This window comes from Acinetobacter sp. 24-47-64, assembly GCF_057737055.1.
In genome coordinates, this window is record NZ_CM173215.1 from 2,017,537 (window position 1) to 2,248,222 (window position 230,686).

At 38.4% G+C, this 230,686-nt stretch carries 208 protein-coding genes, 9 tRNA genes and 3 pseudogenes (2 of these 220 running past the window's edge); 101 read left to right on the forward strand and 119 right to left on the reverse strand.

The features are described 5' to 3' along the window. A protein-coding gene (gene purB / locus AC1M85_RS09655; RefSeq protein WP_092766083.1) for an adenylosuccinate lyase crosses the window boundary here: on the forward strand, positions 1 to 598 show its 3' end. 791 nt of this gene lie to the left of the window's left edge; only the last 598 of its 1,389 coding nucleotides appear in the window; its start codon lies beyond the left edge, outside the window; the stop codon is at positions 596 to 598. Between the two features lie 74 nt (positions 599 to 672). Here purB and AC1M85_RS09660 read toward each other — a convergent pair whose 3' ends face one another. Further along, positions 673 to 912, reverse strand: a complete 240-nt coding sequence (locus AC1M85_RS09660; protein ID WP_092766082.1) for a hypothetical protein — start codon at positions 910 to 912, stop codon at positions 673 to 675. 161 nt (positions 913 to 1,073) lie between these two features. On the opposite strand from AC1M85_RS09660, the gene AC1M85_RS09665 reads away from it, so the two are divergent. Beyond that, positions 1,074 to 1,715 (forward strand): DUF2238 domain-containing protein, encoded by a 642-nt coding sequence (locus AC1M85_RS09665; protein ID WP_481595533.1) that lies wholly within the window; start codon positions 1,074 to 1,076, stop codon positions 1,713 to 1,715. A gap of 52 nt (positions 1,716 to 1,767) precedes the next feature. Here AC1M85_RS09665 and sohB read toward each other — a convergent pair whose 3' ends face one another. After that, the gene (gene sohB, locus AC1M85_RS09670) at positions 1,768 to 2,730 is read right to left on the reverse strand and encodes a protease SohB (RefSeq protein ID WP_488212963.1); all 963 of its coding nucleotides are present in this window, start codon (positions 2,728 to 2,730) and stop codon (positions 1,768 to 1,770) included. Positions 2,731 to 3,159: 429 nt separating this feature from the next. Here sohB and AC1M85_RS09675 point away from each other — a divergent pair, with 429 nt between their 5' ends. The 3 genes from AC1M85_RS09675 to ruvB all read left to right on the forward strand — a co-directional run bounded on the left by AC1M85_RS09675 (position 3,160) and on the right by ruvB (position 6,243). Next, positions 3,160 to 4,500 (forward strand): deoxyguanosinetriphosphate triphosphohydrolase, encoded by a 1,341-nt coding sequence (locus AC1M85_RS09675; protein WP_488212964.1) that lies wholly within the window; start codon positions 3,160 to 3,162, stop codon positions 4,498 to 4,500. Between the two features lie 121 nt (positions 4,501 to 4,621). Next, positions 4,622 to 5,224 (forward strand): Holliday junction branch migration protein RuvA, encoded by a 603-nt coding sequence (gene ruvA, locus AC1M85_RS09680; RefSeq protein ID WP_488212965.1) that lies wholly within the window; start codon positions 4,622 to 4,624, stop codon positions 5,222 to 5,224. 11 nt (positions 5,225 to 5,235) lie between these two features. Then, on the forward strand, positions 5,236 to 6,243 hold the full coding sequence (gene ruvB / locus AC1M85_RS09685) for a Holliday junction branch migration DNA helicase RuvB (RefSeq protein ID WP_035265728.1): 1,008 nt from the start codon (positions 5,236 to 5,238) through the stop codon (positions 6,241 to 6,243). A 23-nt stretch (positions 6,244 to 6,266) separates the two neighbouring features. Here the strand turns inward: ruvB and AC1M85_RS09690 are convergent, their stop codons facing one another. Then, positions 6,267 to 7,142, reverse strand: coding sequence for a hypothetical protein (locus AC1M85_RS09690; protein WP_488212966.1), 876 nt, complete (start codon positions 7,140 to 7,142; stop codon positions 6,267 to 6,269). A 206-nt stretch (positions 7,143 to 7,348) separates the two neighbouring features. Between AC1M85_RS09690 and AC1M85_RS09695 the strand changes: the two genes are divergently transcribed. Continuing rightward, positions 7,349 to 8,701: an amidohydrolase gene (locus tag AC1M85_RS09695; protein WP_488212967.1), complete on the forward strand. Its 1,353-nt coding sequence runs from the start codon at positions 7,349 to 7,351 to the stop codon at positions 8,699 to 8,701. Between the two features lie 269 nt (positions 8,702 to 8,970). Further along, positions 8,971 to 9,576 (forward strand): OmpW/AlkL family protein, encoded by a 606-nt coding sequence (locus AC1M85_RS09700; protein WP_488212968.1) that lies wholly within the window; start codon positions 8,971 to 8,973, stop codon positions 9,574 to 9,576. A 57-nt stretch (positions 9,577 to 9,633) separates the two neighbouring features. Here AC1M85_RS09700 and AC1M85_RS09705 read toward each other — a convergent pair whose 3' ends face one another. From AC1M85_RS09705 to AC1M85_RS09730, 6 genes are all read right to left on the reverse strand, one after another. After that, a complete protein-coding gene (locus tag AC1M85_RS09705) occupies positions 9,634 to 10,695 on the reverse strand; it encodes a 2Fe-2S iron-sulfur cluster-binding protein (protein ID WP_488212969.1) in 1,062 nt (353 codons plus the stop codon). Between the two features lie 11 nt (positions 10,696 to 10,706). Beyond that, a complete protein-coding gene (locus AC1M85_RS09710; RefSeq protein ID WP_488212970.1) occupies positions 10,707 to 11,069 on the reverse strand; it encodes a phenol hydroxylase subunit P4 in 363 nt (120 codons plus the stop codon). Between the two features lie 67 nt (positions 11,070 to 11,136). Next, a complete protein-coding gene (locus tag AC1M85_RS09715; protein ID WP_179998392.1) occupies positions 11,137 to 12,660 on the reverse strand; it encodes an aromatic/alkene/methane monooxygenase hydroxylase/oxygenase subunit alpha in 1,524 nt (507 codons plus the stop codon). Positions 12,661 to 12,722: 62 nt separating this feature from the next. Continuing rightward, entirely contained in the window at positions 12,723 to 12,989 is a 267-nt protein-coding gene (locus tag AC1M85_RS09720) for an MmoB/DmpM family protein (RefSeq protein ID WP_488212971.1), read from the reverse strand. Between the two features lie 11 nt (positions 12,990 to 13,000). Continuing rightward, positions 13,001 to 14,005 carry an aromatic/alkene monooxygenase hydroxylase subunit beta gene (locus AC1M85_RS09725; RefSeq protein WP_481586630.1) on the reverse strand — a complete coding sequence of 335 codons (1,005 nt, stop codon included), beginning with the start codon at positions 14,003 to 14,005 and terminating at the stop codon, positions 13,001 to 13,003. A gap of 21 nt (positions 14,006 to 14,026) precedes the next feature. Further along, complete coding sequence (locus AC1M85_RS09730) at positions 14,027 to 14,296, reverse strand: phenol hydroxylase subunit (protein ID WP_481586697.1); 270 nt, start codon at positions 14,294 to 14,296, stop codon at positions 14,027 to 14,029. Positions 14,297 to 14,653: 357 nt separating this feature from the next. On the opposite strand from AC1M85_RS09730, the gene mobR reads away from it, so the two are divergent. After that, positions 14,654 to 16,330 carry a phenol degradation transcriptional regulator MobR gene (mobR, locus tag AC1M85_RS09735; protein ID WP_488212972.1) on the forward strand — a complete coding sequence of 559 codons (1,677 nt, stop codon included), beginning with the start codon at positions 14,654 to 14,656 and terminating at the stop codon, positions 16,328 to 16,330. Positions 16,331 to 16,362: 32 nt separating this feature from the next. On the opposite strand, the gene AC1M85_RS09740 is transcribed toward mobR, so the two are convergent. The 5 genes and pseudogenes from AC1M85_RS09740 to AC1M85_RS09760 form a co-directional block, all read right to left on the reverse strand. Then, positions 16,363 to 16,632 (reverse strand): helix-turn-helix domain-containing protein, encoded by a 270-nt coding sequence (locus tag AC1M85_RS09740; protein WP_488213868.1) that lies wholly within the window; start codon positions 16,630 to 16,632, stop codon positions 16,363 to 16,365. Between the two features lie 11 nt (positions 16,633 to 16,643). Beyond that, positions 16,644 to 17,930: pseudogene (locus tag AC1M85_RS09745) on the reverse strand (sigma 54-interacting transcriptional regulator); the annotation flags it as partial. Positions 17,931 to 18,326: 396 nt separating this feature from the next. Beyond that, complete coding sequence (locus tag AC1M85_RS09750) at positions 18,327 to 19,100, reverse strand: alpha/beta hydrolase (protein WP_488212973.1); 774 nt, start codon at positions 19,098 to 19,100, stop codon at positions 18,327 to 18,329. An 18-nt stretch (positions 19,101 to 19,118) separates the two neighbouring features. After that, positions 19,119 to 20,780, reverse strand: a complete 1,662-nt coding sequence (locus tag AC1M85_RS09755; protein WP_488212974.1) for a flavin-containing monooxygenase — start codon at positions 20,778 to 20,780, stop codon at positions 19,119 to 19,121. A gap of 248 nt (positions 20,781 to 21,028) precedes the next feature. Next, a complete protein-coding gene (locus AC1M85_RS09760) occupies positions 21,029 to 22,258 on the reverse strand; it encodes an acetamidase/formamidase family protein (protein WP_488212975.1) in 1,230 nt (409 codons plus the stop codon). Positions 22,259 to 22,516: 258 nt separating this feature from the next. Here AC1M85_RS09760 and ybgC point away from each other — a divergent pair, with 258 nt between their 5' ends. The 6 genes from ybgC to pal all read left to right on the forward strand — a co-directional run bounded on the left by ybgC (position 22,517) and on the right by pal (position 27,288). Beyond that, complete coding sequence (ybgC, locus tag AC1M85_RS09765; RefSeq protein ID WP_035265725.1) at positions 22,517 to 22,924, forward strand: tol-pal system-associated acyl-CoA thioesterase; 408 nt, start codon at positions 22,517 to 22,519, stop codon at positions 22,922 to 22,924. A gap of 23 nt (positions 22,925 to 22,947) precedes the next feature. After that, on the forward strand, positions 22,948 to 23,646 hold the full coding sequence (tolQ, locus tag AC1M85_RS09770; RefSeq protein ID WP_179998400.1) for a protein TolQ: 699 nt from the start codon (positions 22,948 to 22,950) through the stop codon (positions 23,644 to 23,646). Continuing rightward, positions 23,647 to 24,096 (forward strand): protein TolR, encoded by a 450-nt coding sequence (gene tolR / locus AC1M85_RS09775; RefSeq protein WP_180027539.1) that lies wholly within the window; start codon positions 23,647 to 23,649, stop codon positions 24,094 to 24,096. A gap of 3 nt (positions 24,097 to 24,099) precedes the next feature. Next, on the forward strand, positions 24,100 to 25,266 hold the full coding sequence (gene tolA, locus AC1M85_RS09780; protein ID WP_488212976.1) for a cell envelope integrity protein TolA: 1,167 nt from the start codon (positions 24,100 to 24,102) through the stop codon (positions 25,264 to 25,266). Positions 25,267 to 25,403: 137 nt separating this feature from the next. Then, positions 25,404 to 26,687 carry a Tol-Pal system beta propeller repeat protein TolB gene (tolB, locus tag AC1M85_RS09785; RefSeq protein ID WP_179998402.1) on the forward strand — a complete coding sequence of 428 codons (1,284 nt, stop codon included), beginning with the start codon at positions 25,404 to 25,406 and terminating at the stop codon, positions 26,685 to 26,687. A 28-nt stretch (positions 26,688 to 26,715) separates the two neighbouring features. After that, a complete protein-coding gene (pal, locus tag AC1M85_RS09790) occupies positions 26,716 to 27,288 on the forward strand; it encodes a peptidoglycan-associated lipoprotein Pal (protein WP_035265718.1) in 573 nt (190 codons plus the stop codon). 46 nt (positions 27,289 to 27,334) lie between these two features. Here pal and AC1M85_RS09795 read toward each other — a convergent pair whose 3' ends face one another. Further along, complete coding sequence (locus AC1M85_RS09795) at positions 27,335 to 27,520, reverse strand: NF038105 family protein (protein ID WP_035265716.1); 186 nt, start codon at positions 27,518 to 27,520, stop codon at positions 27,335 to 27,337. Between the two features lie 172 nt (positions 27,521 to 27,692). On the opposite strand from AC1M85_RS09795, the gene AC1M85_RS09800 reads away from it, so the two are divergent. The 5 genes from AC1M85_RS09800 (at position 27,693) to AC1M85_RS09820 (ending at position 30,984) form a co-directional block, all read left to right on the forward strand. Further along, the gene (locus AC1M85_RS09800) at positions 27,693 to 28,667 is read left to right on the forward strand and encodes a class 1 fructose-bisphosphatase (RefSeq protein WP_180027536.1); all 975 of its coding nucleotides are present in this window, start codon (positions 27,693 to 27,695) and stop codon (positions 28,665 to 28,667) included. A 49-nt stretch (positions 28,668 to 28,716) separates the two neighbouring features. Then, a complete protein-coding gene (locus tag AC1M85_RS09805; protein ID WP_035265712.1) occupies positions 28,717 to 29,493 on the forward strand; it encodes a TrmH family RNA methyltransferase in 777 nt (258 codons plus the stop codon). A 160-nt stretch (positions 29,494 to 29,653) separates the two neighbouring features. Further along, positions 29,654 to 30,274 carry an RNA polymerase sigma factor gene (locus tag AC1M85_RS09810; RefSeq protein ID WP_171260669.1) on the forward strand — a complete coding sequence of 207 codons (621 nt, stop codon included), beginning with the start codon at positions 29,654 to 29,656 and terminating at the stop codon, positions 30,272 to 30,274. Beyond that, positions 30,264 to 30,590, forward strand: coding sequence for a hypothetical protein (locus tag AC1M85_RS09815; protein WP_035265708.1), 327 nt, complete (start codon positions 30,264 to 30,266; stop codon positions 30,588 to 30,590). Before AC1M85_RS09810 ends, AC1M85_RS09815 begins: the two co-directional genes overlap by 11 nt. After that, positions 30,580 to 30,984, forward strand: a complete 405-nt coding sequence (locus AC1M85_RS09820; RefSeq protein ID WP_481588469.1) for a DUF3106 domain-containing protein — start codon at positions 30,580 to 30,582, stop codon at positions 30,982 to 30,984. The genes AC1M85_RS09815 and AC1M85_RS09820 overlap by 11 nt, the downstream gene beginning before the upstream one ends. A gap of 38 nt (positions 30,985 to 31,022) precedes the next feature. Here AC1M85_RS09820 and rnk read toward each other — a convergent pair whose 3' ends face one another. Both rnk and glyA read right to left on the reverse strand, forming a co-directional pair. Continuing rightward, the gene (gene rnk, locus AC1M85_RS09825; RefSeq protein ID WP_481588470.1) at positions 31,023 to 31,427 is read right to left on the reverse strand and encodes a nucleoside diphosphate kinase regulator; all 405 of its coding nucleotides are present in this window, start codon (positions 31,425 to 31,427) and stop codon (positions 31,023 to 31,025) included. Positions 31,428 to 31,572: 145 nt separating this feature from the next. After that, entirely contained in the window at positions 31,573 to 32,826 is a 1,254-nt protein-coding gene (gene glyA, locus AC1M85_RS09830; RefSeq protein ID WP_035265704.1) for a serine hydroxymethyltransferase, read from the reverse strand. A 402-nt stretch (positions 32,827 to 33,228) separates the two neighbouring features. Here glyA and AC1M85_RS09835 point away from each other — a divergent pair, with 402 nt between their 5' ends. Then, on the forward strand, positions 33,229 to 33,930 hold the full coding sequence (locus tag AC1M85_RS09835; RefSeq protein WP_481595546.1) for a putative quorum-sensing-regulated virulence factor: 702 nt from the start codon (positions 33,229 to 33,231) through the stop codon (positions 33,928 to 33,930). 259 nt (positions 33,931 to 34,189) lie between these two features. Further along, positions 34,190 to 34,546: a hypothetical protein gene (locus tag AC1M85_RS09840; protein ID WP_481592887.1), complete on the forward strand. Its 357-nt coding sequence runs from the start codon at positions 34,190 to 34,192 to the stop codon at positions 34,544 to 34,546. Between the two features lie 331 nt (positions 34,547 to 34,877). Here AC1M85_RS09840 and AC1M85_RS09845 read toward each other — a convergent pair whose 3' ends face one another. Next, positions 34,878 to 35,879: a hypothetical protein gene (locus AC1M85_RS09845; RefSeq protein WP_488212977.1), complete on the reverse strand. Its 1,002-nt coding sequence runs from the start codon at positions 35,877 to 35,879 to the stop codon at positions 34,878 to 34,880. A gap of 597 nt (positions 35,880 to 36,476) precedes the next feature. Between AC1M85_RS09845 and AC1M85_RS09850 the strand changes: the two genes are divergently transcribed. Beyond that, complete coding sequence (locus tag AC1M85_RS09850; protein WP_488212978.1) at positions 36,477 to 37,208, forward strand: Fic family protein; 732 nt, start codon at positions 36,477 to 36,479, stop codon at positions 37,206 to 37,208. 169 nt (positions 37,209 to 37,377) lie between these two features. Here AC1M85_RS09850 and AC1M85_RS09855 read toward each other — a convergent pair whose 3' ends face one another. The 13 genes from AC1M85_RS09855 to AC1M85_RS09915 form a co-directional block, all read right to left on the reverse strand. After that, positions 37,378 to 37,671: a hypothetical protein gene (locus tag AC1M85_RS09855; protein WP_017725199.1), complete on the reverse strand. Its 294-nt coding sequence runs from the start codon at positions 37,669 to 37,671 to the stop codon at positions 37,378 to 37,380. Positions 37,672 to 37,687: 16 nt separating this feature from the next. Further along, complete coding sequence (gene proA, locus AC1M85_RS09860) at positions 37,688 to 42,799, reverse strand: anti-phage protein ProA (protein WP_488213869.1); 5,112 nt, start codon at positions 42,797 to 42,799, stop codon at positions 37,688 to 37,690. 286 nt (positions 42,800 to 43,085) lie between these two features. Further along, a complete protein-coding gene (locus AC1M85_RS09865; protein ID WP_488212979.1) occupies positions 43,086 to 43,763 on the reverse strand; it encodes a hypothetical protein in 678 nt (225 codons plus the stop codon). 79 nt (positions 43,764 to 43,842) lie between these two features. After that, positions 43,843 to 44,721, reverse strand: a complete 879-nt coding sequence (locus tag AC1M85_RS09870; RefSeq protein ID WP_488212980.1) for a DUF4747 family protein — start codon at positions 44,719 to 44,721, stop codon at positions 43,843 to 43,845. Positions 44,722 to 44,796: 75 nt separating this feature from the next. Further along, entirely contained in the window at positions 44,797 to 44,970 is a 174-nt protein-coding gene (locus AC1M85_RS09875) for a hypothetical protein (RefSeq protein WP_167514210.1), read from the reverse strand. 122 nt (positions 44,971 to 45,092) lie between these two features. Continuing rightward, a complete protein-coding gene (locus AC1M85_RS09880) occupies positions 45,093 to 45,653 on the reverse strand; it encodes a winged helix-turn-helix transcriptional regulator (protein ID WP_488212981.1) in 561 nt (186 codons plus the stop codon). A 23-nt stretch (positions 45,654 to 45,676) separates the two neighbouring features. Beyond that, positions 45,677 to 46,825 carry a hypothetical protein gene (locus tag AC1M85_RS09885; RefSeq protein ID WP_488212982.1) on the reverse strand — a complete coding sequence of 383 codons (1,149 nt, stop codon included), beginning with the start codon at positions 46,823 to 46,825 and terminating at the stop codon, positions 45,677 to 45,679. 65 nt (positions 46,826 to 46,890) lie between these two features. Continuing rightward, positions 46,891 to 49,923: a type I restriction endonuclease subunit R gene (locus tag AC1M85_RS09890; protein ID WP_488212983.1), complete on the reverse strand. Its 3,033-nt coding sequence runs from the start codon at positions 49,921 to 49,923 to the stop codon at positions 46,891 to 46,893. 58 nt (positions 49,924 to 49,981) lie between these two features. Further along, positions 49,982 to 51,250, reverse strand: a complete 1,269-nt coding sequence (locus AC1M85_RS09895) for a restriction endonuclease subunit S (protein WP_488212984.1) — start codon at positions 51,248 to 51,250, stop codon at positions 49,982 to 49,984. An 11-nt stretch (positions 51,251 to 51,261) separates the two neighbouring features. Then, the gene (locus tag AC1M85_RS09900; RefSeq protein WP_488212985.1) at positions 51,262 to 53,622 is read right to left on the reverse strand and encodes a type I restriction-modification system subunit M; all 2,361 of its coding nucleotides are present in this window, start codon (positions 53,620 to 53,622) and stop codon (positions 51,262 to 51,264) included. A gap of 161 nt (positions 53,623 to 53,783) precedes the next feature. Continuing rightward, on the reverse strand, positions 53,784 to 54,047 hold the full coding sequence (locus AC1M85_RS09905; protein ID WP_104470628.1) for a hypothetical protein: 264 nt from the start codon (positions 54,045 to 54,047) through the stop codon (positions 53,784 to 53,786). Positions 54,048 to 54,059: 12 nt separating this feature from the next. Further along, positions 54,060 to 55,313 carry an HsdM family class I SAM-dependent methyltransferase gene (locus AC1M85_RS09910; protein ID WP_488212986.1) on the reverse strand — a complete coding sequence of 418 codons (1,254 nt, stop codon included), beginning with the start codon at positions 55,311 to 55,313 and terminating at the stop codon, positions 54,060 to 54,062. An 11-nt stretch (positions 55,314 to 55,324) separates the two neighbouring features. Further along, positions 55,325 to 55,906 carry a restriction endonuclease subunit S gene (locus AC1M85_RS09915; RefSeq protein ID WP_488212987.1) on the reverse strand — a complete coding sequence of 194 codons (582 nt, stop codon included), beginning with the start codon at positions 55,904 to 55,906 and terminating at the stop codon, positions 55,325 to 55,327. 483 nt (positions 55,907 to 56,389) lie between these two features. Here AC1M85_RS09915 and AC1M85_RS09920 point away from each other — a divergent pair, with 483 nt between their 5' ends. Next, on the forward strand, positions 56,390 to 56,560 hold the full coding sequence (locus AC1M85_RS09920; RefSeq protein ID WP_488212988.1) for a YhfG family protein: 171 nt from the start codon (positions 56,390 to 56,392) through the stop codon (positions 56,558 to 56,560). Between the two features lie 12 nt (positions 56,561 to 56,572). Next, positions 56,573 to 57,169, forward strand: a complete 597-nt coding sequence (locus AC1M85_RS09925) for a putative adenosine monophosphate-protein transferase Fic (protein ID WP_488212989.1) — start codon at positions 56,573 to 56,575, stop codon at positions 57,167 to 57,169. A gap of 25 nt (positions 57,170 to 57,194) precedes the next feature. On the opposite strand, the gene AC1M85_RS09930 is transcribed toward AC1M85_RS09925, so the two are convergent. The 4 genes from AC1M85_RS09930 to AC1M85_RS09945 form a co-directional block, all read right to left on the reverse strand. Beyond that, a complete protein-coding gene (locus AC1M85_RS09930; RefSeq protein ID WP_481610684.1) occupies positions 57,195 to 57,425 on the reverse strand; it encodes a helix-turn-helix transcriptional regulator in 231 nt (76 codons plus the stop codon). A gap of 79 nt (positions 57,426 to 57,504) precedes the next feature. Next, positions 57,505 to 58,389, reverse strand: coding sequence for a recombination directionality factor (locus AC1M85_RS09935; protein WP_488212990.1), 885 nt, complete (start codon positions 58,387 to 58,389; stop codon positions 57,505 to 57,507). 190 nt (positions 58,390 to 58,579) lie between these two features. Next, positions 58,580 to 59,638, reverse strand: coding sequence for a YqaJ viral recombinase family nuclease (locus AC1M85_RS09940; protein ID WP_488212991.1), 1,059 nt, complete (start codon positions 59,636 to 59,638; stop codon positions 58,580 to 58,582). Positions 59,639 to 59,827: 189 nt separating this feature from the next. Next, positions 59,828 to 60,862, reverse strand: a complete 1,035-nt coding sequence (locus AC1M85_RS09945; protein WP_488212992.1) for a DUF932 domain-containing protein — start codon at positions 60,860 to 60,862, stop codon at positions 59,828 to 59,830. Positions 60,863 to 61,494: 632 nt separating this feature from the next. Between AC1M85_RS09945 and AC1M85_RS09950 the strand changes: the two genes are divergently transcribed. Genes AC1M85_RS09950 through AC1M85_RS09960 form a run of 3 tightly spaced genes read left to right on the forward strand, consistent with a single transcriptional unit; the run spans position 61,495 to position 63,296 of the window. Continuing rightward, the gene (locus AC1M85_RS09950) at positions 61,495 to 61,848 is read left to right on the forward strand and encodes a hypothetical protein (RefSeq protein ID WP_488212993.1); all 354 of its coding nucleotides are present in this window, start codon (positions 61,495 to 61,497) and stop codon (positions 61,846 to 61,848) included. Between the two features lie 42 nt (positions 61,849 to 61,890). Next, on the forward strand, positions 61,891 to 62,529 hold the full coding sequence (locus AC1M85_RS09955; RefSeq protein WP_488212994.1) for a DUF805 domain-containing protein: 639 nt from the start codon (positions 61,891 to 61,893) through the stop codon (positions 62,527 to 62,529). Positions 62,530 to 62,567: 38 nt separating this feature from the next. After that, positions 62,568 to 63,296, forward strand: coding sequence for a hypothetical protein (locus AC1M85_RS09960; protein WP_481610689.1), 729 nt, complete (start codon positions 62,568 to 62,570; stop codon positions 63,294 to 63,296). 56 nt (positions 63,297 to 63,352) lie between these two features. Here AC1M85_RS09960 and AC1M85_RS09965 read toward each other — a convergent pair whose 3' ends face one another. From AC1M85_RS09965 to AC1M85_RS09995, 7 genes and pseudogenes are all read right to left on the reverse strand, one after another. Continuing rightward, on the reverse strand, positions 63,353 to 63,625 hold the full coding sequence (locus AC1M85_RS09965; RefSeq protein ID WP_488212995.1) for a hypothetical protein: 273 nt from the start codon (positions 63,623 to 63,625) through the stop codon (positions 63,353 to 63,355). A gap of 64 nt (positions 63,626 to 63,689) precedes the next feature. Continuing rightward, on the reverse strand, positions 63,690 to 64,640 hold the full coding sequence (locus AC1M85_RS09970; RefSeq protein ID WP_488212996.1) for a YagK/YfjJ domain-containing protein: 951 nt from the start codon (positions 64,638 to 64,640) through the stop codon (positions 63,690 to 63,692). A 545-nt stretch (positions 64,641 to 65,185) separates the two neighbouring features. Continuing rightward, positions 65,186 to 65,412, reverse strand: a pseudogene (locus AC1M85_RS09975) (helix-turn-helix transcriptional regulator). Between the two features lie 129 nt (positions 65,413 to 65,541). Next, positions 65,542 to 68,268, reverse strand: a complete 2,727-nt coding sequence (locus AC1M85_RS09980) for a hypothetical protein (RefSeq protein ID WP_488212997.1) — start codon at positions 68,266 to 68,268, stop codon at positions 65,542 to 65,544. 553 nt (positions 68,269 to 68,821) lie between these two features. After that, positions 68,822 to 69,220: a hypothetical protein gene (locus AC1M85_RS09985; RefSeq protein ID WP_092766036.1), complete on the reverse strand. Its 399-nt coding sequence runs from the start codon at positions 69,218 to 69,220 to the stop codon at positions 68,822 to 68,824. Between the two features lie 289 nt (positions 69,221 to 69,509). Continuing rightward, on the reverse strand, positions 69,510 to 70,634 hold the full coding sequence (locus AC1M85_RS09990; RefSeq protein WP_051586599.1) for a hypothetical protein: 1,125 nt from the start codon (positions 70,632 to 70,634) through the stop codon (positions 69,510 to 69,512). Continuing rightward, positions 70,634 to 71,218: a hypothetical protein gene (locus AC1M85_RS09995; RefSeq protein WP_143047385.1), complete on the reverse strand. Its 585-nt coding sequence runs from the start codon at positions 71,216 to 71,218 to the stop codon at positions 70,634 to 70,636. Before AC1M85_RS09995 ends, AC1M85_RS09990 begins: the two co-directional genes overlap by 1 nt. A 353-nt stretch (positions 71,219 to 71,571) precedes the next feature. Here AC1M85_RS09995 and AC1M85_RS10000 point away from each other — a divergent pair. Next, a pseudogene (locus AC1M85_RS10000) lies at positions 71,572 to 72,357 on the forward strand (tyrosine-type recombinase/integrase); the annotation flags it as partial. 117 nt (positions 72,358 to 72,474) lie between these two features. On the opposite strand, the gene AC1M85_RS10005 reads toward AC1M85_RS10000, so the two are convergent. Both AC1M85_RS10005 and AC1M85_RS10010 read right to left on the reverse strand, forming a co-directional pair. Next, positions 72,475 to 73,707, reverse strand: a complete 1,233-nt coding sequence (locus AC1M85_RS10005) for a tyrosine-type recombinase/integrase (RefSeq protein WP_092766035.1) — start codon at positions 73,705 to 73,707, stop codon at positions 72,475 to 72,477. 163 nt (positions 73,708 to 73,870) lie between these two features. Beyond that, a tRNA-Arg gene (locus AC1M85_RS10010) sits at positions 73,871 to 73,946 on the reverse strand. Between the two features lie 187 nt (positions 73,947 to 74,133). Between AC1M85_RS10010 and AC1M85_RS10015 the strand changes: the two genes are divergently transcribed. From AC1M85_RS10015 to AC1M85_RS10045, 7 genes are all read left to right on the forward strand, one after another. Further along, positions 74,134 to 75,069 (forward strand): ABC transporter ATP-binding protein, encoded by a 936-nt coding sequence (locus AC1M85_RS10015; RefSeq protein ID WP_481595579.1) that lies wholly within the window; start codon positions 74,134 to 74,136, stop codon positions 75,067 to 75,069. After that, positions 75,066 to 75,839 carry an ABC transporter permease gene (locus tag AC1M85_RS10020; RefSeq protein ID WP_092766033.1) on the forward strand — a complete coding sequence of 258 codons (774 nt, stop codon included), beginning with the start codon at positions 75,066 to 75,068 and terminating at the stop codon, positions 75,837 to 75,839. The genes AC1M85_RS10015 and AC1M85_RS10020 overlap by 4 nt, the downstream gene beginning before the upstream one ends. Continuing rightward, positions 75,839 to 76,657, forward strand: a complete 819-nt coding sequence (queF, locus tag AC1M85_RS10025; protein ID WP_092766032.1) for an NADPH-dependent 7-cyano-7-deazaguanine reductase QueF — start codon at positions 75,839 to 75,841, stop codon at positions 76,655 to 76,657. Before AC1M85_RS10020 ends, queF begins: the two co-directional genes overlap by 1 nt. Positions 76,658 to 76,682: 25 nt before the next feature. After that, the gene (locus AC1M85_RS10030) at positions 76,683 to 77,336 is read left to right on the forward strand and encodes a hypothetical protein (RefSeq protein WP_092766031.1); all 654 of its coding nucleotides are present in this window, start codon (positions 76,683 to 76,685) and stop codon (positions 77,334 to 77,336) included. 309 nt (positions 77,337 to 77,645) lie between these two features. Continuing rightward, positions 77,646 to 78,587: a lytic murein transglycosylase B gene (gene mltB / locus AC1M85_RS10035; RefSeq protein WP_416224309.1), complete on the forward strand. Its 942-nt coding sequence runs from the start codon at positions 77,646 to 77,648 to the stop codon at positions 78,585 to 78,587. Positions 78,588 to 78,870: 283 nt separating this feature from the next. Then, positions 78,871 to 79,482: a septal ring lytic transglycosylase RlpA family protein gene (locus tag AC1M85_RS10040; protein ID WP_218947276.1), complete on the forward strand. Its 612-nt coding sequence runs from the start codon at positions 78,871 to 78,873 to the stop codon at positions 79,480 to 79,482. A gap of 172 nt (positions 79,483 to 79,654) precedes the next feature. Further along, the gene (locus AC1M85_RS10045; protein WP_488212998.1) at positions 79,655 to 80,098 is read left to right on the forward strand and encodes an Mpo1 family 2-hydroxy fatty acid dioxygenase; all 444 of its coding nucleotides are present in this window, start codon (positions 79,655 to 79,657) and stop codon (positions 80,096 to 80,098) included. A 49-nt stretch (positions 80,099 to 80,147) separates the two neighbouring features. On the opposite strand, the gene AC1M85_RS10050 is transcribed toward AC1M85_RS10045, so the two are convergent. From AC1M85_RS10050 to rpsB, 6 genes are all read right to left on the reverse strand, one after another. After that, on the reverse strand, positions 80,148 to 80,465 hold the full coding sequence (locus AC1M85_RS10050) for an AzlD domain-containing protein (RefSeq protein WP_481595582.1): 318 nt from the start codon (positions 80,463 to 80,465) through the stop codon (positions 80,148 to 80,150). Between the two features lie 2 nt (positions 80,466 to 80,467). Next, positions 80,468 to 81,166, reverse strand: a complete 699-nt coding sequence (locus AC1M85_RS10055; RefSeq protein WP_488212999.1) for an AzlC family ABC transporter permease — start codon at positions 81,164 to 81,166, stop codon at positions 80,468 to 80,470. A gap of 93 nt (positions 81,167 to 81,259) precedes the next feature. Further along, positions 81,260 to 82,075 carry an AraC family transcriptional regulator gene (locus AC1M85_RS10060; protein ID WP_481595584.1) on the reverse strand — a complete coding sequence of 272 codons (816 nt, stop codon included), beginning with the start codon at positions 82,073 to 82,075 and terminating at the stop codon, positions 81,260 to 81,262. A 104-nt stretch (positions 82,076 to 82,179) separates the two neighbouring features. Then, on the reverse strand, positions 82,180 to 82,692 hold the full coding sequence (locus AC1M85_RS10065) for a DUF3465 domain-containing protein (RefSeq protein WP_488213000.1): 513 nt from the start codon (positions 82,690 to 82,692) through the stop codon (positions 82,180 to 82,182). A gap of 113 nt (positions 82,693 to 82,805) precedes the next feature. Continuing rightward, positions 82,806 to 83,681, reverse strand: a complete 876-nt coding sequence (gene tsf, locus AC1M85_RS10070; RefSeq protein WP_035265686.1) for a translation elongation factor Ts — start codon at positions 83,679 to 83,681, stop codon at positions 82,806 to 82,808. A gap of 140 nt (positions 83,682 to 83,821) precedes the next feature. Continuing rightward, positions 83,822 to 84,574: a 30S ribosomal protein S2 gene (rpsB, locus tag AC1M85_RS10075; RefSeq protein WP_035265684.1), complete on the reverse strand. Its 753-nt coding sequence runs from the start codon at positions 84,572 to 84,574 to the stop codon at positions 83,822 to 83,824. Positions 84,575 to 84,783: 209 nt separating this feature from the next. On the opposite strand from rpsB, the gene map reads away from it, so the two are divergent. The 5 genes from map (at position 84,784) to AC1M85_RS10100 (ending at position 90,931) form a co-directional block, all read left to right on the forward strand. Continuing rightward, positions 84,784 to 85,608, forward strand: coding sequence for a type I methionyl aminopeptidase (gene map / locus AC1M85_RS10080; protein ID WP_035265682.1), 825 nt, complete (start codon positions 84,784 to 84,786; stop codon positions 85,606 to 85,608). 262 nt (positions 85,609 to 85,870) lie between these two features. Next, a complete protein-coding gene (locus AC1M85_RS10085; RefSeq protein WP_481612830.1) occupies positions 85,871 to 86,959 on the forward strand; it encodes an OmpW/AlkL family protein in 1,089 nt (362 codons plus the stop codon). Positions 86,960 to 87,192: 233 nt separating this feature from the next. Next, a complete protein-coding gene (locus tag AC1M85_RS10090; RefSeq protein WP_035265681.1) occupies positions 87,193 to 88,263 on the forward strand; it encodes an OmpW/AlkL family protein in 1,071 nt (356 codons plus the stop codon). A gap of 161 nt (positions 88,264 to 88,424) precedes the next feature. After that, positions 88,425 to 89,576 carry an OmpW/AlkL family protein gene (locus AC1M85_RS10095; protein ID WP_092766024.1) on the forward strand — a complete coding sequence of 384 codons (1,152 nt, stop codon included), beginning with the start codon at positions 88,425 to 88,427 and terminating at the stop codon, positions 89,574 to 89,576. 140 nt (positions 89,577 to 89,716) lie between these two features. Beyond that, the gene (locus AC1M85_RS10100) at positions 89,717 to 90,931 is read left to right on the forward strand and encodes an MFS transporter (RefSeq protein ID WP_481588481.1); all 1,215 of its coding nucleotides are present in this window, start codon (positions 89,717 to 89,719) and stop codon (positions 90,929 to 90,931) included. A 128-nt stretch (positions 90,932 to 91,059) separates the two neighbouring features. Here AC1M85_RS10100 and AC1M85_RS10105 read toward each other — a convergent pair whose 3' ends face one another. After that, positions 91,060 to 91,986: a LysR substrate-binding domain-containing protein gene (locus AC1M85_RS10105; protein WP_481610699.1), complete on the reverse strand. Its 927-nt coding sequence runs from the start codon at positions 91,984 to 91,986 to the stop codon at positions 91,060 to 91,062. 99 nt (positions 91,987 to 92,085) lie between these two features. Between AC1M85_RS10105 and AC1M85_RS10110 the strand changes: the two genes are divergently transcribed. The 3 genes from AC1M85_RS10110 to chrA all read left to right on the forward strand — a co-directional run bounded on the left by AC1M85_RS10110 (position 92,086) and on the right by chrA (position 94,278). After that, positions 92,086 to 92,445: a pirin family protein gene (locus tag AC1M85_RS10110; protein ID WP_488213001.1), complete on the forward strand. Its 360-nt coding sequence runs from the start codon at positions 92,086 to 92,088 to the stop codon at positions 92,443 to 92,445. A 2-nt stretch (positions 92,446 to 92,447) separates the two neighbouring features. After that, the gene (locus tag AC1M85_RS10115) at positions 92,448 to 92,948 is read left to right on the forward strand and encodes a pirin family protein (RefSeq protein WP_488213002.1); all 501 of its coding nucleotides are present in this window, start codon (positions 92,448 to 92,450) and stop codon (positions 92,946 to 92,948) included. A gap of 124 nt (positions 92,949 to 93,072) precedes the next feature. Continuing rightward, positions 93,073 to 94,278: a chromate efflux transporter gene (gene chrA, locus AC1M85_RS10120; RefSeq protein WP_488213003.1), complete on the forward strand. Its 1,206-nt coding sequence runs from the start codon at positions 93,073 to 93,075 to the stop codon at positions 94,276 to 94,278. A 74-nt stretch (positions 94,279 to 94,352) separates the two neighbouring features. On the opposite strand, the gene sthA is transcribed toward chrA, so the two are convergent. Then, positions 94,353 to 95,768, reverse strand: a complete 1,416-nt coding sequence (sthA, locus tag AC1M85_RS10125; protein ID WP_035265673.1) for a Si-specific NAD(P)(+) transhydrogenase — start codon at positions 95,766 to 95,768, stop codon at positions 94,353 to 94,355. 210 nt (positions 95,769 to 95,978) lie between these two features. On the opposite strand from sthA, the gene lipA reads away from it, so the two are divergent. The 4 genes from lipA to AC1M85_RS10145 all read left to right on the forward strand — a co-directional run bounded on the left by lipA (position 95,979) and on the right by AC1M85_RS10145 (position 101,623). Next, complete coding sequence (gene lipA / locus AC1M85_RS10130; protein ID WP_035265671.1) at positions 95,979 to 96,992, forward strand: lipoyl synthase; 1,014 nt, start codon at positions 95,979 to 95,981, stop codon at positions 96,990 to 96,992. 282 nt (positions 96,993 to 97,274) lie between these two features. Then, positions 97,275 to 99,701 (forward strand): acyl-CoA dehydrogenase, encoded by a 2,427-nt coding sequence (locus AC1M85_RS10135; RefSeq protein ID WP_488213004.1) that lies wholly within the window; start codon positions 97,275 to 97,277, stop codon positions 99,699 to 99,701. A gap of 306 nt (positions 99,702 to 100,007) precedes the next feature. Continuing rightward, positions 100,008 to 101,189: a thiolase family protein gene (locus AC1M85_RS10140; RefSeq protein ID WP_481588487.1), complete on the forward strand. Its 1,182-nt coding sequence runs from the start codon at positions 100,008 to 100,010 to the stop codon at positions 101,187 to 101,189. A gap of 50 nt (positions 101,190 to 101,239) precedes the next feature. Beyond that, complete coding sequence (locus tag AC1M85_RS10145; protein ID WP_179998434.1) at positions 101,240 to 101,623, forward strand: carboxymuconolactone decarboxylase family protein; 384 nt, start codon at positions 101,240 to 101,242, stop codon at positions 101,621 to 101,623. A gap of 71 nt (positions 101,624 to 101,694) precedes the next feature. Here AC1M85_RS10145 and AC1M85_RS10150 read toward each other — a convergent pair whose 3' ends face one another. From AC1M85_RS10150 to rutD, 7 genes are all read right to left on the reverse strand, one after another. Next, positions 101,695 to 102,531, reverse strand: coding sequence for an NAD(P)-dependent oxidoreductase (locus AC1M85_RS10150; RefSeq protein ID WP_488213870.1), 837 nt, complete (start codon positions 102,529 to 102,531; stop codon positions 101,695 to 101,697). A 43-nt stretch (positions 102,532 to 102,574) separates the two neighbouring features. Then, positions 102,575 to 103,945: a pyrimidine utilization transport protein G gene (gene rutG / locus AC1M85_RS10155; RefSeq protein ID WP_488213005.1), complete on the reverse strand. Its 1,371-nt coding sequence runs from the start codon at positions 103,943 to 103,945 to the stop codon at positions 102,575 to 102,577. A gap of 28 nt (positions 103,946 to 103,973) precedes the next feature. Continuing rightward, complete coding sequence (gene rutF / locus AC1M85_RS10160; protein WP_488213006.1) at positions 103,974 to 104,513, reverse strand: NADH-dependent FMN reductase RutF; 540 nt, start codon at positions 104,511 to 104,513, stop codon at positions 103,974 to 103,976. A 70-nt stretch (positions 104,514 to 104,583) separates the two neighbouring features. Continuing rightward, positions 104,584 to 104,964: a pyrimidine utilization protein C gene (gene rutC, locus AC1M85_RS10165; protein WP_035265663.1), complete on the reverse strand. Its 381-nt coding sequence runs from the start codon at positions 104,962 to 104,964 to the stop codon at positions 104,584 to 104,586. A gap of 35 nt (positions 104,965 to 104,999) precedes the next feature. After that, positions 105,000 to 105,749, reverse strand: a complete 750-nt coding sequence (gene rutB, locus AC1M85_RS10170; RefSeq protein WP_488213007.1) for a pyrimidine utilization protein B — start codon at positions 105,747 to 105,749, stop codon at positions 105,000 to 105,002. Then, positions 105,746 to 106,858: a pyrimidine utilization protein A gene (gene rutA / locus AC1M85_RS10175; protein WP_488213008.1), complete on the reverse strand. Its 1,113-nt coding sequence runs from the start codon at positions 106,856 to 106,858 to the stop codon at positions 105,746 to 105,748. The genes rutB and rutA overlap by 4 nt, the downstream gene beginning before the upstream one ends. 300 nt (positions 106,859 to 107,158) lie before the next feature. Beyond that, entirely contained in the window at positions 107,159 to 107,953 is a 795-nt protein-coding gene (rutD, locus tag AC1M85_RS10180) for a pyrimidine utilization protein D (RefSeq protein WP_092766013.1), read from the reverse strand. A gap of 163 nt (positions 107,954 to 108,116) precedes the next feature. On the opposite strand from rutD, the gene AC1M85_RS10185 reads away from it, so the two are divergent. The 4 genes from AC1M85_RS10185 (at position 108,117) to AC1M85_RS10200 (ending at position 111,646) form a co-directional block, all read left to right on the forward strand. Beyond that, positions 108,117 to 108,470: a hypothetical protein gene (locus AC1M85_RS10185; RefSeq protein WP_035265656.1), complete on the forward strand. Its 354-nt coding sequence runs from the start codon at positions 108,117 to 108,119 to the stop codon at positions 108,468 to 108,470. Positions 108,471 to 108,473: 3 nt separating this feature from the next. Continuing rightward, positions 108,474 to 110,252, forward strand: coding sequence for a PepSY-associated TM helix domain-containing protein (locus AC1M85_RS10190; protein ID WP_488213009.1), 1,779 nt, complete (start codon positions 108,474 to 108,476; stop codon positions 110,250 to 110,252). Between the two features lie 5 nt (positions 110,253 to 110,257). Next, the gene (locus AC1M85_RS10195; RefSeq protein WP_481588494.1) at positions 110,258 to 110,596 is read left to right on the forward strand and encodes a DUF3325 domain-containing protein; all 339 of its coding nucleotides are present in this window, start codon (positions 110,258 to 110,260) and stop codon (positions 110,594 to 110,596) included. 156 nt (positions 110,597 to 110,752) lie between these two features. Continuing rightward, a complete protein-coding gene (locus AC1M85_RS10200) occupies positions 110,753 to 111,646 on the forward strand; it encodes a LysR substrate-binding domain-containing protein (protein ID WP_488213010.1) in 894 nt (297 codons plus the stop codon). 77 nt (positions 111,647 to 111,723) lie between these two features. On the opposite strand, the gene AC1M85_RS10205 is transcribed toward AC1M85_RS10200, so the two are convergent. Next, entirely contained in the window at positions 111,724 to 113,322 is a 1,599-nt protein-coding gene (locus AC1M85_RS10205) for a bifunctional 3-(3-hydroxy-phenyl)propionate/3-hydroxycinnamic acid hydroxylase (RefSeq protein ID WP_488213011.1), read from the reverse strand. 292 nt (positions 113,323 to 113,614) lie between these two features. On the opposite strand from AC1M85_RS10205, the gene AC1M85_RS10210 reads away from it, so the two are divergent. Further along, a complete protein-coding gene (locus tag AC1M85_RS10210) occupies positions 113,615 to 114,127 on the forward strand; it encodes a tetratricopeptide repeat protein (protein WP_481611943.1) in 513 nt (170 codons plus the stop codon). Positions 114,128 to 114,259: 132 nt separating this feature from the next. Here AC1M85_RS10210 and AC1M85_RS10215 read toward each other — a convergent pair whose 3' ends face one another. Beyond that, positions 114,260 to 114,769 carry a cysteine peptidase family C39 domain-containing protein gene (locus AC1M85_RS10215; protein ID WP_481611942.1) on the reverse strand — a complete coding sequence of 170 codons (510 nt, stop codon included), beginning with the start codon at positions 114,767 to 114,769 and terminating at the stop codon, positions 114,260 to 114,262. A 32-nt stretch (positions 114,770 to 114,801) separates the two neighbouring features. After that, positions 114,802 to 115,860: a DUF4917 family protein gene (locus AC1M85_RS10220; protein ID WP_488213012.1), complete on the reverse strand. Its 1,059-nt coding sequence runs from the start codon at positions 115,858 to 115,860 to the stop codon at positions 114,802 to 114,804. 224 nt (positions 115,861 to 116,084) lie between these two features. Between AC1M85_RS10220 and ahcY the strand changes: the two genes are divergently transcribed. The 6 genes from ahcY (at position 116,085) to AC1M85_RS10250 (ending at position 125,955) form a co-directional block, all read left to right on the forward strand. Further along, the gene (gene ahcY, locus AC1M85_RS10225; RefSeq protein WP_481588499.1) at positions 116,085 to 117,467 is read left to right on the forward strand and encodes an adenosylhomocysteinase; all 1,383 of its coding nucleotides are present in this window, start codon (positions 116,085 to 116,087) and stop codon (positions 117,465 to 117,467) included. Positions 117,468 to 117,543: 76 nt separating this feature from the next. Continuing rightward, positions 117,544 to 118,380, forward strand: a complete 837-nt coding sequence (gene metF / locus AC1M85_RS10230) for a methylenetetrahydrofolate reductase [NAD(P)H] (protein ID WP_488213013.1) — start codon at positions 117,544 to 117,546, stop codon at positions 118,378 to 118,380. A 100-nt stretch (positions 118,381 to 118,480) separates the two neighbouring features. Continuing rightward, positions 118,481 to 119,191 carry a 16S rRNA (uracil(1498)-N(3))-methyltransferase gene (locus AC1M85_RS10235; protein ID WP_481589727.1) on the forward strand — a complete coding sequence of 237 codons (711 nt, stop codon included), beginning with the start codon at positions 118,481 to 118,483 and terminating at the stop codon, positions 119,189 to 119,191. A 168-nt stretch (positions 119,192 to 119,359) separates the two neighbouring features. Beyond that, positions 119,360 to 122,224 carry an EAL domain-containing protein gene (locus AC1M85_RS10240; RefSeq protein WP_488213014.1) on the forward strand — a complete coding sequence of 955 codons (2,865 nt, stop codon included), beginning with the start codon at positions 119,360 to 119,362 and terminating at the stop codon, positions 122,222 to 122,224. 133 nt (positions 122,225 to 122,357) lie between these two features. Beyond that, positions 122,358 to 124,637 carry an NADP-dependent malic enzyme gene (locus AC1M85_RS10245; RefSeq protein WP_092766000.1) on the forward strand — a complete coding sequence of 760 codons (2,280 nt, stop codon included), beginning with the start codon at positions 122,358 to 122,360 and terminating at the stop codon, positions 124,635 to 124,637. Positions 124,638 to 124,716: 79 nt separating this feature from the next. Further along, positions 124,717 to 125,955 (forward strand): multifunctional CCA addition/repair protein, encoded by a 1,239-nt coding sequence (locus tag AC1M85_RS10250; protein WP_481588503.1) that lies wholly within the window; start codon positions 124,717 to 124,719, stop codon positions 125,953 to 125,955. A gap of 35 nt (positions 125,956 to 125,990) precedes the next feature. On the opposite strand, the gene AC1M85_RS10255 is transcribed toward AC1M85_RS10250, so the two are convergent. Then, a complete protein-coding gene (locus AC1M85_RS10255; RefSeq protein ID WP_481589723.1) occupies positions 125,991 to 126,617 on the reverse strand; it encodes a LysE family translocator in 627 nt (208 codons plus the stop codon). Between the two features lie 160 nt (positions 126,618 to 126,777). On the opposite strand from AC1M85_RS10255, the gene AC1M85_RS10260 reads away from it, so the two are divergent. Beyond that, the gene (locus AC1M85_RS10260) at positions 126,778 to 127,239 is read left to right on the forward strand and encodes a GNAT family N-acetyltransferase (RefSeq protein WP_481588505.1); all 462 of its coding nucleotides are present in this window, start codon (positions 126,778 to 126,780) and stop codon (positions 127,237 to 127,239) included. A gap of 12 nt (positions 127,240 to 127,251) precedes the next feature. Here the strand turns inward: AC1M85_RS10260 and epmA are convergent, their stop codons facing one another. The 7 genes from epmA to AC1M85_RS10295 form a co-directional block, all read right to left on the reverse strand. Next, positions 127,252 to 128,232 carry an EF-P lysine aminoacylase EpmA gene (gene epmA / locus AC1M85_RS10265; protein ID WP_488213015.1) on the reverse strand — a complete coding sequence of 327 codons (981 nt, stop codon included), beginning with the start codon at positions 128,230 to 128,232 and terminating at the stop codon, positions 127,252 to 127,254. Beyond that, complete coding sequence (locus AC1M85_RS10270) at positions 128,229 to 129,296, reverse strand: 4-phosphoerythronate dehydrogenase (protein ID WP_488213016.1); 1,068 nt, start codon at positions 129,294 to 129,296, stop codon at positions 128,229 to 128,231. The genes epmA and AC1M85_RS10270 overlap by 4 nt, the downstream gene beginning before the upstream one ends. Positions 129,297 to 129,406: 110 nt before the next feature. Continuing rightward, positions 129,407 to 130,573: a type III PLP-dependent enzyme gene (locus AC1M85_RS10275; RefSeq protein WP_481588508.1), complete on the reverse strand. Its 1,167-nt coding sequence runs from the start codon at positions 130,571 to 130,573 to the stop codon at positions 129,407 to 129,409. 119 nt (positions 130,574 to 130,692) lie between these two features. Next, positions 130,693 to 130,926 carry a phosphopantetheine-binding protein gene (locus tag AC1M85_RS10280; protein WP_228133240.1) on the reverse strand — a complete coding sequence of 78 codons (234 nt, stop codon included), beginning with the start codon at positions 130,924 to 130,926 and terminating at the stop codon, positions 130,693 to 130,695. A gap of 2 nt (positions 130,927 to 130,928) precedes the next feature. Further along, positions 130,929 to 131,573 carry an isochorismatase family protein gene (locus AC1M85_RS10285; RefSeq protein WP_488213017.1) on the reverse strand — a complete coding sequence of 215 codons (645 nt, stop codon included), beginning with the start codon at positions 131,571 to 131,573 and terminating at the stop codon, positions 130,929 to 130,931. Positions 131,574 to 131,588: 15 nt separating this feature from the next. Continuing rightward, positions 131,589 to 133,253 (reverse strand): (2,3-dihydroxybenzoyl)adenylate synthase, encoded by a 1,665-nt coding sequence (locus tag AC1M85_RS10290; protein WP_488213018.1) that lies wholly within the window; start codon positions 133,251 to 133,253, stop codon positions 131,589 to 131,591. 1 nt (position 133,254) lies between these two features. Continuing rightward, positions 133,255 to 134,484, reverse strand: coding sequence for an isochorismate synthase (locus AC1M85_RS10295; protein ID WP_488213019.1), 1,230 nt, complete (start codon positions 134,482 to 134,484; stop codon positions 133,255 to 133,257). A 160-nt stretch (positions 134,485 to 134,644) separates the two neighbouring features. Here AC1M85_RS10295 and AC1M85_RS10300 point away from each other — a divergent pair, with 160 nt between their 5' ends. Continuing rightward, positions 134,645 to 135,415 (forward strand): SDR family oxidoreductase, encoded by a 771-nt coding sequence (locus AC1M85_RS10300; RefSeq protein WP_488213020.1) that lies wholly within the window; start codon positions 134,645 to 134,647, stop codon positions 135,413 to 135,415. Positions 135,416 to 135,452: 37 nt separating this feature from the next. Here AC1M85_RS10300 and AC1M85_RS10305 read toward each other — a convergent pair whose 3' ends face one another. Further along, positions 135,453 to 136,775 (reverse strand): condensation domain-containing protein, encoded by a 1,323-nt coding sequence (locus AC1M85_RS10305; RefSeq protein ID WP_488213021.1) that lies wholly within the window; start codon positions 136,773 to 136,775, stop codon positions 135,453 to 135,455. Between the two features lie 232 nt (positions 136,776 to 137,007). Between AC1M85_RS10305 and AC1M85_RS10310 the strand changes: the two genes are divergently transcribed. From AC1M85_RS10310 to AC1M85_RS10330, 5 genes are read left to right on the forward strand one after another with little or no spacing between them, the layout of a single operon-like run. Further along, positions 137,008 to 137,817 (forward strand): siderophore-interacting protein, encoded by an 810-nt coding sequence (locus AC1M85_RS10310; protein WP_481609390.1) that lies wholly within the window; start codon positions 137,008 to 137,010, stop codon positions 137,815 to 137,817. A gap of 37 nt (positions 137,818 to 137,854) precedes the next feature. Further along, positions 137,855 to 138,805 carry an ABC transporter substrate-binding protein gene (locus tag AC1M85_RS10315; protein ID WP_488213022.1) on the forward strand — a complete coding sequence of 317 codons (951 nt, stop codon included), beginning with the start codon at positions 137,855 to 137,857 and terminating at the stop codon, positions 138,803 to 138,805. 1 nt (position 138,806) lies between these two features. Beyond that, complete coding sequence (locus AC1M85_RS10320; RefSeq protein ID WP_488213023.1) at positions 138,807 to 139,844, forward strand: FecCD family ABC transporter permease; 1,038 nt, start codon at positions 138,807 to 138,809, stop codon at positions 139,842 to 139,844. Position 139,845: 1 nt separating this feature from the next. Continuing rightward, on the forward strand, positions 139,846 to 140,862 hold the full coding sequence (locus tag AC1M85_RS10325; protein WP_488213024.1) for a FecCD family ABC transporter permease: 1,017 nt from the start codon (positions 139,846 to 139,848) through the stop codon (positions 140,860 to 140,862). Next, entirely contained in the window at positions 140,859 to 141,647 is a 789-nt protein-coding gene (locus AC1M85_RS10330; protein ID WP_488213025.1) for an ABC transporter ATP-binding protein, read from the forward strand. The genes AC1M85_RS10325 and AC1M85_RS10330 overlap by 4 nt, the downstream gene beginning before the upstream one ends. 89 nt (positions 141,648 to 141,736) lie before the next feature. On the opposite strand, the gene AC1M85_RS10335 is transcribed toward AC1M85_RS10330, so the two are convergent. The 7 genes from AC1M85_RS10335 to AC1M85_RS10365 all read right to left on the reverse strand — a co-directional run bounded on the left by AC1M85_RS10335 (position 141,737) and on the right by AC1M85_RS10365 (position 149,876). Continuing rightward, positions 141,737 to 142,009 (reverse strand): hypothetical protein, encoded by a 273-nt coding sequence (locus AC1M85_RS10335; RefSeq protein ID WP_481607099.1) that lies wholly within the window; start codon positions 142,007 to 142,009, stop codon positions 141,737 to 141,739. 101 nt (positions 142,010 to 142,110) lie between these two features. After that, positions 142,111 to 143,118: a fimbrial protein gene (locus tag AC1M85_RS10340; RefSeq protein ID WP_488213026.1), complete on the reverse strand. Its 1,008-nt coding sequence runs from the start codon at positions 143,116 to 143,118 to the stop codon at positions 142,111 to 142,113. After that, the gene (locus tag AC1M85_RS10345) at positions 143,115 to 145,628 is read right to left on the reverse strand and encodes a fimbria/pilus outer membrane usher protein (RefSeq protein WP_488213871.1); all 2,514 of its coding nucleotides are present in this window, start codon (positions 145,626 to 145,628) and stop codon (positions 143,115 to 143,117) included. The genes AC1M85_RS10340 and AC1M85_RS10345 overlap by 4 nt, the downstream gene beginning before the upstream one ends. A 98-nt stretch (positions 145,629 to 145,726) precedes the next feature. Continuing rightward, a complete protein-coding gene (locus AC1M85_RS10350) occupies positions 145,727 to 146,437 on the reverse strand; it encodes a fimbrial biogenesis chaperone (protein WP_488213872.1) in 711 nt (236 codons plus the stop codon). A 100-nt stretch (positions 146,438 to 146,537) separates the two neighbouring features. Then, positions 146,538 to 147,071 (reverse strand): fimbrial protein, encoded by a 534-nt coding sequence (locus AC1M85_RS10355; RefSeq protein ID WP_488213027.1) that lies wholly within the window; start codon positions 147,069 to 147,071, stop codon positions 146,538 to 146,540. A 584-nt stretch (positions 147,072 to 147,655) separates the two neighbouring features. After that, positions 147,656 to 147,745 (reverse strand) — tRNA-Ser (locus AC1M85_RS10360). A 97-nt stretch (positions 147,746 to 147,842) separates the two neighbouring features. Beyond that, positions 147,843 to 149,876, reverse strand: a complete 2,034-nt coding sequence (locus tag AC1M85_RS10365; RefSeq protein ID WP_481607101.1) for an oxidoreductase — start codon at positions 149,874 to 149,876, stop codon at positions 147,843 to 147,845. 426 nt (positions 149,877 to 150,302) lie between these two features. Between AC1M85_RS10365 and argG the strand changes: the two genes are divergently transcribed. The 6 genes from argG to AC1M85_RS10395 all read left to right on the forward strand — a co-directional run bounded on the left by argG (position 150,303) and on the right by AC1M85_RS10395 (position 157,544). Continuing rightward, positions 150,303 to 151,643, forward strand: a complete 1,341-nt coding sequence (gene argG / locus AC1M85_RS10370) for an argininosuccinate synthase (RefSeq protein WP_092765981.1) — start codon at positions 150,303 to 150,305, stop codon at positions 151,641 to 151,643. A 225-nt stretch (positions 151,644 to 151,868) separates the two neighbouring features. Next, entirely contained in the window at positions 151,869 to 152,903 is a 1,035-nt protein-coding gene (gene pyrC, locus AC1M85_RS10375) for a dihydroorotase (protein ID WP_092766254.1), read from the forward strand. Further along, positions 152,888 to 153,544 (forward strand): ribonuclease T, encoded by a 657-nt coding sequence (gene rnt, locus AC1M85_RS10380; RefSeq protein WP_035266446.1) that lies wholly within the window; start codon positions 152,888 to 152,890, stop codon positions 153,542 to 153,544. Before pyrC ends, rnt begins: the two co-directional genes overlap by 16 nt. Before the next feature lie 215 nt (positions 153,545 to 153,759). Then, positions 153,760 to 156,267, forward strand: coding sequence for a TonB-dependent receptor plug domain-containing protein (locus tag AC1M85_RS10385; protein WP_488213028.1), 2,508 nt, complete (start codon positions 153,760 to 153,762; stop codon positions 156,265 to 156,267). Positions 156,268 to 156,419: 152 nt separating this feature from the next. Then, complete coding sequence (locus AC1M85_RS10390) at positions 156,420 to 157,361, forward strand: hypothetical protein (RefSeq protein ID WP_488213029.1); 942 nt, start codon at positions 156,420 to 156,422, stop codon at positions 157,359 to 157,361. Positions 157,362 to 157,394: 33 nt separating this feature from the next. Continuing rightward, positions 157,395 to 157,544, forward strand: coding sequence for a hypothetical protein (locus AC1M85_RS10395; RefSeq protein ID WP_171076764.1), 150 nt, complete (start codon positions 157,395 to 157,397; stop codon positions 157,542 to 157,544). 82 nt (positions 157,545 to 157,626) lie between these two features. On the opposite strand, the gene serC is transcribed toward AC1M85_RS10395, so the two are convergent. The 6 genes from serC to AC1M85_RS10425 all read right to left on the reverse strand — a co-directional run bounded on the left by serC (position 157,627) and on the right by AC1M85_RS10425 (position 166,228). Further along, positions 157,627 to 158,709 carry a 3-phosphoserine/phosphohydroxythreonine transaminase gene (gene serC / locus AC1M85_RS10400; protein ID WP_035266433.1) on the reverse strand — a complete coding sequence of 361 codons (1,083 nt, stop codon included), beginning with the start codon at positions 158,707 to 158,709 and terminating at the stop codon, positions 157,627 to 157,629. A 633-nt stretch (positions 158,710 to 159,342) separates the two neighbouring features. Further along, entirely contained in the window at positions 159,343 to 162,318 is a 2,976-nt protein-coding gene (gyrA, locus tag AC1M85_RS10405) for a DNA gyrase subunit A (protein WP_481593162.1), read from the reverse strand. Positions 162,319 to 162,622: 304 nt separating this feature from the next. Beyond that, a complete protein-coding gene (locus AC1M85_RS10410; protein WP_481586590.1) occupies positions 162,623 to 163,132 on the reverse strand; it encodes a hypothetical protein in 510 nt (169 codons plus the stop codon). A 331-nt stretch (positions 163,133 to 163,463) separates the two neighbouring features. Beyond that, the gene (locus AC1M85_RS10415) at positions 163,464 to 164,396 is read right to left on the reverse strand and encodes an FAD-binding protein (protein WP_092765976.1); all 933 of its coding nucleotides are present in this window, start codon (positions 164,394 to 164,396) and stop codon (positions 163,464 to 163,466) included. 18 nt (positions 164,397 to 164,414) lie between these two features. Further along, complete coding sequence (locus tag AC1M85_RS10420; protein ID WP_035266425.1) at positions 164,415 to 165,167, reverse strand: electron transfer flavoprotein subunit beta/FixA family protein; 753 nt, start codon at positions 165,165 to 165,167, stop codon at positions 164,415 to 164,417. A 452-nt stretch (positions 165,168 to 165,619) separates the two neighbouring features. Beyond that, the gene (locus tag AC1M85_RS10425) at positions 165,620 to 166,228 is read right to left on the reverse strand and encodes a LysE family translocator (protein ID WP_035266421.1); all 609 of its coding nucleotides are present in this window, start codon (positions 166,226 to 166,228) and stop codon (positions 165,620 to 165,622) included. Between the two features lie 112 nt (positions 166,229 to 166,340). Here AC1M85_RS10425 and AC1M85_RS10430 point away from each other — a divergent pair, with 112 nt between their 5' ends. Beyond that, the gene (locus AC1M85_RS10430; RefSeq protein WP_092765973.1) at positions 166,341 to 166,835 is read left to right on the forward strand and encodes an Lrp/AsnC family transcriptional regulator; all 495 of its coding nucleotides are present in this window, start codon (positions 166,341 to 166,343) and stop codon (positions 166,833 to 166,835) included. Between the two features lie 86 nt (positions 166,836 to 166,921). Here AC1M85_RS10430 and mtlD read toward each other — a convergent pair whose 3' ends face one another. Together mtlD and AC1M85_RS10440 are read right to left on the reverse strand one after the other, a co-directional pair. Then, positions 166,922 to 169,069: a bifunctional mannitol-1-phosphate dehydrogenase/phosphatase gene (gene mtlD / locus AC1M85_RS10435; RefSeq protein WP_488213030.1), complete on the reverse strand. Its 2,148-nt coding sequence runs from the start codon at positions 169,067 to 169,069 to the stop codon at positions 166,922 to 166,924. A gap of 211 nt (positions 169,070 to 169,280) precedes the next feature. Beyond that, the gene (locus tag AC1M85_RS10440; protein WP_481588525.1) at positions 169,281 to 169,655 is read right to left on the reverse strand and encodes a hypothetical protein; all 375 of its coding nucleotides are present in this window, start codon (positions 169,653 to 169,655) and stop codon (positions 169,281 to 169,283) included. A 336-nt stretch (positions 169,656 to 169,991) separates the two neighbouring features. Between AC1M85_RS10440 and AC1M85_RS10445 the strand changes: the two genes are divergently transcribed. After that, positions 169,992 to 171,662: an amidase gene (locus AC1M85_RS10445; protein ID WP_488213031.1), complete on the forward strand. Its 1,671-nt coding sequence runs from the start codon at positions 169,992 to 169,994 to the stop codon at positions 171,660 to 171,662. A gap of 60 nt (positions 171,663 to 171,722) precedes the next feature. Here AC1M85_RS10445 and AC1M85_RS10450 read toward each other — a convergent pair whose 3' ends face one another. From AC1M85_RS10450 to AC1M85_RS10470, 5 genes are all read right to left on the reverse strand, one after another. Next, the gene (locus tag AC1M85_RS10450) at positions 171,723 to 172,640 is read right to left on the reverse strand and encodes a tyrosine recombinase XerC (RefSeq protein ID WP_481589703.1); all 918 of its coding nucleotides are present in this window, start codon (positions 172,638 to 172,640) and stop codon (positions 171,723 to 171,725) included. 112 nt (positions 172,641 to 172,752) lie between these two features. Further along, a complete protein-coding gene (gene dapF, locus AC1M85_RS10455; protein WP_092765969.1) occupies positions 172,753 to 173,595 on the reverse strand; it encodes a diaminopimelate epimerase in 843 nt (280 codons plus the stop codon). An 11-nt stretch (positions 173,596 to 173,606) separates the two neighbouring features. Next, entirely contained in the window at positions 173,607 to 174,851 is a 1,245-nt protein-coding gene (gene lysA / locus AC1M85_RS10460) for a diaminopimelate decarboxylase (protein ID WP_092765968.1), read from the reverse strand. Positions 174,852 to 174,897: 46 nt separating this feature from the next. After that, positions 174,898 to 175,092, reverse strand: coding sequence for an LPS translocon maturation chaperone LptM (lptM, locus tag AC1M85_RS10465; RefSeq protein WP_092765967.1), 195 nt, complete (start codon positions 175,090 to 175,092; stop codon positions 174,898 to 174,900). Positions 175,093 to 175,242: 150 nt separating this feature from the next. After that, positions 175,243 to 176,640: an amino acid permease gene (locus AC1M85_RS10470; protein WP_488213032.1), complete on the reverse strand. Its 1,398-nt coding sequence runs from the start codon at positions 176,638 to 176,640 to the stop codon at positions 175,243 to 175,245. 322 nt (positions 176,641 to 176,962) lie between these two features. Between AC1M85_RS10470 and AC1M85_RS10475 the strand changes: the two genes are divergently transcribed. Then, positions 176,963 to 178,321, forward strand: coding sequence for an alanine/glycine:cation symporter family protein (locus AC1M85_RS10475; RefSeq protein WP_488213033.1), 1,359 nt, complete (start codon positions 176,963 to 176,965; stop codon positions 178,319 to 178,321). A gap of 58 nt (positions 178,322 to 178,379) precedes the next feature. Here AC1M85_RS10475 and AC1M85_RS10480 read toward each other — a convergent pair whose 3' ends face one another. Then, positions 178,380 to 178,778, reverse strand: a complete 399-nt coding sequence (locus AC1M85_RS10480; RefSeq protein ID WP_481613687.1) for a hypothetical protein — start codon at positions 178,776 to 178,778, stop codon at positions 178,380 to 178,382. A gap of 187 nt (positions 178,779 to 178,965) precedes the next feature. On the opposite strand from AC1M85_RS10480, the gene radA reads away from it, so the two are divergent. Both radA and AC1M85_RS10490 read left to right on the forward strand, forming a co-directional pair. Then, positions 178,966 to 180,354 (forward strand): DNA repair protein RadA, encoded by a 1,389-nt coding sequence (radA, locus tag AC1M85_RS10485; protein ID WP_488213034.1) that lies wholly within the window; start codon positions 178,966 to 178,968, stop codon positions 180,352 to 180,354. A gap of 131 nt (positions 180,355 to 180,485) precedes the next feature. Further along, complete coding sequence (locus tag AC1M85_RS10490) at positions 180,486 to 181,490, forward strand: Tim44 domain-containing protein (RefSeq protein ID WP_092765963.1); 1,005 nt, start codon at positions 180,486 to 180,488, stop codon at positions 181,488 to 181,490. 235 nt (positions 181,491 to 181,725) lie between these two features. On the opposite strand, the gene AC1M85_RS10495 is transcribed toward AC1M85_RS10490, so the two are convergent. After that, positions 181,726 to 182,913, reverse strand: coding sequence for a trypsin-like peptidase domain-containing protein (locus tag AC1M85_RS10495; protein ID WP_180028696.1), 1,188 nt, complete (start codon positions 182,911 to 182,913; stop codon positions 181,726 to 181,728). Between the two features lie 170 nt (positions 182,914 to 183,083). Here AC1M85_RS10495 and AC1M85_RS10500 point away from each other — a divergent pair, with 170 nt between their 5' ends. The 6 genes from AC1M85_RS10500 to AC1M85_RS10525 all read left to right on the forward strand — a co-directional run bounded on the left by AC1M85_RS10500 (position 183,084) and on the right by AC1M85_RS10525 (position 186,040). Further along, a complete protein-coding gene (locus AC1M85_RS10500) occupies positions 183,084 to 183,842 on the forward strand; it encodes a Nif3-like dinuclear metal center hexameric protein (RefSeq protein ID WP_488213035.1) in 759 nt (252 codons plus the stop codon). 161 nt (positions 183,843 to 184,003) lie between these two features. Next, positions 184,004 to 184,630 carry a superoxide dismutase gene (locus tag AC1M85_RS10505; RefSeq protein WP_092765960.1) on the forward strand — a complete coding sequence of 209 codons (627 nt, stop codon included), beginning with the start codon at positions 184,004 to 184,006 and terminating at the stop codon, positions 184,628 to 184,630. A 153-nt stretch (positions 184,631 to 184,783) separates the two neighbouring features. After that, positions 184,784 to 184,859 (forward strand) — tRNA-Asn (locus AC1M85_RS10510). Between the two features lie 6 nt (positions 184,860 to 184,865). Then, a tRNA-Asn gene (locus tag AC1M85_RS10515) sits at positions 184,866 to 184,941 on the forward strand. A 505-nt stretch (positions 184,942 to 185,446) separates the two neighbouring features. Further along, positions 185,447 to 185,522 (forward strand) — tRNA-Asn (locus AC1M85_RS10520). Positions 185,523 to 185,563: 41 nt separating this feature from the next. Then, positions 185,564 to 186,040: a DUF2726 domain-containing protein gene (locus AC1M85_RS10525; RefSeq protein ID WP_488213036.1), complete on the forward strand. Its 477-nt coding sequence runs from the start codon at positions 185,564 to 185,566 to the stop codon at positions 186,038 to 186,040. Here the strand turns inward: AC1M85_RS10525 and AC1M85_RS10530 are convergent, their stop codons facing one another. From AC1M85_RS10530 to AC1M85_RS10545, 4 genes are all read right to left on the reverse strand, one after another. Next, positions 186,041 to 186,271, reverse strand: coding sequence for a hypothetical protein (locus tag AC1M85_RS10530; RefSeq protein WP_051586562.1), 231 nt, complete (start codon positions 186,269 to 186,271; stop codon positions 186,041 to 186,043). 112 nt (positions 186,272 to 186,383) lie between these two features. Further along, complete coding sequence (locus tag AC1M85_RS10535; protein WP_488213037.1) at positions 186,384 to 187,607, reverse strand: alpha/beta hydrolase family protein; 1,224 nt, start codon at positions 187,605 to 187,607, stop codon at positions 186,384 to 186,386. A 108-nt stretch (positions 187,608 to 187,715) separates the two neighbouring features. Continuing rightward, on the reverse strand, positions 187,716 to 188,594 hold the full coding sequence (ubiA, locus tag AC1M85_RS10540) for a 4-hydroxybenzoate octaprenyltransferase (RefSeq protein ID WP_488213038.1): 879 nt from the start codon (positions 188,592 to 188,594) through the stop codon (positions 187,716 to 187,718). A 10-nt stretch (positions 188,595 to 188,604) separates the two neighbouring features. After that, on the reverse strand, positions 188,605 to 189,096 hold the full coding sequence (locus AC1M85_RS10545; RefSeq protein WP_092765955.1) for a chorismate--pyruvate lyase family protein: 492 nt from the start codon (positions 189,094 to 189,096) through the stop codon (positions 188,605 to 188,607). Positions 189,097 to 189,255: 159 nt separating this feature from the next. Between AC1M85_RS10545 and AC1M85_RS10550 the strand changes: the two genes are divergently transcribed. Next, positions 189,256 to 190,170: a polysaccharide deacetylase family protein gene (locus AC1M85_RS10550; RefSeq protein ID WP_488213039.1), complete on the forward strand. Its 915-nt coding sequence runs from the start codon at positions 189,256 to 189,258 to the stop codon at positions 190,168 to 190,170. 30 nt (positions 190,171 to 190,200) lie between these two features. On the opposite strand, the gene AC1M85_RS10555 is transcribed toward AC1M85_RS10550, so the two are convergent. Together AC1M85_RS10555 and glnA are read right to left on the reverse strand one after the other, a co-directional pair. Then, on the reverse strand, positions 190,201 to 190,479 hold the full coding sequence (locus AC1M85_RS10555; protein WP_180028688.1) for a hypothetical protein: 279 nt from the start codon (positions 190,477 to 190,479) through the stop codon (positions 190,201 to 190,203). Positions 190,480 to 190,575: 96 nt separating this feature from the next. Next, a complete protein-coding gene (glnA, locus tag AC1M85_RS10560) occupies positions 190,576 to 191,991 on the reverse strand; it encodes a type I glutamate--ammonia ligase (protein ID WP_171076768.1) in 1,416 nt (471 codons plus the stop codon). 952 nt (positions 191,992 to 192,943) lie between these two features. Between glnA and AC1M85_RS10565 the strand changes: the two genes are divergently transcribed. The 6 genes from AC1M85_RS10565 to AC1M85_RS10590 all read left to right on the forward strand — a co-directional run bounded on the left by AC1M85_RS10565 (position 192,944) and on the right by AC1M85_RS10590 (position 197,452). After that, complete coding sequence (locus AC1M85_RS10565) at positions 192,944 to 193,528, forward strand: anthranilate synthase component II (protein ID WP_092765952.1); 585 nt, start codon at positions 192,944 to 192,946, stop codon at positions 193,526 to 193,528. A gap of 9 nt (positions 193,529 to 193,537) precedes the next feature. Then, positions 193,538 to 194,584 carry an anthranilate phosphoribosyltransferase gene (gene trpD / locus AC1M85_RS10570; protein WP_035266991.1) on the forward strand — a complete coding sequence of 349 codons (1,047 nt, stop codon included), beginning with the start codon at positions 193,538 to 193,540 and terminating at the stop codon, positions 194,582 to 194,584. Between the two features lie 18 nt (positions 194,585 to 194,602). After that, a complete protein-coding gene (gene trpC / locus AC1M85_RS10575; protein WP_488213040.1) occupies positions 194,603 to 195,409 on the forward strand; it encodes an indole-3-glycerol phosphate synthase TrpC in 807 nt (268 codons plus the stop codon). Positions 195,410 to 195,692: 283 nt separating this feature from the next. Then, positions 195,693 to 196,376, forward strand: coding sequence for a Smr/MutS family protein (locus AC1M85_RS10580; RefSeq protein WP_092765950.1), 684 nt, complete (start codon positions 195,693 to 195,695; stop codon positions 196,374 to 196,376). A gap of 94 nt (positions 196,377 to 196,470) precedes the next feature. Further along, positions 196,471 to 197,019, forward strand: coding sequence for a GTP cyclohydrolase I FolE (folE, locus tag AC1M85_RS10585; RefSeq protein WP_171076769.1), 549 nt, complete (start codon positions 196,471 to 196,473; stop codon positions 197,017 to 197,019). Between the two features lie 73 nt (positions 197,020 to 197,092). Beyond that, positions 197,093 to 197,452 carry a cupin domain-containing protein gene (locus AC1M85_RS10590; protein ID WP_488213041.1) on the forward strand — a complete coding sequence of 120 codons (360 nt, stop codon included), beginning with the start codon at positions 197,093 to 197,095 and terminating at the stop codon, positions 197,450 to 197,452. A 45-nt stretch (positions 197,453 to 197,497) separates the two neighbouring features. On the opposite strand, the gene AC1M85_RS10595 is transcribed toward AC1M85_RS10590, so the two are convergent. From AC1M85_RS10595 to hemE, 4 genes are all read right to left on the reverse strand, one after another. Beyond that, positions 197,498 to 199,375 carry an Lnb N-terminal periplasmic domain-containing protein gene (locus tag AC1M85_RS10595; protein WP_488213042.1) on the reverse strand — a complete coding sequence of 626 codons (1,878 nt, stop codon included), beginning with the start codon at positions 199,373 to 199,375 and terminating at the stop codon, positions 197,498 to 197,500. A gap of 59 nt (positions 199,376 to 199,434) precedes the next feature. Continuing rightward, positions 199,435 to 199,905, reverse strand: a complete 471-nt coding sequence (locus AC1M85_RS10600) for a DUF3015 family protein (RefSeq protein ID WP_488213043.1) — start codon at positions 199,903 to 199,905, stop codon at positions 199,435 to 199,437. A 150-nt stretch (positions 199,906 to 200,055) separates the two neighbouring features. Next, the gene (locus AC1M85_RS10605; protein ID WP_488213044.1) at positions 200,056 to 200,856 is read right to left on the reverse strand and encodes a DUF817 family protein; all 801 of its coding nucleotides are present in this window, start codon (positions 200,854 to 200,856) and stop codon (positions 200,056 to 200,058) included. A gap of 17 nt (positions 200,857 to 200,873) precedes the next feature. Then, positions 200,874 to 201,947, reverse strand: a complete 1,074-nt coding sequence (gene hemE, locus AC1M85_RS10610) for a uroporphyrinogen decarboxylase (protein WP_488213045.1) — start codon at positions 201,945 to 201,947, stop codon at positions 200,874 to 200,876. 205 nt (positions 201,948 to 202,152) lie between these two features. Between hemE and AC1M85_RS10615 the strand changes: the two genes are divergently transcribed. After that, positions 202,153 to 203,382 (forward strand): L,D-transpeptidase family protein, encoded by a 1,230-nt coding sequence (locus AC1M85_RS10615; RefSeq protein WP_092765945.1) that lies wholly within the window; start codon positions 202,153 to 202,155, stop codon positions 203,380 to 203,382. Between the two features lie 148 nt (positions 203,383 to 203,530). Next, positions 203,531 to 204,229, forward strand: a complete 699-nt coding sequence (locus AC1M85_RS10620; RefSeq protein ID WP_488213046.1) for a pirin family protein — start codon at positions 203,531 to 203,533, stop codon at positions 204,227 to 204,229. A gap of 141 nt (positions 204,230 to 204,370) precedes the next feature. Here AC1M85_RS10620 and AC1M85_RS10625 read toward each other — a convergent pair. Both AC1M85_RS10625 and greB read right to left on the reverse strand, forming a co-directional pair. After that, positions 204,371 to 204,460, reverse strand: a tRNA-Ser gene (locus AC1M85_RS10625). Between the two features lie 90 nt (positions 204,461 to 204,550). After that, positions 204,551 to 205,045, reverse strand: a complete 495-nt coding sequence (gene greB / locus AC1M85_RS10630) for a transcription elongation factor GreB (RefSeq protein ID WP_488213047.1) — start codon at positions 205,043 to 205,045, stop codon at positions 204,551 to 204,553. A 366-nt stretch (positions 205,046 to 205,411) separates the two neighbouring features. Between greB and AC1M85_RS10635 the strand changes: the two genes are divergently transcribed. Next, on the forward strand, positions 205,412 to 206,527 hold the full coding sequence (locus AC1M85_RS10635) for a transglycosylase SLT domain-containing protein (protein WP_488213048.1): 1,116 nt from the start codon (positions 205,412 to 205,414) through the stop codon (positions 206,525 to 206,527). Between the two features lie 46 nt (positions 206,528 to 206,573). Here the strand turns inward: AC1M85_RS10635 and AC1M85_RS10640 are convergent, their stop codons facing one another. Both AC1M85_RS10640 and ttcA read right to left on the reverse strand, forming a co-directional pair. Then, on the reverse strand, positions 206,574 to 206,957 hold the full coding sequence (locus AC1M85_RS10640; RefSeq protein WP_092765941.1) for an SCP2 sterol-binding domain-containing protein: 384 nt from the start codon (positions 206,955 to 206,957) through the stop codon (positions 206,574 to 206,576). Positions 206,958 to 207,296: 339 nt separating this feature from the next. Next, positions 207,297 to 208,220, reverse strand: coding sequence for a tRNA 2-thiocytidine(32) synthetase TtcA (gene ttcA / locus AC1M85_RS10645; RefSeq protein ID WP_035266955.1), 924 nt, complete (start codon positions 208,218 to 208,220; stop codon positions 207,297 to 207,299). A gap of 514 nt (positions 208,221 to 208,734) precedes the next feature. Between ttcA and AC1M85_RS10650 the strand changes: the two genes are divergently transcribed. Further along, entirely contained in the window at positions 208,735 to 209,592 is an 858-nt protein-coding gene (locus tag AC1M85_RS10650) for a lytic transglycosylase domain-containing protein (RefSeq protein WP_488213873.1), read from the forward strand. Between the two features lie 125 nt (positions 209,593 to 209,717). Continuing rightward, positions 209,718 to 210,623: a protease HtpX gene (gene htpX, locus AC1M85_RS10655; RefSeq protein ID WP_035266954.1), complete on the forward strand. Its 906-nt coding sequence runs from the start codon at positions 209,718 to 209,720 to the stop codon at positions 210,621 to 210,623. 60 nt (positions 210,624 to 210,683) lie between these two features. On the opposite strand, the gene AC1M85_RS10660 is transcribed toward htpX, so the two are convergent. The 3 genes from AC1M85_RS10660 to AC1M85_RS10670 form a co-directional block, all read right to left on the reverse strand. Beyond that, the gene (locus AC1M85_RS10660; RefSeq protein ID WP_035266953.1) at positions 210,684 to 211,259 is read right to left on the reverse strand and encodes a DUF4112 domain-containing protein; all 576 of its coding nucleotides are present in this window, start codon (positions 211,257 to 211,259) and stop codon (positions 210,684 to 210,686) included. Between the two features lie 40 nt (positions 211,260 to 211,299). Next, positions 211,300 to 212,637 carry a magnesium transporter gene (gene mgtE / locus AC1M85_RS10665; RefSeq protein WP_488213874.1) on the reverse strand — a complete coding sequence of 446 codons (1,338 nt, stop codon included), beginning with the start codon at positions 212,635 to 212,637 and terminating at the stop codon, positions 211,300 to 211,302. Positions 212,638 to 212,795: 158 nt separating this feature from the next. Next, on the reverse strand, positions 212,796 to 215,903 hold the full coding sequence (locus tag AC1M85_RS10670) for a multidrug efflux RND transporter permease subunit (RefSeq protein WP_481593186.1): 3,108 nt from the start codon (positions 215,901 to 215,903) through the stop codon (positions 212,796 to 212,798). 329 nt (positions 215,904 to 216,232) lie between these two features. Between AC1M85_RS10670 and AC1M85_RS10675 the strand changes: the two genes are divergently transcribed. Then, positions 216,233 to 217,462 (forward strand): hypothetical protein, encoded by a 1,230-nt coding sequence (locus AC1M85_RS10675; protein ID WP_481588542.1) that lies wholly within the window; start codon positions 216,233 to 216,235, stop codon positions 217,460 to 217,462. Positions 217,463 to 217,497: 35 nt separating this feature from the next. Here AC1M85_RS10675 and AC1M85_RS10680 read toward each other — a convergent pair whose 3' ends face one another. The 5 genes from AC1M85_RS10680 to AC1M85_RS10700 form a co-directional block, all read right to left on the reverse strand. Further along, positions 217,498 to 218,667, reverse strand: coding sequence for a LuxR C-terminal-related transcriptional regulator (locus AC1M85_RS10680; protein WP_488213049.1), 1,170 nt, complete (start codon positions 218,665 to 218,667; stop codon positions 217,498 to 217,500). 150 nt (positions 218,668 to 218,817) lie between these two features. Beyond that, positions 218,818 to 220,452 carry a chaperonin GroEL gene (groL, locus tag AC1M85_RS10685; protein ID WP_035266940.1) on the reverse strand — a complete coding sequence of 545 codons (1,635 nt, stop codon included), beginning with the start codon at positions 220,450 to 220,452 and terminating at the stop codon, positions 218,818 to 218,820. 69 nt (positions 220,453 to 220,521) lie between these two features. Beyond that, positions 220,522 to 220,812, reverse strand: a complete 291-nt coding sequence (locus AC1M85_RS10690; protein ID WP_004810787.1) for a co-chaperone GroES — start codon at positions 220,810 to 220,812, stop codon at positions 220,522 to 220,524. Between the two features lie 169 nt (positions 220,813 to 220,981). Continuing rightward, entirely contained in the window at positions 220,982 to 221,758 is a 777-nt protein-coding gene (locus AC1M85_RS10695; protein WP_488213050.1) for a metallophosphoesterase family protein, read from the reverse strand. Beyond that, complete coding sequence (locus AC1M85_RS10700) at positions 221,755 to 222,678, reverse strand: diacylglycerol/lipid kinase family protein (RefSeq protein ID WP_092765935.1); 924 nt, start codon at positions 222,676 to 222,678, stop codon at positions 221,755 to 221,757. Before AC1M85_RS10700 ends, AC1M85_RS10695 begins: the two co-directional genes overlap by 4 nt. A gap of 407 nt (positions 222,679 to 223,085) precedes the next feature. Here AC1M85_RS10700 and AC1M85_RS10705 point away from each other — a divergent pair, with 407 nt between their 5' ends. Continuing rightward, entirely contained in the window at positions 223,086 to 224,915 is a 1,830-nt protein-coding gene (locus AC1M85_RS10705; RefSeq protein ID WP_488213051.1) for a phosphoenolpyruvate carboxykinase (GTP), read from the forward strand. Between the two features lie 143 nt (positions 224,916 to 225,058). Beyond that, positions 225,059 to 225,490, forward strand: coding sequence for a hypothetical protein (locus tag AC1M85_RS10710; RefSeq protein WP_488213052.1), 432 nt, complete (start codon positions 225,059 to 225,061; stop codon positions 225,488 to 225,490). A gap of 11 nt (positions 225,491 to 225,501) precedes the next feature. Here AC1M85_RS10710 and AC1M85_RS10715 read toward each other — a convergent pair whose 3' ends face one another. Further along, positions 225,502 to 226,182, reverse strand: coding sequence for a class I SAM-dependent methyltransferase (locus tag AC1M85_RS10715; protein ID WP_481589680.1), 681 nt, complete (start codon positions 226,180 to 226,182; stop codon positions 225,502 to 225,504). A gap of 173 nt (positions 226,183 to 226,355) precedes the next feature. Beyond that, positions 226,356 to 227,204, reverse strand: a complete 849-nt coding sequence (gene folD / locus AC1M85_RS10720) for a bifunctional methylenetetrahydrofolate dehydrogenase/methenyltetrahydrofolate cyclohydrolase FolD (protein WP_488213053.1) — start codon at positions 227,202 to 227,204, stop codon at positions 226,356 to 226,358. Between the two features lie 153 nt (positions 227,205 to 227,357). On the opposite strand from folD, the gene AC1M85_RS10725 reads away from it, so the two are divergent. The 3 genes from AC1M85_RS10725 (at position 227,358) to AC1M85_RS10735 (ending at position 228,377) form a co-directional block, all read left to right on the forward strand. After that, positions 227,358 to 227,431: transfer RNA gene (locus AC1M85_RS10725), tRNA-Cys, on the forward strand. A gap of 9 nt (positions 227,432 to 227,440) precedes the next feature. Then, a tRNA-Leu gene (locus AC1M85_RS10730) sits at positions 227,441 to 227,526 on the forward strand. Between the two features lie 119 nt (positions 227,527 to 227,645). Then, complete coding sequence (locus AC1M85_RS10735) at positions 227,646 to 228,377, forward strand: hypothetical protein (protein WP_488213054.1); 732 nt, start codon at positions 227,646 to 227,648, stop codon at positions 228,375 to 228,377. Between the two features lie 8 nt (positions 228,378 to 228,385). On the opposite strand, the gene AC1M85_RS10740 is transcribed toward AC1M85_RS10735, so the two are convergent. Then, positions 228,386 to 230,149 (reverse strand): alkaline phosphatase D family protein, encoded by a 1,764-nt coding sequence (locus AC1M85_RS10740; protein WP_488213055.1) that lies wholly within the window; start codon positions 230,147 to 230,149, stop codon positions 228,386 to 228,388. Between the two features lie 217 nt (positions 230,150 to 230,366). Here AC1M85_RS10740 and AC1M85_RS10745 point away from each other — a divergent pair. Beyond that, positions 230,367 to 230,452: transfer RNA gene (locus tag AC1M85_RS10745), tRNA-Leu, on the forward strand. Between the two features lie 108 nt (positions 230,453 to 230,560). On the opposite strand, the gene AC1M85_RS10750 is transcribed toward AC1M85_RS10745, so the two are convergent. Then, positions 230,561 to 230,686: the end of a DUF5713 family protein gene (locus AC1M85_RS10750; protein ID WP_488213056.1), read on the reverse strand. It continues 186 nt past the right edge of the window; the window shows 126 of its 312 coding nt (coding positions 187-312); its start codon lies off the right edge, out of view — the gene reads right to left on this strand; it ends in the stop codon at positions 230,561 to 230,563.

A 230,686-nucleotide genomic window follows, 5' to 3' on the forward strand; every position in this document is an offset into this window, starting at 1 on the left:
CCTCATCGATTTCAACCGTGATGTTTGGGGTTATATCTCTCTTGGTTTCTTCAAACAAAAATTAAAAGAAGGTGAAGTTGGTTCTTCAACAATGCCACACAAAGTGAACCCAATCGATTTTGAAAACTCTGAAGGTAACTTGGGTATTGCTAATGCAGTCCTTGCTCACCTTGGTGAAAAGCTCCCAATTTCTCGCTGGCAGCGTGACTTAACTGACTCTACTGTTCTTCGTAACATGGGCGTTGGTTTTGCACAAAGCTTGATCGCATTTGAAGCTTGCTTGAAAGGTGTGGGCAAACTTGAATTGAATGCCGACCGTATTCTTGAAGACTTAGACAACGCTCAAGAAGTTCTTGCTGAACCAATTCAAACAGTAATGCGTCGTTATAACGTTGAAAAACCATACGAAAAACTTAAAGCCCTTACTCGTGGTCAAGCAATGACTCGCGAAATGATGGTGAATTTTGTGAATGGTAACGAATTAGAAGCTGTTCCTGCAGCAGATCGTGCGCGTCTTGCTGAAATGACACCTGCATCTTATACAGGTAATGCTGCTGAGCAAGCGAAACAAATTAAAGATTTGATTGCTAAAATCTAAATAGTATTGAATAAAAAAGCGAAGCTTAGGCTTCGCTTTTTTTGTATGAGACTCATCAAATGTTTCAATAAAAATCATGCTTCATCAGGACAGTAACGTATAAAGTCAGTTCTGAGCTTTTCTAATTCATCACCAGTTAAAACATCGCTATAGTAAATATAATGAGTCACTTGAGCATATTGAATGTCATGCCTAAACATCATTCCTCGGAGTGATACTGAGATCTCTTCAGGAAAGTCATCCAAAGTAAGCTCTTCAAACTCATAATGAAAATATGCATTTTGCTGTGCAAGAAAAGCAGCTGAAACCGTCATAATAAAAACTCAAAATAAATCATATTCTAACTGATCATCCTGATTGCAATGAGCTATTGATATAAACAACTATTTATAAAAATATTGCGATCTGCAGCTTATTCTCAGGATTGATCCATTACAATCATATGAAGAAATTAATCAAATCAACATATAACAAAATGCACTACAAAAAATTTACTCCTAAACACCACCTCGTATTCTTCATTTTCATAATGGTGCTGATCTTGGCAAGTATAAAGCCTCTTGAATATGCTTCTTATGGCTTACATCAACTTGGCACAGCTTTAATGCTGGTGTTTTTGATCTATATACAAAAGAAAGTTGGTTTGAGTTTTATCGCATTTTCTCTCTATATTGGATTTCTGATCATTCATATTCTTGGGGCGCACTATTTATATTCGTATGTTCCCTATAATGAATGGTTGATGCACTACTTCAACATACATTTAAATGCACAGATGGGTTGGGAGCGAAATATGTATGATCGCTTGGTCCATTTTGCCTATGGTCTACTTCTCTATCCTTTTTTCCTGAGGATCATTCAATTCTATTTACCACAATTATCTGAACGAGTACTTTTTCTTATTGTGGTTCAGTTTGTCATGGCCACCAGTCTCATTTACGAATGGATTGAATGGTCGATTGCGATTAATCTTTCCCCTGAGGCAGCAGAAAATTATAATGGTCAACAAGGTGATATTTGGGATGCCCATAAAGATATGCTGTTCGCAACACTTGGGTCCATGATCACAGGAATAGTAATGTTATATCGAAAATTAGACTCTCGACCATACAAATGATAAATCATAAAAAAAACCAATCATTAGATTGGCTTTTTTTATTTCATCGAATTTAAAGTTTAGGATCACGTAGTTGCACTAAGTTCGCATTAGTTTTGACTAAAGTGTCCATAACTTTATTCATCACAGCAGGAATCAAACTGTCCGCCATTTGTGCCGCTTGCAGTCCTAATTTCTCACCTAAGGTAGGTTTACGGCGAGTTTGAATCAAGTAAACATCATGCACTGTCAATAAACTTAATAAATACTCATCCGAGGTTTGAAGCTTATCAACCAAATTCAAATCTAATGAATCTTGACCGTACCAATGTTCACCTGTTGCTACTTTTTCAACATTTAACTGTGGACGATATTTTTCAACAAAATGCTTGAACAATGCATGCGTTTGTTGCAACTCTTCTTCAAACTTTGCTTTACCCTCTTCCGTATTTTCACCAAACATGGTCACGGTACGTTTATATTGACCCGCAGTATAAAGCTCAAAATCAATATTATGTTCTTTAAGTAAACGATTAAAATTAGGCACTTGAGCAACAACGCCAATTGAACCAATCACTGCAAATGGAGCAGAAATAATTTCGTTACCGATACATGCCATCATGTATCCACCACTTGCTGCGACTTTATCAACACAAATGGTTAAATGAAAACCAGCATCGCGCAGACGCACCAATTGAGCAGCCGCAAGTCCATAACCATGTACCATCCCACCTGGACTTTCCAAACGTACTACGACACGATCACGCCCTGCTTTAGCAGTCGCCAAAATCAAAGTAATTTCTTCACGAAGATTCTCTACAGCTGAAGCTGCCATGTCACCTTTAAAATCAATTACATATACTTTCTGATTATTCTTTTTACGCGTGCGTGCTTCTTTTGAAAACTGCTGAGACAACTGCAGAAGTTCAAGTTTAGATGCAGTACTTTGCGCAATTTTTTTTCGTTGTTCATTAATACGCGCATTTAAGTGAGTGACTCGAATTTCGGCAGGAAGTTTCGGCAAATGAAATAACATATAAATTCACATCTCTATAATTCATCTTTATGAGGATAACATGAGGTCAAAATAGACAAATTTCAATAGCTTTATTGAAATGTTCTGCCAATCATAGGATCAATTTGATCAACAATCAGCATAAAAAGTAGATACGTTATGCATACTATTTCGTTAGAAAATTATCGAACCGACTTGCATCCACGCATCATCTAATGATTGATATCTATCTTTATAATCAATTAGAGACTCTTATGATGATTTGAGATTGAAGAAATTGAATTATATTAGGAGAATAATTCTTAAAATCAAAATCTTAATACTCATTATTTTACTTCTTAAACTTTTCCGAAATGCATTTTCAATGCGCCAAATTATGTCGTGTCAGCATATATTTTTCACGATTTTTTTGGCATGATGGTTCCAGACAGTAATGATGAATAATGATAAATGACTCAAATGCGTTGGCTGGAACTGTTATCAACAGTTCGACTTGGTAGTTCAAAACAAAATACAGAACAAGCACGTAGCCCCTTCCATAAAGATTACGATCGTATTATTTTTTCTCAGAGTTTTAGGCAACTTAACCGTAAAACTCAAGTTCACCCCCTGACTCAACATGATGGCATTCACACGCGTCTAACACATTCCCTTGAAGTTTCTTGCATCGGACGCTCTTTGGGAATGCTGGCAGCTGAAAAAATTCGTGATGTGTTACCTATGTGGATCTCTCCTGCAGATGTCGGTGCAATTATTCAAGCAGCTTGTCTCGCACACGATATTGGTAATCCTCCTTTTGGTCATGCAGGTGAGTACGCTATTCGTGAATGGTTTGATGATGCATCACACGGCGATTTTTTATCGAGTTTAACCCCTGAACAGCAGGCCGATGTTCGCCAGTTTGAGGGCAATGCTCAAGGTCTTCGTTTACTCACGAAAATTGACTATCACCCTAATGACGGTGGAATGCGCCTCACTTACGCAACCTTAGGAGCTTACTTAAAGTACCCATGGCTTTCTAAAACCATTGACTCTCAGGGAAATACGCCTGCCAGTAAACGAGCTAAGTTTGGTTGCTATCAATCTGAAAAAGAAATTTTGCAACAAATTGGTCACCAATTAGGTCTTATACAATATGGTGAATATCATTTCTGTCGCCATCCACTCACCTATTTACTCGAAGCTGCGGATGATATTTGTTATGCCCTGATCGATTTAGAAGATGGCATTATTCTTAACATGCTCAGCTATGAGCAAGTCGAACCTATTTTTTTAAATCTGCTCGGTGACTATGGCACGCCTGCTGAACTTGCAATGCCATACACCACGTGGCAACAAAAGATTGCAGCATTGCGTGGTCGTGTGATGAAACGCTTGGTTGATGAAGTCACTTCCGCTTTTACTAAACATCATTTTGAAATTTTGTCAGGACAGCTTAAAGGTAGTTTGCTCCAATATTGCTCGCCCGATATCGAAGCAGGAATTGATTGTGCAAAGAATTTAGCGCGGGAGAAAATCTTTGAGCACCCTCAAAAATCTGGTTTAGAAATCATTGCACATCAAAGCTTACAGCACATACTAGATGCATTTATTCCGCTTACGACACCCAATAAAATTCATAACTTTAAGGAAGGACGTTTACTGTCTATTATCTCAGGCTTAGGTGTTCGTTTTAGTGATGATCACTATGACAATATCATGCAAGTCTTAGATGTGATCTCAAAATTTTCAGATCATCAGGCTTATCATTTGGCACAGGAACTTCAAGGGAATAAAGTTGGATTTTTATAAACCTTAAATTTAGTGTTCAGGAAAAGAGCATAAAGTGTTTTTTGATTTTGCGTTCTGAAGCAATGAACACTACTATGCTGACATAGTGAATTTAACATCGACAAATAAGTGAAATAATTGAATGATTGGATGTCTTATTGGTGAAGTGCTTGCTTTAGAAGCACCAACAGTTTTATTGAATGTAAATGGTGTTGGCTATGAGGTTGATACACCTCTTTCAACATTTTGCCAATTACAGAAAGGACAAAAAGTCACATTGTGGACGCATTTGGCTGTACGTGAAGATGCCCAATTATTGTATGGATTTTCCAACGCACAAGAAAAAAGTATTTTCCGCACTTTACTTAAAGTGAACGGCGTTGGTCCCAAAATGGCATTGGGTATTCTCTCAACACTCAGCGTAGACATGCTCATTCATACCGTTGAACATGAAGATGTAAACACTTTAGTCAAAGTTCCAGGTGTTGGTAAAAAGACTGCAGAGCGTTTGATGATTGAACTTCGAGATCGCTTTAAAGCGCTTGCAGCTCAGCCATCCACATCAAACTCTACAACAGCGCAAATTCAGTTTACGGGTAACTCTGCTGTCGCTGAGGCTGAAGCTGCTTTACAGTCATTAGGTTACAAGCCACTAGAAGCACAAAAGTTAGTCAATGCCGTTAAAGGTGACTTCAATGAGGCATCCGATATTATCCGTGCTGCTTTAAAATCGATGAATAAATAAGATCTCATATTATGCAAGACCGTATTATCAGTGGTTCTGAAAAACCAGAAGATCATTTTGATCGTGCCATTCGACCAACATCATTAGATGATTATATTGGTCAGCCTGTTGTGCGTGAGCAGATGGAAATTTTCATTGGTGCAGCTCGTGGACGTGGTGAAGCTTTAGACCATACCTTGATTTTTGGTCCTCCGGGTTTAGGTAAAACCACACTTGCCAATATTATCGCGCGTGAAATGGGTGGCAATCTCAAATCCACCTCAGGTCCTGTGTTAGAGCGCGCTGGTGATTTGGCAGCAATGCTCACTAACTTAGAAGAAGGTGACGTTTTATTTATTGATGAGATTCACCGTCTCTCTCCAGTGATCGAGGAAATCCTTTATCCTGCAATGGAAGATTACCAACTGGATATTATGATTGGTGAAGGCCCTGCTGCGCGTTCAATTAAGTTAGATTTACCGCCATTCACTTTAGTCGCTGCGACTACTCGTGCCGGTTTATTGACCTCTCCGCTTCGAGATCGTTTTGGTATCGTCCAGCGATTAGAGTTTTATTCGGTTGAAGATTTGACCCATATCGTGACTCGTTCTGCAAATCTGATGGATGTTCCAATCACTGAAGCTGGTTCGAAGGAAGTGGCTCGTCGTTCTCGTGGTACGCCTCGTATCGCAAACCGTTTACTGCGTCGTGTACGTGACTATGCTCAAGTGAAAGGTACAGGTGAGGTCACACAAGAAATGGCGCAACGTGCGCTTGATATGTTGAATGTGGACAAGGATGGTTTAGATACACTCGACCGCCGTTATTTATCCATGTTATTAGAACGTTTTGATGGTGGTCCTGCAGGTGTTGAAGCTCTAGCAGCGGCAATGGCAGAAGATTCAGGCACGCTGGAAGATGTGATTGAACCTTACTTGATTCAGCAAGGTTATGTGATGCGTACCGCACGTGGTCGTATTGCAACAAATCAGGCGTATTTGCAGTTTGGGATGACACCACCTGAACCGAAAGAGAAGTGATTTATAAAAGCAGCTTAGGCTGCTTATTTATTGAGAATTTTTTTAAACTCATCTGCCAACTGATCACCCAAATTTGCAATGTCAGTCAAGGATAATAAATCATTAGATTCATCCCACTTTCTAGCATCTATTAATATCTTATTAACTTTTCTTATTAAACCCTCTTCAATAATAAACTTACTCACATAAATGTCTTTGGTATCGGTCTGTTTTATTAATTGATTGTTAAAATGCATTATTGAGATGATCAAAAGTTTCCCAAGTTGAGAAATTATTTTTTCTTTTTCATGCCCAACACTAAAATATAAATTTAGTTTAGTTAAACAAGCATTAGTATTTTCTGTAACGTCTAAAATTTCTTTTAATTTTGAACCAACTAATGTTGAATAATCACTTTTATCAGCTACAGGAAAATTAACAAAATTATCCTTAAATATCATAACTTTTTGAATATACTTAGCTAAAGAGTTAAGACAATCCGATGTAATACTTATGATCTCATCTTCCCATTTAAGTTGCTTAGTGTACTGAAATTCTTGTTTTCCTAACTCTCTTTGTTGCTCAAATAATTTTTGATTTAGATTAAAAGCAATTTGTTGTGAACTTTTTATTTCTAGTACTACTGTATTAAAAGACATTTCAGTTAATTTAAAACTTCTGACACCATACCAAATTGCAATGATTGTCGCTGAAATTCCTAGAATAAAAGCTATCGCCATTGCAATCATAAAAGACCAAATTGCAGTCGTATCAGTTGAGCTTACATTCAAATCCAAAGGAATTTTCTGCGTTTCAGGATCAACTTGAATACTCGTCGTATATAAAGGCGGTTGTGGCACGGTCCACGGAAGTTGAATCATGACATCTTGATTATGCTTAAGTTCTTCTTCAACGCCCATTAGCTCCCCCACAACTATTAAAATAATTATTTAAAATTAATAATTTACAAATAATAACAACTTTAAATCTATGGATAAAGCATTAAAAATCAATGCTTCATGTTCACTATACTTTTCATGTATTTCGATATACCTGTTAAGTTTTGCAACTATCGGAAGTGAATGAGAAGCTCCTAAAACTTTTGGATTTTTAGGACATTGAGTTCATGATTTCACTTAGGCTATTTACTGCTTGTACCATCTTGCCCCTTTGTTCAACCTTGAGTTTTGCAGATTGGGTTGATGACGGTGTGAACGCTGTTGAACAACATACCATCAAATTAAGACAGCACATTCACCAACATCCCGAACTCGGCAATATGGAATTTAAAACCTCGGCTCTGGTTCAAAAAGAATTAAAAAAATATGGAATTGAAGTCCGCACAGGCTATGCCAAAACAGGTGTAATCGGAATTCTTAAAGGTGTAAAACCTGGCCCAGTGATGGCATTACGTGCAGATATGGATGCATTACCGATTGAGGAAAAAACAGGACTTTCTTTTGCGAGTAAAGCAAAGGCAACCTATCAAGGTAAAGAAACGCCAGTGATGCATGCCTGTGGACATGATGCTCACACAGCAATGTTACTCGGCGCTGCAAAAGTGCTTTCGGAAAATAAAGATAAAATTGCAGGTACTGTTGTGTTTGTCTTCCAACCAGCTGAAGAAGGTGGAGCAGATATTGATAACTTTAGCCATGGCGATCAAATTGGTTCACGTAAGATGATTGCAGATGGGGCTTTAAAAAATCCTAAGCCTGAAGTGATCTTCGGTATGCATGTTATGGCAGGTATGCCTAGTGGTCATATTTTTTATAAAGATGGCACTATTTTAAACAGTGCAGATCACTTGCGCATTCAGGTCAGTGGAAAACAAGTTCATGGTTCTATGCCATGGCTAGGACGTGATCCCATTTATGCTTCATCTCAAATGATTAGTAATATGCAGAGTTTGATCAGCCGTCGTGCAGATTTAACCAAAGGTATGGGGGCAATCAGTATTGGCAGTATCCAAGGTGGAACGGTAGGAAATGTGATACCAGAGCAAGTCAATATGGTTGGCACGATTCGATCAAATAATGATGAGGTCCGCCAGAATATTCTCAAGGATTTACCGAAATTGATCGAACATAATGCTCATGCAAATGACGTAAAAGCCAAAGTAGAAATTGCCGCTTATGCCCCCGTTACCACGAACGATAAAACGCTAACTCAACTCATCGCGCCATCACTTGCGAAAGTTCACGGTGAAGATAAATTACATGTGCTTGAAAACAATGCAAGCGCAAGTGAAGACTTTGCCTATTATGGTCAACTTATGCCTTCATTGTTCATTTTCATTGGTGCAACACCTCAAGATCAAGAGATGAGTAAGGCTGCACCCAATCATAACCCTCAATTTATTGTAGATGATGCGACATTAAAAACTGGCGTTGAAAGCCACATTCGTTTTGTGATGGACTATCCGACTATTGCACAACAAGTTCAACAAGATTGGATAAAAACACACAATAAGGTTTAAATCATTTTAATGGTAAGTTGAATTAAGGAGAGTCTAGAACGATAATTCTTGACTCTTCTCAAATACATATTTTATTAAAATGCAAATTTCATTATTTCATTAAATTTCAATCGTACTTTTTATCTAATAAATGAAATGATGAAAACCACAAATCTAAAAAAACAAACAAGTGATTGATTTTATTTAAAAATAAAAATGGTACAACTATTGCAATATTCCTAATCAATTTCAAAGTAATGAAATTGACTATATTTAAAGGAATAAATTTGATGAAAAAAACAATACTCTGTACCAGTTTGGCCCTAACGGTAAGCACCGCAATTTCTGCCTCACCTTTACTTTCGCACGACAAGTATCTGCGATTTGGTATTACCCAGATTGAAGCAGACAAACATCCTGGCCTGTTATTTAACAGTGTTGAAACCTCAATTGGTGAAAGTTATCGACCAACCCTAGCCATGGGGCTATTCCTCAGTGACAACATCAGCCTGAATTTATTAGCTGGTATCCCGCCACAACATAATTTTTATGGTGATGGAGTCAAACTAGGCAGCACCAAATATCTGCCACCCACCTTGAGTCTCCAGTACCATTTCAAACCCAAAGGTAATATCAATCCTTATCTAGGCATCGGTTACAATTATGTCTATTTTTATGATACTGACAGCACAGATGGTTCAGATGTTGATCTGTCCAATTCACATGGCATTGCGTTTAACGCCGGCCTAGAATATTTCATCAATAATAAAATTAGTCTAGGTTTTGATTATCGTTATGTCAAAGTAGACAGCGATGTGAAAATTAATGGTGCGGATGCAGGTAATCTCAAAATTGATCCAAGTCTCTACAGCCTTACACTGGCTTATCATTTTTAAATCATTCAATAAAAAAACAGCCATTTGGCTGTTTTTTTATGTTCACCTATCAGGCAATTAGATATGTTTAAATAGTGCTGAACGTGATTGATCCGATGCGCCATCGGCCGCACTGAGAAAGCGTTCTGTATGAATATCTCGTTCAAACAGACGACTTTGCATTAGCATGGAAATCGCAGCGTCAATCATGAGGGGTGGACCGCACAAATAAGCTTTGTGACCAGAACATTTATTTTCAAAATAATCTGCTACGGCGTCATGTACAAATCCGGTAAATCCATCCCATTGATCTTCGGGCTTAGGGGCATTCAAGGCTGGTACATAACGGAAATTCGGATATTGTTTTACCCAACCTTCAAATATTTCACGGTTATACAGTTCTGCAACATCACGTGCACCTTGGAATAAATAAATGGTACGGTTATCACCTTGTTCTAATAAATCTTGAATCATTGATTGAGGGCTAGATAGGCCCGAACCACCTGCGATAAAAATCACATCCTTCGTATCAGACTTGCGTACAAAGAATTGTCCATACGGTCCGGAAATTTCTAGCTGGTCGCCAGTCTTTAATGATTCATGGACATAAGTAGTCGCTGCGCCACCCGGTACTTGGCGGATATGTAATTCAACAATATCTTCTTCACTTGGGGAATTGGCAATCGAAAAGGCGCGTGTACCTTCAATTCCAGGGAACTGAATATTGATGTACTGCCCAGCTTGGAATTGCATTGGACGATCTAAGGCTAAACGCACGCCTTTAATCGTAGGTGAAAGCTCTTTGATCTCAATCACTTCAGCCTGAAAATCTTCGACTAGATAACCAAGGAAGTCTTCATCCTCATCAACATCAGCTTCAATGACCATATCTGATTCTGGTTTGCAGCAACATGCTAGAACTTTATTTTCTTCACGCTCAATGTCCATTAATGCAAATGGAGAAGCTTCACCAACATCATAATATCCATCTGTCACCTGCACTTTACAGGTACCGCAGGTGCCATGACCACAGGCAAATGGAAGCCATACGCCCTGACGTAATGCTGCATCCAAAATGGTTTGATCTTCTTCGACTTCAATGGTGGTTCCAATCGGTTCAATCGTGACTTGATAACTCATTTCAGCGCTCCTTAAACATGACGATGCTGGTAACCATCCAGCCCAGGTGTAATGAAGCGCAATAGCGATTTATGACCAATATTTTGACTTGCCAAGCTTTGATCCAGTTTCGGTTGAAACGACTGACCATCTAACAAATATTCGACTTTTGACCAATCAATTTCAGTAAATTCAGGATGTTGGTGGAAACCATCTTGTATTTGTTGATCAATTAAATCCTGAAAGCTTTGCTGTGGAGATGCCAACATGGCATGTGCCGCACAGTATAGGGTGTGATGATCCCATCCCACGTAAATCAGTATGTTGTCACCATAGTGTTTTTGTAAGTCACGTGGTTCAAAATCATATTGGTTGTTAATTGCTTTTACTGGCATTTCCCTAAACTCCTAAATTCCATGATGAAGGTGGATAGCCCTGTGAATGGCTATCCAAACATTCGACTTAAGCCACACCTTTCCATTTCTTCCAACGTGCTTGATCTGGAGAACCTTCGATATCTAAATTATCGGCACCGACATTAAAGCGGTAATATTCGCGCAACATCACTTCCAGATCAGGGCCACCACAATTACCTTGCAAAATTTGATTCACGGGTAACCACGCTTGAACGTACTTTTCCGGTTCTCGTTCGAAAATGTCATGACAACCATCTGAACAAGTGTGATAACGCTCGCCTTTATAGACACTGCTGCGGTAACTGAACATGGTCTGATCGCCATCCATTTCAGTAAAGGTCATCGGTACCTGACAGATTTGGCATAGCTGTGGCAAGCCCGCACTATAGAAACGTTTACCTTCCGCTTCCATCTTGCGTGCTAACTCCCAACGTGGACGGTAATACTTGTCAAACGTGTCTGGATATTTTTCTGATAACCAATCCATTTCTTCATCGGTTGGAATCCAAGTGTGGAAGCCAGCCGCATGACCAAAGTTATAGAAAATCCACCATGCTTGATGCGAGACATGCTCTTTTTCTTTTTCAATGACTTCAGAATATTTAGGCATACGAATGCCGTAGCGGCTCAAGTCTTTAAAGAGCGCACCACCCGCTTCTTCAAAATAGGTTTCCCATGCTTCTTTCCATGACATAACTTTGTTTGGCAGCATGTAATCCATCATCATGCCGACAATTGATAGTAATCGAGTGCCACGCCAGAACCATTTATCAATCCACTCCTGTACGATCGGCACGTTGTCTTCATGCTGTTCCAGTAGGAATTTGACAATTTCCAGTCCTAGTGTCATATGACGCGCTTCATCTGACTGCGCGCTAAAGCCGAATGTGACGGTTGCCATATCACCGTTATGTGCAGCACCAGACATGAAGGGTACAAACAGCAAGTTGGTCAACACATATTCAAAGGCAAAACTGATAGCCAGTAAGAATTCAAATGGGCCTGCAGAACGCGCATCTTCAAAGAATGATTTTGGTACAGATAAATACCAAACGCGGTCATGCATGTGTGACCAATCTTGGAAGCCATCAAAGAATTTGTTGTAATGGCTCATCGCATGAATCTGCGTTTGCACATGACGCAATTCATCAATGGACTGCATTTGGGACGCAATACGTGCACCAACACCACTGAACTGACGTCCTACATGGGCATAACCTTGGAAGGCTTGATATTCCAATGGCGTTACAGCAGTTAAAAACAGTTTAATGGCATTTAAATAGCGTTCGTTGGTGACATTCAACTGACCATTATTTTGTGCAAAAGCATCAAAAATTGCGTAGAGCTTTTTCTCTTTTTCCGCTTGATATTTCCAGTAGGCATCCATGGTTAGGCGGAATGGATCTTCCCATTTCGACCAATCCGTAATTTTAATGCCTTCAAATTCTTCATAAGGAAATGCTTCTTTACGGTCTGCATAGGAAAACTCCCAGTCCAGATCACGCGTGAGTGCACGGTAACGGTCTTTGGCATTCAGTTTTTTGCCAATTGCATTAATTTTAGAATTCATACCTGAGGTCCTTTATTCTTTTGATATACCGCTTCAATGCGGCACATTGACGCTTACTTTTTTTAATTCCAGTGTAGACGGAACGTATCGTCATCTTCTTCAACGTTGCCGCCCAACGTGATCATGTTGAGCTGCAAAGATTGAATATCCCATTCTTGGCCCAATTTTTCCGAAACCTTTTCCGCACGAACAATCAGCCCTTTCTCACTTTCTACGCGAATCATGGCAGGTAAATACTGAATGGTGGCGTCAGGATTATCTTCTTCAATCGCTTCAATGATGTAACGTGAGGTATCGTTATCTTGTAATGCCAAATACACTTTAGACATGCTGCTTCTCCTTAAGCCTGTGCCACTTGTTCGAGATCTATTCCAATTTTTTTACTGCGCTCCAGCAGTTTTTTTTCAGCGAGTTCAATGGCACCTGCAGATAATGCTTGTTCTGCCCAAGGTGTAAATGCCGCTTTGACTTCGGGTAGGTATTCCGCCAGCCATTGACTTAACAATTGTTTATTTTCAATTGATTCTGCTGCCGCTGTTTTGAGTACGCTGTCTGACCATTTGCGCAGATCTGTTAAGGCTTCTTGCATAAACTCGGTGAGCATTGCCAAATCACGAGCTTGGTGATCTGCTAACCATTGATCAAATTGGGTATAGACCAGTTCAGACATAAAACTATCTATCACTAGGTTTTGTAATAAAAACAGCTTGAAATAGTCTTGTTCTGTCAGGCTCTGTTCACATAGCTTGCGTAAACCTTGCCAAGCTGTATCGTTCATCCATGCTTGTTTTGCAGGTGCGAGTGATTCACCAGTTCCCCCATCTAAAGCCAAACCCACACGAGAGATATACTGCGCCATCCCGAGTCGATCCATCGCTGCATAAATACATGCTTGGGTTAGTACCGTGCCATAACCATAAGCACTTCCTGACATCATGTGCAGGTTGGCGGTTTGCTCCAAATGACGGAATGGAATAAACAACGTGATTACTTTTTCACGGACTTCTTCAGAAATATGTACAGCCAGCTGACGCTTCTCAAAAAAGTTAAAATTAGCTTCGGCAGTATCTTGTAAACGGGCGCGATGTTGCACATATGTCCCATAATAAAACTGACGTGGATCCTTAAATGCATACCAGTCCTGCATCACAATAGCTGTATGCGTTTTATCATTCAGTGTTTTCTCAGGTTTCCATAATGGTCGGTAATGGAAGTTGGTTTCAGCCTGAATATCAAAACTGACTTCCTGATAGCGGGTTGCAGGTTTATTGCCAAAACGGCGTTCAATGTAGGCGTAACTCTGGCGTATTGGTTCAATACTAGATGTTTTAATTTCAAGTGACATGGCTATCTCCTTAAGCTATTTCTAAAGATCTTCTTGATCTGGGATATATCGCTGTGCATTGACTAAAGTGACTTCAGTCCCATAGCGCCATTTTTCTTCTTCCTCATCATTTCTGGTTTTCTGTTCTTCAGTCATCTCGACGACTTGATTGGTCTCACAAAACTGTATAAAAGCTTCACGAGGTAGCACCAGTTCGACAAACAGACTTGGATCGTGAATAGCGAAATCAAATTCAACAAATTTGGCATTACGGTCACCCGTCACCCGGATATATTTGGTGAGTTGTGGCATCCCTATTTGATTTGTCATGACTAAGAATCCTTCTTGCTGGACAAACTTCCTTCCACATACATATATCAATTAGTGTGCCAACTTTTTAAGAAATTGATTTATATAATATTTATTGTATTTAATGTCTTTTTTTGAATTTTGATTTCATCAAATGATGAACACAATTAAAAAAAAATTCATGAAATGATGAAAGACTATTTTCAACTCTTTTTTTTATAAATATCCATCTGGCATTTTCATGCACTTTATGTACAGTATGATGATATGTATAAATTTTGAGTTCGTTATTAGTACACAAGTAATGAAAAAAGTGCTTCATAGGATATTGAGCACAGAATAAAATGAAGGACATTGCGCATGCAGCCATTTTTGAAGCCACAACAAGATATTCAGGACCTGATTGACCGGATTAAGTTCGATGCCGCTCATGGTCAGATTTGGTTTGAAGAAAATCGTATGTTGTTGCTACATACCGATATTTTTGGTTTTCTACGCAAAGACTTGCACGATATGCTGGGTTATGAGCCAGCCAAAAGGTTCTTTATTCGTTGTGGTTATCAGGCTGGTATGCGAGATGCCGAAGCCACTGCACAACTTCGTCCAGACCTCAATGAAACAGAGGCTTTTATGGCAGGACCACAAATGCATGGTATTCGTGGGATGGTACAGGTCGAAGTCAATACACTTCAGCTGAGCCATCGCAACCATGAGTTCTATGCCGACTTTAACTGGCGACATTCCTTTGAAGGTGAAGTTCACCTGAGCGAATTTGGTAAATCCGATGAACCTGCTTGCTGGCTACAACTTGGTTATGCTTGTGGATATAGCAGCTATGTCATGGGACAAACCATTATTTATCAGGAAACCCAATGTATTGCCCAAGGTCATGATCATTGTCGGATCATTGGTAAACCCTTAACTGAATGGGAAAATGCTGAAGAACTTGTACAATTTATGTCTCCTGACCCCATATCGGACGAAATCATTGCATTACGCGCTGAATTGAATCAGCTAAAACACGATATTTATACTCGTGCCGAGGTCGACTACAGCATGTTTAATGCGGTCGGAGAATCTGCGGCTTACCGCAATGTCTGTGACCTCCTCAAAAAAGCGGCTGGCAGTAAAGTGGCCGTACTCCTGTCTGGGGAAACAGGTGTTGGTAAGGAGGCTTTTGCACGAGGTATTCACTATGCAAGTCCACGTAAAGATAAGCCTTTTATCGCAGTTAACTGTGCTTGTATCCCACATGACCTCATTGAAGCTGAGCTCTTTGGCGTAGAAAAGGGGGCTTTCACAGGAGCAGTCAGTCAACGAATAGGTAAATTTGAACGTGCCCATCAAGGTACGATTTTTCTGGATGAACTGGCTGAGTTATCCCCTCGTGCCCAAGCAGCCTTATTACGAATGCTGCAAGAAGGTGAATTTGAGCGTGTAGGCGATTATCAGACCCGAAAAGTCGATGTTAGAGTGGTAGCTGCTACCAATGAAGATCTAGAATTAGCTGTCAAAGAGGGTCGATTCCGTGCCGATCTGTATTTTCGCCTAAACATTTTTCCGGTACGTATTCCGCCATTACGCGAACGGCGGGAGGACATTCCCCTGCTGGTCAGTCATTTTCTTAAACGCTTTGAAAATATCTATGACAAAAAATTTAAAGGACTTAGTGACAAAGCCAAACATTTCTTTATAAATTACAATTGGCCAGGCAATATCCGTGAATTAGAGAATGTGCTGGAACGCGCAGCACTACTCACAGATGATCAACAAGAGATTAAACTACGTGACTTATTTCCCGATGTTGTAGCCGCTGAGACAAATAGCTATCGGGAAACATTCCCTTCCAAATCATTTAATTCACAAAAAATTGCAGAACTATTTACTCCTGACTTTTCATTGGAGCATTACGAACAGCAGATTATTGTACAAGCCATGCAACAGAGTCAGAACAATGTCTCCGAAGCAGCACGTTTACTCGGCATTAGCCGGGCAACATTGGATTATCGCTTAAAGAAATATAGGGCCTTATCCTAAGGCTCTATATTTCATACCCAAACACCCTCAACTTATATTACTGCGTGCTTTTTTAACCGGTATTCCAGTGCACTTCGTGTCATATTCAAATAACGTGCAGCTTTCGACACGTTGCCGCGATACTTTTGCAAAGCTGTTTGTAAAATTGTGGCTTCGACATATTCAATATCTAGCTGTTCTGAATTGTGCATCAGATTTTCAATGAACTGATCCAGATCACTATGAGTAGCAATGCCTTTGATGCCATTCACTTTCTGCTTATGCTGGCTAACAAAGCTCTGAATTACATTATCTTCCAACATCAGGTCTTCTAAGTCCAATGGCGCATCATTTGACAATAGCACTGCCCGTTCCACAATATTTCGCAGTTCGCGGATATTCCCTGGCCACTCATAACTGTTGAAGAAAGCATAAACCCGGTCACTAAATCCGTTGAAGGTCTTCTCGTACTGCTTTTCAAAGAACCGAATATAATATTCCAGCAGTAAATTAATGTCTTCCCGACGCTCTTTCAATGATGGGATTAATACTGGATAAGTGGCAAGCCTGTAATATAAATCACTGCGGAAACGTCCTTCATCTACTGCTTTTTTCAGACTTTCATTACAAGCGACCACTACCCTGACATCGGTCTTGCGAGTCTTGGTATCCCCCACCCGTTCAAACTCACCAGTTTGCAAAACACGAAGCAAAGACGCCTGCGCTTTAGGGGATAGCTCGATAATTTCGTCCAGGAAAATGCGCCTTTATTACTACCAAACAATTCCGCTTCAATCAGTTGCTCTGGCAGACAGGCACAGTTAATTGCGACAAATTCTTTATCTTTACGGGCACTATTCTGATGGATACCACGCGCAAATGCTTCTTTCCCAACCCCTGTGCTGCCTTGTAGCAATACCGTAATATCCGACTCTGCTGCCTTGAGCAATAATTGGCACACCCTGGCAAAGGTCTTGGATTTTCCTATGGCATCAAAGTAGCTGTTGGAAAATAATGGTTTAATGGTTTCAATAAAATATTCAGATTTCAGTCCAAAATGACGGTCCTGCCCTTCATGGCTTTCAATCCGGCAACACTCATCTCCTTTGGCAACACAATGTGTTTCGACATAATGAAAGGGAGCATTTAAAAATTTTGAGGTATAACCACTGGAATAACCCGTCAACCACCAGCAGCAACAGTGTGTCGAGTAAGACATGTTCTTAATTTGTGCATAGGCTTCATAGGAGTCATTCCATTTGAATATACCTTTAAACTTGTTTTGCTTGGGATTGAAATCCAGCGTCTCAATATCAACATTTACCATGCCACGAATCTTGGCCAGTTGAGGTCCGGTCACAAAAGCTGACAACTGATCATCTGCGCGCAGTTTGAGCGCTCGCACAGCATCTTCACTACCAATTTCATAACCCCAGCGATAGATAACTTTTTTAGCTAGATCAATCCCATATTCATCAATTAAAAAATGCTTCAGTGTATACAAACTATTCGCATTAAAGAGAAGTGATCGATCTCCATCGAACCAGATTTTACCGTCCTCACTTTCAAAAGAAATTTTACTAATAAAATCGCTAACCGATATATCCATATAATTTTTCATTGAGTATTACTCCATCCCTCAATTAATTTCAAATTTCCTGAACTGTTTGAATATATTATTATTTTTATAAATAAGCAGGCGTTTCTAGGTCAGTGTATAGATCGCCAATTTAGAAATACAGTGTCAAAGATGACAAAACTACAAAACACTACGTTTTGCTCCTTTGATTCATTCTTCAATCTCATCGAGCATATCAAGCACATATCGATAAGATTAATGCGCTTTGAATGTGAAAACCAGCCATTCACTGGCTGGTTTTGAATGGGAGTTATTTCTTTAAAAATCGAGCAATTTCCTCCCGAATCGTCTGGTGTTCAGGCACGACTGCAGATAGCCAGAAAATACCATGTACACCACTCCGAATACGCTTGATGGTGGTGGTTATACCTTGTTCGATTAAACGGAATCCATAATATTCCGCATCATCCCGCGATACTTCATATTTGTGGTCACAATTAAAGTTTCTGGCGCAGCGGATAGATTGTCATACTGTAAAGGTGAATATTGAATAGACTGCCCATCTTGGATCTGATAATTTTTCCAGAACCAGTCCATATCCTGTTGCGAAATTAGATAACCATTTTCATCATTTCTTGAGGCAGAATCCATCTCAGGCTGTATCACTGGATATATTAAGATCTGTTTGGCAATCTTCATATCCTGTGATACAGCCCATAACGCAGATGTCGTTGCAAGATTACCTCCTGCACTGTCACCTATGACTGAGATTTGATTCTCGTCACCGCCATATTCTTGAATATGTTGAAACACCCACTCCAATCCCTGTCTGGCATCTTCATGTGCGGCTGGAAACGGATGCTCAGGCGCCAAACGGTAATCCACTGACACCACAATATGTTGATTCATTTGCGCCAGCACATGGCAAGTTTCATCGGCTACAGCCAGCGAACCAGCGACAAAGCCACCTCCATGATAATACACCAGCACAGGGAGTGTTTTTCCTGCAAGTTCTGGCTGATAAATGCGCAGATAAGTTCCTGTGCGGTACTCAACATCGGTCGTTTTGGTTTTCACCTCGACCGGCTTTTGCATGTTGTGGAATGATTCAACTACTGCACGCACTTCATCTACCTGACTTTGATGAAAAGGTTTCACTCCTGCTTCTTGGATCTGACCGAGTAGAGTTGCAATTTCTTGAGTAATTGGCATATGAATTCTCCTGACCGATCAAGACACTTGTTGAAGTAAAGTACTGTTAGGATCGCCTGCTTTAAAATGAAAACCCTGATAACCTTTAGCAATCATCTCATCACAAATCGCACGATACTTCGGTACTCCACCTAAATACACCAGGCGACGGCGTGGTTTTCCGGGAATATTGGCACCCATATACCAAGAATCCGTATTTGGTAGCAGACTTGCCTGAGCCAGCTCATTGGCATGATTCACCCATTCTTCTTCCGCTTGAGCATCTGCATCAACTTCAAGAAGCTGATGATCAATCATGTGTTGGATAATGCCTGTCGCAAGGTCAACATGATCTTCAATCGCTAAAGGCATGTTATATAGCACTGAGGGACTTTGTGGACCTGTCACAAGAAATAAATTCGGGAATCCACTCACGGTATGCCCCAAATAGGTACGTGGTCCTTCTTTCCATTTTTCAGTCAGTTTTTCATGGTTCTTGCCTTGGATCCCTAACGCAAATAATGGTCCAGTCATGGCATCAAAACCGGTCGCCAGAATCAAGACATCCACCTCATGCAACTGATCACCAACCACAACGCCATTCTCATCAATACGGGAAATTGGAGTTTGTTTAACGTCAATTAAATGCACATTGTCCTGGTTAAATACTTCGTAATATCCACTTTCCATGGGTGGTCGTTTAGTGCCATAGCAATAATCTCTCGGTGCCAACAATTCTGCTACTTCTGGCCTTTTCACACGAGCATGAATTTTTTGACGAATAAACTCGGATACAGTTTCATTGGCTTTCGGATCAAACAAGATATCCTGATAACTATCAATAAACAGACGGAAACCACCACGCTGGTAACGGTCTTCATAAACTTTTAAACGTTCTTCTTCGGAAACTGCCAGTGCTGAAGGCTGTACTTCGTTATAAGGTACCCCCAGGAAATGATTGCGGGCATTATGTCTGATTAAAGTATATTTGGCCTTGTTCTCGAGATCTTCCTCTGCCTGAGTAGGCCCATTACCCAATGGAGTGGAGTAGTTTGGTGTACGCTGGAACACATATAACTCACCGACTTCTTTGGCAATTTCCGTAATAAGCTGGATACCCGTAGAACCGGTGCCAATTACACCAACACGTTTGCCTTTCAAGCTGATTGGTTGTTTTGGCCAGTTGCCGGTAATCAGTGTTGGACCTTTAAAGTTTTCTACACCTGGGAATTCCGGTTTTTTCGGCACGGACAATGTCCCTACACCAGAAATAAAGAAACGAGATTTAATGACTTCACCCTGATTGGTCGTTACTGTCCAATTTTTTTCTTGTTCATTCCAGACCACAGACGTGACTTTGGTATTGAAGGTGATGTCCTTTCTCAGGTCAAAGCGATCTGCCACATGATTGAGATATCGTAGAATTTCTGGCTGGGCTGCAAATTTCTCGCTCCAGGTCCATTCTTGCTGTAATTTTTCATCAAATGAATAGGAATAATGCACACTATCAATATCACAACGTGCACCGGGATAATTATTCCAGTACCAAGTTCCACCGACATCCGGTGCACTTTCAAAAACGCGTACTGGAACTTTCATCTGATCACGCAGTTTGAATAAGGCATAAAGTCCAGTAAACCCTGCACCAACGACCGTCACTAAGGTGTCCACACCTTTTGTTAAAATACTTAAATTATCCATGAAACGTCTCCAGTGTTCTTAAATTATCCTTATGCTTAAATGTCCTATCTAAGCCACCAGATACTTCGCAAGGAGCGTGCCAAAATTTAACTACATGTTTTTTATATAAATATTTATTTTTTTAAATAAAAAAATTCATGTTTTCACTAAATTAACTCTAACTCTCACATATACATGAATTTATAAAGGAGTTGAGAATGAAGGGAGTTCATTCATGGCATCAAAGATACACTCCAGCAATCAAAAATTTATTTCTGCTCGATGAACTCTTTAAAATCTGCTTTACGAATCATCGCATGGATGCCTTTGGTTTTATCTACAACTTGAGAAACTTCAAAATCAGTCGCAGCGCTGAGATAAGCATATGCAATTTCTTCACTTATGCCATATTCATTTACTAAGAAATTGATTGCTTCACGCGTAGATTTACGCATTGCTTCATCCAAATCTTCATCTAAACCAGGCATGATCCAAAACTCACCATTTTCACCTAATGGCTGAGAAAGTTGCTTACCTGGAATATGATCTTTACCCGCTTTTAACACACTAATTTTAAACGTTGCACGCGCTGAACCTTCTAAAGCAGTTAATGCAACCTCACCATCGCCTTGAACGAAATGACTATCACCTGTGTAGAATAATGCACCTGGAACTTGAACAGGATAATAAGCGGTTGCCCCAGCAGTTAAATCATTAATATCAATATTTCCACCATAAAATGAGGGTGGAACTGAGTGAACAGGTTCGCTGGTATTCGGTGCAACACCCATTGTTCCCATAAACGGATTTAATGGAAAACGAATCGCTTTACCAGATTCTGTTTGAATCACCCCCTCCCATACACCCTCTTTATTTTGAGCAATGGGTGTAAATACTGAAACATTGCCATAAGCATCTGGATTTTCTGGCGAAGCATGATCATGTTTTTGTCGTTTAGGGAATTCAGGCAATGTACCTTTACCATGGCGGTTCGAAATAACACCATAAGGAACACGTGGTTCTATTTTCAATATTTCAACTTTAAGCACGTCTCCCGGCATTGCACCTTCAACGTAGATCGGACCAGTAATAATGTGTGGACCATCTTTATGGAAATCATGCTTTAAATTAGAGCGGGTGATCAATTTCGCTTCATCTAAAATGTGCTCTTTTTTAACACCTTTAAATGTAAAGTATTTTTCAGCATCACGCCTTTGATCCTCTAATAAACCTTCATGTGACACTGTATCAAAAGTCACATGACTCCCCGATGGAACCGTTAAAACTGGCTTAGCATCTTTATTCGGTAGATAACCCCATTGAATAGTATTGAGTGTGCTTGGAATATAATAGTGTCCAGCATATTCCCCTTTTTTTAGTAAAATTGGCTTGCTTTCAATCTGTTTTAAAATTTTAAAATCTTCAGCCGAACTAAAAGTCGAAAAACTTAATATTGATGTAGCAATCGAAATCGATAAAGCTAACTTTTTAACATGCACTCAAATCCAACTATAAATTTCATGTGAATTTATTTAATCAATCCCTATGCCAAACATGATTAAAATTCAATTAAATCTGCATTTTCATCTTAAAATATTTCGCCCAATCTACAGCTATTTTTGAAATCTTGTGCCATTGGTCTGTAAAAATGGAGTGCTAAACTTCAAGCCTTTCAAACATTGTACAAATCAGCGTTTCGCATTCTTTGTCAAGAATGTTGCAAAACACTGGACTATTTAAAGTAATGGAACACCTGTATGGCGAACAAATTTGAATTTCAAATCCGAGTGTATATTGAAGATACAGATGCAGGAGGCATTGTTTATCATGCCAATCATATTCGCTTTATGGAACGCGCACGTACAGAATGGTTACGCGCTTCAGGGATTTCACATTACTGGCATCAAAAAGATTACAATTTTGTCGTGCATAAATTAGCGCTTAAATATTCACGTCCAATATTAATGGATGACTTAATTACTGTTACAGCAAGTGTAGTTTCGTGTAAAGCAACGTCTTTTGTATTGCAACAAAATATTTATCGTGGTGAAATCATGCTAGCTTCAGGGGAAGTAGAATTGGCGTGTATTAGCGCTGAAATGAAACCGCTGAGAATTCCAAATGAAATCCGTGATCTAATCGAAAAAGAATTAGCCCACGCATAAAAATATGATTGGCACATGTAACTATGGCAACACAACTCGAATCTTCACTTCACGTCACAGATTTAATTCTTCAAGCGAGTCCAGTCGTACAACTGGTCATGCTGGTGTTGGTACTGGCTTCACTCTTTAGCTGGTACCTTATTGCCAAGTTACATATGACGTTTAAGAAAGCTCGCCAAGGCGATGATCATTTTCAGAAGATTTTTTGGTCTGGTGCAGAACTCAACACCTTATATAACAATGCTCAAGTCAACTCTAAGCGTGAAGGTTTGGAAGATGTTTTTTATCTTGGTTTTGCAGAGTTTCTCAAACTCAAAAAAACCAAAGCAGAAACAGCACAAGTCATTGATGGCACAGAGCGTATTCTTGGGGTGGGTTTAAGCCGAGATCAGAGCCGTATGGAACAAGGTCTCAGTGCGCTTGCGAGTATTGGTTCAGTTGCACCCTATGTTGGTTTATTTGGTACAGTTTGGGGCATCATGAATGCTTTTATCGGCTTAGCCCAAGTCGATCAAGTGACACTAGCAACTGTCGCACCAGGTATCGCGGAAGCCCTCATTGCGACTGCTATTGGTTTATTTGCCGCGATTCCTGCAGTACTTGCATTCAACCACTATACGGCCAAAAGTGAAGAAATTTACTCAGATCGTTCCTTGTTTGCTGAAGAAATGGTGGCGCTTTTACAACGTCGTTCTGTGGGTTCTACACAGGAAGCTGAATAAATGGCCGTTCGTCGTTCAGGGCGTTTCCAACGCATCAAAAAGCCACTTAACAGTGACATGAATGTAGTTCCTTATATTGACGTCATGTTAGTACTTTTGGTGATTTTTATGGTGACTGCACCAATGATCACAAGTGGCATAAAAGTTGATTTACCTGAAGCAAACAGTGTACCGATTGAATCTAAGGATGCACCAGCTATGGTGACTTTAGATCAACAAGGACAATACTTTTTAGAATACAAGGGTAGCCAACCAAGTCCACTGAGCTTGCAGGAATTACAACAGACACTTCGTGATGCACAACAAACTGCTGAACATGAGAATAAACAATTTAGTGTCGTCATCAATGGTCATAACACTCGACCATATGGTGAGGTGATGACACTCATGTCTAACTTACAAGATGCAGGGATCAATCAAGTTGGCTTGCTGACCAAACCAATTCAATAAGCTATGAAAGAATCTAACTCTCGCTTTTCAAAAGAAAAGAAAATTGCAATCGGATTCACTGTTGTGGTCCATGTGATTGCGATCACAGGCTTGTTGTTCCTTGGATTGACTCAACCTCCTGAGCCAACTAAAACTGTTAAAACAGTTTTAGTTAAACCTGAAGATCTGGTACCACCTGAACCCACACCATTGGTTGAATCTGATCATTCAGATACAGCGCACCAGAACGTTCAAGAAAATGTTCAACAGACCAATGAGCCTATTCAAAATGCTCCTGTGATTCCTGTTGCACCTGCTGTACCTCCTCCAACTCAACCAAAAGTTGAAGAGCCAAAATCCGACCGTAAAGCTGAGCAAGCGGCTGCGGTTAAAGCTCAACAAGAAGCCGAACGTAAAGCAGCGGCTGAAGCACAACGTCAAGCGACTCAAGAAGCGAATCGTAAAGCTAAAGCTGAGGCCGATGCTAGAGCTAAACAAGAAGCCGCCCAAAAAGCCAAAGCAGCAGAGCAAAACGCAAAACAGGAACAACAACAAAAGGCGAAAGCTGATGCGGCTTTAAAAGCGAAACAAGAAGCTGATCGAAAAGCTAAGGCGGAGGCCGATGCTAAAGCCAAACAAGAAGCCGACCGGAAAGCTAAAGCTGCTGCTGAAGCCAAAGCAAAACAAGATGCTGATCGGAAAGCTAAAGCGGAAGCAGATGCAAAAGCCAAACAGGATGCTGATCGTAAAGCTAAGGCTGCAGCTGATGCCAAAGCTAAAGCGGAAGCTGATGCGAAAGCTCGTCAGGAAGCACAAAGAAAAGCGGATGCCGAAGCCAGAGAACGTGCCGAAGCTGAAGCTCGAGAATCTGCCGCTGAAAAAGCTAGACAAGAAGCAGCCAACAAAAAAGCTGAATCTAAACGCATCGCTTCTTCAGCAAAAAGAGACTTTGAGCAAAAAATTAAAGGTGCTTGGAGAATGCCAATAGGCTCTTCAGGTCAAAAAGCGACAGCACGCGTGACATTATCTGACAGTGGTTCTGTGACTTCAGTCATCGTCAATGCATCAGATCCAGATGTCAAAGCCAGTGTCGAACAGGCTGTTCGTGCAGCAGCACCATATCCGATGCCATCCGATCCTGATGCAAGGCGTGAAGCTCGTAGTTTCACTTCTTCATTCACCGTGAAATAATAAAAAACCTTTCGATTCGTCGAAAGGTTTTTTCATGAATTGCGGATAATTACACGCTTTATATAGATTCGGTACGGAGCTATATGCTAAAAAGCTAGAATATTCGAAAAATTAGTATCTTGAGTACGTGACCTCTCATGAAAATGATCTCAAAACATCTTCTCGGTTTAGCAATTTTGGCAGCATTTAGCCCTGCTCTCATTACGACCTCTTATGCACAGCTTCATCTTGAAATTGCCAAAGCACCTGAAGAAGCACCAAAAATTGCTATCGTGCCATTCGTAGGTGATCAACGCTTATACCCTGTTGTAGAGCAAGATTTAAACCGTTCAGGTCGCTTTACCAGTTCATCTAAAAATTTACCTGCAACAGCAACCATCAATCAAGCCAATGGTGCTGCTTGGCAATCTGCAGGCGTACCTTATGTTGTGAATGGTGAAGTTAAAACCAATCCTGATGGTTCATTGGCTGTTCATTACCAACTCTATGATGTCCAAAAACAACAATATTTGCTCAATGAACTATTAACTGTACCACCATCGCGCATTCGATCTGCAGCACATATGATCAGTGATGCGATTTACCAAGCATTAACAGGTATTCCTGGTGACTTTAGTGGTCGCATCGCTTATGTTTTGCGAAATCCTGCGACTCCTGATAATCGCTACACTTTACAAATCGCAGATACGGACGGCGAACAACCACGCACTGTATTGAGTTCGCGCGATCCAATTTTATCCCCTGCTTGGACGCCTGATGGCAAAAAAATCGCTTATGTTTCATTCGAAACCAAACGTCCAGCGATCTATGTTCAAGATTTAGCGACTGGACAACGTGAAAAATTAGCTGGCTTCCGTGGCTTAAACGGTGCGCCAAGTTTTTCCCCTGATGGTAAAAGCATGTTGTTCACTGCTTCAATGCATGACAACCCTGAAATTTATCAAATGGATTTAAATACGCGCCAAGTGAAGCGTATGACAAATAATACAGCAATTGATACAGAAGCTCGCTATACCCCAGATGGTAAAGGTTTTATCTTTACCTCAGACCGTGGTGGTTCAGCACAGATCTATCATTACACGTTTGCTGATGGTTCAACAAAACGTTTGACTTTCCGCGGAGCATTCAACGCACGTGGAAGTTTAAGTGCCGATGGTAAATATGTTGCTTTAGTACATCGCCCTTCAGGCAGCAACTATAAGGTAGCAATTCAAGAAATCTCAACTGGAATCACGAACATTTTAACGCCAACCAGTTTAGATGAATCACCAAGCTTTTCACCAAATGGTCAAATGGTCGTGTATGCGACACGTGAAGGCAGCCGTGGATTGTTATCGATTATGTCTACAGATGGTCGCTTCCGCATGAATTTACCTAGCGAACAAGGTGAAGTTCGTGAACCTGCTTGGGCACCTAAATAATCGAATTTAATCTTTCAAGGAGATGAACATGAACGCGATTAAAACGTTTGCTCTTCCACTCATTGCTGTAAGTTTAGTAATGACGGGTTGCGCAAGCCGTAAACCAGCAACTACAGATACCACTACGATGACACCACCATCAACGTCAACGTCTGTGAATACGACTGGTCTCAGTGAAGATGCAGCATTAAATGCTCAAAACTTAACGGGTGCTTCTGCTAAAGGGGTAACTGAAGCCAATAAAGCTTTCTTGGCTAAACGTGTTGTTCACTTTGATTATGACAGCAGTGAGCTATCTACTGAGGACTATCAAACCCTCCAAGCACATGCACAATTTTTATTGGCAAATGCAAACTCTAAAATCGCATTAACTGGTCATACCGATGAACGTGGAACGCGTGAATATAATATGGCTTTGGGTGAGCGACGCGCCAAAGCAGTTGAAAGTTATTTGGTTACAAATGGTGTAAATCCAAACCAACTCGAAGCAGTGAGTTATGGTAAAGAAATGCCAATTAATACAGGTAACAATGAAGCTGCGTGGAAAGAAAACCGTCGTGTAGAACTCAATTATGAAGCAGTGCCACCACTTCTTCGCTAATGAATGCAAAAAAAGCGCTCAATTCGAGCGCTTTTTTATATCAGGTTTAAGACCTTTGCGAGTCTGGCATGGGCACTTGCATAGACTCAATCATGTCATGCTTATTAAACTCTTTATATTCAGGTTTAGCCTCGTACTGTTTCCATGCTTCCTTGGAACTCTCTGAACTAATTTCGTTTAAGTCGATTGCCTCACCTGGCGTTGGAGTTGCTTCAAACTTTTGAATGCTCATTTTAAAGCTCCTTTTAAAATCATCCTCCTATCAACATACCATGTTCTAAAACTCTGGCAAGTGCAAAATCACCACAAATAACGCAGGATAATTTCTATTTTGCACTGAACTCATCTAAAATAGCCCAAGATCCAAATTTTATTCTTTTAAAGCTTTTAGGAGCGTCCTTGTAATGTCATACCTCACCTTGTCACAATATCTTGCACAACAACAAGGAAATCTAACGCCTGAACTCTCTAATGTAATTGAAACAATTGCTGAAACGTGTAAAACCATCGATTCAGCATTGCAAAAGGGTGCCTTAGCGGGTGTATTAGGTAGTGCTGGTAATGAAAACGTACAAGGTGAAGCGCAAAAAAAATTAGATGTTATTTCAAATGACTATTTAATTGATGCGCTAAAGAACAACGAAAATGTAGGCGGTTTAGCTTCTGAAGAACTCGATGAGTTTACCCCAGCACAAGAGAATGGTAAGTATTTAGTTTTATTCGACCCACTAGATGGCTCAAGTAATATCGATATCAATATGTGTGTTGGCACCATCTTCTCTATCCTACCTGCCAAAAATTCAGTGACACAAGCAGAAGATTTCCTTCAAGCAGGTACTGAACAAGTCGCAGCTGGTTATGTGTTATATGGCCCATCAACTATGATGGCATTAACCGTTGGTGCAGGTACTGTTTTCTTTACATTTGATCCAGAGTCAAAAACATTCCTGTTGACGACTGAAAATATCCAAGTGGATGCCGATACAAAAGAATACGCCATTAATGCTTCAAACCAACGTCATTGGGAAGAACCTGTTCAACGTTATATTGGTGAGCTACAAGCGGGTAAAACATCTGTACGTGAAAAAGATTTTAACATGCGTTGGGTTGCCTGCATGGTCGGTGATATCCACCGTATTCTTTGCCGTAGTGGGATCTTCTTATATCCTTACGATACCAAAGATCCTAAAAAAGCTGGTCGTTTACGTCTTATGTATGAAGCAAATCCAATGAGTATGCTCATGGAACAAGCAGGCGGTGCTTCGACAACAGGTCGCGTGCGTATTATGGAAATCCAACCGACTGAACTTCACCAACGTGTACCAGTCGTCATTGGTTCAAAAAATGAAGTTGAGCTTGTTACTGCTTATCATCAATAATTTACAATTGAGAGCCTATTGATTTAGGCTCTCATGGAAGTCAAACTGAATGGCCATCATCTTTTTAGAATCTAAAGACAACCCGAAAATTAAACATTTACGTGGTTTAATTGATCAAAATAGTTACCGTAAAAAGCAAGGCCAAACTGTTCTAGAAGGCACACATTTGTGCTTAGCTTGGTTAGAAAAAAATCGTAAATTGAATTCGATTTTTACCACTGAAAAAGCAATGGAACACGCCGATTTTGACGAAATCGCACAACACTATACAGGTTCAGTGTTTGTTATTAGTGAATCACTCTATAAAGACATTAGCACGCTAGGAACCACCTTAGCATGTTTAGCGATTGTAGATTTACCAACTCAACGTGATGCTCTAGATTATACTCAAGACACTTTAATTCTTGAAAATGTTCAAGATCCAGGCAATGTAGGTACATTACTTCGTTCAGCTGCGGCTGCAGGTATTGAACAAATTGTTTGCACCAAAGGTTCAGCATCTTTGTGGTCTCCTCGCGTATTACGAGCAGGAATGGGTGCGCACTTTTCATTAAAAACCTATGAAAACGTTGCGCTTGAAGATGTGCTGTCTCAATTCAAAATTCCCGTGTATGTCACGAGCTCACATGAATCAGAAAGTTTATATGCAAAAGACTTAACTCAAGCTTGCGTATGGGTACTGGGCAATGAAGGTCAAGGCGTTTCGGAATATGCCCTAGCGCATGCTTCAGCAATTACCATTCCCCAACCGGGTGGTCAAGAATCATTAAACGTTGCAGTTGCCGGATCGATTTGTTTCTTTGAAATGGTACGCCAACGGATATGATTCGTTAAAATATATTAACGAAGTCACTGAAAATAAAAAAATCTATTAAACTGCTAAAAAATAGTTGCTTAGATTGTCAACCTACCATTATGTTTTGACGTTATATAAGTAACGATTAGAAAATAATGGTGGGTACCCAATGACGGGATTTTCCATCTCTATGGATTTAGCACCAAAAAAAGTCAAGCCTGAAGATTCGAGTGTTCTTTTGAATACGGCAGAACAACGTCTTAAATATTTTATGCAAGACGTCACTGGGCGTGCATTGGTGATGATGGAAAGTGCAACTCAAGGACACAATGGCATTGCCATGGATTTAGTCCAAGAAGCTTTTATATCCTTGCATAAATCATATGCTGATAAATCCACTGCAGAGTGGTATCCCCTTTTCTATACCATTTTAAATAACAAACTTCAGGATTGGCGTCGTAAAGAATCTCGACGGGCTTTTCCATTCTCGTTATTTAAAAAAAATAACCACGATGAAGATGATGACGAAACCATCAATATTGTGGATGAATCAACACCTAATCCGCTGCAATTTCTTGCACAAGAGATGGCTGTTGAGGAGATTCAAAATGCAATTTCTAAGTTACCTGTTCGCCAACAACAAGCATTTATGTTGAGAGCATGGGAAGGGTTTGATACACAAACCACAGCCGAAATCATGAATTGTTCAGAAGGCAGTGTAAAGACCCATTACCATCGAGCTATACAGGGCTTAAGATCTGCTTTGTCTCACTTAAACCCAAATGACGGGGGATCATCGGATGAATCATGATGAATTTACGAAACAAGTGACTGAAAAATTGAATGTACTGGCATCACAACATCGCAATAAAGCGGTCGTGATGGAGCATGTACTTGATGAGATTAAAGACAAACCCTTATTTTCTCAGTTTATGACTTGGAAAGTTACTGGTTTTGCATTAGCAGCCGCGATCACAGGATTTGTGGTACTTCCAAATGCGTTTGATTTGGAAGAAGCTCCAAGCCCACAACAAGTGATTGTCACCCCTAAACTTTCTCCGCAAATGATGGAAGATCTAGAAATGTTATCTGTTTTTGGTGAGGATAAATCAGCTCATGGCAGCTAAAGGCTTAGCGATTGCACTCTGCACATTAGGTTTTTTACAAACCAGTTTTGCAGGCTATGAACGTTTTTGGATCTTCTCGAAAGACAATAATTCTGAACTTAATGAATCTTGGGAATCGCTTTCTGAAGATGAACAAAAAGCACTGATTAAACGCTATCAAAATTTGAAAGAAATTCCTGAAGAGCAAAGTGTTGTTCTACAACAAAGAATGGATTGGTTTACTAAACTGCCTGAACAAGAAAAAATACAAATGCGCGAAACTTGGCAACAGATGAGCTCAAGTGAACGAAATGATTTGCGTAAAAAAATGATGAACGCGACGACTGCCGAGCAGCGCAAAGAAATACGCGAAACTTATTTAAATAAATATATGCAACAAACCACGATGAAATAATAAACTTTAAAGCCTCCACAAGAGGCTTTATTTTTTAGTTAAAGATATATACCCTCACGTTCAGGCTGATAGAGCACTTTATCAATTTTCACTTTCATTGTTTGCCCATCAGGCTGAGGCCATTCAATTTCTTGTCCTTCAGCCAAACCTAGGATTGCTGCACCAATAGGTGCAATCACATTAACCTGCCCCTTTTCACCTTTAAAGTCATGGGGATATACCAGCACAATCTCTGTAGATTCAGTGGACGGTGCAACCGTTATCAGTACTCTAGCATTCATCGTCACTACATTGGCAGGGATATCTTTAGGCTGTACGACTTCAGCACGAGCCAACTCATTTTCTAAATGCTCCATCGTTGGAGTTACCTGCTTCTGATGTTCCAACATGGTTTCTAAACGATTTAAATCCTGTTCAGAAATAATAATATTTGGATGACTCATTTTCTGCTCCAATTCAAATGTATAACGACAATTGAATAATTAATAGATACATCAGTTATATCAGAACTATCTAAAAATGACAGATTTGACATTTCAACATTCAATAAAAAAGCCCCCTTGAGGGGGGCTTTTCTCAAGTCGAAGATTATTTTGCGTAAACTGGGAATTTAGCGCATACAGTCTCAACTTTAGCTTTCACAGCGTTAATGACAGTTTCATCACCTTTAGAATCTAAGATATCCGCGATCCAACCTGCAAGTTCACGTACTTCTGCTTCACCGAAACCACGAGTTGTTACAGCTGGAGTACCGATACGGATACCAGACGTCACAAACGGAGAACGTGGATCGTTTGGCACAGAGTTTTTGTTCACAGTGATGTGAGCCGCACCTAACCAAGCATCAGCATCTTTACCAGTAATGTCTTGTTTGATGAGAGACAACAAGAACAAGTGGTTTTTAGTTCCACCTGAAACAACATCATAACCGCGTTCGATTAACACTTCAGCCATTGCTTGCGCGTTTTTCACAACTTGTTGTTGATATGCTTTGTATTCAGGAGCCATTGCTTCTTTGAAGCAGATTGCTTTAGCCGCTACAGCATGAACTAAAGGACCACCTTGGTTACCTGGGAATACAGCAGATTGAAGTTTTTTCTCAATCTCTTCGTTTGCTTTCGCAAGGATTAAACCAGAACGTGGGCCACGAAGTGTTTTATGAGTCGTCGTTGTAGTTACGTCAGCAATTTGAACTGGGCTTGGATAAACACCAGCAGCAACGAGACCAGCAACGTGAGCCATATCAACGAATAGATAAGCGCCTACTTTGTCCGCGATTTCACGGAAACGCTGCCAATCAACGATTTGGCTATAAGCAGAGAAACCTGCAACAATCATACGTGGCTTGTGTTCTACAGCTAAACGCTCTACTTCTTCGTAATCGATTTCACCCGTTTCTGGATTTAAACCGTATTGGATCGCATTATATGTTTTACCAGAGAAGCTAACTTTAGCACCGTGAGTCAAATGACCACCGTGAGCTAAGCTCATACCTAAAACAGTATCGCCTGGGTTAAGAAGCGCTAGATAAACTGCAGAGTTTGCTTGAGAACCAGCATGAGGCTGAACGTTCGCGTAATCAGCACCAAAGAGTTCTTTAGCACGGTCAATTGCCAATTGTTCAATCACGTCTACATATTCACAACCGCCATAGTAGCGTTTGCCTGGGTAGCCTTCTGCATATTTGTTAGTGAGTTTTGAACCTTGAGCTTCCATTACTGCTGGAGAGCAATAGTTTTCTGAAGCGATTAACTCAATATGAGCTTCCTGACGAGCATCTTCACTCGTAATAGCTTGAGCTAATTCTGGATCAAAGTCAGCAATAGAGATATTGGCAAACATTAGCGAGGTCCTATTAATGTAGGGCTTTTAAGCCGTGCTAAGATTGGCGCGTATTGTAACATGAACTTGTTAAATTTCGAGAATGAAGTTTAAACAGTTTGCAATTAAATTTGATTAATTCTTGTGTGTTCACTCTATTACTAATAAAAACAAATATCTGAATTATGACTATTCTTTTTAAATTTATTCATTTTTAAAAATTATTTTTAACAACCTACAGTCTAAACTTGCAGCGTCAATATCATAGAAAACGAAATTTCTTTAAATGAGCACCTTATCTAAATAATTCCCATAATTTGTTCAATTCAGCATAATTTATACAATTCATTGACTTTATTACTGTGAGCTCAGATTTGAAAATGTTAAATTAATTACATCTTTATCATTTACTTGGACATTTGCATGCAAGCCATTATCTTGGATACTGAAACCCATACATTGAACGGTTTGCCCATAGAAATTGCATATGCTCCTATTCAGATTGAACAAGGCAAATTAAGTCTTGATCGCGAAAAAATCTTTGACCAACTATATAGCATTGGTGACGAAAAAATTTCCTATGCTGCAATGGCGGTTCATCATATTCTTGAAAGCGATTTAGTAGATCAACCCAACTTCAGAACCTTCGAGTTACCTCAAGAAACGACGTATATTATTGGTCATAATATTGATTATGATATTCGAGCTATTCAGCAATGCGGCGTTGAAACAAGTCATATTAAAGCCATCTGTACACTCGCTCTTTCTCGACTAGTTTGGCCTCATGCAGAAGCACACAACATTTCTGCTTTAATTTATATGATTAGTAAAGGCAGTAGCAAAGCTAGAGAGATGTTAAAAGGTGCCCATCGAGCTGACGCAGATATTATTTTGACTGCAAATATTTTAATGCACATTATTCATCATTTGGGTATTCAAAACATTGAAGAACTCTATGAAGTATCTGAAGATGCACGTATCCCTCGTACAATTAACTTCGGTAAACATCGTGGGACAGCCATTGTAGATCTTCCAAAAGATTATGTTTCATGGTTACTAAGACAAGAAGACTTGGATCCCTATTTGAAAAAAGCCTTAGAAAAAACTTTAATTGATACGCTTTAAGCAATATTTCATGACTCTCACTTTGAACCTAAACCTCAAAGTGAGAAATTAACTATTTTTTTTAATACTTTTAAACGATTAAACTAAAATTTACACCAATAATTAAAATAATATAATCACATGATAATTAAATATTTTTTATTATTTTTATTCATTCAACACTGCCCACCTCATCCGCTATTAGACTAAGGCGAAGTAGAACATCTTTGTCATAAATATATTAATACGATCATACAACAACGGTATAAATAGGTGCCTTATGTCTAAACTCAGCCAAATTCTAGAATTTGATCCTTTAGATAATCCTATGTATCTTAAAAAAGTCGGAAATTGGGTTCTCACCTTCTTGCATGCCCATGACCAGGTGGAGAAAATCCAGCTCGCCATTACCAATGTTATTCCGCGTCAAGCAGATGGCTCATTGCAGCCTCGACGTATTATCATTGAGCAAGCTGATCAAGAACATCAATGGCAAATCAATCACATAGAATGTTTTGATAGCCTTGAAAATAAAGAAGTCCTGCTCAATGCTTCAGAACAAACGGGTGGATCGATCATTCAAGACCTGCTCAGTGAATTTCGAAAATATGATGTTGAAGTCATGTTTAAAGCATAATTCCGATATGAAAAAGCCCGCTTTACGCGGGCTTTATGTTGGAAGGCTAGTGTTAGATTTATTGTTCAACTGAACTCAACTAACTGTCATTGATCCGTCCAACTCGTCAGTAGCGTTGAATATTTATTTACAACCTACTGTGAGTTTTAATTTAATACTTTCAATATGTGATGTGAAGTGACTTTAACACTTTTCAACAACTGTATAAAAAAAATATAATTGAATTTTTTTATTTATAGATAAGAATAAGTTTCGCGAATATGAACAAAGTTTTAATTCAAAAAAGTCGACCGAAATGGGTCGACTTTTAATTCTAAATTTAAGCTCAGAATTAAGCCAAATGACGTGAACGATTATTTGAATGATTTACACCAAAACGGCCAGCAAAAATCGTCACAATCAATCCAATAAATAAACCAATAAATGACCATAAAGCAGCTTTTGCAGCAGCTTTAGTCGCATCAGCTGCTTTTTCACGTGCTTGATCTTTTAGTTCAGTATATTTCAATTTAGCAGATTGAATATTCGCCTCTAAATCATTAAAGAATTTATCCTGCTGTATAAGGAAATTATTGACAACTTGATTCGCTTCTTGCGGAGTTAGAGATGAATTTTTCGCTAAAGCAGCACTGACTTCATTCTTATTAATAGAAGCAGTCACAGATTGTGCACGATTTTTTAATTGTTCTGATAACTTTTGAATAATAGCATCACTGTTATCTGGATGAATCACCAACTCTTTTGCAGCAACCTTAATTTGCTCCTTTGCCCATTCACCCTGCGCTTTTAAGAATTCAGGTTGCAGTTCCTCGATCCCAGTTTTGCGTAATGCTTCTGACATCTTTTCATCACTATTTTCAAGCTTTGGTAAAGGAACTAATTCCTCAAAAGCTTGAACTCCGATCTGAGTTAAATTAACGCCACCTTGACCAATTCCTGATGCTACACTACCCGCAGCACTACTGACTGAACTAATCGCACTACCAGTAATTTTTGCCGCGCCGCTAATGGTCATTGCACCAAACCAGATACCTAACAGCAATGAAAGTGACCAGACAATAAAGCCATGGATTGCACCATCAGCTTGAGCCAAGTGACCTGCAACAAATCCACCAATAGCCAACGATACTAACAATGAAATAATTGTCCATACGCTTATTGCTATCCCTGAGCCATTTGTAATATCAGTGGTAGATTGTGGATCTAGGAGCGCAAATCCTAATGCAACGCCTAGCAATGATATTAAAATTGAAATAGCTAATACAACAATAACGCCAGCGAAAATACTCGCCCACGAAATTCGATTTTGGATCAAAACTTTTTCTTCGTACATTGTTGTGCCTCTTATTTGAATTATTCATAATTTATGTGATTTATACGGCAATACCGCAATTTAAATTTAAAATAAGCCATGTAAATTTTATGTGAAATATTTAGCATTTTTATGTTTATTTTGAGACTAAATATATTATTATTTGTCAGTATTGGAGCATCTCACGATTCAATCGACTCAGATTAACAATTCAGATTACGCACTAAATTTTGATAAAAATTTACTAAAAATATTTTATTTGACGGACTATGTTTTGTTTGAAAGACATAAAAGAAATGGTGCGCTCAGCGCGCACCAAACTCAGGAACTATCATATTGTTTTATATTAATAAAAATTAAATACCGTTGAGCTTTACCGTAAAAAATACCGTAAAAAAATCTCTTAACTTATTCTAGAGAAGTTAGATTCCCTAAGATGACATGAATTTAGATCAAGGCATAAGCCACGGACTTTTGTTAAAATTTTTCTTGAGAATTTGAAATTGTATACTGAGTTTAACACGTAAATTCTCAATATAAAATGCAACAATATAACATCACATTTTATATTTATTTTTTTCATGTATCATTTAATGGTACAACTTCAGGGTTAAGGTTATGTTTGAAAATATTGATGCTTTAAAAATGAGATTAGATCAGCATCGTCCTCTTTCCCCTGCAATTGTAAAAAATCTACAAGAAGATCTTATTGTTCGTTGGACATATCACTCAAATGCAATCGAAGGCAATACACTTACATTGCTAGAGACCAAAGTCGTTTTGGAAGGCATTACTGTTGGTGGAAAAGCATTACGAGAGCATTTTGAAGCAATCAACCATAGAAATGCTATCTACTATGTCGAAGACATTATTCGAAAAGAAGAACCTTTTTCTGAATGGCAAATTCGAAATATCCATCAGCTCATTCTAAAGAATATCGATGATGACAATGCAGGACGTTATCGCCAACAAAACGTATTAATTTCAGGTGCTACGACTACCCCACCCGACTATACATTATTGAATGATAAGATGGCTCAACTTGTCGATTGGTACAACTCCGAAGCACATAAGTTACACCCCATTGAACGTGCAGCTAAAGTACATGCTGATTTTGTTGGAATTCATCCATTCATCGATGGAAATGGACGCACATCACGTCTTTTGATGAATCTTGAATTACTCAAAGCAGGATATCCTCCTTGTGTTATTACGGTCGAAAATCGCTTAGCCTACTATGAAGCTTTGGATCAGTGGATGGCCTATGGCAAAACTGAGGCTTTCATTCAGTTGGTTTCCGAAGCTGTTTTGGAAGGATTTAAACCTTATCAGGTTGTATTAGGTATTTAGTAAGCTTGTACGGTAGCTTGTACAAAAATATCAAAATTTGGTTTAAACAAGTCCTCATCTAAGTTTAATCCAAAAACTTTTTTAGATGCTTATTGAGTTGTTGATCTCAAAATTTAAGCAAGGACGCTGCCTTGCTTAAATAAAAATTACTATAATGAAAATACTAAATCTATACATCAACAAATTGCCACTTAACAACCTGTTCAAACTCATCTTTATCTTGATAGTCTGTACGATCAGTTAGTGTTTTTGTCGTATTAAAATCAACTTTACCAGAAAGATATACCGTTAGGATTTCAAAACCATCAACATCAACACCCTGAATTTCTACTGTGACATCTTCATCATCATAGTCATCTTTTTTGATATTTGTGACATCTGCTTTTACAGCAAAAGAAACTTCATTGTCTTCAAGATCCGTTTTTAATACCTTGACTGCAATATTTTGAACAGACAAACCCATTATATATTCTCCTTAGTTAAGCAACTCTTTTTTCTGATTGAATAGATTTTATTTTTTGGTCCAACTTATTTAAATTATCTTCAGGATTCAACCACCAATCCACACTCCAAACTGATATCGTTTCCCAACCCAATGCCTTCAAGACAATTGGTCGAAGTTGATCCCGATCTCTTGCTGTTGCTGCTTGAGCGTACCCTTCTCCATCAACAATGATACCTGCCAAGTAATTACCAACTCTTTGATCATCCCTAATAGCTAGATCGACACCACTGTCACCATGTCCAACACCAAGATCAACATTCCAACCAAGCTTTTGAAGCCTAAATTGAAGATATTGTATAAACTCTTTTTTCATGTGCTTTTTCTTATGATCAACTTCACTCAAATGAAGTTGTCCATTTCGAGCAAAGATGAGGAAGTCTTTTAGATCTTTAACGCCTTCACTATTGGTACGTGCTAAATTAATTTCCTCAGGACTCAAGGCAGAGAAAACATGCAAACCTTGTCTAGCACGGGTAATTGCCACATTTAAACGCCGCTGTCCTCCTTGACGATTCAATGCACCAAAGTTCATGGATAACCGACCATCTTTATCTTTGGCATAGGTAATAGAGAAGATAATAATATCCCTTTCATCACCTTGTACATTCTCTAAATTTTTCACAAAGAGCGGTTCAATACCAGCTTTGCTAATCGCTTCCAATTCAGGATACTTTGCCAATTCATTATCGAGTAAATCCTCAATTAACTTCTGTTGTGTCATATTGAAGGTGACAACACCTAGAGTTAAAGGGCTATTTTGACCAAGCTGTGATTTCAGATGATGAAGAATAAACTCTACAATTGCTTTAGCTTCACCTAAATTTGTACGCGTATCACCTTTATCATAAACTCCATCGACCATATGCAACTGTATCGCTGTATCTTTCGCTACAGGTGCAGGAAATGTAAATAGTCCACCTTTGTAATATTTTTGGTTGCTAAATTGAATCAGACTTTCATAGCGACTGCGATAATGCCAATTTAAAGCTAGTTCTGGTAACTGAGCAGCAAGACATTCATCTAAAATACTTTCTAAATCCTCTGTGATTTCCTCATCGATTTCTTCATCTGAATCACCTTTTCCGAAAAAGCTTGTCGGAGGCATTTGCTTATTGTCACCCACAACAATTGACTGTTTTCCTCTTGCCAAAGCTCCAATTGCATCCCAAACTGGGATTTGTGATGCTTCGTCAAAAATCACTACATCAAACTTTGCTTGAGTATCAAGATATTGAGCGACTGATAAAGGACTCATGAGCAAGCATGGCTTCAGTCCAACAAGGACATCTGGAATCTGCCTCATTAATTCTCGTACTGGTAAATGTCGACGCTTTTTGCCTAACTCTTTATTCAGTAAAGTCCATTGCGTCTTATATTTATTTTGTTCACTAAAAATCTTATTCCAACGGTGAATAATTTCCTGACTCGCTGCTAACTGGTGCGCTCTATCTTGTTCAGCAAAAGACTGTACTTTTTGCTCATGCTCATCACCATTAAACTGATTAAGCTCAGGATGCTTACTAAATTGATAGACGATCCACTGTCGGGCTAAGTTTATATTTAACAGTTTTAAAGCCGTATCTGGATCTCTTTCCTCCTTCAACAACTCGAGAGCTAAAGGCTTGAGCCCTTCTTTAAATAACCGATTCTTAACAACTTGCCAATTCAGCCAATTTCGCCAAGATTTATTTGAACGTTGTAATTGTTGCTGTCTTAAAAGGAGATCTTCAAAGTAAATATCTCCATATGAGGTACGTTCTTTGTCAGGCTGTAATTGATGATCATTAAGCAACTTATCCAACAAAGCTTCCAATTGTTGTACATGAGAAGATAGCTCATCCAAACTATGTGTTTTACTAAATTCCAGCGCTTTGAATAAAGTTGCTTTATCCTCTAGATTACTAGCAATAATTCTTTTAAATTCTTGCCACTGATTGAAAGCATCTTCAAACGTTTGCCAAGGTGTATTTTCACCTTTCCAATACTCTCCGAATTGATTCGAGCATTGATTTTCTATTTCAGAGAATTCTCTTTGTTGCTTTTGAATCTGCTGTAAAAGTGGCAGATCATGAGCAACTGCAACTGCTGTAGGGCGATTCGCATTGACTTGATATAATTTCATCAGGTTTCTAAGCTGAAACTTGGCAAACCATGAAAATGGAAAAATCTTAGACTCAGCTTCACGCCATTTAAACATCAGCTGATCTAATTCTACCTTATATATTTCATCATTATATTGCCCTACCAATTTAGAACGTTGCCCACTCAGGTCTGAAACTAAATTCTTACAACGACGAATGCTATTAAGATCAACTTCCTTAATATACCCAATCAGTTTTAGATCAGCGCGCTGTACTAAACCTACAATTGAATCAAACACCTTAAAATCTTTTTTGATTTCATTTAATTTTGTTTTTTGAGTAAAGCTAAATGCTTCATTCCATTCACCTATTAAGTTATTTACATTGTTGACTTGAATCCCAATCTGATCTTGTACATGCTGATACTCTTCTTGCCATGCTAATGTCCAGACTTGTTCAGACAAACCCTCACCAAAGCCTTCTAGCTCTTCGACCATATTTGAAGACACTAGTTGGCGTTGATTCACAGCCTGTACAACAACTTGATTTAACTTTTCACGTTTTTCAAATGTTAAGTTCGCAATATCAATATCTGGCAAGCGCAAGGTTGGCGTTTCACGGTAACGTAACTCATCACTCATCGCAGTATATAGACTCCAGCCTATCTGATGCTGGCTATGTAAATTTTTTACATGTAGGTTTAATTCATCACGGGTTTGAACTAATCGATCAGAAAGTTTTTTCCAGTCTGTATTTTTAGCTTGATTGGCGAGAAAGTACGGATCGTTATTTTTTTGAGCACGTTCTCTTAACTGATCTAAAACTTCCATCTTTTGAGCTTTTGATGAGTGCAACTGCAAACAAAGCTCACTGAGCCCAACCTGCGTTAGTCGCCTATATACTACATCTAAAGCAGCCATTTTTTCCGATACAAATAGTACAGATTTCCCATCCGCTAAACATTGAGAAATCATGTTAGTAATGGTCTGAGATTTACCTGTTCCCGGTGGACCTGACAAGACAAAAGTTCTCCCCAAAGCTGCTGACATCACTGCAGCCAACTGAGATGAGTCGGATGACAGAGGAGTAAATAACTGTTGAGGTTGATAAGCTTGATCAAGTTTTTCTGGCTGAGGAAACTCATCTTGTTTAATGAAAGGCTCTCTTGGCGTTTCAATCAGATGATTGACGACTGGCTGATTTTTTAATTCTTCTAGACGTGTATTTAGATCTAGCCACATTAAGTATTTTGAGAATGAGAATTGCCCTATAGCTGCCTCAGCTTTTACTTCCCATCCTGCAACATTAACAATTGCTTTACGTACAATATGCAGAATTTTATTTACATCTACACCAGCGTCATCCGTTGGCAATGGATTTAAGCCTGCTATATCGAGCTCAAAATCCTGTCTTAATAGCGGTAATAGCGTGGCATTAAAACGAGGCTCATCATCATACATAAATAACCGATACCCAGTTTTTGCGGTTTCACGCGTAATTTGTACGGGTATCAATAATAATGGTGCTCTATACGTTTTTTTAGAACGCTCCGATTCTTTCCATTCAAGAAAACCAATTGCAAGAAATAAAGTATTCGCTCCACCTTCTTCTAATGCTGTTCGTGACGCTCGATATACTTCGATTAAACGCTTTTCTAATGCTTGGGTCTCAAGTGGGCTAAATAATAGCTTTCTAGATAGATTCTCATCTACATACTGATTGACATGCTGTTTTTCATTATCACGTTGAATATCTTTCAGTGAAATACTATCTACGCTTTTGAAGAGAAAACCTTCTTGGTTTGCTAATGCATCTTCTAATTTTGCTAATGTTAATTCTGAACAGTGCAAAGGTATGCTATAGCGATTATCTTTAAAATTTAATAACTTATTACGGAGGCTTAAATCTAACAACCTTCTCAACCAACGATCGACACGTGTCGTTTTTGTTTCAACAGGTTGGTCAACTTCATATACAGGAATTGATGCTGCACTCCATTCGATCTCAGAGTGATCCAAATGGCTTTTCTTTTCGTGGTGAATAGAGAGCGGTTTAATACCACGTAAGCGAGATTGCCGCACATCAATCGCAAGATAAAATTTATGCTGACGGGTTGCATCTTTAATATATTGTTTAGCAGTTTCGAGTGCAGCAGTAAATTTAGCTTGTTGGGTGAGCAATGTGGTCTCTATGAAGACCACTTCGCCAAGATCGTATCTTTTTCTTAATGATTGGATATCATCTATGATGAGATCTACATTAGGGGTTTCATTCAACCATACCCCTACGTAAGAATGTCCTTCTTCAACCACAATTAATGTATCAAGACCAACTTGCTCAGCTAATGCACTAAACAGTAATGTAGTATCTAAACAGCACGCCAATTTCTCATCAAAAATTTGTTTTGGTAGGCGTATGCGCTGTCCCGATTTAATAAAACTTGCAGGGTTTACGATGTAATGAAGGTTTTGCTGAAGCAGAGCTTCCCATATAGCCTGTAACTGCGATACAACAGCATCTCTGTCACGATCCTGATATCCATTTAATGATCCTGCATTATTACTTTTTAATATTTCACTTGCACTGACTAAAACAGGGCTGAGAGCAGTAGCATTTGGCTGTGAGAAACTTGTAAGGAGCTCAATAGGTTGGCGTTCACCGCCCCATGTATCAACTGTTAGCAAATCAATCTCAATCACTTTTTCATCCAAAATTTGATCTTGATCTGTGAACCAAATAATTTCGATTTGCCCTTTTAAATTCTCAGGTAGTTCTTGTAAAAACTGAATATCAAAAACAAGTTTAGGCTTTTCTATAGCTAATGTTTGATCCGCATCCAAATAAGCAATATTAATCACATGTTCTTTAAAATATTCAGGATTTGACCTAATAATAATGCGGGAGCAAGAGAGTACTTCTTTCGAAGATACGAGAATTTCTCGAATCAGAGCGACTGAATTCTGCTGTAAAACTAGGTTTAACACTGAAGTAGAATCAATCTGCATGGAATATTTTTTAATATCCTGTTGCGCTTCTTTTTCCACCACTACCACCCTATCATTTCAAAAAATACTAAGATATTGATTTTTAATAAATATTTAATTTTTAATAGTTAAAATTTATTATTAACTAATTAGTAATCATAAGTTATTGTTATTTTTAATACAAATAATGTATGTCCTTATATTTTTAAGAGACTAGTGTAGCTAGGAATTTTGAGGTGGTGGAAGCTTGACTAGCAATTAAAACTATTGAAACTATTAAAGAACATCCATGTTATGTAACCCAGATTTACCCAAGTTCGATCAAGTTATCTTGTGAATGCTCTTCAGCATCATTAACTCTTTCGAATTCTTCTTTTGCCATAACAACGTCCTCTTTAATAAGTGACATTAAAACTTCATGATTGATGAATTTCATCGCAGCAATAATTGCTACTAGAATCCCAACTATTAAGGTAGCAAATTGAGAAAAAATATATGTATTCACATCGACAAGAAACAAGTTCCATCCTAAATATTTAAACAACAAAGTTAAGAGACTATTCGATATAAAAATTGGCACTGATGATACGTATAAAAGTAAATAAATTATTGGTTTAAATTTTAATGTCTTAGACCTTTCGATTGAAACAAACACATTTTCCTGCCCAAGATTTTTTACTTCAATCTTGTGTCTAATTTTTTTTATCTTATTAACCATTGAAAAAAAGTTATTAGGGGATTTTAGCTTAAGAATATTTACTTCCTTAAAACCTAGCTTTTCAGTAGCTACCATTGCCTGTGCAAAGGCGCTCTTTTCATAATCAGTGATATCAGCTCGCTTAATTTCTTCTTCATATTTTTTAACAGATACCGCCCTATCTGCATAAAATTTTGCACTGTGGGTAAAGCGTTTTCTGCTATCTAACCAAGATAAAATTGGGTAAATAAAAATGATAAGAGGTAAATATTTTAAGATTACATCCAATGATTACTACTCCAAATGGCTAGTTAAACCTGTGGGATGAAATAACACCCCACTCTATTCACTACTGCGAATTTGACCACTAATTAATGTTACTTACAATTTCCAATGCTTTAGCTTGAATCAAATAATGTTGATCTGTTTCATCTGGATCATACTGAACTCTAATAATTAAAGGGTTAGATTCAGCAGTACTTTTATCTTCTATTAACCCTTCTTGATTTTCGATCTTATATTCAATAATGCCATGCTCTGCAGCAAACTTTATGAGCTCTTTTACTTCATCGCTTAAGTTTAAAAAATCATTTTTACCTGCGATATATGTCTGAATATAAGACTCTGTATTCATATCAACCATATGAGAAATAACTTTGTGAGCTGAATCGGACTGCTCATCTATTTCTAACTTTTCTACACAAATATGAATTCGCTTTAAAGTTTTCGAATTGATGATTTTTTCTGCTGATATTACTTCAGGGACAGTACTCACTATGATTCGGCCAAATTTATCCTGCAATTTGTCCGTTATAATTAGCTTCTTTAAAAATTTTTCAAGCAATCCGATTTGGATCTCATTTTCTGGGTCTTTCACTTCACAAACCAATTTTTGATGTAAAGGAAAAAATATAAATTTAAAGAATCTTGGGTTTGCTTTTAAATTAGATGGAATATAGTTTTCCTCTACATTTTTATGACGATTTCTTTCATTTTTTTCTTCGTCATACCAATCACTTGTAATTCCATTACTTTTAAAAACTTCACCACTAAAACCATTAAGTAAGTTTTCTTCATTCAATGGTTTAATGAAACGAAATTTTAAATAGTTATTGCGTTCCAAAGGAATCTGTCTAGGGTTCTTTCGAAGCTCTTCAAAAAGCTCAACATAAGTTTCAACTGTTGTACCTTCCCGAAGTAACTTAATATCTACAACAGCATAGTTTACAGTACGATTACGCGCCATTATTACACTCTCTAATCTAAAAATTTAATAGGATACTCAATGGCTTCGAAAAGCCATTGAGCATTATTTACTTGTCTATTTTTCTTTGCGAACACCTTTAAAGGGAGTTTTATCCGATGTCTTAACATCCATAAAACGCCCAGTCCCAGTATCACGTTTAACCCAATGACCACTTGGGGTTTGAGTTTGAGAACGGTCTCGAACCATTCCATTGCGATGTCCATCACCTGATGGAGGATTTGTAGCCATAGCATCACCTTATTCTGCTTAAATAAATCTGATGAATCAGATATTAAAATTAAAGGACTTTGTTGTCCTTATTTCTATAATAACCTGATTATTCTGATTAAGTAAATATGTTTAAGCAGATTTTAACAAATACTTTTGTAAATAAATTCTATGCCACCAGATTCTGCCACTTCTTCAACTCTAAGGATGTATCCCTCATCAACTAATTTTTTTAGCTTAGTACTCGCATTAGGCACTGATAAACCAAGTTGGGTCGCCACTTTATTGGTAGTAATAGCTTTAGACTTCATAACTAAATCGAATACTTCTTTATTAGAACTAGAAAGTTGATTTCCTAACAAACGGATATCATCTCCCATTTTCACCAAAATTGGTTGTTCCACTTTTTCAGCTGCATAATCCCAGTTATCAAGCATGTCCACATTTTTAGGATCAAAATGAGATAGATAAATTCCTTTGTTTCCACGATACATTTTTGCCAAAAGTAAAACACTTTCTCTAGCAAAAGAGGAATCTGTAAATTCAATCCCTTCAAATGAAATTTCAAATACTCTTTGAGCTGGTGCTGAATCGATAATTGCTTTCAATTGAGGAAAAACTGCTCTACCTCTTTGATTACCAAAAGGCATAGGATTATTTGAGCAATAGTCTATTAGTTTCATAACGTGTGCATTCTCATTCATGTCGTTCTTTTAATCAGAAGAAGCTATTTTGTCAATACTATCGTTAAAATAAATTGTGTACCATACATTTTTGTAAGGCCACCTGTATGCGTCAAATCAATATATTTTAGATAGTTAGAGTGATATGGGAAATGATACTTACAATCATCAAGACGTATTGAAACATTGACATCAATATTCTGTAGTTTTAATAGATCTATTGTTTCTTTTTTAGATATTTTAGCTAATGCAGAATGTGCTTCATTTAGACCTAAACCGCGATTTTCAATACCTGTCTGTGTAATACCACCATTATTTAATACATATGCAATTAAACGCTTATTACTTTCAATGTCACTACCCTGAAATGGTAATGCAATATTCTTATAATGCTCGTAAGTTAAAGCTTTCCTCAATGTATTTATCAATCCAGACCCATTGTCTGCTATTACAAGCACAATCTTCTTTTGATTGGAATTAGGTATATTATAAATTTGCAAAGCAGAATACCCTGTCAAACTTGAGTACCCATGTTCTCTAACATTATCAATTAAACTACCTATAAACATTTGCAATTTTGGTAGAAGAACTTGTGTTTCATATTCATTGAAAGAGTTCTTTAGAACTTTAGATATTCTCAAAACTTCTTCATTGTCCATGTCTTCAGAACATATTGGGAATACCTCAATTAAATTTTCAGAGTTATTTTTATACTTTTCGGCTAGTTTCGTATTTGGTCTTTCTGGTAACACTTGGGCTGAACTATGCAAATACTTAAAAAAATTTAGGCGATTTAAATACCCAAAAGTATTCATACAATTACGAAAATCAAGAAAAATTAATTTTCCTTTTTGGCATAATTGATTGGTTAAGCAAAGTAATCTGATAATCGCATCCAATAATAAACGTTCATTAAAGACAATGCGTATTGTATTATCTAACTCAAATAAATTAGGATAAATTTTTAAACTAGCTTCGAAAGTATCAGCATTAACCCATTTTTCGGGAAATTCGATAACCAATTCTTTATTCTGAAAATTACTCCACCTGAAATTTTCATCTTGATGAAATTCACTTCTATTCTTATCTAGAAAAGAGTTAACTTTTCGTCTTTCCACACCAAGTTTTTTTGCTATTTCTCGCCCTGTTAAATTTGGAAAATTCGCTAAAATATCAAAAATCAAATCCCGCATTTCACCCTCATTATATTAATATTTCATACTGATCAAGCCCATAATAGGGGCTTGATCCTGCGAAATTAAACTTCTTCCATCTCAATCAAGTTTTCCAAGGTCTGACTAAACGTATCTTGGAATGCTGAGTCCTTACGGTAGAGATTGTACAAATCCACCATGTTTTTACGCTGTACCACCATAATTTCATCGAGCATCTTTTTAAATACGAGTGCTCTGTTTTGTGGATCTTGCGTCTGCTTATACTTTTTCATAAAGTTTTGATGCTGCTGAATACGCTTCACCAAATCAATGATAATCACCCGTTGATCTTGTGGTGTCGCACTCCAATCCTGAAACCACTTTTCATTAAACTTAGAAATAATATCATCTAAGGTTTCATCATCATTTTCTTCGCTTGGATTACGAGGATTTGAATTTTGTGGATCTAAAACCGTTTCCTCTGCATCAAGTGTAATGGTTTTGTTGATATGCTCACGCTTTAAAGCATAAGTGCTTAAATCGACTGATTCCAACAAATCATCAATACCATTCAATCGTCCATCTTGAACATTCAGTTTTGGAATAAGAAATTTTAAGAACCAATAAAGCTGTTCCCATTCCTTGTTATTAAACTGCATAATTGAAGACACTTGAGCATAAATTTTAACGAATTGTTTTGCCTTGACTTTAAAATCAACTCGTTGTTCATGTTCCCATGAGCCTTTTCTCTCTTCATCGAAGCGTGCTGCCACTGTATCAATAATTGGGCTTAAATCGCTGCCCGACGCATTACTAAAGAACAGTTCATTAAACTTCACCACTTCATGTAATTCATAAATGCCTGTGTCATCTAATGCAGTTTTGATGTCATTCAACACATTGACATCAGTCGCATTGGACAATGAAGTCGAGGTGTAAAAATCATCAAAGGCTTTTTTAATATCATCAACATCATTGTAGAAATCTAAGATAAACAAGTCTTCTGTACGTTTGTTGTATTTAGGCGCAGCACGGTTTAAACGTGACAATGCCTGCACACATAGTACGCCTGTTAGTTTTTTATCAACATACATCGTGGTCAGTTTCGGCTGATCGAAACCTGTCAAATATTTGTTTGCCACCACCAAAATTCGGTTTTCATCTAAATCAAACTTTTCTTTGGTTTTAGCGTCATTAAAGCCATTCAGTGATTCTTCAGTATAAGTTATACCATCAACTTCTTTCTCACCCGAGAATGCAATCATGATGTTAAATGGGTTATTTTTTTGCTTTAGCAATTTTTTAAGTGACAAGTAATAGCGGATCGCTGCTTCAATGCTTTGTGTCACCACCATGCCCTTTGCCACACCTTTGAGTTTTTTCTTATTGACCACATTGTCAATAAAGTGCTCAAGCATAATGCTGGCTTTGGCATCAATGGATTGTTGTGACGCTTCCACGTAGGCTTTTAAGATACGCTGTGCTTTTTTCGACTCAAACATTGGATTGTCTTCAATCGATTTTTGAATCTCATAAAAGCTCTTGTAGGTCGTATAGTTTGCCAATACATCTAAAATAAAGCCTTCTTCAATCGCTTGCTTCATGCCGTATAGATGGAATGGTACATATTTGCCTGTTGCATCTTGCTGACCAAACTTTTCTAAAGTGGTATTTTTAGGCGTTGCAGTAAAGGCAAAGTACGATACATTTTCACGCTTTTTACGTGTGGTCATCATTGCCACAAGCATGTCCTGAACATCATCAGCATTTTTTAACGCTTCGTTGCCCATAGCTCTGTTCATGCTGTTATGCGCTTCGCCTGACTGTGAGCTGTGTGCTTCATCAATAATGATGGCAAAGTTTTTATCACTTAAATCAGTCACGCTATCCCAAATGATGCGGAACTTTTGAATGGTGGTGATAATAATCTTTTTACCTGTTTCTAAAGCACTTTTTAGCTCTGCACTACTCAGCGCAGGTGCAATAATGTTTTTGATTTCCGAGAAATCTTTAATATTGTCCCGCAGTTGTTTATCCAAAATTTTACGGTCTGTCACCACAATTACCGAGTCAAACAACGGTTGATGTAATGCTCGTTTTCCTGCTGCGAGTGCATTATCTGGATAGGCTTCAATAAGCTGAAAAGCTGCCCACGTAATTGAGTTTGATTTACCAGAGCCTGCGGAGTGCTGAATCAAATACGGCTTGCCTACGCCATGCTGTGACACATCACGAATAATTTTACGCACCACATCAAGCTGATGATAACGTGGGAAAAACAAGGTGCGTTTGCTGAGTTGATCTGAATCTTTACCGTCTAAACGGACAAAGTGCTGAACAATATTGACCAAGCTTTCTTTAACAAAAATTTCTTCCCACAAGTATGCTGTTTTATAGCCATTCGGATTAACAGGATTACCCTGTCCACCTGAAGCTGTACCTTTGTTAAATGGCAAGAAATACGTCTTTTTGCCTTCTAGCTTGGTGGTCATATAGACTTCATCGGTATCCACAGCAAAATGCACCAAGCAACGTGCAGGCGTCAGTAATGGCTGTGTTGCGTCACGATCTTCACGATATTGTTTTTGACCGTGATAACGTGCTGTTTGATTGGTCCATGCGTTTTTAAGTTCCATCGTCACCAATGGCAAGCCATTGAGGAAGATGACCATATCAATTTCTTCACGACGGTTTTTCAGTGAATACTGCACTTGCCGTGTCACGCTAAAGATATTAGACGCAAAATTTTGTTTGACTGATTGGCTACTGCTTGCCAATGGGCATGGGTACATAAAGTGAAAATGTTGCTCATCAAGTGCCATGCCTTTTTTCAGCATATAGGCAATGCCATGTTTTTTAATGAGCTTGTCAAAACGTCCTAAAATTTTTTGTTTCCAGTCGTTTTTGTTATAGGCTTTGTAAGCATCTAAGCTGTCTTTTTGGGTGCTTTCTAAAAATTGAAAAAACAGTTTTTCATCAATGGCATAGTCTGCATTAAAGTCGGACACTTGCCCAATGACATAACCCAAACCCGAATGGGCTTGAGCGATGCCTTGAGCAAGGTCTTCTTTACAGATACCGACCAATGCACGTTCTATATTTTTTTCTAAAGCCAGTTCGTTTAAATTTTTGTTCACAAGTATTCCTCTACGCTCTGCATTGGCGGTTTATATTTTTTTAAAGCTGTATAACGAATTAAGCCACTTTAATTTTTCCTGTAACAGCATCATTAATCAGCGTGGTTTTATATTCTTTAAGCTTTTCAATTTGCATTAGATAAACATGTTCAATGCTTGCAAATTTTTCCTGCTCCTCTTCAACGAATTTTACTATCTCTAATTGTTCATGTAGTGGAGGGACTACTGACAACATATCGTAAAAGTCATTGTTATATAAAGGCATCATACCCTCCACAATCCCATAAACGATCGTTCTGAAAATATCGATATAAACAGGCGTATGGTACAGAAGCTCAAAATATTTCGAATTAATGCCTTTTAGTGGTTCGAAAACAGTGTAATTTCCTGTTATCAAACCTCTTGATGGAGCTCGCCAAAAAACACCTAAATGAGCCTTATATTTGTTAAGTACAAGATCATCTGCTAAACATATTTGAAAGCCACCAAATGATTCTGCTTGAGTTGAGTTCTCTTTCATCTCATCTGTTGGAATTACTCCCCACTTTTGAGTAACAGAGAATTTAATTTCCGAACCATCTCGTTTAAAACGTTTAACTGCTCTGAAAGCATATCTTGATGGCTTACACTCCCAATGCTCAGGAATTTTCCCAATCCATTCCACACCCGAATCTTTCATCGCCACATTTGGATTTAAACCTTGCGTCACTGCTTTTTGAATCACAATTTGCTTACGTTCATTGAGTAATGCAATTTGCTGTTCTTTAATGGCAATCGCTTGGTCAATTTCAGAGGTTTTTTGATCTAAAAAATTAGATATATCTATTTGCTCTGATAAAGGCACATCCAAAATACATGCGTTTTTTATCAAATCCTGATTTAAGATTTTTGCACCATAAATATTATTTGCTGCATTTTTTTCTAAGAAAATTGGCAACGCATAATATAGCCAATTACTAGATTGGCTATTATTCGTAATAAATGTTGCAATAGCTTCATTTGTATATAAATCTCGATCAGCAAATGCAACTTGACCAATGGATAATTTAAAACTGTAAAGGAGACTCCCCTTAGGTGTTAAGGGAATATTTGCTAATCGAACCCCCCTTTTTGAAATTGAGTGGAATTTATTAGTATATCTACCTGATAGGTCAGCAATAGTTACCCATGGCAAATCACCATCATACGATTTAGAATCACTCGTGCTTGGTGTCCCACCCACTTGAAATTTTACTAATCTTTTAAGAGAAGTCAGTTGCCAATGTTTAGGCATATCCCCCAACCATTCCACACCCGAATCTTTATAAGCATCATATTTATTAAACATTTTGCTTCTCCTTAAAGACCCAAAATCTGTGCAATTAAACCATCCGCTTGTTTCTCAAGACTTAAAATATCCTGAGCCACAGCTTCAAGTGAACGCAACGGCTTATGTTGGTAGAAATACTTGTTAAAACTGATTTCATAACCAATTTTCACCGAATCCAAATTAATCCATGCTTCATCCACATGCGGTTTTACTTCATCTAAGAAATATTGGTGAATACGCTGATTTAACGGCACAGACTCACTGTCACGAATATCGGCATTAGTTTCATAGGTGATGTACTCACCTTTTTTGCCTGTTGCAAAATAACCAAAGTCGGCTAGATCAGACTCTTCGCAACCTAACTTTTCAAGTAACTGCGCTAGCTTTTGCTCATTTAATTTTTCGAATTTTTTCAGCACTTTCTCAGCCGTTTCGTCATACCAACTTACGGCATTTAAAATAGCGTTCTTCTCAGAGGCAGATAGCTTTAAACCAAGGGCTTTAATTGCTTTATCCACATTGTCTTTAAACACATTAAAGTCACTTGATTCCGCCTCACCCACTTGCGCCATAATCGCTTGAGCAGATTCAAATAATGTCTTGAGCGATGTCCAATGCTTAATATCGAACAGCTTCGCTTTCGCTTTGGTATTTAAGCTAATCTCTTGCTTCTCACACCAATCTAAAACGTCTTTTTCAACTTCTTTGAGCTTGCCTGCTTGGTAAATCGCATCACCATATTCAGCAAACATATACTCCATTGGCTCAAGCAATGACTTATCAAAACGTAATGGCTGTAAACGTGCCAAACTAAACTGCGCTTTACGGCGGTCAGGACGTTCGATATTGACTTTGTAATAGCCAAAATCACTGTTATTAAACACTTTCGAAGCTAAGCCAATTGGGTCATTGTTAGCATCTAAACCACGCTCAACATCTTGCCCATTCAGGTACACATTTAAAATTTCTTCAAGATGCTCAGGTGCAAACTCACAGTTCTTTTGTCCTAAGTTTTTACGCAACTTACGGTAAAGTAAACTTGCATCAATCAGTTGCACTTTGCCTTTACGTGATTCAGGCTTGCTATTAGATAACAACCAAATATACGTGGTAATACCTGTGTTATAGAACAAGTTGTTTGGCAATTGAATGATAGCATTGAGTAAATCATTTTCGATGATATAACGACGAATGTTGGATTCACCGCCACCTGCATCACCTGTAAATAAACTCGAACCATTATGGACAGAGGCAATACGGCTACCGATTGGGCTGACATCGGTCGATTTCATCTTACTGACCATTTCCATGAGGAACAGAAGCTGACCATCGCTTGAACGTGGCGTTGCATCTTCTTCTTTTAGCTCACCCCAATAGTTTTTAAGCTCGACTTTAAAACGTGGGTCGATGACTTTTTTATCTTCTACAATGTATTTTTGATCTGATGCCCAGCTTTTACCATAAGGAGGATTGGACAACATAAAATCAAAACGTGTTGAAGCAAATTCATCACTTGCCAATGTTGAACCCACACGAATGTTTTCAGGGTTGTTGCCCTTAATCATCATGTCAGATTTACAGATGGCATAGGTTTCGTCGTTAATCTCTTTACCGTAGAGGAAGATGTCACGATCTTCATTGCTATAACGCTCTTCAATAAAGTTTTGCGCTTCAGTGAGCATACCACCACTACCACATGCTGGGTCATACACAGACAAGGCATACGGAATACGGTCTTTGATTGGGTCAAAGACTAAGTGTGTCATCAGATCAATCACTTCACGTGGAGTAAAGTGCTCACCTGCCTCTTCATTATTTTCTTCGTTAAATTTACGGATCAGTTCTTCAAAGACATACCCCATACCAAGGTTAGACAAGCCACCGAGCTTATAGCCGTTCGGATCTTGTATTTCAAATGGGCTCAGGTTGATGTAAGGTGATACAAATTTTTCTAATACGTCTAGCAATACATCTTTATTTGCCATGTGGCGGATTTGAGCAAATAAATTAAAGCAGTCGATAATCTCTTTAACGTTATCGCTAAAGCCACGTAAGTAGTCTTCAAAATTTGCCAATAGAATTTGCTGATTATTGGTCGCTGTTTCAAATAGGCTTTTAAGCGTCCATTGTGAGGTGTTATAAAACACATAGCCTGAAATATGACGTAGTGGTAAATCATCTAATTCAACAAAGTCAGGCTCAGACTGTTGATCTTGGACTTCAGCTAAAATTTCAGCTTTGGTTGGTTCCAATAAGGTATCTAAACGACGTAATACCACCATTGGTAAAATGATGTCACGGTACTTACCACGTACATATACGTCACGTAGGCAGTCGTCTGCAATTGACCAGATAAAAGAAACCAATTTATTATGTACTGAGTGATCCATGTATTAACCTAAAAATATATATTTTGTAATAACCTGCATTTAACTAGCCCTATTCTACATTTGAATAATCGCTAGCAAATGCCTATCTTTATGCTTAGCGACATTTATTGTCGCTAAGCAATAATTCGAATGTCTTGTGTTCGAGACTTTTGAACTGCACCTTAATACGCCATCTTTCGGCTATCAAAATCATAGGTCGTCAGCAAAGCCTCTCCATCTGCGACCACAACCACCCCACCTTTATCTCTGAGTCGCTTGGCAACTTTCAATTGTGCTTCAAGTTCATGAATTGTCTCATTCAATAACTTACGATTCAGGAACCATCGATCACCTTGGATGACACCATGATCTAAAGTAAAGTTGATCATGTCTTTGGTAATGCCACGCTGTTGTGCTCGTTTTTGAACATGCTTGGTATCGTACATGATATCCCTCCTTTAAATTTGGCCTAGCAACTGAGTGAGCTTTACTTGAGTGATTGAATATTCATTTTGCAAAGCACTCAATGCTTTCAATTCCTCACCCAAATCCAGTTCTGCTAGCTTTAATTCATGCTCAAAATACTCAGAACAGTGCAAGCTATACTTCTTTGATCGAACCTCTTGAATCGAGACATCTTTCACCAAATTCGATTCGGTATCATGTCCATTAATTAAATTGACAATTTGTTGAGTTTCTTCATCAGTGAGTACAAGCTTGCCTCGTTTTCTCGTACCAAAATTCCGACCATCAACCAAGCGAATGTCATGGGAGACTTTCGCCTTATTCAGAACTAATAAGCTCATTTCTACCGCTGAATTTAAAAGCGTACCAGCAGGTAAAAGCGTTACCGATTCAACCAAGTTTTTTTCAACTATCTTCTCACGTAGTTCAGCATCATATCCCCCTCGGAATAACCAACCTGGGATAATAAGTAAATATGCTTTACCTTGATCATTGAGCTGATGAAGTGCCTGCTGAATCCATAGACTTTCAGATGCGCTTGAGGGAATTTTTGCCTGAATAAATTGGTCTTTTAGATATTCATTACCTGACACCAATTGCGATTGTACTCGTACGCCAATAGGTGGATTACTTACAACAAGATCAACACCATGTGAGGCTTCATTATCAACCAATGAATCAGACCGTTTAATATCCACCTCTATACCAGCCAAATCAGCTAAGATAGAAGCGATACCAATAGTTGTAGCATTAATATCTCGTAAAATCGTTTTCTCAGCCTGTAATGCTATTGGTGTAATCGCAAGTCCACAAGCTCCGTCGTATAAGATTTTACCTTTGCATGAACCAATCAACTTCTCAAATATATTGGTAATCACCTCAGAATCTGTATCTACACTTCCAAATTTCAAAGAAAGATTTAGCTCTTTCAACATTGTTAAAACTTGAATCTCATAGTCTGAATTAGAACGCCAAAGCTCTAAAAAAAACTGAATAATTTCTTGTAATTGCGTACTACTAACGGTAAATAAATTTGAATTAAACCACTGTAATTTTTCATCTGATGCTGTCTTTAATTTCAGTTGTTCAACAGTGTCTTGCTTATTTAAACGTAATAAATCACTGATACCATCTATATCATTTTTTACCATGAAAGCGATGACTGAAAACAGCTGCACTGATTCTTGTACAGGCATTTCACCACGTAGTAAATCTACATATTTAAAAATATCTTTTGAAATATTCATTCTCTAACCTCCTAAGCAATCAGCTTCTGGATTGTTGCTTCCATCACGTTTAAGTGCGCTTTTTTCATCTCTTCCAATAACAGCAATGCCTGATGATGTTGGTAAAATGCTTGCGCAATAATTTCTTGCTTAGAAAGGTCAGGTAAATTGATTTCAATATCCTTTAAGCCACTGACAGGGATATTCATAATTACAGTGCCTTTATTTAGGCTAGTGAGTACTGCTTTACCATATTCACTATTCAAGAACACAGTTAAAAATTCAGGTAAAACAGTTGTCGAGTTCACTTTGATTACTAAACAGGTTGCAGGAGCCAACAAATTTAATTGTTCCTGTTCAGGTGTCACAATTGCAGCACGTAAATTTGTTCCTTTTGATAAGAAGACAATATCACCTGCTTTTAGCTTCTTTTTTTTGATAAGGTCTTGATCAACAAATACGGCTTTTGTTGTATCAGTATTTACATTAAGAAAACCGTTGTCATTTAGGCTCTGCCCTGTCAGCAAAGATGCCTCCACAAGATTTTCAGCTTCGGCATCATTAAACTTATTGATACCAACGATAATACTCGAACATAATTCATTTAGTTTCATAGCTACCTCAAAATTGTTTTTATTAAAACCATTTTCAATCCATGAGCAGATAGTAGCCACACCAGATCAAACTGTCAAATGTTTTTAGTAAAACTATTTTTATTTTTTTATAAAAACTTATCTAGGTAAGAAACTAAATATTAACTTAAACTACTGTAGTTTTACCCCATACCAACTCAATATCCTGTTTTAATTCATTTTTTTAAAAAGATTACAACTATTTTTAATAACTTGTGCATAAGCCCACTACTCTGCTTTATGTGATCACTCCTTATCCATCAAAAACCATACTCTAAAAATAAGAGCTTAAAAGCACCTCTTACCCTCAACTATTTATACATTTACATAGCTTTAGGTATCTAAGTCACAATATTTAATGCCAATTCCACAATCACGATGCCTGCACCATCAAAGTTAGAATCTGCTTTGATTGGTTATTCTCTGCTATACTCATTTAAGTGATTAAATTGATGGAGCCTCACAATGCTGAAGACCACTGAACAAAAAAAAATATATATTCAGAAGACACGTCTGAAAAATTATCAAGCTAGCCTCAAGCTCGAAGGAATGATGGCATCTACTAGCAACCAAACCCAGTTAAGCAAAGCACAGATTTTGCAAAAATATAAACAATATGCACAATCTGAAAGCTAATTAAGTGCGTCTATGGATAAATACGGCGAATTGGGGGATAGCTTATATTGCTACTCTGGCACAAGCATTTTAAAAAATAAGCTAAACATTTGTGACGATCAAATACTAGAGCAAGCGGAACTTGAGCTGACGACCTTATCGAGTAGCTTAATTGAATATTCAGAACCACCCTATGACTTAGCCTACTTGCAACATATCCATAAACAGCTTTTCAGTGACGTATACGAATGGGCGGGACAACTTCGGCAAATTGACATTTCTAAAGGTGATACTCGCTTTTGTACATTTTCACGTATTGAAATCGAAACCAATAAATTACTTAACCCGCTCCAAGAGCAACATTACTTTCAAGATCTGGAATTCCAAAAACTCATACCGAAATTTGCTGATTTATACTGTGAACTCAATGTCATTCACCCATTTCGTGAAGGTAATGGACGTACCCAACGTATTTTCTTTGAACATCTGATTGCCCACTGTGGCTATGGTATCGATTGGTCACAAATCAGCTTAAAAGATCAATGGATAGAAGCAAATATTGAGGGTTTCTATGGTAATTTACAGCCTCTCATTCAAATATTTGAATCTTGTATTACCTTACCAGAATAAAAAATAAGGGAGCTTTTGCCCCCTACTATTCACGGCTCGCCAACTTATTTTCAATCCATTGATGGATCTCATAAGCTGACCAACCGATACGGTTTTGAGTAATTTTGACTTTCTTTGGAAAGGTCGGATCGTAGTAGGGTGAATTCTCATCCATCATTTCATAGATGGTTGAGCGTCCAACTCCAACTAACTCTATGACCTGCTTGATGCTAATCAGCTGATTCATTTGGAATGTTTGTCCTACAAATGTACTCATGGTGTTTACTCCGATCTCATGATGTCGAGCAACTCGCTCATGAGATACGGCAATCCCGTAAGGTTTTACCCTGTCCGATTCAATTCAAGGCAGTCACTGAGCCTTTTAGACCCTGTTGAATATTAAAAGACTCATTTTGAACAACTGACTGCTGTTGCTCCTCTGTCTGATAAAACTCCTCTACTACATCCAATCCTTCCTCTATATCCATTTCAAACTTCGCATTAGCAAAGCCCTGTCGTGCCATCTGATCGAGTGCCTCTTGATTAAACCCCGACTGTTTAGTTTGCTGATCAATCTCACGTGCTGTGTGAATCGCAGACTGTAAGTCCATTCCCTCCCTTAAAGTTAGATCTACGTAATACACAGGCTGACGATAACTTTGCGTTGTACTCTTACCTCGTAACGTCATTTGCAGTGGCAAGCATGAAAGCAAGCCATTCGATGCTGCATGGTAATAGCTCAAACGAGCTGCTAATGTGCGTATGCTGTTAAAGCCTGTGGTTCTAAAAATGAATGTACCAAATTCATCTGACTCATCTAAGTTCACATGCAAACGACCATAGGGCTTGCAGTGGCCACCTTGAGCCAATGGACATAAATCAGGAGATGGACATGGATGCTGTTCCACACCTTGATTGGTCAACCTCTGACAAGTCTGCCCATCACCCACACAAACAGGTCGTCCAGTCTGACGGTCAAACAAGGTGTACTCAGCACGTAAGTTCAGATCAGGATCATTAAAGATCATGCGGACTGGGATAGAGCGAAGCTTTTGATTTGGTGCATTGGCTCGTAGCTGTTCATCTAATGGGTGCTTAACCCATCCTTCTTTATTTTGGATCTGTGAAGTAATGGTAAATTGGTCATCTTTCTCAGGTAGTCGTTTGCCATTCTTTTCCACGACTCTCCCAATACTGATACGCCCAAGTGTAGGCGGTGTAATTGCTAGACCTTTAATCATTTTAATACTCCAATTAAATCTTTAAGGCGTTGGGTTCTTATATGTAAGTTTCAACGACTGCTAGAAAGTAGACATAATTACTAAAAAGCGAGTGTTGACTGCAAAAATCGCGACCGATTTGCTCTCTACACATGTTGTAGAGAGCGGGGAGCGATTTTTGTGCATTTTTAATGAGATGAATAAGGTGGGCTTAATCGATATAGATATTGAGTCGACGACTGCCCTGTCTTTTAAGTGGATATTGCTCAATGAGATCAGGCTGATGTTTGAGCAATGCTTTGGTATCTAAACTGACACTGTCATTGGCTTTCTTCCAAACCACCGAACCACGACTAAACGTGGCACGCTCCGCTTCCTTCATCATCATTTGGATTTGATGTTTAAGCGCATCGAAGCATTCTTGTTTATGCTGAATCTCTTCTTTCAATTTGATCAGCTTATCGAACATGAGATTAGCTGTTTCATTCTGTGATAGATCTTCAACGGTCAGCGGCACATGGATTGGATACAACTGCTGAATGGCTTTGGCGGCCGATTCACTTGCATCTACTGAAGGGGGTGTATCCTTTTCCACACATTCCCAGAAGTAACGTTCTGCATTAATAATGTGTTCAATTACAGATTCAGAACGAGTCACTTTAAAGATTTTAGTTTCATGCCCACAAAGCAATACACACACATGGGCTGCCTGTTTTCCTGTCACTGCCAATTGGTGCTGTACCTGACAAAGCACATAGAGTGGTACACCATCACGCCACAGTTTCGTCCCATGCTCCCCTGCTGTTTTGCATTCAAGAATTTGGACTTCATCACTCCCTACAACAGCGTAGTCCAAGTTTGCCAACATAAAATGCTTATCAGGATCAGGGTGCTGTAATACAGCATTGACTCGACGTACCTTATTGTTGGTATGCATGCTGTAATACTCAGCGACCAAAGGTTCAAGCTGTTTGCCCCAATACAGTGGTGCAACACCTGAGCTTTCATCTTCGATGGACTGAGTTTGACGACCTGTTTTGATCAGCCAGAGCTCTAGCATCGACATGTAGGGATTTAAACCACATGCTGTTGCCGCGTCACTACTCCCAATACCTTGTTTACGAACTTCAAGCCAATCTTGATACGCCATATCCTTGGTGCTGACTAAGCGTTTAGCAGAGTTAGCTCGCTTGGTTGTGGTTAATGGATTTAATGCTGTTTGCACACCTGCCTGTACAGGCTGATTTGAAATCGGTGCGATTTGATTCATAGTTCTATCCTTATAAATTTCAGTTTTTTGTAAAAAAGAAGCGTGTAAATAAGCCATACCCGACACGAGGTCGGGTATGGCGATATGTATGCTGATTCAGATTGTTGATTGTGAGTTGAAAGTAGGGAGAGTTACGTGTGTGCTGTACTCAGCGATTGTTTAGACTTGCGGGGTTACGATTACATGAGCTTAGGCTATCAAAGATAAAGCCTGTTCGAGTCCACGTTGTTTAAGACCTGCGCCTGCACCAAACCATGCTGAATCGAGACGATGATCCGTACTCATGGCACGACGTTCATGATCAACAAATTCCGTGATCGAACAGAGTAAGCCATAAGCCGTACCTTTAGCAGATGAAAGTTCTGCTCCTCGTCCCTGACCATTAAACATGTCGAGTGCTTTAGTCATGGCTCTTCCATTGGGTTCAGTTTTGTTTTGCTGTGGTGGGTTGCTTGCTACCTGACGATAGAACTGAATGATGTTCTCTTCAGGATCGTTTATTGACATGGTGCTATTGTTGAACACAGCATCAAAGTAAGCTTTGGCTTCCTGTTGACTGACTTTACGTTGCGAGAGCTGTTTCATTTCATACATGTGCTCATCCCATGCACGCACTGAAATACCCAATTGCTGCTTCACCTTCTCTGCATCGAACTTGGTGCTGTGCGGCACTTTGACTACACCTGAACTTGCAGTTGCACCTTTCAGGGCTATCGCAAGCGTGTTGTTACACACGACTCGAATACTGGTGAATTGTGCTGTAGTTGCTAGCGTACCATCACATGCAGAGGCAAGGAGCACATAGCCATTACTAACATCCTTTCCTTTCAACGCTGTGCTTTGACCTGTACGTGCTAAAGCCCAGAACTTCTTACCACCTTTCAGCACGCCTGCTGTTTCTAACTCAAAGCCAGATTGTTCAGTCAGATCACGGTAGAACTCTAGAATTTCTTTAGGTTGTACTTCCTGATAACGCTGACTGACCACAGATAACGGTGCATGAGTATCTGAGCGATACAGCACACGTTGTTCTTCAAAGGGCATGATGATGTTTTGACCACGTTCATTCTGAGCCATGTAACTGACATTGGATGATTCGATGCGCCAATCCATGCCTGCTTGTTGTGCCCAAACCTCGAGTGGCTGATTTGGACTGAGTTGATTACCTAAGCCATGCCAAGGGGTTTCGCCCACATAGGCCATTTGTTCTAATTGATGTGCCATGATTTTAACCTCTATATTTGTGCAATCTTCAGCTGCATAAAAAAAGGCCTGCTGGGGAAGCAGACCAAACTTGGACATGTAGATATTCAATCACTGTGAAATCTACAAAAGATTCATTTAGATGTTATATATCTCTATTTTTTTATAATTGATGGATACATTTGTTTAAAATTCAGCTTAAAGTTTAGCTCGGTCAAATTGACCTAAACCCTTTCAACGATTATGATTCTAGCGCTGGCCTACATTGCCAGTCGGTTTTAGCAGACCGTAGATCCAAGCAAGAAATGGCTCAGGTTATTTCTTGGGAATCCTCTCGTCTCCCTTTTTTCTTAATGGTAGGACGGAAGGGGGACACCTACGGGTGTGCTGGTTCCTTGGATCCCAGTCTGCTAACCCCTTTTCGTTCTGCCACCATTAATTAGCAGTAATGCGGTAGAACTTCTTAATTCCAAGGAGTCAACCATGACCAATTTTTCTTATTTATATCCCTCGCCTTCATTGCAGCGAATGAATACCCAACGCTTTTGTATGGGTGTGTATTCACACAAATCAAAATAATTACATTCACCCACATTTTTTGGTGATTACTTTTTAACTTAGCCTTTCTTTGAGGAAGGTATGAGTGTTTTGTCATGAAAAAATTTTGCTTTTTGATGCTCATCATTTTTGGGATAAGTGCTTGTCATTCAGATTCGTCTTCACCTGTATCTGTACGTCTTGACCTCATGCCGAATCAATTCTATATCCCTAACAATCCCTATACCCCTGCTTATTTCAATTCCGTGATTATTCAAGCAACTAAAGATCAAGTCACTATAGAAAACATTGTCATTAATCGTGGGCAATGTCCTTTATCTTCGTGGAGAAAAAACATGTCCACACTGACGTTTGGGCAAAGCTATCAAAGTGTTATCGATTGCCACATTGAGCAAGTCAGAGAAGTCACCGTTAAGACCAATCAAGGTGAATTTACTTTTAATTTTTAACACGCTTTTACATCAATATTTATAAATAATGAGGACATAATAATGAAAGGTAAGATTTTAGATTTTTCAGTACAAGATCAAACAGGTCTAATTCTTGGTGACAATCAACAACGCTTTACATTCGACATTCACGAATGGAAGGATTCTCTCGCTCCAGTACGTGGACTATCGGTAGATTTCGACGTCAACTCAGAACAACAAGCAATAGCCATTTATCTGGATATCCATCAGCAACAACCGAGCCATGCATCTCAAACCCTTGGTTCCGACTCAAATAATACGCTTCAACAAGATGAATCTAGTCAGTCAAACCCATCGTTGTTGGCTAAATTTGAAAAGTCTGAAAATCATTATCGTCAAGCCATTATCGCTTGCTTTAAAAAGTTTGCTGATTTTAAAGGCCGTGCACGTCGTCGTGAGTTTTGGTATTTCGAACTCTTTTCTGTATTGCTCAGTCTTGTGCTTAGTCTGTTTAGCGATAGCTTAGCCACTTTGGCAATGCTCATCACTTTCATTCCAAATCTTGCTGTTAGTGTAAGACGTTTGCATGACATCGGTCGTTCAGGCTGGTGGATGCTCTTGGTCTTTATTCCCATCATTGGCATCTTGTGGCTTTTGTTTTGGGCGACTCAAGAAGGCACTACAGATTCAAATCAATATGGTGAATCACCTAAAAACTAAAACACGATTCTTTATATTACTAATTCAAGGATTTCAGAATGAAAAAAAGAATTTTATTCCCTAGTTTGATCGTTTGTTTGGCATTATTCGGTTGCCAACAAAAAGATACAACGAATGATCAAGTAGACACACAGGCACAACAAAATAGTGAGCCTACACCACCATCGGGAATCAAACATTCTAAATTAGGAATAATGGCAATCGAAAGCTATGCTCAAGCTGAGCTACAAACATTGCTTGATTCTGAATTTCCCAATACCTATACCGCTTTACCTCTTCTCAATGTGCAATATCTTCGTCGAGATGATCAAGGTCTTTATCTCTACTCAAGCAGTTTAAGATTTAAAGAAAATAGTTCAGGGCAAATTCTGGGTTGTGATCAGTCTGAAATATCTTGGAATATTGACACCAATGACATTGGTATCGGACTTCAAGGTAGTTGCTTTAATGCTGTAGATGATCAGACTGAATATTCAGGAGATCATTCATCACAAACTATTCCCAAAGAATCACCTATTAAAATTATCCTTGAGCCTAATCCTGCTCATAACTTTATGTCGATTCTCAAAATTCAATCTGTGGTGGATGAAGTAACGGTACAAGACGTTCATTTAAACCGTGGAAACTGTCCGCTTTACGCAAAAATGAATAGTCCTCGCAAAGTCACTTTTGGCAACTGGATTTCAGTGGATGCCAATTGCAATAAAAATAAAATTATTGAAGTGACGATTTCAACAGATCAAGGTGACTGGATCTTTAAGCCTTAAGAAAACCAAAGTCACGTTAACAACATGGGAGCAATACCACTCCCATGTTTTTAAATTTAGTAAAACTTTTGTCCACAATGTTGGCAATGGAAATAAGAATGTGTCACTGCTGTAGATTGACTCCCCAAGATATTATCTAAAAATCCACCTACAACAATGCCTGCAATACCTCCAACTAATGGTGAGACCGGTAAGCTTTTGGAGAGGGTCGCTCCGATTGTGGCAAATGATGCAGAGGATGAGAAAATATTCTGAGAAGGATGATTTGACGGTTGTGGCATGATACGGACAACATGCTCCGAATGACAGTATGGACAGTTAATTTGCATAAAATATACCTCTATAAAAGACAAAGGCTTATCACTGGATAAGCCTTGAAAGAGAAGATGTTTCTCATCTAGATGATATATATTTAAAGTTATTTCTAAACGATGTACGTTCTCGATATCGACGATCACTACGACGATATTTACTCATACCAAAGGTACGCATTCTCAAGGGTTTAACCCGTAAATACTGCTTGTCCTTTTCAGGATTTACCAAGTAGGAACATACATACTTAGCATTCTCAACCGATCTTAGATCATTTCGGTAAATCATCCCAATGCCTAGCTTCCCCGATTTTCTGAACTGCTCTTTATGCTCCGTACTATTGCAATTAAAGCCATAGCCATCCTGTTTCGTTATCTGCTTCCAGCGCTCAATGACTTCATTTGCATAATAATAATCTTGCTTTTTCACCGCACCGTTATAAATCAACAAAAGATGGCAATGGTAGCCCTTTTCCTCTCCTTGCTCTAATGCCCATGCATAACCCTCTAGATCACTAAAACACCTATCCCCATCCTGAATATATCCTATTAACTTTTGTACATCATCCCTAAATAGGCGAATATCAATGTCAGCATGTTTTTCTTTTACATAGGCTAAATCAACTCTAACAAACAAGAGCTTGCTATAATGTTGAGTTAAATTATCAATATGCTTAAGTAACTGTTCACGATTACGTTCTTCAGCCTGATAGAAATTTTTTTTCTCAACCTCACGCTGTCTTACGAATGTAGTAAAAAATGCCTGAACATCTTCAAACTCCATCTGATAAAGTTGTTCATAGTCAACTTTTCCATTAATGGTGTTTTGCTTCTTTAGCTCAAGGATGGCTTGGATATAGGCGGAATACCAAAGGTTATGATCATATTCAAAATCTATTTCGTTTATAAGAAATTCTAGTTCTCGCTTAAAGCCTTCCCAGCCTATGTTGCCAGAGTGATAAATGGTTTTTTCAACAAAATCTTCTATGTCAATGAATAGCTTTGAATGATTACAAGTTGAAAAGTTTGCCATGGTAAAATCTCCTATGTGATATGACGCTACATAAGAGAAGTGAAATATGTTTTATATTACAGAGAGTCCTAGAATGTTTACCGCTATTAGTATTTCTAGATAATTATGTTTCTTAAAATTGTTTATACGCTTTTTACTAAATACTAGTCATTGCTAATGAATGCAGAAGATTTACTAATCTCCACAAGAACAGCCATAGCACTGTTCAAACAATAAACTTAATAAATCATACTTATATAAACTCTATTAATTTTGTATATGTTATAAATACAACTATAAGTACTATTAACTTAATTAAGTACATGTATTATAAATACAATAATATTAATAACCTACTAAGCAAACGCACATGGACCAAATATAAGAATAGGCACTTAGCCTGCATTTCATCTCATCCATTGAAATATACTCCCATAGGAACAGCGCAGTAGGTGCTATAAATCCTGTTTTGAAACTATTCCCTTAACAATATGGAAGCGGAAGTTATCTCCTGCCAGAAACTTATAAACAGAATGAAGGGAGCCAAAGCTCCCATAAACTCGTACTCAACGGCTATTCAACTTGCTTTCAATCCACTGATGTACTTCTAATGCTGACCAACCAACTCGACCAGTTGTTAAATGTACAGGCTTTGGAAATGTTGGATCATAACACTCCATCTTAACGTTTATAAGCTTGTAAATTGTGGCACGATAATACCAGTAAAGAACACAACTTGCTTTAGGTTGATAATCTGATGCATGGTAAAGGTTTCACCAACAAATGTATTCATTATGAATGCACCTCAATGATTAGACTGAGCTGATTTCGCTCAAATAATCAGGGAGTTCTGTAAACTAATAATAAGATTCCATTTTCAGACTCAATACTATTTTTCTAATGCATTGTTAACTAGGTGTCATTATTTAATGCTATCAAATGCATCTATAGCCCGTTGAATGAATTTAGAGCTCAATTCTTCCATGGAAACAACTTGTTCCTTGTTATCAACCTGTTCTTCATCAATACTCGTAGCTTCTTCAATTTTTGACTGAGCTAAAGTAGTTGCCTGTTTAGGTTTTAAAGGCTTACTTTTTGTAGAAGTCACATGCCCTTTCAAAAACTGATCCATGCTTCTAATACTATGGCCTTCGTCACTCGAGGTAAGATTCTCTAGTATGTCTGATTTCCATTTGCACAATAGTCCATGCCCCGAATAAAAATCAGCAAGCTCAGATTTGAAAGATCGTAATGTTTTACTGTCGTGATGCTTTATGTGTATCAAATCTGCCGATCTAGGTAATGATGTAATCATATCCCTTTGACTAACTCTGAGATTCTCATCTTTAAACACTTTAAGATATAATTGTTGTACTGTTGATGCTTTTTTTCTTTCATCGATCTTCAACTCTTTTACTGTTGATGCCTTTTTTCTTTCATCGATCTTCACCCCTTTTATGGAAAGGTACTTCCGCCAGTATTCAATTACTTTTGCTCTAGTTTGCTTAATGCATTCTTTATTTTTTTGTTCATCATAATCGGATAAGGTCTGGGCACTAAAAATCAATGTAATATCAGCATTCAACACTTTGTCTATAAATATGCGTGTACCAATATAAGCAACCAGACTCTCGCCACTTATTTTTCTGGTACGCTTCAGATTTTTTAAAAAATCCGTGAGCAACGTATTAAATGCAGTAATGTTGTCCTCTGCGGTAAATGCTTTATTCGGTTGATAGGAAAACACCAACCGAAAAGCAAACACATCTTGGATGATTGCTTTGTTTAAATAGTCCTTTGCTTTAGCTTGATTGCGTTTGACACTGACAGCTTCCTCCTTCTCAATTTCAAAAAAGGATGACCTTTCTTTTACACCATCAACACGGTAATGCTCTAAATCTTTATAACGGCCTAGGCAAAACTTCAAGTCTGCTCTTCCATACCGATTGATTTTAAAACCCCATGGATTCTTTATAAACAGTTGTAGAAAAAGTCTTACTCGCCATCCAACAAAAGCTAGGTTTGCTATTTGTTCTTTTAAGCTAAGACCAAGTTGCTTTAACTGCTGTCCAATATGCAAATACTGTTTTGCTTGCTGTGATAAACATTTCAATGGAGATTTTTCAATCTGACTTTGTGGCAAGTATTCTTCAATCATTGTCTGAACTGGGTTGTGCTGAACCAACCGCATGAAGTGCTCAATAGACACAAATAACTGCACACAATTCTCTTGCTCTCTCCACGATAAAGGCAACATGTTTTTGTATTGTGAATAAACTAATTCTAACAGCTTTAAATCATCCTTGGCCTGTTTCGGTAAGTTATTATTTTTCCAAATCTGCTTAGCTTCTACACTGAAGTCCAAATTAATAAAATCATCAATTTTTTCAACACACGCTTCGATCTGCTCACGATCCCGCCGAAGATTGACATTGTGGTCATTACTTGGAGATCTTTTAATTGCCATGAATGAAACTGGATGTTCTAGATGTTTATCTACGTAAATACTATCCGCTACCCGTACCAAATCAGGTTTAAGGAAAGAATCGACACGGTAGAAGTAGCCAAGCACCCAATATTCAAATGCCTTTCTTTCAAACCTAGAACGAGCTTTTATAACTCCTTTATAACTAGAATCCAATGATTGAATTAAACAGCCTAAATCTTGTATATCAACTTTAAACGGCTTATTACCCAAATCCTCATCTGCATCCATCTGTAATTCTAAATCTTTCTGTATAACGGCTCGTATCTTTCTTGAATCCAGCTTTTGATTTTTAAATAATAATATCCACTGCAACACAAGACTTGAATTTATCCCTATCTCAATACGAGAATATTCAGCAAGCAACCCATACCTTTCAACCAGTAGACGAAAACAACCTCGTAATTCGATTCGCTTTCTACTTAAAGCCTGCCACTTTCTACCAATTGTATGTTCCTGTGGCGTCAAGGTGATCTCAAAACACATCACCCTTGAAGACTTATGGATTGCTAGAAACTCGTTAAATTGTCTTACCCCCTCATCAAATTGCTTATAAACACCCAAAGTTAGTTCTTCGGTAAGACAGGTGGCTACCTCGGAATCAATATTTTCTGATTCAGCAAGTTCTTTTGGCGCAGTCTGCCCTACATGTAAAACACTCAAATACTTTTCGAAGAAATCAAAAATAGCTTCATAGGGAAATGTTTCAACTTGCCATCTTTGTCCCCTTTTCCAAAAAAGAGTATCAGGATACCTCTCAAGGTACGCGATATAGGATGCTACATTCTTACTAAAATTGTGCGTTGGCTGTGCATATTTGATTAAATCACGCTCAACACGTAAATCCTCATAAAACGTTATAATCTGATTTAGTCTTTGCTGATCACCATGTTCTTGAGCAGATAAAAACTCATCCCTTGTCGGATAAGCTCGCTCATAAACTAAGCCAAGTTGACGTTCTAGATTTTCTAACAGACATATTGTTTCGTAAAAAATGCCCTCTGAAATCTCTTTGCCATGTTCTTTATAGTTTATCCATTTTTGGTTGTATCTTTTTTTTAGGAGAAGAAAAAGATCTTCATTACTAATCAAATCCACATCTGAATCGCGACTCACAACTTTATTATCATCATTTTTTAGCTTGTTCGTATGCACTTCAGACACCTCTTCATTCAATACAATTGATTAATTATCTTAAAAATAAAATACACCAAGTCAAATAAATAGATATGAAAAGCCAATATAATACTAAAATCGTGGTATTTAAAGAGGTATAAACTTACACCACCTTCTTATAAAGATTAAAATTCCAATATATTAATACATTAATTCCAATAGAATAATTCATCAAATCCAATTTATGTCTATTTAAATTCCAAGTAATAAATTATAGTTTTATAGGAATAGATTTGTAATGACAGACTAGTTGCCCCCGACCTTCTACATCATGATATGCAACAATACCCTTTTGTGGATGATGCGAGTGATCACTCAGAGTAAGTTAAAAATGTCCGTATGATTCAATACAGCGACTTCTTAAAATGGCTTAAGCCCCAAAAGAATTTAGATCAATGATATGTTTTATCCCCAACTAGCTTTAAGAGCGCCACGCAACCTAATTAAGAAAAGTGTGTTTAGAAGAAAGTTTGACACAGGCTAAGAGTTTAAGATCATTCTATGAAGAGCATACTCATTTCTATATCTGTCTAATAAAGTATTAATAAAGATCAAATAAAACTGCTGTAATATAGTAAACCTCAGTAGGTTTTAAACATTTATCATAGAAAATAAACTCATCTGAACTTTGTGGCATCGAGGCATAGCCACTTAAATCCATATTAATAACTCCACCCACCCCGACTTCTTGCCATAATGGTGTATGCAGTCGCATATCAATCACTTTGACACGCTCATCCTGATAAGCGGCTAAACCCACTTCTGGAATTTGATGGCTATAAACAAAATCATACTCAGGATTAAGTTGATCAAGAGATACAAAAATCGCTGTCTTGCTTTCCGTATACACCACAAGCTCCGCTAACACATCCGACCATCGTGTTTCATCCAATGCGGCATCATAGATCATACCGATCAGTTTACTTTCCTGTTCTACCATATCCCCACCATAAAAATTAAATCTCTTATCTTTTCAATAAGATTATTACTTTTTGTTATTTTAGAGAATGTGGTATATTTGGTGGAAAGTCAAAAAAATGTGGAATATACAACACAACTCTAAGAGTGTTTAAAATAAAAATCCAATAAATAAAGCCACCATACTATCTAGATAATAATAAGGTGGCTGATGAGAGAGGAAGAATCTGACATAAAATGTCATTTAAAACAAAATTAAAACCATGATTTATCATTTGTAGATATTCTGGTTTAGGTGAAAATTAGTATAATTATTTTACATCACAACTAAAGCGTGTTGCCTGAACAATCAATTGCTCAGCTGGACAACTGACATTGACAGTCACATCATCCCCTACGCCGATACAGGCATTGTTCAATAACCAATCAGACCTAGAGGTATGTCGCCAATTTGACTCGGAAGGACAACGATAGCGTACTTCCTGTAACCTACAAGCATTATAGACATGTTTAGGGCGTTGTGCTTTGCCAAGTACTCCTACAATACGTGTACTTTTTCCACCGTGACAACTGATTGCCCCAACTCGTGTTCCTGCTCGAATAGCACGATTATAATTTTCCGCCTGCTGTTTTTTCTGAGCTTCTGCGGCTAATCTTAAGTCTTCCTGTTTTTTACGCTCAAGCTCTTTTTGGCGTTTTTCTTCCTCCTGTTTTTTGACTAAAGCCTGCTGTTTCTGTTCAGCCTCTTGTTTGCGCTGTTGTTCTTGTTTCTTCAAAAGCTCTTGTTCATCTTTTTTCACACCTTCTTTTGATTTATCAATACTGCTACTTTTTTGTGAAGAAAATGCATTAGACGAAGTACTCCTTGTTTGATTTACTTGCTCCATATGCTGTCGTTGTTGCTGAGCATTACTTATCGTCTTAGAGATACGAGCATTAAAACGAATACGGTCATTTTCAGCTTGTTGCATTGTACTATTCAAAGTATTTAAACCATGAAGTGCAGCATTTGCCCACATCTGTTGATTTGCTTGTCTTTCAGCCGCTGCTTCGCGTCGCTGTTGTATTTCACGTGCTTTTCTTTCACTTTCTACACGTAACTCATTTTGTCGCTCTGCATTCGTCAACGCTAAGCTGCGCTCTAGACGTTGCTTATGCCAGTCATCTACACGTTGACCAGCTTTAAATTCACAAGAACTATTGATCCATTCAGATTTACCCAATTCTGTTAAATAGAGCGTACGACAGCTTCCTTTACCATGGGGAATACCATCTTTGAGTTGCCCCCTAAACCAATACGTTGCGTATTTATAATAGCCATCTACATCTTTTTGCTTATTTTGTAAAGTAAATTGAGGAATGGGAGGCGGAGATGTATTACTTGTACATCCCACAAGTCCCATAAATATGATCATTATCATCAAATGACGAGACATTATGGAGCTCCCTGCGTTAAAACAGACATTACTTTACGGACCCGGATATTAGCTGAGGTCTGCGCATGGGTTTCATTCATACTTTTACTTGCAAAAAGATACGGTATAACGAGCCAACCATTGCTCACGATTCGATAATCCAAATAAGCAGTTGTTGATGCAATCTGCATCCCATTTTCATACATCGTGAGCTTACAGCTTTCTTCCGAAGTTTCATCATTTGCAGGGAATGTTCCTGCGGTGATTAACCATAAAAAACCTGTAAGAAATCCAGAATCCTCACTCCAACGATCTTGTTGACAAGCCACTCTTAAAAAGTATCCATGAGTAGATGGCTGATCTAAGTTTGTACGTTTGACTGAAGAAAATAATTGTGTGGCTTCCCATGCTCTAATGTCAGCATTTACATAACTGTGACTGGATAATTTTTGAAAATAGATTTCTAAAGGCTGTTCTTTAGTAATATTCAAATTAAGTGATTGCGATATTGTAGGAGCTTTCCGCTCATGAACACCTAATGTTGCTTGACAGGCTGTTAAAGCAATCCCCACCAATACAACTAAAACCCTTGAAAGATATCTCATATAACTCCCCGATCATCTAAATTTAGAAAAAATTCAATTTATCATCTGTATTTAAGATTCTACATCACCAAATGGAGATATCACTGCATTTTTTCTAATCAAATATAGATGCCAGTCAATTAAACTGACTAGCATTGGATACGGACTTTTTTAATTTAGACGAGATGTAATGCCTTACATCATGCCAATTAATAATCTAACCTTCACTAAATACAAATTACATTACAACCTATCCAATTGATTTAAATATATTTTTATTCTAACTTTCCATAACAATGTGATACATGCAATTACCAATTTTTGTGAGTAAGATTGTGAGTAAGCACTTTCTAAAATACCGTTACTCACATCACATGCTAAACGATCTTAAAATCAAAAGCTTAAAGCCACGTGAAGAATTATACCGCGTGGCTGATCACTCAGGACTCTGTATAGAAATCCGCCCGTCTGGTAGCAAATTCTGGCGTTATCGCTACCGATTTCTTACTAAAGCCAAAATGCTCACAATCGGTCAATATCCCGAAATTACTTTAGCATACGCTCGCTTGAAAACAATGGAATATCGAGAACAACTCGCTAAAGGAGTAGACCCAATAAGCCACCAGAAAAAAGAACGCCTTGAAGCAATCAAAGCAAATAATGGTACATTCCTTTTAGTCGCCAACGAATTTATGAATTCTCGAAAAACTCAACAATCAAAGGAATGGGAACAACGCCGCAGCAGTTATTTTGAGAAGGATGTTTATCCTCTTATCGGTAATAAACCTATTCATGAGATCGACTCGATTGATATTAAAAATGTTCTTGATAGCACTATGGCAAGAATCAAAAAATCAGGAAGAGGTACAGGGGAAGTTAAGGGAATTTTTGTTAGGCAAATAATAGGTGAAGTCATGGAATATGCCATTATCACAAAACGTATTTCTATTGACCCTACCTACATCCTTAGAAGCTACATAAAGCAGCCAGAAGTAACTCATGCCAGACCCTTGACTGAATCTGAAAAAAGAGAACTTATGTCTAAGCTCAATACATACGGTGGCTCTACTAGTACAAGAAATGCTATCAAAGTGGCAACATATACATGGCTTAGAAGCATTGAAATACGTCGAGGCAAAAATCTACATTTTGATGTGGAGCATATTGAGGGGTAAGCACATAGACAAAAAATAAGCCCCTGTAAAAACAGGGGCTTATTTGAATATTTGGCGGAGATGGCGGAAACTGAATTCGCTTGCTACATTTAAGCTTACTGATCAGTCCACAGTCTTATACATTAACTTATCTAAATAATCAGACCATGCTTGCATCATAACCGTACGTTCTTCTAAGTATTTTGTACGGTTGTATGCTCTTCCATGCATATCACGAACCTGATGAGCAAGTTGCTGTTCAATCCGTTCGATAGGAAATTTTAATACTTCATCTAATAGAGTTCTGGCAGTCGCTCTAAAGCCATGACCTGTCGTTTCACCATTTTCAAAACCATATTGCTTTAATCGTTTGTTAATAGTTGACTCGCTAATCGTTTTAGACTGATCTCGCATCGACACAAAGCAATACTCCGTATAACCTGTTATCTGGTGCAATTCTTTGAACAAGGTCATAACTTGATCTGACAAAGGAACAATATGCTGTAATGCCGTTTGATTCTTTGTCTTTGAAGGGGTGTATTTCCAAACTCGATTTTCAAAATCAATGTCTGCCCACTTCGCTCCTCTTAATTCTCCTGGACGCACAAAAACATGAGGTAATATTTTCACGGCATAATCTATCGCGATATCACCACGGCCAACACTATTATTAATATTCCTCAATAACTGTCCTAGCTTTTGCTCATCTGTGATCGCTGATCTATGCTTGGTTTTACCAACTTTTAAGATCCCACTAATTTGATCTGCCACGTTAAATTGACACAAGCCTAAAGCAATCGCATAACGGAAGACTTGGGATGCTTTGCTTCTCATGCGCTTTGCTGAATCTGTCTTACCCTGCTTTTCGTAAATACGACAAACTTCTAAAATTTGTGATGGAGTAATACTATCTATTGGATAATCCCCAATTGCAGAATACAACTTACCCCAAACAAATTGATTCCGTCGTTGAGTACTAGGCTCCAACTCCTCTGTCTTTCTATATTCATCTGCGATTAAACCGAAAGTATTTTGGCCTAATTTAGCTTCTTCTTCATTTTTCTTCACAACCGCTGGATCTATATTTTGGGCGAGTAATTCTCGACATTCAGTTCTTTTTGCTCGTGCATTTAGCAACGATACCTCTGGGTATGTTCCAAAAGAAATGCTATTACGTTTTTTAGTGATTGGGCGAGCATAGTCCCACCTCCAATATGAGTTACCATTCTTATCAATGATAAAAAACAATCCTTTACCATCGGCTAGTTTGATTTGAACATTGGTTGATAACTTTTTATGTGCATTTACAGCTGAACGAATCTGTGTATCTGTCAGATTTACAATTATTTTTGGCATTTTTACGGTAAGCCTTTGCAATAATTTTGAAATTACCGCAAAAATTACCGCAAAAAACTTAAATAACCTAAAACATGCTCGGACTGTATCGGACAAGATAAAAACATAAGTTGTTTATTTTTAATGATTTTCGTATTTATTCGGATGAGGTAAAACAGTGAAATGGTGCGCTCAGCGGGACTCGAACCCACGCCACAGGCTTCGGAGACCTGTACTCTATCCAGTTGAGCTATGAGCGCATTTTAGGAAGTGCGCACATCATAACAAAAAAATCTCTAAGGTAAAGCAACTATATATCTTTCGAATTTTTAGTGCTCATGCTTTATACAGTGTTTCAACATCAAAACAGAGAATTCTGATTACAAAGCTTGGTTTATTTTTCAAGATCACTCACAATATCTCAACTTTTCACCATTCGAGATATTCATGACTGATGCATTGACCTTAAGGGATTTGTCGAAGACCTATCGAAATGGTTTTCAAGCACTAAAAGGAATTAATTTAGATGTTCCAGAAGGTGAATTTTATGCACTTCTAGGCCCTAATGGTGCAGGTAAATCAACCACTATTGGCATCATCAGCTCTCTTACAAAAAAAACTGCAGGAACTGTCCAGATTTTTGGTCATAACCTCGATACACATCCTTCTCAAGCTAAACAATGCTTGGGTGTAGTCCCTCAAGAGTTTAACTTTGCGCAATTTGAAAAGACTTTCGATATTTTAGTCACACAAGCAGGTTATTACGGCATTCCAAAAAAAGTTGCTGAAACTCGTGCAGAGGAGTATCTGACCAAATTAGGTTTATGGGAAAAACGTTCTACTCAAGCCCGTATGCTATCTGGGGGAATGAAACGCCGCCTTATGATTGCCCGAGCAATGATGCATGATCCGAAACTGTTAATTCTCGATGAACCGACTGCTGGTGTTGATATTGAACTACGTCGCTCGATGTGGGACTTCTTAACAGAAATGAATCAGAAAGGTACATCTATCATTCTCACAACACATTATTTAGAAGAAGCAGAAGTACTGTGTCGCAAAATTGCAATTATTGATCGTGGCGTCATTAAAGAAGACACCACCATGAAGAACTTCTTAAATCAATTAAATGAAGAATCTTTCATTTTTGATTTGGCTGAACCTATAGAACCGATACAACTTGACATTATTGGTGTGAAATTTAATTTGGTTGATCCAGTGACCTTAGAAATTACGCTTGATAAAGCACATAGCATGAATGATCTTTTTCAACTTCTAGAATCACAGAACATTCAAGTTCGAAGTATGCGTAATAAATCAAATCGTTTAGAAGAGTTATTCGTCAAAATGGTCGAAAAGAATCTTGATGGAGCTGCGCAATGAATTTTAACCAACTCGCTGTAGCTTTATATACGATTATCCATAAGGAAATTCGTAGATTTATGCGCATTTGGCCACAAACATTGTTACCACCAGCAATTACCATGTCACTGTATTTTGTGATTTTTGGAAATCTAGTCGGTTCAAGAATTGGGGAAATGGGTGGCTTTACCTACATGCAGTTCATTGTACCTGGTCTAATTATGATGGCTGTCATTACTAATAGTTATGCCAACGTTTCATCAAGCTTTTTTAGTTCTAAATTTCAAAAAAGTATTGAAGAACTGATCATGAGTCCAGTGCCTTTACATGCCGTACTTTGGGGTTATGTGCTTGGTGGTGTTGCTCGAGGCTTATTGGTTGCTATCATTGTGACTGCAATGAGTTTATTTTTTACTGACTTATATATTACCAACTGGTTCGTCACAATTTATACCGTCCTGATTACATCATTACTGTTTGCATTAGGTGGATTTATTAATGCTGTCTATGCAAAGTCATTTGATGATATTTCGATTATTCCCACTTTTGTTTTAACACCGTTGACCTATTTAGGTGGGGTGTTCTATGCAATTTCTGCATTAAGCCCATTTTGGCAAAATCTATCTTTAATTAACCCTGTCGTATATATGGTCAATGCATTCCGTTATGGAATTCTTGGTCATAGCGATGTAAATGTATCTATCTCTTTATTAGTAATCACAGCGTGTTGCGCCGTGCTATATGCGGTCGCTTATCACCTACTCTCCCGTGGTTCAGGAATGCGTGAATAATGAGCGTTGAACAATCTCTTTTAGGCAAAGACACCAACTATCCAACTGAATATCAACCTGAGGTGTTATTTCCAATTGCTCGCGCAGAAGCACGAGCGAAGTACGCACATGTAGATGGTATTCAACAAGGAATAGATTGGTGGCATATTTTTGAAATTTCTTGGTTGAATCTGTCAGGGATTCCTCAAGTTGCGATTGGTCGAATGCATCTTCCTGCTTCATCACCTTATCTCATCGAGTCAAAATCTCTTAAGCTATATTTCAATAGTCTGAATTTTGCTCAATTTGAATCTCAAAATCAGTTTATTGAGACAGTCGAGCGTGATCTTGCTAAAGCTGCTAATGCAGAAGTCAGACTTGAATTATTCGATGTTGATCAGTTGAATATTGCCCAGCCTGAAGGAATATGCATCGACCATTATGAGCCTGAACGTCTTGAAAACCACCCTGATGCGAGCTTACTCAAACTCGATGCAGCGTCTTCCGAAGAAATCGTTGAAATTCAATTATATTCGCATTTGTTAAGAAGTAACTGCCCAGTCACAGGACAGCCTGATTGGGGCACAGTTTTTTTAAGATATCGTGGCAAAAAACCTTGTTATCGTTCAATTTTAGCTTATATTATCTCCTATCGTCAGCATAATGGCTTTCACGAACAATGCGTTGAACAAATCTACGCAGACATTTGGGAAAACTTTAATCCTGAAAAGTTGATGGTATATGCGACTTATACACGCCGTGGTGGTTTAGACATTAACCCTTGTCGTGTATCGGACTTTGCATGGATGCCAAGCCCAATTCGATTGGCGCGACAATAAATTGAAGAATAGTTGAGGTTATACGATGTCATATTTTGGTTTTATTCCATCTGAATCTTTGTTAAAGAATATTCAAACTGGAATTGAGAAAAAAAATTCAAACGAACCACTTTACCCTTTGCGTGATCAAACTGCACTCGCTATTAATGATGAAATTATCGATGCAATTTTAGTTGAACTTGTACGTCGTTTCCCTGCAAGTGACAAACGAGAAACAGCTGAAAAGCTAGCTGGCTATATTAAATCGACTGTATCGGTACTGCTTAAACAGTTATTGGGTAAAGCACCAAATGACGTCGTGAGACAATCGATCGAATTCTCCGAAAAGAGTTTATTCAAAGATCCAGAGGGTAATTATCGTGTCGGTGCTCCATTACCCGCTGATTTAGTAACAAACTTAAAAAATAGCTTTGCAGAAGTACGTGCAGGCAATGATGTCAATCGTGCAGTTCTGTCTGAACAATACAAACAATTCGGTGAAGCTGCAGTTCGTCACTTTATGAATGATTTTAATAAGACCCTAGATTTGGGTATGATTAAACGTAAGGCGTCTGATATCGCTTCTTCAGCGGTCATCAAAGCAGTTCATATTGCGATCGATAAGCTCATTCCTAACTTTACTAAAGAAGAATTGTTAGCTACAGCTGAATATCATGACACGCTATTTATTCAAGAATAAATCAGACTAATCAAAAACCTAGCTTCTGCTAGGTTTTTTTATGTTTTAAAAATAGTTCATCAATATTGAATAAATAAAAGACATAATTCATCCATTTTTACACTTTTTATGTAGGTTTTTGTGAATCCATCACGACCTAATGTTATCTTAATAAACATTGCGATTAATCAAATGATGTTGAACTTTTAATCCTTATCAACACTTATACCTTTGCGTCTACCACCGATAATAATTGGATCTGCTGCTGTTATGTTATTTGAAAATTTTAATGTTAAATTACAACGTATTGGTTTAGCACTCAGTGCGTTTATGATCACAAGTTTTGTTCAAGCCAATGACTTCGCTCAACATCCTCAATATCAAAATTTTAAACTAAAAACGATGCAGACCTATGGTTTGAGTGCTGAGCAAGTTGACTGGGCCATGAATGGATCAAAAAACCTACCAAATATTATCAACATTATGAATCGCCCAGGAGAAAGCAAGCCTTGGTACGAATATAAAAAGAATTTTTTAGCAGAAAGTACAATTCAACGTGGTGTGCGTTTTAAAAATCAATATGCAGACACTTTAAATCGAGCAGAACAGCAGTTCGGTGTTCCCCAGTCCATCATTCTCGGTATTCTCGGCGTAGAGACAGGTTTTGGAGCAAATAAAGGTTCATTCATCACACGTGATGCACTAGCCACTTTAGGGTTTGGATATGAACGACGTGCACAATACTTTCAAGACGAATTAAGCGCTTTGATTGCATGGTCTTATAAGGACGGCATTCCAGCTAATTCAGTCGTTGGCTCTTATGCTGGTGCTGTGGGCTATCCTCAATTTATGCCAAGCAATATTCCGAAATTTGGTGTGGATTATGACGGTAATGGTCATATCGATCTCAGAAACTCTGCTGTAGATGCAATTGGTTCTATTGCAAATTATCTTGCTCAACATGGTTGGCAACGAGATCAACCGATTGCTTTTGCCGCACGCTACCAAGGAAATAATGCGGATGCCATCATAGCCAAAGACTTAACACAACCTACTCCATATGGTGCATTAAAAGTTCAAGGCATTAGCCCACTCAATCCTATTGTTAAAATAGATGACTTAGACATGGTCAATGTGATTCAACTACAAGAAAATTATGGACCAGCTTATTACCTTACATATCCTAATTTTCAAGTCATTACGACCTATAACCGTAGTCGAATGTATGCAACTGCACTGTGGCTTTTAGGGACTGAAATCGCGAGTAGATAAATATAAATCTACTTGTTTTCACAAAAGTCAATAAATATTTTTGTGATTAAGTTCACTATTTGCACATTTTACATATTTTGTTACACTATTGATTAATTTTTAACCATATTTTGTGATAATTTGTCGTTTTTGTAACTAAAGTGAAAATAAAGCTAGACACTTTTGTATCAGGATGAATATCATCCACTACCGTTAAATGCAGTTGCACAAGTAAATTTACAGACCATTTAGGTTAATTATCAGCAACTTAGATAATTAACTTAGGGTTCCAAGGAGTTAAACGATGCATGCTTCGCTGAAAATGTTATCAATATTAGGTATTAGTTTGGCTTTGACTCAAACTCATGCCGAGTTGGTTCAATCCTCTTATCTAAATAATGATGTTGACCAATCAAGTCTTGCTTCACGCGTGATTAGCAAAGACTCTACAAGTTTCAATTCGCACTTCTCGAATTTAAACAGTTTAGCAATTACTGAAAGTTCAGGTGATAAAATTCGTCGCGAAACAATCGCAGCGAAAATTCAAGTACCTGTTGAAGAGCCTTCAGTGATTGATAAACTTAATAATGTTGCTTCAAACACTGTTCGTCGTTTTAGTCAAACAGGAGTTGCTTCTTGGTACGGTCGTCAATTTCACGGTCGTAAAACTGCAAGTGGCGAGACATTTGATATGAATGCACTTACTGCAGCGCATCGTAGCCTACCGCTTAATTGCTATATTCGTGTAACGAATAAATCTAATGGTAAAAGCGTCGTTGTTAAAGTAAATGATCGCGGCCCATTTCATGGTAATCGTGTTGTAGATTTATCTTACGGTGCTGCGAAATCTCTTGGTATTACCAATGCTGGTACTGCGCGTGTAAGCATCGAACGTGTGGATGGTCCAAATTCTTAGGTTCTCATGATTCAGCGAAGCATTTAACGGCAAGCCACTCATTGAGTGGCTTTATTATTTTTAATTTTTTTTGATGTGACCAATATACAAAAAAGAATCTTGATTTATCATCTTATGTCATAATGTAGTTTATAGAATAAATAAAATTCAAATAATCAGTGAAGGAAATAGGATGAAGACAATTACAGAATGGTTAGATGAATATAGTGATAGCCATCAAAACCCAACCAATAAAACATTACACTGGATTTGCGTACCCACGATTCTATTCTCGATCATTGGCATACTCGCTCATTTCAGCGCATTACTGACTACCCTTTTACTGGTGTTAACACTCATCTTTTATGCAAGATTAGATCTTGTACTCGCGGTTGCAATGGCAGCGTTATTATTGGTCATGTCTTGGCTTATTATTTTTCTTCCATTCAGGAAAGGATTCTATATTGCTCTATTCGTTTTGGCTTGGATAGGTCAATTTTACGGGCACAAAATTGAAGGGAAAAAGCCATCTTTCTTTAAAGACCTCCAATTCCTTCTGATTGGCCCTCTATGGTGTATGGATGCCTACCTAGATAAGATACTACCCAATTGGAAATCACGCCAAATCAGCGCTTAAATTAGCAAATACAGCATGGGTTAAATTAGAATTTAATTTAGCCCGATGTTCATGCTCTAATTAAGTAATTTATGAGATAGAAAAACAGTAAAGTAAAAACTAAATTACTGATAACTTTTTGACTTATTAGCGCAAGCAGTACACAAAATATTGCTGCCCATAAATAGTGATTACTCGACATAACCCTTAATTCTGCTGCTTCATAAAATACAATCGGTACACATATTGCAGTCAACAAACATGGCGCAGAATATTTCAACATCTGTTTCAAAATTCTAGGAAGTGGCACATTTACCCTTGGCTCCAAGAATAAATATCGATTAATAAAGATCATGATCGACAACCCCAGCAAAAGCATCCAGCTCATTTTTAATCCCCTTTTGTTGTTTGCCATTTTTCAACTATCACACTGGCAAACATTCCACATAGACCAGAAATAATTAACGCTGCATTTACTTGGTAAGCTTCTAAAATTAAAGAAAAAATTATGGTAATCACAACACCAACAAGTATTGTAAGATTTTTTATCATTGGCACTATAATTAATATAAGCAGTGCAACGACTGAGAAATCAAGATGCAAATTTGATAAATTAGGAATGAAGTGAGCAAGCACAATCCCAAATAAACTAAATATCAGCCAAAAAATATAAAAACAAAGTCCTGCTCCAAATAAATATGCGAATGAGCGTTGTGATTTATTTTTTACACCAACCGCAAATACTTCATCCGTCAGCAGAAAGCCAAATACAATACGTTTAAATAGTGGAAATTTACTAACATCATTTCGAAAATTAAGCGCGTAAATTAAATGCTGACTCGTCAGAAAAAAAATCGTCAGATAGATTGTCATCAGCGAAGCCTGCCCCGAAACCAATCCTAAGCTCACTAATTGTGCAGCACCAGCAAACATAAACAATGACATTGCAAAAGATTGTATCGCATTCAATCCAGTCTGTATCGCCAAAGAGCCAGCCAATACCCCCCATGGCATGACTGCAATTGCCAACGGCATAATACCCAGCACACCATGTATAAAATTCTTTTTTGTATCACTCATCTTTTTCATCAATACATCTTAATCTGATTCACTTATCGATTATTATCATCTGATGAGTAATGATTGATCTTGAATAATATTGCGGCGCAAATTTAAGGAAAATTAATAGTTCAAAAGATATTGTCTAGGCGTTACACCTATTGCACTTTTAAAATGTCGATTTAAATGACTCTGATCAGAAAATCCAGTGAGTTGTGCAACCTCAGTTATTCGCACCCCCTGCTTAAGCAATTGTTTAGCTTTTTGAATTCTTCTTTGAACAAGCCAACTATGTGGAGGCAATCCCGTATGTTTTTTAAATTCACGTAATAAATGCCATGGGCTTGTATCTACATATGCAGACAACTCGTGTAGAGAATAGTCATGTTCAGGAAAACTACTCATAAGTTCTTTTATTAGTTCAACTTTTTTTCTCATTTCTGGTATGTTGATTGGACTCAATTTCGCCCGCCCATAGCAATAGATCAATCTGGCCAATGTCGTCAAATAGAGGCTTTCTTTAAGCAAAGTATCCTCGCCCTGCTCAAATAAATCGAATAAAAATACTAGTTGCCTCGCCAAACCCAAATCATGAATCACTGCATCCGAGAACCATGGGACTGCATTCTTGGTTGTAAAAAAATCTCGACTCAGATCTAATATCATTTCAGGTGTTGGGTAAATTGCTCGATATTTCCAACCAGTTTCCACAGCGGATGAACCAGTATGTATTTCATCAGCATTCACCAGAATAATATCGCCTTTAGGTGCGATATGAAGCTTTCCAGAGCGGTAAAAACTTTGTGCCCCATCTTCAATGACACCAATACAATAGCCCTCATGAGCATGTTTTGAAAATTGCTTACGTTGAAATTGAGCTTTTAATAATTCCAATCCGCCCAATTCTTTGAAATGAAGATAATTAGCAGACTCTTGCATCTTTTTTCTGGATATTACGCCTATAAAATTGCATAAAAACTATCACGCCTGCATTTTAAATCTAGAATGAAATTGCTCATCTCATATATTTATTTTTATAAAAATTATTGATAACTTTGACCCTGATGCTTTAACCAACCATCAATATGCAGTTTTTTAGGATCATGGTGAGTCCAATGAATTACACCACCCTTGTCGGTATATTCATATTCACCATAGAACTCGACGATATCCCCTTTTTGAATATTCTCAACACGTGGTGCCAAGTCTATATTATGAGCTACCAAAACTGTCTGACCATGATTAAGTTTTAAAATAAATTTCTGATGTCTAGATCCTTCATTATCATCATTTAATATTGCAACAACTTCTCCAGAAGCCCTAACTTGCACATCACTCATCTTTTTTTGAAAAAGTGTCGCTATTTTTGCGGCATCATCATTATCCGCAGAGGATAGTTCTCGTTGGTTAGCATCATTATATTGAGTACTTGCATCTGTAGGATTTAGTGCGTGCTCATTACTCTGTTTTAAATCCTGTTTTAAATCGACACCGAAATATGCTGCGACCAACACTGCAATTAACGCAACAATACTCATTTTTGATTTCTGAGACATATTGATCTCTAAGTTATATTTTTATTTCATCCTAAAGTTTATATCATTTAGACTCATCAAAAAAAAGAAAAAGCCCTTAAAGGGCTTTTTCTTTTTCAAAATAATTGATTCAATTATTTTGCAGCAGCTTGAGCAGCAGCAACTTCTTCAGCGAAAGAAAGTTCAGCTTTTTTCTCAATACCTTCACCCACTTCGAAACGTACGAATTGAGCAACAGTTGTACCTGTAGACTTAAGAACATCAGCAACTTTCTTGTCGTTGTCGATAACGTACATTTGACGCTCAAGAACAACTTCATTTAAGTATTTTTCAACTGAACCAGTTACCATTTTTTCAACGATATTCGCTGGTTTACCAGATTCAATTGCTTTTGCTTCAGCAATTTCTTTCTCTTTAGCGATTAACTCAGCAGAAACACCTTCAGCATTTACAGCAACTGGGTTGAACGCAGCAACGTGCATTGCGATACCTTTACCAGTAGCAGCATCACCAGCAAATGAAACTACAACACCGATTTTTAAACCGTGTTTGTAAACTGCAAGGTTTTCACCTTCAACGATTTGAGCACGACGAACTTGAATGTTTTCACCGATTTTTTGAACAAGCGCAATACGAGCTTCTTCTACAGTTGCACCATCTTCAAGTTTCAATTCAGCAATTTGAGCAGCATCAGTTACATTCGCAGCAAGCGCAGCAGCAGCAACTTTCGCAGAGAAACCAGCAAAGTTTTCGTCTTTAGCAACGAAGTCAGTCTGACAGTTTACTTCTAAAAGAATTGCTTTATTGCCTTCTTGAGCAATTGTAATCGCGCCATCAGCAGCAATGTTACCTGCTTTTTTAGCAGCTTTTGCTTGACCAGATTTACGAAGGTTGTCGATCGCTAACTCGATATCGCCACCAGCTTCTGTCAACGCTTTTTTACATTCCATCATTGCTAGACCAGTACGATCACGCAACTCTTTAACCATGCTTGCAGTAATAGCAGTCATGTTATTCTCCTAAATTCGGTCGAGATATGTATCTGTTAACAAAAACGGCCCAAATTAATCATCTGGGCCGTTTTGCTTGATTGATGCTTAAGATGCCACGATTACGTGTCGCAAAAATGACAAATCCGCATCAAATCGCATTAAGCCTCAGGAGCTTCTTTAGCAGCTTCTTCGCCTTTAGCTTGCGCATTAGCTTGAGTTTGAGCGTATTCTTTACCAGCAATAATCGCATCAGCCATCGCAGTAGCGTAAAGAGTTACAGCGCGGATCGCATCATCGTTACCAGGAATAACGAAATCAACGTTATCTGGGTTAGAGTTAGTATCAACGATACCGATTACTGGAATACCAAGGTTCTTAGCTTCTTTGATTGCAATCGCTTCGTGGTCAACGTCGATGATGAACAATGCGTCAGGTAAACCACCCATGTTCTTAACACCGCCAAGAGCACGTTCAAGTTTTTCCATTTCACGAGTACGCTCTAAAGCTTCACGTTTAGTAAGCTTAGCGAAAGTACCGTCAGTAGACTGAGTTTGAAGATCTTTAAGACGGTTGATTGATTGACGAAGAGTTTTCCAGTTCGTCAACATACCACCTAACCAACGGTGATCTACATATGGTTGACCAGCACGTTGAGCTTGTTCACGGATGATGTTAGAAGCAGCACGTTTAGTACCAACGAACAATACTTTGTTCTTTTTGCTTGCTAGGTTGTTAACAAAGTTCAATGCATCATTTAACGCAGGAACAGTGTGCTCAAGGTTGATGATGTGAATTTTGTTACGCGCACCAAAAATGTATTGACGCATTTTTGGATTCCAGAAGCGAGTTTGGTGACCGAAGTGCGCACCAGCTTGAAGAAGGTCGCGCATGCTTACGTTGTAATCTGCCATTTTCTTTACCTTAAAAGTTTGGGTTAGGCCTCCATATGTCCGCATTCTCCACCCTTACGGGCACCCAGAGTAATGTGTCGACATATGTGCGGATTTTATTAACCAACATATCATCCGATTAAGTGAATCTATTCACGAAAAGCATTTGATAAATTGGGCGGCTATTTATACCATAGTCACACACAAATTTCCAAAAGTTTTTAAAGATCATGAACAGTACTTATGAAGCACCACGTCGTTTAATTAAATCTGCTGAAGATATCGAAAAGATGCGTGTGGCGGGACGACTAGCGGCAGAAGTTTTGGATATGATCAAACCGCATATCAAGCCTGGTGTGAGTACACTAGAATTGGATACGATTTGTCATGATTATATTGTGAATAAACAAGATGCTATTCCTGCTTGCCTAGGCTATGGTGCTGCGCCTGGTCGTCCTGCATTCCAGCATACGATTTGCACATCAGTAAACCATGTGGTTTGCCACGGTATTCCCTCTGAAAACAAAATCTTGAAGAAAGGTGACATCTTGAATATTGATGTCACTGTGATTAAAGATGGATTTCATGGTGATACCAACATGATGTACATCGTGGGTGGCGAGACTTCTATTCTTGCAGATCGCTTATGCAAAGTTGCACAAGAAGCAATGTATCGTGGTATTGCTACGGTAAAACCTGGTTCGACGATCGGTGATATTGGTCATGCTATTCAAAAATATGTTGAGTCAGAGCGTTTCAGTGTCGTTCGTGAATATTGTGGTCATGGTATTGGCACTGTTTTCCATGATGAACCTCAAGTGCTTCATTACGGTCAACCAAATTCAGGCATGGTTTTAGAAGAAGGTATGACATTTACAATTGAACCAATGGTCAATGCTGGTGTATGGCAAACTAAACTTCTTGGTGATAAATGGACAGTTGTAACGAAAGATCATAAATTATCTGCGCAATATGAACATACTGTTTTAGTCACTAAAACAGGTGTCGAGGTATTAACTGCTCGCCCTGAAGAGGATTTATCCCGATTTCAATAATTTTAGTTAATTAATAAAGTTAAAAAAGTCAGACCAATTTAAATTGATCTGACTTTTTATTTTGCTAAGTCACTCAATAAGAAATAAATTCACAAACAAACCTAACAAATGTTGGATTTCCTAGAATTAAATTAATGATTTTTATAAATTTTTTTCACAAAAATGAGCAAAAATGCTTTTCAAATTGATTCATTTTATGTTTATATAACGCTTAAAGAATGTAAAACAACAACTAGCAACAAAATCGGACAGGGAGTCCAAAATGACGAAAAAAGCATTCTGGTGCATGGTCGTACCTATTGTTTTTGCATCTACAACTATTTATGCAGAATCATCATTTTTTAATCTGGATGAAACTGAAGGGTTTAAACGATATTCAATTTCAGTCGGACCATTACATGTTATGCCTCAAGGTAAAGCCAAGGCACCTAAAATTCGTACAGCAGTAAAAAATGGTGAAGTTGCAAAAAATGGTGATATTACACTTTCTACAGTTTTTGAGAACTTAGATCCTGATAAAGAAAAAGAAAATCAAAGTATGCAAGCACTTTTGAAGATCGTTGATGCTTTTAGTGATACTTATCCAGCCAGTCAAAGTGGAACTTCAACTGTAAGCGGCATTGAAAGTTGGAGTATGGATGGTTCTGGAATGACTGCAGATGATGTCACAACACTTGGCATCATGATCAATTACCATTTCAACGATAAGATCTCATTCGAGAGTAAAGCTGGGTTCCCCCCAAAAGTAGATATTCAAGGAAAAGGTAAGATTACAGCACCGTTTACAGCTGAAGCCAATGCAAATTTAGGGTTGATCTCCCTACCTACCATTTATCTGAAGAATGATTTGCCAATTACAGATCTTGAGAGTCATGGAAACTCTATTGCGACAGCTCGTGCATGGACCCCAATGTGGGAATTGCAGTACCATTTTGGACAGACTGGGATCAATAAATTTAGACCCTATGTTGGGCTTGGACTTATGGTCGCATACTTCAATGAATTAGAATTGAATCCAAGCCTTGAAAAAGACTTAATTGATTCAGGTCACATGATTGCCAATATGAAAAATGGACGCGGTGGCGATGCATTAATTAAAGGTAAAAAAAGTACAGCAAACCCCAAGGTTAAACTTGAAGCCGACCTAAGTTTCGCGCCAATAGCCACGCTTGGATTTACTTACGACTTCAATCAAAACTGGTTTGCAGTAGCCTCTATTAGTTATGCACATCTAACAGGTAAAACCACGATTGAAGTCAACGATGATAAACTTGGAACATTATTTTCATCGGAAGTTGATTTAGAAGTAAACCCGATCATTGGTTATGCTGGTGTAGGCTATCGCTTCTAAAACACTTGAGGCATATTGAAGCCACACCCCAATATGCCCAATCCATCACTAACAAAGGAAAAATAAGACAATTAGTATACATTTTAAAATCTAACTTATATCATATTTTTCAATAATTTAACAATTGTAAATTAGGATAATAAATTTGATTTCAAGTGAACAAACTGCTTTGCATTTAGATGATTTAATGAATATAAAATGAACTAAAAATTGGACATGGAGTCCTTCAAACAATGAAGAAGTTTTTAGTTCCTACATTATTCGCAAGTTCATTCTTATCTACTCTGAGTTATGCGGAGTCAGGATATTTCAGCCTTTCTGATGAGGGGTTTAAGCGTTTTTCAATTTCAGTGGGTGCATTACATGTAATGCCGCAAGGTAAGGCCCAACCTTTTAATGTCAAAACAGTCATAAATGACAATTATGAATCTAAAGTTGGGGACATTAATGCTTCCACTGTAATCGATAACCTTGACCCAGATCGTAAACCAAATTATTTAGTAGAAGGTATTGTTAAATTAATTTCTGCTTTTCAAGGCAATGTCTCAGGGGCTATTAGTGGAAAATCCTATATTAATGGATTAGCTGAATGGGATAATCCGAATACGGGCTTGGAGGCTGATAAAGTTACAACAGTTGGCATCATGAGCAGTTATCACTTTACAGATAATTTGTCTGTGGAAATAAAAGGTGGAATTCCACCTAAAGTGGATATCAAAGGTATTGGAAATATTAAAGCCCCCTTCTCAGCTACTGCAGCACCGTTAGGTGGAATTGCGGGGAACTTAGACCTCAAAAATAATATTCATATTACTAATCTAGAACAATCTTCAAAAGCTGCTGAAGCTAGAGCATGGACCCCTGCTTTTGAATTACAATATCGTTTTGGTGAGACCGGGATTAATAAATTCCGCCCTTACGTTGGCGTTGGATTAATGTACGCTTATTTTAATGAGCTAAAAATGGATCCAGGTATTGAAAAAGATTTAGTCGCCGCTGGGCATATGATCCAAAATATTATTAATCAAAATGCTGGTGCAGCACTCGATAAGAAAGATACCAATGGAAAAATGAAAGTTAATTTAGAAGCAACTGATGTTTTTGCACCTATAGCTACAGTTGGATTCACCTACGACTTTAATGATACATGGTATGCAGTAGCATCTATTAGTTACGCTCACTTGCAGAATGAAACGAAGATCACAGTCGTCAATGAAAATACTGGACAAGAGTTAATCAACTCAAAAGCTGATATCGAGATTAACCCGATATTAGGCTATGCTGGGGTTGGCATGCGTTTCTAACGCATAGAGTAAGAAAAGAGGCAATTGCCTCTTTTTTGTAATCAAACAAAAACCAAACATAATTGGCAAATTATTACTACAATGTGTCTAAAAATAAATTTGATAATAAAAATACAAAAATAATCACTCTTTATTTACAGTTTTGGACATGGAGTTCCATAATGAAAAAAAAACTAGCTTACTTAGTTGCATCTATCAGTGCGTTAAGTTTTCCAGTCTTCAGTTATGCAGATTCACCTTATTTTAGTTTGAAAGATGGAGATGGCTTTAAACGTTTTTCTGTATCAGTGGGTGCATTACATGTAATGCCTCAGGGTAAAGCTCAACCGATTAATATTAACACCGCTGTACCAGAGGGTACCAAGTCTGAAGTTGGACGAATTTCAACATCTTCTGTACTAGGTGCTATTGATACTTCGACAGCAGATGGTGTTGATAAAAAACGTAAATTAGAGACACTTATAAACTCAGGTCTTGTTAGCCCATTAATCCTTGATGAAATCGATGGCGTAAAATATCTTAAGCCATCAGTTGGTGGCACTGCCGAAATTGATGGATTATCATCATGGACTGCTCAAGGGACAGGATTAGAAGCTGATGATGTCACTACCCTCGGAATCATGACTAATTACTTCTTTACAGATAATATTTCTTTAGAAGTCAAAGCAGGAATTCCACCTAAGGTTGATATTAAAGGTAAAGGGAATATATCAGCACCTCTCACAGGCTCAGTAGATCCTGGAAACGTCAATATCATTATTGCAGATATAGATGCTGGGAGTATTATTGGCGGCAATATTCCACTTAAACAAGATATCCAAGTAACAAATCTTGGAGCCCACGGTAAAGTTGCAGAAGCTCGTGCATGGACGCCAGCATTCGAATTCCAATACCATTTTGGTAAAACAGGCGTAAATAAATTTAGACCTTATGTAGGGCTTGGTTTAATGTATGCATACTTCAATGAATTGGAAATGAACTCCAACCTTGAAGCTGATCTAGTCGCTGCAGGTCATAAAATTGCGAACATCAAATTAGGTGAAGCTGGGAAAGCACTTGATGGAATTGAAAGTACTGCGAATCCTAAAGTTAAACTCGAAGCTAAAGATGCTTTCGCCCCTGTAGCTACTGCCGGTTTTACTTATGATTTCAATGATCGTTGGTTTGCAGTCGGGTCAATTTCCTATGCGCATCTTAAAGGTGAAACAACAATTACAGTAAACGATGCTGAACTTGGTGAATTAATCAATGCAAAATCAGATATCGAAATTAATCCAATTCTGGGATATGCCGGTATTGGTTATCGATTCTAATTTCCATCAGTCTTCATAAAGCGGCCAAGTGCCGCTTTATTCATTCTAATAACTAAATTTTATTGATTGATAAATTTTTATTCTGTCGTCATGATGCTACTGATCTTTTAAAATTACAAAAAATGCTAAGCGGATTGACCATGTCAGAAACCAAATTTTCAAAACCCCTTATCTTCATGCTCATTGGGAGTGCTTTTATTTTGGCACTCTCCTTAGGTGTCAGACATGGATTTGGCTTGTATTTAGTTCCAATGAGTCATGAGTTTAATTGGAATCATCAAGTTTTCAGTTTAGCAATTGCCTTTCAAAATTTATTATGGGGTGCTGTTCAACCCTTTACGGGAGCGCTAGCAGATAAATATGGGAGTAAAAAAGTCGTTGCCGTAGGCGGCGCTTTATATGCGATTGGACTTGTGATGATGGCATTTAGCTCAACAGGGCTTCTCATCAATCTTAGTCTAGGTCTAATCATTGGTTTGGCTTTATCAGCTACTTCATTTTCTGTTTTGCTCTCTGCTGTCGGACGTGCAGCGCACCCAAGTCGACGTAGTATGGCTATGGGTATTGCCAGCGCAGCAGGCTCTTTTGGGCAATTTATTATGTTGCCAACCACACTTTTACTCTTACAAAATTTTGGTTGGTCATCGGCGCTACTCATCACAGCGATTTTAATTGCATTAATTGTACCCTTGGCTTGGATGCTAAAAGCTCCAATGTATCAAGCGCCTCAAGCAGTTGATGCGATTGCTAAACCTTCTTTAAGTTTTAAACAAATACTCATTGTTGCTAAAAACCACAAACCTTTTATCTGGTTAGCATTAGGATTTTTAGTTTGTGGATTTCAAGTCGTGTTTTTGGGCATTCATTTGCCGGGTTATTTAACTGACCATGGTTTCAGCACCACCACTGGTACTATGTTTTTAGCCTTGGTTGGGCTATTTAATATTGTTGGAACTTACACAGCTGGTTGGCTGGGTGATAAATATTCCAAACCTAAATTGCTCATGTGGTTATATGGACTACGTGGCATCGCCATCATTTTATTCCTCGCATTGCCACTCTCGATCTTTACGATTTATAGTTTTGCCATCATTATGGGTTTATTATGGTTATCAACCGTCCCCCTTACCAATGGTATTGTTGCCAATATGTTTGGCGTTAAATATCTCACCATGCTAAGTGGAATTGTATTTTTCACTCACCAAGTTGGTTCATTTTTTGGAGGATGGTTGGGTGGCTTAAATCATGATATGACAGGCAATTACAATATTATTTGGATGATGTGTATTGCGCTCAGTATCTTCGGTGTATTCATTCATTTATTTGTTAATGAGGAGAATGTCGTCAATGACTAATCGCTTCAATCTGCTCAACATCAGCATATTCATCGGAGTCATCCTTCTGCTTAGTCTATCGATTACTTTGTGGATGAACACTCCTGATTTATTTACATATTTTAATCAAGCTTTTTGCGCACATTAATTCATATAATTTCATGGTTTTGACAGCTCAGTTTTTTAAATTCCTCAATCAAATAATCTAATAAACATCTCACGGCAGGCATCATGCCTTGTCGTGATGTATAGGCAACATGAATAACGCCACGTGGCAACTCCCATTCAGGAACTAATTCTACAAGAGTGCCTTGATTAAGCTCTTCATAAACAAATACTCTAGGTAATGATGCTATTCCAACACTGTTCAACACTGCAGATTTCATGGCAGCAAAATTATCAGTTTTGAGTCTTGGAAAGAATTCTACTTCTTGAAACTGATTAACTGTGTCAAATTTGGATTGAAATCTCCAAATCGATTTTGGGACATGAAAACCTATACTCGGAAGTTGTTCAAGGTTATCCAAATGGATAGGCTCATGAATCTGTTGAATTAATTCAGGCGTTGCCACTAACACATGTTGCCAAGCATCAAGCTCTCGTACAATCAAGTCGCTATCTTCAAGTGGTAAATTTCTCACCCTCACAGCCAAATCAATCCCCTCTTCTATGAGATCAATTTTACGATTTGTTGCGACCAGATGAACTTGAACACGTGGGTAATGTTGCATGAATTTAGCAATCATATTCCCCAATGGAAACTCAACCAAACCAATTGGACACGAGATTCGAATTAAACCTGAAGGCTCGCTCGACAAACTTTGCTCTACAAAATTTTCTGCCGCCTCCACTTGATCCAAAATCTTAATACAATATTCAAAAAATTCTTGACCAACTGCGGTTACGGCAAACTTTCGTGTATTTCGTTGCAATAATCTTACGTGTAAACGGTTTTCCAAATCTGAAATATGACGAGACAACTTAGATTTTGTAATACCTAAAGCTTCACTTGCCTTAGTAAAACCTTGATATTTAACGACTTGCACAAAATAGTAGTAATCATTTAAATTTTGCATAATTGTTTCATTTTTGGAATTATCTGTTGAGAGAATCGCCCTGTAATCTCATCAATATACCTCAATATCATGATTAGAACGATATATAGAGGAATACAAATGACACAAGTTCAGAAAGTCTATACCAGCGATCGAAGCACATGGGTGGGTGATGGTTTTCCAACAAACTCCATGTTACCCATGCATGAAATAGGAAATCATACCAGCCCATTCTTGGTAATGGGTTATACAGGTCAATATCGATTTTCTCCAAGTCACCACCAACGCGGTGTTGGTTTACACCCCCACCGTGGTTTTGAAACGGTGACGATTGTCTATGACGGCGAATTAGAGCATCGTGACTCAAAAGGCAATCATGGAAAAATTGGTCCAAACGAAGTGCAATGGATGACCGCAGGTAAAGGTATTCTGCATGAAGAACACCATTCGGAAGCTTTTGCAAAAACTGGCGGAGTTTAGATATGGTTCAACTTTGGGTAAATCTACCAGAGCATGCCAAGATGACTGAGCCGAGATATCAGGAATTGACTGAGCAAAATATTCCTGAAGTTTTATCTCACGATGAGCAAACCAAGATTCGTGTTATTGCTGGTCAATATCAAATCGGCTCAACTGTTTATCAAGGACCAGCTCAAACATTTAGCAACATGAATGTTTATGACATTAGACTTAATCATGGAGCACGCCTTCCATTAAATCTTATGCCAAACTGGAATCATCTGATTTTCATCCTTGATGGAGAAGTTGAGATTGATGGTCAGATCTATACAGCCATGCAAACGCTTTATCTTGACCCAAAATCAACACAGGTCGAAATATTTGCTCATCGTACGGCGAAAATTCTTTGCTTAAGTGGTGAACCATTGAATGAACCCATTGTTGCCCACGGTCCTTTCGTCATGAATACTCAGGAAGAAATCGTGCAAGCATTTGATGATTTCAGAAATGGAAATTTTGCTTAATTTAACATCCACAAGCCTTATCAGTTTCAAGATAAGGCTTACCCCTCATCACTCCTTCATTCATTTCAAATACTTGTCATAATCGCCTATTAGACTTAGTTCAAAAACATCGTACGATTAATAAATGAAATCAGATAATTTTCCTAAAGTTAGCTTATCAGCACTATTTTTTATTTTTCTTAAATTAGGATGTATTTCATTTGGCGGTCCTGCAGCGCATTTAGTGTTATTTCATCGCACTTTTGTTGATCAACTCAAATGGTTAAGCTCTCATGAATATGGACAATTGGTCGCATTAGCGCAATTGTTGCCAGGTCCGACCAGTAGTCAAGTGGGGTTATCGATAGGATATTTATCCAAAGGATATTGGGGGGGCTTTATTGCTTGGTTAGGATTTACATTACCTGCCTTCATTCTAATGACTTCATTTGCTATTTTTGGTCAATATTTTTTTTCCGATATACCTCTCGAACTCTTTCACGTCATCCATTTGATTGTAATAGCCGTCGTCATTTGGGCTTTTTTACAAATGTTCAAAAGCTTCTGTACTGAAATTTGGCAGTATGTCCTGATGCTGAGTTCTGCTTTTTTTATTTATTTTACACAGTGGAGCTATAGTCAAATTTTCTTAATTTTAGTGGCTGGATTCATTGGCTTAGCTTTTACAAAAAAAGGAAAATCTCAGCCATCACCGCACATCAAAACCACTCAGACATCTCCAAAATATCATTATCTCTGGCTCATCCTGTTTGTAGCTTTATTTATTATTTTTCCTGCGTTGCAATTTATCTATTCATCAAGCTTGCTTAGCAATCTAGAAAGCTTTTATCAAACTGCTTCAATGGTTTTTGGAGGCGGTCATATCATCCTGCCACTCATGTATGAAGATTTTGTGCTTACTCAACACATCACTGTGGAACAATTTGACTTAGGCTATGCATTTGCTCAACTTATTCCAGGCCCTTTATTTAGTTTTGCAGGATACGTTGGCACATATTTAGGATTTACCGCATCGCCTTTACTTAACGCTGCGATTGCAACCAGTATAATTTTCCTGCCCTCATTTCTGCTTATTTTCGGCACGCTCCCTTATTGGTCAAAATGGGTCAAAAACAAAAAGATTGCAGCAGCCGTAGCTGCAATTAATGCAGCGGTCATCGGGTTATTACTCTGTTTAATTGCTCAAATGGCTGAAAAACATCTACACTCAATTTATGATTTTATTTTTATCGGCATTGTCATTCTTTTACTGAGATCAAAAATCCCTGTCATCATCTCTTTATTAGCGAGCTTTGTTAGCTATGGAGCTTTATTGTATTTTGTAATTTAAAGATCAAACTTAAATGCAAAAATAAAAAAACTCGCAAGCCTGGACTTGCGAGTTTTTTTTGTCATCAAGTCGCCTTAGAACAAGCGATTCATCCCGTTTAACGTTGCTACGCGATAAGCTTCAGCCATCGTTGGGTAGTTAAACGTTGTCTCAACAAAATACTTGATGGTATTGTTCGGACTATTCATCACGGCTTGACCAATATGAATAATTTCAGAAGCATTATTACCGAAGCAATGCACACCTAAAATTTCTAAGGTTTCGCGATGGAACAAAATCTTTAACTCACCCACTGTATCACCCGTGATTTGTGCACGAGCAAGGTGACGGAAAGACGCCTGACCAACTTCATAAGGAATTTTTTCTTCAGTTAATTCCTGCTCAGTTTTACCAATTGATGAAATCTCTGGAATGGTATAAATACCAGTAGGAATATCAACTACGGGTTGGATACCTTGTTCACCACTCATAATCGCGCCAGCACAGCGACCTTGGTCATATGCAGCTGAAGCTAGAGACGGCCAACCAATTACGTCACCCGCAGCATAAATATTTTCAACCTCAGTTTGATACTGCTCGTTCACTGATAGTTGTCCGCGGCTGTTTGGTTTGATGCCAACATTTTCCAAGCCAAGACCATCTGTATTACCAGATCGACCATTACACCATAGAATTGCATCAGCTTTAATTTTCTTGCCACTTTCAAGATGCAACACCACATGATCATCAAATGTTTCTAAGTGATCAATCTGCTCATTGTGGCGAATCAATACACCTTGTTCACGTAAGTGATATGACAATGCATCAGCAATTTCGTCATCTAAATAGCTCAGTAATTTATGCTGAGTATTAATCAAATCAACTTTGTGATCTAAGCCAATAAAGATAGATGCATATTCACAGCCAATGACACCAGCGCCATAAATAATGATTTTTTGAATTGAAAAATCTAGATCTAAGATTTTGTCAGAATCAAACACACGTGGGTGATTGAAATCTAAAATTGAAGGACGATATGGACGACTACCTGTCGCAATCACCAACTGTTTAAAAATAATCGTTTCTTTCACACCTTCAGGCGTGAAAATCACCACCGTATTTTGATCTTGGATATAAGCACGACCGTGGAAAATATCAATGCGGTTACGGTCGTAAAAACGCGAGTGTGTATCCACTTGCTGTTGGATCACTTTATGCGCATTACGAAGCACTTGCTTCATGGTGAATTGTTTCCAATCACCCACTTTTTGGAACATTGGATCACGTTGATAACGGATAATGCTAGAAACCGTTTGACGTAAAGCTTTACTTGGAATGGTTCCTACATGAGTACAGTTACCACCAAGTTGTTCACGCATATCAACTACTGCAACGCGCTTGCCTGATTTGGCAAGTTTCATTGCCGCACCTTCACCAGCAGGGCCTGAACCTAAAACGACTGCATCATATTTGACAAAGGTTCCACTCACGACCTCTTTCTTACGCGGCATTCAATGCTCCTATACAATTATCTCTTCATTTATCTAACTTATATTATGACTGAAAATGCATACATTTGCTGTATTTCAATACCATATATTGCTTGATAGCCACATTTATTTTATGAATATCGTTTTTGCCCAATTTATGCATAAATTCGCTATAATAAGAGACCTATTTTTAATATTTCCTCCCGTCACACATTAGTGGAATCGTTGAATATGTCAGAAAACCGTAAACCAGTACAGGGTGAAAAACTTCGTGGCGCTGAGAAAGTTGCACGTATTCCTGTAAAAGTGATTCCTACGGTTGAAGCACCTCGTAAACCAGACTGGATTCGCGTCAAAATGGCTGCACCAGAAGAGGTTCAACGCATTAAATCAACTTTACGTGAACAAAAATTACATACAGTGTGTGAAGAAGCTGCATGTCCAAATCTTCCTGAATGTTTTGGTGGTGGTACAGCAACTTTCATGATTATGGGTGACATTTGTACACGTCGTTGCCCATTTTGTGATGTGGCACATGGTCGTCCGAATGCATTAGACCCAGATGAACCACGCCACATGGCTGAGACAATTGCAAACTTAGGTTTGAAATACGCTGTCATAACATCTGTAGACCGTGATGATCTACTCGATGGTGGAGCGCAACACTTTGTTGATTGTATTAAAGAAGCGCGTGCTTTAAGTCCTAATACATTATTGGAAATTTTAGTACCTGATTTCCGTGGTCGTATGGATGTTGCATTACGCATCATGACGGAATGTCCTCCAGATGTGTTTAACCACAACATTGAAACCGTACCACGTTTATACAAAGCAATGCGTCCAGGTTCAGACTATCAACATTCCTTAAATCTTCTTAAAATGTTTAAAGAATACTGCCCAGATATTCCAACTAAATGTGGCTTGATGGTAGGTATTGGCGAAACTGAAGAAGAAGTTCTCGCACTTCTTGATGACCTCAAAGCACACGATGTTGACTACGTAACAATTGGTCAATATTTACAACCATCGAAAGAACATGCACCAATTGATCGCTTCGTCACACCTGAAGAGTTCGAACGCTATACAGCACATGGGCAAAAATTAGGCTTTAAAAATATTTGGGCTGCACCAATGGTACGTTCAAGTTATTTTGCTGATCGTCAATACTATGGCGAACCAGTACCAGCAGTTCGTCGTAAAGCTGATCCTGCAAAGAAAATTACTGTTCAAACAATCGAAGCATAATTCTTCTTACTTTAAAGCCCTCGTATGAGGGCTTTTTTGTTTGTGGTTTTTATAATTCTCAATTACTTATTGACACATTTCTTATCTCTCTTCAGCTTGAATTTTGAATATTTTTCAAACAATCTTATCCAATATAAGTATTAATATGCGTCCGTTTTAGAACTCAACGCTTTCGTTTCACATTTCATGATCCAATATCGCTGTAGATCTGATGTTTGTGCTTTGATTAAATTTACTGTGGGTATTGGCTCCATGACCAAATCATAAATGGAGCAGTTCATAATGTTTTTTATACTCAGTTTTATTATTCTATTTATAACACTCTGGGCTATTTTTTATTTCGAATTCTCAAGAACTTCTGGGGCTATCACACTCACAGTCGTATCTATTTTAGTTGCGTTGATCAGCCCTTGGTCGCTGATACTCGGTATTCCTTTTATCCTAATTTCATTGATTGTCAGTATTGATACGTTAAGGATGAAATTTATTACACAACCTGCCTATAAAGCTCTAGCCAATGCAATGCCAACAATGAGTAGTACCGAGCGTGAAGCATTAGATGCAGGAACCAGTTGGTGGGAAAAAGAATTATTTATGGGGGCACCAGACTGGAAGAAATTTGATCAGTATCCGTACCCCACACTGTCTGAAGAAGAACAATCATTTATCGATCATGAAGTCGAACAGCTCTGCCAGATGCTGGATGAATGGGATATTCACCATCATCGTAAAGACCTCCCTGAAGAAGTCTGGTCATTTATCAAATCCAAAGGTTTTCTGGGTTTAATTATCCCTAAAGAATACGGCGGTAAACAATTCAGCTCATTTGCGCAAAGCCGTATCATGAGTAAGATTGCCTCGCGCTCACTTACCACTGCTGTCAGTTGTATGGTGCCTAACTCTTTAGGTCCAGGAGAATTACTCTTACACTACGGTACTGAAGATCAAAAGAATCGTTATTTACCAGGTTTAGCAAAAGGTGAAGAAATTCCATGTTTTGGTTTAACAAGCCCTGAAGCAGGTTCAGATGCAGGTGCAATTCCTGATACAGGTGTGGTTTGTTATGGTCAATTTGAAGGACAAGAAGTTCTTGGCCTAAAAATGAATTTTTCCAAACGTTGGATTACACTTGCCCCTGTTGCTACGGTGGTCGGTTTAGCTTTCAAATTATATGACCCTGAAGGTTTACTAGGTGATAAAAACAAAACTGAATACGGAATCACATGTGCCCTATTACCAGCTGATCATGAAGGTGTCATTGTAGGAGCACGCCATAATCCAGGTTCACCATTTATGAATGGTACCGTGGATGGTAAAGATGTCTTCATTCCGCTGGATTGGATTATTGGTGGTGTAGAAAATGCAGGTAAAGGCTGGCGTATGCTGATGGAATGTCTGGCAGTTGGCCGCGGTATTTCTCTTCCAGCACTATCAACAGCTGCAGGTGAAATGTGTTATTTAAATGTCGGCGCCTTTGCTCGTGTCCGTCAACAATTCAAAATTTCAGTCGGTAAATTCGAAGGTGTTCAAGAGGTTTCAAGTGATATCGCTAGCGATACCTATATGCTCGAAGCATTCCGTTACCTAGTGACTTGTGGCCTAAACCAAGGGGGTAAACCTGCAGTCATGACTGCAATGGCAAAATACTACGCAACTGAGACCATGCGTAAGATTGTTAATCATAGTATGGACATTGTGGGCGGGCGTGCTATTCAAATGGGTCCTCGTAACTTCTTGGCGCTCATGTACCAAGCGATCCCTGTTTCGATTACTGTTGAGGGTGCCAATATTCTGAGTCGTTCACTGATGATTTTTGGTCAAGGTTCGATGCGTTGTCATCCCTATTTATTTGAAGAATTACAACTTTTACAAGCCGAAAATAAAGATGCAGCATTAAAAGATTTTAATGACATTCTTTATAAGCATTTGGGTTATACATTTAATCGAACCGCTAAATCATTTGCTTATGGTTTTATAGGCGGATCAACAGAAGGCTCAGTAAAGGCTGATGATTTCAGTCGCCCTTACTACAAAACCATTAATCGTTTGAGTGCTAATTTTGCCTTAGTCGCAGATATGTGCTTAGGCCTCCTTGCAGGTGATATCAAACGCAAAGAAATGCTGTCTGGACGATTAGCAGATATGCATTCACATTTATTTATTGCGACTGCAATTCTTAAATTTTATGAAAATGGTCAACGTACTGAAGCTGAACAACTGCATGCTAAACTCGCACTTGAGAAAGCATTATATGCATCTCAAGAAGCGTTCTATGGTCTGTTTGATAACTTCCCTGTAAAAATTGCCGCAAGTTTAGTCAAACTTATTTGTTTCCCTTTTGGTCGTCCTATTACTCAACCATCGGATGCCTTGAAACTTAAATTAGGTGAACTAATTCTTCAGGAAAATGCTTTCCGCGATGAATTAAAAAAACATGTCTTCTATAGCACTAATCCCGATGATGTCAATGGACGCATGGAGTCTACATTCCAAATGTTGCTTCAAATTGAAGATTTATGGAATAAGTTTAAAAAGGCTGAATCTAAAGGCCAATTTACAGGTCTGACTTTCGAAGAGCATATTGAATCTGCTCTTAAGGAGAATTTCATCACTCAAGCTGAAGCTGATCAGTTGCTTACGTATAACGCTAAACGTTTTGACAGTATGTTGACTGATGTTTTCGATACTGAACTTAACCAGAGTTTATAACTTGAGAACCCTCACGCTCAGGCTCTGTCAAATTCTACACAATACTAGTCACTCAATTGCTTCTGAAAAAACGATCCTAAAGGGTCGTTTTTTATTTTTCATTCCACTTTTTATATTTCATTCCACTATGGTGTTATAGAAAACAACATCAAAATAAGCGAAATTAAATGAAAACAAAATAATGAATCTTTATTCATTTTTTATGATAATGTGATTACAACTAATAAAATAGCTGTCATTAAATTTTGAACATATGAAATTGACACGCATTTGAATCATATAAACTACAGGACAAGGATCAACGCTATGAGTCAAGAAATCGTATTAGTTGCAGGTAGCCGTACCGCTATGGGTAGCTTTCAGGGAGGACTTTCAAGCTTAACAGCCCCGCAACTTGGTGCTGAAGTCATTAAAGCCGTACTTGACCAATCTAAGCTTGCTGCAGACCAACTAGATGAAGTGATTATGGGCTGTGTTTTACCTGCGGGATTAAAACAAGGTCCTGCTCGTCAAGCGATGCGAATTGCAGGTGTACCAGATCATGTAGGTGCAACAACGATCAATAAAATCTGTGGGTCTGGCATGAAAGCCGTGATGCAAGCTGCAGATGCCATTAAAGCTGGCTCGGCAAATATTATTGTCGCTGGCGGAATGGAATCCATGTCGAATGCACCTTATCTCATGGACAAAGCACGCGCAGGTTACCGTATGGGACATGGCAAAGTGATTGATCACATGTTCCAAGAAGGTTTGGAAGATGCTGAAACTGGCTATTCAATGGGTATTCTTGCTCAAGAAATGGCAGATAAGAAAAACTACACACGTGAACAACAAGACGATTTCGCGATTCGCTCCTTAACTCGTGCTCAGAATGCGATTCAAAATAATTATTTCAAAGATGAAATCACCCCCGTTACAGTAAGTTCACGTAAAGGCGATGTCATCGTTGCCCAAGATGAAAATCCATTTACAGCAAAAATTGATAAAATTCCTACGCTACGCCCAGCATTTGCTAAAGACGGTACCATTACTGCAGCCAATGCCAGTTCAATTAGTGATGGTGCATCAGCATTTTTAGTGACTTCTGCTGAACTCGCAACAGCAAAGGGACTTTCAACTTTAGCAACGATTAAAGCTTACGCAACGCACTCTCAACACCCATCAGAATTTACCATCGCACCTGTTGGTGCAATAGAAAAAGTATTAAACAAAGCGGGCTGGACTGTTGAAGACGTGGATTTGTGGGAAATTAATGAAGCGTTTGCGATGGTGACCATGGCAGCGATCGATGCTTTTCATTTAGATCCTGAAAAAGTGAATATCCACGGTGGAGCTTGTGCACTCGGACATCCATTGGGGTCATCAGGTTCACGAATTATTTTGACTCTCATCCATGCATTAAAACGCTTAGGTAAAACAAAAGGTGTTGCCGCACTTTGCATTGGCGGTGGAGAAGCAACTGCGATTGCGATTGAAATCCCAGCTTAATATTTATGCTATAGCGCATCTCAAGATGCGCTTTTTTTATGAGGAAAAAAATGTCAAAACAAGATTATGAAAATGGTTTAAAAGTTCGTACAGAAGTGATGGGAGAAACTTTTGTCAAACGTGCACAAGACAATACAGTTCCATTTACTCAACCACTTCAAGATTGGATTAATGAGCATGCATGGGGTTCAACTTGGCAACGTGAAGGCGTTTTACCGCGCAAGTATCGTTCGTTAATCACGATTGCATTTTTAACAGCCCAAAAAAGCCCAACAGAACTTAAAGGTCATGTACGTGGTGCTTTAAATAACGGCGCAACTGTTGAGGAAATCCAAGAGGTTCTTTTGCACAGCTTGCCGTACTGTGGTGCTCCAGCTACACAAGAAGCATTTAGAGCCGCGTTAGAAGTCATTAATGAATATCAACAAAGCTAATCTCATTGAGCATTCATAGATGAACCGCTTAATCTACATTAAGCGGTATTTAAGGTATTTGGACGCTAGATTTAACTTAATTCAATTTTAGATTGATGTTCAAGCACCTGAACCACAGCTGAAAAATCAGAATCTTGAGCTTTCACTTTTTCAATTTGCATATACTGATTTTGTATAAGTTGCATCGCTGGCAAATTCAACGCTTGCTCTTGAATTAGATCGGTCGCAATTCCTATATCCTTTTGTAAAAGAGCTAAGGCAAAGGTTTTTGGAAACGCACGACTCAGAACACGTTGCGCCATAATATTTTCAGACATTGAACTTTTACCACTAGAATGATTAATACAATTCAATGCACTATTCAAATCTACTCCTTTTGACTTTAATACCGTCAATCCTTCTGCGAGTGCCCATAGATGGGTTGCCATCAACGTGTTATTCACTGCTTTAACAGCAAATCCAGAACCACTCTCCCCGACATATTCAATTAATCCTGCAAATGCCTGAATAATCGGTTTTGCACGCTTATAAGCATCGACATCACCCCCAACCATTACCGTCAATGTCCCTTTTTCAGCGCCTATAGTTTGCCCAGAAACGGGGGCATCTAAATATTCAACACCATTAAATTTCAACTGATTTGCAAGTTTTAAAGCACTTACAGGTACACCACTGGTACAGTCGATCCATACGCTCCCCTTGACCGGAGGATTTTGAGCAATAAGCTGTTCGACATCTGCACTGGTGGGTAAACAACTGAAAATAAAATCTGCTTTCACTGCTTGATCGACAGAGGTCGCTTTAGTACCAAATGTTTGTGCATGTGCTTCTGCTTTTTCAAAATTACGGTTCCAAACTAAAACATCAAATCCTAGTTTTGGTAAATGGCTCGCCATGTGCCATCCCATAGCACCTAAACCGATAAATGCAATTTTCATTTTTAATTTCACCTTAAATTTGAGTGTTAGGGAGTGCCGTTGCTTCTGCTGAATGCGGTTCGTTTTCGAGCTCTACTGTTTGCGCATTCTTATCTTCTCGATTTAAGAAAAGATTCAATAAAATAGCCGCTAATGTTGCAGTCCCTATTCCACCCAAATCAAAATTGCCAATTTGTAAACTATAATTGCCTGTCCCCATAATTAAGGTGACAGCAGCAATCAACAGAGTACTGTTTTTGGTAAAATCTACGCGGTTGTCCACCCAAATTTTAGCACCAGCCACTGTAATCAGACCAAAAACAACAATCGAAGCTCCCCCTAATAATGCGACAGGAATCGTACTAATAACCGCGCCAAATTTTGGTGATAGACCTAGCAAAATTGCAAATACACCAGCAAATAAAAATATGGTGGTCGCATAAATTTTGGTTACCGCCATCACACCAATGTTCTCAGCATATGTCGTCATTCCTGTTCCACCCACTGATGCAGACAAGGTCGTACATACACCATCAGCAAAGAAACCTCGTCCCATATATGGTGAAAGATTACGTCCAGTCATTGCAGATACCGCTTTGAAATGTCCTAGATTCTCTGCAACTAAGATGATCGCTACGGGAGCAATAAGCAGCATGGCATTAAATTCAAACACTGGCGCATGAAAAGTAGGTAAACCGAACCAAGCTGCCTCACTGACTTTAGTAAAATCGATCGCTGTACCAAAACCCAAAACATTGGTGAGTAAAAAATAAATAAAGTAAGAAGCCACTAAGCCAATGAGCAATAACAATCTACGGATCATGCCCTTAGTAAATACGGCGATTACACTAATACAAATAATCGTGATTAGAGCCATCCATGAATCAAACTGATTAGCTGAGACACTTTTGATCGCCACTGGTGCTAAATGCAAACCAATGATCATCACAATTGCTCCAGTCACAATTGGTGGCATCAATTTTTCAATCCATGCTGTGCCAGTTTTCATCACGATCAAACCGATCAAGGCGTACAAAATACCGCATGCAATGGTACCGCCAAGTGCTAAGCCTAAGTTTGGATTTAAGCCAACACCGGTATAACCAGTGACTGCAATGACTGCTCCAATGAAAGCGAAGCTCGAGCCTAAATAGCTCGGCATACGCCCCCCAGTCATTAGGAAAAATAATATTGTCCCAATACCCGTAATAAACATTGTAAGATTCGGATCGAAACCCATCAGTAAAGGGGCAAGTACTGTTGCTCCAAACATTGCAAATGCATGCTGCAGCCCCAATACCATACTTTTACCTGGCGGCAAGTACTCATCTACTTGAACTGCGGTCGTGTCTAGATTTCCTTGGAAAGGTTTAAATTTTGGAAACCATGTTTCTTTTGTGCTCATCGACCTTCTCCTGATCAAGCATGCTGTTTTAGACCATTGGAACTGGCTCGCAATATGCGCGGTTAAAATACATGAGGGCTTTTTCACCCGCTTGCTGTTTCATCCCCTTTACATGGCAGAACAAAACATCATGACTGCCCACCGATAAACTTTGTACGACTTCACAATCGAAACTCACTAGCGCACCTTCTAAAATAGGTGCACCTGTGACTAATGTTGACCAGCCCCCCTTTTCGAAACGTTCTGCCATTGGAGTTTTACCCCCAAACACATTCGATAAATGCTTTTGACTACTGCTTAAAGTATTGACACACAAAACCTGATTACTTTTAAATGTTTCATATACTGATGCTGATCGATTTAGACATACCAGCAATGTTGGTGGCGTATCTGTCACACTACATACAGCTGAAGCTGTGAAGCCAGCTTTTCCTGCTAGACCAGCTGTAGTAATGACATTGACAGCTGCACCTAAATTCGACATTCCTTGTCTAAAAACCTGTTGGTCAATGTTGAGTGTGGCACTCACTGCCTCGGGTAAATTGATTGATTTCACATTTGCATTCATAGTGTTCTCCATCCCTCATCGCCTAAACAGTCAGTGAGGGACTCATAATAGGGTGATGAAAGCTTTCAAATTAAACATGAGCAATCGAAGCAATTTCGATGAGTGCATCAGGTTTGACTAATCCTGTTTGAACACAGTAACGAGCTGGTTCTGCATTCGGAAAATATTCGGCATATACTTCATTCATTGCAGCGTAGTTTGCCCAATCTGTCAGAAAAATATGGTTGAAAGTAATGTCCGACATTGTTCCGCCAGCAGTTTCGATGACCTTCTTTATTGTTTCAAGGACATGGCGTGTCTGTGCTGCTACGTCTCCAACATGAACTACATTGTTGTTTTCATCAAAAGGCAAAGTGCCTGAAACATAGACAATGTTGTCTGCTTTAGTTGCTGGTGAATACGGTGCGAGTGGCTTACCTGAACCCACTGGAATAATGACTTCTTTTGACATGACTTATTTCCTAATTTTAGAATATATATAAACATTTATGCGCTTTCAGCGAGTGTTGGTTGATCTGCAAAACTACTGACAAAACTTTCTGTATTCGACACCCATCCAAAGAAGGTTTTTATGTTGTACATACTTGCGACATGGGCTTCTTTTGGCCCTGCTTGATGACAGGCATCGTCTAAAGCCACGCCAAAATATTCTAGAAAGAAGCCATCTCTGAGCGTCGATTCAACACATACATTAGTCGCGATACCGACAAAAACCAAATTACGAATTCCACGAACTCTAAGCATGCTGTCTAGCGCTGTGTTAAAGAATCCACTATAACGAGGCTTTTCAATCACAATATCTTGAGGAGCTGGCACCAACTCATCAATCAACTCAAAATCCCAATCCCCTTTTGCTAACAATTTGCCTTGTAACTCAGGACGCTTACGCATGGTCTTCAGTGCATTTGATTTATGAAAGTTTGGTGAATCAATACCACCTGCTTCACGATATTGATTATCCCAACCGTTTTTGAAATAGATCACTTGAATACCAGCATCATGTGCTGCAGAAACTGCCTTTTTAATATTTTCAACCACAGGTTTTGTCGTCGACACATCAAACCCAGCAAGATCTAAATAACCACCTTTTGACGTATACGCATTTTGCATATCAATCACGATTAATGCTGTTTGCTCAGGTGCAAGCACAATATTTTCCGGTTCGGCTTTGAGTTTTACACCCGTACCCGCTTGTGCAGTAAATCCAGCTTCAACGGTATTTTCTAAATGACTCATGCGATTTTCTCCAACACAGGTTCTGAACTCATTCCTTCAACCACAACATGTTCACGACATTTCATAAGCGGCTGAATCCGTTGTCCAAAACTTTCAACACCTTTAACAAAATCATCAAATGTCAGTAAAATGCCTTCAGTTCCTTTTACCTCGCTAATCTCATCTAGCATTTTTGCGATAGTTTCGTAAGAACCCACTAACGTCCCCATATTGATGTTGACTGGTGATACTGATGAAGCCATTTGACGAATATTAGTATCTGCACCAGATTTAGTATCTTTTCCGCCTTGATTCATTAACCAGTTGATCGCTTCAATATCAGCACCATCGTTGTAATGTTGCCACTTCGCCATCGCTTCTTCGTCTGTTTCAGCAGCGATAATCATGAACAAAACGTAGGTTTGAACATCACGACCCGTAATATCTGTTTTTACTTTTAAACGATCATTGATTTCTGCATATGCTGTTGGTGTATTTAGCCCTTTACCAAAAACAAAATTGTAATCAGCGTGTTGAGCAGAAAATTCCAAACCTGTATCCGATTGACCAGCGCAGATAATTTTCATCTCTGCTTGCGGGCTTGGGCTAACTCGGCAATCATCCATTTGGAAATGGTCACCTTTAAAATCAGATTTACCTGTTGCCCATAATTCACGCAGAATTTGTACGTATTCAGATAAGTATTCGTAACGCTTTCCGAAATATTCATCACCGGGCCACATGCCCATTTGGGTATATTCTGGCGCTTGCCAACCTGTGACGACATTTAGACCGAAACGACCATTCGAAATTGAATCAATCGTAGATGCCATGCGTGCAACTATGGCAGGCGGCATCACTAGCGTCGCAGCTGTTGCATAAATTTTTATTTTGCTGGTGACTGCAGCAAGACCCGCCATAAGCGTAAAAGTTTCTAAGTTGTGATCCCAAAACTCAGTTTTACCCCCGAAACCACGCAGCTTGATCATAGACAATGCAAAGTCAAAACCGTAATGCTCTGCGCGTTGGACAATTTTTTTATTTAACTCAAAACTTGGTTTGTATTGAGGAGCATTTTCTGAGAGTAACCAGCCATTATTTCCGATCGGACAAAAGACACCAATTTTCATATCTAACACTCCTAATTTAACGATCAGTTAAATTCGATTTAGTAGGATTAAGCTTTCGAGCTTGTATTAGATATTTAGCAAATTATGTGCCAACTATTATTTTACTATATTTTACAATAGCTTAATAATTTTATATTTTACCTTATGATAAATTAATCACATAATCCCAATACCCATTACTCCTAAACAACGTCATAAAAAAGTGCATAAGATGTTCCAAAAAATACCATTTGGTAAAATAATTAAAAAAACCACGATCTCAATCGTGGTTTTTTATATGCAATTGAAAAGTTTCAAATGCTAGAGTGATCGAAGAAATTGAATAAGTGCCTGATTAGTGATATTTGGCTCAGTCACAGTAGAAGCATGTGCACCTACATCAAAAATTGAGCATTGTGCATGTACAAAATTTTTCTGAAGATCAAGAGTCTTATGTACTGGAACCAAGAAATCATCACGATTTGCAATCAAGTGAATTGGAGTTCGTTGAAGTGCGGTGATATGTTCATTCGTTATTTTAAATTCCTTTAAAGCCTTCAGACGTCTCAGTACATTCTCTTTTGGTGGAAAGTTTCGGAGTTGATTATTTTCTGCTTGTTGTATTTGATCGATATTAACAGAGATCCATACAGGTGGATAAAGAAATAATGCTTGAGCTCTAACATATGCCTCTGCACCAGCATTTTGTAATAACGATTCTCGAGCTTCAAAACATTTGAGCGTATGTGGATCTAGTGAGTCCCACGCATTAATACTGGTCAAACTCAACATTTCCAATTTTGTATTTTGAATTAAAACGGCTAACTCCGCTCCAATATGCCCACCTAAAGCATGACCGATAAAATGGAATTCATCGATCTTTAGATCCTCTAAAATCTGTATCACTTGTATTGCCATATCGGTCATTGAATAAGTTGGTGCTAGTAATGCAGCATCTGCATGACATCCTTGTTGATCATATGTAATGACATGAAAAAATCGAGTCAATATATCTAATTGAGGATGCCAAAAATGTCCATGCCCTCCTAACCCTGAAGATAACAACACAAATTGAGCATCAGGATTAGCTTTGCAGTAAAAAACTTGATACGTCATAAATTTTACCTATCGATAAAAAATAACTACAACTCTGCAATTAACATGCCCAAGCTAATTCAATTAAAAATTTATTTCTAAAATGCTAAATTTATAATTCTAAAGATAAACAATAATTGTTATCATTTACAATAGTTACATACACTCACACTTTCTTACTTTTATGAACAGTACAGAATTCGAACTACCAGGCGAGTTAACACTTGGGAATCAAGTAAAAAAAACTCGTAAGACTACTAAATCAGTTTCTATCAGTTATCGCCTGATGGTGCTCTATCGTTTTTTATTGGCGGGTATTGGAGGTTATTTGCTAGCATCCCTCTCTGCTATCGTGATTGCACAAACATTTAGCACATATCAATCTAGCGCAGCGATGTCAGCAACGCTCATTGCTTTCTGTTTACAGTGTGCAGCGTTTATTTGGGTTTTTATGGTTCACAAAACCAGAAAAGCTACATTGGGCATCGTCTTACCTAGCCTTGCTTTATTTCTCATCTATAAAATCATGGGGAACTAATTCATGAGAAGTGATGCCAAAGCTGAAGGCCCACGCCAGTCTATGTCATGGTTACATACTTGGGCTAGTTTGATACTAGGATGGTTGCTGTATGCCATCTTTGTAACTGGTACTTTGAGTTTTTTCCAAGCAGAAATCAGTACATGGATGAAGCCCGAGTATCACCAATCGATTCCAAGCCAATCTCAACTCGAGCAGACGCAAGTGGCTCTGCAATATTTGCAGAATAATCATGATGATGCAGGGAGCTGGGGAATTCAATTACCCAATGCTCGTCAAAATTACACCACACTGAATATCCGGAATGTCGGAGAAGATCCCAATGCTCGTCGCGGTGGTAAACGTGTGACGATTGACAGTGCCACAGGTGAAGTATTAGAAGCCCGTGAAACCCGTGGTGGTAGTTTTCTGTATCGTTTCCATTTTGAATTATACGGAATGCCACGTATATGGTCACGTTGGATTGTGGGCATAGCAACCATGTTTATGCTTGTTGCAATTATTAGTGGCATCATCACCCATAAGAAAATCTTTAAAGATTTCTTTACCTTTAGAACAGGTAAAGGACAGCGTTCTTGGTTAGACGCACATAATGCAACAGCTGTATTCGCACTTCCCTTTCATATCATGATCACTTTTAGTGGTTTACTTTTATTATTGTTTACCATCATGCCGTGGGGGGTACAGCAAATTTATGACAATCGTGGCGCCTTTCTACAAGACCAACGAAAATCCTTAATTCAAAATCCAGCAGAACCACAAGGGCAGACTCGTACTGATCAACCGCAAGGAAATCAGCGCTCGATGATGAATGCGCGTACAGAAATTGAGGCTCGTGGTACGCAGTCAGCATCAAATGAACATACTAACAAAATGGATGGTGAGAGAAAGAATCGAGGTGAAAGTCGACGTACGCGCAACCAAGATCGAAAAGCTGAACCTGCACCACTTACAGATATTGCTCCGATCCTCACTCAAGCTGAAGCGAAGTGGAAAAACAATCCGATTGGTTCGATCACAATTAAAGCACCAAATACATCGAAGGCGACCATTGAGTTACGTGCTTTACACGGCGCAAGTATCGCTCATCGTGGCGTATATGAAACTTTAGACTTCAATGGTGTGACAGGTCAAAACATTACAGATGATTCCACTCAACTCAAAAATCCTTCTATTCCCAATGGCATTTACAATGTTGCCACTGTTCTACATGAAGCACGAGGAGTTGATTTAGCCTTACGTTGGATACTCTTTTTTTCTGGTATCGTTGGCACGCTAATGGTCGCAACAGGATTAATTTTATGGTGCGTCAAACGTGCACCTCAACAAGCGAAACAAGGTTATAAATCCTTTGGGTATCGTACGGTCGAGATTACCAACATCGCTGCGATTATCGGCTTACCTATTGCTTGTGCAGCTTATTTTTATGCAAACCGTTTTATCCCTGCCAACATGGAAATGCGTTTAAACTGGGAAATCCGTACATTCTTTATTGTGTGGCTCTTCACACTTGTTTATGCTGTTTTTCGCACCCATCGCCAAGCTTGGCTTGAATTACTGGGTCTCGCTACCCTGCTTTTCGCTTTACTTCCGCTTGTAAACTTTATCACAGGTGGTCAACCTTTATGGCGTTCTATAGCTCACGGTCAATGGGTTATCGCTTCGTTCGATCTGGCGATGCTAGTTTTAGCAGTGGTTTTTTATTTTGCACTTTACAAAGTTCAAAATCATCAAGGAACTCCATTAAAAAAGAGTCAAGTTTTACCTAAGGTAGAGGGGTAATCACCATGAGCTTTTTTCTCCTCATTTGGGCAGTTTGTACTTTAGGTTTTATAGGTTTAGCCAGTGCAATGCAAAAGCATCAAAAACAAATTTTTGGTCAAACATTGAGTGCTAAACACCAGAAAATAGCCTCAATGGTTGGATGGGGATTCCTGTCGTTAGGGCTTATCCTCTGCATGAGCAAAGGACAAGTCAGTAATATGATGAGTTATTGGATTGGTGTACTGACATTCGCTGCGCTTTTTGTTGCACTTTGTCTGACCTATTTTGAGTCACAAATGAAAAAAATCATTTTGGGCGTATCCTTTATTGGATTCATCAGCTTGATATTTCTCATCATTTAAATACTCTACTTGATAAAAAAACCGACCAATATTTCATTTAAATATGGGTCGGTTTTTTTCTTCTTAAATTAGCTTTAAACGTGAATCACGCTGAAGTTCTAGCAATTCAAACGTATAATCAATCTCATTTATTATGGCGATTAAGGATCGGTACGCATGGAACTTCGACATTTGAAATATTTCGTCTCAGTTGCCGAAGAACTTAATTTTACGCGTGCTGCAGAAAAACTCTTTATAGCGCAGCCCTCTTTAAGTCAGCAAATTAAAGATCTTGAAGCGGAATTAGGTACATCCCTGCTGATTCGTAAAAGCAGAAGCTTATCGCTCACAGAGGAAGGAGAAACTTTTTTAAAAGATGCTCGACATATCTTGAAACTTGCTCAAGACGCCAAACACAAGATTCAAATCATGGCGAATACCAAGAAAAATAAATTAAATATTGGCTTTTTACCTGTGGCAGAAATGAAAATTTTTCCCTATGTCATGCCTATTATTCGTGCACAACAGCCTGATTTAGATATTCAATTTCATAGTTTGAGCTGTGTACATCAAATCCAAGCACTTCGTGATCAAAAAATTGATGTCGCATTCACTCGCCAATGTATCGATGATGAGCATATTGCCTCTATTGAATTGTTTAGTGAGCCTCTGATCTTGCTGATTCCTCGTCATTCAGCCCATGCGCATTTAGATTGTATTTCAAAACAGGATTTAATTGCCCAAAAATTTATCATGAGCGAGGAAACTGCCTCACCGATCTTATTCCAAAAAATTCAGAACATTTTTGAAACCCTGAATACATCTATTCAAGTTGCTCAATATTCGAGTAACATTTTAATGAATATTAATCTTGTAGCGATGCAAGTCGGTTGGACCATTGTTCCAAAATATGTTGAAAGCTTGCTCAGTGAAAATGTCTTAATTAAATCAACTGAAATCGATTTACCGAATATCAGCTTGTATTTGGGTTTCAGAAAACAAGATCAAAGTAAGCATTTGCAAACAGTGAAAAATATTCTAAGCCAACACTTTCATTGTCATATTTTTTAAAACTTTGAACGCTATTTTAAAAATAAAAAACCTGCAAATTTGCAGGTTTTCTTTTAGATTAGTCCTAAACTTTTTGATTAAACGCCAAGTTTATCAAACAGTTTTTGACTGAGCTCTTCGCTCGTCTGAGGAATACATAAGCCCGCCACAAATTTATCTGGTCTTAAAAATGCCATCGAGTATTGAGTGCGACCAAACCACGCACGAATCGCATGCTCTGTATCCCCAAGTGTCAATATTTCATCATCATGAGCATCAATTTTCAATTGTTCAGGTGGAACGACTTTAATAAATTTCACACCCAAGGCTTTCCATTTTTGAATACTTGTTGGTGTGAGTCCCCAAGTCGGATCTACTCCCCAAGCAATAATAGCAAAGCCTTGACCAATAAAATCATCCAGTAATTTCACATGACCTGTGCTATCTTGCATTTTAGGTTGAATAAACATTTTACCGATTGGTGATGTCTTATTGACCTGTCCAACCAAAATACCAGATTTATATTGTGGCATTGGCTTAAAGCGCATTTCCAACAAATATTGTTTAACTGGTTTAATGTAATTTAGAACATATGAAATAGCATCACGCGCAGTACCTTGCCATTTTTTAGACGGAGCTAGCACATGGCCTGCTGTAACAGATAAATCAATCATCGCTTTGGCATGATCATGACGCTCTTCTTGATAAGAATCTAGAACTTTAGCATCTACTTTACCTTGTACGACCATAGCCAGTTTCCAAGATAAATTGAACACATCACGCATTCCACTGTTATAACCCTGTCCCTGCCATACTGGCATAATGTGCGCTGCATCTCCCGCAAGTAAGATACGCCCTTCTTTAAATCTACTGGCAATACGTGCATTATGGGTATAAACACGATTTCGGATCACATCGATATTTTCAGTGTTTGGTAATACTTTGGATAATAGTTTAGCCATGTTTTCAGGTTGACTCAGTTGCTCTTGCGTCTCCCCTGGCATCACCATAAATTCAAAACGACGGATACCATGTGGTAAAGCCGCTGACACATATGGACGTACTGGATCACAACATAAGTAAATATGTGGTGTCGCCAATGGATCGTTTGCAATATCGACAACAATCCATTGGTTTGGTGCAGTTTTACCTTCAAAAGGAATATTCAACATACGGCGAACGTAGCTATTACCGCCATCACATGCCACAAGATACTTTGCAGTTATATATTCAATTGTTTTATCTTTATTTTGGATTTGAACTTCAACTTGATCTTCAGTCTGCTTAAAACTTTGGAGTTGACGAGAAAAAAGTACTTCCACATCGTCAAAACGTTCTAAACCTTCCAATAATTCTGCATCAACATAAGGTTGTACGAATGCGTTACGACGAGGGAAACCAAACTCACGTGTTTTAGGTTGAATATCTGCAAAACAACGGCCTGAAGGCGTAAGAAAACGCATCGCATGATCGGGAGTGGTATGCGGCAATACTTTGTTGATCAAGCCAATCGATTGCATTGTTCTTAGAGATTCATCATCAATACCAATTGCACGAGGATAATCAATCAATTGATCGAGCTGTTCAATCACTTTTACTTTTAAGCCCGCAAGGCCAAGGCCGTTCGCCATCGTTAAACCGACTGGGCCCGCACCAAGTACGATCACATCTGCTGAATAAGTGTTGGTCTGTGACATGGTCAATCTCCTCTAATATTCGCATTAGAGAGGATTTTCAGCATAGGAAAAAGTTATGCTAAGGTCTTATGAAATTTAAGAAATTGTCACTTTTACTTCAATTCCATCAAAAAACCTTAATTTATGTCGCCCATCTATAGCTTTTACCTATAGTTAAATTTGTAATTCATCTACAAAATATCTTAGTAAATAGGCTCGAACCATACTACTCAAGCTTTGAATCGGTTTTGCAGTATAATCAGGGAACAACTTTAATATTTTTTGCTTCGCTTTGAAGCCATGGAATCCCACTATGACTAAACGTGTTACCGTCCCGATTGCTCTCGAAAATCGTGCTCATGCAGGTAATGCCGCTGCTCAATTTGAACTTGCTGAACTTTATATGACGAGTGAACACGATGAAGACATTGCGCTTGCAGAAGAATGGGCTTTACGTGCTGGTCAATTGGGTCATGTCGAAGCGATGTACTGGTTAGGGGAAGGTTATACCCATTATGCGAAAGAAGTTTTAGAAGAAGATCCTGAGGATGCAAAACTAAACTTTGAGTACGGTTTTAACTGGCTCACGCAAGCAAGTAAACATCAACATGCTGCTGCGATTTTAGAGCTCGCAGGTTATTACCGTCGTGGTAATGTGGTCGAAAAAGATGTACAAAAATCTGTTGAATTGGTGACTCAATCCGCTGAACTTGGTGACACTCAAGCAATGCGTGATTTATCTGCCATCTATGCACATGGTTTAGGTGTGGATGTCAACGAGGAAAAAGCTAATTATTGGCAGGAAAAGGCTCAATCAAGCACTTAAGATAAATCTCGTTTTTTTTGTCTCAAAAGCCTTCATGATTGAAGGCTTTTTATTGAGCTACTTTAGATCTTTTTAACTATAACATACCTTAAAATAGCAACACACTATAAGATAGTGACTTACTTTTAGATATTAATTAACTTCAGCGATGATGGCTTGTCTACAGATCCCGTCTACTGCCCTTTGCTGTTCAAATACTTTTTTAGGCATTGGTTCAAAGCTATCAAAAAAGCAGATTTCTTCTTCATTGATGTCATATACCAATGAATGATTACCAATGCCATCTAAAGTATCGTAATACACGATCACGAACTTATTGGCATCAAATGCGATTTGAATATCTTGATAGCTGATTGCGGGAGATATTTTTAGCACAAGTTTTTCAGCTTCTAAATAACTTAGCTTTTCTTGCTCTTGAAGTGCATTGTCTTCATCTGTGGTAAATTCCACATCTAAGCCAAATTTTTTAAGTCCCACCGCTAGACCGATCGTGGTCGTTCCATCACCTTCTACATAACCACAGACTTCTTTTAGTTGTTCAATATCTGGGTCTAACCCAAGATGTTGAAAGAGCATCCATACGGCGTAAATGCCAGCATTGGCTTCGAGGTTAACTAGTTCTTCAGGGATATTAGATGACATATAAATTTCTAAATTGATTTTTAAGCATATTATTATTCTTTTTCAGGATTGTTCCAACATCCTGAACTTTCACTGTCAAAAAATATAATATCGATATCCTTTTTATACTTTTTTAACTTATTGATAAAATCATGCTTATTCTTATCGAAACTCTGTCTTCTTGTGCTAATCGCGATGGATATGTCAGTTTTCGTATATTTCTCGAATAAACTCTTCAAAATATGATCATCACTTTCGCTTAATGACCAACCATATATCACTAAATTAGAATTGTAATTGAAAATATTCGGTATAACCTCTTTATAAACAAAACTTAAGTATGGGCTTCTTAGTATTTGTTTTTCTTTTTCAGACTGATACCCCTCACAAATAAACAAAGGAATATTATCTCGATTCCATTTTTGAACTATTCTCTCAAGAGCTTCAGCATCTCCCTTTTTTCTTTTTTCAAGTTTAATTTCCTGCCCATATTTATTTTTAAAAAAAATTAAATTTCCATGTGGATAAAATACTAAAGTGACGTTATCTATCCCTTTGGATGGATTTCTTAGAAATTTTGTATCTGCTTTAAAATTTTGATAAATCCAACCATCTCTAAATTCATGTTTATCTTTTTTCTCATTATTTCCATACATTACCAACCAATACAAAATTAAGTCATAATTTAATGAAAGAATCGTTTTGAATTGAGAGGTGAACTTATAAAGATCTTCGACACTCAGTTGAATTTTTGTATAATCACAATGAATTGCATTCACACTTTTAATTAGAGCATTTCGTATATCAGAGTAAGTTTTTTCAATTAGGATGTTTTCAAATCCTAAACATTGATTAATAATTTTGGTATGCCATAAATATTCTAATATTAACTCAAAATTTCCGTTCTGCTTCTTATCAAAATTATCAAATAATTTTACTATATTTTCATCCTCAAATAATTTTTCCATAGTTGCAAGCTCTTTAAGCTTTTTGTAATTGAAGCCTTCATGGAGGGCTATACTTGCCCCATTTCCTAAAATTAATGTTGCTCCAACGAATTGATCTTTAATTTCACTCCATTCTTTAAGCTCATAATTATTAATATTTGACATTCAATTATCTCAAAAATTCTTCTTAAACAGATATTAACCAATTTCAGATTGGAACTAAAACTAAATCCAAGTACAATACTCCGCTAGTCGAGGGATGCTGCGACGTTTTACAAGTACAAAATGTAAAAGCGCCAGGCTCGACGATCGGTCAATCTGCTCAGATCGACCAACAACGGCATCCGCGAACATAATGATCAATTTTTGTTTTTTATAAGGAGATCGTGATGAACGCGGTTAATGCTTCATTTACAGATTACAAAGTTGCCGATATTTCACTTGCTGACTACGGCCGTAAAGAAATCAAACTTGCAGAAGCTGAAATGCCAGCCCTTATGGGTCTACGTAAGCGTTACTCTGCGGCTAAACCACTTGCTGGTGCTAAAATTTTGGGTTGTATTCACATGACAATCCAAACAGCTGTTCTTATCGAAACTTTGGTAGAGCTTGGTGCTGAAGTTCGTTGGACATCTTGCAACATTTTCTCTACTCAAGACCACGCTGCGGCAGCTATTGCAGCTTCAGGTGTTCCTGTATTTGCTTGGAAAGGCGAAACTGAAGAAGAATACATGTGGTGTCTTGAACAACAAATTAATGTAAATGGTACGCCTTGGGATGCCAACATGATTTTGGACGACGGCGGTGACTTAACTGCGCTTGTTCATGAAAAATACCCAGAAGTACTCGCAAAAATCCACGGTATTACTGAAGAAACAACAACAGGTGTTCAACGTCTTCTCGAAATGTGGAAAGACGGTTCATTGAAAGTACCTGCGATCAACGTAAATGACTCAGTAACTAAATCTAAAAATGACAACAAATACGGTTGCCGTCACTCTCTAAACGATGCGATCAAACGTGCAACTGACATGCTGTTATCTGGTCGTCGTGCGCTTGTAATTGGTTACGGTGACGTAGGTAAAGGCTCTGCACAATCACTTCGTCAAGAAGGCATGATCGTACGTGTTTCTGAAATCGATCCAATCTGTGCAATGCAAGCCTGCATGGACGGTTACGAAGTAGTTTCTCCATACAAAAATGGCGTACAAACAGGTAAAAAAGAAGACGTTAACGCTGACCTTCTTCAAAATACTGACTTAATCGTAACAACGACTGGTAACTACCACGTTTGTGACGCTGCAATGCTTGATACATTAAAAGCAGGTGCAGTAGTTTGTAATATCGGTCACTTTGACACTGAAATCGATACCAACTACTTACGTGGTTATAAATGGGTTGAAGTTAAACCACAAGTTCACCAAGTATATCGTTCAGAAAATGAAAATGATTACCTCATTCTTCTTTCTGAAGGTCGCTTAGTAAATCTTGGCAATGCAACTGGTCACCCATCACGCGTGATGGACGGTTCTTTTGCGAACCAAGTTTTAGGTCAAATGCACTTGTTCGCAGAGAAATTTGCTGATCTTCCTGAAGATCAAAAACAAGCAGCGATTCGTGTTGAACTTCTTCCTAAGAAATTAGATGAAGAAGTTGCTGCAGCAATGGTTGCAGGTTTCGGTGGTGTTCTGACTCAATTAACTCAAGAACAAGCGGACTACCTTGGGGTTGCTGTTGAAGGTCCATTCAAATCTGACGCTTATAAATACTAATCTTTGAACAAGCAGGCTGAACAGCCTGCTTTTCTTTGAATTCTATTTTGCTGAAATAAGTACAAAGGATTTGAACATGTCTAAACAGATTCCAATTTCTTTTGAGTTTTTCCCAACCAAAACTGATGCAGGTGCGGAAAAACTTAAGGTTGTTCACCAAGAACTGCAGTTGCTGAATCCAGAGTTTTTCTCTGTGACTTATGGTGCAGGTGGTTCTACACGTGAACGTACACTTTCGACTTTAGCTGATTTTAATGGCAAAGGCACGCCTGTTGCTCCTCACCTCTCCTGTATTGGTGATAGCAAAGAACGGATCACTGAACTTTTAGATTTATACAAATCTCAAGGGATTGACCGTATAGTTGCACTACGTGGTGACTTACCTTCCGGTCAAGTTGGCTTAGGTGAATTACCGTATGCCCAGGATTTAGTACGCTTTATCCGTGAACATTCGGGTGACCACTTCCAAATTGAAGTTGCAGCTTACCCTGAAATGCATCCACAAGCAGATAGCTTTGATTTAGACATCAAACGCTTTTGTGAGAAAGCCAATGCAGGTGCAAATGCAGCCTTAACTCAATTCTTCTTTAATCCAGATGCGTATTTTTACTTTGTAGAGCGCATTCAAAAAGAAGGTGTGAATATTCCTGTGGCGCCGGGCATTATGCCAATTACCAATGCAAGCAATCTCATTCGTTTTGCGGATGGTACCGGTGCCGAAATCCCTCGTTGGATTCGTAAGCAACTTGCGGCTTATGGTGATGACACTGCTTCAATTAAAGCCTTTGGTCATGAAGTGATTGTGAAGCTATGTGAACGCCTCATTGCTGGTGGTGCGCCAAGCTTACACTTTTATACGATGAACACCACTGATCCAACTCGTCAACTTGTAAAAGACCTCGGTCTAGCATAAGTCTCCTGACTTCTTTTATCGACAGCTTAGGTTCACCTTATTTGATGTAGGGACTGAAGATAAAAGAAGTTTTTATTTTACCGATTTTAGAGTAATGCAGATGCCTCGTTTTTTTATTGAAGCAGACCTTAATGTAAATACAACAGTTGAACTGACTGAAACTGTATTTCATCATTGGGTCAAAGTTTTACGTGCACAAGTCGGTGAAAAAGCGACCCTGTTTAATGGTCAAGGTGGCGAATATCAAGTTGAATTAACTGAAGCCAATAAAAAAACAGGCTCGGTTCTAGTTCAAGAATTTAACCCAACCAATCGCACACCAAACTTTAATGCCTTACTTGGTCAAGTAATGAGTAAAGGTGACCGCATGGATTATGCTATTCAAAAAGCGGTTGAGTTAGGCGTATCTGAAATTCAACTTCTCACCTCTGAACGTTGCGAAATGCGTTTAAAGTACGACCGTGATCAGAAAAAACTTGATCATTGGCAAGGTGTAGCAATTGCAGCTTGCGAGCAGTGTGGAATGAATATTGTTCCAAAAATATTAGCTCCACTCCCTTTGGCACAATGGTTAAATAGCACACTCCCTGAAACGAAATTAGTCTTAGCCCCCAATAAAGATGAGGTCGATGTGTTAAATGATGCCTCCTCAAATATAGCGCTACTCATTGGTCCAGAAGGTGGATTAAGTGAAGCTGAAATCCAATCTGCAAATCAGCATGGATTTATCAATTGGTGTATTGGTGAACGTGTTTTACGTACAGAAACCGCACCAGTGGTTGCTTTATCGATCTTAAATTACAAATTTTAATAAATATTTTCTCAAAATTCCGTGATTTAACTCACAATAGAATTGATTTTCATCCAATTAGACAGTACTTTAATGAGAAAAGAGTTGTCGCGCTAAATTTATATTTTTTAAGTTCGTACTCAAAAATAATTCAAATAAAGTAGAAAGAAAATTAAGGTATTGCCAGTTATGAGTGAAGTTCAGGGAGAGCATGTTTCCAACTCTGTACTCGATAGCCAGATCAAAAGTGCGACTTCTAATTTGCATTTTTTTTTAGCGTGGGTGCTCTTTGCCTGTATCTATAATCAACTTATTTACTTCTTTTATTTCAAAAGCTTTTCAATACCTTATACCATTTGGCTCATTATATTTACCGCCATTCTTTTAATCTGTATTTGCTTTACCCTCTTTTTTAAAAAATCTAATCAAATTAGTATTTTTAACTTAGACATGTGGGCACAATTGGTTTGCTTAATTACTGGAGCTGGTCTAGCTATTGGTATTTATACCGTATTACAGCTTATCCCCGAACATAATCCAGAAGTCAAAGATATACATATGTTGACTTTAGCTGGGTTAATGTTATCTATTGTTTATACTTTTGCTATTGTATTTTTATCACAGCGGTTACGATACTTCCTTTATGTTTTTTTGCCTTCAGCTTCGGCCATAGTCCTCTCCAATTTCCTTTTTTTAGATAATACTCCTGATGTTTTTAGTTTAATCTTTAATATTTGGTTTGGTGTATTACTTATTTGCGCTCTCCTTACCCATAAGATGTACCGCCGTCTTGGAATATTAAATAGTCACAATAAATTCTATTTATCTGAATCTAGAAAACATCTTATGGAGTCATCACTTCTCCAAGAAAAGCTAAAAAATGAGATTGAAAAATCCAAAGAAATTGAAAGCCAATTACAAATGCATAATCAATTACTCGAACAAAAAGTAATTGAACGAACCTACGATATTAATAAGATCAACGATCGACTGCAGCACCATCAAGCTAATCTCGATTTTGCGCATGAAACTGCTGGAATTTCATCTTGGCTATGGAATATTGAGAAAAGAACGATTGAAATTTCAGGCATTAAATATGGTAATCAGGTTTTACATTACCAAAGTGCAACTGATCAAATTAACGAGTTTATTCACCCAGAAGATCAAGAAAATTATCGTAAAGAGCTCCGTAGACATTTAAGAGGAAATACTGAACGTTTTGAAGCACATTATAGAACTAAAGTAAAAGATCAGTGGTTCTGGATTAAAGATATTGGTCGAGTTATTACACGTGATACTAAAAATAATAAACCTCTTAAAATGGTGGGTATTTTCCAAGACATTGAGAGTGAAAAAAAAGCACAAGAAAAATTGAAATTAGCTTCGAATGTATTTAATCAAGTGGCCCAAGGAGTTTTCGTTTTAGACAATAACTTGTGTTTTTTAGAAGTTAATCCTTATTTTAGTGAATTGGTCAACATCCCACCGCAGGATATTATCTCAAAACACATCTTTGATATTACCAAATCTTCCACATCCCAACTCAGCCAACATCACGCCGATATAACTCAAACGGTGTTACTCACCGGACAATATGATGCTGAGGTCACAGAAGAATTTATTTCAGGAAAGATATTAACCTTGTGGCTGCATATCAATGCAGTTCGTGATGATAAAAATAGAATTTTAAATTATGTAGGCATCATTTCAGATTTGACTGAACGGAAACAAAATCTTGAAAGAATGGCCTACTTAGAGAATTACGATCTACTTACAGATTTACCTAACCGTGTTTATTTTAATTTACAGTTACACCAGTATCTAATTAGTAAATCTAAAATTCTGAGCCATTTTTCTATTATTCGTCTTAACATTGATCGATTTAGACATTTTAATGAGTTTATTAATCATCAAACTGGAGATGAAGTTCTCAAAGAAGTTTCCCGAAGACTGAAATATACCTGTTCTAAAGCTGTTCTGATTTCATATTTAAATAATGATGACTTTGCTATGATTTACAACTTAAATCATAGTCATTACACGATCCAACAAGTCGTCGATCAGATCCTTGAGGCCTTTGAAATACCCTTTATCATCGATGGGCAAGAACACATGATTCATGTCTCACTGGGTATCGCAATTTACCCCAATCATGGTAGACAAATTGGTAGCTTAAATAGTCACGCGGAAAGCGCTTTAACAGAAGCAAAAAAACTAGGGGGCAGCACAGCCTATTATTATGACAACAAGCCTGAATCCATTTTTGGCAGTGACATTGAGCTCGAAAGAGATTTACGACTTGCTATAAAAAATCAGGACTTAGAAATTTACTATCAACCTAAGATAGAGAGTAAAACGATGCAAGTGAGCGGCTTTGAAGCATTAATCCGCTGGAATCATCCAAAGTATGGCATCATCATGCCAGATCGTTTTATACCGATTGCTGAAATGACTAGTCTGATCTCAGATATCGGAAAATTTGTTATTTTCCAGACATGTAAGCAACTTAAAATATGGCATGAATTAGGATTTGATAAGTTACAAATTTCTATTAATGTCGTGGCGCAACAGATCCATCGTGGGGAATTTCTCAATTTTATTGATCAAGCCGTGCTCAAATACTCACTCAAACCCGAGTTTATAGAGTTTGAACTTACCGAGTCATCATTGTTAGATAAATCATCTCATGTTTTTGATCTCCTCAATCAAATTAAAAATAAAAAATTCTCAATCGCACTAGATGACTTTGGTACAGGCTATTCTTCCCTTGCTTATCTTGCCGACTATCCTATTGATACACTCAAGATTGATCGCGCCTTTATTTCAAAGATTGGCACTCGTAAAAATAATGCTATTGTCGATGCAATTATTTCAATGGGTAAAACGATGGGGATGAAATTAGTTGCTGAAGGTGTTGAGGATATCGAGCAAATTGAATATTTAAAAAAACAAGGTTGTGATTATTTCCAAGGTTATTATTTTTCGAGACCATTAAATAGTGCTGATAGCACTCAATTTCTGCAAAATGAATATCAATTCTCAAAAATCAAATAAAGGCTAGACCAAAGTCCTAAATATGTATGAAATTTCGACTTTTAACTGTGATCAATGTGCAACTAGTGGTATATTCGAACCGATATAACCAAAAAACCAGCAAGGCTGGAACATTGTAATAACTGGGATTCAGATGGACGATCAATCTTTAAAACAGCAAGCACTCTATTACCACGAATTTCCAACACCAGGAAAAATCAGCGTTACTCCGAGTAAGCAACTCGTCAACCAACATGATCTAGCATTAGCATATTCCCCAGGTGTTGCAGTGCCATGTTTGGAAATTGAAAAAGACCCTTCTAAAGCAGCGCTTTATACTGCACGTGGTAACTTAGTCGCAGTCGTCAGTAATGGTACTGCAGTACTCGGTTTGGGTAATATTGGTCCCCTCGCCTCTAAACCAGTGATGGAAGGTAAAGGCGTCCTGTTTAAAAAGTTTGCAGGCGTTGATGTTTTCGATATCGAAATTGCAGAAAACGATCCAGATAAAATCGTAGATATCGTTGCTGCTCTTGAACCGACTTTCGGGGGGATTAACCTCGAAGATATCAAAGCTCCAGAATGTTTCTATATTGAACAGAAACTTCGTGAGCGCATGAATATTCCAGTCTTTCATGATGACCAACACGGTACGTCAATCATTGTAGGCTCAGCACTTTTAAATGCTTTGCAATTAAATGGCAAAAAGATTGAAGACATCAAAATCATTGCATCAGGTGCTGGTGCAGCTGCATTGTCATGTCTAGATCTTCTTTGTGCATTAGGTGCTAAAAAAGAAAATATCATTGTTGCTGACTCTCGCGGTTTGATCACCACTAAACGTGAAGGCTTAGACGACTCTAAAAAACGCTATGTTCAAGATATTGAAGGTTCTCAGCTTGTTGATGTGATTGCTGGTGCAGATATGTTCCTTGGTCTATCAGCTGCGGGTATTTTGACTAAAGAAATGGTCAAAGTCATGGCGAAGGATCCAATCATCTTCGCGCTTGCTAATCCAGATCCTGAAATTCTGCCTGAGCATGCACATGAAGTTCGTGATGATGTGATCATGGCGACGGGTCGTTCAGACTATCCGAACCAAGTGAATAATGCGCTTTGCTTCCCATATATCTTCCGTGGTGCACTTGATGTAGGTGCAACAACCATTAACGAAGAAATGAAGATTGCATGTGTACACGCAATTGCTCGTATGGCACATGTAGAAGCTGATGCTGCATCTTATGGTGAAAAATCTGCATCATTTGGACGTGATTACCTAATTCCACGCCCACTAGATCAACGCTTGATTCTTGAGATTGCACCTGCTGTTGCAAAAGCTGCGATGGATTCTGGTGTAGCGACTCGTCCAATCCAAGATTTCTCCGTGTATCATCAGCGTCTTTCTGAGTTCGTTTATAACTCAGCATTTATGATGAAACCAATTTTTGCTCAAGCGAAAACTGATCCTAAACGTATTGCTTATGCGGAAGGTGAAGATCTTCGTGTTCTTCGTGCTGTTCAAATTGCAGTAGACGAAGGCCTGGCAAAACCGATCTTGGTGGGTCGTACTGCTGTGATCGAAGCGAATATTAAGAAATTAGGTTTACGTTTAGAAAATGGTGTGAATATCACTATCGTTGATCAAGAAACAAATCCTGATTACGAAAAGTTTGCTGATGATTACTATAATCTGATGATGCGTAAAGGGGTAACACCTGAGTATGCACAACGTGAATCACGTCGTCGTTCGACCCTGATTGCAGCGATGTTAGTACGCCACGGCTTAGCAGATGGTATGCTATGTGGTACGTATTCTAGCTACGATATTCATTTAGATTTCGTGAGTAATGTCATTGGTTTAAAAGAAGGTCATAACACTTTCTTTACCTTAAATGCGTTGATGCTCGAAGATCGCAACTTGTTCATTGCAGATACATACATCAATCGTAATCCTACGGCTGAACAGCTTGCTGAAATGACTATTTTAGCAGCAGAAGAAGTCCGTCGTTTCGGTATTACTCCACGTGTAGCATTGTTGTCGCACTCAAGTTTTGGTTCTGACCAGACTGATCCTAGCGCTCAAAAAATGCGTAAAGTGTATGAAATTCTTTCTGAAATCGCACCTGAACTTGAAGTTGAAGGTGAAATGCATGCAGATGCAGCGCTTGATGAAAATATTCGTAGCTTTGCATTCCCGAACTCGCGCTTCAAAGGTTCTGCGAATCTATTGATTATGCCGAATTTAGATGCTGCAAATATTTCATTCAACCTGTTGAAGTCAACTTCAGGAAATAATGTAACAATTGGTCCAATCTTATTAGGTGCGGCTAAGCCAGTTCATATCTTAACACCAACAGCAACTACGCGCCGTGTTGTGAATATGACTGCATTAACTGTTGCAGAAATTCAAGAAGAGGAAAAAAACGCGCTCTAATCCTTTATTTAGGGCACGTTTTGTGACTTGAGAAAACCTCTATTCTGATGCATGATGGTGCTAAGAATAGAGGTTTTTTATGCAAGTTTATTTAGTAGGCGGCGCAGTACGAGATCAGTTGCTCGGACACCCCTATCACGAAAAAGATTATGTCGTTGTCGGTGCAACACCAGAACAACTTTTAAACCAAGGGTTCCAACCTGTTGGTAAAGATTTTCCTGTATTTCTACATCCCGAAACTAAAGATGAATACGCCCTCGCTCGTACTGAGCGTAAATCTGGGCATGGTTATCATGGCTTTGAATTTTTTACCGATCCCTCGGTAACCCTTGAAGATGATTTAATTCGTCGTGATTTGACCATTAATGCAATGGCCATGAATGAAGATGGTGAGTTGTTCGACCCTTATCATGGTTATCAAGATTTGAATCAACGCATTTTACGTCACGTTTCTGATGCATTTGCAGAGGATCCACTACGAGTATTGCGTGTTGCCCGTTTTGCAGCTCGCTATCATCAGTATGGTTTTAAAGTAGCTGAAGAAACCATAGCCTTAATGAAAAATTTGGCTGATTCTGGTGAATTGCAAGCACTTACACCTGAACGTGTTTGGAAAGAAACTTCTCGTGCTTTAATGGAACGTGATGCTGATATTTACTTTGAAGTCCTTCGTCAGTGTGATGCTCTCAAAATCCTCTTTCCAGAAATCGAAGCATTATTTGGTGTACCACAACGTCCTGAATACCATCCTGAAATTGACTGTGGTATTCATACCTTGATGTCATTACAACAAGCTTGTAAAGCAGACTACTCGATGGATGTACGCTTCGCAGTATTAGTGCATGATCTGGGTAAAGCACTCACGCCTAAAGATGAGTTACCTCGCCATATCATGCATGAGGAACGTGGTGTTCAGCCCGTGACTGATTTATGTGAACGTCTTAAAGTTCCGACCCAAACCAAACAATTGGCAATTGCGGTGTGCAAAGAACATCTTAAATGCCATCAGGCGTTTACATTAAAACCAGGAACACTTTGGCGTCTATTACAACGTTTAGATGTATTACGCCGTCCTGAACGTGTTGAGGCTTTTGTACAAGCATGTGAATGTGATGCCAAAGGTCGCTTAGGTCTCGAAGACCGTGAATATCCTCAAGCAAAATATGTATTAGATGCGGTACAGATTGTTCGTTCAATTAAAGCATCTGATTTACCGCCTGAGATCAAAGGCCCTGATATTGGTGAAATGCTGATACAAAAAAGAATCGAGGCTTTGGCAACGCACCGAGAAAAACATCAATCCTTGGTAAACGCATAATATTTACCTCCTGAAACTCAGGAGGTAATCGTATTTTAAAAGAATGATTGTTGAAAATATTTAAAAGAATCAATCATTGGTTTAATGATTGAAGCCACTAATAGTAGCGCCATACTGTAATTGAAAATTTTTAGATGCTGTGGCGTACGCACCAAAGTTTGTAATTTTTCTCCGAGTATTCCCCAAGCTCCCGTGCATGGAATACAGACTAACCCAAACACAACACCCAAAATGATATACCAATAAAATTCACTGCCTGCAGCTAAATAAGTCGTCACCGCGCCCATTGCCATAATCCAAGCTTTTGGATTGACCCATTGAAATAATGCAGCTTGCAAAAAAGTAATGGGTTTCGCTTGAGTTTTATCTAATTCAACTGAGCCTGATTGAGCAATCTTAATAGCTAAATAGATTAAATAAGCAATACCGATCAACTTTAGAATTTCGTAAACCAATTGATTTTGACTCAGTAATGTACCAATTCCTAAACCAACCAAAATCACCATGACCCCAAAACCGATCGCTACACCTAAAATGTGTCCATAAGTCGCACGGAGTCCAAAGTTCACTCCTGAGGTTGCGACCATCAAATTGTTAGGTCCAGGTGTTATGGATGTCACAATTGTATAAATTACAAAAGATAAAAATATAGAAAAAGACATATCGTCGCCTATGATTATTGTTTTAAATCTTCACGTTGAAAAAATGAATCAAATCCAATATTAAAAGATAAAATATTAAATTTATCTAAACAAAATACATGAAAGATTAAATTATTTAAACATAGTTCAATTCATACTTATAAATCATGTTTCAATAGCCATGACAATACTGATTAAACCTGTAAATTTAAACCATGATGTTGCAGCGATCGCTGAATTGACTACCCAAATCGGCTATCCAACTCAAACAGAAGTTATGAAAGAACGTTTGATGAGGTTGCAAGCCCAGGAGCGTTATACAACCCTAGTATTTATCGATCATGGACAAGTTGTCGCATATATTGGTTTTGTTGAAGAAATATCATGTGAATGTGCTGATCCGTATTTTCGCATTCTAGTACTCATTGTAGATCAGGCGCATCGCGATAAAGGGATTGGTCAAAAACTGTTGGCTCACGTTGAACATATAGCCAGTCAACAAGGTATTCAAAAAATTGTGGTCAGTAGTGGTAATCGTGCTGAACGATTACCTGCACATCAGTTTTATTTAAATCACGGTTTTAAAGCGTATAGCACGACATTTGTCAAAATATTAGCTCCTCAAGATCGTCCTTTATCCTGAGGATAAAAAATCTTATGAGCGATCAGCAGGAAATGTAATCACTTGCTCTAATTTCATTTTCTCTGTTGCCACCATCAGTAAACGATCGATTCCTAATGCGATACCTGAGCATTCTGGCATTTTAGGCAATGCGGCTAAGAGATTTTCATCTATTGGCATAACATCTAAGCCTAATTTTTCGCGTTCAGCATTATCAGCTTCAAAACGGGAACGCAATACATCTGCATCAATCAACTCATCATAAGCATTTGCTAACTCTAAGCCCTCAATGTATAGCTCAAAACGTGCTGCAACCAATTCACCATCTTCATCAACTCGAGTTTTTGCAAGAGAAGCAAGTTCTGGTGGAAAATCCGTTAAAAATACAGGCGTATCAAAACCTAAGCTCGGTTCCACCATATGCGAAAATAACAGGTCGATATATCCTAGACGATCATCACCCAGATCTAGATTTAACCCAACACGATTACAACAATCCTTTAATTCCTCTAATGTGGATTTAAGTGGATTAAGATCTAAGCGATCTATAAATGCATGTTTATAACTTAAAATCGTAGGTCGCACTTCGCCAAAACGATGTGCCAAAGTGACATTGAGTAAATCTGTAACTTCAAACATCAAGTCTTTGAGACTAAAATCAGGTCTATACCACTCAAGCATGGTAAATTCACTGTTATGTTTACGGCCATGTTCATCATCACGAAAAACTTTACAGATTTGATAAATTGGCCCTACTCCTGCTGCCAACAGTCGTTTCATGGCAAATTCTGGTGAAGTTTGAAGATAGTGCTTTTTCAAATGACCATGTACATGACGGCTTGCCTCAACTGACGCCAAGTGGACATCAGTTACTCCAGCATGAGATAAAATTGGAGTTTCCACTTCCAAAACATCACGTTCTAAAAAAAATTGGCGAATCTGTTGATACATCCTCGCTCTGGCTTTCATGGCAGTAAAATCGCAAGTTGGTAGATAGCTCAGAGAGTCAGTCATGCCTGAGGCCCTCCATGAGCAGCCCATTCACGGCGTAATGGATATGTTTTGCGTAATTGATCAAATGAGGCTTGATCTACTTTCCCATCTTTGAGGCATGCTCTTAAGTTCTGATCATCTCTAAAGATATCGTAGATATGGTTTAATTGAGTTTTCAGCGTGTGCTTGAGATCACTATTGTTAAAATATTGTTCACATGTAGGCAATTGGGTTTCGAACTGTTTGGAAGGTTGATGGCCGAAATGCTGACAGAAAGCATCATAAATCATCTGGGTACCACGCGCTTTACCCTCAAGACTATACCCCGCAATATGAGGTGTCACCAATTGCACAAGATCCAGTAACTCTTCCGTAATGACTGGTTCATGCTCAAAGACATCTAGTACAACTTTACGACCTGTTGCTCGAATATCTGCAATCAAAGCTTGTTCTTCAATGACTGACCCACGGGCAGAATTAATTAAAATTGTAGATGGTTTAAGCTTTTTTAAGGTCTCAGCATTAAACATATGTCGGGTTGCATGCATCCCTGAAGTGGTTAATGGCACATGGATAGAAATTGCATCTGCTTTCGAAAAAACTTCATCTAAAGTGACTTGCTGAATATTTTCTCTTTGTACAAAAGGATCAACCCCGATGACGTTCCATCCCAATAATTTCGCCATATGTGCGAGTCGTGAACCGACATTACCCAGTCCAATAATAGCTAAAGTGAAATCTTGTTCTGCATCTAGCAAATGAGGATTTAGAGCTAATAACGCAGTAATAACATATTCAGAAACAGCTTGGGCATTACATCCTGCAGCATTTGACCATTGAATATTTTGCTGTTCAATTGCTGGAATGTCCAAATGATCTGTTCCGATCGTTGCACTACCAACAAAGCTTAATGCAGTATTTTGAATGAGCGCAGAATTCACTTTCGTCACAGAACGTACTAATAGGGCTTCAGCATCGACCACATCTTCATGCTTTAAGGTACGACCAGCTTTATTATCAATATCGCCAAATTCTGAAAAGAAATAATCTGTGAATGCCAGATTTTCATCTGCAACGATTTTCATGAGCCTACCCATCAAGATTTTAGCATTATGATAACGCTTCTGTGAGGGTTAGGCTATGTGGCTCGCAGCTTGAGCGACTGACTACCAACCACATAGCATCATTCCTAAAATCAATCTAAATAGAACGTTTTTAAAGGTGGATAACCATTAAATTCGACCGAAGCATAAGAGGTTGTATAAGCTCCAGTACTTAACCAATAAAGTCGATCTCCAATGCTCAAGTTTTTAGGTAACTGATAAGGCACTTTTTCATACATGATATCTGTTGAATCACAGGTCGGTCCTGCAAGCACAACACTTGAATGTTCATGTGCTGAATGCATTTTAGGTGTATATATAGGATATTTGATCATTTCACCTAAAGTTTCAATTAGTCCATTAAAGACGCCCACATCCGTGTAGACCCATCGTTTATCATCATGTGCTGATTTATTGGCGATAAGAACAATCTCTGAAACAATCACACCAGCATTACCCACCAACGATCTGCCTGGCTCCAAAAATAATATCACCTGATCATCAAAGTGTTCATCAAGATAGCGTTGAATCTCGTGCGCATAACTTTGAATACTGTCAACATCAGCTAAGTAATGTGCTGGGAAACCACCACCCAAATTGATTAATTGTAAACTGATACCGTATTGGTCTTTCAAAGTATTAAATATTTGCTTCACTACCGTTAAAGCTGAACGCCATACAGTGACATCACGTTGCTGACTACCGACATGGAATGACACGCCAAAGGGTATTAAACCCAATTGTCTAGCTTTCACCATTAAATCAACCGCCATATCTGGGTGGCATCCAAATTTACGTGAAAGTGGCCAATCTGCTGTACCTCCCGACTCTACCATTGCCCTGACAAAGACTTTAGAGTTCGGTGCGAATTCGGCAATTTGTGCGAGATCTGCTTCCGCATCGGTAACAAATAAACGGATTCCTTTTCGGTAAGCGTATTCAACGTCTGAAGCTTTTTTAATAGTATTACCGTATGAAATACGATCTGGATGAATTCCACATTCAAGCGCTTTGTCTAACTCATAAATTGATGCAACATCAAAATATGAGCCAAGTTGATCAAGTTTATGAATAATTTCACGACCTGGATTTGCTTTCACTGCATAATAAATATGGGCTTTTGGAAAGCTATTTTGCAACTCAATAAATTGAGTTTGCACTTGATCTAAATCAACAACTAAAAAAGGGCTTTGCTTTGTTTCGGCAAAATTTTGGATTTTTTTCCATTGTTGATCAGAATAGTATTTTTCTAATTGCATGTAAGATCCACTCACGTTAGCGAATAATTTAACGAAAATGGCCTTTGGCTATAAGTACTTTGGCTAGGGCCGTTGATTGTGCATGTGTTGATTCTCAAGGTATGCACATTAGTCTTACATCAATCTCTATTCAATTTAAGACGATCACTCCATTCATTCAACGTTGGCTCCTCCACCAGATCTTGAAATTCAATTTGAAAGCCTTTTTCACGTAGCAATCCAACCAGCGTCATAAGACTGACTGAATCAAGTCCTAACATAAATAAATTATCTTCCTGCTGAATTTCATCTACAGGTAAATTCAATTGATGTGCGACCATATTTTTTAACTCAAGCATGCTTAATTCATTCATGATCATTGCCCCTGACCTAAGGCGTTAATCACAGTCTGAGTATCCATGACTTTTGCACAGCGCCCAGTCGCATACTTTAGTGCAAGATCATGTTCTTCTCGGCTAAAATCCGCCAAGGCATCACCCACCATAAACGCTTGAATATCCAGCATAAATGCTTCCGCAGCTGTTAATAAGCAACCAATATGGGCATATACTCCACAAATCACTAATTGATCGCGATTGGCTTTTTTGATTTGCTGCTCAAAATCACTTTTTTTAAATGCGCTATAGCGCCATTTTGTCAGCACGGTGTCTTCATTTTTTGGTTGAAGTGGATCAATAATTTTGGTCAATGCTGGATCAGCTGACAAACCTTTACCCCAAAAATCCGTTAATAGTTGACGATGTTCTTGCGTCTGATCTCCAGGTTGTGCGGTGTAATAGACTGGAATTCCTAGTGCATGTGCCTGATCAATAAGGGCTTTACAATTTCGGATTAATGTGGGAATGGGCGCTTGGGTCTGATCGTAAAAATCTAAAAAATATTGCTGAACATCATGTACCAATAAAACCGACCGTGACGCATCTAAAGTCCAATCAACTTTGTTAACTGGAAAATCTTGAGCAGATGGCATGGGATAACTTGCAATACGTGGGATTGACATATTTTATTTCCTTCGTTAAATCGTGTCTTCGGTGAGGCGTTTTCTGAGTTGTTTCTTGTCGATTTTGCCCAATGACGTATAAGGCATTTCTTCAATAAATTCGATGCGATCTGGGATCTTATAGGTCGCCAGACCGTATGCTTGAACGAATTGTCTAATTTGCAGTTTCAGCCTTGTTTCTGATGCATCTTGATCGTTAGGTCGCCATTGAATAAATGCACAACTTTTTTCTCCTAACTTTGGATCTGGTTGTGCAACCAAGGCGGACAAGATGATTTGTTGGTGTTGATTTAAAACCTGTTCGACTTCTTCCGTCGCGATTTTTTCACCGCCACGATTAATTTGTTCCTTACTTCGCCCTTCAACAATAATATTGCCTTCTGGCGTTAATCGAACTAAATCACCAGTGCGATAAAATCCATCTAAGGTAAAAGCACTTCGGTTATGTTCTGAAGCCCGATAATAACCTCTAATGGTATAAGGGCCGCGAGTTAAAAGATGCCCCACCTCACCCAACGGCAGCTCGTGATCCTCCTCATCGACGATTTTAATTTCATCATCTGGACTTATACGGGAACCTTGGGTACCTATAATGACTTCTTTCGGATCATCGTAACGCGTGTAATTCACCAAGCCTTCTGCCATACCAAATACTTGTTGTAATCGGCATTGGTATTGATCAATCAACTTTTCAGCTAAAGCATCTGGCAACCTTGCTCCACCGACCTGTAAAGCCGTTAATTTCATAAAAATATTTGTTGCGCCGTTTTGAACTGCTTCAGCCCATGTTGCTGCTAATGCAGGGACAAGAGCAACATGCGTAATATGGTGCGCTTCAATGAGTGGAAATGCAGTTTGGGGAGAAGGATCTTTCGCTAAAACAAGTGTTCCACCTGCATAAAATAGACCCAATGAACCAGCCGAACTCATACTGAAATTATGTGCTACTGGAAGCACCATAAGCATACGGCTTGCTGTATCAAGCTCACAAATATCTGCACTGGCACGAACACTATACAAATAGTCATCATGTGTTCTTGGTATAAGTTTCGGTGTGCCAGTACTGCCCCCTGAAAGTTGAAAAAAAGCCACATGGCGAGCCGTTATTTTGGGCTTTGAAACCATATGATTTTTAAACGATGTAAGATTCGGCCAAGGATCAAAATCGCCTGCATCACCAACGACAATCACTTGCTGTAAAGTCGGACATCTGCGCTGGCACTCTTGCGCTAAGGATCTGTAATCAAAGCCTAGATGCTTATCTACACAGATATACAATTTGGCATCTGTTTGCAGAATAAAATGACTTACTTCGGCATGACGGTGTGCTGGTAAACTCATCACTGGTCGCATCCCTATCCGCAAAGCTGCAAAATAAGCAATAAAAAACTCTGCTATATTTGGCATTTGAATCACAACAGCATCTGCCAGCCCATAGCCTTGTTTAGTCAAGAAGACTGCAAATTGTTCAATATTTTGATTCAGCTCTTGATAAGAATACTGGCGATCACCACAAATCAATGCCACCTGATTGGCAAATTTCTGGGCTGATTCTTGAAAAAACTCTGAAATGGTTTGACCTTTCCAATATCCCTTTTGAATGTACCGTTCTATGAATTCTTCTGGGTATGGCACGATCCCATCCCAGAGCAAAGACTCGTCATTTACATTTGCATTCATTTTATTCCCCATGATTTAAGTGCTGAGAATCGAAACCCAATGCATTTAACATCGTTTTAAATTTCACGATGGTTTCTGACAGTTCACTGTTCGGCTGTGAAGCTTCAACAATTCCTGCACCCGCATAAAGACGCGCATAATGGTCAAAGATTCGCCCACAACGTACATTCACTGCCCAAGCACCATTCCCTCGGGCATCACACCACCCCATAGTTCCTGCGAATAGGTTACGGTTAAAAGGCTCTAGTTCCGAAATCAACTGGCGAGCCATAGGGGCTGGTTGTCCACAGACTGCTGGCGTTGGATGTAAAATTGAGACCACATCAAAGATATGTTGCTCTGGATCTTTCAACGTTCCCTGAATTTTGGTCGCTAAGTGCCAAACCGCCTCTGTTTTAATCAATGAAGGTGATTTTGGGATATTGAGCGTTTTACACAAGGGAGCGAGTTGATCTGCAATGGCTTCGATGACTACGGCGTGTTCATGCTGATCTTTTTGCGAAGCAAGCAATTTTTCAGCTTGTTGTTGATCCAGTGTTGGATCTGGATGACGTGCTAATGTTCCTGCAACTGGATGGCTAAACAAATATTCATTTTGCTTCGCAACGAGAAGCTCTGGACTTGCCCCCATAAACCAACCAGATTGTTTTGGGTTTTGGGCCAACGCAAATGTGTAGCCATCAGGATTAGAGGCCAACAACTGGTAAAATAAATCAATAATATTAATTTTGTGTTGGGTTTTAAGATCAATTGCCCGAGCCAATACTGCTTTTTCAAGCGGTGATGACTTCATCAATTCAACCAATTTAACGACACCAGCAATGTATTCCTCTTGTGCTGGGATGAGAGTCGCTTGCACTTGATCATTCAGAGAAGACTGAGCCGATTGATCAATGCGCTCATTTACAAATGTGTTTTTTGCTTCCGCAATCGAGATTTCTGGTAAATCTCGATGATCAAAAGGCAAGCTCCCGACCAAAATAAGATCTTTATTCGCTGTTAATTCGATTTTTTTTTGTAGTGCAGATTTTGCTTGTTCAAGCCACTGTGCTTGCTGCTGATTAAAATTTAAATGAGAAGCTCGATCAAATTCGATATGTTCAACTAACTTTTTACTTGAAATGGTCCCCGTTGGCGTTGCGAACACGAAGCCAGGTTGATCTTCCTCAATTAACTCTTCCTTTTTTATGCCTATCATATTTTGAAAAACTGACGGTTCTATTGGCAACATATTTGTTCTCACGATTATCTGTTCGCACTGCGTGCATCAAACTTTCAACATTCACAAAAGGACAACCTCTAGGAGTTGAACGCAACCAATATAATAATTATTATTCCCAATTGAAAATGATTATCGTTTCAATTTGTTAATAAAATTAAAGGATACTTAAATGAGTTTATATATCGTGACGGGTGCAGCCAGAGGAATTGGTGCTGAAATTTGTCGTCAACTATTGCAGAAGGATCATCAAGTCATCGCAATTGATCGGATTGATGACATCAATCAATGGGAACTTTTTAAATTAATTCCTGAAGCATCACTCAACCATCTAGACCATATCAGCTGTGACATTCGTAAGACCAATGAGATTATTCAGCACATTGAAAATTCTATACTTTTTAAAGGCACGATCACGGGGTTAGTGAATGCTGTCGGGGTCTTAGAAATGGGATCTTTATTAAATACATCTGTTGAACAATGGCATGAAAATTTGTCGATAAATTTCATTGGCCCTGCCGAACTTAGTCGTTGGGTCGCTCACCAAATGATTCCGCAAAGAGAAGGTGCGATTGTGAGCATCAGTTCAAATGCAGCCCTCATTCCAAGAATGAATATGGGTTTGTATGCAACGACCAAAGCTACAGTGAGTCACTATTTTAAAAATCTTGCGTTGGAACTTGCGCCTCACAATATTCGCTGCAACTTAGTTTTACCTGGCTCAACCCTTACACAAATGCAAAAACAACTATGGACTGAGGATCGCCCTCCAGCAGGCATTGTCAACGGAAATCTAGAACAATTCCGAAATGGTATTCCATTGCAAAAGATTGCTGAGGCTGAAGATATTGCCAATGCCGTGATGTTTTTACTTTCAGAGCAAGCAGGCCAAATCACAATGCACGAATTAGTGGTTGATGGTGGAGCAACTCTAGGCGTGTAACAGCCCTATTGCCTCATTCAAAGGATAAACTGCCAGACTATTCTGGCAGTGGTTTGTGAATTTGAAGTTGTTCAAAAACAAGTTCTGGTTGAGCTAACCAAGTTTTCATCATCTCCATAAAATCATACCAATAAGCTTTGAGACTCGGCACATCATAAAGTTCTTTATGTCCGTCAACAGCGAGATACAAACGCTCAATACCATTAACAAACTTATTGGTAATCGCGGTATCAAAGTCTTCAATTGGGCCAGCGGATATAGTTGTTTTTGTTAACTTACACCCTTCGAAATGTTCAGGTAAAGGATAAGGAATCCAATTCACAATAGGTCCAAATAAGATATTTTCATAGGGATCAAAATCTTCTAATACAAATCGCATTTGCTCAAAATAGCTTTGCTGATGCGGTCGAATTTCGGCAAACCTTTTCGTTAATAATAAAATGATTTCTTTTAAGTTTTCTTGTCCAGTAATGCCCAACCTCAATGGCAGGATATTCATGACTAAGCACGGAATACGCATAGATGAAGTACCCAACCGAGACATAAAAGGTACCCCAAAGCATTGTTGAGGATCTTTAGACTGTTTTATTAAATAACTCATCATCACTGCCATGACGATAAGAGCACTGGGCAATTTTAATTCAGTTGCTAATGCATTTAATTGTAGCTGTGTAGGCCAATCAATTACCTCTTGATAACGTGGCCCTTGTGAAAATGGTTCTTTTAATTTTCGTTTAAGTCGTTTCTTAGGGGCTTTCTCATATGAAAAATTAGCCTTCCAAAAGTCTAAATCTTTTTCAGCTTTTTCAGAGTGAAGGTAGCGCTGTTCTTCTGCAATAAACTTTTCATAATGATCGAATCCTTTAATTTTTAATTCAGTACCATTTTTGAGAGATTGATAATAATCAATAAATCGACTAATCATCAGTCCGTAAGCGTAGCCATCTAATGCAACGTGATGCGCTTTAAAAAATAATCCATACTTTTGCTCACCTAAGTGTGCAAACACATAGTCATATAAATGACCCGATTCTAAATTAAATGCTGGTTCTACTTCTTTTTCAGCCCACTCTAAAATTTCCTCCTCATCAAGCTGAGATAAATCAACGAAGCTAGGTTTCCGTATCGTCACATCATCTACTCGATAGACGTATTCGCTCTGAACTAAAGCTCGCCAATGAAGCGATTTAGCTTCCTTTAATGTGAGATAAACTGCTTTTTGAAAAAGCTCTCGATCTAATGGTCCCTCAATAACCAACCACTCCGCCGTATGAAAAGGATAACTGCCATGATAATGATGTCCTTTCCACATACTGTGTTGTGCACGAGTTAATAGATCATGGGATTCATTGATTTGCATAAGACAACCGCATACATTTAATTTTCATTATAAAATCAAAGCTTTACAAAATATCCTAACCTTCATATTTTGTGATTACACTTTGGCACAAAAAGATTATTAAATATAATGATTATCATTTGCAAATTTAATTTGTTTGATTTAGATTAATAACCATTCAAATCTGTCGACTGACGCATGTATTACTGTATCGACGATCTTCACTCCATTGATAAGTACAGAAGATTAAATAATGACGACACAATCTCCTCCTCTAGCTCGACATATTTCTGTCCATTCAACAGAACAAATTTCCACTCATTTACAGCGTATTAGGTTTAAAAGTGAAGATTTCACAGGTTATGCAAAATGTGATGGTGGTGCGCACATCAAATTGTTTTTTCCTAACCCTGATCAACAAGCTCCTGACCTCCCGTTTCGAAATTCTTTAGGCAAAATTACGTGGCCAAATGGAAAGAAACCAATTACGCGGACATATACTGTTCGAGATTTCGATGAAGAACAGCAACTTTTAGTCATCGATTTTGTAAGACATGAAGATTTTGGTATAGCGGCTGATTGGGCAAAGCATGCGAGTCCAGGTGATCTGTTAGGTCTAGCCGGTCCAGGAGGACCAGCACGTTTTAAAATCGATGCAGAATATTGGATTTTTGTTGGAGATCTTTCAGCAATCCCGATGATCGCTGCCTCGCTTGAACAATTACCAAAAGACGCTCATGGTGAAGTTTGGATCGAAATCGAAGATGATTCAGACCAAATACATCTGAATAAACCTGAACACATTAAGCTTCATTGGTGCAAAGGCCCTCATGAATTGAATAATAACATCCGTCATTCTTTGCAAAACTTAGACTGGAAAAATAAAGATATTTCAGTATCACTGGCGGGTGAAAATTCAACGGTGGTTGAACTTCGTAAAATACTGAGACAAAACTTTCAGCTACCCAAAAGCAATTTATATGCTGTGCCTTATTGGAAGCAAGGTCACAACGAAGAGGCTTATCATGAGGAACGCCATCAAGTGATGGATGCCGTTGAATAAGTGAATAGAATTATTTTAATGAAATATGTAGAAAGATATGAAATATAAAATTGCAATTATATTGAGTGCTATCACTCTCTTCACAGCATGTTCTCAGTCGAATGAACCTTCTTCACGAGACAGTAAAGCGACGGTTGAATCTCAAATAAATACGACACGACAAATTGAAGATGCTTTAGGTCGTCAAGTTACGATTCCTGTTCAGCCACAACGTGTTGTGGTTTTAAGTGAACTTGATTTGGATAGTGCTATTGCGCTTGGAATAAAACCTATAGGCAGTAGTTATGTTCGAGGTCAAAGTAATTTTCCAGATTACCTCAAAAATGAAACACAACAAATCGCCTCCGTCGGTAACTTTGGACAACCGAGCATGGAACAAATTCTCACGTTACAACCTGACTTAATTATTGCTGGAAGCATGATTGATACACAAATGATTAATCAATTGCAGCAGATTGCACCCACTGCAGTCAGTTTTGCACGCGGAGAGCCATGGAAAGACAGTTTCAAAAAGGTCGCTCATTTATTAAACAAAGAACAACAAGCCCAAAAAGCTCTAGAAGCGTACGATCAATATGCGCAAGAAGCTCAACAGAAATTACAAGCTCAACAAGGTCAATCAGTCAGTGTCATTCGTTGGACAGCCAATGGACCTGTGTATATGCTAAATGATTCATTTGCGAGCCAAGTTTTAAAAGATATTGGCTTAACACGACCTCAACATCAGCAACAACCAGGTGCAAGCCATACGCCTCCAATCAGTCGAGAGCGTTTTGATCAAATTGATGCAGACTGGCTCATCATTGGCAATCATCTAAACTCGGAAAAGCAACTGGCAGAACTAGAAAAATTACCAGAATTCCAACGTCTTAATGCTGCAAAAAACAAGCATTATTTCGTGGTTGATGCATCTATGTGGACTGGCATAGGTGGACCACATGCTGCTCGACATGCCATTGATGATGTAATGAAGCATCTCCATAATTAATATGCTGACGAATGCTACAACTGTACTTGACCGATTCCCGCTGATGGGAATCGTGCTTAGCTTGATTATTTTATGTTGCGCTGTTTTGTCGATCGCGTACGGCGCTGGTCAGCCCTACTTTACAGACAGTTTGCAACTTATTCTTCAGGCACTAAGTCAATGGTCCTTAGAACCAATCACTCCCCTATTGGAAATTAGAATTCCACGTACTATTGCGGCGGTGAGTGTCGGATTAGCTTTAGCGATCTCAGGCGTCATCCTTCAAAACTTGCTTAAAAACCCTTTGGCTGATAGTGGATTAATCGGAATCAATAGTGGTGCATCTCTTGCCATTGTTTTGGCCATTGTTCTTCAAATGGATACCTTCGGACTATTTTTTTGGGCGCTGATTGGAGCTTTAGTGAGTGCATTATTGGTCTTTGCCATCACCCCTCGTCAAATGACAGATCATAGCTCACTTACACGTTTAGTCTTGGCTGGACTGGCAATCACCAGTACATTCCAAGGTTTTATGGCTGCCATTCTTCTGAGTTTCCAAAATGGTTTAGATGACTATCGTTTTTGGGTTTTGGGTTCGCTCAATCGCGTTGATATTCAATATCTCGGTCTTGCACTAATTTTAATGGCGATCGGACTCATCATCGCTATATTGGTGATACGCCCCCTGGGTCTTAGCTTAGTTGGTGATCAACTGGCGAATAGCTTAGGCTTAAATACGAAACTACTTGATGCATTCTGCATTTTAGCTGTGGTTTTATTAACTGGAAGTGCCGTTGCATTAACAGGACCAATTGCCTTTTTAGGCTTGATTGCACCTTACTTTGCACGAGCTATTGGTGCTCAGAGTATTCAGAAACAGCTCATCTATAGTGGACTATTTGGCATGTTGTTGTTGCTGATCGCGGATATCATTGCACGTGCAGTCGTGCAACCTTTCGAAGCCCCTGTCAGTATTCTTTTAGCCTTATTAGGTGCACCTATTTTGATATGGATGGTGCGTCAAAATAACTTACAAAATATCATTCAGGCGGAGAAATAATATGTCTTCTCTGTTGAGTCGTTTAAAACAAAAATCAATGATAAAGGCTTGGATAATCATTCCGATTCTACTGATATCACTTAGTTTATTTAGCCTGATGTACGGTGAAATCACATTAAATTTGAATACGCTATGGAATGTATTTACAGGCAATGCGTCAGCTGCACATCAACTTCTCGTTGAAAAGATTAGATTACCACGACTTTTGGCAGCCTTATTGATTGGCGCTGCACTCGCCTTATCTGGTCTCATTCTTCAAATTATCACCAAAAATCCTCTTGCGAGCCCAGATGTTTTTGGTATCAGTGACAGTGCAGTGCTTGCTTTGGCATTCACCATTCTCCTCTCAAGTTCTAGTATGTTAGGTCAATGGTGGCAAGCATTAATGGGTGCGATCTTCTGTGTTTTTTTTATTTTAATTGCTTCAGGCGGTGTGGGAACACAAGGGTATCGTATTTTGGTCATCGGGGTCGGAATTGCAACACTCATGAAAGCCAGTTTTGACCTTATCCTTGCGACACTGCCAGTAATGCACACCAGTAATGTTTTAATTTTTAGTAGTGGTAGTTTGATTGGTCGAAGCTACAGCATCTTGCTACCAACTTCGATTTTTATCATGCTGCTTATCAGTATTATTGTGCTGTGGCGGCGACTATTTAGTGCAATGGTTCTCCCTGATTCTGTCATTGATAGTCTAGGAGAACCCTTATCTAAAATTAGACTGATGCTCATTATTATTGCTGCGTTTCTCGCTGGGACCGCTGTCAGTATTGCGGGCCCCATTGGATTCGTGGCTATTGCCGCACCAATCATCGCATTTAAATCATTTCCTCATCATTTATTTCCGATTTTCCCAACCATGTGTATTGGTGCATTAATGGTTTTAAGTGCCGATTTACTTGGAAAAAATTTGCTTGCCCCTGTCGAAATTCCCGCAGGCATTATTAGCGGCATGGTTGGTGGTCCACTGTTGTTGTGGTTGTTATATCGTCATTCTAAAAGTATGAGTCGTACATGAGTTTAATCATCAATCAATTAGGTGCTGGATATAATCACCATCAAGTTTTGAAGGGTATCAATGCTGAATTTCAGCAGGGTCAAGTCATCGTCCTCATTGGTCCAAATGGCTGTGGAAAATCGACCTTGTTAAAATGTATTGCTCAAATTCATCCATATGATCAAGGCCAAGTCATTTGGGAAAAAAATCAACTGAATTTACTCAGTAAAAAGTTGCTCGCTAAGCAACTCGCATTACTTCCACAGCATGTAACTGCACCCAACGGCATGACAGTTGAGCAGTTAGTAAGCTTCGGTCGTTTTCCACATCAAGGTTGGTTTAAACGACTCAACATCGAGGACCAAAAAGCGATTGATGACGCTTTGTCTGCGACCCATTTAAGTGAATTAAAAAATCAAAATTTAAGTAATCTATCAGGAGGTCAACGTCAACGTGCATGGATCGCAATGGTACTCGCACAACAAACTCCTTTAATTCTTTTAGATGAACCAATCAGTATGCTCGATATCGGTCATCAAGCCGATATTTTAAATTTAGTCCGCTCTCTAGCCTCACAAGGTAAAACCATAGTGATGGTTCTACATGAATTAGCCACTGCTGCACGCTGTGCCGATTTTCTAGTTGCCATGAAAGATGGTCAAATCATTGCACAAGGAAAATCAGAAGATGTTCTAACAAAGCAATTAGTCCATCAACTCTATAACTTAGATGCTGAAGTCAGACTGGTTGAAGATGATCAACTCAAAAAAAGGTTACTGGTCATCCCAAATAAGTTTGGTGATTAATCTTCAATACCAATTCAATCCATCTCCATTAATGACAACGTAGATTTCTTATGGAAGAGCATTATTCCATTGCAAGCTTTTGAGATTAATTAGTGGTAATAAACTGAAATCATTTTCTTATCTTGCCCATTTACATTGCTTACTTGAACCACATAATGATCTAAACTTAAACGATCATCTTGAGTCACTTGATGATCTTTTAACTGCTGAATGAGTTCATGTAATTCAATACAATATTTTTCTAAAGAACTTTCAGAACAGCTATAATTTTCAATGACTGAACCTTGAAATTCAATATTTTGAGCATGCACGACGTGCACCGAAATGACCATATTTAGAATAAGTATAAATAATGATCGCATTGCCTTTCCCCAATAAAGCATACGATCTTTAAATTACATAAAAATAAAGTTAAAACAATATTATAAATTAAATATTTTTTATTAATGTGAACTACATATCACTATTGATATTGGATTGTGACCGTTGCCTGACCTCTCACACGACCAGGTTCTACTTGGTTTTCAACTTGGATATAGCGTGCTTTCAATGGCAAGTTATATTGAACCGTTTGATTCGAGCTCACGGTGCCAAGTTGTATTTGCTCACCTTGAGTAATAACTTTATTTTGATTTTGATAATTGGAAATTAATTGTGTATTTACACCTTTGGCTCTGACATTTGACGCTGCATCATTTACGATTGAATTATTTCCAGTTGAAGTGTAATCAAAGCTTAGGCTAATTCGGTTTGTTTCTGTCACACTCGTCGGATTATCTCCACCATTACATAAGATATTCATATCAAATGCCTGCTCACCCGCTGTAGATCCAACACCTTTAAAATCAGATTTATTTACTGTAGGTAAATTCACCGTTTTATTGATATTTCCTTGGATCTCACATGAACTTGAAGCAATCGTAATCGCATTACCATATACTGTGCTGGTTAAAAAAGCTTGCTGAGGATAGCCCTCTACATAATAAGTACTATAACGTCCCGGTGCTATTACACCTGAACCCGTATTCACTGCAGTTTTGATAATTTCGACAACAAAAAAACCATTATCTAAGTTATAAGTTGTATTAGCCGTTAACCTACGAGTGTATGGATAATAACCTGAAAAATTTTGATTATTTGCGGCTTCACGATAAAGCCTAATCCCAATACCTGGAATATTGGTTTCATAAACTGAATCCCCAGCGGGACTCAACTGACCATTTTGAATCAGTCTTGCATTAATATTTACAGGATTTCGATCACACCGAATACTTGAACCATTCGGTGAAATTGGAAACGTTTTTTTGGTTAAAACTCGGCCTACTGGATCAGATGGTCTGACTACGACTCTGCCAACAACCATGCTAATATCAACTGTTCTAAAGTTAGCTTGAGGTGTACAAGCTGCTTGAACAGAAGTTATGGCAAAACCTGAGAGTACAACAGCACCTATTAAAATATTTGTTTTCATTGACATAGAGCCTCTGTCGTAATCATATTTTCAGACTGATGCGCAGTGACATCATATTGGATTTGGCAACGATCATCTGGCTCATAACCCCAAACGATGTTTAAAGTATCTTTGAGTGCTGCAGTTCTGACATAAACCAAACCACCTTGAGCAACTAAACCAATGCTTTCTTGATTAGAATTGAATACTTCTGCTGCAAATGGTAAAGACTGTCCATCTTTTAGCGCACTTTTGATATAAATTGCCTTCCCTGATTTAGTCGCAAAATTCACTTTCGTTATCGCGCCTGAATAAGGTGCAATTCTTTGACTTGTTTCCATTAACTCTACATCTGTCGACATCTCTTCAGGGTTCAAGCTAATGTCATTCAGACGATATGGTGTGACATAAGGAATAATCGCATAACCAGATTTATTAATTTCTAAACCTGTCGAATTATTTACTTTTGCACCTGAGGCTTCAGGGGCATACACCAAGACCATCGTTTGCCCCTGATCTGGTCCAAAATGTACGCCATCACGGTGTACAACTACATTGCCTCGGGCTGTGACTAACATTTGTTGATATTGATCCGCCAAACTATAAGACGCGCCAAGAGTTGAATAATTTGTTCGATATTGTACATTAGTGTTAAAACTTGGATTATTGCCATAATCAGCGGAAGTCGAAAATCCGTAATTGAATTTTTCACCCACTGTACCACTCGCACCTACATTAATACGATCTTGCGTGGTAATTGAACTTAGATTTAAAGCGCTCTTTTTAAATGTTAGTGGCAAAGAAAGCGTCAGCATATACTCAGTATCGCTGCTACGCATATTCGTATTGTTATTTTCTAATTCTCGTTTAATGGCAGATAAACCATACGTCAGCAAATTATAAGTATTACTGTAGCCAACTTGATATTGTTTAGACTTTTGGTTGGTGTTCCAATAATCACTCCAAGAACCTGTAGCATAGAAATTGCCTAAATTATCTGGTAATCCTTGGTTTAACGTGATGGTAAACTCACTTCTCTGCTTACCTACATGACCTGAGCTTACACCCTTTTCATCCAAATCTTGGATTAAAAAGGCATCGCGTAGTTTCAAAAAGTTTTCAGTTGAATAACGATAAGCAGCCAAAGTTAAATTCGTATTCGTCGGGCTAATTAATTTGCTGTAACTCAAACGATAACTTTGTCCACTTTGATCTTTTCTTCGATCAAACTTAGCATCAGATTGCGTGATATCAATTGCAATCGCACCAATTGGTGTCGCAAAAGCTGTACCGACTAAATATGCCTGATAATTTTCAGAAAATTGTAGCCCTGTATAGGCTGTAATATAGTTATTGATCCCATGTTGATATTTTGCCTGACCAACCCATGGATCTAAATCAATATCCTTATCTCTAAACTCACCTATCGTAAATGAATAACGATTCATACCAGGTCTTAGCATTTGTACAACTGATGCATAAGGTACAGAAAAGCGCTGAATTTGACCGTCAGATTCAATGACTGAAACTTCTAATTCACCACCAAAGCCAGTGGGATAAAGATCATTAATTTCAAAACTACCCGGTGCAACTGTAGTTTGATAAATAATTTGACCTTGTTGTTTAATTTCGATTTTAGCATTCGTACGAGCATTACCACGAATTCGGGGCGCATAACCCGTCATGCTATTGGGTAACATCCGTTCATCACTTGTGAAATCTAGACCGCGATAACCTACAGAATCAAATAATTCACCATTGGTAAAATAATCACCGAGTGTCAACATACCTCGATATTGGGGAAAGGCACGTAGTACATAAGTCGTGACTGCATCGTAACTACTTTTATTACTCCCCTGATCTTCGTGATCAGACCATTTCCATTGACCATTATGACGGAGTTGCCACCCACCTAAATTTGCACCAGTTGCCAAAGACATGAAGGCATTGTTAATCTCAGGATTGGTTTCAGAGTTATTTTTTGTTTTATATGCTGAGGCACTGTATGAAATAAATCCAGCATTAATCCCTCGATCCCAAGCACTTGGGTCGATGTAGCCCTGAGCATTTTGTTGCATCGCAATTTGAGGGATAGAAATATCTAGTCTTAAACGAGCAGAATCAAACTCATAAAATGCATTTTTCACCCAATTTTCAATACGCTGACAAGATGTCGAAGTAGAATTAGACGGCTCAAAGTTTAAAATCTCTTTTTTGACACCAAACTGCATTAATGTTTTTGCATCAAAACACGTATAAGCATTTGCTGATTTATTATTTAATTTATTCTTGAATACAACTCGATGCTTACGATACCAGTTACCATTTACGTAAACATCAACATTATATTCACCTGGCAAAATAGGATTTCCAAACTTAAACCTATCTGTATTAATTGATTGTGCGTTTTCACCAATCAAAAAAGATGAGTCAAATTCCACACCATCCGCTGATGATTCGTTTGAAATCTCTTCACCATGTGCTGGCGTTAAATAAGTAAATCCGAAGGTTATAGCCCCCAAAATAATCATAATTGTTGGAAGTTTTTTTTCATCATATTGTTTTTGGTTACGGATCAGCATATTTTTGCCTACCTATTAATATTTAATAGGGATATTGATTCATTAATTTATGGATTTAGTTTCAAATCAGTCTGAATGCGCCCACCAAAATCATTAATCGTTGTAAAGCTCAACTTACTATGAGTGATAGCTGACTTTAGATTTACATTTTCACTTGATTTGGGGCTCACCATGAGCCCTTCTTTCATCAAATCCACCAATTTTCCATTAGTTTGTTGGCTTAATATCGATGTGATTGTGACGTGATAAGCCGTTGGATTAATCACTTGGAGTTGATTACCCACTTGCTTCCATTGCAATTTTGCTGGAGCTTCTGCAACCTTATCTTTCAAATTTGAAGGTCGATAAAATAATTTAATTCTTGAGCGTATTGCCAGTTGTAAAAAGTTATCTGGTTCCATGCTTTCAGCATTGGCTTTAGGTTTAGGCGGAATATCTAAAACATTCAACCAAAACACAGTTTCTTGTTCACGACTTAATGATTTTGCATTTGGCAAAGCCGTGATTCGAAGCGATTGACTCTTAGTCGGATCAACACGCGAGATTGGAGGTGTAATAATGAAGGGAGCTTTAGATTGTTCAGGCTTACTCTTTGGATCACCCTCATCAATCCATGCTTGTACCAATGATGGTTTATCACCATTGTTAATGACCTGTAGTGTGATTTCTCTTGCATCTGCTGGGTATATTGCTCTTGTTCCATGAATAATAATTTCAGCATGAGCAAAACTTGTCGAAGCCAATACCCCCAACATCATCGTTTTTATTTTAAATGAACCTAGCATGCAATTGATCTCTACTTAATACATTTGATGAGAGTCAAGTTAATTAATAACTTAACTCTATTCTCAAAAAAAATTATTGATAAATAATCGTATATTGAACTGAAGTAGTTACAGGACCTGCTGTAGAAGCACCAGTCGCATAGTATTCTGCATAGTAGTCAAGTGCAGCAGTTCCACCATCGACAACATCAACCCACTGAGAGTTAGTTTGCGCACCGTTCGCACCAGCCTGCTGAACTAAAATAGGTTGGTTATTGCTTCCTAACAATTGAACTTGTACGTTTTTAGCACCATTAGCATCTTGGTTATTTAAACGACCAGTATTGAAATCAACCGTTGCACCAGGTTCAAAATAAGTTGCAACTTTACCTTCTGAACAGTCACTTAGATTGATCGTGAACGGTGTACGGCCAGCGACTTCACCAGCTGTAGCAAGCGTTTGTTTTGAAACTGTAGGTAGAGTTACAGTAAAATTTTTTCCCTGTGGCGTTACAATGTCACAAGTCTTATCAGTAACTAAACCGTTGATTGTAATTGTTCCATCAGCTGCATTTGCTTGTGCAATCATAGCTAATAAAACTGCTGAAAATAATGCGATTTTTTTCATTGGTCTTACTCTAATTTGAGGAATGGTGGGATGTTTCAAAAATGTCGATTAGTATGCAAAAAATTGCAAAAGCATGGTATTACATTACAAAATAAGTGTAAATAAAGTCACATTTTGCCATTTTAATTAAAATCATTACACATTTGTAAATTTCTCTTTAACTCTTTATTTATTATTAATTAATTATTCATGTATTTTTTTGTAACTATGATTTTAAAAAATTTAGTTTAATTACTCTATAAAATTAATAATTTTTAAAATATTTACATATATTAATACGATATCATGAAATTTTTAATTTAGAGAAACTTTGTCAAGATCACATCATAATTCTAAATATGAAGAGATGAAGAGATGAAGAGATGAAGAGATGAAGAGATGAAGAGATGAAGAGATGAAGAGATGAAGAGATGAAGAGATGAAGAGATGAAGAGATGAAGAGATGAAGAGATGAAGAGATGAAGAGATGAAGAGATGAAGAGATGAAGAGATGAAGAGATGAAGAGATGAAGAGATGAAGAGATGAAGAGATATTATTTTCTCTCATAAAAAAAGCCCTGACAAATGTCAGAGCTTTTTGAATTTGGCGGAAGCGGTGAGATTCGAACTCACGGAGGACTCACACCCTCGTCGGTTTTCAAGACCGGTGCATTAAACCGCTCTGCCACGCTTCCATGTGCGCCATAATACGAAGCTTTTCATATCATGACAAGTAAAAATTACAATCAAACCATTCAAATGAATATAGTTTCACCAAATGATTCAAATTTATTAAATTTTGGCTGCAATTTCAGCACCTTCACGAATCGCACGCTTAGCGTCAAGCTCAGCAGCAAGCTTTGCACCACCAATAATATGATATTTCGCTAAAGTTGTTTCAGTCTCTGATGGCATAATCTCTTTAACAGATTCTTGCCCTGCACAAACAACGATAGTATCGACTCGTAATAATTGATCATGCCCACCAACTTCGATCCACAGACCTTCATCACTCACTGATTTATATTGAACGCCACGCAACATTTTCACATGATGTTTTTTTAATTGGGCACGATGAACCCAACCAGAGGTTTTACCTAATCCTATACCCAAAGGCGTTGTCTTACGTTGCAATAAATATATTTCGCGAACTGGATGATCCACTTCAGCAGGTTGTAAACCACCTTCAGAAACATACTGAACATGTGGATCAACTCCCCACTCACGTTTCCATTCTGCCAAAGGTTGTGGCTGTGGCTGATGTTCAGGTTTTAATAAAAACTCTGACACATCAAATCCAATACCACCAGCACCAATTACTGCTACCTTTTGACCCACAGGCGCACCTCTTAATACTTCTGCATAAGATAAAACTTGTGGTGCATCACTTCCTTCGATCTTCAATGCACGTGGTACAACGCCTGTCGCAACAATCACTTCATCAAAGCCTTCACGCTCAAGCTGTTCACGATTAACTTTAGTATTTAAACGAAGTTCAACCCCAGTACGCTCAATTTGGACTTTAAAATAGCGAATGGTTTCATGAAATTCTTCTTTCCCAGGAACAACTTTCGCTAAGTTGAATTGTCCCCCTACATCATTAGTGGCTTCAAATAAAGTAACTAGATGACCACGACTGGCAGCAACAGTCGCTGCCGACATTCCAGCTACACCACCACCCACAACAGCTACTTTTTTTGGCTTCTTGGTTTTTAAATAAACCAGTTCAGTTTCATAGGCTGCACGTGGATTCACTAAACATGTGGCACGTTTATTTTTGAAAGTATGATCCAAACAAGCCTGATTACACGCAATACACGTATTGATTTCATCAACACGATTAGTTGCCGTTTTATTCACCCAGAAAGCATCCGCCAATAATGGACGAGCCATTTGAATCATGTCGGCTTTACCTTCAGCCAAAATAGCTTCGGCAGTTTCAGGCATATTGATTCGGTTGGATGCAATCACAGGCACAGACACATGTTTTTTCACCTCTGCGGTATAATCTACAAATGCCGCACGAGGAACAGAGGTTACAATTGTTGGAACACGAGCTTCATGCCAACCAATACCTGTATTCAATAATGTGATACCCGCTTCTTCTAGCGCTTTAGCAACCGTGATCACTTCATTCATTGTATTACCGTCATGAACTAAATCGAGCATAGATAAACGGAAACAAATGATAAATTTTTCGCCAACTTTCGCGCGAATTGCCTTAACAATTTCAACTGCAAAGCGCATACGGTTTTCTATTTCCCCGCCCCATTGGTCTGTACGCTGATTGACATGACGACTCATAAATTGGTTCAGCAAATAGCCTTCTGATCCCATGATTTCGACACCATCATAGCCAGCTTTTTTCGCGATACTTGCTGTAGCCGCATAATCTTGAATCGTATCCAGAATTTGTTTTTCTGACATCTGACGTGGTTTAAATGGTGAGATCGGCGATTTTATTGGGCTTGCAGAAACCACAAATGGTTGATAACCATAACGCCCTGAATGCAAAATTTGCATTAAAATTTTTGCACCATGTTTATGAACTGCATGTGTCACTAATCGGTGTGGGGCAACATCACCTAAGGTATTCATTGTGCCACCAGCTGGAAGCAGCCAGCCCTGACGGTTAGGGGAAATACCACCTGTAATGATGAGACCTACGCCCCCTTTAGCACGCTCACCAAAATATGCTGCTAATTTAGGATAATTATAAAAACGATCTTCTAGACCGGTATGCATCGATCCCATCACGACACGATTTTTTAGGGTAGTGAAACCAAGATCAAGAGGTTTTAATATATTTGCATAGCGAGTTGTCATGGCAATTCCTTATTTTATGGGCTTTGCAACTTGTTGCATAAAACTATACTTCTTTTTTCATAACTGTTTATGGCAATTTTTTTCTTTTTCTATAATAAATTACCAACTATTGAATTAGATATTAATATTCAATCACTTACAAAAAATATTTTTCATTAAGTTCGCATTGAAAAATTGCAATAAAATAAATTGATGCATAAAAATCTTTACAAATACGCTGTGTTATTTTCAAGAGGAATCATGAATTAGATTAAGACTTGCTTATTACTTTTGAGTTTTGACGAAATATTGCTATTTATTCAAATATTTTTGCACCACGTATCTTTTTTTAAAAAAAATTACCAACGAAAAGTGCTATAATTGAAGAAATATATTTTTCAGGTTACCAATTTTCTAGGTGCCTATATTCTATCGTTAGGATGAACAATGTCTGATAATGCAACTATCTTACAGAATGTACCTGTAGGCAAAAAAGTTGGTATTGCCTTCTCTGGTGGTCTTGATACTTCTGCTGCTTTATTGTGGATGAAGCAAAAAGGTGCTGAACCTTATGCGTATACAGCAAACTTAGGTCAGCCAGATGAAGATGATTACGATGCTATTCCAAAGAAAGCTGAAGCTTATGGCGCTGTTAAAGCACGCTTAGTGGATTGCCGTTTACAACTTGCATTAGAAGGTATTGCAGCAATTCAATGTGGTGCATTCCATATTTCTACAGGTGGTGTACCTTACTTCAATACAACGCCACTTGGTCGTGCAGTCACAGGTACAATGCTTGTTACTGCGATGAAAGAAGATGACGTCAACATTTGGGGTGACGGATCTACTTATAAAGGTAACGACATTGAGCGTTTCTACCGTTATGGTCTATTAACGAACCCAGCACTTAAAATTTACAAACCTTGGTTAGACCAAACATTTATCGATGAGCTTGGTGGCCGTGCAGAAATGTCACAGTTCCTCATCGACAACGGTTTTGACTATAAAATGTCAAAAGAAAAAGCATACTCAACAGACTCAAACATGCTTGGTGCAACTCACGAAGCGAAAGATCTTGAGTATCTTGATGCTGGTATCAAAATCGTTGAACCGATTATGGGTGTTGCATTCTGGAAAGAAGACGTTGAAATTGCACCTGAAGAAGTTTCAATCACATTTGAAGAAGGCTTCCCTGTTGCTCTTAACGGTCAACGTATTGAAGATCCAGTTGAGTTAATTCTTGAAGCGAACCGTATCGGTGGTCGTCATGGTCTAGGTATGTCTGACCAAATCGAAAACCGTATCATCGAAGCGAAATCTCGTGGTATTTATGAAGCTCCAGGTATGGCACTTCTACACATTGCTTACGAACGTCTTGTGACTGGTATTCATAACGAAGATACCATTGAACAGTACCGCATCAACGGTTTACGTTTAGGTCGTTTACTTTACCAAGGTCGTTGGTTCGACTCACAAGCGCTTATGCTTCGTGAAACTGCGCAACGTTGGGTTGCTAAAGCAATCACAGGTACTGTGACTTTAGAACTTCGTCGTGGTAACGATTACACCATTATGAACACTGAATCTGAGAACCTTACATACGAAGCTGAACGCTTAACCATGGAAAAAGGTGATTCTGTATTCACGCCAATGGATCGTATTGGTCAATTAACCATGCGTAACCTAGACATTACAGATACACGCGCTAAGTTAGGAATCTATACTGGTGCAGGTTTACTTGCTGTCGGTACAGGTTCTGCTGTTCCACAACTTAAAGACAAAAACTAAGATTTAGTTTAGTCCCAAAAAACCGCGCTTTGAGCGCGGTTTTTATTTGGACGTGAAAATCTATTATTGTTCCCTAGATGGATAATGACTCATTCATCTAACGTATGCCTCATTTCCATATTAATCAGCACAAATAGATGTAAAACCCCTTTTATCGGCTTTTGTCGTTATCAATTTCAAGCAATATCGATTATCATCTATGTTATTTTTTCAGTAAGACTTGCCTTGAATACGATCACTTTAATCCAGCCAGATGATTGGCACGCTCATTTAAGAGATGGTTTAGCACTTCAACGTACTGTTCCTGATTTGGCGAAGCAATTTCATCGCGCAATCTGTATGCCAAATACAGTTCCACCTGTAAAAACTGTGGAAGAGGCACATGCCTATCGTGAAAGAATCATGGCGCATGTTCCTGAAAATGTAAAATTCGATCCTCGTATGGTGCTTTACTTTACGGATCATACTTCTCCTGAAGAAGTACAAAAAATTAAAAAATCTCCATATGTAAATGCAATTAAGCTTTACCCTGCTGGAGCAACCACGAATTCTGATAATGGCGTTAGTGATATACGTAAAGTGTATAGCGTCATTGAGCAACTTGAAGAACATCAGGTTCCTCTCTTACTCCACGGCGAAGTAACACATCATCATGTTGATATTTTCGATCGTGAAAAACGTTTCTTAGATGAAGTTTTAGCACCGCTGCTTAAACAATTTCCAAAATTGAAATTAGTTTTAGAACATATCACCACAAGCGAAGCTGCACATTTTGTACTTGAGCAAGATCGCAACGTGGCAGCGACGATTACACCACAACATTTGTTATTCAATCGCAATGACATGTTGGTTGGTGGTGTTAAACCGCATTTCTATTGTTTGCCAATTTTAAAACGCCAGACACATCAGCAAACTTTGTTAGAAGTCGCAACAAGTGGCAACCCTAAATTTTTCTTAGGTACTGACAGCGCTCCGCATTCTAAAAATGCGAAAGAAAATGCCTGTGGATGTGCGGGATGCTATAGCGCTCCAACTGCAATTGAATTGTATGCTCAAGCATTCGATCAGGTCGGTAAAATTGAACGTCTTGAAGGTTTCGCTTCATTCTTTGGTGCGGATTTCTATGGTTTACCTCGTAATACTGAAACCATTACATTGATCAAAGAAGATCAAGTGATTCCTGAAAGCCTTGAATATTTAGATGGCGAACAGATCATTCCTCTTTATGCAGGTAAAACAATTCAATGGAGAAAAGTGTGACCACTGAAACATTACCTGTCATCGGTCAACGCTTCCGCGGGTTCCTACCCGTGGTTGTTGACGTGGAAACAGCTGGTTTTAATGCAGATACTGATGCATTGCTCGAAATAGCATGTATTCCAATCATTTACGACGAGTCTGGAAAGTTTGTACCTGGTCAAGCGCATCATGCACACATCAATCCATTTGAAGGTGCAAATTTAGATCGTCGCTCACTCGACTTCATTGGCATTGATCCTTTTAATCCAATGCGTGTAGCGATGGCAGAAGATGAAAAGTCTGCACTTAAACGTATGTTTAAAGCAATTAATGAGGTACGCAAACAACAACAATGCACACATGCTGTGCTAGTTGGACACAATGCTCATTTTGATCTTGGTTTTTTAAAAGCGGCAATTGCACGTACTGGAACTAAGAATCAAAATCCATTTCATAGTTTCTCGGTTTTTGATACGGTGACTTTGAGTGCTGTGATGTTCGGACAAACTGTTTTGGCTAAATCATGTATTCAAGCTGGTATCGAGTTTGATGGTAAAGAAGCCCACTCTGCTTTGTATGACACACAGAAAACAGCTGAATTATTCTGCTATATTTTAAATAAATTAGCGCCCCATTTACTTGAAACACTCGTTTCAGAGTAAAAATCTTTAAATACCCCAATATTTTAGAAATCTTGATCATCCTGTGGATTGATCTTAATTGAAAAGTATTGGGGCTTTTTGTTCCAATTTTTAACTATCGCTTTTTTATATTATGTTAATCGTAATATAGTATTGATAATTATTCTCATTAATATTGTGAAATAAGTATTATTAAATGATAATCGCTATCGTTTTTATTCTCTCAATGTTAAATCATGTCATTTGTACGCTCAAAATTAAATTTAGCCATTCTTACGATTCTCTCAACTACAGTTTGTGCAAATGAAACAGAAATAAATTCAACAGCTAATGATGATTCAATCAAACTCAATACAATTGTAACGAATGCAACTGAGCAACAAGAAGTTGGAAAAACCCTTTATACGAAGGATGACTTAGACAAGACACCCAATAGTTCTAAGAACATTACTGATTTTTTAAAAGTAAATCCTAATGTGCAATTTGGTAATAATTTTAAAAGTGGCTTACAACAAGGTGAACTTAGCCCAGCCGAAATTAGCATCAATGGCGGTTTACCCTATGAAAATAAATTTCTAATCAATGGGATGAGCATCAACAATAATATTAACCCTGTGGGTGCAACAATATCGAACTCAAATAATGAACTACTCGGCTCTAGTCAAGCTGTTGCAGTCAATGCAGACCTGATTTGTAATATTAAACTGCTTGATAGCAATGTGAGCGCTGAATATGGTGAATTTACTGGCGGTGTAGTGAGTGCAGAAACCTGCGCACCAAAAACTGAGATAGGCAAAATTCACGGTAATATTACCTATGATTATACATCTGATTCTTGGTCTAAAATCAACTTTCCTAATCCAGAAAGCCAACAGGAATTTGAAACCTCCAACAGTGAAAAAAATCAACCTTTCTTTACTAAACAAGGAGTCAGTGCAACACTGTATGGTAATCTCACAGACCAATTAGGTTTCAATGCTTTTGGCTCTTTTCGACATTCCTTAATTCCATTAAAAACGAATTTTATTGAGCCAGCAGAATTAGACCAAACACGTGCTGCGAGCAATTATGGTGTCGAACTCTTCTATACACCTTCAGATAAAACCTCATTAAAAATAGGAACTCAGCTATTTGAAAATAAAGGTGAGTACTTCAATGCTACATTTTTAAACTCAGAAAACACGCAAATATCTGATAGTCAAAGTATTTATATCAATTTAAAAAATAAATTAAATGCTGTTCGGTTAGAACAACAACTTAATTATCAAACACAAAAAAACTCGCGAAAGGCAGAGCAGGATGCGTATGTGTGGGCTCGATCTTCAACAAAGAATTGGAATCCTAATTTAAGTACGCAATCTTATGGAAACTATGGTTCATTATCACAAGAAGAAAAAAAACTCGAATACTCAATCAAAGCCCTATTTGAACCAATAAACTTTGCGAACTCATCACACCAATTCAAAATGGGTGCAGGTTATGGTCATTATGAAGCGTATTGGGAAAGACCTGAAGTTTCTAATAATTATTACACAACTACTATCTCTTCCAAAAATATTGAAAACTTAAACTGTTACGCTTCTGATGGTCGTCGTTATGATGCTTGTGACGAAGGCAATTCAATTGACGGGCAATATTTAACGCAACGATTTAAATATGATGCAGGACAAATCAATGTACGCCAAGATCGTTGGCATGCATATCTCGAAGATTCAATTTATGTTAATCCATTTATTCAATCTAGTTTAGGCTTACGAGCTGATTATGATTCACTGACTCAAAACACCAATATTGCACCTCGTAGTTCATTTGTTTTGAAGCCATTTGGCAATGATCAATTATTTATCACGGCTGGTTGGAATCGCTATTATGGTTTAAACGCATTCGCCAACGAATTACAAGCTCAACGAGGTCGATTACAGACAAAATTTAAGAGAAATAGTCTTTCTGAAGATTGGGAACTCGACCCGACGTTTATGCCATCCTTCAAATCAAGGTCAGAGCTGGATACGCCGTTTTCAGATGAATCTGTATTTGCTTTTAACACCAATATTTGGAACATCAATACTGGTTTAAAATATGTTCAGCGAGAGAACAAAGACCAATTACGCCAGCAGCAAGGTAATAAGTCTTATAACAACTCAGGAAAATCTCAAGCTGAAATATTAACTTTCTCTTTAAAAAATATTAAACCACTTGTATTTAAAAATTCTGTGCATTATTTAAGCCTAAATGCCGATATGACAGATACAAATCGTAATTTTGATAGCTATGAAAGCAACTACTACACAGGTACATCACAAATTTATTATGATGGCAAACTGATTAATGCTGAAGATAAACCCACTGATAATTTCAATACGCCATGGACAGTTAGACTAGATTGGAATATTGGTTTTAATAATATTCCTTTAAATATTAATCATTATCTTAGCTATCGTGCAGGGACACCAGGTATGAAAAAAACCCTGAGTACCAGTAAAACTGAATTTGTCTATGAACTCGATGGTATGAAATATGACACTTACACTGCATACAAAACGAAAAATGCTTTGAATTGGGATATGCGTACTACCTACACAATACCGAGTTCAAAGAATACGCAAACTATTTTTGGTTTAACCATTAATAATGTACTTAACCGTAAAAATGAGTATTTTTCTTCCAATACATCCTCAGTGACACCAACACCAAGTCCTGAAATCGGTCGTCAATTCATTGCAGATGTTACATTTAAGTTCTAACTCATGATTCCCATAGAGCACTTAGGTGCTCTTTTTCATTTATGCCACGTTAAACTTTTGGATTGCATAAAGAAAAAACAATTCAAGACTTGAAAAATATCAATTATCCTCGATATTACATAAAGTAATTCACTCAATCTTAGAATGAGCATATGAACAATCAAAACAAACCTGAAATTATTACGATAGAAGATCAAAGCTTTGGTAGCCATGTAGAACATTGGGCGCTGTTAACTGATGATCCGACTGTTCAGGTTCCAAAATGGTTGAGTGAAGCACTAAATGCACCTGTCATGCCGATGGGGATTTGTGCTGAAGAACAAGATATGGATCCGAATGTTTGGCTAATTCAAGGACCTAAACAACAACCTATCCAATTGGTTCAAGTCATTGCTGTAGAAGACAATAAACCTAAAGCAGTCAAAACAGCCTTTCCTACTTTTGATAGTCCTTATACGTTGAACGCGACGATTGAACGCATCATTACATGTAAGTCCAACACGCAAGCAGTGTTACAATTAAAAGTTAGTGATAATAGTGTGGTTTATGCTTTTGATAGCTTATACACTGTTAACCAAATTCAATACCAAAAAAATCAATCTTATAAAGTCCAATTAAATGCGTGGGCTTATGAGCTAGAAAAAGTTGCTGATCAAGAACAAATTGTTGTGGATGATCCAGCTTCAATTAAACACCATCGTGCTTTAAATGAAATTTTGAGTGAACACAATGGTGTAGCGCCAGATAATTTACAGCAGCTGATTGATGCTTGGGAACCTAAATCAGATGCCGATAAAGAACCTGTAACGGTCGATTTTTCGAAAATGGTGGCTTACTTGTACGGTGAAACCATGGGTCAGGAAGATGAGGCCTGGTTCCAAGGAAAAGTGGTTGGCAAGACCCAAATGCAGTTCAACGATCAATTTTATCAACTTTATGATGTAACACTTATTTTGGAAGAAAACCAACCTGCTACACTTATTCGTATCGCGACTAAGGATGAGAATTATAAAAATTTCGAAATTGGTCAATATATTCGTGGAAATATATGGATTCAGGCGAATATTTATGCTAAAAATACATTAAATAAATAGGATTTAACTATAAAGTAATATTTAGGCTCCTAGATGAAAATTATACCGGAACAATCAACAGGCTTAATGGAACAAGCACGCCCTCGTATTCGTGTAGACAAGGGTGCTTACTGTTTCTTTTTCTTAGGTGTTTTCCTCGCTGCTTTTATTTTCCACTTTACCAATCTTATTCCAGCATTTTAATAAATTAGCGTTGATTACTTTCATCTACGTTTTAGACACATAAAAAAGCCTGTCATATGACAGGCTTTTTTACGAACTGATTTTAAGCATTACGCTTCGCAAAATCATCCATAAATTTCACAAGTGCTTGTACACCTTCAAGTGGCACTGCATTGTAAATACTCGCACGCATACCACCTACTGAACGATGTCCTGCAAGATTTAACAAATTATTTTCCTCTGCTTCTTTCAGGAATTGCTTTTCAAGTTCAGGCTTCGCCAATGTAAATGGTACATTCATAATTGAACGATATTCTTTCGCAATTGGATTTGCATAGAAGTCACTTGAATCAATATAACCATACAACAATTCAGCTTTTTGCTGGTTCACTTGATGAATTGCCTCTACACCACCCTGTTCAAGCAACCATTCAAATACTAAGCCTGATAAATACCAAGCATAAGTAGACGGTGTATTCACCATAGAATCATTCTTCGCTTGCGCTGAATACTTCAAAATGCTCGGAATTTCTTCTTTTGCTTGGTCTAATAAATCATCACGAATGATTACCAAAGTTAAACCAGCAGGACCGATATTTTTTTGCGCACCCGCGTAAATAAGACCGAATTTTGAAACATCAATTGGTGCCGACAAAATACTAGAAGATAAATCTGCAACCAGTGGTTTATCCGTAGTTGGGATATTTTTAAATTGAATACCACCAATCGTTTCGTTATCTGCATAATGAACATAGGCAGCATCAGCAGATAAATTCCATGTACTTTCATCAGAAATTGCAAGATTACCATCTGCATCTTTAATACCAGCTTCGATCACGTTAATTTCACCATAACGTTTTGCTTCTTTTAAAGCTTTTTCAGACCAAATGCCAGTATGGATATAATCTGCTTTGTTATTTTTCCCTAATAGATTCAATGGAATCGCAGAGAATTGTAGAGAAGCACCACCCTGTAAGAAAAGCACTTTGTAGTTCTCAGGAATATTCATCAACTTGCGTAAGTCTGCTTCTGCTTTTTCAGCAACAGCGACGTAGTCTGCACTACGATGACTCATTTCCATGATTGATAGGCCCTTACCCTGCCAATCAAGCATCTCAGCTTGAGCTTTTTCTAATACAGCAGTAGGTAATGCAGCAGGACCAGCACAGAAGTTGTACGCGCGCATGATTTTTCCTTTCAGAGTGAAACACAATAAAATGATGGCATTTAACCACAGATAACCATAGCTTGCAGTATATTCAACTTAAATAATTTCAATCTTGTTTTCACACTAAAGCTATTTTTTCAATAAGCTCTACATTTATCAGAGATTTATGTTTACTATATTTTGAGAGACACCGTAGTTAGTAAGTTTAAATCGCTCACTACAACAGCTCTCAATCTGACAAAATTTATTATAACTATTTCGTTGTATTGTCTTTCATTTCATGCGAACAATTAAAACATCTCACCATACCATTCATAGCTGACTCTTTTAAAATGACTGTGTAATAAAAATCCATCTTTTATATCTTGATCTACAATTTCAACAACCATTTCATTATTTTTATCTCGAACTGCATCATAAAGCGCATCAGTATTTACAGCTGAATGTTTTGTTTATGAACAATATTCCTCAGATTCCCCTCTCTCCTTCATTCAGCTGAAATGAAAGGGTTCACTACATGCTGTTATAAACAGTGCTATTACAATCAGCAAGCTATAATTAAATTTGAGTTTCATTTTTAATTAAAATTCTTTTTTAGACTATTGTTAATTAAAAAAGGACGCTTCAGCGTCCTTTTTTAATTCCTACAAATTATTCATCTGTAGATTTTTCATCGCTATCAGTCGTATCAATTTCTTGAGTATCTACTGATTCATTAGATTCAATTGAAGCCTCTTCACCTTCAACTGATTCTATAAAATCATCTTCCTCAACAGCTTCAATCGCTTCAACACCAACCAATGTCTCGTTTTCACCTAAGCGGATTAAACGTACACCTTGTGCATTACGACCCGTCTGAGCAATTTCAGATGCACGAGTACGTACTAGCGTACCACCATCAGAAATCAGCATGACTTCTTTACTGACATCGATCGCTACGGCACCAACCAGCTCACCATTACGATCAGATGTCTTGATCGCAATGACGCCTTTACCACCACGTTTCTTAGTCGGGAAGTCATCCACTGGCGTACGCTTACCGTAACCATTAGCTGAAGCACATAGCACTTCACCTGTTGCCGGGACAACAACTAATGAAACAATACGGCTTAAGAAATTAGAATCCGTATCTTCATCTTCTGAATCTACATCATTGTCTTCAATTTCTTCCGCTTGAGCCAATCCAATGGTGACACGCATACCACGTACACCTTTCGCAGAACGACCCATTGCACGTACATCAGTTTCTGCAAATCGAATCGCTTTACCTTCATTCGAGAACAACATAATTTGTTGTTCACCGTCAGTAATCGCAACACCAATTAAACGGTCATCTCCAGCTAACTCGATTGCACGTAAACCATTTGAACGTACATTAGAGAACTGCTCAAGTTCAACTCGCTTGATCGTACCGTATTCAGTTGCCATAAAGACATAGAAGTTTTTACGTAAGTTTTCTGCAAGCTCAGCAAATTCAACTACTACTTCATCATCAAGATCTGTAGTTGATAATTCAACTCCTAACTCTTTCAGATGTGTACGCAATTCGTCCGATAGATCGTCACCATCTGCTAGATCAGCAAATGATTTTTCTAATGCATCATAGTGTGCAGCAATGATTTCGTTTTGCTGTAATTGAGCTTGATGAGATTTAACAAACTGACGGAAATCGGCTAGACGTTCTTTAAATTTCTTCGGTGCATCAATCACTGGCAGAATAGCAGTAATTGTCTCATTTTCATCTAATGGCAATAAGTTCACCATAGGACGACCTTTTGCACCACGAGAAGCTTGAGGCACTTCAAAAACTTTTAAGCGATAGACTTTGCCGACATTGGTAAAGCATAAAACTGTTGCATGGTTAGATGTCACAATCAAATGTTGAATGTAATCATCTTCTTTCATAGACGTTGCTGATTTACCACGCCCACCACGACGTTGCGCAGCATAATCAGAAAGTGGCTGTGTTTTCGCATAGCCTGATTGAGAAACGGTTAAAACAACTTGTTCTTCTGGAATTAAATCCTCACGAGAGAAATCTACACGAGATTCTACAATCGCAGTACGACGCTCATCACCGTATTGCTGAAGAATAAGTGAAAGCTCTTCACGAATCACGTTCATCAACAATTCAAAATCATTAAGAATTGCTGTCAACTCTGCAATTTGTGCCAAAATTTCAGAATATTCTGCATGCAGCTTATCTTGTTCTAAACCAGTTAAACGATGCAAACGTAATTCTAAAATTGCACCCACTTGAGTCGGCGAGAGACGATAAATATTGCCAGATAATCCAAACGGTTTATTAGGATCTTCACCCTCAATCTCATCTGGGCGAACAGAAACTGAACCTGCTTTTTCCAATAAAGCAACTACACCACCTGCAGACCATTCCCCTGCTTGCAAACGTTCACGTGCTTCTTGCGGATTCGCAGAGGTTTTAATGGTTTCGATGATGGCATCAATATTTGCTAAAGCAACCGTTAAACCTTCCAAGATATGACCACGTTCACGCGCTTTACGTAATTCGAACATCGTACGACGTGTTACAACTTCTTGACGATGGCGAATGAAAGCAGCAATAATGTCTTTTAAATTCATCAGCTTTGGCTGGCCATTATCCAAGCAAACCATATTAATACTGAATGAATTTTGAAGCTGAGTATTTTGGAATAAATTATTAACAATTACTTCAGCGTTTTCGCCACGCTTTAAGTCAATTGCAATACGCATCCCTTCTTTATCAGATTCGTCGCGTAACTCTGAAATACCTTCGAGCTTCTTCTCTTTCACAAGTTCAGCAATACGTTCAATCGTTTTTGCTTTGTTCACTTGATATGGAATTTCAGTGAATACAATCGTCGTACGACCTGTTTTTTGGTCTTCTTCTAAATGATACTTACCACGAATAAATAAACGACCTTTACCAGTACGGTAAGCATCAACAATACCCGATTTACCGTAAATGATACCGCCTGTAGGAAAGTCTGGACCCGAAATATGTTCCATCAATCCTTCAATACTGATATTCGGATTATTGGCATAGGCTAAGCACGCATTGACCACTTCAGTCATATTATGCGGCGCCATATTGGTTGCCATACCTACAGCAATACCCGTGACACCATTAATGAGTAAATTTGGCACACGAGTTGGCATAACTTGTGGGATACGCTCTGAACCGTCGTAGTTATCTTCCCACTCTACTGTATCTTTTTCTAAATCAGCTAACAGTTCATGCGTTAATTTACGCATACGCACTTCGGTATAACGCATCGCTGCTGCACTGTCACCATCAACAGAGCCGAAGTTACCCTGACCATCAACCAACTGATAACGTAAACTGAAATCTTGTGCCATACGAACGATTGTTTCGTATACAGCAGAGTCACCATGAGGGTGGTATTTACCGATTACATCACCAACGACACGCGCTGATTTTTTGTAAGCTTTGTTATAATCATTTCCAAGCTCATGCATCGCATAAAGAACACGGCGATGAACTGGCTTTAAACCATCTCTAACGTCTGGTAGTGCACGAGAGACAATGACACTCATAGCATAGTCGAGATATGAGCTCTTCAGTTCATCCTCAATGGCAATCGGTCGAATTTCCGATACGCTCATGCATACTCCTTATTACAAACAGCTTGAAGAAACTGCTCGATTTATATAATCAATCTTGCAAAAAATTAGCCCAAAATCTATGGAGCTAAATTCTAAAACTCAGCCGAAAATTATAGCACAAATCCGTATTTTTGTCCCTAAATTTTATGGATGATCTGTTTAATTTTATTCATAAAAATGACTAAATTTTCAACACAAAATTCTTAAACAGTATTGCCCTAAAATGAATGATAAAAATCACTTTTTTGCTACTTATACATAAAAAAGATCCTCGTAAGGATCTTTATAAATACATGAATATTCTTCAATGATGAAGTTCGCGCTTGTCCGCTTTCATTAAACTAAAAGAAATTGCAAATAAGCTTAAAATCAACGGAAACTCATACAGCTCTTCGAGTAAGCTTTCATTACTATTTTCTGTGAGCAGGAGCATCCCTATAAAGCGATGATGCTCTATCGCATCAGAAACAACGAGCCCAATCACAGCCAAAACCAAGGCCCAAACTGGGATAATAGCTGTCTTAAACTTGTTCACAATCTCTGTGCGTAATTTTTGGTTCAATAGTGGAAAAACCACAGACCCAATCAATACAATTGAGATACCTCGAAAATAGATTTTTGGGACATCAGGGAAATAATCTCGCCCCCAACTGGTACTACGACCAAACAATAAAACCCACCAGCAAACAGCCCAAAGCCAAAACTCTTTCTTACCTTCTCTAAGCTGTAAAGGCTTTATGTAAAAATAGCTAATAACTGCAAAGGACAACAATAAAAGAGCCTGTAAATTTTCAATCAGACGCACATCTTCCATACCAAACACATTGAAATGGACTTGATTAAATAATGGAAAAATTAAACATGAGACCGCGATTAGAACAAGCGGTAATGTTATTCGGGTGTCGACCAGCAAAACACAAACTCCCTCATTAATACATTGAAAGTATGAATGAGCTTAAAAAATGATGGCGAATCATATCACAATTACAAAAAACATATAAAACGGTAAATTCTGATCCCTTGATGAGAATAATCTATAATTTTGTTTTATGAGATTTTTTTGATGATTAAATATAAAAATGCCCTGACCAAGTAAAATGAAATGAATCATTACTCGATCAGAGCATTAGTACAGCAATGCTGAATTAGATTTTAGAAACTAATTCTGGAACCACTGTATTTAAGTCACCTACTAACCAGTAGTCAGCTACTGCATTAATTGGAGCTTCTTCATCTTTGTTGATCGCAACGATCACCTTAGAATCTTTCATACCTGCCAAGTGCTGAATCGCACCAGAGATACCTACAGCAATATAAAGGTCTGGCGCAACGATTTTACCCGTTTGACCAACTTGCATATCGTTTGGAACGAAACCAGCATCTACTGCTGCACGAGATGCACCTTGAGCTGCACCAAGCTTATCAGCTAATGGATCAAGTACTTTATGGTAATTCTCACCAGAACCTACACCACGTCCACCAGATACAACAATGCGAGCTGCTGTTAATTCTGGACGTTCTGATTTTACGATTTCTTCAGATACGAACTTAGAAATACCCGCATCACCAGTAGAAGTTGCAGCTTCAACCGCAGCAGATCCACCTTCAGCAGCAACTGCATCAAACGCTGTACCACGAACTGTACCAACAACAACTGATTCACCAGACTCTACAGTTGCAATCGCGTTACCAGCATAGATTGGACGCTTGAAAGTTTTAGGACCATCAACAGCAATAATGTCAGTAATCATACTTACATCAAGAAGTGCTGCAGCACGTGGAAGTACGTTTTTGCCCGTCGTTGTAGACGCCGCAAGAATGTGTGAATAACCTGTACCAATTGAAGCAACAAGCTTCGCTACATTTTCAGCCAATTGGTTTGCATATGCAGCATCGTCAGCTAAAAGAACTTTGCTTACACCAGCAACTTTAGCAGCTTCATCAGCAACTGCTTGAGCGCCTGAACCAGCAACTAATACAGTGATATCACCACCGATTTTTTGAGCCGCAGCTACAACGTTTAAAGTTGCACCGTTAAGTGCTTTGTTGTCGTGCTCAGCGATTACTAAAATACTCATGATTTTTATCCTTCTGTATTAGATCACTTTCGCTTCATTTTTTAGTTTTTCAACAAGCTCATCAACAGACTTCACTTGAACACCAGCTTTACGTTCAGCAGGCGCTTCAACTTTAACAGTCTTAAGCTTAGTTGCAGGATTAACACCAAAATCTGCAGGAGATTTAGTATCAAGCGGTTTCTTACGTGCTTTCATGATGTTTGGTAGAGCAGCATAACGTGGCTCATTCAAACGTAAGTCAGTCGTAATGATCGCTGGAAGTGCTAGTTCAACAGTTTGTAAACCACCGTCGATTTCACGAGTCACTTGTACTTTATCGCCTTCAACTTTAACTTCTGAAGCAAATGTACCTTGACCAGCACCAAGTAATGCACCAAGCATCTGACCGACTTGGTTAGAGTCGTCATCAATTGCTTGTTTACCAAGAAGGATAAGTTGTGGCTGTTCAGCGTCTACAACGCCTTTAAGAATCTTCGCAACTTCTAAAGCACCAAGTTGGCTGTCATCAGCTTCAACTAGGATACCGCGGTCTGCACCAAGCGCCATTGCAGAACGGATTTGTTCTTGCGCTTCTTTAGGACCAATAGAAACAACAACGATTTCTGAAACAGTTCCTTTTTCTTTTAAGCGAACCGCTTCTTCCACTGCGATTTCACAGAATGGGTTAATTGACATTTTAACGTTAGTAAGGTCAACCCCACTATTGTCCGGCTTTACGCGAACTTTAACGTTGGCATCAACCACACGTTTTACAGCAACAAGAGCCTTCATGTAATCCTCGGCTGTTTTAACAGAAGTAAATATTCAGAAAAGTTATAATAACTCTTCATTTAAAATTTTTAGGTGTCCTATCTTGCAATGTGTTTGGCATTTCGGTCAAGTCACAATTCACAAAACTGCTGTAAAAAAGCGTAATTTTCGTTGAACGGAGCGTTCACAAAATTATTTTGTTAATAAATTTGTCAGCTTTTCAATATTTTTTGTAAAAAATTAAACTTTGATTTTTAATATTTTTTTAATTTATTAACTACATCAGTTGAATTGATGCTGTAGACTCTTATTTTACGTTGAAAAGCGTTGGCGTGAGTCACCAAATTTGAGGTAAAAAATGTCATAACAGACAGCAAAAATTACAATAACAGCTATTCTTTTTGAGTATAATTTAACCAAAGTTAATTCTATTTGAATAGAAAGCGCAAACATTAGTTTGCGCTTTTTTAATGTTAATTCACAATGAGCCATGTTGCTGCCAATGAAAGCATCACTCCCGAACCACCATCAATCCATTTTTGACGTTTTTCATTTATCCCTGTTTTCTGTGTCAAAAATGCAAATACAAAACTCAATGATGAATAAATAATTAAGCATAATCCAATGAAGATTAGGGATAAGACAATCCCCTGTCCCATAATCGAAGAGGTATGCTGGTTAATAAATTGAGGCAAAATCGCAAAATAAATAAGCATACCTTTAGGATTAAGTAAGGATGTTATAAAACCGCGTCGAATCGGACTAATGACCTGACTTTGTTTAATTTCAATATTTTTGTGATTAAGCGCAGATCGAATCAAATTAAATGCCAAATAAAGCAAATAACAGATTCCTAACCATTTGATCGTTTCAAAAATAATAGGGAAAGAAATAATGATAGCCGCAATACCCACAACGACTAAAAAAGAATGGACGAAATAACCCAAACACACCCCTAAAGTCGCCATAACGCCTGCTTTCGCATTTTTACCCATTACCTGTGACAGAATAAATAACATATCCGGACCAGGCGTAAAAATAAGAGGGATAACTGTCAAAGCAAATAACCAATAGGTAGACATTTTCTTTCTTCCATCATTAATGAAAATGAAAAAAAAGTATCTTCGAATTTACATAAAATAGGATTTCAAATATTCTATTTATTCTTTAATTTTTAGAATTTAATTCTAATATATGAAAATAATATCTAAATCAATTTCAGTTAAATTAGATCGTATCGATAAAAGTATCATTCATGAACTTCAAACCAACGGTCGAATTCAAAATAATGATTTAGCCAAAGAGATTGGCTTATCACCATCCTCTTGTTTAAGACGCGTAAAAATTCTCGAAGATGCTGGAGTCATCCAGCAATACACAACCATTGTTGATCCTCAAAAAATCGGATTACAACTTATTCTATTTTCGCGTATTTGGTTGGTGGGACAAGACGCTGAAACCATCGATACTTTTATTGAAGCGATGAAAGAACTCCCTCAAGTCATGGAGTGCTATATTATTTTGGGCGAATGTGATGCGATGTTAAAAGTTGTCGTACCTGATTTGGAGAACTATCGTAAATTTCAGTCAGAACACTTAACCAAAAAAAATGGGATTACCAGTGTGAAAACGGATTTACCCAGTCAAATCATTAAACAAAGCTATCAACTGCCCCTGCAATCAATTTAATACCATTAAGCAATCGATCCGACTGACTTTTCAGATCGGACCGATTATCCATTTTGATCAAGTTAAAAAGTTAAATGTTCAATACTTTAAGTTTTTTCAACCTCGATTTTTTCATTCAAAATATTTTCTAAAAGTGCATGCTCATTCACCGATTCACTCAATTTAGGATCACAAATTTTGAGTCTCCGTTTCAGCTCTTCCTGTAAATACAATTGATCCTCAAGTTCCAATTCAGTTTGACTAAGTTGCTGAGCAAAATGCCGAATCACATCTTCAAATCGTTGATTTTGCTTCAATATAACGTATGCATAACCCAATACAAGCCCTTTGAAAATTTCCTGATAAGGCTTGCCACGTTGAAAATTGTATGCCAATGAAGATAGTACCCGCTCACCAAAACCTAACTTACGATATGGGTCTCGTGCCACTCGATCACATGGGTCTTTATAAGCCGTCTCACAAGAGTCGATAAAACTCTTCGCCAACAATTCTAAATTTTCTTTTCGATGTGGTAGTAGATCCTTTAATCCAACTTTAACCTCATGGAGTACTGCCAACATAAATTTAGAAATTTGCTCATCAGACAGTGCAATCCCGATTGTTTCATATTGTCGAAAACTTGCAGCCCATGCTGTCATTGCATGCACACCATTCCACATGCGATTTTTGATTAACTGTATCTCTTCAATCTCTTCAACCAGAATCATTTGGCGCATTTTTTCTAATAAAGGACTATTATTTTCTACATAAAGTGGCATATCTGTTTCGGCATGGAATAAGATTAATTCTAGATTCTGTAGAATATGCGCCGATTTGAATTTTTCGTATAGATCGTCAATATACTGAGTAGCCAATTGTTCTTGTTCAGCATTTAAACGCGTCCCTTCATCCACATCCGTCACGTCTAAATCATGCTCATCCTGCACATGTCTAAAAATGTTGTATTTGATTTTTAACTGTCTAAATAATTTTTGATCTGTAATTTTCGCTACCATTCGATTGACTACTGTATCGCAAAAATAGTGCTGCGACATGATGATATTGACCGTCTTCGCATCCGTAATTTCATGCAAAGCACTACAAATCTGTTGTTCAATTAATGATTTTGCGCCTACTTTGTTCAAAACAATTAAAACTGTTAGAGGATTCAACTGTTCTTCAAAATGGATATAACGCGCATACAACCCTTGAGCAATGGTTTTAGCCTCTTGCTCGATTGCCTTTTCAGGTAAACACAGTGCAATTAAACTTGATTCAATATACATGTGCTGCATCATTTCAATATTTGATGCATCTATGACGGTTATATTGTCTATTCGCTCGTCATGAGAGTGTTGCCCATAACGAATACTGTAACCACCAAAAGTATTCACACTATTTCTATAGAGTGAATTCCGCGTTGAAGCATAGATTTGTTTTGGTCGAGTATATCCATCCCAATGAGACAATACTTGGGCAATATAGCCACCACCTATTGCCCCAAAACCATGTATCCCCACGACATGCTGATTTAAAGTCTGAGGAAAAGAGTCAAATAGAGCAGGCATTTTTAATTTTGGTGTAAATTGATTCAAATCTTCCAGAAAATCATGCATGCTTTCGTAAAAGAAATTCGCTTTTTCGAGCATGGTTGAATTAGGTTCTTTGATATCTTGAAGTAATACCGTTAATCCACCCGCTTCAAACGCCGACATCACTCCATTTTCTGAGTCTTCAAACATTAAACATAAAGTTGGATCAATGTTCAGTTGCTCAGCAGCTTTTAAGAAAATTTCTGGGTGTGGTTTTCCATTATCAACCTCATCGCCGCATACGATAATGTCGAAAAACTTATATACATTGGCATTGATTAAATACTCTTCAGCTATTTCACGTCGACTCGAAGTTGCTACTGCCATTTTCAGATTGGACTTTCTTAAACGTTCAAGAACTTGCATGAGTCCAAATTTAATCGGCACTCCGTATTTTCTTACATGCTCAAGTTCTAGCTGATCTGCTCGCTTTCTAATTTCCGCATACGGCACTTCTTGACCATATTGCTGATTTGCCAGTTTTTCGGCACTACGAGCACTTAAACCTAAACAAGATAATAAATAGGCGTCTGTAAATTCGACACCAATGAGTTCTGATGATGCTTGCTTCAAAGTTTGAAAACGAAGTCGCTCCGTATCAAACATTGTGCCATCCATATCAAAAATGGCGGCATGGATATTATTTTCATGAAATTTAATCATTTACCCCTCTCCAAAAAAATTCAAAATTACTAGACAAGTGTAAAGAATTTGACTGAATCGAATGAGCAGAATAAATATATGAAACAAAATTGAACGTTATTTAATCAATAATTTTATCTTTATGTATTGAATTGTTGGAAATGGGTAAATTTAATTTTCTATAAAGTAACAGAGCTAAAATTATTAGCTCTGTTTTTTTAAATGATTTTTTTCAAACTTGATTGAGCGCCGCCAAGTAATCACGATGGACGTGACTCAATTCAATAATAGGGTATTGTTCTAGTTCAAAAATTTTCCAAACTTCAATAAAGTCTTCTTTCAAATCAACTCCTTGATCTGCAATAGGTCTTTCTTGCCATTGCTGATCAGAAATCCACAAATAAGTCTTAGATGCTATTGGATCAATCGCTTGGATTTTTCCTTCAGTATTAATACCCTGCACATAGGCATTGTTAGGTAGAGCGGCCTCAATCATCGGTAAATTGATTTCCACAAAATGTTTCACCTGACGTAAACCATAACCTGCAAAAATGTCTTTTTGTGCTGAAGAGAGTTGCTGATACTTTTGATCAATATTGTCAATCATGGCTTGACCTAATCATTCCTGCAAAATATTTTTTAATTTGTATACAACTTAAATCCATCTATTAAAGTTATACCTTAAAAATCGTATTAAAAAAAATCAATTCGAAAAATTTAAGCTAAAGTTTAAGGGAAAATTATTTTTAAAAGCGCAGCTTTCAAAAGCTCAATCCCAACAATACATTATTTTTCAAATAATTTTATTCGCATTAAATTAACGCATTTTATTTATATCAATGGTTATTAGCTATTTTCTGGAGCATAAAACTGTAAATTTCATTCATTTTTAGAGTGGCACATTCATTGCTTAACCAGTTTGAACTTAATCTGGGGAATGCACATGATCACATTTAAAAAAACTTTGCTTGTTGTCACGATAGCAACTTTCTTAACAGCCTGTGGTGACAATGAAAGTAGCACAAATAATTCTAACACGCCGCCTCCTGTCCCGTTTAATCCTGTAGAAGCAACCATTAGTGATTTGCATAACTCGATTTTAAGCAAAGGTTCATCTTGTGTTGATGTTGTGCAAGGTTATTTAAATCGTATATCAGCTTACGATCGACAAGGTCCTGAGCTCAATAGCATTATTTCTTTAAATCCAAATGCACTTAAAGAAGCAGAAATGCTCGACCAACAATTTGCAAAAAATTCAAAACTTTCAGGACCTCTTCACTGTGTCACTGTACTCGCTAAAGACAATATTGATGCTGTAGATATGGCGAACACAGCAGGTTCTGTAGCATTAAAAGATAATTTTCCAAATGATGATGCCTATATCATAAAAAATATCAAAGAAAATGGCGGAATCATTTTAGGAAAAGCCAATCTTGATGAGTTCGCTTTCGGCTTTGGTGGAAAATCAACTCTAGGTGATCAAACTAAAAATGTGTATGACTTAAGTAAAGGCCCAGGTGGTTCATCATCAGGAACTAGCGCTGCCATATCTGCAAGTTTTGCAATGGTGGGAATAGGAACTGATACGGGAGGGTCAATTCGTGTACCTTCATCAGTACAGGGTCTTGTCGGTTTACGACCATCTTTACGTCTTTTGAGCCAAGATGGAATTATTCCACTGGCACCAACTCAAGATACTGCTGGACCAATGTGTAGACAAGCTATTGACTGTGCAAAATTAATGGATGCAATGATCGGATTCGATAGCTCATTAAGTTCAAATCAACGTAGTGAATTTGCACGTACTTCTCCTCTTCTAAAATCAGAGTCTGCTTACCGCGAATTGATTAATCAACCGAATAGCTACGTTCCTCATGACACTGTAAGTCTTGAAGGAAAGCGTATTGGTATAGTACAAGCCCTTTACCCTTCCGAAGGTTCAACCACTCAACAGAAAGAAGACTACAATCTCGTTAAAGAAGCAATGGATAACGCAATTACTAAACTTGAAGAGGCTGGAGCAACTGTAGAAATAGTTACAATAAGCGATCTAAATACAATTTTGACACGTTATTCGAGTCTTTCAAGTGCTGAATTTAAAATATCACTTACAGAGTATTTAAAGACCACAAGAAGTATTTACCAATCGTATGAAGATTTACTCGCTAGTGGACTAATGATCCGTAACTTCAGCGGCTATAATTCTGATCCAACAAGTGCTTCATATATTGAGAATTATGAGCGCAACACCACTGAAAGAAGTCCATTCGTGCGCTTACGCATGAACAGCGCTTTAAATAATGTTGAACTAGATGGTACTCGTAAAGGCGTACAATACGACGCTTTAGCCTACCCTTCTATTACTGGGTTTGCTGGCAATTTAGGAAGTAGCCCGACCACAGGTACCAATAATCGCCTAAGTCCTTTTAGTGGTTTTCCTGCATTATCTATGCCTGCTAAATCAGTGAACTCAAGTCGCAGTAGTTATCCTATGAATGTTAACATCGAGTTTATTGCTCGTGAATTTGATGAGCCGACTTTATTTGAAATCGCAGTCGCATTCCAAAAAGTGAATCCCGCACGTATGATACCTATACACACACCAGCACTTTAAACAGATAACTTTATCATTCAGTACAGTATTAAGTATATTCAATATACTTAATACTGAGGATTAAGATTTTTGGGCTCTAGGGTGAGCTTTATCATAGACTTGAGCCAAACGATCAAAATCTAACTGAGTATAAATTTGTGTCGTAGATAAATTACTATGACCTAGCATTTCTTGAACTGCTCGTAAATCACCACTGTTTGAAAGCAGATGACTAGCAAAACAGTGTCGCAGTAAGTGAGGATGTAAATCCACATTTACGCCCGCTCTTTGTGCTTGCAATTTGACTCTATTTTCAATCTGTCGATTCGTCAATCGACTCCCTTTTTTGGTAATAAAAACTGGGGAATCCAATTCAATGTCTCCACACCAGATACGATGGACTTTAAGCCATTCAATTAAACTTGTTTTCGCTTTTAAACCAAAAGGAACAACCCGAGTTTTATTTCCCTTACCCGTAATTCGAAGTAATTGTCGTGTAAAATCGATATCTCGAATATTCAATCCTTGTACTTCAGCTAATCGCAAACCACTTGAATAAAGCAACTCCAAAATAGCTTTATCTCTTAACCACAAGAGATGATCTTGAGAGGATTCAGGTGCAGGTTGATCCATGATTTGCTGAATCGTTTCGACATCAACCATACCCGGCAAAGGCCTTGGCTGTCTTTTTAACTTAAAATCATGAATGGGATTATTCGATACATATTTCCCTTCCACAGCCCATTTCATGAATTGACGAATGGCTGTTAAATGACGTTGTAAGCTTGCACTATTGAGTTGATGATGTTCAACCTTATAAGCCATATATTCTCGTAAATCAGATGCTTCAACCTGATTTAATTCAATTTTCTTTTCATAACAAAAGTCAATGAAACCAGACACATCACGGAAATACGCCTCAAGCGTATGCTCAGATTGATTTTGAATCTTTCTCTCTTTCAACCACATTGACAGCAATTGCATTGCGCCATATTGCATTTGGCTTTCTCTCTATTGAATCGATGTCTAATCATCAATACTCGTGGGCATTCCAACAAATCATAAAGTAAAAAGCCCTGAATTTCAGGGCTTTTTAGTCAGGAAATAAGTTTTATTGAAAATAACGTAGATCCAAACGACCTTCATAAACCGTTGCAGTTGGACCAGTCATCCAAACCACATCTCCCTCTTTCCATTCAATCAGCAATTTACCGCCGGCAAGTTCGATTTCCACATTGCTAGACAATAAACCACGGCGCATACCTGAGACAGCAGCAGCACATGCACCTGTACCACAAGCCAATGTTTCTCCCACACCACGTTCAAAAACTCGTAATCGAGCATGTTTTTCATCAACGATCTGCATAAATCCAGCATTTACACGCTCAGGAAAACGTTCGTGAGATTCCACTTGAGGGCCTATTTTAGCAACATCAGCAGTTAACACGTCTGGCACAATGGTCACTGCATGCGGATTTCCCATATTGACCACATCGATGCTGATCGTCTCATTATCCGCTAAAGCTAAATCATATAAAGCAGCAGGCGCTTCTGCTAAAAATGGGATTTGGTTCGGTAAGAACTTCGGATACCCCATATTCACACGAACCCATCCATTCGCACCCAACTCAGGCTCGACAATCCCCGCCTTTGTTTGCACTTTGAATTTAGTTTTATTGGTTAAATGACGATCATGAACAAATTTGGCAAAACAACGAACGCCATTGCCGCATTGCTCAACTTCAGAACCATCCGCATTAAAAATGCGATATTTGAAATCAACGTTTGGATGATCTGGTGTTTCAACAACTAATAACTGATCAAAACCGATGCCAAAATTACGGTCAGCCAACCGGCGAATCATGACAGGATCTAGATAAGCACGTTGGCTGATTAAATCAACCACCATGAAGTCATTACCTAGACCATGCATTTTAGTAAATTCTAGCAACATCTATTGTCTCCTTAAGGCAATAAGGACTCACGTTCCCACAGAGACTCAATCGTTTCACGTTGACGAATTAAGTGTGCTTGATCACCGTCAACCATCACCTCTGCTGCACGACCTCGGCTGTTGTAATTTGAACTCATCACAAAACCATAAGCACCTGCACCCAAAACAGCTAAATGATCGTTCGCTTGAATCGCAAGTTCACGCTCTTTACCGATGAAGTCACCTGTTTCACAGATCGCACCAACCACATCCCAAACTTTTTTCTCAGTTTGCGAATTTTGATTAACCTCTTGGATATCCATCCAAGCTTCGTACAAAGAAGGACGAATCAAGTCATTCATTGCTGCATCAACAATTGCAAAATTGCGATGATTGGTTGGTTTTAAAAGATCAACTTTCGTCACCAATACGCCAGCATTCGCCGAAATACTACGCCCTGGCTCCATATACACTTTAAGACCAAGTTTTTCTAATGCAGGACGTAAAGCATTTGCATATTCTTCAACTGTCGGTGGAACTTCATCTTTATAAGTCACACCAAGACCACCACCAATATCAATATGTTTGAGGTTGATCCCTAATTTTTTCAATGCTTCAATCATGTTCATGACACGATCAAGTGCATCAACAAAAGGTTGAGTTTCAGTCAATTGTGAACCAATATGACAATCAATTCCTACGATATCTAAGTGACTTAAACTTGCTGCATACTGATAAGTTTCATATACCGAATCAGAAGGAATACCAAATTTATTTTCTTTAAGACCAGTCGAGATATATGGATGTGTTTTGGCATCAACATCTGGATTTACCCGAAGTGAAATTGGAGCTTTTACATTAAGTTCTGCTGCAACTTTTTGAATACGGTCAAGCTCTGCATATGATTCCACATTAAAACACGCAATACCCACTTCTAATGCTTGACGAATGTCAGCTTCAGACTTGCCTAAACCAGAGAAAACAATTTTAGAAGCGTCACCACCTGCGCGTAAAACACGTGCTAATTCACCACCAGTCACGATATCAAAACCACAGCCAAGTTTCGCTAACACATTTAGAACTGCGATATTTGAGTTTGACTTCACTGCAAAACAAATTTGGTGATCGATAAAGTTAAAAGCACGATCCATATCCAAATAATGTTTTTCAAAAGTTGCTTTTGAATAAACATAAAGTGGTGTACCAAATTGCTGAGCAAGTTGATCCAATGAACATTGTTCTGCGTGCAAAACCCCTTGAATGCGAGGGAAACTCATGGATGTATCCTTTCTAAATTGCGCTGGAGAAAAAAATAAATGAATATTAATCTTGAGTAGGTGCAGCATCTGCTTTAGGTTCAGCTTGATCCTGACTTGGGCGATCATTGTTTTTATAAATTAAATATTGTGCTCGCTTGTCATAGTTTGGATCACTGGGTAGTTGTAATGCACCAGTCTGACCACATCCAGCCAAGATTGAAACAACGGCTGCACTGATAACTCCGATCAAAATACGCATACCCACACCTATCAGTAAAATTTATAGAAGTATACCTTGATCATCTAATTCACCAAAGTATTTAACGCAACAGATTAATAACAGAAATAAAAAAACGCCAGTAATTACTGACGTTTCTTTTGACCTAAATTGCAAATCATTTATAAGTTTTTATTTTTTCTTATAAAAACCAAAATAACCAATGATCAGAATAACAAACCAGATGGGGCTCACCATCAATGCACGGCGAGTATCATCTTCTAAAGCCAATACTCCAATCATGCCAATAAAGAATATAGCAACAATCGCACATGTCACCAATCCACCTGGTAGTTTAAATTTCGATTTGGCATGAAGTTCTGGGCGTGTTTTGTAATACACCACATAACTCCAAATAATCATCAACCATACACAAATAAATAAAATGGTGGAAAGTGTTGTCGCTAAAGTAAATGCTTCCACCGTATTCGGTACGAAGTATTGCAGTGCTGCCCCTAGTAACAAACATACTGCTGAGAAATACAAGGCATTCGCTGGCACAGCTCGCTTATTCAGTCTTCCAAAAGCTTCAGGAGCTTGAGTCTCACGCGACAAGCCAAACAGCATGCGGCTGGTTGAGAATACGCCACTGTTCATCGATGACATCACTGAAGACAATACAACCAAATTCATAATAATAGCAGCGGCTGCAATACCTGCTTGACTAAACAAGTTTACAAATGGGGAAATATTCGGATCAATCTTATTCCATGGTGTAACCGACATCACCACCAGCAACGACAAAACATAGAAAATAATGATTCGAATAGGAATCGAATTGACAGCTTTCGGCAAATTCGTTTCAGGATCTTTAGTTTCAGCTGCGGTTGTACCCACCAGTTCTACACCCACAAAAGCAAAAATTGCGATTTGGAAGCCTGCCAAGAAACCGATTGCACCTGTTGGGAAGATCCCGCCGTGTGACCAAATATTACTGAATGCTGCGATTTCACCTGATGTAGAAGTGAAATCTGTAAATATCATCCAAAAGCCAACGCCAATTAAAACCACAATTGCGATAATCTTGATTAAAGCAAACCAGAATTCTAATTCACCAAAAAGTTTCACCGTAACAAGATTCAATCCCATGATAAATACGATTGCAGCGATGCTAATCATTACCCCTTCTTCAGGGCTAAAAGGCATCCCATTATTGAAGAACTGAAGGTAATAAATGATCGCCGATAAATCTGCAATACCAATGGTGATCCAACACAGCCAGTAGGTCCAGCCCACAAAGTAACCTGCCCATGGTCCAATTAAATCCGTGGCGAAATCAATAAAAGACTTATATTGCAAATTTGAAAGCAACAATTCGCCTAGTGCTCGCATCACTAAAAAAACCATGAAACCGATGATCATGTAAATTACAAGGATTGAAGGACCAGCTAGGCTAATTGTTTTCCCAGAGCCCATGAACAAACCTGTTCCAATTGCGCCTCCAATTGCAATTAACTGCAAATGTCGATTGGATAGACTTCGTTGTAATTCACCATTTTGCTGAGGCGAATTTATATTTTGATCTGACATTTTCAAATTCACCAAATATATTAATCGGCACAACTTAACTGAAAAAAATCAGATTTCAAAAAGAAAATTAGCACGATCAATATTTTCTAATTAGTTTAAAGTATTAATTCATTTTTCTTATATATCGCCAAAATGATCATTTATTCATCATATTTATTTATCTTATTTTGAGTAAAATATTGAAAATCTTGTTGTTATATGTAAAAAATATAAGTGCAAAAAATAATCAAAAGGAATGATGTGTTTGATCGCACAAAAGTATGGCATATCCCTTGCTTGATCATGCATGTAAAAAACAATCAGGCAAATAAGAAGGTAATTTATGCAAGAAATACAATCAATCATGGAAACACTCAGCGGCTTAGTCTGGGGACCTTATATGCTGGTGCTGATTGTTGGGACAGGTGTTTTCTTAACATTCCGTCTACTTTTTTGGCAATTCAGGATGCTTCCATTAGCATTCAAACAAGTGTTTGGGAAACACCCCGATAAAAAAGACTCGGGAGATATCTCACAGTTTGCCTCACTCATGACTGCACTTTCAGCCACGATTGGTACAGGTAACATCGCAGGGGTAGCGACAGCTTGTGTGCTGGGTGGTCCAGGTGCTGTCTTCTGGATGTGGATGACTGCATTTTTCGGTATGGCAACCAAATACGGTGAAGGTGTTCTGGCAGTCAAATATCGTGTAAAAAATGAAAAAGGTGAAATGTCTGGTGGTCCAATGTACTACATTGAACGAGGACTTGGTGCAAAATGGAAGTGGCTCGCTGTCCTCTTCGCATTATTTGGTACATTGGCATCCTTTGGTATTGGTAGCTCAGTTCAATCAAACACAGTGGCATTAGCAGTAGAAAATAGTTTGGGTATAAGCACGCTCACCACTGCCATCATTATTACGATTTTATCTGCTTTGGTGATTTTAGGTGGCATCAAATCTATTTCGAAAGCATCCTCAATTCTTGTTCCTGTCATGGCCCTGGGTTATATCATCGGCGGCTTAATTATTATTTTGAATAATTTAGAATTGGTATTACCAGCTCTTAAAATGATTATCACCTATGCTTTTACAGGCGAGGCAGCAGCAGGTGGAGCCATCGGTGCAGCGATTCGTTACGGTGTTGCCCGTGGTGTATTTTCAAACGAAGCTGGTATGGGCTCTGCTCCAATTGCAGCGGCAGCAGCTAAAACTGATCACCCTGCCCGTCAAGGCCTAGTTTCAATGACAGGTACATTCATTGATACGATTATTGTGTGCTCAATTACGGGTATTGTTCTTGTTATGGGTTTCATCATGGCAGGACAAACATTTGGTGATCAAACTGGGGCTGTTTTGACCATTAGTGTTTTTGACAAATTACTACCAGGATTTGGGGGCTGGGTTGTTACGTTCGGAATCATCTTTTTTGCTTATTCAACTATTTTAGGTTGGAGTTATTACGGTGAAAAATGTTGCACCTATTTACTGGGTGAAAAGTCAGTATTTATCTATCGTCTCATTTATATTGCTTCGGTATTTGTAGGCTGTCTCGTCACACTTGATTTAGTTTGGCTTTTCGCAGACACCTTCAATGGTTTAATGGCAGCACCAAACTTAATTGCCTTATTATTACTTTCTGGAGTCATTGCAAAAGAATCTAAAGACTTTATTGAACGTCGAAAATCTGGTGAGCTTTATTAAACAAATTAATAGAATTAAACCAATAAAAAAGCCTCATTGATGAGGCTTTTTTATCTTTTCACGAAAATTTCTGATCATTCAAATTTTGTTTTTCCTCTTGATCCTTTGCAATTTCTTCCGCAACCTCTAAGCTCAATACAAAAAATAGAACATGTTCAATTTTCATATTGCCTTGTTCATCTTCAAGATAATTTTTAACCAGCTGATACTGCTTATTTTGCTCATCAAAAGGAATATCTAGATATAGGTCACCCAGATAGCTATCAATTTCATCCTCACCTGACAAACCTAGACATGGCTCAAATTCAATTTCATGTTGTTCAAGCCATGTAATCACAAGATCTCGAATATTTTCTTCCTCATTCTGATCATCCGTGTAATTCTCAAAATGAATAAACAGCACATCACGCTGTATTTCACGTGCGATGGCATCAATATGTTGGGCGTACAAGCGCATATCAAATAACTCAGTCGATTCTTGATATGAGTATAAATTAATTCATGATCGCTTTAATTCAATATCTCGTTAAAGCACACGTCATGACTTGTCTTATTGTTTTTAAATTTGATCAATATTTTTTTGTTTTCGCGACCTTTACTCAGTATGCTCAGCATATAGAAAATCACAAAACCTATATCAAGTTATGGCTAAAGCAAAAAGTGTATATCGCTGTGAACAATGTGGCGCAGATCATCCTAAATGGGCAGGTCAATGCTCAGAATGCGGAGAATGGAACAGTTTAGTTGAAGTCACCATTGCCCCAGCGATTACGCATCGCGCAAATCCAAAAGTTGCAGGCGGTTATGCTGGTCAAGCAGCATCAATCACTACATTGAATCAAGTTTCAGTTTCTCACGAAGCACGTTTAGCAACAGGGATTGGAGAATTTGATCGCGTTTTAGGCGGAGGGCTTGTTACTGGTTCAGTTGTACTGATCGGTGGTGACCCTGGTATTGGTAAATCAACAATTCTTTTGCAGACGGCAACCCATATGGCTGCCGCGAAAAGTTCCGCCCTATATGTCACTGGTGAGGAATCTTTATCTCAAGTTGCATTACGTGCCAATCGTTTGGATCTTCCAACTGATCAATTAAAAGTGATGGCTGAGACGTGCGTAGAGCGTATTTGCGAAGTATTAGCGCATGAACGACCTGCTGTCGCGATCTTAGACTCGATTCAAACTTTATACACTGAAACTTTACAGTCTGCGCCAGGCGGCGTTTCTCAAATTCGAGAATCTGCAGCCCTTCTGACACGTTTTGCGAAGAACAGCGGAACAGCTTTATTTATTGTGGGTCATGTGACCAAAGAAGGTGCTTTAGCTGGCCCTCGTGTTTTAGAACACATGGTCGATTGCGTACTTTATTTTGAAGGTCAATCTGATTCACGTTATCGAATGATTCGAGCTGTTAAAAATCGTTTTGGTGCAGTCAATGAACTCGGTGTTTTTGGGATGACTGATAAAGGGCTTAGAGAGGTTGCCAATCCCTCAGCCATCTTTCTTAGCCGATATGATGAAGCGATTCCTGGTTCTATCGTCATGATTAGTCGAGAAGGCACACGTCCACTCTTAGTTGAAGTGCAAGCCCTAGTAGATGACGCGCATGGTCAACCTCGCCGTGTTGCATTGGGTCTTGAGCAAAACCGTTTGAATATGCTACTCGCCGTCATGCACCGTCATGGTGGTGTTCAAACTTCTGGTCAAGACGTATATGTGAATGTTGTTGGTGGCTTAAAAATTACTGAAACAGGTTCAGATCTCGCCGTCTTATTGGCCTGTGCTTCAAGTTTGAGAGCAAAAGCACTCCCTCAGCAATTGGCTGTATTTGGCGAAGTGGGATTATCGGGGGAGATTCGTCCCGTACCTAACGGGCAGGAACGGTTGAAGGAAGCAATTAAGCACGGGTTTAAATATATTATAGTCCCTAGAGCGAATGCACCACAAAAGGATATTCCTGGTGTTCGCATTATCGCCGTTGCCCGTCTACATGAAGCTTTAACTGAAGCGATGAGCTTAGCGGATGAACATTAATTCAGCTGATCAATTTATTTAACTATACACTGTGTATGAATACTGAAAAAAATTGAGGTTTAAGTTGAAATTTAAGCCAAAAGACTGCATAAATACAGTGTGAAATTAACTTTTTAAAATAGGAATTTTAGATGGAAGTTCGACAGCGTAGTTTAGTTGCGGGTATTTTAATGGCGACACTCATGGTAGCGCCTTTTGCAGAAGCAAAACGTGCTGGTGGTGGTAAAAGCCATGGTATGAGCCGTTCTGCTGCTCCAACCCAATCATATCAGCAACCACGTCAAGCTACTCCTGCCCAACAACCTGCTGCTCCAGCGACTGCGCCTCAAAAGTCTGGTCCTGGTGTGGGTGGTATGGTCGCTGCTGGTGTTGCTGGTGCTGCAATTGGTGCAGTCGCAGCAAATGCTTTAGCAGATGATGATACTGTTCCAGCAAGTCAAGCAGAAGTTGCTGCACAACCTGAGGAAGAAGGTGGTATCCCAAGTTGGGTATGGTTGTTGATTATTGCTGCTGCTGCGTTCTTCATCTTCCGTAAATTCGGAGCAAAAAAAAAATTAGCGGCTAACAACCCTTATGCACCAAACAGTTCAGGTCCACAATCTGCACCGTTTGGTCAAACTGCTGCACCTCGCCCTTCAGTGTCTAATGACAATACCAATATTTTTGGTCAATCTGTGGGCGGTGGCACAGCTGCATCTCAAGCGCCATTTGGTCAAGCACCACAAGCTCCTTTTGGTGCAGCAACAATGTCTAGTGGAAGTCAGCTACCTGACGGAACTGAACCAGCTGCTTTCTTACGCATTGCACGCCAACGCTTCAACCATATTCAATCAATGAATACGGCAAGTAATATTGCTGAGATTCAACGTTATTTGACGCCTGATCTTTATCAATCGATGTATAACGATATTATGGGTAACCAAGATCAAGACGTAGCTGAGTTTTCAAATCTGAATGCTATGGTTGTTGATTCTGCGACTGAAAATGGTCAATACGTTGTCAGCGTTCGTTTCACGGGTACGGTAAGTGAAGACTTAAATAGCCTTCCACAACCGTTTGCTGAAGTTTGGCATTTCGTTAAACCAGCAGGTTCTAGTCAAGATTGGTTGGTTGCGGGTATTCAACAGGAAAGCTAATTTTATTCTCAAAAAAAGCCAGTGAACCACTGGCTTTTTTTGTTTCGTACACTGTTTAATCCTTGTTGAGTGAATTCAATTTTGCATGTGTTAAAACTCTATCTCACCGTCACTTAGGAATGCATGACCGTATTTAATTATTAAATAGCAGATTTATTCAGATTCATTCAAAGGTATGAAACAATATAGAATCTAAGAATTATAAAAAAGCCCCATATTACTGGGGCTTGTTAATTTAACGACGAGGTAATGGAATATACTGGCTATTACGATCGCTGGTTTCAGCTGGTCGTTCACCAATAACCACTTCAGTATTGATGCTCTTACCTTCACGTAAAATCTCAATTTTTGCAGAGGTATTCGGTGATTGCATTGCAACATAATTAATCAATTGTGATGGATTATTGATCTCCTGATCATTTACTTTCATGATCCGATCACCGACTTTAATCTTAGCTTTATCTGCAGGACCAGACTCATAGACGCTGCTCACAATTACACCCTTCTCACGAGGTTGTAATACATCGGGTTGCGTCGGATTCGCCAAACCAATACCTAGCCACCCTCGAATTACTCTGCCTTCTTTTAATATTGAATTCAGAACTTGCTGGCAGACTTTAGCAGGAATAGCAAAACCAATTCCTAAAGAACCACCCGATTGCGAGAAAATTGCAGTATTAATCCCAATCAAATTACCTGCAACATCAATGAGTGCTCCACCAGAATTACCTGGATTAATAGCAGCATCGGTTTGAATAAAATCTTCATAGAAATTTATACCCAATCCCGAACGTTCTGTCGCAGATATGATCCCTTGCGTAACTGTTTGTCCCACGCCAAATGGATTACCAATTGCGAGTACAACATCTCCAACTTCATTTCCACTCAGTTTGAAAGGAAGCACTGGCAGTTTGTCCATTTCGATTTTAATGACTGCTAAATCCGTATCAGGATCTGTTCCAATTACTTTGGCTTCTGCTCGACGACCATCATACAAAGCCACAACAATCTGGTCAGCCTGTGCAATCACATGATTATTAGTCAGAATATAACCATCAGGTCGAACAATCACCCCCGAACCCAAACTATTTTCATTTGGTTCTTGTCCAAAACGTTCAGGTAATTGACCACCAAAAAATTCTCTAAAAACAGGATCATTTAAAATCGGATGATCCACTTTTTTTACAGTTTGTGTTGTAAAAATATTAACGACTGCAGGTGCTGCAACCTTTACCGCAGCATTGTATGACACTACTCCCCCAGAACGTGTCGTATCCACCAAAGGTTCTACTTTTTCAGCTGGCATTTTATATCCATCAGCTGCTATTTGAGGCTTTGGTTGATTTAGTTTTTGCCATGTGACAAAACTAATAATGACAATAATGAGTAACACCCATGGTAACCATGTAAAGGACCGGCGCACTTTAATATCCTCTGAGAATTTTAATTTATTGATGACAAAAGTATTTTATGACTGCATATTGTAATCAAAAAAAATTTATATACCTAAAATTGTGAAAATAGTTTTGTTCGGCTTTAGTTAAGATTAAAAATATGCTTTGATCTTTATATTTTCACAGACTTAAGAACATTATGGCAACGCTAAACGACATTATCCAATGGTGTGATCAGACCCTAAAAGCCAATGAATTTAAAGATTACGCTCCCAATGGTCTGCAAATCGAAGGTAAAACAGAAGTAAAGCGAATTGTTTGTGCTGTATCGGCTTCTCAATCAGCCATTGATGCTGCAATCGAGCTGCAAGCTGATGTTTTATTGGTTCACCATGGCTATTTTTGGAAAGGTGAGCCATCTCCTATTACAGGAATGCGTGGCAAGCGAATTAAATCACTCATTCAACATGATATTTCACTATTAGCTTATCATTTACCTCTCGATAGCCACCCTAGCTTGGGAAATAATGCTGCGATAGCAGATTTACTTCATCTTGATCAACTTGAAGCACTTGATCCGAGTGAACGTCATCCCATTGGAAATATCGGCTATTTAAAAAATGCAATGACACCAGATGAGTTTAAAGCTTTTGTGTCACAACAACTTAATTATGATGCGATACATTTGATGGCTGATAAACCAAGTATTCAAAAAGTTGGATTTTGTACTGGCGGGGCTCAAGACTTTATCACTAAAGCTGCCGAACAAAATTGCGATGCTTATATTTCAGGTGAAGTCAGTGAGCGTACCTTTTATCAAGCTGTAGAATTAGATGTGCATTATTACGCATGTGGACATCATGCGACTGAACGTTATGGTGTTCAACGACTAGGTCAAGCAATTTGTGAACAATTTGGTCTTGAATATCATTACGTTGAACTCAATAATCCTATTTAAATTGATTTAACCACGCGTTTTAAATTGGAGTGAGCTTATACGTATTAATTCACGCTTTATTCTGTATTCTTATTTATAAGTAATGCGCAAAATATAGTGAGAATCTATTACAATAAGTACACTTCGATGTAAAACCCAGCACAATGCAAGGAACTTAAAACATGACAACGATTACTTTACCAGCTCTTCCGTACGGTTACGAAGATCTTGCTCCACACATCAGCAAAGAAACTTTAGAATACCACCACGACAAACACCACAATACTTATGTTGTTAATTTAAACAACCTAATTGCAGGTACTGATCTTGAAGGTAAAACGCTTGAAGAAATCATCAAAGCTTCTGCTGGTGATGCTTCTAAAGCGGGTATCTTCAACAACGCAGCACAAGTTTGGAACCACACATTCTACTGGAATTGTATGGCTAAAAACGGTGGTGGTAAAGCGACTGGTGCTTTAGCTGCTAAAATTGACGAAGCTTTCGGTTCTTACGAAAAATTTGCTGAAGAATTTGCTGCTGCTGCTACAACTCAATTCGGTTCAGGTTGGGCTTGGTTAGTTGCTGATGAAGTAAATGGTAAACTTTCTATCATGAAAACTTCAAATGCTGATACTCCACTTGCTCACGGTAAAGTTGCTGTATTAACGATCGATGTTTGGGAACATGCTTACTACATCGACTTCCGTAACGCTCGTCCTAAGTATATTTCTACTTTCTTAGAAAGCTTAGTGAACTGGGATTACGCTAACGCAAAATATGCTGGTCAAGAAGCTGGCGTAGAAAAATAAGATTTAACCGTCTTATTAGGTTTAAAAAACCATCCTTTTAGGATGGTTTTTTTGTTATTTACATCAATTTGAGTATTAATAAATCAAACTATTCATTTCTTTACAATAATTGGTTGACGACTAGTAATTTCAACCCTAAAATGCGCATCAGATTCTCCAATAGCTCAGTCGGTAGAGCGACGGACTGTTAATCCGCAGGTCCCTGGTTCGAGCCCAGGTTGGAGAGCCAATCTAATCTCCCATAGCTCAGTCGGTAGAGCGACGGACTGTTAATCCGCAGGTCCCTGGTTCGAGCCCAGGTGGGAGAGCCAAGATTCTAAAAACCCAAGCATAATGACTTGGGTTTTTTTCTGCCTAAATTTTTGATTTGCTATAGAATTATTCTAATTTTCTAAAAAAGTCTAAAAATGAATACACCTTGGCTTAAATCACTGATTTTCTGGTCTCTACTTGTTGGCAGTCTCATCTTTATATTTCAATGCACTCAGAAATCTGAACATAATAAAGTAGCCCCTGCACTTATGTATGAACGTTTGTATCACTGCACTTCAGAATTATCCTCTGAACACACACTCCTGATTAAAAAAATTCAAAACGAGGTAAATGTGGAATCATCACAACAAACCATTATGGAACTTATGAGTTTATGCCGTAAAGCGAATCCACTGAAAAGCAAAGCAGAGTATGTCCATTTATTAAAAAAGCTATAGATCGTTTCACTTAGATTAAATTTAAATCAGTTGATTCATATTTCTAATATTTTTCAATGTTAAGGCTTGACCTCTCTTCATTTGACTCATAGAATGCGTACCAGATTCTCCAATAGCTCAGTCGGTAGAGCGACGGACTGTTAATCCGCAGGTCCCTGGTTCGAGCCCAGGTTGGAGAGCCAAGATTCTAAAAACCCACTCAATCGAGTGGGTTTTTTCTTATATGTGCTTTTATTTACGAATTCCTGTGCTTCAATCCAGTCAAATTACTTTCTTAATTATTGGTGTTATTGCAACCCTTGCCCTGCTCACCATTATCTTTCAACAATTATTTAAAAAGCCACAACGCTTTTACCCCAAACGCATTATCACCGCATTTGAAAGTAAAATGTTTTTTAGATTAAAAGAGAGTTTTCCGCAATACCATGTGCTTGCTCAAGTCGCTTTTAGCGCTTTAATCACAAACCCCAGTCTAAAGATTCGAGCTAAATTTAATCGAAAAGTGACTGATTTTGTCTTACTGGATGATCAGCTTAAAGTTGTCGCCATTATCGAGCTCGATGATCCAAGTCATCTTGGTAAGGAACAAGAAGATGCTGAGCGCGATCAAATGTTTTATGAAGCAGGATATCGAGTATTTCGCTATAACGATATCCCAAGTGTTCAAAGTCTCAAAAAAGATATTCTTGCTAAAAAATAATTAGTTCAAAGGCTCTGCTACAGACGAAGCATTCTGCTCAAGTTGCTCTTGTTTTTCTCTAGCTTCAATTCGCGCGGCTTGTTCTGCACGTAAACGATCGTACTCTGCTTTGTTTTTTGCATCACTCTTTACTGCAAAAAAAGCAATCGCAATGATAAGCAACGGGATAAGGGGGCCTAGACTTGCCAATAAAATAAATTTAGTGGTGAATTTCTTTTTTGATGAAGTCATCGACAAAACCTGAGTCATTGAGTCCGAGGCAATATAACAGAATAAAGTCACAGAAAAAACTTTAGCTTTAAGTGTCAACCAGGATGCAACACCCTAGCTGACATAGTCACGTTTAGCGCACCGGTAAATACGATTTAATAAAATCAACAACCTCTTCATTTTTCTCAACAATCGCTTGTGTATGCGATGCTCCTGCCACAATATCTAATACAATTGGAGGTTGAGTCCCCAATCCATTTAACTGATTTACTAATTGTTGTGTTACTTGATATGGGACAGCGGTGTCATTTTCACCTTGAACCACATAAACCGGTTTCATGAGTTTTTGAGTTCCAGGCTGATTATTACTTAAAAAACTACTCACCACTGGATCATTTTCAAAGCCAACCTTTAACCCAGGATAGTCCATTACTTTTTGTGTTGAATTTGATTCCAAATAAGTCTTAATGTCTTTTCTAAACTCATCAATTAATGGCATCAAGCATAGGCCATTTTCACCAGTCGACCCCTCAGCTTTCTCTGCCACAGCTTGAGACCTAGATTGGAATATCGTTGCTAATGAAAATCTAGGTTCATATGCTTTAATCCCTACACCTGTATAAGCAGCATAAGCTAATAGCTCTGAATAAATAGCGATTGCCAAATCTCTATTTTGAATTTCTATCGCTGAAATGGCATTTGGTGCGACTTGGGTAATAATGTAACCCAAACTGGATGCTGGAGCAGTCGCTACAGCCCCTTTGTAATACGGATCATTATTGGCATATTGTGCAATTCCTAATGATGCATGACCACCTTGGGATTGGCCGACAGACATCCAAGATTTATTTAATTGTGATGGATATGCTTGGTGAACTGACTTTATTGCATGAATCGCTGATTGTGCAGCACTAGATAGATGAAGATAAGGATGAATCCCTTTAACTCCCAAACCTTCATAATCAGGGGCTACAATGACATAACCTTCTTTAAGAAGGCTGTTCGCTAAAATTTCAAAATTCGAATTAAGTAAATTATTGCTTGGTGCACATTCGTCTCCAACACCAGTTGTTCCATGTGCCCATACCACCACTGGCCATCCTGCTGCTGGCTGAGCAGTCTTAGGAAACATGACCATTGCTGTAGCCTTAGTTTTCTGACCCAGAACATTCGGCATTAAATAAGTCATAATTTGGATTTTGGAAGCTTGCTCTAAACTATCTTTTTGATAAGCTTTCTCAGCAACAAACACTTTTTCTTGAAAAATATTTTTATCATCATCACTATTACAAGCCGTTAAGAGTAATGCTGCCGTACAGCACATTGCGATAACCGTTTTTTTAATTGTACTCTTCATAATTCTTTCCATTCATTATTATCACTCTCCATGAGTACTTTTAATTAAACATAAAAAAAAGCATCCGACTAGGATGCTTAATTAGTTTATTTTTATTTAATGTTAAGATTAAATTAATGCAATAAAAATCCCCATAAAGATCATCACCCCTACCCATCGGTTATGTCTAAATGCCCAGAAGCACCATTGCGGATCTTTATCACGTGTTTTGGTCCATTGATAGATGAAATCACCTACCACGAGCACTAATGCGATTAATCCAAAAGGGACAAGTATGTATTCAAGCCATAGTGCAGTACCAATTAAAATAACACTCATCGCCTGCAATAAACTGATAATTTTAATATCATTTTTTCCAAACAAAATAGCCGTCGACTTAACCCCAATCTTTAAATCATATTCGCGATCCGTAATTGCATATTGAGTATCATAAGCCACAGTCCAAGCCAAATTACCGAAATAAAGTAGCCAACACGTCCAATCCAAAGGCTTACCCATTGCAGTAAATGACATCGGTATACCCCATGAGAATGCCATCCCCAGTACCACTTGAGGTAAATGCGTATAGCGCTTCATAAATGGATAGATGAAAGCAAGTACCAGCCCAATTAAAGCACAATAAAAAGTTTCAATAGGCAGGAAAAACAATGTACAAGCACTTGCAGCAACCAGTGCGATAAACACCCAAACTGCTTCTTTTGCCGAAATCACACCTGTGGCTAATGGACGATTTTTAGTTCTTTCTACGTGTGCATCCACTTTACGATCAGCAAAATCATTAATGGCACATCCCGCTGCACGCATAAATATAGTGCCACATACGATGGCAAGCAGTGTCACTACATCAGGTATTCCACCAGCTGCAATCCACAGCGCCCATAAGGTGGGCCACAGGACTAACTCAGTACCAATTGGCTTATCGAAACGACATAAATAGTAATAAGCGCTTAAACGCTCGCGCCAGGTGATTGCTTGTGCGGTTGCCATAAAGTCTAGCTCAATGAGTTTTTATAAAACGTTCAAATGCTGGTAAAAATGTTTCTTGGACAATAAATTTACAGCCATGCCAAGTATAACAGCTCTGTCTGGTCCATCCATCCTCAAGTAAGATCACGCGACGTTGGCATTGCGGTTCTGTGCGTTGGAACAGGAATCGACCTATAGGCTGATTTCCAATATGTTGAAAGAGACGTGCTTTTTTTTGAAGGCTGGTAATTGGAAAAATAGATTTCGCTTTTACCCAAGGTTCACAATCAGAACCAAATAAATGAGTCTCTCTAACCCAAGAAGTATGCTGATGTGATACACCCATCCAGCTAGCATCATTAAAGTTTAAACGTTTAAATCGCTCTTGGATTCGTTGAACTTTAAATATTCCATCAGCTAAATCTGTCAGTTGTTGGGTAAGTGAGCCTGAGGCGTACAACCATTTTTTTAACTCAGGACACATTAATTTTTCCTGATGATTAAATTGACGGCTTTCAAGCATATTTCAGACTACCATTATTTTATACTCTCAAGTGTACCCAAGCTTTAGAACTAATGCACCAAACCTATGGTTTAGTTTAAGACATCACCCTCACACATTGCATACTGCACTCCCCCAAAAAATGCTATAAACATTCATTCGTAAACAACTTCATTAAACATGCTTAAATTTAGCTTGTACTTATTTATATCACTGTTATTTCTTTCCCAAGCTCATGCTCGTCAATTAGCACTGAGTTTTGATGATGGATTAAATCCAACTATCGATCCTACTGCTCCACACATTAATCAACAAATACTAGCGCATTTAAAAAACAAAAATATTCAATCTATCATTTTTCCAAGTTACATCAAAATCGGTGACAATGCGGGTAAAGACTTAATACGTCAATGGGATAAACACGGACACATTGTTGGCAATCACAGTGCTTTTCACGAAAATTTAAATAAACCTGAAGTTTTGGCGAAAGACGACATCAAGAGCATTAGAATTAATGAATTAGTTTTTCGTGATTTAAAAAACTATAGGAAAATTTTTAGATATCCCTATCTCAAAGAAGGCAATAATATTGCGAAAAGAGATCAAGTCCAAAACTGGTTAAAACAAAATCATTACCAGCATGGTGGTGTCAGTATTGATGCAAGTGACTGGTTTTATAATCAAAAATATCTAGCGTATCTAAAAGCAGGAAAAACGTCACACATTAAAAGATTGAAGCGTGCTTATATTGATCATCTTCTTGATCGAGCTGAATATTATGACTCACTCGCATTGCAAACCCTTCAACACTCTCCTCAACATGTATTGTTACTCCATACGAATGCGATTAATGGACAGTTTCTAGGCGAGATCATTCTAGCCTTAGAAAGCAAAGGTTGGAAAATAATCAATGCAACAGATGCTTATACTAATCCACTATATAAGAATTTCAGCTCTAATATCCCCGCTGGAGAGAGTATTATATGGTCTATCGCCAAGAGCCAAAATATTGAAAATTTAAGATATCCTGCTGAGGATGCACCTTATGAGCGTGAAAACTTACTCAAATATGACTTGGATGATCACAAGGAATAAATCTTATTTTTTAGGCGCAGACACACACATTCAAGCACTGTCTGATTTTGCAATCACTTCAAATTTACCTTGTGCTGTTTTTACTAAAATAAAACCTTCGGCACTGATATAAAATTCATTTGGATAATCAAATTGTAAAGCCAAATCAGGATTTCTCAGTTCAAGAAATTGTGCCTGTTTATAGCCTTCCATGGTTCTGCCAACTTCCAAATAGGTCACTTCAGAAAAATTGAGCTTAAATCCTTTTTCGTGGTCACTTGGATCATTCCAAGGAAAAAATCCCGTGTGCTTTTTACGTGGCTTTGCCATGAAATATTTCTCATATTTGACTACATTTATTTTAACTCAAAACACAAAAAAACCCGCGCATTGCGCGGGTTTTTTACAGCGAAATTCGTGAACGAATTACAGGCTGTAGTACATATCAAATTCAACTGGGTGAGTTGTCGTATTAAGACGACGAACTTCTTCAGTTTTAAGCTCAATGTAAGCATCAAGCATTTCTTTAGTGAATACGCCACCTTTAAGAAGGTAATCGTGATCCGCTTGAAGAGCTTCTAAAGCCATATCCAAGCTGTGTGCAACTGTAGGAATTTTTGCTTCTTCTTCAGGAGGTAGATCATACAAATTCTTGTCTGAAGCTTCACCTGGATGAATCTTGTTTTGAATACCGTCGATACCCGCCATTAACAATGCAGCAAAACCTAAGTACGGGTTCATCATTGGATCTGGGAAACGTGCTTCAATACGTTTACCTTTCGGGCTAGAAACGTATGGAATACGGATAGAAGCTGAACGGTTACGCGCTGAGTAAGCAAGCATAATTGGCGCTTCATAATGTGGCACTAAACGCTTATACGAGTTTGTAGAAGGGTTAGTAATCGCATTTAATGAGCGTGCGTGCTTGATGATACCGCCAATGAAATACAATGCCATTTCTGAAAGGCCTGCATATTCATCACCAGCAAACAAGTTCTTGCCGTCTTTAGAAATTGACATATGAACGTGCATACCAGAACCGTTATCACCAACCATTGGTTTAGGCATAAACGTTGCAGTTTTAGCATATTGATGAGCAACGTTCCAAACAGCATATTTAAACTGTTGTACTTCATCAGCTTTACGAACCATTGTGTTGAAGCTCACACCAATTTCTAATTGGCAAGATGCAACTTCATGGTGATGTACTTCTACACGACCTGGCCCCATGATGTCTTCAATTTTCGCACACATTTCTGCACGCATATCGTGGTGAGAATCAACTGGAGGCACTGGGAAGTAACCACCTTTAACGCGTGGACGGTGGCCTGAGTTACCTGATTCGTAAGAATTACCTGTAGACCAAGCAGCTTCTTCAGCGATTAATGTATGGCGAGCACCAGACATATCGATGTCCCATTTAACTTCGTCAAATACGAAGAATTCTGGTTCTGGACCAAAGAAAGCAGTATCACCAATACCAGTAGATTTTAAATATTCTTCTGCACGGCGAGCAATTGAACGTGGGTCACGGTCATAACCTTGACCAGTAGATGGCTCAATAACATCACAAGTCACCACTACAGTTGGCTCTGCAAAAAACGGGTCGATAAAACCTGTTTCAGCATCTGGACGTAAGATCATGTCAGACGCTTCGATACCTTTCCAACCAGCAATTGAAGAACCGTCGAACATTTTACCATCTTCAAAAGTATCTTCATCGATAGTATCTGCTGGGTAAGTAACATGTTGTTCTTTACCCTTAGTGTCCGTAAAACGGAAGTCTACCCATTTTGCGCCACTTTCTTGGATGAGTTGTAGGACCTTGTTCGCCATGCTCATTTTGCTCCGATGATTTTTTGTTGCACATTTAGTGCGTGTTAGTAGTTGGTAGTTTTAAAGCAATTACCGTACCAACTTTTAAAAGCAAAGCTAAAATCTTGAAATCCTTATCAGATTAACAGCTTTATTCACTTTGCTTTGCGACTATTATACTGTGCTTAAAACTAAATGCACCATATTCAGGCACAGTTCATCGCAATAAAAAATATTTATTTACAACCTGTACCAAAATGGTGCATCTCAGAGCATGATCGTTTAATTATTAAACTTAAAGTCAAGTTTATTCAGGGATTTAATTACCTAATTTACCAAACGATATATTTTATAAATTTTTATAAATTAGAAAAATGGATCAAATTTTCAGACACATGCGTTTAACACATTGTTTTATATATCATTAAATAAAAAATTTTAATATTTTATTTTTATTTGAAAGACAAATAATCCAACTCAATCATAACTTTATTAATACACATCGAGCCATGATAAATCTAAATTTTGTGCATCATATTAGTTCAGTAAAATTAAATATCTTAGATAAATGATGTAAAAGTGAACGACCGCGAGACTAAATCTTATAAATTATAAATTTACTGAGTGCATTTTGTTTGTTTGTTTTTAACACAAATCTCACTCATCAAACACAATGATTAAAAAAACTTATGAATAACACGTATGAGCTTTTAGATTCAGATCAATATTTCATTTATTAGCGCTATTCACCTAGAACCATTCATTCACACATTAATTTGATTTAAGTGATCAATATTGCTGATGTTTTGAACCCCAAAATTTAACCTGCGCTGATAAAAGAATCTGCTATGATAACTGCCACTTAATCGCTTTGAGTTACTAGACAAGGATGCAGTCAACACCCTGTGATGCATCTTATCAATGTGAATAACAAAGCTAAATTAAGTTAAATTATAAATTTCAAGAGGTTAAGCTTAAAATGCTTCTGATGATCGACAACTATGACTCTTTTACCTACAACATTGTCCAATATTTTGGCGAGTTAAATCAGGAAGTAAAAGTGGTCCGTAATGATGCCGTGACTTTGGAGGATATTGAGCGATGGCAACCAAAATATCTCGTCATTGGACCTGGTCCCTGCTCTCCCTCTGAGGCCGGTATTTCAATCCCAGCGATTCAACACTTTTCAGGCAAGATTCCACTGCTTGGGGTGTGCTTAGGTCACCAAAGTATCGGGCAAGCATTTGGTGGAGATATTGTTCGTGCAAAAAAAGTAATGCACGGGCGTTTATCTGACATGTACCACTCTGATCAAGGGATCTTTAGCAATCTACCCTCTCCATTCTCAGCGACTCGCTATCACTCTTTAGTCATTGATCAAGCGACTTTACCTGAATGTTTAGAGGTGACGTGTTGGACCAATGAAGAAGATGGTTCTATGGAAGAAATTATGGGTGTGAAACATAAAACCCTTCCCGTTGAAGGTGTTCAGTTCCATCCAGAATCGATACTCAGCCAACATGGCCACAAAATTTTCCAAAACTTCTTAGAAATTTATGCGTAAGAGCAAGACATGAATATTCAACAAGCATTAAACAACATTACGAAAAATATTGAATTAACACAGCCTCAAATGGAAGCTGTTATGCGCACCATTATGGATGGTGAAGCGACTGATGCACAAATCGGTGCATTAATGATGGGTTTACGTTTAAAAGGCGAAAGTATTGACGAAATTACTGCTGCTGCACGCGTGATGCGTGAATATGCGATCAAGATTGATGTCAGTGATCTTCCATACTTAGTCGATATTGTTGGCACGGGTGGTGATGGACAAAACCTGTTTAATGTATCAACTGCATCAAGTTTTGTAATTGCAGCTGCAGGTGCAACGATTGCCAAACACGGTGGCCGAGGTGTGTCATCAAAATCAGGCTCGTCAGATCTATTAGAACAAGCTGGTATTAATCTCGACCTAAATATGGCACAGACTGAACGCTGTATCCGCGATTTGGGTGTGGGTTTTCTCTTTGCTCCAAACCATCATAAAGCAATGAAGTATGCAGCAGGTCCTCGTAAAGAATTGGGCTTCAGAAGCATTTTCAACTTACTTGGCCCGCTTACGAATCCGGCTGGTGTAAAGCGCTTTGTAATTGGCGTGTTCTCAACAGAATTATGTCGACCTATTGCTGAAGTTCTTAAGCAACTTGGTGCTGAGCACGTCATGGTTGTTCACTCTAAAGATGGACTAGATGAAATCAGTCTTGCTTCATCCACCTATGTTGCTGAGTTAAAAAATGGTGAAATTACTGAATGGGAAATCCTCCCTGAGGATGTAGAGATTGAGTCTCAAACATTGACGCATTTATCTGTTGATAGCTCTGCTGAAAGTTTGGCACTGATCAAAGATGCACTAGGTAAGAAAAAATCACCGAAAGGTGAAAAAGCGGCCAGTATGATTGCATTAAATGCTGGTGCTGGTATTTATGTCTCAGGTTTAACTTCGAGTTATAAACAAGGTGTGGCATTAGCACATGACATCATTTATGGTGGTCAGGCACTTGAAAAGATGGATGTGCTTTCTGAATTCACAAAAACAATAAAACATTATGAAGCTTAATTAAGTCAGGACATTCTTATGTTAGATATCGCGAATACTATTCTTGGCAAAATTGTTGACCGTAAACAAGAAGAGTTTGCTGCACGATTAAAACAACGTAGTTATAAGGACGTCGAAGAACTCGCTCAAGCCGCTAGCCCTGTTCGCGGTTTTGCTCAAGCACTACAACACAAACGTCCTGCTGTCATTGCTGAAATCAAAAAAGCATCTCCTTCTAAAGGCATTATTCGAGAAAATTTCCATCCTGCTGAAATAGCTGAACAGTATCAATCAGCGGGTGCAGCTTGTTTATCAGTACTTACAGATATTGATTTCTTCCAAGGTGCCGATGAGAACATTCATATTGCTCGCTCTCACTGTGATTTGCCTGCACTAAGAAAAGATTTCTTAATCGATCCTTATGGTGTGATTGAAGCTCGTGCATTGCATGCAGACTGTATCCTTCTCATTGTTGCATGTCTTTCAGATCAACAACTTGAGGAAATGTCGAAAACTGCATTTGAACATCATTTAGATGTACTGGTTGAAGTGCATGATGAATATGAACTAGAACGTGCTCTCAAATTATCAGATCGTTGTTTATTAGGCGTTAATAATCGTAATTTAAAAACTTTCGATGTTGATTTGAACACATCAATTCGTCTAAAAAAACAACTTGCACCATCTCGTTTATTAGTGACGGAAAGCGGCATTGCAACCTCAGCGGATGTCACCATGATGCAAGAAAATGACATTCACACTTTCCTTGTGGGTGAAAGTTTTATGAAACATCCTCGTCCTGATCATGCCTTTACCGCATTGTTTGGCGAACCTCAGAATATTTAACTCTAATATTCTGCGGTAAATTGTTCGACTAAAAATAATTCAATCTCATAAGAATGGATTTCCGAATCCATTCTTGCCTCCATTAATGCCAACAACAATAGCTAGAACAAATTCAAAATAAATTAGATTAATAATCAATCTCTTTTTTTGCTTTATCCCTTAAGTTATCTCCAATTCATCCAACACCTTAAAATCAACTTAAATACTTCTCACTACAAAGTTAAGGGATTTTCGGATTATAATCACATTCATTCCTCTTCCACTTTAAAGTTACAAGCACGTTATGAGTAAACATGATTCTTCTTTATCAAAAGATCAATTTAATTTACTGAAACAGTTTAAGAAACAAATCAGTAATCCTGCTCCTCGTGTTGAAGCTCCTAAACCTATTGAAAAGACGGTTGAACAAGAGCATGAGGAAGATTTAGAACTCTTTCGTCAGCAGATGCAAGGCGTTCAAAAAATTGATCATGGCAATATTGCAAAAATTGAGAAACCAGTAAAAAAGAAATTGGATGCTCAAACCTTAGCTAAACGTGCTGCTGCTGAAGGTCCAATGCATACTGATGAAACAGTGATGTCTGATACTCAAGCCATGCTCAATCCAGTTGGCAGTCAGGCTAGTCTGAGTTATCGAATTGCGACCTTACAACATAAAGTATTTGAAGATCTGAAAGCTGGAAATTTACGTTGGTTTGAAGCAGTTGATTTGCATGGCTGTACCGTAGAAGAAGCACGTTCAGCTGTATTGCAAATTATTCAGATGGCGAAAGAGCAAAATCAAAACGTCATTAAAATTGTTCATGGTAAAGGCCCTGAAGCTGTTTTAAAAACCTATGTTAATAGTTGGCTCAGACAACATCGTGATGTTTTGGCTTTTGTCAGTGCGCCTGAAAAACAAGGTGGCACTGGCGCGGTCTTAGTTCTGCTTAAACGTGCAGAAAAGAATCCAAAATTTACTCAATAATCGGAATTTTTTCTGAATATACGGCATTGTAATCGTTTTCTGATACAATGCCGTCCTTGTTCAACATCTGTGTAAGTGAACACGTCTTATGTCTATGCAGCAATCCTACGCCAACATTTTAACTGCCGTTGGCGAAGATCTTACTCGTCCTGGTCTTAAAGATACACCAATGCGTGCTGCTAAAGCTTTTTCGTATTTGACGTCAGGTTATAGCCAAACGCTTGAAGAAGTGACCAACAATGCGGTCTTCCCTTCAGACAACCGTGAAATGGTTTTGGTCAAGAACATCGAATTCTATTCGCTTTGTGAACATCATTTACTGCCGTTCTATGGACGTGTGCATATTGCCTACTTACCAGAAGGTCAAGTTTTAGGTTTATCTAAATTTGCACGTATTACTGAAATGTTTGCCCGTCGTCTACAGATTCAAGAAAATCTAACTCAACAGATTGCTGAAGCTGTGGCTCAAGTGACTGGTGCTAGAGGCGTAGCTGTTGTCATTGATTCAGCACATATGTGTATGATGATGCGTGGTGTAGGCAAACAAGAGTCAACTACTCGTACAGTATCATTTGTTGGGGACTTTAAAACTAACAAAGATGAACGTCGCGAGTTTCTGAGCGCTGTTCCAGAAAGTTATTAATTCATAAAAACCTCAACCCTGTTGAGGTTTTTTTTAGACCGTATTCCAAGGCTCAATTTCTTAAGGTGAATATATGACATCTCTTCATGTTGCAGGTCAAGGTCAACAACACGCAGAAAAGTCAGTCGACTTCCCGCGTCCTGATCGTCTCGTCCAAGGCAATCCCGAACGTCACACCTACAGTCTTTATGAACACGAGCATATGGAATGTGGGATTTGGGAGTGTGAAGTTGGTGCTTGGAATATTCAATTTACCGACAATAAACAAGAATTCTTTCAAATTATAGAAGGAAAAGTTCGCATCCACACTCAAAGTAAAAATCACTTTATCGAAGTTTCGGCAGGTCAAGCAGGTGTAATACCACCAGGATTCATTGGAACATTCGAAGTCGTTGAGAAAGTGAAAAAGTACTATGTGAATGTAATCGTTTAAAAACAAGCTTCACCTTTCAACACAGTACTTCCTAGTACTGTGTATTTACCAATAGCGTGTAAATCCTAAACTGGTTTGATGCCAATCATGCTGTTCTTGTAATTGATAATTCCAGTGAATAGAGATAGCACTTTGCGAGTTAAGTGCATACTGAACTGAGGATCGTAGTCCGAGCTGCCAAGCCTGCTGATCTTCCCAAAAAGGGATTTCAATTTGCACTAAGCTATTCACTCGATCTGACCATAAGTTTTGACAACCTACAGTTGGCCCTAGCCCCAATCTCCAGCCCTTTTCTAAAATTTTTCCAGCTTGAATATGATTCTGCATCTGCGCATAACACAGGTGTTCACGATCTGCATCTGCCCAACTATATCCAAACTGTGTTGATAGATTCAAAACACCATGTTGCTCGCTATCACTGAAATTTCCAGAATCATCAATTGAGAGTTGTTTCCAACCGAATCCAAATCCCCAACTCAACGGCGTCTTAAAAGGTGTAATTGGATTATAAGAATTCACTTCTAAAAGATCTAAATCAGCCAACTTGAATTGATCATTCCGTAACTCGAGACTTCCCTCAAGAAATTTCAACTGTGTTCCAAGTCGGTATCCACCCTGAGGATCAGATAAATCGTGATAGGCTTGTCGATGGTTGATCTGCACAAACGTATCGTCCTGCACTCGTCCAAATTCAATCGATGTTTTTCGAGCATGATGCCCATCCACAGGGTCAATTCGTGGTCTTGCCACTTCAGTACGTTGTTTTTCAACAGGGAGTTGGCTTCTTAAACTCAAAATTTGTCGTATTTTTGGTTGCGCAATACTCGCTTCTATTTTTTGAGAAATAAGCTGTAGATACAAATGATCATATGCCATCTCAAGAGTACGCGCCTGATCCTTGGCCGTAAATTGAGCTAAAAATTCACGCATTTGTGCTGGTTGAACCAGCGTTAATTGATGTGCCGAATGTGCTAAGTCATTACCATGTTGTTTGGCTTGATGAAGTAACTGCGTTTCAAGTGCTGGGCGATAAACAGTATCTTTAATGAGACCTTGCTGCTGAACCGCTTTAATGGTTTCGACTGGGATTACAGTATGACTAAACTGTGCTTGGAGATTGGCATCGGGTTTTACCAAATCAATGAGTCCCAATAAGCGGTAGGCACAATTATCACTTATAAAATAATAGGGAAATTGGACATGCTTTAACTCCCAGATATGTTGTACTAAACGTGTGGTTTCTTCTGGGTTTAATGCTAATTCGTATTCCCACAAATCACGGCTTTCGAAATCACCATACTCTTTTACTTTTCGATAGTAGGGCATTAACGAATATTCACCTGGATATTGACCCGTTAAGCCTTTCCAAGCAAAAGAAAAACTATCACTATTTTCGACCGTCGCAGCGTAGTTGACTGCATAAGAAATAAGATTAAGCTCTTTTTGATCTTTAGGATCAAGACGTAACAAGGTATGACCAAACATCGAACTTGGATTTCCCATGAAATCTGTCGCATAAATCAATGTTGCTTGATACGGTTTAATCTGTCCAATCCATTCCTCTAGAGCAGGACAATCTGCTTTAGGAAGCTCCTCTTGTTTTATTTTCAGTTGTTCTATTAACCATGCAGAGCGAGCTGGGAAACGACATATAATGGATTGATCTTGTCCTCGATCTATAAATAATTCACGAATATTTGCATTCAGCTCATCTTCTAAATTATCTGCACCATTTGCACTAAAAAAAAATCCTGAATAGCTGACTTCACTCTTCGCTTGATGTGCATACATTAATCTTTGCCAAGTTTTATTTTTATCAAGCTGATGGTGTTGTGCTTGTGCAATATATTGTTCAACTGGAGAAGTATATGCATGTGTCAGAAAGCTACTGACAATCAAGGCAGAAAAAAAAGCAAATTTCATAAAATGAACTTAATAATGATGAAACAAAAAAACCCTGCCATAAGACAGGGTTTTCGCAATTAAACGTAAGCTTTTAATACTTCGTCTTGAGACATAACAGTTTGAAGAGATGCAAGGACTTGGAATGCATCTTGATTGTCCGCTGAATAAATTTCAGAGAAATTTTCTTTTGATACTGCAAAGAAACGTGCTTTATCTTCAGATTTAATATTCAGAAGCGCTGCAAGGACGTTAAGACTTTCCCCCTCACCTACCGCCATATCACGTGCAAGAGCTTCGGCATTTTCATTTGTAAATGTTACTGCTTGTGCTGTTACTGTACCTGTACCACTACAGCCTAACGTCCCGAAAGTAATACCGAATAATTGGTTAGCAAATAAACCGTTGGTCGTACCTGCTAAGATTTTTGCAACTTTACCAGACTGACCTGCCCAAACTTGTGAACCGATACCACAACCAACATCACGGTCAGCAAATGCAGCTGTTGATCCTACTGCCAATACCGCAGCTAAAGCTAATTTTTTATACATAACATCACTCCAAACTTGATGTGCTCAAGTGTTCTTTATTGTTCCAATTTTGTTCTTTTACGAACTTCTTTAACATAGCGATATCAAGCCAAGAACGCAAAACAAATCTTACCAATGCCATCAAGTATTGAATTTTTTTGATGAATTAACTTATTCGCCCTTCAATCGCCACAAACCCTGTGAATTCCGTTCACCTAAGATTTTTAACACCAATACTAAACTCAGCATTAGTAGGAGATACCAAGAACCAAGTTTCCCCCATCCCACCATATGCCACTGTTCCACTTGCGTTGGATACAACCAAATTTGATAAAAAGTACTGATATTTTCAGCAATCCAAATAATAAATGCCAACAACAAAAGTACAGGAAGCATTGGCAAGATCATTTCATGATATTTAAGCTTGAACGTTATTTTAGTTTTCCAAAATACCAACACGCTCCATGCAAACAGTAAATATCGTATATCTGGGATAAAGAACTTCGTCATAAAGTTTAAATAGGACAAGATCGCTAAACTCAGCATATTAAAAAAACTAGGTAAGTTCTCAATTTCTACACGATAGAGCCTGAGTGAACGAGCAAAAAAACTGCCCACGGCAGAATACATAAATCCCGCAAAAAGTGGCACGGTCATAATCTTAAATACCGCAGGTTGCGGATATTGCCATGATTCAATCTGTGGATGGGTCAGGAAAATCTCCATGACCATGGCCACCATATGAAATATTGCAATAACTTTGGCTTCAGCCCAAGACTCTAGCTTTAATAGCAGTAAACATGCCTGAATAACCACTGCATAAATCAAGAGGTAGTCATATCGGTACAATCCATAATATTCTTGATGCCCCATCGAAGCCGTCAAAGCAAAGGCAAGCAGTAATAAAATACCAAATAAGGCAGCGGATGCTGCCTTATAATGAAACTCAAACAATGATTTTAAAAAGCTCACACATTCATCCTAAATGTTTAGCCTAAATATTTTGCGCTGTACTCATGTACCGTATCAATGAAAACTTTAGGATTCGCAGGATCTACCCATTGGGTGATACCGTGTCCAAGATTTGCAACATAACCCGTTTTTTCACCAGCAGCATAGGCATCATCGAGCATTAATTTTACTGACTTTTCAATACTCGCAGGAGAGCCATATAATGTTGCAGGGTCTAAATTACCTTGTAGGGCAGCGCGACCGGCAACAGTTTGACGTGCAACATTTAAAGGGGTTGTCCAATCCAGTCCAAACGCATCTGCGCCAGTTGCGATCATAGGTTCTAACCATTGACCACCACCTTTGGTAAATAAAATTACTGGTACTTTGCGGCCTTCATTTTCACGCTTTAAACCCTTCACGATTTTGTGCATATAATTGAGTGAAAATTCTTGATATTCTCGATGTGCGAGTGCCCCCCCCCAACTGTCAAAAATTTGAATCGCCTGCGCACCTGCCTCAATCTGTGCGTTCAAATAATCTAGGACTGAATCAGCCAAATGATCTAACAAGGCATGTAAAACTTCAGGTTGTGCATACATCATTTGCTTGGTGTAACGGAAATCTTTGCTCGACCCACCCTCGATCATGTAAGTTGCGAGTGTCCATGGACTTCCAGAAAACCCAATTAGCGGTACTTGACCACCTAATGCTGAGCGGATTGTCGACACTGCATTCATGACATAGTCTAAGTCCGATTTAGCATCAATTTTTGGTAATTGGGCTACATCCTGCTCAGTACGGACTGTTTTCTTAAATTTTGGTCCTTCCCCTGCTTCAAAATATAGTCCTAAGCCCAAAGCATCAGGAACAGTCAAAATATCTGAAAATAGAATGGCTGCATCTAAGTCATAGCGACGAAGCGGTTGTAAAGTCACTTCACAAGCAAAGTCATTATTTTTGCATAAAGAAAGAAAATCTCCCGCAGTTGCGCGTGTCGCACGATATTCAGGTAAATATCGACCAGCCTGACGCATCATCCAAACTGGCGTGCAGTCCACAGGTTCACGTAATAAGGCACGCAGAAAACGATCATTTTTTAAGGTCGTCATTTACTTTCTCGATGCAAAATTGAAATTCCATTCATCATACCAAAAAGCTGCACTTTAAAGTATTTAGTTAGAATGAAAATAAAGATTGAGACTATCGGAATTTATTTGATTTAAACAAAACAAATACTGCATATCCGTGTTTTTTCTGCAATACTTTATCCGTGTTTTTATAAATCAATATGAATAATTCTTAAGGTTGAATTACATGTTCGTTCGCTCAATTCTTGCTTTGAGTTTAAGTTGTATTATGTCTGGAACTGCATTGGCTGCTTCTGGTACTGCTGAACAACCGCTTTCTCCAATTACAAAAACGAGTTTAGATACTATTCAAGATCCAATTGATCCTCTCGCGGTAGAATCTAGCTCTGAAGCCCAAATTAGCCAGCAAGAGCAAAATGATCTAAATCAAGCTGCAGATACGCTTCAAAACCTAGAAAGAACTGAGGATAGCACTGCGGACATTGGCAGTGCACCTGCATCTTCAGCAGTGACAAATTCAGCTCCATCTACATCAGCACCTGCTACAGCAAATTCATGGACGCTAGACAGTCTGAATAATGCTGAATGGTATGAAAATATTGGCAAAGGTCAATTCCCTGTATATGCCCGTGCACATGTAATGTTAAATAATTCACATGCTTCACCAGGTGCTATTGACGGTACAAGTGGAAAAAATACACTTAAAGCAATTGCTTCATTCCAGCAAATGAATGGTTTAAAGGCTACAGGTGTTTTGACGAAAGAAACTTGGGATGCTCTAGTTGCACGCCAAGCTGGTAAACCTGCTTATGTTGAATATACGATTACCGAAGCAGACCTAAAAGGTCCTTATGCAGCCTCAATTCCTCATGACTATGCTTTACAAGCGAAAATGAAAGGTCTGTATTACACTCGTGTAAGTGAAATGCTGGCTGAAAAATTCCATATGGATGAAGAGTTTCTCAAGAAATTAAATCCTAAAGCGACATTTAAGAAAGCGGGTGAAAAGCTTATTGTGACCAACATTCGCAATGAACTTCCAGAAAATATTCATTTAATCGTGGCTCATAAAGGCGCTAAACAACTTTATTTGTTTAACCAACAAAACCAAATGGTTGGCTCATTCCCAGCAACCATCGGTAGTGCTGACACTCCTTCTCCGACTGGAACATACAAAATTACTGGTGTAGCGAAAAACCCTTGGTATAGCTATTCACCAAGTAACTTTGTACAAGGTAAAAATTTGAAGCCACTTTCATTACCACCTGGTCCTAATGGCCCTGTAGGTAATATCTGGATCGGTTTAAGCAAAAAATCGTTCGGTATTCACGGCACACCTAACCCATCAAGTATTTCAAAGACAGCTTCACACGGTTGTATCCGCTTAACCAACTGGGATGCGAATGATTTGGGTAATAAAGTTCGTTCTGGCGTTACAGTAAAATTCTTAGAATAATCTAATTTTAAAAAGCCTGCTTCAAGCAGGCTTTTTTATCCTTTTTATGTTTCAAAATTAGAACGATACGTTGTCCTAATCCACTATCTTATTCATTTTAAACTATTAAAATAACATCATCTTTAAGAATAATGAAAGGAGCATCATCATGAATGCTTATTTACATCGCAGTGAATCACGTGGTCATGTAAAAATGGGTTGGTTAGAATCCAAACACAGCTTCTCATTTGGGAGCTGGTATGACCCTAACCACATGGGCATCAGTACTCTCCGTGTCATTAATGATGACCTCATTGCTGGGCATCAAGGCTTCGGTACACATCCACACGACAATATGGAAATTCTCACCTGTGTATTGCAGGGAGCGATTACACATAAAGATAGTATGGGTAACCACGGTGATATCAAAGCTGGTGAATGGCAACTGATGAGTGCAGGTACAGGCATTCAACACAGTGAAATCAACCAGGGTGATGAAACAGTTCACTTACTGCAAATCTGGATTATTCCAAATCAGCGCGATGCAGAGCCGAATTACCAACAAATTCAACTCGATCCTGCTGAACAACCGAACAAATGGCATCTGATTTGTGGACCGACAGAACATGCACCCATGCATATTCGCCAAAATGCGGAGGTTAAATCAGCTGTTTTGGAGAAAGGTCATTCACTTGAAGTTGTTGCAACACAACATGTCAGCTATCTACATGTGATTAGTGGTTCAATTCAAGTCGCTGAACACATTGTGAATGCTGGAGATGCTATTGCATTTATTGATCCAGCGCAGATTAAAGCATCGGAAGATGCTCGTGTGATTTGGTTCGATCTTCCAGAAAAAGTGGCTTAAACGCTGTAGAAAAACCACCTTAAGGTGGTTTTTTTATAATATGTTCAAAAAATTAAATAAAACAGTAAATATCTGTCTTAGTATCGCACCAACATGAAGAAAATAAAAAAGCCACTAATAATTAGTGGCTTTTTAAAAATTTGGCGGAAGCGGTGAGATTCGAACTCACGGAGGACTCACACCCTCGTCGGTTTTCAAGACCGGTGCATTAAACCGCTCTGCCACGCTTCCAATGGCGGCTATCATATAAATATTTTTTAAAATTGGCAAACACTTTTCTAAGAAATTTTGCTCGCCTGCCTATTTTTAAATCAAAAAACACTATTTTGCTGAATTTTCGAGCTTTTCATAGCGAATTGAATTAATAAACCATGTTTTTTTCCCCAAGGGGGTATGTACTTCAAATTCATCATCTACTTGCTTACCTAACATTGCACGTGCCATAGGTGAATCTATTGAAATATGTTGAGGATGATGATCATAAATTTCATCTACACCGACAATCCGAATCGTCTTTAATTGTCCTTCCTCGTTCTCGATGTCTACCCAAGCGCCAAAATATACTTTGCCCTCTTGTTCAGGAGAAAAATCGATAATTCGCAACTCTTCAAGTCGTTTACCGAGGTAACGAACACGACGGTCTATTTTTCGTAAAATTTGTTTATTGTATTGATAATCTGCATTTTCAGAACGATCACCTAAACTGGCAGCCCAGTTCACTTTTTTGGTGATTTCAGGTCGTTCCTCATGCCATAAATATTGTAGTTCTGCGACCAATTTGTCATGCCCACTTCGGGTAATTAAATTCAATTTCATAGGCGATAAAATGAGTATTTTGCTTACGTTATAGCGACACATTGCAACATTTTATACCGCATTTCTACATGGAAAAATTTTATAAAATTTTTTCTTTTTATTTATCAATATCTTAAAACCATGTTTTTTATTTTTTTTTGTACAAAATTTGACAAGAGTAAAATTGACCATTAATATGCGCCCATGTTTTATCTTGATTACTTTTTGTACGAAGATCTTTTCTTCAATATTTTATCCACCCACACATGTCATTTTGAATGACGTTCATGACGCCCACCCTAATTGAATTTATCAACTTTAAATAAAAGTTTAAGGCGGTACTGCTTTTGCTTTTTTTGGGCATAAATTACTTGTAGCGGAGACAACATGCGCAGTAGTTCAAACACTGGATCGAGGCTTTGCCTTAATTCACTAACTTCTTCTCTCTCGTTTAAAGCGATGGTCCTCGCTACAGCATTTATCCCATTTCATGCATTAAATGCAACAAAGACCGACAACCAATACAACTCCATTGTAACTTCGAACAAACTTACAGTGGTGGCCGTGTCAAATCCCACCGTGGTTTTTAAAGACGGTAACTTCAAACATGGCTTTGGCTATGACTTGGTGAGCAGTTACGCTCAAAACTTAAATGTAAAACTCGATTTTAAAACGGTTCAAAGTAATGAAGCCGCTTTGAAAATGGTGCAGCAAGGTAAAGCTCATTTCGCGGTGACCACAGCATCGATCATGACCATTGAGCAAAAGAATCTTTCAGGTTTTTCCGCATCATGTGGTGACCTTGAAAGCTTACGCAAAAATGGGCTTAATCCAGAAATCAATTGGGTTTTTAAAAATGCTGCTGATCCTTTAACAGATACTGCCAGCGGTTTTGTTTGTCAAAGCAAGCAAAATGGTGCTATCCGTCAAATGGCATCTTTCTACAACCGCAACGTGGTTAAACAAGATGATTGGGATACTATTCAGCGCAATCTGAAAACACGTATGCCAATTTATAAAGCTAGCTTTAAAAAGTCAGCCCAAACATACGACTTAGATTGGCACTTCCTCGCTGCGATAGGCTATCAAGAGTCGTTCTTAAAACCGAATTCTGTGTCTCCTACAGGTGTGCGTGGCATCATGATGCTCACCAACAACACAGCAAAAGCAATGGGTGTGTCGAATCGTGTTGATCCTGCTCAAAGTATTGCAGGTGGTGCGAAGTATTTTGATCTGATGATGTCGAAATATGATTATATTCCTAAACATGATCGTTATTGGTATGCCCTCGTGGCTTACAATATGGGGCCAGGTGCCACAGATGCGATTATGAAGCGCCTAAAAGCCCAAGGAAAAAATCCGAATGATTGGATACAGGTATATGATTTTCTTTACCGTAATCAATCGCACAATACGCGTTATAAGCAAGCGATCCAATACGTCACTCGTATTCGTGCTTATTTAGAACATATTAAAACGACACCAAGTTTGGTGAGTATTTAACAAAAAAAAGCTTACCTAAAGGTAAGCTTTTTTTGTTTAAAAAGTCTTAAGTAGTTTGCTCTAAAACTTTTTTGAACAAATCTTTTTGTTCTTGGCTTGGCTTCGCTGTTTGTAAAGCCATCAATTGAGACATATCGCCTTGAACTTTGATTTTACCAGTCATAAATGCTTGCATAGCAGCAGCCATGTCAAACTCTAAGAATACTTTGCGTAAAGTATCCGCATCTAAGTTTAAAGTTGTTTTAGCATTCGCAGAAGCGCCTTTTTGGATCTTACCGCTATCAAGCGCTAATTCAGTCGTTCCTTCGCTACCTGTTACTACAAGATTCAATGCTAGATTTGCTAATGATGGTGGTAAGTTCAAATCACCAGCTTCAGCTGTAAGTTTCTCAACGTTTGCAAACCAATCATCAGTTAAAAATGCAGGCATGTTCTTTCCTCGATGTATTTATTCAATTTATTGCGTTACCTATCCAAGATAACAACATGTAGAAGCTTTACGCTTGAGAGAGTTATAGCATGATATTTTCCAAATGCGATACGTTTTTTTGTACTCTGCGTTCGATTTTTTTTGTAAATAAAACTAATCGCCTAAATATCATCAAATCTTTATTTTTTCACAAGTTTGTCAATGATTTTTTGTATCGGTACTACGACCTAAAGTGACAAAAAACATCATTTTGTAAATCGACTCAACACCTTCATTAAAATGTAAAAATCTAAGAAATAAAAAAAGCACTTCGAAAAGTGCTTTTTTTATTAAGACGAATTACTCAGCAGCAAAACCGAGATTGACCATGCTAATACGCTTATTTGGTGTGTCCCCTTCGGCTGTTGAACAAGTTACATCAAAATCAACTTCACGTTGTCCATCTAAGGCTTCAAAATCGAAAAGATCTCGGTCGGCCAATTGCGATGGCGAGACATTCTGTAACGCGCCAAAAATGCTGTGTAAACGTTTTGGATGAGCTTTATCCCATTCACGCAACATATCATTGATGATTGCGCGCTGTAAGTTTTCCTGCGAACCACACAAGTTACATGGAATAATTGGGAATTTGCGCATTTCAGCATATTTGATGATGTCTTTCTCTTCAACATACGCCAAAGGACGAATCAAAATATTCTTTTTATCCGATGAAAGTAGTTTTGGTGGCATCGCCTTTAAACTACCGCCATGGAACAGGTTCAAGAAGAACGTTGCCATAATATCATCACGATGATGACCTAAAGCAACTTTGGTCGCGCCAATTTCTTGAGCAAAACCATATAAAGAACCACGGCGCAAGCGTGAGCACACTGCACAATAGGTTTTACCTTCAGGTGTAAGCTTTTTGGTAATGCTATATGTATCTTTTTCTAAGATGTAGTACGGAATGTTATTTTCTTCTAAATAACGGGGTAATACATCCTCAGGAAACCCTGGTTGTTTCTGATCAAGATTCACAGCCACAACATCAAAATTGATTGGTGCTATGCGTTTAAACTGCAGGAGAATGTCCAGCATGGTATAGCTATCTTTACCACCTGAAATACATACCATGACCTTATCGCCATCCTCAATCATTTTGTAGTCACGGATTGCATGACCTACTTGACGACGAAGTTTTTTTAATAAACGATAATATGCAGAACTTGTAGGTGGCTCTGGCTTAAAATTAAATCCTTGGTTGGATTCAACTGGCGAGTACATAGACGACATTAACCATAAAAAAAATACTGCGCAATTTTAGCCGATTCAGTGCTTAATCGCATCTAAAGAATCTGTTTTTTACATCTAATTTTTATTTTTTCATAACACTGTCTTATTCACACATCTAAAATGGACGCTTGGGTTCATTTTTTAGTCGAATTGCTTATCTTTTGGACTTTTCCACAGTTTTCCACAAAACCTGTGGATAAAATTGTGGACTTTTTAGGGGTTGACAAAGTTTTGGCAAGATAAGATGGTGCTTTCCCTTAGATTGATCACTTTTTAACCACTATTCTATATCCTTAAAATTCAATAGCTTATATGTGTCAAGCAGTTGTTTATAAATAAAAATAAATAATTTTTTTGGATATTAAGCCAACAATTAAGACTTGATTTTTTTACAACGAATTGTTAAAAAACATTACATAGTCGAGAGACATCTCCATTGCAGAAAATCACCCACATATCATTTAGGGACAAAAATAGTGTTCGAATGATGAAAACTACAAATAAAATAAAAGTCATAGCGTTATTTGGGTGTGTGAATTTTCTAATATTCTCGCCACAGGCTTCTGCAGGTCAAACAATCTATCAGCTGAAAGATTCAAACGGCACTACCGTACTGACCAACCGCAAAAACAAATACAACCATCTTAAAGTTGAAAAGAAAACCTACTATCCAGATAGCAATATTCATAGTTACAGCAATTGGGGAAGCAACGAAGCATCTGTTCTCCCAAGCCATAGTAAAAATCGAAATGCCTTTGATGGCTATATTCGCCAAGCAGCTCAACGACACGGCATTTCTGAAGGACTCATTAAAGCGGTGATGCACACAGAGTCTGGTTTTAATATACATGCACGCTCCCCTGTTGGTGCTCAGGGTCTTATGCAATTGATGCCTGCGACTGCACAACGATTTAATGTCAATAATGCATATGATCCTGAACAAAATATTTTCGCTGGTGCAAAATATTTGGCTTGGCTATTGAAACGCTTTAATGGCAATACGCAATTGGCATTAGCGGGTTATAATGCTGGCGAAGGAAATGTTGCTAAATATGGTGGAATTCCGCCCTTTCGTGAAACTCAAGACTATGTCAGACGTGTACTCAGTCGTTACAATAATTTATACGCCAATGGTGTAGGCTCAAATCCAACCAATAGTTATTCAGCTTCAGCATCCTCTAAGTCAAGTACACCGAGCTATAATAATCAGAATTTATCAGCTCAAGTGACTGCACCAACTAAACTAAAGTCACCTCCTCGCCAAATTATTGTAGCCGCTGATGGCAGTTTTACTGACGCGCCAGCTGGTTCATATTCAACAAATAATGCCACAGCATCAGCGAAGATCTATATTTCGAATTAATCTCAATTTTTTTTCGTTATATTTTTTATTTTTTTCTTGAAATTTTCCCTATTCGAAAGCATATTTGACGTAGGTTTTTTAATTCAAAAAGCTTATTAAATTTTATTTATAAGAGGATTTTCTCGATGATGCGGATTGGTTTGTTTTTGCTGACCAACCTCGCGGTACTGGTGGTAGCTGGCATAATCTTGTCACTCTTCGGTGTCGGTAGTTACCATGGCGCGGGTGGCTTGAATCTTGGCAATTTACTTGTGATCTGTTTTGTCTTTGGTATGGTGGGTTCTTTAATCTCCCTATTCATGTCAAAGTGGATTGCAAAGAAAACCACAGGTACAGAGTTAATTGATCCCAATGCTCCACGCAACCAAGCGGAAGCATGGTTACTCAATGAAGTGGCACAACTTTCTCAACGTGCTGGTATTAAAATGCCAGAAGTTGGTATTTTCCCATCTTATCAATCAAATGCTTTCGCAACTGGTTGGAACAAAAACGATGCTTTAGTCGCTGTTTCAACAGGCTTATTGGAACGCATGAATAAAGATGAATTACGTGCAGTGTTGGCGCATGAAATTGGTCACGTTGCAAATGGTGACATGGTCACCCTTGCTTTAGTCCAAGGTGTAGTCAACGCGTTTGTGATGTTCTTCGCGCGTATCGTCGGCGACTTTGTAGATCGCAACGTATTTGGTCGTGAAGAAGGTGAAGCACCGGGCTGGAGCTATTTCCTCATTACAATCGTGTTAGATATCGTATTCGGTATTCTTGCTTCGGCAATTGTCATGTGGTTCTCTCGCTATCGTGAATATCGTGCTGATGAGGCTGGCGCGCGTTTAGCAGGTAAACAAGCCATGATCAGTGCATTACTTCGCTTGCAAGCAGAAACTGAAATGCCAGATCAAATGCCTAAAGAAATGAAAGCGTTCTCAATTTCATCAGGTCGTGAAGAAGGATTCAGCCTTGCTGCACTCTTCCAAACACACCCAACAATTGAGCAACGTGTAGCAGCATTACAACAACTTGATTGTCCTTAATCGGCATCTAAAAAAAGCCTCCATACGGAGGCTTTTTTAATGGACTCAATCTATAAGACTTTAAATAGATTGAAACCATTGCCATAAGAACGTGACACCAAACCATAAGGCAACACCAAAAATAATTAAAAACAGAAGACCCAGTAAATCAGGAATATGAATCCAAATCCATGCCACGACAGGATTTCGCCAGAAGGCAGAGTTCTGCTGTTTACGCTCTAAGTTTTCATGTAAAAATGGGTGTACCACATGATGGTCTGAATGAATCTGATACTCTTCACGAATATGATCATGAACCACATCTAAAGCCTTGCGACTCGGTCGAATAAACACATCAAAGAGTGTACCTGCAACAGGGATTAAACCTACTACACCATCCATCACAGCAAGTTTAAGCACGCCATTCAATTTAGATTGGGGCACACCGATTTTTCGAGCTTGTAATACTGCATAACACGTAAGTACAAATCCAGCTACGTCACCCGCCACAGGAATCGTACTCAATGCTGCATCAGCCCCTACCCCTTGTTTAGTGAATGGAATTCTTACGACGGAATCCATCATGTTTGCGAACTTGGCAAGATCGCGTTCCATTTTGATGACTTCAGCTTGGGTTAATTTATTTTTATTTGTCATTTAAGCAACATCCTGCAAAGATACTCCATCAGTCATAGCCTTAGAATAAGAGTTGTGAAGCAATAAATAAATAGACCAATACACCAGTTGCATCACATATTGAAGTGACCAAGGGTGCAGATGCGCTTGCGGGATCGAGTCCTAGTTTATTGAGTACAAATGGTAAACTCATCCCGATCAGACAGCCCATCATGACAATACCCATCATACTGATCGCAAGCACTAAAGCGACCATCATATCTCCACGGATATAGCCAAGAATTGAAACAGCTGCAGCCATCGTTGCACCCAAACATAGAGCAACCATCGCTTCACGACCAAGCAACACAAACCAATCCTTGGCTTTTACATCGCCAGTTGCGATTGCTCGAACCATCAAGGTTGCAGATTGGGAGCCTGCGTTACCACCACTCCCAACCAATAGCGGTAAAAAGAAGACCAAAACAATATGCGCAGCAATGATGTCTTCATAATGGGCGATCCCAATACTCGAAAGTAGGCTGCCAAAGACCAGAAACACTAGCCAAAAAACACGTTGTCTAAATAACAATAATATTGGTGCTGAACGAATACTGATATTTTCTTTAAGCTCTACCGCCCCACTTTTCAAAAAGTCCTCGGTAAATTCTTCTTGGAATACATCCATAGCATCATCATAAGTGACGATACCGAGTAGATGATCATCATGATCTAAAATGGGTAAGGCGATAAAATCATAGTGGCTTAATTTTTTTGCCACTGATTCCTGATCTTCATCCACCCGTCCGTAAATGACCTCAGTGGTCATGACTTCTTGTACCGTTTTATCCAAAGGTGCTTGCACAATTTCTCGAAGAGAAATTACACCCTCAAGTTTCTGAAGTTGATTGGTAATATAGATCAGATATAAAGTTTCAGTATCTTTAGCAGAATGGCGCAAAATCTCTAAAGCTTGTTGCATTGAGATGTCTGATGGCAAAGTGACATAATCAGATGTCATGATCGCACCAGCTGTTTCCTCAGCATACAATGCCAAAGATTGAACTTGCTGCTTCGTTTCTCGATCTAAATTCGCAAAAATAAATGTTTTAATTTGATCCGGTAAAGCTTTGTACAAATCTGTTCGAGCGTCTGAATGCATTGAACGAATTAACTGGACTGTACTTTTGCCGTCCATTTTTTTAACCAACTGTACTTGATGATTGAGTGGCAAAAACTCAAATACATATGCTGCGTTTTCTAAATGGTGGATAAGTTGTATTTGTTGATCGATTTCTAATTGCTGTAAAAACAAAGCCAAATCTGCAGGATTAATCGTATCCGCAATATGATCAATCTGAGCGACATCAGAATTGATCAATGCTTGTTGTAATGCTTCAATTTTATGATCTTGTTTAATTTGATCCATAATCGCTTCATTTATTATCGTTTAGAATTACGCAAGGCATGCTAACACTAATTGAAAATGTTAGTGCGTATTGATCTTGTCAAAAACTGATATTTAAAAATGGATTAAATCAACCGCAGTACCATACTCTTTATACTGCGGATACCACATTAAGTTTCAGATGCTGATTTTGATTTATATTTAAAAATATTCCGAACGATAACAAACATAAAGGGAATAAAGGCTAGAACTAAAATTGTGCCGAAAATTACCCCACCAAGGACACTGACACCAATTTCTTGACGACTGGCAGCACCCGCACCTGAAGCAAATACCAAAGGTATAACCCCTGCACCAAAAGCAAGCGAGGTCATTAAAATTGGACGTAAGCGCAAACTTGCACCTTGTAAAGCAGCAGCAATCGCGTTAGCTCCACGCTCCTGAGCCATTGCCGCAAATTCAACAATTAAGATGGCATTTTTACATGACAACCCAATCGTCGTAAGTAACGCAATTTGGAAGTAAATATCGTTTGGAAATCCGACCAACCAACTAAAAATAATATTACCGCCAATACCCAATGGAATAGCAGCAATCACAACAGAAGGTATCGACCAACTTTCATATAAGGCAGCTAAACATAGAAAGATAAAGCCAACAGAGATGAGATAAAGCCAAATGGCTTGTGTACTCGATTGTTGCTCTTGAAACGATAATCCACTCCACGCTAGCCCAACCCCGTCCAATTGATCAACCATAGACTTGATATCACGCATTGCAGCACCACTGCTCACATTTTTTGCAGTGTCTGCTTCCATTTGTAGCGCGGAATAACCTTGGAAACGAGTCACCACATCAGGGCCTCCATCCCAATCCACAGTGGCAAAATTACCAAATGAAATCATTTGATTTTGATTATTTCGTACAGACCACAAATTGAGATCTTCAGGCTTTGAACGATACTCGGCATCCCCCTGCATCATGACGCGTTTAATACGTCCGCGATCAATAAAGTCGTTCACATAAGAACCACCCCAAGCTGCAGCCAAAGTGCTATTAATCGCAGATTGTGAAAGACCATTCGCCATCACTAATTTTTGATTGATATTCACTTTCAATTTGGCTTTATCTGGATTAGAGCGTTTGCCCAAATTTTCAAAAGTCGTGAAGTTGATTGCCTGTCGTTCTAGCGCTTGAAATTGATCTTCTAAATACTGTCGTCCTTGTCCATTTAAATCTTGCAGCCAAAACTCGATGCCGTTTGTATCGCCAAGACCACTTACAGAACCTGGCAAACTCACCATAATCCGAGCGCGACTGTCTTTTCTAAAGAACTCCATCGCTCGTTCACGAATGGATTGTGCAGAGTTTGCCTCACCTGGACGATCATCCCAATGATGTAATGCTACAAATCCTGTTCCTAAATTTTGACCCGTTCCTGAAAAATTTCGTCCATAACGAATTTGAACCAACCTAACATTCTGTTTTTCTTGTTCAAGAAAATACTCTCGAATACTTTCACCAACAAGCTGACTTTCTGTCATAGGTGCGCCTTCAGGTAAACTGAATTGGACACTGATAAAACCTTGATCTTCACTTGGAATAAAGCTGGTTGGAAGCGACTTATAAAACAAAGCAAAAATCACAATTAACCCAGAAAAACTGGTTAAAACGATCCATTTTAGTGACAGGCTTTTTTCAACCCACTTTAGATAATGCAATCGTAATGATTCCATTTTTGTATTAAACCATGTCGCCCATTTTGCTTCTTGTTGTTTAGGTTTAAGAATAATCGCACACAATGCTGGTGTGAGAATTAACGCGACCAACAATGACAGTGACATGGCTGCAATCAAGGTAATTGAAAACTGACGGTATATAACTCCTGTCGATCCTGTAAAAAAAGCCATCGGAATAAATACTGCAGTTAGCACCACTGTAATTCCAATTAAAGCCCCCGTCATCTCTTGCATAGATAAGATAGACGCTTGCTTTGCAGATAGCCCCTTTTCATGCATCAAACGTTCGACATTTTCGACCACCACAATTGCATCATCTACAAGTAATCCAATCGCAAGAACTAATGCAAAAAGTGTCAATGTATTGATGGTCATTCCGAGCGCAAATAAGACGGCGAAAGTGCCCAAAATAACAATTGGAACCGTGACCGTTGGAATAAGTGTTGCGCGCCAGCTTTGTAAAAAGATAAACATGACCAACACGACCAAGATAATGGCTTCAACTAAGGTCTTTACAACTTCTTTAATGGACTCTTGAACAAACGGCGTGTTATCTCGTGGGTAGACAATTTGATAGCCTTCAGGAAGTTTTTTCTTAATGTCCTCAAGTACTTCTTTAATTTTAGCTGAGGTTGCAAGAGCATTTGCACCAGATGACATTGAAACAGCCAAGCCTGCTGAAGGTGATCCATTAATGGTATTAAAAGCTTGATAATTTTCAGCACCTAACTCAATGCGTGCTACATCTTTTAAATAAATAAAACTTCCATCAGGGGTCGCTTTGACAATGATATTTTTAAATTCATCGACTGTTCTTAGTCGTGATCCAGCGGTAACTTTTGCATTAAGATACTGGTCTGCTACTGTCGGTAAATCTCCGATTCCACCTGCAGCAACTTGTGTATTTTGTGCTTCAATTGCGGCACGAATATCACTAGGCATCAACTGATATTGTTTCAATAAGTTCGGATCTAGCCAAATACGCATGGCATATTGAGAACCAAAGACATCAACCTCACCAACACCTTCTACACGCGCAATTTCTGGTTCAATGTGATCAGCCAAATAATCTGACAACGCAATATTATTACTTTGGTTCGTAGTGTCATATAACCCCACCACCATAAAGGTGTCACCTAAGGATTTATAGACATTGACCCCTTGACGCTGCACGTCTTCAGGCAAACGATTGATCACCCCATTAATGCTATTTTGAACTTGGACTTGTGCTGTGTCTGGATCAGTTCCGTTTTCAAAACTTAAACTAATTCGACTATTCCCAGATGCATTACTGGTAGAGCTAAAATAAAGTAAGTTATCAATTCCTTTAATTTGTTGTTCTATGACCTGTGTGACACTTTCCTCAACTGTTTCGGCATCAGCTCCTGTGTAAGTTGCTGATACAGTAATTCTTGGCGGAGCAATATCAGGATAGCGTTCTACCGGTAAGCTCATCACCGCAAATATACCAATTGCCATGACAATAATCGCAAGTACGCCAGCAAAAATAGGTCGTTCAATAAAGAACTTAGATAACATAGTCGTTAAGCCGTCAAAAGAATTCTAGAAAGTGTTTTCATTAAAATATATAAAAATTTAATTGATATTCAGTGACTATGAATAAAAAAACAAGAACTAATAACAGAAACGATCAACATTGATCGAATTAAGAAGAAAATATGAAGCCCTCACCTATGAACCGCTTATCTGATCTTTCAAAAAAAAATATGCGCAATTTCTCAAAAGTAAAAAATTTCTAAAATTACGCAGCATTAATGCCATCACCCCCTCCCAATTTGAGGATAGTCATATTCAATTTTTTAAAACTATATTCGAGGTACAAAAATACGAATGATTTGGGGGAAATGATGAAAAAAGCTCTTATAACACTGGCGCTCAGTACCTGTTTAGCAGCTTGTGGTGGTTCGGATAAATCCGCAAAAAATGATGATCAGATTAAAATAGGAATACTGACTGACAGCCCAGTAGCAGGTGCGACATATATCGTGAATGGCAATAATGACAATGCGAAGAAGACCAATGCAAATGGGGAGTTTGAATATCGAGATGGAGATGTCATTACATTTAAAATTGGTGATATCGAAATTGGTACCGTACAAGGTTTAGCTCGTGTGACACCAAATGAACTCGTGAATGAAGATTTAAATGCAGATGAACGTAACAAGAGAATTATCAATCTACTGATTTTTTTACAATCATTGGATATCGATGAGGATAAAGAGACCATACAAATCCCAGATGATGTTTCAAATTTCTCGCCAACATCGATTGATTTCAGCAATGCGACAAGTGATTTTAGAGAGCGACTTCAAGGTCAAATTATCAATATTCCTGAAATTGCCTCCAATATAGTAGTCAGTGAAGAGCAAGCTAAAGAACATTTTAGCAGCTCACTGCTCAAAGATATTCAAGGCGTATGGTATGCAAAAAATGATGAGTCTGAAATTGTGTTATTTATTGGAGAGAATGGCGAATATATGCTCGGTGAACCAATCCCGAACGAGCCTAATAGTTCTTCAAATGGCATGGAATACGCCAAAATAAATCTAGATGCCCTAAGTGGAAGTTTATACGCTTCTTCAATAAATATTACTACGCCTGTGATTGATACCAATGAAGATTGGGGACTTCTCGATCATGGGGAATCGCGTTCAATGAAACTATCTTTTGATGGTTCTATACTTAAGATTTCTGAAGCTGAAAATCCTGATGAAAGTGCAGAGTTTACGCGAGTTCCTCGAAATAATAGTGGAATTGTAGGCGCATGGCAGTCCTCAAGTGGTAAACAAATTTTCGTATTTAATTCTAATAACACTTTTATTATGGTTGATGCGGTTGGCGATGATCAACCAGATCCATATGACGGACCTTGTGGTGGCCCTGGTATTGAGTATGGTCGTTATCAATTACGCGACAACAAGCTCTTTGTTACCACGCCCCTCAGCATTGATACAAATGGTTGTGCTGGATTATCCAATACAGACGCGCATTTAGGCTTACCATTACAAATTTCTACTCAAAGTTTAAGCTTTACCGTAGCAGATGAAGGCACATTTACACTGACCAGAATGAATTAATTTTATCCCCCTTCAACATCTTCGTTAAAGGGGGATTATTCAATATGCTGAAAAGCATCAATAAATTCGATCAAAATCCGCATCATTTCAGCTTGTGAGGAGCATCCTAACTTCTGATAAATCGTTTTCAGATATGTCCGCAGTGAACTCAGCGTAATCCCACATTTCAAAGCAATATTTTCAAGATGCTGATCGTCCATAAAATGCTGACAAATTTCAATTTCTCGAGCTGTCAGTTGGAATGTTGACTTCAGTAATATTTTAGACAAGCGTTTTCGATCCTGCATTTTTGATAAGAATAATGCAACTTGATTATTGTCTAAGATCATTGAATCTGACAGCACCTTAAGTGGTGAGACTGTGATTAAGTAAGCTGATTGATGTCGATCGCTATATAACTGCATTGCACCCCCAACTTCTTCTTGATCATGCCTCTCTAATGAATAACGCTCATTCTTTTTGAATGTGCTCTGCACCAATTTTTTTAATTGAGCATTATAAGGCTCGATTATTTTTAATCTGTTATGCAAATCTATTTCAATCATACTCGTATCATTCAAACAATCCTTCGCATACTGATTCACAAATCTCACTTCTAGATTAGATTGAACGATGAGCACACCCACATTCAACTTATCTAAAATTTCGGTGTAATTACTTCTATCATTTTGAAGAAGCTTAATTTGTCGATGAATTTGAATCGCTCTTCTAAAGTGTTTTGCGAGTCTTTCTAAACTTTGTAATTCAGCAGTATCATAAGCAGCTTCATCTGATGGTCGATGTACCGCAAGCACGCCCCATTTATATTTTCCATACTCTAACAATACCCCACTGAGATAACAGATGTTTGAAGGAACTAAACAATATTCATAAAAGTTCTTCAAATCCTCATTATCTGTTTCAGCATATGATCGACAATCAATTTGATAGGCATGCTCTAATCCATAGGTATTCATTAACTGACCATGAATACGCATGTCTACGACATCTAAGTTATACGTTTGATAATTTTGAATTCCATCAATCGGGATATTAATGGTGTAAATAAAATTTTGTTCGGGCCGAAGCTGATCAAAGTAAGTAAAGATCGCCGTTGAACTCTGTGTAAATTCCACGACCTGTTTTAAAACATTTTCCCAGTGATGTGGCTTTAAGGCAGCCTCATAAATTTCTTCTATGATTTGATTTTCTTGAACAGTTAACATCATCACCCCCAATCATGGTGTTAATGTTCCTTTAGATTAGCGCTCTACTAGGCTTTTATTCAATATTTACAATAGTATTCAAATATTTATCAGACAGATGACAAAAAAAATCCCCGCTTAAAGCGGGGATTTTTTAGGCTGTGGGATGAATTACATCATACCGCCCATACCACCCATACCGCCCATGTCTGGCATAGCTGGTTTATCTTCTGGGATCTCTGTAATCATGCACTCAGTTGTTAACATTAAGCCCGCAACAGACGCAGCATGCTCAAGTGCAGAACGTGTAACTTTCGCTGGATCAAGAATACCCATCTCTAGCATATCGCCGTATTCACCAGTCGCAGCGTTATAACCGAAGTTGCCTTCGCCATTTTTAACTGCATTAATCACTACAGATGGTTCGTCACCTGCGTTAGATACGATTTGACGAAGTGGCGCTTCAATCGCACGACGAAGGATGTTGATACCTACGTTTTGATCATCGTTAATACCCGTTACACCGTCAAGTGCTTTAGCTGCACGTACTAATGCAACACCACCACCCGCAACAACACCTTCTTCAACAGCAGCACGAGTTGCATGAAGAGCATCGTCTACACGATCTTTCTTCTCTTTCATTTCAACTTCAGTTGCAGCACCGATTTTAATCACTGCTACACCGCCTGCTAATTTAGCAACACGCTCTTGAAGTTTTTCTTTGTCGTATTCTGAAGTTGATTCCTCGATTTGCGCACGAATTTGTTGAACACGCTCAGCAATTTGATTCGCATCGCCTGCACCATCAACAATCACTGTGTTTTCTTTAGATACAGTTACTTTGTGTGCAGTACCTAAATGTTCAAGTGTTGTTTGATCTAACTGCATACCGATTTCTTCAGAAATCACAGTACCACCAGTTAAGATCGCGATATCTTGAAGCATTGCTTTACGACGATCACCGAAGCCTGGTGCTTTAACAGCACAGACTTTGATGATGCCACGCATATTGTTTACAACAAGCGTTGCAAGTGCTTCACCTTCAACATCTTCAGCGATGATAAGAAGTGGTTTACCTGTTTTCGCAACTGCCTCAAGAACAGTAATCAACTCACGGATATTGCTTACTTTCTTATCAACAAGAAGGATAAATGGGTTTTCCAATTCAGCAGTTAATGTATCTTGTTTGTTTGCGAAGTATGGAGAAATATAACCACGGTCAAACTGCATACCCTCTACAACATCTAGAGAATCTTCAAAGCCTGAACCTTCTTCAACAGTGATTACACCTTCTTTACCCACTTTTTCCATCGCTTGAGCGATCAGTGAACCAACAGTCGTATCAGAGTTCGCAGAAATCGAACCAACTTGTTCAATCGCTTTAGAATCAGATGCTGGTTTAGCCGTTGCTTTAATATCTGCAACAACAGCTTTAACTGCAATATCGATACCGCGTTTCAAGTCCATTGGGTTCATACCCGCAGTTACTGACTTGATCCCTTCGTTCAAAATTGCTTGAGCTAAAACGGTTGCCGTTGTAGTACCGTCACCTGCGATGTCATTTGTTTTAGAAGAAACTTCACGAACAAGTTGAGCACCCATGTTTTCAAACTTGTCTTTTAATGTGATTTCTTTCGCTACAGAAACACCATCTTTAGTGATGTGTGGCGCACCGAATGAACGATCGATAACTACGTTACGGCCTTTAGGACCAAGTGTAACCTTAACCGCATCAGCAAGGATATTCACACCTGCGATCATTTTTGTGCGAGCTGAATCACCAAACTTAACGTCTTTAGCTGACATATTTGACTCCGAATATTATTAAAATTACTAAATCTGATTGATTAAATGAGTAGTATTAAAAAGAATCAATTAGCCTTCTAAAACAGCTAAAATATCTGACTCTTTCATGATTAATAGTTCTTCGCCATCTACTTTCACAGTTGTTCCTGCATAAGTACCAAACAATACCTTGTCACCTACTTTTACATCTAAAGCGCGAACGCCATTGTCAGTGATCTGACCATTACCAACTGCAATAATTTCACCTTGAGCAGGCTTTTCTGCAGCAGAACCTGGCAATAAAATGCCGCCAGCTGTTTTTGTTTCTTCTTCAACACGACGAATTACTACACGGTCATGTAATGGACGAATGTTGCTCATAAAAATACTCCATCAGACTAAGTCTTTTGATTAATAGTCGTGATCTTAATTTCCTTAGATCACCACCAAAATTATTTGATGTCACTTTTGTGGGGATGGAAAAAATTGCTTCAAGGGGAAAATGAAAAAAAATTTAATTTTTTGTATTTTTTTTAGGCATTTCGATAATTTAGCCTTCATTCCGATTTGCAACTAAATAAAATTTCTTGAATCTCGAATCAAAGCGATATTCACGCACCTTCAGTTTTTCATCAATTAGATTAAAACTATTAGAAAAGTCATGATGTAAACGATGTGACGTAGCGGTACCTGCATGAATATCCAATATTGGATGTTGAGCATTAAGTTGGAAAATCTTATTCAGATCATAAACAGCAGATACATGTAAATGACCATGTAGAATTGCATTCAACCCTGAGCTTGCCCATGTCTTTAGGGCTTTTTCAGTATTTTTAGGACGATCTTTAGACATATTTATACCGTGATCACCACTATAGAAAGGTTGATGCGTAAGCAGAATTTTTAATTTATCTTGAGGAGCCAATTTCATTTTTTGATCAATTTCCTGAATTTGAAACTCAGTAATACGACCTTTGGTATGGTACTTAGGGTGAATTGTATTGATTCCTATAATATAAAAATGCTCAGTTTCTAAGGTCTGTTCCATTTGACCAAAAAACAACTTATACCGATGAAACGGACTTAAAAATCTGCGCCATAAATGAAACAAAGGAATATCGTGATTACCCGGAATCACAATATAAGGAACATTAAGTTCTTCTAGAAATTTTTTGCAGTGATAAAACTGTGAAAATTTTGCCCTTTGAGTGAGATCACCACTGACCACAACAGCTTCGATCAAATGTTCTGCAACAAAGTGAGTAATTGCATCTAAGCAATCTTGTTGCTCAGTCCCAAAATGCAAATCAGACAAATGTAAAATCATTGTGGTACCATTAAGGTCAGTGCATTTCTTTCAACATGAATATCTAATGGTGAATCCAGTTGAATAATTTCTCCATCGATTGCTACAGTCATCTTTTTTTGATGAGAACGTATGCGCACATGATCCGCACTAAAACTATATACGTCTGCTGCCTGATCTAATTTTCCACGAACGAGTTGGATGAGTGTTTTAAAAATACTCAGCTTATCCGTGTGAGCAAGTACAACTCCCGCAACCCGACCCTCTTCTGCCGTTTTAGCGATATTGAGGTTCATTTCTTTTAATTGAAGTTGGTTATTACCTAAAAATAATAAAGGGGTTTTAACTGCATAATTTACACCATCCACCTCAATTTCTAACTTTAATTCTTTACGATCACGAATCAACACGTCTAAGCCAGAAGTATAGGCATGTAATGGTAGACGCCCTAGTTTTTGGTTATATAACTCTCTTTTTTTAATAAACAATGGATAAAGACCCAAACTCGCATTATTTAGATAAATGGCATCATTAATTTTTGCCACATGTACCGCTTTAGGCTTACCTTCAACCACCAGTTTTGCAGCTTCGAGAATATCTAAAGGAATATTCAAAACCCGTGCAACATAATTGAACGTCCCTAAAGGTAAAATTGCCAAAGGGATGGTTTGATGTAATAAATAATTAGCCACAGAATTTAACGTTCCATCCCCGCCAGCAACCACAATCACCCCCTGATTATCGTGATTTAAATGTCGAAGATGAACTTTTTCAATGAGTGCTTGAACACTCATTTCTGAAGCAATATCAAAAACTTGTATTTCAAAACCTAGATCTGTCCAGTAATGCATAAGTTGTTCATAAATTTGATCATTATTGGTGGCATGAAATCCAGATTTTTCATTAAAAATCATAGACAAAGGCTTGAGCATTGAATTCATTTTATGAGTTTAAAAATTGAATTACTTTAAAATTTCGTCTATTTACTACTCAATTAAAAGCCAATTTATGTAATTTTTAAATGATGTTCATTTGATTTTTCGATGATGAGAATTGATCTCATATTTTAATTAAGTTTTTATTTTAAATGAATATTTTAACTATAAATACCAAACATAAAAATTAAAAATAAAAAATAAATCACTCATTTTTTAAAAAAATATCAAATAATTACATAAACTTAACACCAATCAAGTCTTAAGCACTATTTAAGCCTTTGGTCTTATTTTTTTTAAGAAAATATGCTTTAATACAGCCACTTTTTTTTCATACTGAATCTAGAGTCTGCAAACCAGCATCTAGATATTATTTGTACACCACATTGTACACTTTTGATATAGGCCTCACCATGACCCAAGTGAACGCACCAGAATTCGTTCGTCACCCTAAGCTTATTGCTTGGGTGGAAGAGATTGCTAAACTAACAAAACCAGCAAAAATTGAATGGTGTGACGGTAGCGCAGAAGAATATCAACGTTATATCGACTTGATGATCGCTAACGGCACAATGCAAGCGCTTAACCAAGAAAAGCACCCTGGTTCATATCTTGCAAACTCTGATCCTTCTGACGTTGCTCGTGTTGAAGACCGTACTTTTATCTGCTCTGAAAACAAAGAAGATGCTGGCGCAACTAACAACTGGGAAGCTCCAGCGGTTATGCGTGAAAAATTAAACGTTTTATTTGACGGTTCTATGAAAGGTCGTACTTTGTACGTTGTACCTTTCTCTATGGGACCTTTAGGTTCTCATATTGCTCACATTGGTATCGAACTTACTGACTCTCCTTATGTTGCAGTCAGCATGTCTAAAATGGCTCGCATGGGTAAAGCTGTTTATGACGTTCTAGGCACTGATGGCGAATTTGTTCCATGTGTACACACTGTAGGTGCACCATTGGAAGAAGGTCAAAAAGACGTTGCTTGGCCTTGCAACAAAGAAAAATACATCGTTCATTATCCAGAAACTCGTGAAATTTGGTCATTTGGTTCTGGTTATGGTGGTAACGCATTGCTTGGTAAAAAATGCTTAGCATTACGTATCGCATCATTCATGGGTCGTCAGCAAGGCTGGTTAGCTGAACACATGCTCATCCTTGGTGTGACAAATCCACAAGGTGAAAAACACTACATCGCAGCTGCATTCCCATCTGCTTGTGGTAAAACAAACTTTGCAATGTTAATTCCACCAGCAGGTTATGAAGGTTGGAAGATTGAAACTGTAGGTGACGATATTGCTTGGATCAAACCAGGTGAAGATGGTCGCTTATATGCAATCAATCCTGAAGCAGGTTTCTTCGGTGTAGCTCCTGGCACAAATACAAAGACGAACCCGAACTGTATGGCTACGCTTCATAAAGACGTGATCTATACAAACGTTGCCGTGACTGACAACGGTGAAGTATGGTGGGAAGGTCTTTCTAAAGAAGCACCTGCCAACCTAACTAACTGGAAAGGTCAACCACATACTGGTGAAGAAAAAGCAGCTCATCCAAATGCGCGTTTCACAGTTTCAGCTGGTCAATGCCCTTCTATTGATGCTGACTGGGAAAATCCAGCAGGTGTTCCAATCTCTGCGTTCATCTTTGGTGGTCGCCGTGCGGACACAGTGCCTCTAATTTCAGAAGCATTTGACTGGGTTGACGGTGTTTATAAAGCTGCAACCATGGGTTCTGAAACAACTGCTGCTGCTGTTGGTCAACAAGGTATTGTTCGTCGCGATCCATTTGCGATGCTTCCATTTGCTGGCTACAACATGGCTGACTACTTCACACATTGGTTAGAAATGGGTGAGAAAGTTGGTGAGAAAGCTGCAGCTGCTGGTAACAAGCTTCCTGGTATTTACAACGTGAACTGGTTCCGTCGTGATGCTGAAGGCAACTTTGTATGGCCTGGTTTCGGTCAAAACATGCGTGTTCTTGAGTGGATTATCGATCGCTGTGAAGGTCGTGCTGACGCTGTTGAAACTCCAATTGGTCGTGTTCCAACTTACGAACAGTTGAACTGGACTGGTTCAGACTTTACGAAAGAGCAATTTGACCTTGTGACTTCTCAAGACAAAGAGCAATGGATCAAAGAACTTGAAAGCCATACTGAATTATTTAACAAACTTGGTGATCGTTTACCAGAAGCGTTGAAAAAACGTCAAGCTGAGCTTTTAGAAGCGGTTAAATCTGCTTAAGCATGATGAGAAAAAAGGTCACTTCGGTGACCTTTTTTTTACTTCAAACAAACTGAATAAAGTGTATTTAGTAACGTTTATTAGTACCAATAAGTTGTCACACTTATGGCATACTGATTTAAACAGCTTATTAGGATCAAATAATGAAAAAAATAGAAATGATTGGCTCTTGTTTAATCGCCCTTATGCTTACAGCCTGTCAATCTGTTCCGCGACAGCACAATGGAGCTACAGGATATCAAATTGAAAATAAATCAGAGAATTCTGCCAATATTTCGTATACCCTCTCTGCACGCGCCAACCAAAATATTGATGAACACAAATTACAACGTACTTGCCAACAAGTTCTAGGGCACACTCAACAATATAAAACCACCATTTTGAGTGTAAATGAAATTGCTAATCCCAATTATAAAACTCAAGAAATTCAACAGGTTCAAATTGGTCAATCACGAACATCATTCGGATTCTCAAACACTCAAAGCCTATACAGCAATGAAGACTACAATACACGTCTTTCTTTAGAAACTAAGCCTAGCCTCTTACAAGTCGTTCGCTTTAACTGCACACTCTAAACTTAGGACACTCAATGTACTTCATTGAGTGTCTTATAAAAACTGACATTTCTAAATTCAGGTGATTCATCCAAGTCTGGCCATGTCGTTGCACTGCGTTCATCAAGCTTTTCATACTTCGGATGACTAAAGTTTTTTACACGACTATCCGCCACCCACACCTCAGGTGCAAATTTTAAAAACTCATCTAAGAAGAAACGATTGCACTGGTCATACAACACATCAGCCGCCAACAAGATATCAACCTGCTCAGCTTTATATAAGTCATCCAAATATTCAAGCTCAACATCATTCAATTCAGCATTGGCACGACACGCATCCAAACTAACTTGGTCGATATCACAGCAAATGACACGCTTTGCCCCTGCCATTTTCGCTGCAATCGCGACTACGCCTGAACCTGCGCCAAAGTCTAAAACCACTTTGTTTTTTACATGATGCGGTTCAGCCAATAACCATTGTGCCATTGCTAAACCTGATGCCCAACAGAAAATCCAATATGGCGTATCATTCCATATACGACGAATAACTTCATCATCTAGCTTATCGGTTGGAAAAACAGGTGGAATGAGCCAAAGTGAAATTGGTGTATCAGGCAATTGCTGTGCATGAAGCTCACAACCTGGAATCACATCATGTAAGGCTTTTAGTAAATGTTCAGGCGCTTTAGGAAATTGGAAAGTACAGCTCATTGGATTTTATTTTTAAATATACAAAATTTGAGTTTCAAATACGAAACCTAAATTAATAAAGAGAATTCCCTCTCCTTTTAAAGGAGAGGGTTAGCGAGAGGATTTATCTAACTCAATACCCTCACCCCAACCCTCTCCCTGAGCCGTATACGGCGCAAGAGAGGGAGATAATATTAACCTAAAGCTTTTTCAGCTGCTTCAACTGTTTGACGAATCAACGTTGTGATTGTCATTGGACCTACACCACCCGGTACTGGTGTGTAAGCTGAAGCAATTTCTTCAATACCAACAAGTTGAATATCGCCCACACCACCGCCATCACGTGGATGGAAACCAGCATCAACAACTACTGCACCAGGTTTAATCCAATCTTTTTGAATCAATTCAGCTTTACCCACTGCACCCACAATGATATCCGCTTGCTTCACAAAGCTAGCAACGTCTTGTGTACGAGAGTGACAAATCGTTACAGTAGCATTCGCCTCGAGAAGCATAGCTGCCATTGGTTTACCCAAAATTGCAGATCGACCTACAACAACCGCATGCTTACCTTCGATTTCGATGTTGTTTTCTTTCAGAATCGTCATAATACCAGCAGGTGTCGCAGAACCGTAAGCCGCTTCACCCATTGCCATACGACCATAACCAAGGCAAGTAACACCATCCACATCTTTTTCAAGTGAGATCGCATCAAAACACGCTCGCTCATCAATTTGCGCAGGTACTGGATGTTGTAAAAGAATACCGTGAACATCAGGATTTGCATTGAGTTTTTCAATTTCAGCAAGCAATTGTTCTGTCGTCGTTTCTTTTGGTAGTTCAACTTTAAGTGAATCCATACCAACACGGCGGCATGCATTACCCTTCATACGCACATAAGTTGCAGATGCACCATCGTCACCTACTAAAATCGTCGCAAGAATTGGAGTACGTCCTGATTTTGCTTTTAACGCTTCTACGCGAGTTAACAAATCAGCCTCAATTTGTTTTGCCAATGCACGACCATCTAAAACTAATGCCACGGCACATCTCCCAAGTGTTGATATGAATCAATTTCGCACATTCTACATGAATATTTTAAATAATTTCCGTTATATGCTGTTTTTCTGCACATACGAATAAAAGCACTATTGTTTTTTTTTCAGAGCTTGTTAATATACGCATCAACAAGACATGGCGGGGTGGCAGAGTGGTCATGCAGCGGACTGCAACTCCGTGTACGCCGGTTCGATTCCGACCTCCGCCTCCATCTTGTTAAGCCCGAGTGGTGAAATCGGTAGACACAGGGGATTTAAAATCCCCCGCCCACAAAGCGTGCCAGTTCGAGTCTGGCCTCGGGCACCATTCTTCTAATAGAGAATAATGGTGTAAATAAAGAACCCAGCGTAAGCTGGTTTTTTTATGTCTGCATTTTCTTTAAACTCATCTGCTATAATCACTCATCTTCAGAATTTCATATTCAAATGAATCAAAATCAGCAAGTTGCTCAATATCTTCAAGAACTAAAACAACAATATCCTCAAGCGTTTAAAAAAAACTTCTTGCTCTATAGTCAGTTAAAGACCAAAGGAATTCTAGATGAGCGTAAAGAACTGATCCCGCTTGCACTTGCATTAATGATTTTCCTCCCTTGCTCATATTTGTTAACCCTTTTGCTTAAACAACACATTGTTTTTTTAGAAGGCTTTCAATCTGGCGGGAGTGCTGTGTTGTGTATCATGTTATTTTTTATGCTGATTACGCCAATCATCCTCAAACAGATCAAGCATAGTAGCATCTCAACTTACCAGCAACTTAAAAATACCCCATTCAAACTGACCATCCTCATTCTTTTACAAAGTTTAAATATCGCTTTTATGGAAAGTTGGTTCTTACAGGGAATTTTGTTTTATTTCGCTATGAATTTTGGTTTCGTTAAATTTTATAAAGAGAATTTATTCCGAGAAAATACTTCTAAAGAAAACTATTACTACATTCAAGAAATTCGTAGAGTGACTTTCTGGAGTTATAAACAAAATTTTAAGCTTTACTTAAAACTAATCTTTTCATCCAAAAACTCAAAGCAGCATCAATTATTGATTGAACAAAAACAAAAAAATGCGCAACTTTATGTTCATTTGATGAACTATGAAAACAAATTGTGTATGCGCTACAAGCATACCGATATAGAAAAATATATCGATAGCATCATGTAGCGCTACGATCAACTTGCTTGCTGCATTACTTTAATTATATTCAAATTGGTATCATACGTTGTTGAGTGCAATCTGAGTTGATCAACTTGATACTTCTGTGAATGAATATCTGTTAAAAACAACCAATCTGCACTCAATTGCGTAGAATCAAAGCTCAATTTTAAATAGCCTCGTTGATTCAAATTACAAAAACTTAATTCATCAATCAATTGGATAAACACTTGTTCAAATTGTTGCATTAAGTTCTCAGGTAAATTGAGATATTTCTCCATACCCGGTGAAGAAACTGAACTTGTTGCTAATTCAATCCCCACCTTCTCACCATTTTGTTGATGTAATGCAGACTCCCACGCATTATGGGTATCTCCAGCCAACACAACAACTTTCTTCTGGTACTGCTCATATAAAGCATAAACACGCTCACGCTCAGCATAGTAACCATCCCAAGCGTCTAAATTATAAGGAATCACGGTTAGTATTCTTGATAATTCAGCGTCAATTAAGCTTGGATCATTATTTTTATAACGCAACTTAATTGCAACCAACTCCATGAGACGTTTTTGAGCTTCAATTAAAAAGTTGTCATCTACCATTCCACTTTTGGCAACATTTAATATTTGCAATATTTCAGCAGGTACCAACATTTTCGCCATCAATACTTGCTGACCCAATACATTCCATATTGCACGAGAACTCTGCAGACTATTCGCCAACCAATTTAACTGATCTATCCCTATTAGCTGTCGCTGCTCATTCATTAATGCCGCTCTAAATTGCTCAACATTTAGATTTTCACCATCCATAAATGAAGCAAAAGCCAGTTGCTCATCTCGTGCCAACATACGTGTATCTAGCATATTAAGTTGAACTAAATCACCAAAATTAAACTGACGATAAATATGAAGAATATCGTTATTGCTTTTTTCGCGGATTGGCATCCACTCAAAATAAGCGGTTAGGGCTGCTGTTCTTCGTGCTACGAAATCTCCCTCTAAATCAGGTTGATGATTCTGCGCACCAGCTCGCCATGCATCATTTGTCAGCTCATGATCATCCCAAATCAGAATAAATGGATGACGTTGATGAACCGCTTGTAAATCAGGATCTGTTCGATATTTTGCATAACGTTTTCGATAATCTTCTAGACGGTAAATCTCGTTTTGATTATCCACATCGAGTGTTCTACCAAGCTTTTCGGCTTGTTCAGTTGCATACCCATCTTTGCCATATTCGTAAATATAGTCGCCCAGATGCAGCACAGCATCCACGTCCTGCTTCGCAATTTCACGGTACACATAAAAATAACCAGCAGGATAATTTGAGCATGAGCATACGGCAAAGTTAACCGCATTGGACTTGGTTGCTAAGGTCTTCGTACGACCAATTGGAGAATGTATCTGCCCATATTTAAATCGGTAATAATAGCGAGTATCGGCACTCAAATTAAGTACATCGACTTTCAAGCAAAAGTCTTTAGCAGCAGAAGTCTTGATTTTCCCCATCTGAACAATATTTGAAAAATTTTCATCAAGTGCAATTTCCCAATCTAACTCATATGTTGCCGTCACATCTGTAGGTGTTATTCGCGACCAAAGAATTATTCGATCCTGTAATGGATCTCCACTCGCCACTCCATGCAAAAATTCAACTTTATGCTCATTGCTGGTTTGACCATCGCCATTACATGCTGTAATCGAAACAGGCAGTGAAATCGCACCAAATCCAGCCAATGAGTTTTTAATTAATGCGCGTCTTGAGATTTTATTTTTCATTTTATTTATGAATTGGCGAGTTATTTTAACTTCGAACTTAAACCGTATTTATGAAGCTAAAATTGCAATCAGATGACAATTTAATGTACAAATATCATAAACCATCGCCCCAAAATTTATATTTTTTAATCTAATAAATGCAAGTTGATTGAAAAGAAAGCAAATAATACGATTTTCTCTTGCCAAGCTTAAAAGTGTCCTCTATTATTGCGCACATGCCCGAGTGGTGAAATCGGTAGACACAGGGGATTTAAAATCCCCCGCCCTCAAAGCGTGCCAGTTCGAGTCTGGCCTCGGGCACCATTCTTCTGATAGAGAATAATGGTGTAAATAAAGAACCCAGCGTAAGCTGGTTTTTTTATGCCTAGCGTTTAGCCACAACAATAACAACACAAAAAAATAGAGAGCGATTTACCACTCTCTATTTGAAACAAGTTCTTCCATTTCGATATCTAAGAATCCCTCTTCCTGAACGACCATCATCATTGCCTCAGCAATATAGTCTGCTGCTGCATCATCAAGAGAAGAATCAAGATC

Excerpts from the sequence above, each read along its gene's own strand:
- AC1M85_RS10340 (WP_488213026.1), bottom strand. The coding sequence starts at position 143,118 with ATGAAAACAAATATTTTAATAGGTGCTGTTGTACTCTCAGGTTTTGCC.
- AC1M85_RS10500 (WP_488213035.1), top strand. The coding sequence starts at position 183,084 with ATGGCAACGCTAAACGACATTATCCAATGGTGTGATCAGACCCTAAAA.
- AC1M85_RS09730 (WP_481586697.1), bottom strand. The coding sequence starts at position 14,296 with ATGCCACAACTCACCAAATATATCCGGGTGACGGGTGACCGTAATGCC.
- rpsB (WP_035265684.1), bottom strand. The coding sequence starts at position 84,574 with ATGGCAGATTACAACGTAAGCATGCGCGACCTTCTTCAAGCTGGTGCG.
- argG (WP_092765981.1), top strand. The coding sequence starts at position 150,303 with ATGTCTGATAATGCAACTATCTTACAGAATGTACCTGTAGGCAAAAAA.
- AC1M85_RS10255 (WP_481589723.1), bottom strand. The coding sequence starts at position 126,617 with ATGTCTTTTTCTATATTTTTATCTTTTGTAATTTATACAATTGTGACA.
- AC1M85_RS09990 (WP_051586599.1), bottom strand. The coding sequence starts at position 70,634 with ATGTCTCGTCATTTGATGATAATGATCATATTTATGGGACTTGTGGGA.
- trpC (WP_488213040.1), top strand. The coding sequence starts at position 194,603 with ATGTTAGATATCGCGAATACTATTCTTGGCAAAATTGTTGACCGTAAA.
- glnA (WP_171076768.1), bottom strand. The coding sequence starts at position 191,991 with ATGAGCATGGCGAACAAGGTCCTACAACTCATCCAAGAAAGTGGCGCA.
- AC1M85_RS10680 (WP_488213049.1), bottom strand. The coding sequence starts at position 218,667 with ATGTTAACTGTTCAAGAAAATCAAATCATAGAAGAAATTTATGAGGCT.
- AC1M85_RS09885 (WP_488212982.1), bottom strand. The coding sequence starts at position 46,825 with ATGCGGGATTTGATTTTTGATATTTTAGCGAATTTTCCAAATTTAACA.
- map (WP_035265682.1), top strand. The coding sequence starts at position 84,784 with ATGAACAGTACTTATGAAGCACCACGTCGTTTAATTAAATCTGCTGAA.
- serC (WP_035266433.1), bottom strand. The coding sequence starts at position 158,709 with ATGCGCGCGTACAACTTCTGTGCTGGTCCTGCTGCATTACCTACTGCT.
- AC1M85_RS09880 (WP_488212981.1), bottom strand. The coding sequence starts at position 45,653 with ATGAATGAGAATGCACACGTTATGAAACTAATAGACTATTGCTCAAAT.
- AC1M85_RS10480 (WP_481613687.1), bottom strand. The coding sequence starts at position 178,778 with ATGCGCTTGTACGCCCAACATATTGATGCCATCGCACGTGAAATACAG.
- queF (WP_092766032.1), top strand. The coding sequence starts at position 75,839 with ATGAGCGTTGAACAATCTCTTTTAGGCAAAGACACCAACTATCCAACT.
- AC1M85_RS10550 (WP_488213039.1), top strand. The coding sequence starts at position 189,256 with ATGCTTAAATTTAGCTTGTACTTATTTATATCACTGTTATTTCTTTCC.
- trpD (WP_035266991.1), top strand. The coding sequence starts at position 193,538 with ATGAATATTCAACAAGCATTAAACAACATTACGAAAAATATTGAATTA.
- rutG (WP_488213005.1), bottom strand. The coding sequence starts at position 103,945 with ATGAGCACAAAAGAAACATGGTTTCCAAAATTTAAACCTTTCCAAGGA.
- dapF (WP_092765969.1), bottom strand. The coding sequence starts at position 173,595 with ATGTTGCTAGAATTTACTAAAATGCATGGTCTAGGTAATGACTTCATG.
- tolB (WP_179998402.1), top strand. The coding sequence starts at position 25,404 with ATGAAAATGATCTCAAAACATCTTCTCGGTTTAGCAATTTTGGCAGCA.
- ybgC (WP_035265725.1), top strand. The coding sequence starts at position 22,517 with ATGGCGAACAAATTTGAATTTCAAATCCGAGTGTATATTGAAGATACA.
- AC1M85_RS09940 (WP_488212991.1), bottom strand. The coding sequence starts at position 59,638 with ATGAATCAAATCGCACCGATTTCAAATCAGCCTGTACAGGCAGGTGTG.
- AC1M85_RS10450 (WP_481589703.1), bottom strand. The coding sequence starts at position 172,640 with ATGCAATATGGCGCAATGCAATTGCTGTCAATGTGGTTGAAAGAGAGA.
- AC1M85_RS10300 (WP_488213020.1), top strand. The coding sequence starts at position 134,645 with ATGAGTTTATATATCGTGACGGGTGCAGCCAGAGGAATTGGTGCTGAA.
- AC1M85_RS10210 (WP_481611943.1), top strand. The coding sequence starts at position 113,615 with ATGACTAAACGTGTTACCGTCCCGATTGCTCTCGAAAATCGTGCTCAT.
- AC1M85_RS09905 (WP_104470628.1), bottom strand. The coding sequence starts at position 54,047 with ATGTACGATACCAAGCATGTTCAAAAACGAGCACAACAGCGTGGCATT.
- AC1M85_RS09900 (WP_488212985.1), bottom strand. The coding sequence starts at position 53,622 with ATGGATCACTCAGTACATAATAAATTGGTTTCTTTTATCTGGTCAATT.
- AC1M85_RS10420 (WP_035266425.1), bottom strand. The coding sequence starts at position 165,167 with ATGAAGGCTCTTGTTGCTGTAAAACGTGTGGTTGATGCCAACGTTAAA.
- AC1M85_RS10445 (WP_488213031.1), top strand. The coding sequence starts at position 169,992 with ATGATCACATTTAAAAAAACTTTGCTTGTTGTCACGATAGCAACTTTC.
- AC1M85_RS09835 (WP_481595546.1), top strand. The coding sequence starts at position 33,229 with ATGCAAGCCATTATCTTGGATACTGAAACCCATACATTGAACGGTTTG.
- AC1M85_RS10710 (WP_488213052.1), top strand. The coding sequence starts at position 225,059 with ATGAAAAAAATAGAAATGATTGGCTCTTGTTTAATCGCCCTTATGCTT.
- epmA (WP_488213015.1), bottom strand. The coding sequence starts at position 128,232 with ATGACTGACTCTCTGAGCTATCTACCAACTTGCGATTTTACTGCCATG.
- AC1M85_RS09755 (WP_488212974.1), bottom strand. The coding sequence starts at position 20,780 with ATGGATAATTTAAGTATTTTAACAAAAGGTGTGGACACCTTAGTGACG.
- AC1M85_RS10715 (WP_481589680.1), bottom strand. The coding sequence starts at position 226,182 with ATGAGCTGTACTTTCCAATTTCCTAAAGCGCCTGAACATTTACTAAAA.
- AC1M85_RS10320 (WP_488213023.1), top strand. The coding sequence starts at position 138,807 with ATGCTGACGAATGCTACAACTGTACTTGACCGATTCCCGCTGATGGGA.
- AC1M85_RS10690 (WP_004810787.1), bottom strand. The coding sequence starts at position 220,812 with ATGAGCAACATTCGTCCATTACATGACCGTGTAGTAATTCGTCGTGTT.
- AC1M85_RS10030 (WP_092766031.1), top strand. The coding sequence starts at position 76,683 with ATGTCATATTTTGGTTTTATTCCATCTGAATCTTTGTTAAAGAATATT.
- AC1M85_RS10235 (WP_481589727.1), top strand. The coding sequence starts at position 118,481 with ATGCCTCGTTTTTTTATTGAAGCAGACCTTAATGTAAATACAACAGTT.
- AC1M85_RS10735 (WP_488213054.1), top strand. The coding sequence starts at position 227,646 with ATGAATCAAAATCAGCAAGTTGCTCAATATCTTCAAGAACTAAAACAA.
- AC1M85_RS09955 (WP_488212994.1), top strand. The coding sequence starts at position 61,891 with ATGAAAGGTAAGATTTTAGATTTTTCAGTACAAGATCAAACAGGTCTA.
- AC1M85_RS10505 (WP_092765960.1), top strand. The coding sequence starts at position 184,004 with ATGACAACGATTACTTTACCAGCTCTTCCGTACGGTTACGAAGATCTT.
- AC1M85_RS10415 (WP_092765976.1), bottom strand. The coding sequence starts at position 164,396 with ATGAGTATTTTAGTAATCGCTGAGCACGACAACAAAGCACTTAACGGT.
- AC1M85_RS09720 (WP_488212971.1), bottom strand. The coding sequence starts at position 12,989 with ATGTCTAAAGTGTATTTGGCATTACAAGATAACGATACCTCACGTTAC.
- AC1M85_RS10660 (WP_035266953.1), bottom strand. The coding sequence starts at position 211,259 with ATGACAAATAAAAATAAATTAACCCAAGCTGAAGTCATCAAAATGGAA.
- AC1M85_RS09870 (WP_488212980.1), bottom strand. The coding sequence starts at position 44,721 with ATGGCGCGTAATCGTACTGTAAACTATGCTGTTGTAGATATTAAGTTA.
- AC1M85_RS10555 (WP_180028688.1), bottom strand. The coding sequence starts at position 190,479 with ATGGCAAAGCCACGTAAAAAGCACACGGGATTTTTTCCTTGGAATGAT.
- AC1M85_RS10295 (WP_488213019.1), bottom strand. The coding sequence starts at position 134,484 with ATGTTGCCAATAGAACCGTCAGTTTTTCAAAATATGATAGGCATAAAA.
- AC1M85_RS10740 (WP_488213055.1), bottom strand. The coding sequence starts at position 230,149 with ATGAAAAATAAAATCTCAAGACGCGCATTAATTAAAAACTCATTGGCT.
- AC1M85_RS10670 (WP_481593186.1), bottom strand. The coding sequence starts at position 215,903 with ATGTTATCTAAGTTCTTTATTGAACGACCTATTTTTGCTGGCGTACTT.
- AC1M85_RS10290 (WP_488213018.1), bottom strand. The coding sequence starts at position 133,253 with ATGAATGCAAATGTAAATGACGAGTCTTTGCTCTGGGATGGGATCGTG.
- AC1M85_RS09815 (WP_035265708.1), top strand. The coding sequence starts at position 30,264 with ATGAATCATGATGAATTTACGAAACAAGTGACTGAAAAATTGAATGTA.
- AC1M85_RS09715 (WP_179998392.1), bottom strand. The coding sequence starts at position 12,660 with ATGAATTCTAAAATTAATGCAATTGGCAAAAAACTGAATGCCAAAGAC.
- AC1M85_RS10590 (WP_488213041.1), top strand. The coding sequence starts at position 197,093 with ATGACATCTCTTCATGTTGCAGGTCAAGGTCAACAACACGCAGAAAAG.
- AC1M85_RS10040 (WP_218947276.1), top strand. The coding sequence starts at position 78,871 with ATGCATGCTTCGCTGAAAATGTTATCAATATTAGGTATTAGTTTGGCT.
- AC1M85_RS09950 (WP_488212993.1), top strand. The coding sequence starts at position 61,495 with ATGAAAAAATTTTGCTTTTTGATGCTCATCATTTTTGGGATAAGTGCT.
- AC1M85_RS10100 (WP_481588481.1), top strand. The coding sequence starts at position 89,717 with ATGTCAGAAACCAAATTTTCAAAACCCCTTATCTTCATGCTCATTGGG.
- AC1M85_RS10200 (WP_488213010.1), top strand. The coding sequence starts at position 110,753 with ATGGAACTTCGACATTTGAAATATTTCGTCTCAGTTGCCGAAGAACTT.
- AC1M85_RS09960 (WP_481610689.1), top strand. The coding sequence starts at position 62,568 with ATGAAAAAAAGAATTTTATTCCCTAGTTTGATCGTTTGTTTGGCATTA.
- AC1M85_RS10390 (WP_488213029.1), top strand. The coding sequence starts at position 156,420 with ATGAACAATCAAAACAAACCTGAAATTATTACGATAGAAGATCAAAGC.
- AC1M85_RS09915 (WP_488212987.1), bottom strand. The coding sequence starts at position 55,906 with ATGAAACTAAATGAATTATGTTCGAGTATTATCGTTGGTATCAATAAG.
- AC1M85_RS10195 (WP_481588494.1), top strand. The coding sequence starts at position 110,258 with ATGAGCTTTTTTCTCCTCATTTGGGCAGTTTGTACTTTAGGTTTTATA.
- AC1M85_RS09995 (WP_143047385.1), bottom strand. The coding sequence starts at position 71,218 with ATGAGATATCTTTCAAGGGTTTTAGTTGTATTGGTGGGGATTGCTTTA.
- AC1M85_RS10020 (WP_092766033.1), top strand. The coding sequence starts at position 75,066 with ATGAATTTTAACCAACTCGCTGTAGCTTTATATACGATTATCCATAAG.
- AC1M85_RS10475 (WP_488213033.1), top strand. The coding sequence starts at position 176,963 with ATGCAAGAAATACAATCAATCATGGAAACACTCAGCGGCTTAGTCTGG.
- AC1M85_RS09935 (WP_488212990.1), bottom strand. The coding sequence starts at position 58,389 with ATGATTAAAGGTCTAGCAATTACACCGCCTACACTTGGGCGTATCAGT.
- AC1M85_RS09740 (WP_488213868.1), bottom strand. The coding sequence starts at position 16,632 with ATGTTGGAAGATAATGTAATTCAGAGCTTTGTTAGCCAGCATAAGCAG.
- AC1M85_RS09895 (WP_488212984.1), bottom strand. The coding sequence starts at position 51,250 with ATGTTTAATAAATATGATGCTTATAAAGATTCGGGTGTGGAATGGTTG.
- AC1M85_RS09985 (WP_092766036.1), bottom strand. The coding sequence starts at position 69,220 with ATGGTAGAACAGGAAAGTAAACTGATCGGTATGATCTATGATGCCGCA.
- AC1M85_RS10275 (WP_481588508.1), bottom strand. The coding sequence starts at position 130,573 with ATGCAATTAGAAAAATACTATTCTGATCAACAATGGAAAAAAATCCAA.
- AC1M85_RS10270 (WP_488213016.1), bottom strand. The coding sequence starts at position 129,296 with ATGAAAATCGTTGCAGATGAAAATCTGGCATTCACAGATTATTTCTTT.
- AC1M85_RS10005 (WP_092766035.1), bottom strand. The coding sequence starts at position 73,707 with ATGCCAAAAATAATTGTAAATCTGACAGATACACAGATTCGTTCAGCT.
- htpX (WP_035266954.1), top strand. The coding sequence starts at position 209,718 with ATGATGCGGATTGGTTTGTTTTTGCTGACCAACCTCGCGGTACTGGTG.
- AC1M85_RS09660 (WP_092766082.1), bottom strand. The coding sequence starts at position 912 with ATGACGGTTTCAGCTGCTTTTCTTGCACAGCAAAATGCATATTTTCAT.
- AC1M85_RS09700 (WP_488212968.1), top strand. The coding sequence starts at position 8,971 with ATGAAAAAAACAATACTCTGTACCAGTTTGGCCCTAACGGTAAGCACC.
- AC1M85_RS10240 (WP_488213014.1), top strand. The coding sequence starts at position 119,360 with ATGAGTGAAGTTCAGGGAGAGCATGTTTCCAACTCTGTACTCGATAGC.
- tolQ (WP_179998400.1), top strand. The coding sequence starts at position 22,948 with ATGGCAACACAACTCGAATCTTCACTTCACGTCACAGATTTAATTCTT.
- AC1M85_RS10090 (WP_035265681.1), top strand. The coding sequence starts at position 87,193 with ATGAAGAAGTTTTTAGTTCCTACATTATTCGCAAGTTCATTCTTATCT.
- AC1M85_RS10345 (WP_488213871.1), bottom strand. The coding sequence starts at position 145,628 with ATGATTATTTTGGGGGCTATAACCTTCGGATTTACTTATTTAACGCCA.
- rutD (WP_092766013.1), bottom strand. The coding sequence starts at position 107,953 with ATGACGTATCAAGTTTTTTACTGCAAAGCTAATCCTGATGCTCAATTT.
- mtlD (WP_488213030.1), bottom strand. The coding sequence starts at position 169,069 with ATGATTAAATTTCATGAAAATAATATCCATGCCGCCATTTTTGATATG.
- AC1M85_RS10250 (WP_481588503.1), top strand. The coding sequence starts at position 124,717 with ATGCAAGTTTATTTAGTAGGCGGCGCAGTACGAGATCAGTTGCTCGGA.
- AC1M85_RS10700 (WP_092765935.1), bottom strand. The coding sequence starts at position 222,678 with ATGAATTCAATGCTCAAGCCTTTGTCTATGATTTTTAATGAAAAATCT.
- gyrA (WP_481593162.1), bottom strand. The coding sequence starts at position 162,318 with ATGAGCGTATCGGAAATTCGACCGATTGCCATTGAGGATGAACTGAAG.
- AC1M85_RS10060 (WP_481595584.1), bottom strand. The coding sequence starts at position 82,075 with ATGCAAGAGTCTGCTAATTATCTTCATTTCAAAGAATTGGGCGGATTG.
- sohB (WP_488212963.1), bottom strand. The coding sequence starts at position 2,730 with ATGTTATTTCATTTGCCGAAACTTCCTGCCGAAATTCGAGTCACTCAC.
- AC1M85_RS10280 (WP_228133240.1), bottom strand. The coding sequence starts at position 130,926 with ATGAATGAATTAAGCATGCTTGAGTTAAAAAATATGGTCGCACATCAA.
- AC1M85_RS10490 (WP_092765963.1), top strand. The coding sequence starts at position 180,486 with ATGGAAGTTCGACAGCGTAGTTTAGTTGCGGGTATTTTAATGGCGACA.
- AC1M85_RS09810 (WP_171260669.1), top strand. The coding sequence starts at position 29,654 with ATGGATTTAGCACCAAAAAAAGTCAAGCCTGAAGATTCGAGTGTTCTT.
- AC1M85_RS09820 (WP_481588469.1), top strand. The coding sequence starts at position 30,580 with ATGGCAGCTAAAGGCTTAGCGATTGCACTCTGCACATTAGGTTTTTTA.
- AC1M85_RS10580 (WP_092765950.1), top strand. The coding sequence starts at position 195,693 with ATGAGTAAACATGATTCTTCTTTATCAAAAGATCAATTTAATTTACTG.
- AC1M85_RS10425 (WP_035266421.1), bottom strand. The coding sequence starts at position 166,228 with ATGTCTACCTATTGGTTATTTGCTTTGACAGTTATCCCTCTTATTTTT.
- AC1M85_RS10095 (WP_092766024.1), top strand. The coding sequence starts at position 88,425 with ATGAAAAAAAAACTAGCTTACTTAGTTGCATCTATCAGTGCGTTAAGT.
- AC1M85_RS10115 (WP_488213002.1), top strand. The coding sequence starts at position 92,448 with ATGGTTCAACTTTGGGTAAATCTACCAGAGCATGCCAAGATGACTGAG.
- AC1M85_RS10150 (WP_488213870.1), bottom strand. The coding sequence starts at position 102,531 with ATGGGATGGCACATGGCGAGCCATTTACCAAAACTAGGATTTGATGTT.
- lptM (WP_092765967.1), bottom strand. The coding sequence starts at position 175,092 with ATGCGTATTTTGATCGGAGTTATCAGTGCAGCCGTTGTTTCAATCTTG.
- AC1M85_RS10440 (WP_481588525.1), bottom strand. The coding sequence starts at position 169,655 with ATGATTGACAATATTGATCAAAAGTATCAGCAACTCTCTTCAGCACAA.
- AC1M85_RS09930 (WP_481610684.1), bottom strand. The coding sequence starts at position 57,425 with ATGAGTACATTTGTAGGACAAACATTCCAAATGAATCAGCTGATTAGC.
- AC1M85_RS09840 (WP_481592887.1), top strand. The coding sequence starts at position 34,190 with ATGTCTAAACTCAGCCAAATTCTAGAATTTGATCCTTTAGATAATCCT.
- AC1M85_RS09845 (WP_488212977.1), bottom strand. The coding sequence starts at position 35,879 with ATGTACGAAGAAAAAGTTTTGATCCAAAATCGAATTTCGTGGGCGAGT.
- sthA (WP_035265673.1), bottom strand. The coding sequence starts at position 95,768 with ATGCCGCGTAAGAAAGAGGTCGTGAGTGGAACCTTTGTCAAATATGAT.
- AC1M85_RS09875 (WP_167514210.1), bottom strand. The coding sequence starts at position 44,970 with ATGGCTACAAATCCTCCATCAGGTGATGGACATCGCAATGGAATGGTT.
- AC1M85_RS10410 (WP_481586590.1), bottom strand. The coding sequence starts at position 163,132 with ATGGAAGATGTGCGTCTGATTGAAAATTTACAGGCTCTTTTATTGTTG.
- rutA (WP_488213008.1), bottom strand. The coding sequence starts at position 106,858 with ATGAAAATTGGTGTCTTTTGTCCGATCGGAAATAATGGCTGGTTACTC.
- AC1M85_RS10385 (WP_488213028.1), top strand. The coding sequence starts at position 153,760 with ATGTCATTTGTACGCTCAAAATTAAATTTAGCCATTCTTACGATTCTC.
- glyA (WP_035265704.1), bottom strand. The coding sequence starts at position 32,826 with ATGTTTGCCAATATCTCTATTGCTGACTTTGATCCAGAATTAGCTCAA.
- AC1M85_RS10430 (WP_092765973.1), top strand. The coding sequence starts at position 166,341 with ATGAAAATAATATCTAAATCAATTTCAGTTAAATTAGATCGTATCGAT.
- rnt (WP_035266446.1), top strand. The coding sequence starts at position 152,888 with ATGGAGAAAAGTGTGACCACTGAAACATTACCTGTCATCGGTCAACGC.
- lipA (WP_035265671.1), top strand. The coding sequence starts at position 95,979 with ATGTCAGAAAACCGTAAACCAGTACAGGGTGAAAAACTTCGTGGCGCT.
- AC1M85_RS10050 (WP_481595582.1), bottom strand. The coding sequence starts at position 80,465 with ATGAGCTGGATGCTTTTGCTGGGGTTGTCGATCATGATCTTTATTAAT.
- rutF (WP_488213006.1), bottom strand. The coding sequence starts at position 104,513 with ATGAATGCAAATGTGAAATCAATCAATTTACCCGAGGCAGTGAGTGCC.
- AC1M85_RS10135 (WP_488213004.1), top strand. The coding sequence starts at position 97,275 with ATGTTTTTTATACTCAGTTTTATTATTCTATTTATAACACTCTGGGCT.
- AC1M85_RS10015 (WP_481595579.1), top strand. The coding sequence starts at position 74,134 with ATGACTGATGCATTGACCTTAAGGGATTTGTCGAAGACCTATCGAAAT.
- AC1M85_RS10215 (WP_481611942.1), bottom strand. The coding sequence starts at position 114,769 with ATGTCATCTAATATCCCTGAAGAACTAGTTAACCTCGAAGCCAATGCT.
- AC1M85_RS10330 (WP_488213025.1), top strand. The coding sequence starts at position 140,859 with ATGAGTTTAATCATCAATCAATTAGGTGCTGGATATAATCACCATCAA.
- AC1M85_RS09690 (WP_488212966.1), bottom strand. The coding sequence starts at position 7,142 with ATGGGCGTTGAAGAAGAACTTAAGCATAATCAAGATGTCATGATTCAA.
- AC1M85_RS09675 (WP_488212964.1), top strand. The coding sequence starts at position 3,160 with ATGACTCAAATGCGTTGGCTGGAACTGTTATCAACAGTTCGACTTGGT.
- ruvA (WP_488212965.1), top strand. The coding sequence starts at position 4,622 with ATGATTGGATGTCTTATTGGTGAAGTGCTTGCTTTAGAAGCACCAACA.
- AC1M85_RS09970 (WP_488212996.1), bottom strand. The coding sequence starts at position 64,640 with ATGGCAAACTTTTCAACTTGTAATCATTCAAAGCTATTCATTGACATA.
- proA (WP_488213869.1), bottom strand. The coding sequence starts at position 42,799 with ATGCAGATTGATTCTACTTCAGTGTTAAACCTAGTTTTACAGCAGAAT.
- AC1M85_RS09920 (WP_488212988.1), top strand. The coding sequence starts at position 56,390 with ATGCTGAAGACCACTGAACAAAAAAAAATATATATTCAGAAGACACGT.
- AC1M85_RS10310 (WP_481609390.1), top strand. The coding sequence starts at position 137,008 with ATGACGACACAATCTCCTCCTCTAGCTCGACATATTTCTGTCCATTCA.
- AC1M85_RS09750 (WP_488212973.1), bottom strand. The coding sequence starts at position 19,100 with ATGCCAATTACTCAAGAAATTGCAACTCTACTCGGTCAGATCCAAGAA.
- hemE (WP_488213045.1), bottom strand. The coding sequence starts at position 201,947 with ATGACGACCTTAAAAAATGATCGTTTTCTGCGTGCCTTATTACGTGAA.
- AC1M85_RS10600 (WP_488213043.1), bottom strand. The coding sequence starts at position 199,905 with ATGTATAAAAAATTAGCTTTAGCTGCGGTATTGGCAGTAGGATCAACA.
- AC1M85_RS10525 (WP_488213036.1), top strand. The coding sequence starts at position 185,564 with ATGTGCTTTTATTTACGAATTCCTGTGCTTCAATCCAGTCAAATTACT.
- tolR (WP_180027539.1), top strand. The coding sequence starts at position 23,647 with ATGGCCGTTCGTCGTTCAGGGCGTTTCCAACGCATCAAAAAGCCACTT.
- AC1M85_RS10220 (WP_488213012.1), bottom strand. The coding sequence starts at position 115,860 with ATGTCAAATATTAATAATTATGAGCTTAAAGAATGGAGTGAAATTAAA.
- lysA (WP_092765968.1), bottom strand. The coding sequence starts at position 174,851 with ATGAGTTTCCCTCGCATTCAAGGGGTTTTGCACGCAGAACAATGTTCA.
- radA (WP_488213034.1), top strand. The coding sequence starts at position 178,966 with ATGGCTAAAGCAAAAAGTGTATATCGCTGTGAACAATGTGGCGCAGAT.
- ruvB (WP_035265728.1), top strand. The coding sequence starts at position 5,236 with ATGCAAGACCGTATTATCAGTGGTTCTGAAAAACCAGAAGATCATTTT.
- greB (WP_488213047.1), bottom strand. The coding sequence starts at position 205,045 with ATGAAATTGAATTTAATTACCCGAAGTGGGCATGACAAATTGGTCGCA.
- AC1M85_RS10595 (WP_488213042.1), bottom strand. The coding sequence starts at position 199,375 with ATGAAATTTGCTTTTTTTTCTGCCTTGATTGTCAGTAGCTTTCTGACA.
- AC1M85_RS10110 (WP_488213001.1), top strand. The coding sequence starts at position 92,086 with ATGACACAAGTTCAGAAAGTCTATACCAGCGATCGAAGCACATGGGTG.
- AC1M85_RS10355 (WP_488213027.1), bottom strand. The coding sequence starts at position 147,071 with ATGAAAAAAATCGCATTATTTTCAGCAGTTTTATTAGCTATGATTGCA.
- AC1M85_RS10205 (WP_488213011.1), bottom strand. The coding sequence starts at position 113,322 with ATGTCACAGACCAACACTTATTCAGCAGATGTGATCGTACTTGGTGCG.
- rutB (WP_488213007.1), bottom strand. The coding sequence starts at position 105,749 with ATGAGTCATTTAGAAAATACCGTTGAAGCTGGATTTACTGCACAAGCG.
- AC1M85_RS10145 (WP_179998434.1), top strand. The coding sequence starts at position 101,240 with ATGTCAAAACAAGATTATGAAAATGGTTTAAAAGTTCGTACAGAAGTG.
- folE (WP_171076769.1), top strand. The coding sequence starts at position 196,471 with ATGCAGCAATCCTACGCCAACATTTTAACTGCCGTTGGCGAAGATCTT.
- AC1M85_RS10640 (WP_092765941.1), bottom strand. The coding sequence starts at position 206,957 with ATGCCTGCATTTTTAACTGATGATTGGTTTGCAAACGTTGAGAAACTT.
- AC1M85_RS09925 (WP_488212989.1), top strand. The coding sequence starts at position 56,573 with ATGGATAAATACGGCGAATTGGGGGATAGCTTATATTGCTACTCTGGC.
- AC1M85_RS10470 (WP_488213032.1), bottom strand. The coding sequence starts at position 176,640 with ATGTCAGATCAAAATATAAATTCGCCTCAGCAAAATGGTGAATTACAA.
- AC1M85_RS09795 (WP_035265716.1), bottom strand. The coding sequence starts at position 27,520 with ATGAGCATTCAAAAGTTTGAAGCAACTCCAACGCCAGGTGAGGCAATC.
- AC1M85_RS10365 (WP_481607101.1), bottom strand. The coding sequence starts at position 149,876 with ATGACAACTCGCTATGCAAATATATTAAAACCTCTTGATCTTGGTTTC.
- AC1M85_RS09665 (WP_481595533.1), top strand. The coding sequence starts at position 1,074 with ATGCACTACAAAAAATTTACTCCTAAACACCACCTCGTATTCTTCATT.
- rutC (WP_035265663.1), bottom strand. The coding sequence starts at position 104,964 with ATGTCAAAAGAAGTCATTATTCCAGTGGGTTCAGGTAAGCCACTCGCA.
- tsf (WP_035265686.1), bottom strand. The coding sequence starts at position 83,681 with ATGACTGCTATTACTGCAAGCATGGTTAAAGAGTTGCGTGATCGTACT.
- AC1M85_RS10395 (WP_171076764.1), top strand. The coding sequence starts at position 157,395 with ATGAAAATTATACCGGAACAATCAACAGGCTTAATGGAACAAGCACGC.
- AC1M85_RS10620 (WP_488213046.1), top strand. The coding sequence starts at position 203,531 with ATGAATGCTTATTTACATCGCAGTGAATCACGTGGTCATGTAAAAATG.
- AC1M85_RS10335 (WP_481607099.1), bottom strand. The coding sequence starts at position 142,009 with ATGCGATCATTATTTATACTTATTCTAAATATGGTCATTTCGGTGCAC.
- rnk (WP_481588470.1), bottom strand. The coding sequence starts at position 31,427 with ATGAGTCATCCAAATATTATTATTTCTGAACAGGATTTAAATCGTTTA.
- AC1M85_RS10260 (WP_481588505.1), top strand. The coding sequence starts at position 126,778 with ATGACAATACTGATTAAACCTGTAAATTTAAACCATGATGTTGCAGCG.
- ubiA (WP_488213038.1), bottom strand. The coding sequence starts at position 188,594 with ATGGCAACCGCACAAGCAATCACCTGGCGCGAGCGTTTAAGCGCTTAT.
- AC1M85_RS10055 (WP_488212999.1), bottom strand. The coding sequence starts at position 81,166 with ATGAAAAAGATGAGTGATACAAAAAAGAATTTTATACATGGTGTGCTG.
- AC1M85_RS10545 (WP_092765955.1), bottom strand. The coding sequence starts at position 189,096 with ATGCTTGAAAGCCGTCAATTTAATCATCAGGAAAAATTAATGTGTCCT.
- AC1M85_RS10045 (WP_488212998.1), top strand. The coding sequence starts at position 79,655 with ATGAAGACAATTACAGAATGGTTAGATGAATATAGTGATAGCCATCAA.
- mltB (WP_416224309.1), top strand. The coding sequence starts at position 77,646 with ATGATCACAAGTTTTGTTCAAGCCAATGACTTCGCTCAACATCCTCAA.
- ttcA (WP_035266955.1), bottom strand. The coding sequence starts at position 208,220 with ATGTACTCGCCAGTTGAATCCAACCAAGGATTTAATTTTAAGCCAGAG.
- AC1M85_RS10705 (WP_488213051.1), top strand. The coding sequence starts at position 223,086 with ATGACCCAAGTGAACGCACCAGAATTCGTTCGTCACCCTAAGCTTATT.
- AC1M85_RS10185 (WP_035265656.1), top strand. The coding sequence starts at position 108,117 with ATGAACAGTACAGAATTCGAACTACCAGGCGAGTTAACACTTGGGAAT.
- AC1M85_RS09965 (WP_488212995.1), bottom strand. The coding sequence starts at position 63,625 with ATGCAAATTAACTGTCCATACTGTCATTCGGAGCATGTTGTCCGTATC.
- AC1M85_RS09705 (WP_488212969.1), bottom strand. The coding sequence starts at position 10,695 with ATGAGTTATCAAGTCACGATTGAACCGATTGGAACCACCATTGAAGTC.
- AC1M85_RS09800 (WP_180027536.1), top strand. The coding sequence starts at position 27,693 with ATGTCATACCTCACCTTGTCACAATATCTTGCACAACAACAAGGAAAT.
- AC1M85_RS10530 (WP_051586562.1), bottom strand. The coding sequence starts at position 186,271 with ATGACTTCATCAAAAAAGAAATTCACCACTAAATTTATTTTATTGGCA.
- AC1M85_RS10615 (WP_092765945.1), top strand. The coding sequence starts at position 202,153 with ATGTTCGTTCGCTCAATTCTTGCTTTGAGTTTAAGTTGTATTATGTCT.
- AC1M85_RS09725 (WP_481586630.1), bottom strand. The coding sequence starts at position 14,005 with ATGTCACTTGAAATTAAAACATCTAGTATTGAACCAATACGCCAGAGT.
- AC1M85_RS10285 (WP_488213017.1), bottom strand. The coding sequence starts at position 131,573 with ATGTCAATCCCACGTATTGCAAGTTATCCCATGCCATCTGCTCAAGAT.
- pal (WP_035265718.1), top strand. The coding sequence starts at position 26,716 with ATGAACGCGATTAAAACGTTTGCTCTTCCACTCATTGCTGTAAGTTTA.
- AC1M85_RS09910 (WP_488212986.1), bottom strand. The coding sequence starts at position 55,313 with ATGAATATTTCAAAAGATATTTTTAAATATGTAGATTTACTACGTGGT.
- AC1M85_RS10675 (WP_481588542.1), top strand. The coding sequence starts at position 216,233 with ATGAAAAAAGCTCTTATAACACTGGCGCTCAGTACCTGTTTAGCAGCT.
- AC1M85_RS10635 (WP_488213048.1), top strand. The coding sequence starts at position 205,412 with ATGCGCAGTAGTTCAAACACTGGATCGAGGCTTTGCCTTAATTCACTA.
- metF (WP_488213013.1), top strand. The coding sequence starts at position 117,544 with ATGTCTAAACAGATTCCAATTTCTTTTGAGTTTTTCCCAACCAAAACT.
- tolA (WP_488212976.1), top strand. The coding sequence starts at position 24,100 with ATGAAAGAATCTAACTCTCGCTTTTCAAAAGAAAAGAAAATTGCAATC.
- AC1M85_RS10565 (WP_092765952.1), top strand. The coding sequence starts at position 192,944 with ATGCTTCTGATGATCGACAACTATGACTCTTTTACCTACAACATTGTC.
- chrA (WP_488213003.1), top strand. The coding sequence starts at position 93,073 with ATGAAATCAGATAATTTTCCTAAAGTTAGCTTATCAGCACTATTTTTT.
- AC1M85_RS10535 (WP_488213037.1), bottom strand. The coding sequence starts at position 187,607 with ATGAAGAGTACAATTAAAAAAACGGTTATCGCAATGTGCTGTACGGCA.
- AC1M85_RS09945 (WP_488212992.1), bottom strand. The coding sequence starts at position 60,862 with ATGGCACATCAATTAGAACAAATGGCCTATGTGGGCGAAACCCCTTGG.
- AC1M85_RS10105 (WP_481610699.1), bottom strand. The coding sequence starts at position 91,986 with ATGCAAAATTTAAATGATTACTACTATTTTGTGCAAGTCGTTAAATAT.
- AC1M85_RS09850 (WP_488212978.1), top strand. The coding sequence starts at position 36,477 with ATGTTTGAAAATATTGATGCTTTAAAAATGAGATTAGATCAGCATCGT.
- AC1M85_RS09710 (WP_488212970.1), bottom strand. The coding sequence starts at position 11,069 with ATGCCAGTAAAAGCAATTAACAACCAATATGATTTTGAACCACGTGAC.
- AC1M85_RS10695 (WP_488213050.1), bottom strand. The coding sequence starts at position 221,758 with ATGATTTTACATTTGTCTGATTTGCATTTTGGGACTGAGCAACAAGAT.
- AC1M85_RS10315 (WP_488213022.1), top strand. The coding sequence starts at position 137,855 with ATGAAATATAAAATTGCAATTATATTGAGTGCTATCACTCTCTTCACA.
- AC1M85_RS10065 (WP_488213000.1), bottom strand. The coding sequence starts at position 82,692 with ATGTCTCAGAAATCAAAAATGAGTATTGTTGCGTTAATTGCAGTGTTG.
- AC1M85_RS10305 (WP_488213021.1), bottom strand. The coding sequence starts at position 136,775 with ATGCAAATCAATGAATCCCATGATCTATTAACTCGTGCACAACACAGT.
- AC1M85_RS10245 (WP_092766000.1), top strand. The coding sequence starts at position 122,358 with ATGGACGATCAATCTTTAAAACAGCAAGCACTCTATTACCACGAATTT.
- ahcY (WP_481588499.1), top strand. The coding sequence starts at position 116,085 with ATGAACGCGGTTAATGCTTCATTTACAGATTACAAAGTTGCCGATATT.
- mobR (WP_488212972.1), top strand. The coding sequence starts at position 14,654 with ATGCAGCCATTTTTGAAGCCACAACAAGATATTCAGGACCTGATTGAC.
- AC1M85_RS09855 (WP_017725199.1), bottom strand. The coding sequence starts at position 37,671 with ATGGGTTTGTCTGTTCAAAATATTGCAGTCAAGGTATTAAAAACGGAT.
- AC1M85_RS09805 (WP_035265712.1), top strand. The coding sequence starts at position 28,717 with ATGGCCATCATCTTTTTAGAATCTAAAGACAACCCGAAAATTAAACAT.
- AC1M85_RS10350 (WP_488213872.1), bottom strand. The coding sequence starts at position 146,437 with ATGATGTTGGGGGTATTGGCTTCGACAAGTTTTGCTCATGCTGAAATT.
- AC1M85_RS09695 (WP_488212967.1), top strand. The coding sequence starts at position 7,349 with ATGATTTCACTTAGGCTATTTACTGCTTGTACCATCTTGCCCCTTTGT.
- groL (WP_035266940.1), bottom strand. The coding sequence starts at position 220,452 with ATGTCAGCTAAAGACGTTAAGTTTGGTGATTCAGCTCGCACAAAAATG.
- AC1M85_RS10085 (WP_481612830.1), top strand. The coding sequence starts at position 85,871 with ATGACGAAAAAAGCATTCTGGTGCATGGTCGTACCTATTGTTTTTGCA.
- AC1M85_RS10140 (WP_481588487.1), top strand. The coding sequence starts at position 100,008 with ATGAGTCAAGAAATCGTATTAGTTGCAGGTAGCCGTACCGCTATGGGT.
- AC1M85_RS10190 (WP_488213009.1), top strand. The coding sequence starts at position 108,474 with ATGAGAAGTGATGCCAAAGCTGAAGGCCCACGCCAGTCTATGTCATGG.
- AC1M85_RS10325 (WP_488213024.1), top strand. The coding sequence starts at position 139,846 with ATGTCTTCTCTGTTGAGTCGTTTAAAACAAAAATCAATGATAAAGGCT.